Below are 224,526 nucleotides of genomic sequence, written 5' to 3' on the forward strand. Positions count from 1 at the left end.
CGCGGCAGGGAGCGCGCTGATCCCCGATCCGGCACGGGCGATCAGGTCGCGGGCGAGATCGGCATTGCCGGCCCGCGCGGCGATCACTGCCTGCAGATACAGCGCCTGCGCGCTGCCCGGTCGCACCGCCAGCGCACGGCGCGTCGCGGCGAGCGAGTCGAGCGCCCGCCCCGCGTCGCCGAGAGTCGCGGCATATTCGATCAGCGCGCCATAGTCGTTGGGGTCGCGCGCCAATGCCGCTTCGAACCAAGGCAAAGCCGCGACCAGCCCGAACTGGCTGCGCACCATCTCGCCGCGCAGCACCAGTGCGTCGAGATTGCCGCCGTCCAGCCTGACTGCCTGTTCGGAGGCCCGGATCGCGCCGAGCACGTCGCCGGCATTGAGCTTGAGCCGTCCGGCATCGGCCCACAAATCGGCATCGCGCGGCGCGATGCGAACCGCTTCGTCCACCGCGGCGAATGCCTCGGGCCCTTTGCCGAGCGCGGCGAGTGCGCGCGCGCGAATGCGCAGCGCATAGGCACGGTTCTGCGGGGCGGCCTTGGCGGCGGCGGCAAGCGCTTTCTCTTGGTCGCCTTGGAGCAGGAATGCATGCGCGCGCAGATGCATTATCTGCCCCGGCTTGTAGCCCGCCTCGATCGCACGCTGCAGCTCGGCATCGGCGCCGACGCCGTCGTCGAGCGCCAGCATCGTGCGTGCCAGCATCAGATGCGCCTGGGCGTTGCCCGGATCGGCGCGGACCGCGGCGAGTGCCTGCGCGCGTGCGGCCGTGGCATTGTCCGCGTCGAGCAGCTTGCCGCTTTGCTCGACCGCCTGTTGCGCCGCGGCCGGATCGAGCCGGGCAGGGGCCAGCGTCCACCACGCCGCGAGCACCAGCGCGAAGGCGCCGATCGCGGCGCCGATCACGATCAGGCGGCGGAGGCCGGGCTTGCGGCGGGCGGAGCGGGAGCGCTTACGGCTGGAGGTCATAGGCCTTCATCAGATCGTAGAGGGTCGGGCGGCTGATCCCGAGCAGCCTTGCGGTGCCCGAGATATTGCCTTCGGCGCGGGCGAGCGCGTGGCGGATCGCCTTGCGATCGGCCAGTTCACGCGCGGCCTTGAGGTTGATCGGGATCGGGTCGGCCTTGTCGGCAAGGTCGAGATCGGCGGCGCTGACCATCTTGCCCTCGGCCATGATCGTCGCGCGCTTCACCCGGTTCTCGAGCTCGCGGACATTGCCCGGCCAGCTCCACGCATCGATCGCGGCCAGCGCGTCGGGGGCGAAGCTCTTCGCCCCGGTCTGCATCGCCGCGGCATATTTGGTCAGGAAGTGGCGCGCGAGCAGCCCGGCGTCGCCGGGACGCTCGGCGAGGCTCGGAATCCGGATCACGATCTCGGCGAGCCGGTAATAAAGGTCCTCGCGGAAGCGCCCATCGGCGACCATCGCGTCGAGGTCCTGGTGCGTCGCGCAGACCACGCGGGTGTCGACGGCGATCGGCTTGCGGCTGCCGATCCGCTCGATCACGCGCTCCTGCAGGAAGCGCAGCAATTTGACCTGGAGCGGCAGCGGCACGTCGCCGATCTCGTCGAGGAACAGGGTGCCGCCCTGGGCGAGCTCTATCTTGCCCTCGGTGGTCTTCACCGCGCCGGTGAACGCGCCTTTCTCGTGCCCGAACAATTCGCTCTCGAGCAAGGTCTCGGGGATCGCCGCGCAGTTGATCGCGACGAACGCATGCTTCTTGCGCGGGGATGCGTCGTGCACGCCGCGCGCGAGCAGCTCCTTGCCCGTCCCGCTGGCACCGAGCAGCATCACCGAGACATCGGCACCGGCGACGCGCTCGATCGTGCGGGTGACCTTGAGCATCTCGGGCGCGCCGGTGATCATGCCCCCCAGCACCGCGCCGGCTTCGGCGCGCTCGGCGAGCCGGCGGTTCTCCGCTTCCAGCGCGTGCACGTGGAAGGCGCGCGCGACGATCAGCCCCAGCGCGTCGATGTCGATCGGCTTCTGGTAGAAATCCCACGCGCCGAGCGAGATCGCCTTGAGCATCGACTCATGCGCGCCGTGCCCCGAAGCGACGATCACCTTGGTGTCCGGACGTAGCTGGAGGATCGTCTCGAGCGTCGCGAATCCCTCGCTGGTGCCGTCGGGATCGGGCGGCAGGCCCAGGTCGAGCGTCACGACTTGCGGCTCCTCCGCGCGGATCACGGTGACCGCCTCGTCGCGATTGGCCGCGGTGTGGATCTCATAGCCCTCATAGGCCCAGCGCAGCTGGCGCTGCAGCCCGGCATCGTCCTCGACGATCAGCAGCTTCTTGAGATCGGTCATGCCGCGCGCTCCCGCGGCAGATCGGCGGCGTGCGCAGCCTTGAGGATGACGCGGAACCGCGTGCCTTCGCCTTCGCGCGACGCGACTTCTATCCGCCCGTCCATCGCCGCAGCGAGCTGGCGCGCCTCGAACGCGCCGATGCCGAACCCGCCGGGCTTGGACGAGACGAACGGCTTGAACAATTTGTCGCGCACGAAGGCGGGGGACATGCCGCAGCCCTGGTCAATCACGTCGATCGTCACGTTGACGCCGTCCGCGCCGATCGCGAGCGCGACGGGCGCGTCCGCCGGGCTGGCGTCGATCGCATTCTGGACTAGATGATTGAGCAACTGCTCCAGCCCTGCCGGATCGGCATGCGCCACGGCGCTGCGCGTGCCGCTCACGGTAACCGGGTGCTGGCGTTGCCGGGGGCTCGCGACGCGCTGAACCAACTCGAACGCCGCCACTGCATGCGGCGTTTCGCTGCGTCCGCGATGATGCTGCGAAAGCCGGGCGAGCAGTGCGTTCATTCGCTCCGCCGAATCCTGGAGCGTCGCGATCATGTCGGCGCGGAACTCCGGCTTGTCGGCGTGGCGCTCGGCGTTGCGCGCAGTGAGAGTCAATTGGCTCACCAGGTTCTTGATGTCGTGTAGGATAAAGGCGAAGCGCCGGTTGAATTCGTCGAAGCGCTGGGCGTCGGCCAGCGCCTCTTGGGCGCGGGCCTCGGCGAGGTAGCTTGCCACCTGCCGGCCGGCGACCTTGAGCAGGTCGAAATCCTCCCAGTCGAGCGCGCGGTCGAGCGGCGGGCGGGCGAGCAGGATCGCGCCGGCAAGGCTTCCCATGTGCGGCAGCGGCACGATCGCCCAGGCTTCCGCGGCGTCGAGCATCCAGCGCGGCACCGCGGTGGCATCCTCGGAGTGCGGATCCTGGCGGGCGCGATCGAGCTCGATGATGCGCCCAGTGCCGGCGAGATGCGCGGCAAGCGCGGAATCCCCGGCGATCGGCAGCTGGCTGCGATCCCAGTTCCAGCTGGCGCCAGCCTCGAGGCCCGATTCCTCGAGCACCAGCAGCAACCCCGCTGGGGATTCGGTCAGATCGGCGATTGCCTTGACGATGCGTTCGTCGAGCGGCGCGGTGCCGTCGGGCGCGCCGAGCGTGTCGGTGAAGCGCATCCATTCGGCGCGATAGTCATAGCGGTGGCGAAAGAAATGCTTGGCGAGCTTGACCTTGGCCCAGGCACGCAGCCAGCCATTGGAGACCAGCGTGAGGATCGCCGCAGTCGAGCCGAGCACGAACGCAGTCTGGAACAAGCGCGCGTTGCTGCCGCCGATCGTCGCCAGCGCGCTGGTGGCGAGCGCCAGCAAGGCGAAATAGGCGCCGATCGCGACGAGCGACAGCGACTGATAGGCGACCGCGCGCGAGACCTGAACGTTGAGCTGGCCCCTGCGCTGGAGCGCGGTGACCATCGCCAATGCGACTGCAACCGCTGCGACGCCGCGCGCCGCGATCGATTGCAGATGCGGCTGCGCGCCGAGATATTCGGTGCAGAACAAGGCGAAATCGGCGAACCATAATCCGGCCAGCGCAGCCAGAATCCAGCGCAGCCCGCCGCCGGCCGGTGGATTGAGCGCGGAATATAGCGCCTGCATCAGCACCAGGGCCGCGACCGCGACCAGCATGCGGAGCAGCAGCACTGCGCTTTCGATCGGCTCCGCCGCCTCGGGGTTGCCGACGTTCGCCGCGACGTGGAGGACCATCGCGGCGAGGCTGACCAGCGCCACCACGCCATAGACGGTGCCGAGCGCCAGCGGCGGACGGACATTGGCATCGCGCCGATGCAGCGTGACCATGAAGCCTAGCCAGCCGAGGTTGCGTAGCGTCTCGAAGAGGCGCGTCACCATCTCGCCTGCGCCGATTCCCGCCACTGCGAGTGCCCATAGCGCCGTCAGTGCCAGCGCCGCGCCGAGTGGCCGGCGGGGCAGCCCGCCTGCCGACGCGCGTATCGTCCAGACGGTCAGGCCGCCGAACAGCAGCGCCGCGAAGGCATGACTCCACAGGATCAACGTCGCGGTCATCAGCGCGCGCCTTCTGGGAACAGCACGACGCGGATCGTCTGGAGCAGGATCAGCAGGTCGAGGAACGGCGAATAGTTCTTGGCGTAGAACAAGTCATATTCGAGCTTCTGGCGGCTATCCTCGATCGAGGCGCCATACGGATAATTGATCTGCGCCCAGCCGGTGATGCCGGGTTTCACCATGTGGCGCTCGGCATAATAAGGCAGCTTCTGCTCGAGATCCTCGACGAATTGCGGCCGCTCGGGGCGCGGGCCGACGAAGCTCATCTCGCCTTTGAGCACGCTCCAGCATTGCGGCAGCTCGTCGACGCGGATCTTGCGGATAATCCGGCCGATCCGGGTAATCCGCGGATCGTCCTTCTCGGCCCACACCGCCTGACCCCCGATTTCGGCATCCTGGCGCATCGAGCGCAATTTGATGACGTCGAAGCCCACGCCATACAGGCCGACACGGCGCTGGCGATAGAATGCCGGGCCCTTGCTCTCGAACCGGATAGCAACTGCGGTGACCAGCACCAGCGGCAGCGTCAGGACCAGCAGGATCGAGCTCGCGCCGATGTCGAACAGCCGCTTGAACGCGCTCGACACCATTCGCCCCGACGAGAAGCCGTCGGAGAAGATCAGCCAGCTGGGATTGACGCTGTCGAGATCGACTCGTCCCGTCTCACGCTCAAGGAAGGTCGAGGTGTCGTTGACATGGACCCCAGTGGTCTTGATCCGCAGCAGATCCTTGAGCGGCAGCGCGTTGCGCCGCTCCTCGAGCGCGAGCACGACTTCGCTGGCGTTGAGCAATTCGACATGGTCGGCGAGATTGTAGATCGCGTCGCGCGCGATCGCTTCGGGGATGACGCGGTTGGCCTCGCTCATCGCGACATAGCCGACCACCGCGAAGCCGGCACCGGGTGCCTTGGACAATGTCTTGAGGCGCGCGGCACGCGGGCCGGCGCCGAGCACGACGATGCGCCGCTTGAACGCCTGGCTGCCGAGCGTCTTACCGAGCAGGATGCGCAGGAAGATCAGCAGCACGACCGACATGCCCATCGCGTAGAGCAGGTTCGAGCGCCAGAAACTGATCTCGGGGATCATGAAATAGAGCACGCTCAGGCCGATCACCCCCAGCGAGATCGCGACGATCAGCCGCGCCATGGCGTAGCGCAGCGACTGGAGCGCATCGGCGCCGTAGACGCCCACCGCGATCATCGCCACTTCGATGAACGCCATGTAGCTGAGCAATTGCGGCGCGCGCTCGACCATCGGCGTGGCGCCCATGCCCAACTGATGCGCGCGCAGGATCCAGCCGAGCTCGCCCGCCACCACCAGCAGGATGATGTCGAGCAGGCCGAGCAGCAGCACGGCATTGGGCACGTAATGCTTGAACAAGCGGATCATGGCATCCGCAGCACTAGAGGCTAAGTGTAAACAAATCCGACATGCAGCGATCGCCTCACGAAGATACGCCGAGTCCGCCGGTCCGACGCAACCGTTTCGCCTCCACATCGTTTCAATCCGCGGGGCAACTACCTATATTCCAAGCCTGAAACAGGGAGCCGTTCGCAATGCCGGAAGCCAAGCCGATCATTCCCGTAATACTCTCGGGAGGATCGGGAACCCGGCTGTGGCCCTTGTCGCGTCCGGAGCTGCCCAAGCAGCTGCTGCCGCTGACCGCCGAGGAGACGATGCTGCAGCTGACGGCGCGGCGGACCGGCGGCGAGCGCTTCGCCGCGCCGATCGTCGTCGCCAACGCGCTGCATGCCGATCAGGTCGAGGCACAGCTGGCCGAGGCGGGGGCCGTCCCGCAGGCACTGGTGCTCGAGCCGATCGGGCGCAACACCGCGCCGGCAATCGCACTGGCAGCGATCGCGGCGGGCGGCGGCAGCGATCCGATCCTGGTGATGCCGTCGGATCATGTGATTGCCGATGTCGAGGCGTTCCACGCCGCGATCCATGCGGCGCTGCCGCTCGTCCAGGAAGGGTGGCTGGTCACCTTCGGGATCACCCCGGATGCCCCTGAGACCGGCTATGGCTGGATCAAGGTCGGCGAGCAGCTTGGCGGGCGCGTCCACCGAGTCGAGCATTTCGTCGAGAAGCCGCCGCTCGACAAGGCGCAGGCGATGCTCGCGGCCGGCAATTATGCCTGGAACGGAGGCATCTTCCTGTTCCGCGCCGACATGTATCTGGGCGCGCTGAGCGTCTATGCCCCCGAGATGCTGGTGGCGACGCAGCAGGCGATGGAGCGCGCCCGGCGCGAGGGCATTCGGATCTGGCCCGAGGCCGAAGCCTTTGCGCGCTCGCCGTCGGACTCGATCGATTATGCGGTGATGGAGAAAGCGCCGCGGGTAGCGGTCGTCCCCGTCGCGATGGGCTGGAGCGACGTGGGCAGCTGGGACGCGCTGCATGCGATCAGCGAGGCCGACGGCGATGGCAATGTCCACCGCGGCGACGTGATCGCGATCGAAACCGCGAACTGCCTGGTGCGCAGCGAGGCCGGCAAGCGTGTCGCGCTGGTCGGGGTCCGCGACCTGATCGTGGTGGCGGTCGGCGACGACGTGATCGTGCTGCCCCGCGGACGCAGCCAGGAAGTGAAGAAGATCATCGAGGCGATGAAGCGGTGACGCGACGCGCGCGGCCTATGAACGGCGGACTCTAGGCGAGCAGCGCCTCGGCCTGATCGAGCGTGTCCTTCATTGCCGCGACCAGTGCCTGATACGGCGCGGGCGACGCCATATCGAGCCCGGCGCGCTTGAGGATGTCGACCGGGTAGTCCGACCCACCGGCCTTGAGCACCGAGAGGTAGTTGTCGCGCTCCTTGGCGCCGCCCTTGAGGATCGCCTGGGCGAAGTAGGTCGCGGCGGCGATGCAGGTGGCGTATTGGTAGACGTAGAAGCTGTTGTAGAAATGTGGAATGAACGCCCACTCGTTGCCATAGACCGGGTCGAGGCGCACGTTGGGGCCGTGATAGCGCTTGAGCAGGTCGAAATAGACCTCGGTGAACTTGCTTCCCGACAGGCCTTCGCCCGCCTCGGCCAGATCGTGCGCCTTCAGCTCGAACTCGGCGAACATCGTCTGGCGATAGAAGGTGCCGCGGAAATTCTCCATCTGCTGGCCGAGATAGAAGAGCTTCTCCTCCTTCGATTTGGCGTTCCTGAGCATATGGGCGACGAGCAGTTGCTCGTTGAGCGTCGAGGCGATCTCGGCGAGGAAGATCGGATAATCGGCTTTCTCGAAGGGCTGCGCGGCGTTGGCGAGCAGCGAATGGAGCGCATGGCCCCATTCGTGCGCATAGGTGCTCAGCCCGTCATATTTCTCGGAGAGGTTGAGCAGCAGATACGGGTGCACTTCATAGGCGCCGGGGTTCATATAGGCGCCGGGGCTCTTGCCCGGGCGCGGCCACGGATCCATCCACTTGCCCGCGGTCGCCCTGGCGATGCGCGCTTGATAATCGGGCCCGAGCGGCTTTACGGCCTCGAGCGTCAGCGTGCGCATCTGATCGAGATTGAACGGCCGCTCGAGTGACACCAGGGGCGGATAGATGTCGTAATAAGCGATGTCGGGCAGCTTGAGCATCCGCCGGCGCAGCTCGAAATAGCGATGGAGCTCGGGCAGGCCCTTGTTCGCCTCCGCCACCAGCGTGCGATAGACCGCCTCGGGAACGTTGTTCCCCGAAAGCGCTGCGGCCAGCGAAGTCGGGTATTTGCGCGCCTTGGCGTAGAAGATGTCGCTCTTGACCTTGGCGTTGTAGGTCGCGCCGAACGAATTCCGGAACTTGCCGTGCGTGGCCCAGAAGGCGTCGAACACCGCCTTGCGGTCGGCGCGGTTGGGCGCGTCGCGGTTGAGCGTATAGCCCTGGCTGTCGAGCCGGACTTGCTTGCCGTCGGAAAGCTCGATCGTCGGCCAGGGAATGTCCGACGAGCGCAACTGACCCGCGATTTCTCCCGGCGCCTGGAGCGGCGCACCGGCGCCGGCGAGGATCGACTCGCCTTCCGACGAGAGCGTGTGTTCGGCCTGGCGCACGATATTGGCGAGGTAGAAGTCGAAGCGCGTCTTGAGCGCCGGGTTGGCGGCGATGAAGCCTTCGACCTTCGGCTTGCCGACTGCGAGGATCTCCGGGGCGAACCAGGCAGTGGCTTCGCCGAACGCGGTGTAGAGATCGGTCGCCTGCGCCTGCTTCTCCTGCCAGGCGGCGACGCGCACGTCTTCGTCGCTCTTGAGGGCGACATAGGTGTAGATCCGACCGATCGTCTTGCCGAGATCCGATTGGAGGGCCAGGGCCTCGGCGAGCAATGCGGCGCTGTCGCCAAGCCGGCCCCTATATTTGGCGATGGCCGGCAGCGCCGCGAGCGCGCGCTTGCGCGCTTCGTCCCAGGCCGCATCGGTCGGATAAATCTCGGTCAGATCCCATGCCGGACCAGCGGCCGATGGCGCGGCGTTCTGCGCCCATGCGGGCAAGGCAGTGGCAAGGCTGGCGATCGCGCCGGCAGCCAGCGCATCGCGGCGGGACAATTCGGTCATTCAAGGCTTCCCCGAAGAAGCGCCGCCGGGCTCGGCGCGCAATTGAAGCCGGCAATCTGTCGCGCTTTTCCCGCCAAAGAAAGCGCTTTGTTGATCTAGGAGGCTAACACACCTTTCGTGCATCGCGATACTCGGCCCGCGAGATCACGATCCAGTCGCGCTTGGCGCGGCGCCGCATCGGCGTACCGCAAAACCGGCATTTGCTCACGTAGCGATCCTCCTCGCCTGCACGTGCAATGTGTTTCTCCGAACGCTCATGCTTTCCGCTGAAGCAGCGCAGCCGCCCCACAATCCAACTGAACACCTATGCGGTCCCTCATTTCATTTTAAGCGGTCGTTCCCCAATCCGGCTCGCAAGGTCAAGGCCATGGACCGTCTTGGTTGCAAAGTTCGTCGCAAACAGCAGAAGGGCCGGGGGTCGCCCCCCGGCCCTTCGCATGTCAGTGAAGCGAAGGACTTAGAAGTCCATGCCGCCCATGCCGCCCATGCCGCCGCCGCCCATGGGCATGGCGGGCTTGTCGTCCGGCAGCTCGCTCACCGCCGCTTCGGTGGTGATGAGCAGACCGGCGACCGAGGCTGCGTTCTGCAGCGCGGTGCGAACGACCTTGGTCGGATCGATCACGCCAGCGGTGACGAGATTCTCATAGGTGTCGGTCGAGGCGTTGAAGCCGAACGACGTGTCCGACTGGTCGAGCAGCTTGCCCGAGACGACCGCGCCGTCATGGCCGGCGTTCGCCGCGATCTGGCGAACCAGCGCAGTCAGCGACTTGCGGACGATGTCCACACCGCGGGTCTGGTCCTCGTTGACGCCCTTGAGGCCGTCGAGCGCCTTGGTCGCATACAGCAGAGCCGTGCCGCCGCCGGGGACGATGCCTTCTTCGACGGCTGCGCGGGTTGCGTGCAGCGCGTCGTCGACGCGGTCCTTGCGCTCCTTGACTTCGACTTCCGAAGCACCGCCGACCTTGATCACGGCAACGCCGCCGGCGAGCTTGGCGAGACGCTCCTGGAGCTTCTCCCGGTCGTAATCGCTGGTGGTGTTCTCGATCTGCTGGCGGATCGCATCGGTGCGGCCCTTGATCGCGTCATGCTCACCCGCACCGTCGACGATGATGGTGTTGTCCTTGTCGATCGACACGCGCTTGGCGGTGCCGAGCATGCTGAGCGTCACGGTCTCGAGCTTGATGCCGAGATCTTCCGAGATCACTTCGCCCTTGGTCAGGACAGCGATGTCCTCGAGCATCGCCTTGCGGCGATCGCCGAAGCCCGGCGCCTTGACCGCTGCGACCTTGAGGCCGCCGCGCAGCTTGTTGACGACGAGCGTGGCCAGAGCCTCGCCTTCGATGTCCTCGGCGATGATCAGCAGCGGGCGGCCCGACTGGACGACTGCCTCGAGGATCGGAAGCATCGCCTGCAGGTTCGACAGCTTCTTCTCGTGGATCAGGATGTACGGATCGGCGAGCTCGACCGTCATCTTCTCCGGATTGGTGATGAAGTACGGCGAGAGATAGCCGCGGTCGAACTGCATGCCTTCGACGACGTCGAGCTCGAAATCGAGACCCTTGGCTTCCTCGACGGTGATCACGCCTTCCTTGCCGACCTTCTCCATCGCTTCGGCGATCTTCTCGCCGACGACGGTGTCGCCATTGGCCGAGATGATGCCGACCTGGGCGATCTCGTTGGTGCCCGAAACCGGCTTCGAGCGCGCCTTGATGTCCTCGACGACCTTGATGACCGCGAGATCGATGCCGCGCTTGAGGTCCATCGGGTTCATGCCGGCGGCGACCGACTTCATGCCCTCGCGAACGATCGCCTGGGCGAGCACGGTAGCGGTGGTGGTGCCGTCACCGGCAACGTCGTTGGTCTTCGAAGCGACTTCGCGGACCATCTGCGCGCCCATGTTCTCGAACTTGTCCTTGAGTTCGATTTCCTTGGCGACGGTGACGCCGTCCTTGGTGATGCGGGGCGCACCGAACGACTTGTCGATCACGACGTTGCGGCCCTTGGGGCCCAAGGTGACCTTGACTGCGTCGGCGAGGATGTCGACGCCGCGCAGAATGCGCTCACGCGCGTCGCGGCTGAACTTTACGTCTTTGGCTGCCATGTTGGCTATTCCTTACTGGTTCGTGCTCCTGCGAAAGCAGGAGCCCAGGGTGCTGGATACGTGGCTCTAGGCTCCTGCTTTCGCAGGAGCACAGGCGGGGGTCGGTTGTTAGCCCAGGATCCCGAGGATGTCGGATTCCTTCATGATGAGGAGATCCTCACCATTGACCTTGACCTCGGTGCCCGACCATTTGCCGAACAGGATGCGGTCGCCGGCCTTGACGTCGAGCGGGGTCACCTTGCCGTCTTCGGCCTTGGTGCCGGTGCCGACGGAGACGACTTCGCCTTCCTGTGGCTTTTCCTTGGCGGTATCGGGAATGATGATCCCGCCGGCGGTCTTCTCTTCGGCTTCGACACGACGGACGAGCACGCGGTCATGCAACGGACGAAAGCTCATTGCGCTGCGATCCTCTAATGGTTTGAAACAGGGTTTAGCACTCACTTGAGGCGAGTGCTAACGCAGCCGGATATGCGCAGGCAGATGGGATTCGTCAACGGGCTTGCGGCGGAATCTTTCGTGCGCCGGTCAGAGCGAGGCGTTCAGCCGCGTGTGGCGAGCAGGGCCTGGATGGCCACGCCGACACTGGGAAAGGTCTGGTTGACGTCGCTCGACACCTTGTCGCGGAGCACCGGTCCGGAGCCGTCGAGGTTGACCGTGAACAAGTCGATGTCGGTTTCGCCGAGCACCAGCCACGTCTCGTGCCCCGGGCCCTGCCGCCACAGCCGGTTGGCCGCGACCAGGCCTTGCCAGAAGCCGGCGGGGCCGGGGTTCGCTTCGCTCTGCCAGCTGCCATAGAGGACGAGCCCGTCGAAATCGACGCCGTCGGAGCGGCGGAGCAAAGCGGCATAGTCTTCGGGCAAGGTCGCGCCGAACTCGCGCTGGAGCGCCGCGCGCAGCGCAGCGATCCGCGCTTCGTCGGCGCCCGCCTGGACCGTCTCGCCGACCGCCACTTGCGCGTCGCGCGCCGCTACAATCACTGCGTCCATGCCATCGTCTCCGGCCATCAGCGTTTCAGAGTCCATTCAGTCGATCACGGTGCGGGAGGATAGACGAAGCCGCGGGGGATCGGGAAGTCCACCTGGCGGCTCTGTCCGACGCCGAGATCGCCGACCAGCGTGCGCTGGGCGTTGGTGAGCGCGATATGGTGCGGATCGTTGCGGATCAGCACGAGATTGTCGAAGCTGTTGGTGCCGCCGTCGTCGAGCGGCAGCTTGTGATGAACCTGCCAGCCCTGCGGAACCCGGCCCGACGCGATGCGATCGATCGCCGTCTGATCCAGCCCGGCGCGGCGCAACGCGTCGACCTTGGCGGGATCGCCGGCGAGGTCGCGCAGGAAATCGCCACGCACGGTCGAGTCGAAATCGCGGCGGAGCGCTGCATATTCGACGCGGTCGCGCTTCACATAATTGACGGAGACCGAGTCGACACCGCGCAGCTCGACGCCCTGGCCGCGCACGGTGCCCTGATAAATGCCCTCGTCGGCCTGTCGCGTGCTCGCGCCGAAGAACTCGTCGAGCTGGCCCTTCATCCGGTTGATCGCATCGCGGGCGCTGCCGGGGAGCGCATCGATCGCGCCCTGCGGGATCGCGTCGACTGCGTTCTTGACCTGGCGTAAGGCGGGTTCGAGCGCGCCGCGCAGCGCCGGATTGGCGACGACCGCGCCGATCGACTCGCTGATCGTCTCGGCCCATTTGCCGACCTTGCCTGCCTTGGCCGCGTCGCCGAGATAGGGAATGATCCCGGCGGCGGAGAGCACGCCGTTGAGCGCGTGACCGCCCGCGCCGCCAAAATCGCCCGAGAAAAGCGAGCCGATCGCGCGGCCTGCCGAGATGATCGTGTTGCTGCCGTCGGAGATCGGCGTCGGTTCGATGATCCCGGTGATGTCGAGCGCGAGCTGGGTGAGATCGAGCCCGAGCGTGACCGGATCGGGGCCGGCGTCGTTCGCCGGAGCCGGCGCACTTCCGCCTTCGAGCGTGCGGGCGAGCTCGCCGCGTTCGACCGGGGTCAGGTTGCGGTCGATCTCGGCTTCGACCCAGCCGGCGGATTGTGGATTCTCTTGCCGCACGCGCGCGACGCTGGCTGCGAGGCCCTGCACATCGACGCCGCCGCCGGGCAGGCGGTTCGCGCTAAGGGCGAGCTGGGCCTGCGTCGCGAGCTGCGGCGAGGGCGGCCCGATCGGGTTGTCGGCACCGGTGGAGCGGGCGGGATCGACCATGTGGGCCTCCGTGGCTTGTGCTTCTTCATTAGCCGGAGGCGATTGGGGTGGCTGTAATCGATTCGGTTACGGCCACGTTGCCGCGGGGCTGCAACAGGCGTACATTCGCCGCCACCGGGGACATCGAAGGAGCGCGTCATGACTGTCGCTCGTATCGCCGCTGTCGAGCGCCCTGCGGAGGCGTTCGAAGTCCGCACCATCGCTGTCGCCGATCTGCGCGACTCGCTTCGCCAGGGCTGGGCGGATTTCCTCGAACATCGCGGCGACCTGCTCTTTGTCGGGATCATCTATCCGCTGGTCGGTTTCGCCGTCGCGGCGGTGGCGCTGCAGGACTCGCTGATACCGCTGTTCTTCCCGCTCGCGGCCGGCGTCGGCCTGATGGGCCCCGCAGTGGCGGGCGGCTTCTACGAGCTGGCGCGGCGACGCGAGCAGGGCCTCGAATCGGGCTGGTCGCATTTCTTCGACGTCGTCCGGCGTCCGTCGTTCGACGCGTTCTTCGCGGTGGCGGCGCTGCTGCTGGTGCTGTTCTTCGCGTGGCTGACGGTCGCTGCCGGACTCTATGTCGCATTGATCGGAGTGACGCCGCCCGAAAGCCTGGGTGCATTCGCGACGCGCCTGTTCACCACGCCCGAAGGCTGGGCGCTGATCGTGTTCGGCAATCTCGCCGGGCTGGTGTTCTCGGCGGCGGTGCTGACGGTAAGCGTCGTGGCGATGCCGATGCTGGTCGACAAGGATGTCGATGCGCGCACCGCGATCCACGTGTCGCGGATGGCGGTCGCGGCGAACAAGGGAGCGATGCTGCGCTGGGGCATCACCGTCGCGGCGCTGCTGGTGCTGGGCTCGATCCCGTTCTTTGTCGGGCTGGCAGTGGTGCTGCCGGTGCTCGGCTATGCGACCTGGCATCTGTATACGCGGCTGGTGGTGCGCTGAACCGGCCTGTATTGGAGCCATAATACACGGGCCGTTTACTCGTCTTGCGCCATCCGGTAGCAGGAGGGCGCAATCGAGGAGCGGCGCAAGGTGAAACTGGTTCGAGGCGCGTGGAAAATTCTGGTCGGGATCAAGGATTTCCTCGTCCTTGTCCTCATGCTTCTGTTCTTCGCGGGGCTGTTCACCGCGCTGTCGTACAAGCCCAACAAGGCGGCGATCCACGATGGCGCACTGGTCGTCGCGCTCGACGGGACGATCGTCGAGCAGCCCGAGGAGGCCGATCCGTTCGCCGGGTTCGGCGGCGGCGAAGTGACCAAGCAGCATCGGCTGCGCGATGTGGTGCGCGCGCTCGACACCGCACGGACGGACACGCGGGTGAAGGTCGTAGTGCTCGATCTCGATCGCTTCATGGGCGGCTATCCGGCAGCGGTCTCCGAAGTCGCCGCGGCAGTGGGCAAGGTCCGCGCGAGCGGCAAGCCGGTCCTCGCTTACGCGACCGGCTATACCGATCGGGGCTATGTGCTCGCGGCGAACGCCAGCGAAGTATGGGTCAATCCGCAGGGCGGCACGTTGTTCGCCGGGCCGGGCGGCACGCAGCTTTATTACAAGGGGCTGATGGACAAGCTCGGCGTCAATGCGCACGTCTACAAGGTCGGCAAGTTCAAGTCGGCGGTCGAGCCCTATATCCGCAGCGACATGTCGCCGGAGGCGCGTGCGGCCAATGATGCGCTCTACGGCGCGCTGTTCACCCAGTGGCGTGAGGCCGTCGCCAAGGCGCGGCCCAAGGCGCGGGTCGCGGATTATCTGGCGCAGCCCGACGCAGTGGTGGTCGGCGCGGGTGGCGATATCGCGGCGTCGAACCTCGCCTACGGACTGGTCGACAAGGTCGGCGACCGGCTCGCTTTCGGCAAGCGCGTCGCCGAGATCGCCGGCACGCCTGCGGGCAAGCCGGCGGGGAGCTTCAAGGCGATCAAGCTGGCCGACTGGATCCAGGCCAATCCGGCGCCGACCGGCGGTGACGCGATCGGCGTGATCACCGTCGCGGGCGAGATCGTCGACGGCAAGGCCGGGCCGGGCCATGCCGGCGGCGACAGCGTCAGCGCGCTGCTGCTCAAGGGGCTCGCCGAGAAGAAATTGAAGGCTCTGGTGGTCCGGGTCGATTCGCCGGGCGGATCGGCGATGGCTTCGGAGCAGATCCGCCAGGCGATCCTGCAGGCCAAGGCGCAGGGGCTGCCGGTGGTGGTGTCGATGGGCAGCCTCGCGGCGAGCGGCGGCTATTGGGTGTCGACCGCGGGCAACACGATCTTCGCCGAGCCCGACACGATCACCGGATCGATCGGCATTTTCGGGGTGCTGCCGTCGTTCGAGAACAGCCTCGCCAAGATCGGCGTGACCACCGACGGCGTGCGCACGACGCCGCTCAGTGGTCAGCCCGACGTGATGGGCGGGATCAACCCGGTGACCGACCGCATTCTCCAGTCGGCGATCGAGGCGGGCTATGGCCGCTTCGTCAATCTGGTCGCGCAGTCGCGCAAGCTGACGCCGCAGCGCGTCGACGAGATCGGCCAGGGCCGGGTGTGGATCGGCGGGGTGGCGCACCAGCTCAAGCTGATCGACCGTTTCGGCGGGATAGACGATGCCATCGCCGAGGCGGCGCGGCAGGCGAAGCTCGATCCCGGCAAGGTCAACGCCGTATATCTCGAAAAGGAGCCGAGCGCCTGGATGCAGTTCGCGGAGTCGGTGATGGGCGGCGACAAGGATGACGACGACTGGGCCGACCAGCCCGCCGGCGCCGATCTGTTCGCGCGGATCGCGAGCGAGCGGCGCGCGCTGCTCGGCCAGGCGCTGGGCGATGCGCGGCGGCTGGCGCTGGGCGGATCGGTGCAGGCGCGCTGCCTCGAATGCGTCGCGATCGGGCCGCCGGTGGTGCGCGCGGAGGACCGCAGCCTGCTCGACCTGCTGATCGCGAGGATCGGGCTGTGATCGCGATCCGCCCGGCAACGCCCGAGGACGCCCCATCGATTGCGGCGATCTATGCGCCGCACGTGCTGACCGGCACCGCGTCGTTCGAAATCGAGCCGCCCGACGCACGCGCGATGCGCACGCGGATGGCGGCGAGCGACGGGCTCTATCCGTGGATGGTCGCGACGACCGGCGATCCCGACGGCGGGGTGATCGGCTATGCCTTTGCGAGCAAGTTCCGCGATCGTCCGGCCTATCGCTATGTCTGCGAGACGTCGATCTATCTGACCGACGCGTCGAGCGGCTCTGGGGTCGGGCGGCTGCTCTACGAGGCGCTGATCGATACCTTGCGCGCGCAGGGCTTCGTCCACGCGATCGGGGCGATCACTTTGCCGAACGACCGCTCGATCAAGCTCCACGAAGCGACCGGCTTCCGCCGCGCCGGGGTGTATCGCGAAGTCGGGTTCAAGCACGGCCAGTGGATCGATGTCGGTTTCTGGCAATGCGTGCTCAACGACCCCGCCGTGCCGCCGGTGGAGCCGAAGAAGTTCAGCGACGTGGGCGTGGTGCGGGGCTAGGGCGTATCGACGAGGAGGCGCTGGGCGATCGGCCTCGCGAAAGCAGGACCCAGAGTCTCAAGCGGGCCTCCCGTAATCCTGGGCTCCCGCTTTTGCAGGGGCATTAGAGCTCCGCCCAGTCTACTGGCGCATGCCGATCCAGCCACCGCGACGCATCTGCCAGCGGATATTTCAGCCCCGTCGCGCAATTGAACAGCACGACCTTCTCCTCGGCATCGACCAGCCCCGTCGCCAGCGCATCGCGATACGCCGCCAAGGTCGCGCCTCCCTCCGGGCACAGCAGCAGCCCGTCGCGTCGCGCGCTATCGTCCGCTGCCGCGATCAAGGCCGCGTCGCTCACTGCCAGCGCCTTGCCCCCGCTCGCGCGCACTGCGTCGAGGATAAGAAAATCGCCCACCGCCTGCGGCACGCGGATCCCCGCCGCCACGGTATGCGCGCCTTCCCAGCGGGTGGCGTGCCGCTCGCCGGTCTCGAACGCGCGGACGATCGGCGCGCAGCCCTCGGCCTGCACCGCATACATCCGCGGGCGCCTCGAGCCGATCCAGCCGAGCGCTTCCATCTCGTCGAACGCCTTCCACATCCCGATCAGTCCGGTGCCGCCGCCGGTGGGGTAGAAGATCGCATCGGGCAATTCCCAGCCGAACTGCTCGGCGAGCTCGAGCCCCATCGTCTTCTTGCCTTCGATCCGATACGGCTCCTTGAGCGTCGACAAGTCGAACCAGCCGCGTGCCTCCTTGCCTGCGCCGACGATCTTGCCGCAATCGTCGATCAGCCCGTTGACGCGGTAGACCCGCGCGCCCTGCGCCGCGATCTCGCGGACGTTGATCTCGGGCGTATCGTCGGGGCAGAAGATCACCGCCTCGATCCCTGCACGTGCGGCATAGGCCGCCGCCGCCGCGCCGGCATTGCCGTTGGTCGGCATCGCGATCGTGGTGACGCCCAGCTCCTTCGCCATGGCGATCGCCATCACGAGGCCGCGCGCCTTGAACGATCCCGTAGGCAGCCGCCCCTCGTCCTTGACCCAGACATTGCCCGGTTCCTTGTCGAGCGGCACGATCGGAGTCGCACTCTCGCCGAGGCTGACGATGTTGCGGGTGTGCCGCACCGGCAGCAGCTCGCGGTATTTCCAAAGATCCGCCGGCCGGGCCGCCAGCGTCTCCCGGGCAAGCGCGCCGCGGACTCCCGCCAGATCGTAGCGCACCAGCAGCGGGCGACCGACTCGCGACAGCCCGTGCAGCCGGTCGGCTTCGTAGCGCTCTCCGGTCATCGCGCATTCGAGATGGCTGACGAAGGTCGGCCGATCGGCGGTGAGGTTTTCGTCGTGGGGCATATCGTGCAATCCTATCTCGAAGCGACGCAGCTGCTCCTGCAACCGTAGCGAATGCGCAAGCGCGTACGCGATGCGCTATCGAAGGGAACCAGATCGATGCCCGGCGCTGGCCCGGCAAGGAGGAACCGGTGATGCTGGCGAATGTTGTCCGCTAGTGAAACAAGAGCCGTCCGTAATATTGATCGGTGCGTCGGCCGGTGGGGTTGAAGCCTTGCGCACCCTCGTCGGCGCATTGCCTGCAGATCTTTCGGCGGCGTTGTTCATCGTTCTTCATATCGGCAGCCACAAAAGCGAGTTGCCCTGGCTGCTCGGCAGTTTGGACGGACTGCCGGCAAGCCACGCGATCGATGGCGAATTGTTCGAGCCTGGTCATATATACATAGCGCCGCCCGACCATCACATGGTGATCGAGCCGGGCCGGATTTCGCTTACCAAGGGGCCACGCGAGAATTGGGCGCGTCCGGCGATCGACCCGCTCTTTCGCAGCGCGGCCTCGGTTTATGGCGCTAACACGATCGGAGTCATCCTGACCGGCGCGTTGAACGACGGCACCGCGGGACTGTATGAAGTTGCGCAGGCAGGCGGCGTGACGATCGTCCAGGATCCTGTCGAGGCAGTCAATCCGAGCATGCCGCGCAGCGCGCTTGCCTATGTCGCGGTCGATCATTGCCTTCCGCTGGCCGGCATCGCCGAGATGTTGACGAGGCTCGTCCGGGCGAGGACGACGGACGCGCCCCAAGCCGTTTTCGAAATACCTCAGGAACAGCCACAGGAGGACGCGATGGCTGCCGAGTTCACCCAGAACATTCCGGTCGCCGTCACGTGCCCCGATTGCGGCGGCGCGCTTCGGCGCAAAGAGCTGGGAACACTGACGCAGTTCGCCTGCCATATCGGCCATATCTACACCGCCGAAGTGATGCTGGCAGCGCAGTTCCTCACGCTCGAGCGCTCGATCGAGACGGCGATGCGCTCGCTGGACGAGCGCGCGGAACTTTGCCGCCAGATGGCCGAAAAGGCGCGCCCGGACGACCTGGACCATGTCGAGACCTCGTGGGGAGCGGCGATGCGCCAGGCGCACGAACGCGCCGAGCCGCTGCGCGATATACTTACGCGCGAGTGGATCCACCCCGATGGGATCGGGGTGATCTCGGACACCAGTTCATGACGCGGCGCTCAATTAATCTCCTAACTGCAATATCATATCTATTTCTTGGCGGCGCGCTAATCTAACCGGATGGGGGATGATCCGACTCAGTGGCAAGACGACGAGCTACTGCCGGTCCAGGCGCCTGAAAGCCTGTCTGCAGCAGGGCCGAGCGTCGCCAACTCGGGCTCGAGCCCCGGCCTGATCGTCGGCATCGGTGCGTCAGCCGGGGGCCTGGAAGCCTATCGCTCGTTCTTCGCACACATGCCTCCGGATAGCGGCATGGCCTTCATATTGGTCCAGCATTTGTCGCCGGATCACGACAGCCTGCTGGCCGAACTGCTCGGCAAAGTCACCGGGATGCGGGTGATCCAGGCTGCCGACGGCGTCACGGTCGACCCGGACTGCGTCTTCGTCATTCCTCCCGATGCAACGATGACAATCACCGGCGGGCGGCTGAAGGTGGTCAAACCGGCGCCGCCCCGCGACCAGCGTCGGCCCATCGACACTTTCTTCGAGTCGCTTGCGATGGATCGTGGCGAGAACGCCATCGGGATCATTTTGTCGGGAACCGGGAGCGACGGATCGATCGGAGTCGTCGCGATCAAGGAGCACGGAGGCCTGACGCTGGCTCAGGCGGAATTCGATCATCAGGCGCTTCAGGGTATGCCGCGGAGCGCCAGCTTGACCGGCCATGTCGATGAAGTGCTCGCCGTCGAAGAGATGCCGGCACGGATAACAGCGTACCAGTCGCATCTTTCCAGCGTAGCCGACAAGAAGGATCGCGAGGGCGCGCGCCAGGATGCTGCCAGCCATCTCTCGACGATCATGAAAGCGTTGCGCGCGCGTACCGGCCATGACTTCGGCGAGTATAAGGAGAAGACGCTGTTGCGGCGGCTGCAGCGGCGAATGCAAGTGCTCCAGCTCGATACGCCGGACGCCTATATCGCACTGTACCGCGAACAGCCCGAAGAGCTCGATCTGCTGTTTCGGGAACTGCTGATCGGCGTCACGCAATTCTTCCGCGATCCGGCGGCATTCGAAGCCCTGAGCGCCACCGTGCTCAGCGACCTCGTCGCGGCGAAGGGGGCGGACGAAGATCTCCGCATCTGGGTTCCCGGATGCGCCACGGGCGAGGAGGTCTATACCATCGCTATCCTGGTGCGGGAGGCGATGGCCGCGCGCCGGTCCAGGCCGCGGGTTCAGATATTCGGCACCGACATCGATGACCGCGCCGTCGCCATTGCAAGGCAGGGTCGTTATCGGTCGCCAATCGCTGGTGTTTCCGGTCCGCGCCTCGAACGCTGGTTCACGGACGAGGACGATGAATGCGGCGTCGTTCCCGAAATTCGCGACATGTGCGTGTTCTCCGCCCACAGCGTGATCAAGCATCCGCCCTTTTCGCGGCTGGACCTGATCTCGTGCCGCAACTTCCTGATCTATGTCGATCCGCCGGTGCAGGACCGCATCATGCGGACCTTTCACTATGCCTTGAAACCGGGCGGACACCTGTTTCTGGGTTCTTCCGAATCGGTGGCGCGTTCGAGTGGGTTGTTCCTCGCGCGGGACAAGAAGCATCGCATCTTCGAACGGCGTGCGATCGAAGGCCTGTCGTTGCCGGACGTGTCGGGCGGGGGCAGAGGCACGGATCAGAAGCCCGCGGCGCATGCCTCCGCGGCGACTGCGGAGGACCATCTCGACAAGAGCGCCCGCCGGGTTATGGAGCGCTATTATCCGCCGCACGTGGTGATCGATCGGCGCCACCAGATCGTGCGCTTCTCGCCGGGTGCCATCGGCCAGTATCTCGAACCGTCTCCCGGCGCGCCGAGCTTCGCGCTGTTCGACATCCTCCACAAGGCGCTGCGAGGCCCGGTACGGGCCGTATTGCAGGAGGTTCAGGCTTCCAACGGGGCAGCGCGGCGGGAGCATCTCCCCGTCCGCGTCGCGGGGCTGCCGCGCCTCGTCACGTTGATCGCCGAGCCCATGGGGGATCGCGGGGCCGAAGCGGGTTTGATCGTCCTTGCGTTTCAGGACGGGGGGGCGGGCGTTTCCGAAGGAACGACAGTGCAATCAAGCGAAAGTTCGCTGGCGCTCGAACAGGAATTGCGGACGACCCGGGCGCAGCTCCAGGCGACGATCGACGAGCTCGAATTCGCCAACGAGGAAATGAAATCCTCGAACGAGGAATATCAATCGGTCAACGAGGAGCTGCAATCCTCCAACGAGGAACTCGAGACCGCGAAGGAAGAGATGCAATCGGTCAACGAGGAACTTCAGACCATCAACGTCGAAATGGCGAACAAGAACGACTTGCTCGGCCGCCTCAACAGCGATCTCAAAAACCTGCTCGAGAGCACCGAGATCGCGTCGCTGTTTCTCGACAAGGATCTGCGCGTACGCAGCTACACCGCAGGGGTGACCGACATCTTCCACTTGCGGGATGCGGATATCGGGCGGCCGATCACCGAGATCGTCAGTCTGCTCGATTATTCGGATCTGGCGCGCGACGTCCGCTCGGTTTTGCGCAAATTGGCGGTGGTCGAGCGGCAAGTGGCGCTGCTGACCGGCGAGATGACCTTCGTCTTGCGGATGCGCCCCTATCGTACGCTCGACAACGTGATCGACGGAGTGGTCCTAACCTTTGTCGACATCACCGAGCGCGACGCGGCGGATGCCGCGCGCCACCAGACCGAGGCGTATCTACGCCTGCTCGTCGATTCCACCGCCGACGGAATCTATTGCGTCGACCGCGACGGCGCCACCACGCTTTGCAACGCCTCGTTCCTGCGGATGTTCGGCTTCGAACGCGAGGAGGACGTGATCGGCCGCAAGCTCCACGACCTGATCCATCACGCGCATCCGGACGGATCGCGTTATCCGATCGGCGACTGTCCGATCGATCAGACCGCGCGGACGGGCAAGCCCGCGCACCGTGACGACGAGAACTTCTTTCGCGCCGATGGAACCGCGTTTCCCGTCGAATATTGGTCGCGGCCGATCGTGCGCGGCGGCGAGCTCGCCGGTGCCGTGTGCAGTTTCGTCGACATCACCGACCGCCGCCTCGCCGAGGAGCAACAGGGCTTGCTGCTCAAGGAGATGGACCACCGGGTCCAGAATCTGTTCGCGATCATCGGCAGCGTCGTCACGCTCAGTGCGCGATCCTCGAAAACGCCGGGCGATCTCGCCGCGACGATCCAGGGGCGCCTGGGTGCGCTTGCAAGCGCGCACCAGCTGATCCGTGCCGGCACGCCCGGGGTCGACCTCAAACAGCGAAGCTCGCTCGGGGAACTCGTCCACGCGATCCTAGCGCCGTATCTCGATCCCGGCTCGGACACGGCACGCGTTCTGGTCGAAGGGACGGAGCTCGCAGCCGGGCGCGAAGCGGTGACCAGCCTTGCGCTGGTACTTCACGAGCTCGCCACCAACGCCGCCAAATATGGCGCCTTGTCGCTGCCGGACGGTCGCGTCCGGGTGCGCTGGGTGGTCGACGGGGCAGATCTGGTGTTGACCTGGGAGGAAAGCGGGGGGCCGCCCATCCACGGTGCCCCGACGCGCAAGGGCTTCGGGAGCATGCTCGCCAACCGGAGCGTGACGGGCCAGCTGAGAGGCAAGCTGGCCTTCGACTGGAACGGGGGCGGCCTGATCGTGCGCCTCACCATTCCCGTGGAACGCCTGACGCCCTAACCGGTTACATAGTCGCGATCTCGCGCCGGAAGGGTTTCATTGCTGAAGCAACAAGCCATTTTCATCGCCGAGGACGAACCCTTTATTGCGCTGGATCTCGCTTTGGCAATCGAGGATGCCGATGGGCAGGTCATCGGGCCGGCCGCTAGCGTGGAGGAGGCTCTGGAACTGCTCGGCGCGGGACATGTCGACGGGGCGATCCTCGACGTGAACCTGGTCGATCGCGACATCACTCCCGTCGTTGTCATTCTAGCCGAGCGCGGCGTTCCGATTATCCTGCAATCGGGCGTGGGACTGCCGGCAGAACTGTCCGCGCGGTTTCCGCATCTGACGGTGCACCTCAAGCCGTGCAGTCCCAAGCAGCTGATCGACGAACTGGCCTTCATGCTACGGGGATAGTCGGGCTGCGCTCGCCGACCCCTGAGCGATTGGCAAGCGGCCGGCTATTGATTCAAATGCGAACGCGTTCGATGCGGGCCTCGACGATGGTGCTGAACCGATCGGGATCATCAAATGCGCGGGCGACGAGCATCGCGCCGTAGACCGCCGCCATGAAACTCTCCGCCTCCAATTTTGGCGACGTTTCCAGACGCATCGTCCCCTGCTGGATACCCAGTGTCAACACGCCCTCGAGCCACGCCGCGAGATCGGCGAAGTGCCCGCGAACCGCCACCGCAATCTGCTCGGGAAGGCTGGGCAGCTCGGCGGCCAGAACCGCCGCGAGGCAGAAGGGGGCGCTCTGATCCTTGATGCAGCGCTCCCAATAGCCGGTGTACATGCGCAGCTGGTCCATCGCGATCGGCGCGTTCTCGAGCGTCGCAATCTGCGCCTGGATCCGCGCACGTCCCTGCTCGACGACCGCCACGACGAGGTCGACCTTCGACGGGAAATGATGATGGATGCTCGGCTTGCGGATGCCGAAGCGCTCGGCGAGATCGGCGTAGCTGAAGCCGTTATAGCCGCCGCGCATGATAAGCTGCGCCGCACCGTCGACCAACTTTCCCGCGGTACCGCCGAGTGTTGCGACCACAAACCTACCTCCTGATAGGTCGGATATAGAGCAGGGCTGGCGAACTGCAACTCGGTCTGCCGCAGCGCTCCGCGCCGCGTTTGCACGGGTTGACGGCGTTAAATCTACCTTCTAGTAGGTAGATATCCATAGAGGAACTGCCATGCCGTCTCAGACCATCGATCATCGCCCGCCATCGACATCCAGCTGGCTCAAGCTTTATTATTTCACGCGCTTCGCGTTTTCGGCTGCCTGGGTTGCCGCCGCGTTCACGATCGCGAAGGATGCCCCGCTGCTCGCGGCCATCCTGCTCGTCGGCTATCCGGCTTGGGACGCCATCGCCAACTATGCCGATGCCAGCCGCAGCGGCGGCCTTGCCCGCAACAAGAGTCAGTTGCTCAACGTCATCGTCAGCCTGGTGACGGCGATCGCCGTCACTGCGGCTCTCGGCCACAGCATGAATACAGTCCTGCAGATCTTCGGCGTGTGGGCCGCGCTCGCCGGCCTGTTTCAGCTGGTGACCGGCGTCCGGCGCTGGAAATCCTACGGCGCGCAATGGGCGATGATTCTCAGTGGCGCACAATCGATCCTAGCGGGCGGCTTCATGCTCAAGATGGCGGCCGGCGCCGAGCCCGTCGGCATCGCCAACATCGCCCCTTATGCGGCGTTCGGCGCCTTCTACTTTCTGGTGTCGGCGATCTGGCTGACGGTGAGCGGCGCCCGTCGCAGTTCGCGCGTCACCGCCTGAGCAACGCGCCCATAGGCCCAGCCGCGCCGCAGATGCCCGCCGGCGGCGGTTGGGTCAGGTGGCGGTCAGTCGAACTCGGCCATGTCGGCGGGCTGCATCGCGATGAAGGCGTTCTGCGCGATCCCTGCTGCCGCCAGACCCGCGGCGAGCCGCGTCGCGGGGTCGTCGCGCGGCTCATCGGTCAGTTTGAAGGTACCCCAGTGGATGCCGACCGCAGCGCGCGCATCGAGGTCGCGCACGATCTGGATGGCTTCTTCCGGATCGGTATGCTGGGCCGCCATGAACCAGCGCGGATCATAGGCGCCGATCGGAAGGAGCGCGACATCGGTCGGGCCGAAGCGCGCACGCATCGCCCGGAAAATGTTGCCGGTGCCGTATCCGGTGTCACCGGCGAAATAGACCAGCCGTCCCCCGGCCCGCACCATGAAGCCCCCCCATAGAGCCATGCGCCGATCGCGGATGCCACGTGAGGACCAATGGGTGGCGGGCACGATATGGACTTCCGCCCCTGGCCCGATTGCGAACCGATCGCCCCAATCGCCTGCCTCGATCCGGGCGGCGGCAATATGGCGACGTACGATACTATCGTTTCCGAGCGGCGTAACGATCAGCGGCGCGTGCCGTTCGTGCAGTGCCTTGAGCGTGGCGATATCGAGATGGTCGTAATGATTGTGCGACAACAGGATCGCATCGATCGGCGGCAGGTCCTCGATCTTTACCCCAGGCGCGGTGACGCGCCTCGGTCCTGCGAAAGCCAGCGGGCTGGCGCGATCGGACCAGACCGGGTCGGTCAGGATATTGAGACCCGCGAGCTGGATCAGCAATGTCGCGTGGCCGACCATCGTCACGCGCAATCCCTGAACCCTGGTATCCGGAACCACCGGCATCACCCCGATGCTGCTCGGCCAGGGGTTGTCCGGAACCGAGCGCCGCCAGCGCAGCACCTGCGACAGCGAGCGGTCGGTGTCGGGCTCGCCCGGGTTGAAGAAGCGGGTGCCGTCGAAATGATCGCTGACGGGCCCGTCATGATACGGATTGCGCGGCATTCAGCGAAGACCTTCGGCGGTGCGTGCGATCGTGGCGGAACCGATGACGTGCCGACCGGGGTCGCCGTCAAGCGCTCCGTCGACCAGCAAAGCCGCGACAGTCGCCGCGGGACTGGTGCGCGCCGCGGCCGGCAGAACCGGTGCGGCGATGTCGAGCAGCCGGCCGAGGATCCGTTCGCTCGGCCGATCCTCTTCGCGCGATCCGCCGAGGAAGCCCGGACGCAGGATCGTCAGCGAGGGGAAACCAAGGCGGCCGATGCCGTCTTCGAGCTCCCCCTTGGTGCGCGTGTAGCGAAACCAAGACTGCGCATCCGCGCCCATCGAGGAAGTCAGCGCAAAGCGCGCCGCGCCGCCCTGGCGGACGCGCGTCGCGATGGCGAGGGCATAGTCATAGTCGATCGCGCGATAGGCGGCGGGGGAGGGGGTTTTGGCGCGCGTCGTTCCCAGTGCGCAAATCGCGCCATCGACTGCCCACCAGTCGGCATCGACGGGAATATCGCTGTTGTCGGCGATCGGGTTCAGCAATTTCGGATGCGGCGGAAGCGGCCGGCGCGTCGGGGCGACGACCCGCGTCACGCGCGCGTCCGCGAGCAACAGCCTCAGCGCCGCGCTGCCGACCAGACCTGTGGCACCCGCCAGGAGAAGCTTTGTCATCGCTCGCCATTTAGGGACGGGCCGGTGGACATATAAGGCAGTCCGTCAAAGCGAAGGCAACGACTCAATGGTGATTTTGGATCGGGCCGCGGCGAAGTGGCGCGGCAGCGCCGGTATCGACGAGCAACGACCAAGGCGCCGGCAGATAATCCAGCGACATGTAGAAGTAGAAGGCGCACGAGCCGTCGCGGCGGTAGCTCGCTCCCTTGACGACACCGAAGGCAGTGGTGCCGCTGAACACCGGCCCGCCGCTGTCCCCGCCCTTGCAACCGGGACCCGCGACGGTGACCCAGGTTGGCAGACACGCGCCGCCGCACAGCTCGCCCGCCGGGGCGAAGTCGAGAAGCTCGACTTCGGCACAGCTATAGCCGGTGCTTTCGCCGCGATGGCAGACGAAGTCGCCTGCGCGTGTGCTCGGCTTGCTCCGTTGCAGCTCCACCGGTCGCTCGATCGTCCGCGCGGTATCCGAATAGATCAGCGGCCGCTCGGGTGCGGTGCCGGAATGGATTTGCACGTCATGATATCCCCAGCCCCATTGGCCGATGAAGCTGAGCGGGGTCGAGCGGCGCTGCGGGTCGTAATAGGTCATATCGTCGAGGCAATGGGCGGCGGTGGTGATGCCGGTGCGCATGCCGTCGGTCACGGCGAAGCCGGTCGTGCATCGGTAGCGCTTGCCGTCGCTGGGACTGATCCCGTCGAGCCGCCCGCCGCCATGAAGATCGAGGTTCACGTCCGTGTGCTCGAGCACGCGAACCTGGACGGGCACGCCGGTCAGCTCCTCGAGCCGCGCGTCCAACGCGGCGGCGCCGCCATCGGCTGCGGCAACGGCATTGCCGACGATGACGACCAATTCGCCGGTGCGCGGGTCCAGTCCCATCGACGGCGGGCTCGGCAGCGCGGCGCGGATCGCCGCCTGATGATAGGTGATTGCCCAGATCACCCGGTCCCGAGTCGCTTTCGCGCCGGTTCGGAAGGTTACGGGAACAGTCGTGCCGGCTGCGGGGATGTGCAGCTCCGCTACTGGGAGGTCGCCGGTCAGATATACGATGTAGCGATAGTCCGGGCGGTGCTGGACCGAGATGCCTGCCAGCCGATCGCGATAGCGGCGGGCGATCGCGTCGGTGGCGGCGACGCTGTCGTTCTGGGCGCGAAGCCTGCGGAGCGCTTCGTCCGGGGGCACATGATAAAGGCGGGCATATTCGCCTGCGTCCTGTGCCAGCGCGGCTTCGCGCGTTTGCACCTGCGCCGCGGCGGGATGCGCCAGCACCAGCGCGAACAACCCCGGCAGCGATCGGAAAATTCCATTCAGATGCATTAGTCGTCCTGTAGCGCCGCGGTGATCCTGGAGCCAGAGGGCGCAACGGCGGCTGACCGCCGCCACACCCTCTGTCTCGACAGTCAGTCGCTCAGACCTGCGCCAGCCCGCCATCCACGAACATCTCGCTCCCCGTCATGAAGCTGCTGTCGCCCGAAGCGAGGAACGCCGCGGCGGCGGCGGTCTCGGCCGGGTCGCCCAGCCGCCCGATCGGCGTGGTCGCGCCCATCGCCTCGAAGGCCGCCTCGCCGACCACGTCCAGTGCGAGGTCGGTCCGGGTCGGCCCCGGCGACAGCACGTTGACGCGGATGCCGGTGCCGCGCAGGTCCTGTGCCCAGCTGCGCGCGAAGTTGCGGACTGCCGCCTTGGTTGCGCTGTAGACGCTGAACTGGGGCGTTCCCATCTCGCCCGTCGTCGAACCGGTGAGGATGATCGATCCGCCCGCCTTCATCAGCGGCAGCCCCTTCTGCACGGTGAAGAGCACGCCCTTCACGTTGACGTCGAAGATCTGCTGATAATGCTCGGGCGTGATCTCGCCGAGAGCCGCGAAAGCGCCGGTGCCGGCGTTGGCGAGCAGGATGTCGAGCTCGCCGCGCTCCGCCTTCACCGTCGCATAGAGCCGGTCGAGATCGTCGAGGTCGCTCACCGAGCCCTGCACCGCACGCGCATTGTCACCGAGCGTCGCCAGTGCGGTATCCAGTACCTCCTGCCGCCGCCCGAAGATATAGACGAAGGCGCCTTCCTCGATGAAGCGCTTCGCCGACGCCAGGCCGATGCCGCTTCCGCCGCCCGTTACCACCGCCGTTTTGCCACTAAGTCTGTTCATGCCGTGTCTCCTTTGAGGTGACGCTTAGCTGGACAGTCACAAACCTATCGACAAGTATACACCTTTTGGTAAGTGCCTAATATGGCTGATATCGAACCAACCTCCGCGCCCGCCTTCACTTGCGGGCTAGACGCCACGCTTCGCATCATCGCGGGAAAGTGGAAGCCGCTGATCGTCTATTTCCTCGCCCAGGGGCCCTGCCGCTATGGCGAGCTCCGGCGCGCCGTCCGCGGCGTGAGCGACAAGATGCTGATCCAGCAGCTTAAGGAACTGGAAGCCGAAGGGATCGTCCGGCGCACCGACCATAAGGAAGTGCCGCCACGGGTCGATTATACTCTCACGCCGCTCGGGCACAGTCTCGCCGAAGCGCTTGCCCCACTCTGCGTCTGGGGCAGCGACAACATGGCCGCGGTCGCCCGGGTGCTCGCGGAGCGCGAGACTTGGTCGCGGTGAGGATGATGGACCGGCCGGCGGGATCGGCGCGGCGTGGCTCAGGGCTTGTTCGGCGGCAGTAAAGTCCGCCAGCGTGCGTCCAGCTTCGCCTGCGCCGCCGCGGTCTTAACCCGCGAGATCAACGAAAGGCCCCGGAGGGTGACCTTGTGGCCGCTGAGGAACTTGCCGGATATCGTGTAGCCGACGTCGTATAGCGCGACGTCCTCATGCGGTTCGCCGTCCGCGAGAAAGCGCGTGATGATGACCATCGGCAGCCGCTCGTCGCCGCGGCTGTTGTCGGGGAGATGCGCGGCTTCCCGGGCTTTCTCGAGGGGGCGCTCGAACCATTTGGCTTCGATTCGCGATTCGCCGGTGGTTTCTACCGGGGCTACGCCCAGCGAGGCGGGGAGGAGGATCCTCTGGCTTTGCACGGTCTGTTCGGCAGACGCCGGCTTCAACACCAAAGTCTCGTCACCGCTATTGGTCGCGATCAGCACCAGCGTGGCGACGCGGGCGGAGGCGCGCTGCGCTTCGGCCTGCTGGTCGGCCTTGCTGTCGCTCCGCTCGCTCCAGCTGTTCCACAGGGTCAGCGCGGAGATGAATGCGGCGATCACTGCCAGCACTTCGCCCAGCGTTATCCAGCGCCGCCGGATCGCAGCGGACTCCGCCGCGCGGGCCTCGGCTTTCGCGCTGGCCGCTGCCTTGGCAATGTTATCGGACGCAGGAGGATCTTGGTTCACGCCGCCTTCCACCATCTGCAGCGCATACCGTCAAGAAGCGCGTCCGCTCCCGCGGTCAGAGCGGCGGCACGGTCTGGCCGATCCGGACGGCATCGAGCTCCAGCCATGCGGCCATCCGCTCGAGTTCGATCGTGAGGCGCTCGATCGTATCGGCGGGCGCACCGGGTTCGAGGGTGATGCGGTGCGCGAGCAGGATTCGGGCCTGGCGGTCGGCCTTGAGATCGACGCGTGCCACCAATGCCTCGTCCATCAGGAAGGGCAGGACGTAATAGCCATGCGTGCGCTTGTCCTGCGGCACATAGATTTCGATGCGGTAGCGGAATCCGAACAGGCGTTCGGCGCGGCTGCGCTCCCAGACCAGGGGATCGAACGGGGCGAGCAGCGCCGCGCCGCGCACCGGCCGGGGCGGGGCCACGGCATGGTGCATCCAGGCCTTCTGGCTCCACCCTTCGACTCGGACGGGGATCAGCGTGCCGATCTCTGCCTGGGCGGCGATCGCATGATCGGCTTCGTCGGGCTTCAGCCGATAATAATCGCGCAAGTCTGCGGCGGTCGCGATGCCGAGCGCGCGGGCGCTGCGTTCGATCAGGGCACGCTGCGCGCTCGCGGCATCGGGGGTCGGCAGATCCAGAATGGCCCGGGGCAGCACCCGTTCCGGGAGATCATAGACCCGGGCAAAGCTGCCGCGGCGCGTCGCGGTGGTGATCCTGCCCGACCAGAACAGCCATTCGAGCGCGTGCTTGGTGTGGCTCCACTCCCACCAGCCGCTTTTGCTCGACCCGTTTTCGAACGCGGCGGCGGTCATCGGGCCCTCCGCGGCAATCCGGTCGAGTATCGCCTGCGCTTCGGGCCTATGCTCGGCGGCGAAGCGCTTCAGGCTCTGATAGCCGATCTCGCCCCGTTCGGCGCGTGCCATCCGCCAGCGCAGCAGCGGGTGTAAGTCGAGCGGAAGCAACGAAGCTTCGTGCGCCCAATATTCGAACAGGCGCCGCTGGCTTTTGGGTCCCCAGGCCGCGCGCTCCAGCAGCGTGCGATCATAGCTGCCGAGCCGGGAAAAGGCGGGGAGATAATGTGCCCGGGTCACGACGTTGACGCTGTCGATCTGGAAGAGCCCGAGACGATCGAGTGCTTTGCGCAGATGTGCCGCGGTCGGCCTGGCAGGGTGGCGCACGCCGAAACCCTGCGCGACGAGCGCGATCCGTCGCGCGTCTTTGAGAGAGAGGAGTATCGACACCGCCGGCTGGCTTGGCTGCTGGCCGTCGGGACCGTCAACCCACCAATCTCGCCGGCGACTATTTCCGGCGCGTTCGACTGGTTGCCTTGGTCATCGGATCGGGCTTTGGCGGCGGCTTCCAGCCCGGCGGCGGCGTGGCGCGCTGGCGGCTGGTGCCCAGCCCCATCGCGCCCGGCTGCTGCCGGATCAGGCCGGAGGTGTCCGCTTCCGCCGCCGCATCGCGCGTCGCGCCGCCGCGGATGAGATTGATCCGGTCGCGAAGCCGGCGCGCCTCTTCGAAATCCATCGCTTCGGCGGCGGCTTCCATCTGCTCGTGCAGGTCGTCGATCGAGTCGCTCATCCGACTGAAACGCGAGTCGCAGTACGAAGCTCCGCCCGATCCTGCGTCATCAGCCTTTCGAGATAGGCGCACAGCATGTCGGCGAGCGCATCGGCATAGGCGGCAATCTCCGCTTGCGCGCGGGGGGTTTGGGAAAAGCGGCTGCCGACCTGGCTGAGCGTCGTCCGGATCAGGTCGGCGGCGAGCAATTGCACATCGGCGGCGGCATTCGGAAGTGCGTTGCGGACGAAGATCTCGAAAATGTTCGCGCCGGCGTTCCGCACTTCGGCAGCTTCCGGCGCGTCGCGGTAAAGCGGAGCCGCATCGTTCAGTGCCATGCGCACCTGTGCCTCTTCGCATTCGGAATGGAGGAAGGCGTGAGTCAGCTGCCGCAGCCGCATCAGGGGCGGGCTTCGCGCCTCTTCGAGAAGGCTCCGGAGCAGCTCGCTCGTCCGGCGCCATTCATCGCTCTGCAGGCGAAAGAGGATCGCGGCCTTGTTGGGGAAATACTGATAGAGCGAACCGACGCTGACGCCGGCGCGCTCGGCGACTCGCGCGGTGGTGAATCGCTGTGCCCCTTCCTTCGCCAAAACCTGAACAGCTGCGTCGAGCACGGCCGCGACGAGATCGTTCGAGCGCGCCTGCCGCGGCTGTTTCCGCGAGGTGACGGAGGGGCTTCGACGAGATGTCACGGGCATCACCAGCCAATGCGAATAGGAAAGGCGACGAACTAATCGTATTTTCCCCGGCGAGCAATCACCGCTCGAAACCGGAGAAAATCCATGACCACACTCACTGCGGCGCCGGTGGCGCCGCTGCTCGATCGCCTGTTCGCCGCGGCCGCGGCCTCGTCGCCGTCGGCGAGCCCGGCCCTCGCTTCCCTGTCCAGCGAGGAACGCTATCGGCTGATGCGGAGCAAGACCGATTATGCCGAACTCTATGCCAATCTGAAAGAGTTCGCGCTGCCGGTCTCTCCCAGCACGGGGAGGCTCCTCTACATGTTGGCGCGCGCGACCAGGGCCCGCTCGATCGTCGAGTTCGGCACATCGTTCGGCCTGTCCACGCTGCACCTCGCCTCTGCGCTGCGGGACAATGGCGGGGGCCGCCTGATCACGAGCGAGTTCGAGCCTTCGAAAATGGCCCGGGCAAAAGCGAATCTGGAAGCCGGCGGTCTCGCTGACCTCGTGGAATTCCGCGAGGGCGATGCGCTGAACACGCTGGCATCGGACCTCCCGGAGACGATCGACTTGCTCCTGCTCGACGGCGCCAAGTCGCTATATTCCGATGTCCTCGACCTGGTGGAGAGCCGCCTTCGGCCAGGTGCAGTGATCGTTGCCGACAATGCCGATTTTTGCCCGGAATATCTCGAGCGCGTCGGTTCGCCTGCCAACGGCTATATTTCGATGCCGTTCAGCGACGATGTCGAGCTGACGATCAAGCTCGGCTGAGCTGCATCGGCCGGACCCGCATGGGAACTCCACGTTAGGCTTCGCTACCCGACCGACAGGATCGGTCGGGTAGCAAGCGGCCCCATCTAGAAAAATGGGCGAGGCGTCTACTTGCCGACCTCACGCCAGCTCTTCTCGGTCAGCTCTACGTCGAACTTCTTCGCCGCGGCCTCGATCCGCTTCCAGGCAGCATCGCGCTCCTCGTCGGTCACATTCTTGACCTGGTTGAACCGCGCGACGGCGTTCCGCACGTGGCTGGCGTTCTCGAGCGGCTCTTTTCGCTGCTCGGGAAATGCGAAAGAATTTTTGGCCAGTTCGTTGCGATCTTCGGTGCTGAGCTCTATCATTGCCATCTCCGTATATTGATGGCCGCATAACGCGCACCGGCGGGCAGGTGGTCCATCGCAACGAGGCGCAAAGCAGACGCCTAGCATGGACTGAACCGAGCAAGTCCCCACGACAATGCTTCCCTGTCGCACCAGATCAGGTTAAGTCGCTGAGAGTGGCTGGTTGTCCGGGGGCGGGTAAACGTCTTGAGCGATGTAAGCTTCAATGACGTGATACGCACCCATTCGGGGCTGCTTTCGCGCATTGCACTCGCTTACGAAGCCGATCCGAGCCAGCGCGAGGATCTCAAGCAGGAGATCGTGCTGGCCGTGTGGCGCGCGCTGCCGTCGTTTCGCGGACAATCCTCGCTCAAGACCTATGTCGCCAGCATCGCCCAGAAGCGCGCGGTGACGCACGTCTCGCGCCGTGCGCGAAATCCTGTTACGGAAGAATTGGGCGAAGAGCTGCCCACTGCCGACCTGCAGCCCGACGAAGCGGCGATCGTCGCGGATCGGCGGTCGCGACTGGTGGCGGCGATGCGGCAGTTGAGCGTGGCCCAGCGGGAGACGGCAACGCTGATGCTGGAAGGTTTTTCGTTCATCGAGATCGGCGAGACATTGGGGATCACCGCCAATGCCGCAATGCTCCGCTGCCAGCGGGCAAAGGCGGCGCTCGTCGAGCAAATGGGGGCGGCGCATGGCCGGTGAGTTCGACGACCTCTCCGAATTGTGGCGCGGCAGCGTGCGGCATGCCGCGGACGAAGTGTCGGCGCTGTCGGAACGCGTGCTGCGCCGCGCGCGCTGGGTCGAGCGCGCGGAGTTGCTGGTCGCCGCCTGCCTGACCGTCTTCGTCGTGTTCGGAATCTGGCGCAAATTCACGCTCGGCTCGCTCGCTGTCGGCGTGATGATCCTGTTGCTGCTTTTATGGTCGGCACGGACTCGATATCGGCTGCGCCGCGTCGAATGGGGCGCCGAGCAGGGCGATCGGGAGACCTACCTCGAAGGCCAGATCCGGCGATACCGCGCGCGTGTCCGCCGCACTGTGTTCGATCTGATATTGTTCGGCCCGGCGACCTTTCTGGGAATGACGTTCGCGATGCTGCGCCAGCGCGACGGGCGTCCGCTCGGTCCGCATCTGGCGGAAACACTGCTCAGCTGGTCGACCTTGCTCGGCGTGGCGGTGATCGCCGCGACGATCGTTTTCCTGTTCGTGCGGCTGCGGCGCCAACGCGCCGTGATCCGTCAGCTCGCGGACGTGCTGGCCGGCCATCGGCATGAGAGCGCGATAGACCGGTTGATGCTCTACAACTGACGGCGCGCGCCTGGAGGTCTTCCCTCCGAAAAATTTTTTGAAAAATGTGCGACAGGTTTTCCGCCGCCGCGGGACTAATTGATTGACGGCATTGAACAGCCGTTCTCGTCGAAACCCAGACGGACACCGATCCGCCGAACGCGACATCACGCGATCGGCGAAGCGGAGAGCTGTGCGCCGGGGACGCGACTTGGGAGGTCCTGGCCGATACTGCCGGCCGCTTTCGGGGGAATATCGATGACGAAGATCAGCACCGTACCCGCTTCCGCTTTCACTCTGCGCACCCCGGTTGGATTTTGCGGGCACGTCACGCGGCAGGAGGTCGGCGGGCCGGTCTGCATCGGCGTGATCGTCGGAACCTACCTCATCGGGGGATAGCGGCCGGGCAGGCGCCGTGGCCAACCGGCCACGGCCCGTCCATCGCCGTTCGAACCCGACATTTGCGTGCAAGCCAGAATCGATCCCGCTGCATCCATGAGACGCGGCGAACGCGGAATCGTGCGTGGCGCTGGAGGACGTATGATTTCCAGACAGGAACTTCGGCAATATTTCATCCGGGCCGAGCAGGCCCGTGGCGGCGCGCTGCCGACCAGCCTGCCGGTGCATCACTGGCGCCTGCAGCCTGCACTGGCGGCGCTGCATCAGGCGCTCGACGCGCTCGCCGATCCGACCGCCGACAGCGTTCGTGCACTGGTCGAGGCCGCCTTTGCCGACACCGACTGGATCGACGGCTGGATCGCCGCGATGGCGCAAGACGCGCTTCGCGACGCCTATTTCGAACCGCCGCTCGCGCCGACCGGCAACGGCTTCCAGCGCGGCATCGCGGTGTTCGCGCACCGTCATGTCAACATCGCGCTGAACAGCCTGCCGGTGGACGCGCTCGCCGCGAAGAAGATGCAGCGCCGCGGCCCCGCGGCGATCACCTTTACCGGCACCGTATCGGTGCAGAAATTCCTGCGCGCCGGCGGCGCCCTGCTGCGGATGTGGGACGCACCGCAGGTTTCGGGCAATTTCAGCCTGGACGACGGCCTGGCATGTCGCCCGGCGGGGCATCGCGCGCTCGAAGACGCCGATATCCTGACGCTCGACGGCCGGACCCAGAGCTATGTCATCGAGCACGCAATCGCCAACATCGTCGTGCTGCAGGCCGAGATCCTGCTCGATCGCGCGCCGCTGCTCGTGGAATATGATTCGGAGGATCTCACTGCCGTCGCGGCGTGCAGCACCAGCGATGGCGCCTCGCGCAGCCAGATGCTGCTCAGCTTCCTCGCCACGCTGGGGCGCAGCGAGGACGACGCCATAGTCGAGCCCTTCACCCATGACGAGAGCTTCTTCCTGCGCTGGCACGCGACCGCCGAACTATTCCGCCTGAATGAAGGCAGCGCGCGGGCGCGGCTCCACGCGATGGCCGAGCGGGATCCGCATCCCGACCTGCGCGCGGCGGCGCGAAACGCGCTCGGCGTGCTCGTGACGGAGGCCGGCGCATGCCTCGCGTGATCGAGACCGCCACGCAGCACCGCGCCGAACTCGGCGATCTCGTCGAAGCGCTGGAAACCGGGCGGTTCGACGCGCGCGACGAGGATTGCTTCGCGTCGTTCGGCGATCGCCTCAAGGCGCTCGCCAACAACCGCGACTTCCTCGCTGACCTGATCGTCGCAGAACTCCAGCAGCGCTGCCGCGATCAGAGCGCGCAGAATGTCTATGGGCCGCAGGTAGTGATCCTGCATCAGGCACGCGACTTCTTCATCCGCGCCAATTTCTGGCCATCCGAGGGCGATCGACTGCTCCAGGAGAACGGCCCCGAGGCATTTTTCTACCATGTGCCGCACGACCATAATTTCTCGTTCCTTACCGCGGGCTACATGGGTCCCGGCTATTGGAGCGATTATTACGAGTATGACTATGACAGTTTTGCCGGCGCCATCGGCGACGAAGCCGATCTGCGCTTCGTCGAGCGATCGCGGCTCGAGCAGGGCAAGATCATGCTCTACCGCGCGCATCGTGACGTCCACGCCCAGCTGCCCGCCGATGAACTGTCGGTCTCGCTCAACATCATGGAGCGCGCGCCGCATCTGAGCTTTCGCGACCAGTATCGCTTCGATGCCGAAAGCAAAACCGTCGCGGCGCATCTGACCCGCAGCGCCGTCGAGCCGCTGCTGGCGCTGTGCGCGCAACTGGGCGGCGATGACGGCCGTGATCTCGTCGAATCCTATGCCGCGCATCATCCGAGCGACCGGATACAGTTCAGCGCGATCACTGCGCTCGCCTCGGCGCAAATCAGCCTGGAGGACCGGCTCGCGGTGTTCGAACGCGGTGCGCGCGAGCCCAACCCGTTCATCGCCCGGATGGCCGCGCGCCAATGCGCCGCGATCGAAGCCGGGCGCTCATGGATCCAGCGATCCGTTCATTGAGGAGGTGCTGCAATGCTCGTGCATATCACCCTGCCCACCAATGCTCCGTTGCAGGCCACGGTCGGCTGGGACCCCGCCGAGAGCGAGCCGTCCCAGTCCGAATGCTGCGGCCGCGTCGCGGCGGACATAGCGCGCTCGCGTGGTCTGCAGCGCCGGCTCCTCGCCGACTTCCATATGGCCGATCCGGTGTGGGACATGCTGCTCGATCTCTATCTGTCCGAGCGGAAGGGCGTGCGGGTCTCGATCTCGGACCTTGCTCTGGCCGCGGGCGTGCCGCGCAGCACCGGGGTGCGCTGGGTCGGCAATCTGATCGAGACGGGTGCGCTCAGCAGTGCGCCCGACGCCTGCGATGGCCGCCGTACCTGGGTGGAACTGAGCGCCGAATCGCGCGCAGCGCTGGAGCGCTATTTCCTCGAAGTGGCGCGCACGTTTTCGCGTCGTCCCGGCGCACCGCGGAACTGGTCTCAAGTTGAGCGCAACAACGGCCTCGAAGTATTGACCGTATAGTTTGATGATGACACATTCAAATTGTCAGCAAAAGTTGACGAATCAACAGCTAAACTAGCTTCTAGCTAAATAACTGGAGAATGAATATGAGCAATCATCAGGTGCATAATTTGCCTTCCCTGGACTTCGAAGTCGGGATGCTCGTCGAGCAACGTGGAGAGGCCGTAATTTGCAGTCTCACTGCCGGCATCGCTTCGATTATCGGCGCGATCTTCTTCGCAGACGCCGACCAACTCTGACACGCTCTATAAGGGGAAATTCCATGTTCGATACCAACAACCTGCCCGCCCTGGACCTCGAAGTCGGTGCTCCCGGCTCGGCTCGCCACACGCCGGTCGTCGCCGGCCAGGTCATCGCCGGCATCATCATCGGCGTCGTGATCGCAGTCACCAACGACGCAGTCAGCGCCGAATAATCGCTTGCGGGCGCGGCAGCTTCGCCGCGCCCGCAAACACCTGACGGGATCGGGTGAACCGTTCCGATCGCATGAGGGAAACGACATGAAGAATCTCAAGGACATCATGGCGGTGGTGACGGCTCCTGAATTCCGTCCCGGCCTGCTGGAAGATAACAAGCGCAGCGTCAGCTACTACAATGATTATCTCGGCTTCGGCGATCTCAAGCGGGTCCTGGCGGCGAACGAAGACATGACGCCGGCGGAAGTGTTCCGCCTGTGCGACGTCTTCTTCACCGAAGACCGTATCCAGTCGGTAGTTGCCGAAGAGCAGCGCTGCGCCGACCGCAATCCCTTTTACGGCTCCTCGTTCCAGCCGATCGGCGGTGAGTTTTTCGGCGGCATGGTGCTCGCCTCCACCGACCAGTTCACTGCGATGTTGTTGGCGCTCGACGGCTTCGAGATTGATCTCGCCAAGCAGCGCTACGGCGAGCGCCGCACGCTGACCTTCGGCGGGCAGGAGACCTATCTCAAATTCTTCCGCGCGCACGAATTTCCGCTGCAGTCGTGGAAGATCCCGACCTTCGGCGACGATGACGATCTCCACACGCTCGATCTTCGCTTCGAGGAAGGCGATCGCTTCGACTGCAAGGCCGGCGACTCGCTTCACTTCAAGGCCAATGAATCGTTCGAATATTCCGCCAAGGCGGGATCGCACGCGCTGGTGCTGCAGATCCAGATGTACCGCGGCGGGATGCCGATGGCGCTCGAATTCGACTTCGATACGCGCCGCATGGTCGGCGCCAGCTCACCCGCGCAGGAACCGACCCGGCTGCAGATGCTCGCCACTGCGATGCGCCTGTTCGGCCGCCAGGACAGCTGCGACCAGCTCGAGCGGCTGCTCGAGCATCCGTCGCATTATGTCCGCTGGCACACGATGCGCGAATATCTGGGGCTCAATCTCGAGCGCGCATGGCCGCATCTCGAGCGGATGCGCGACCGGGATCCGCAGGCCGCGGTGCGCCGCGCCGCGCAGCGCACGATCGAAATGCTCAGCGACGAAATGCCGGCCATCGCGGCCGAATGACACTCACCGATAGGAGACGCCACCATGCCCCTAGTCATCGATTCTCCGCAGACCGACGCGATCGAGCTCGGCGAGATCATCGAATATCTGCACGACGAGAATATCGACACCTCGGATCACGATCAGATGATTGCGGCGGCGCCGATGCTCAAGCGGCTCAGCAACAATCGCAGCTTCCTCGGCGACATGGCGCTCGACGAATTGAAGAAGCGCACCGGGATCGGCAACGGTTCGAACAATTACGGACCACAGGTCATCATGCTGTACGCGCCCACCAAGCGTCAGCAGACCTTTTTCCTGCGCGCCAATTTCTGGCCGTCGAACAACGACCACATCCTGCGCGCGAGCGGGCCCGAGCAGTTTTTCTATCACCACCCCCACGACCATTCGTTCAACTTCCTGACCGTCGGGCATTTCGGCCCCGGCTACAGCAGCAACTATTACACCTATGACTATGAGGACACTGCCGGCTATCCCGGCGAGCCTGTCGATCTCAAGTTCGTGGAAAAGAGTTCGCTCAGCGAGGGCAAGGTGATGCTCTACCGCGCCTGCTACGACATCCATGACCAGCTCCCGCCCGAGAGCATGTCGATCAGCCTCAACATCATGGAGCTGACCGTGCGCGGCAGCGTGGTCGATCAATATGGCTTCGACGTCGAGCGCAACTTCGTCGGCAATATGATCAACCGCATGTCGATGTGTTCGCTGATGCCGGTGATCGCGCAGGTCGGCGGCGAAAACGCGCAGGACTATCTGGCCGAGACCGCACGGTCGCATCTCTCGGAGCGCGTGCGCTTCGCCGCGCTCAAGGCGATGGCCGCGAAGCAGCCGGACCTCGAAACCACGATGGAAGTGTTTCAGCAGGGCACGCGAAGCGAGAGCGCGCTGGTCGCGGGCTGGGCCCAGCACAAGCTCACCCGCCTCGAGAGCCTGCGCGCGTGACCCGCGCGGCGCCCACCGAAGCGAGCCCCAGGACGGGGCCTGCATCCTATGCCGATCTGTTCTCGGTATTGCGCCATGTCCGCATCGATCGCGGAGCTTTGTGCTTCGCGGCGTTGCTGACTCTGGTGGAGGTGGGCGGCACGCTCGGCTTCCCGCTGCTCACCCGCACGATCGTCGACGGCTCGGGCCAGATGGCGGCGACCGGCGGGCTGTTCGGCCGCCCGGTGATCGTCCAGCTGGTGCTGGTCCTGCTCGCCGCCGCGGCCGCCGCCGCGGTCGCGCGCTACCTTACCAGCCGGGCGGGCCTATCGCTCGGGGCCCGGCTGCGCAGCGCGGCGATCGAGCGGCTGGTGGCGGCGCCGGTCACCTATCTGGACGGGCTCGCCAGCGGCGAAGTGACCAGCCGCGTGATCAACGACACAAAGGCGGTCGCCCAGCTCATCTCGCGCGAGAGCCTCAACGCGGCATCGGCAGTGCTGCTGCTCGCCGGTGCCGCGCTCGTGCTGTTCTCGATGGACGCCGCGCTCGCCGGTATCTTGTTCGGCGTGATCGGCGCAGCGTTCCTCGCGATGCTGCCGGTGATGCTGACGATGGCGGCAGTGGCCTATCGTACCCAGGACGAAACCGCGAAACTCAGCGGCCGCCTGACCCAGGTCTTCGCCGAGATGCGGATGGTCAAGACTTTCGGCGCCGAGGAGCGCGAACGCCGCCGCGCCGATACCGGCATTTTCGCGCTGTTCGCGCTCGGCTGCCGCTCCGCCCGGATCGAGGCGGCGCTCAGCCCGGTGATGACGCTGGCAGTGACGATCTCGCTGGTGACGATCCTCGCTTATGGCGGGATGCGCGTCGCGGCGGGGAGCCTGTCGTCGGGCACGCTCACTGCGTTCCTGCTCTACATCTTCACCGTGGTCGGGCCGCTGGCGCAGCTGACCAGCTTCTTCTCGCAGCTTTCGGTCGCGCGCGGCGCCTCGACGCGGCTCGCCGAAGTGCTGCGTCTGGCGCCCGAATGGTCGGCACCGCCAACGCCGCGCGCCGCCGCCGGCCGCACGCCCAAGGCGCTGACCTTCGACCAGATCCGCTTCAGTTATGGCGATCGCCTGGCGCTGTCGCTCGAAGGCCTGGTGTTCGCCCCCGGCAGCCGCACCGCGATCATCGGCCCCAGCGGCTCGGGCAAGTCGACGCTGCTGGCGCTGATCGAGCGCTTTTATACGCCCGATCAGGGCAGCATCCGCCACGGCGACGAGAATATCGTCGCGATCCCGCTGCGCGAGTGGCGCGCGCGGATCGGCTATGTCGCCCAGACCTCGGCAATGCTCTCGGGGAGCGTTCGCGACAATCTCCTCTACGGGATCGACCGCCCGGTTGGCGAGGAGGCGATCGCCAGCGCGCTCGCATTGTCGCGGTCGGACGGCTTCGTGGCGGCGCTGCCCGCGGGGCTCGACACGCAGATCGGCGAGCGCGGCGCGCGGCTTTCGGGTGGTGAGCGCCAGCGGCTCGCCATCGCCCGGATGTTCCTGCGCGATCCCGAGATCCTGCTCCTCGACGAAGCCACGTCGAGCCTCGACGAAGAGAATGCCCATCTCGTTCTGCAGGGGCTCGAGGCGTTGATGCGCGGGCGTACCTGCATTCTCGTCACCCACCGCATGACCGGGCTCGAGGCGATGGACCAGATCGTCGCGCTCGATGGCGGCGAATTGGTCGAGCGCGGCGCCCCCGAGGCGCTGCTGTCCGGCGCTGGTTTCTACCGCCGCCTCGTCCATCGCCAGTTCCTCCAGGAGAAGTCCGCATGACCGCGCCGCTGACACCGCAGGCTCGCGCCTCGGCCCTTACCGGGCTGGTGGCGCACAAATGCACGCTGATCGGATGGATGATCGCATGGGCGTCGTTCACCTATGTCTCTGCCGCGGTGCGGTGGCTCCAGGTCGGCGGCGAGACCGAGTTGCGCGGCGCTGCAATGGCGGTGTTCGCAGTCGCCGACAAAGTGCCGCCTTATGCCAAGATCGGGTTCGGCGGGCTGTTCCTGCTTCTGCTGTACGCGCTGCAGCGGCTGCCGCTTCCCGGCGGACGCGCATCGGCCGGGATGACGGCGGGCCTCGTCGCCGCGACGCTGCTGCTCTGGGTCGCGCCGTTCGACTATTTCGGCGGCACCGACGGCAGCGTGCTTTGGAACGCCGGATTGGTCGCGACCGTGCCGCACTTGCTGGTCGGGCTTGGCGCCGGATTGGTCTGGGCAACCGCACGCGCCCGCTGCGAGCGCAAGACGGAGGACGACCAATGACCGCGACCGTCGCCGACCGGCTGCGCGAACTCCGCCTCGATCGCGAGCCGACCAGGGCCATCCCCAAGGCGGCACCCGCCGTCTGCGTCGAACGCGGTAGCCGCCGCTCGCTGGTGCCGCTGCTCCTCACCGGGCTGGCGAGCCTCGCCGTAGGCAGCGTCGCGACGGCGGCGCTGCTGGGGGGCGCTGGCGGCAAGCCCGTGCCGATCGCCGCAGCGCCGGTCCCGCCGGCAGCGGCGGCGGCGCCCGCGGCGAGCCTGATCGCGGCCGGGTTCGTCGTGCCGCAGCGTGGCGGCACCGTCGGCTCGCAGGTTACCGGGCAGCTTCGTCAGGTGCTCGTAGCCGAGGGCGACCATGTTCAGGCCGGCCAGATCATCGCGCGGGTCGACGATTCGGATGCGCGCGCGGCGCTGGACCGGGCAATCGCGGCGCAGGCCGAAGCGCGCCAGACGATCACTGCGCTGGGCCACCAGCACCGTCAGGCGGTCGCTACGCTGGCGCGGCGCCAGGCGCTCAGCCAGCGCGGCTTCACCACCATGGCGGCGCTCGAGGAAAGCCAGGCCGAGAGCGGCATGCTCGGCGCACGCATCGCCGCTGCCCAAGCCGCACTGAGCGGCGCGACCGCGGGAGTGCGCGCGGCGCATGTCATGCTCGATCTCTATGCGATCCGCGCACCCTTTGCCGGGGTGGTGATCGAGAAGAATGCCGAAGTTGGCGAACTCGTCTCGCCGATCTCGGCGGGCGGCGGCTTCACGCGCACCGGTGTGGTGACTCTGGTCGACATGGCCAGCCTGCAGGTCGAGGCCGATGTCAACGAAGCCTATATCAGCGGCATCCGCTCGGGCCAGCGCGTGGTGCTGACGTTCGATGCGCTTCCCGGCGAGCGGTTCGAGGCGGCGGTCGCCGCGATCGTCCCCTCGGCGGACCGCAACCGCGCTACCGTGCGCGTCAATATCGCGTTCGTGCGCCGCGATCCGCGCATCCTTCCGCAAATGGCCGCCAAGGCGGCGTTCCTTTCCACAGGAGACCGGTCGTGAACTTCATGCAGCGCGTTCCCGCCGTCGACAACCTCATCGACATCGTCGATTTGTCGAAAAGCTATCGTCGCGGCAGCACCGAAGTGCCGATCTTCGACAAATTGTCGCTCTCGATCGAGCGCGGACGGTTCGTCGCGCTGATGGGGCCGTCGGGATCGGGCAAGACCACCTTGCTCAACCTGCTCGCCGGCATCGATCGCCCCAATAGCGGCATGCTCGCCGTCGATGGCGAGCGGATCGACGGCTATAGCGAGTCGGGGCTGACCCAGTGGCGCGCGAACACGCTCGGCTTCATCTTCCAATTCTACAATCTGATGCCGATGCTCACCGCAGCGCAGAATGTCGAACTGCCGCTGCTGCTCCACCGGATGAGCGCGAAGGAGCGCCGCCGCCGCGTCGATACTGCGCTCGACGTGGTCGGGCTGGCGGACCGCGCCCGGCATCGGCCGCGCGAGCTTTCGGGCGGACAGCAGCAGCGCGTCGCGATCGCCCGCGCGCTGGTCGCCGACCCCAAGCTGATCCTCGCCGACGAGCCGACCGGCGATCTCGACCGGCCCAGCGCCAACGCAGTCCTGGAAATCCTGCGGCTGCTCGCCGACGAGCTCGGCAAGACCATCGTCATGGTCACCCACGACCCCGTCGCCGCGCGCGCGGCCGACCTGACCCTCCACCTCGAAAAGGGACGCTTCGTCAACGAAGCGGTCGCGGCATGAGGGAGACCACGCTCGTCCGGCGCAACGCGCTGCGCAATCCGGTCCGCATGCTGCTGATGGTGGGATGCATTGCCGTCGCCTTCCTGATCTTCGGCGTGCTGAGCGCCGTCGCCACTGCGTTCCGGCTCGAGGACCAGCCGGGCGGGCACGAGCGGATGATGGTGGTCAACCGCAACGGCTTCCAGCAGACGCTGCCGATCGCTTATGCCCGCGACGTCGCCCGCCAGCCCAATGTCGCGGTGTCGAGCCCGGTGCGCATGGCATTGGTCTATTGGCGCCAGCCCAAGGACATCGTCTCGGCAGTGATGGTCGAGCCCGAAACCTATCTCGATCTGTCCAAGGATGTGGTGAAGGTCGCCGACGAGGACCGCGCCCGCTTCGTCGCCACGCGCGACGGCCTGCTGGTCGGCCGCGCATTGGCCGAACGCTATGGCTGGAAGCGCGGCGACCAGGTCACGCTGCAGAGCTTCACCGATCTGCGCGAGGACGGTAGCCGCGCCTGGCGCTTCACCGTGGCCGGCATCTACACCGCCGCCCAGCCCGGCGGCAGCGAACTCGCGATGGCCGGGCACTTCGCTTATTACAACGAAGCGCTGCTCACTGGGCGCGACCGCATCAACTGGGTCCTCGTCCAGGGCCGCGACTTGGCCGCCAACGATGCGATGGCGCGCACGATCGACGCCGGATACGCCAATTCGGCAGCCGCGACGCGCACCCAGAGCGAGGCGGCGCTGGGTCGCGCGTTCCTGTCGCAGATCGGCGATCTGATGCTGATCGTCCGGCTGATCGTCGGCGCGGCGTTCGTCGTCATCCTCTGCGTCGTCGGCAACACGCTGATCTTCATGGTCGGCGAGCGCACCGGCGAAATCGGCGTGCTCAAGACGCTCGGCTTCTCGCGGCTGCGTGTCGCGCGGATCTTCGCGGGCGAAGTCGCGCTGATTGCGGTGGCCGGCGCAGTCGCGGGCATGAGCGTGGCGGCGCTGATCGTCTCGGCGCTCGGCACCGCGCTGAAGGACGTGCTGCCCGGCATGACGATGGGTGCATCCACCCTCGCCATGGCCGCCGGGCTGGTGGCGCTGCTGATCCTGCTGACCGGCATCCTGCCGGTGCTCCAGGCCGGCCGGGTCAACATCGTCGAAGCATTGGGGAGGAAGTGATGACCGGCAGCGTCAAACAGATCGCCGCGGTAGCGCGCATCGCCTTGCTTGGGCTGCCGTCGCGTGCGCGCATGTCCTCGGCCACGGTGCTGAGCATCGCGCTCGCCACCTTGGTGCTGCTCGGCTTCCTGGCGATGGCGTCGGGCTTCCGCGCAACCGTCGCCGGCACGGGATCGGACCAGAGCGCGATCATCCTCGCCGAGGGATCGGCGTCCGAATTCAACAGCGCGATCGACACTGCGCGGCTCGCCCGGCTCGACAATGCGCCGGGGATCGCCGCGGGCAAGAACGGGCCGCTGCTCTCGGCCGAGAGCTTCGCAACGATCAGCGCAGTCGAGGACGGGGGCGGCGAGTCGAGCGTGACCTTGCGCGGCATGGGGCCGCAGGGGCTGGCGGTCCGCCCGCTGGCGCGCCTCGCGGGCGGCCGCATGTTCACGCCAGGCCGCAACGAACTCGTCGTCGGCAGCGCGCTCGCCGGGCGCTACCGCGACTTCAAGCTCGGCGGCAGCGTGCGACTTGCCGGCATGATGTGGCGCGTCGTCGGCGTGTTCGAAGCCGGCGGATCGGCGATGGAATCGGAGGTCTGGGCCGATCGCAAGCTGGTCGGCCAGTTCTTCGGGTCGAGCGCCGCGGTGCAATCGGTGCGCGCGCGGCTGAGCGAGGCTTCCGCGCTCGCCTTGCTCCAGCGCTATCTCGCCGCCGATACCAGCCTGAAGCTGGTGGCCCGCTCCGAGCGCGCCTATTTCGCCGCACAGGCCCGCAATATGGGCAAGCTCATCCTGTTCGTCGGCTGGCCGCTCGGCATCGCGATGGCGGTCGGCGCGCTCGCCGGCGCGCTCAACACGATGTTCACGTCGGTATCGACGCGCTCGACCGAGATTGCGACTCTGCGCATCCTCGGCTTTCGCGGGCCGTCGATCTTCGTGAGTACGATGGCCGAAGCCGTGCTGCTGGTGCTGCTCGGCTCGGGGCTGGGCGTGGCGCTGGCCGGCCTGTTCCTGCAAGGTCGCAGCGCGAGCACGATCGGCGGCAACCTCACGCAAGTGATGTTCAAGTTCGATCTCGCCGCGAACGACATTGTCCAGGCCGTGACCCTGGCACTGATCGTCGGGGTGCTCGGCGGCGCGGTGCCGGCATGGCGCGCCGCCCGACGGCCGCTGGTCACCGCCGCGGCGGAGTGACCGGGGCCAAGGGGGTTACGAAGCTGCCAGATCCAGCGCGGCGAGGACGTCCTTGAAATGAGTCAGCGCCTCCGGGCTCGGACCGGGATAATCGCCGGGGGTCGGCTGATCGCCGATAAAGCCCATGTCCGCTTTGCCTTCGGGCAGGCTGTAGAAGCCGAGCACGAAGAGGTAGCGCAGCCTGTCCATGAACGCGACCGGCTTCGCCATTTTCGCGACGGGTGCCGTGACGGTGAGTGCATCGAGCAGTGACGCGCGCTGGGCCGGGGCGATCGCATCGAACGCGGCGCCGTGCAGCGCCCGGCTCTGCGCATCGAGCCAGATCAGCCCGCTTAGTATCTGCTCCCGGTCCGTCCGCTGGGCCGGATACGGCGCGCTGATCCACTCGTCCACGAACGCCCCGACGCCGAGCTTGCCGGCCCCCGGCGACTGCGCGTCGGCGGGAAGGATCAGGTCGCCCAACAGGTCGACCGTCGCACGCTGCGCCGTGGTCAGCGTCAGCGGCCAGGGGACCTTGGGCGCCATGAGGTCCGGATCGCGGCCATAACCCTGCGCTGGCGGCGGCGGCGGCACCGCTACCGGCCAGTCCGTGATCACGAACGGCGGCGGCGTGCCCTGACCTGCCGCCATGGCGGGTGGCGTCCAGCGCGCGAACGGCAGCGCCGCCGCAGTCATCATCCACTGCAGCGTCTCGCGGCGCGACGGCGTCATGCGAAGGCTCCTGATTTGAACCGGGCGGCAAGCCGCTCGGACGCGCGCAGCGCCAGCGCGAGAATGGTGAGGGTGGGATTCTTGTGCGCGCCCGACGCGAAGATCGCGCCATCCATCAGCACCAGATTGCCGACGTCCCAGGTCTGGCCATAACTGTCGACCACCGACGATCGCGCATCGGCGCCCATCCGCGCACTGCCCAGTTCGTGGATGATCTCGCCCCCCGCGGTGATGAGCTGTTCAGGCGGCAGCTCGGGGTCGAGGATCGTGGCGTTCATTCGCTTGAACACGGCATGCGCGGTGCGCTGGCCGTGCGCGACCTGGTTCAGTTCGTGCTGCGACCAGCGGAAGGCGAAGCGCAGCACCGGGATGCCGAACCGGTCCTTCACGCCGGGATCGATCTCGCAAAAAGTGTCTTTGTTGGGGATCATCTCGCCGCGCAGCGTCATCCCGATCGTCGCGCCCGAGGCGGCGCGGACCGCTTTCTTCAGCCCCGCACCCCACACCCGCGGCAGCGCCGCGGCGGGCGGGATGCCGAACCGGCCGCCAATCTCGAAATGATAGCCGCGCGCAAAGTCCAGCTCGCCGCGCTTCTGCTCCTGGTACAGCCAAAACGGGATGTAGACGTGCTGCCCGCCGATGCCGTCCTCATTGTAGCGCGGACGATCGGCGAGTGCGGGGACGAAGGCGCGAAACGACGCGCCGGTCGAATCGGTGAGATTGCGCCCGAGCTGGCCCGAGGCATTGGCGAGGCCGGCGGGCGTGTCGCCCGAATTGAGCAGCAGCCGCGTCGTCTCGCAGGTTCCCGCCGCGAGGATCACCGCCCGCGCCTTGACCTGGTGGCGCGCGCCGGTCTTGCGATCGACATATTCCACTCCGGCGGCGCGGCCCGCGGCGGCCATCGTCACCTTCGAGACCATCGCATCGGTGACGACCGTCAGTCTGCCGGTCGCCTTCGCCATCGGCAGGAACGAGGTCGTCGTCTGGAACATCGCGCCGATCGTGCAGCCGCGGGTGCACGGCGTCGCGTTGAAGCAGGCGCTGCGCGGCGCCACTTTGTCGGGCATGTCGCGCGTGATCACCGCGGTGTGCGCCGTCCGCACCGGGATCCCCATGCTCTCGCACGTCGCCTTGAGCAGCATTTCCGGAACGCGCGGCTTGGGTGGCGGCATCAGGCAGACCGGCGGCGAATCGGGATGGTTCTCCAGCTCGATCCGCCCGCCATTCACGCCGATCATCCGCTCGACGCGGTCGTAGAAAGGCGCGACATCGTCATAGCTGATCGGCCAGTCCGCCCCGAGCCCGTCGCGCGAGAAAGGCTTGAAATCATAGGGGCCCCAGCGCGGCACGTGCCGGCCCCAATGATTGGTCCGCCCGCCCAGCATCCGCGAGCGATACCAGCGAAAATTCGTGCCCTCGCGCATCGTATAGGGCTCGCCGTCGACTTCCCAACCGCCCGCCACGGTCGCGTCGAAATAGCCGAACGGCTTGTCGGGCGTGCTTGCCCCGCGCAGCGGAGCGTCGCTTTCGGGTGCGAACATGTTGACTTCGGCCTGGGGGTCATAGTCGCGCCCCGCCTCGAGCATCAGGCAGCGCAGGCCGGCTTTGGTCAGGCTATAGGCCGCCATGCCCCCTGCGGCACCCGAGCCGACGATGATGACGTCGGCCGTAATTGCCGCCGGATCCAACGCGGCGGCCGTCATAGGGCGCTCGCGCCGAGCTTGCGGATTTTTATGTTTCGGAACGCGACCGTCTCGCCATGATCCTGCAGGCCGATCACTCCGCTCGGGAAGGTGCCGAACAGCGGCATCGTGGCGAATTTCGACGCCGCCACCCGCTTGCGCCAGGCGTCGTTGCCGAACGGCACGTCGGCGGTGAGCGTGCCGTTCAGCCATTGGCGGATGCGGCCCCGCTCGACGCGCAGCCGCGCATGGTTCCAGCTCCCGGCCGGGCGCGCCGCGCTTAGTGGCGGCACGGTGATGTCGTAGAGCGAGCCGGCGCGGTGCGACGGGATCTTGCCGTCGGGATGGCCTGCATTGTCGAGCACCTGCATCTCGATGCCGGTCTCGTAGATGTTGCGGGTCCCCGGCGCGTTGCGGGCGAGGTAGAATACGCCGCTGTTGCCGCCGCGCTCGACCTTCCAGTCGAGCGTCAGGTCGAAAGCGCCGTAATCGTCGGCGGTGACCAGGTCGCCTCCGCTCATCTCGCCGGTTTTCGAGGCCAGAACGAGCGCTCCGTCGCGCGCCACCCAATTGGGCGATGCCGCGCCGCCGCCAAAGGAGCGCCAGCCGCTCAAGTTGCGGCCGTTGAACAGCAGCTGCCAGCCTTGCGCGCGTTCGCTGGCGGTGAGCGTGTTCGGTGCCGCCGCCTTCTGACCGGCCAGCGCCGGCATTGCCACCAGCGCCACAAGGCAAATGCCCGCAATCGACAATCTACGCATCAGGTCTCTCCCATCGCTCGACCGTCTCCACGCGCGGGCGATCGCTTGCACAATGGCGGTCGCCGCTATTCACCGGGCGTGCCCCAATGAAGCGAAACTGCCCCGCCGCGTGGCGAAACTCTCATGAAGTCCGCCGCCTCGCAATAATAAACGAAGTTGTTTTCGTTTTTCCCGCCGATACCGCCCGCATATCGGCGATGCGCCATCGTGCCCGGTCGCCGCGCGGATTGGGGCTATGACGAGAACACCAATTCGGTACCGACATAGGGCCTGACGACCTTTTGCGGCATCACTCGCATCGCCTCCTGGATGAACACGTCCCCGGTACAGTGCATCGGCACCACATAGGTGGGATCGATCGCGGCGAACTCGGCGACGGTGCGCTTCGCCTCGTCCTCGGTACGCGGCCGCACGAGATGGAACCCGCCGACCACGGCATGGACCTTGTCCACGCCGGACACGATTTGCGCCCGCCGCACGGTATTGATGACGCCGCGGTGGCTGCACGACGCGATGACGACCAGGCCGAGCCCCTTCACCGCGAAGCAGGTGGCGAGCTCGTGCGCGCCATCATCGGGAAGCAGCGTGGCGGCACGCTTCGCCGGATCGAGCGCCGCCCTGTCGCACCCCTTGCCGGGGCGCATCCGGGTCGGGATGGCGGGGCGCTCGAAGCTGGAGAGCGGGATGGTCCCGGTCGTGAATGCCTGTCCCCTGATGATTTCCGGCTGCGCTGAAATGTGGACTCGGAACCCGGCGCTCGCCAGCGCGGCGCGATCGAGCGCACCCATGACCGGCGGCGGATTGCCGATCAGCGCGATCCGCTCGCAGAACGCCTCTTCGCCCCCGACATAGAGCGGTACCGCGTGCGTGCTGCCGGCGCCGAAAAACCCGGGAAAACCGCCATAATGATCGAGGTGACCGTGGCTGAGCACCGCAGCGTCGAGATCCGACAGATCGATGCCCAACATCGCGAGATTGTTGCGGATCGCCTCCGGCGAATAGCCGAAGTCGATCAGTACCTTCGCGCTTGAGCCGCCCCGTCTCGAGATGGCCAGGATGGAGAGGCCGAACTCCGCATGCAGCGCATGTCTCGACATCACCGGCGCGCCGGCATCGCCGGTGTGGCGCAGGACCTTCAAGCCGGGCAGCATCAGGTCCGGCAGGAACGGACCAAAGCTGGCATTGTCGTCGAGGACCTGCAGTGTCAGCGAGTCGACGATCGGCATGACGGGCCGGGCAACCGCCGACCCAGCACCCAGCGCGCCCAGGCCGGCCGTCGCCGCGCCGATGAAGGATCGCCGGCTGAAGGTGTGACCATGTCGGGTGAGGGACGCATTCAAGAGCCGGCTCCGGGATCGCGTTGATCATGGGAGATTGCATCGACCGCAATGAGAAAGCGAGATGCTTGTTGGCGTTGCTTTGCGCCGCGCGACGGAACTGGACTAGGCGCCCGGAAGGCGCTTGAGGATGGCCCGACCAATCACCCCGCCAAACGAGAACGCTTTTATGCAGACCGTGCTGCCGATCATCCTAGCCATCATTGCCGGGCTATGCGTGGCGACGCAAACGCCGAGCAACGCCATGCTGGCGCGCAGCACCGGATCGCTTTGGCTGGCGGCGTCCATTTCCTTTGGCGGCGGCACGGCGCTGGTCGTCGCGGCCTGGCTGCTGATCGACAGGACGCCGCTGGCCACTGCCCGGCAAGCGCCGCCATGGGCCTGGATCGGGGGCCTGTATGGCGCCTTCTTCGTCGCGGCGGTGGCCTTCGCTGCGCCCCGGCTCGGGCTCGCGCTGACTCTCACGCTGACGGTCGCGGCGCAGCTCACCGCGGCGGTCATTTTCGACCATTTCGGGTTGCTGGGCCTCGATCGCACGGCAATCACCTTGCCGCGGCTCATCGGCGTAGGCCTGATCCTGACCGGAGTTCTCCTCGTCCGCAGATGAGGCCTCGAATGCCATTCCGGTAGACGGCGAGCGTCCTGTCGGTGCCAAACCGCAAGATCGGTCGAGCATGCCAGTGCCGACAACGGCTAATTGGTGCCGCCACTGAGGAGGGACGATGAAGGCGGCGCTTCAAAACTACCATGCCAGGATGCAGCGAGTGCTGGACTATATTGACCAGCATCTCGACAGCGATCTGGATCTGGAAACGGTGAGCCGGATCGCCGCCTTCTCGAAATTCCATTTCCACCGGCAGTTCACGGCGACCTTCGAATTGTCCGTGCATCGCTATGTCCAGCTCGCCCGCATGAAGCGTGCTTCGAACCAGCTGGCATCCCGGGGCGCCGCCAGCGTCACGGAAATTGCGATGGATGCCGGCTACGATTCGCCGGATGCCTTCGCCCGCGCTTTTCGGCGAAGGTTCGGGCAATCGCCTTCGTCGTTCCGGAAATCGCCCGATTGGGCGCCTTGGCTTGCGGCCTTCGGGCCTCTGGAAATTGCGAGGAGCAAGCTCATGCAGACGACCTATACTCGAGACGACGTGACCATCCGCGAAGTGTTACCGACGCCGGTGGCGATCCTGGAGCATCGCGGCGATCGGGCGACGCTCGGCGATACCATCGAGCGGTTCATCCGCTGGCGAAAGGGCGCCGGCCTGTCCCCCGAGACGAGCCCGACGTTCAACATCTTCCGCTCCGAGCGGACTCCCGAGAACCCGGCCGAATATAGCATGGACCTGTGCGTCGGGACCGGGCGGCCAATCGATGCGCAGGACGACGTGATGAAGGCCGGCGTGATCCCCGGCGGGCGCTGCGCGGAGCTGCGGGTCAACGGCGCCTCGCATAATCTGGAACCGGCGGCGCTTTATCTGTATCGCGAGTGGCTCCCGGCCAGCGGCGAGGAAGCGCGCGACTTCCCGATCTATTGCCAGCGATACCTCACCTTCCCGCCGGGAGAAGCTGCGCATGCAGTGGTCGCGGAGATGTTTCTGCCGTTGAAATAGCGCCCCTGGATGCGAGCGGCAGAGGTCGAGAACGTCCATGTCGCTATAGCTCTGCCATCGCCTCGCGATACAGATGTGACACGCGATCCTGTTCCCGCGTGACGGTGCGATACGCCGGGGTGAAGTCCAAGTCCTTCATTTACCTATATTTCACATCTGGCCCGCGGTTTGCTTGCCAGTCGCGTGACATGGGAGGTCGTACCTCGGTGGCGCAGCGGCCCGTGCCGGCTGCAAGCCCGGCAGCGTCGCGCACTGCGCCACGCAGCGTGGCGCCCCTGCGCAACTATGGTGACACCAGCCCCAGCTACACGCCGATGCCCGCCATGCGGTGGAAGCCGATCGATGATGCGGGCTTCGCTACCTATGACGGGATGCTCGGTGTCGAAGTGTCGCAGACGAAGACCTATGGGCAGCTGCTGCCGGCGCTCCCGTCGCCGCGGTCGGTCCCGCCGCCAAAGGCGCCGCCCACCGATAAAGCGAGGTCGGCCGATTCGCCCCCCGCCGCGGGTCCGGATCCCGCCGGCAACGAAAAGAAGGCGGCGGCCGACAAGGACAAGTCGGAGGATGGCGGCAAGGAAAAGGGGGACAAGAAGGGTGGCACCGCGACTAAGGCTGGCCCGGGAGCCGATGCTGCGCCTGCGGGCAGCGGCAAAAGCGACGGCAAAGCAGGCGCGAAGGCCGGGCAGCAGCTCGCCAAGCTGGCCGGACTGGAGAAAGCGCCGGCAGTGCCGCTGCCGATGCCGAGCCCAACGATCGGTGGCCATCATCTCGCCCGCCCCGGGTTTCGTGCGCGGATGCCGGTCGGCAGCTTCGACGCGGAACGCGAGCTCGATGTGCACCCCGCGGTCGCGTCCGCCAATTCAGCGGGCGCCGCGCAGGAGCCCGTCGCCGATTACCGCAGCCTCTATACCGGGGCGGTCGATGAGAGCTTTGGCCTCTATCGCCGCCTGATGCACGAGGCGGAGCTGATCGTCGCTTCCGCCGATCGCCGCAATCGCGAGCTGGAGCTGCTGCACCAGTCGAAGCTCGACGCCTCGCTCAACCTGCTCGACACCACCTTGCTCTCCAACCGCGCGCGGCTGGCGCACGGAAGCGAGCAATTGCGGCTTACGCTCGATACGCGTGCCGATAGGCTGCGGCGGCGCATCCGCGGCGCCTGCGCCACCGGCATTGGCCGGCTCGAGCAACGGCTACGCGACTATAACAAGCGTATCCAGCCGCTCCGCGATCAGGCCGCCCCCATCATCGACGAATCGAAGACCGGCCCCAAATCGGTGTTTGATACCGCGACTGCGGCGATGACTGCGCTTGACGGCGTCATCTCCAGTCCCGGCAGCAAGATTCCCGAGGAATATGGCACGATGTCTGCGGCGGGTCGCGAGGCCAAGGTCGACTACGCCCCCGGCTATGCCACGTGCGACAAGGAGCTGGTCCAGAAGACGCAGGCCGCGATCAACGAATTTCTCGTCAAATCCTTCGCCTGCATCGAATGCGACTTCACGCTCGCCTTCCAGGGGCTGGAGGGACAGGTCGCCAACATGGACGGCCCCGGGCGCAAGGCGATCTACGCGGCGCAGGACGGCGCGCTCAAATCGGTCGGTTCGACGGTCAAGTCGCTGCGCGAGGCGATCGACGCCAATGAGGATGCGACCGAGCGCATGCTGATCCAGCAGCATGATCGCACGCGCGAAAGCCTGATCGAGGCCTCGGAGAATAATTCCGAGCGCGAAGCCGAAGCGGTGTCGGAAGGGGCGGAGCGCCAGAGCGCGACGCTCGCCGGCATGGCCGCGGGCCAGCCACGCGCCGTGCAGGCGATGCACGACCTGCTCGCCGAACAGGCGGGCAGCCCGCCCGCGGCGTTCGCGCGGAGCGTCGATCGTGCCGCGATCCGACTCAAGGCCAATCTTGCCGGCATCGCCGGGCGCCAGCCGCGCACCACGGCCGACACCGCCGCCCGGATCGGCGAGGGCCAGTTCGAGCGCGCGCGGCAGTTCGGGGCGCGGCAGCAGGCAATCGTCGCGGGCTCCAACGCCACGCTCGAAGAGATCGTCGCGCAGGCAATGCTGCATCTCGACAAGCAGGTCTTCGACAGCATCGCAAGCATGGACGATGTCCCGGGCAACGTGCTCAAGCAGGCCGATGCCGTGCTTGCGCCGCTCGGCCCGATCTTCGAAGGCGCGGTGCAGGATCTGTCGGATTCGGTCGGCGCGCTCGGCGCGCAGGTGCATCAGGTGCTCAACGGCGGTGAGGCGATGGCCAAGCACGATGCCGGCGTGGCCGCGCGCAAAAAAAACGAAAAGCCCCCACCGCCGCCGAAGGAGCCCAAGACGCCCGGCGGCGCGAAGGACAAGGCTCCCCCCGAGCCCGCGCCGGTGCCGGCCAAATGCGCCGGCGACTGCGCCACGCGCGGCGCCGACAAGGGGAAGGACAAGCCGGGGGACAAGGCAGGCCCCGCGCCGACCGCGCCGGACGGCTCCAAGCCCCCCGCTGGCCCGGCCCAGGCCGAGGCCAAGGGCCCCGAGGAGGGCGCCGACAATACACCTTACGGCTTCAAGAAGCTGTGCGAGAAGATCAAGGCGGACCCGCTATCGGCACCGCAGCTCGCCGGCTTCCTCAAGCGCGCGCAGCGCGAGGTGACCCAGAAGCTTGCCGATCGCGCTGGCAATATCCAGAAGGCGCTCGCCACGACGTTCGCACCCGAGACCGGGCTGCTGATGGAGAGTGTCCGGGGCCTGTCCAAGATCCAGGGTCAGGCGGTCTGCTACCAATATTATCTGCTCGATTCGTCGATGACGCTCGAGGAGAAAATCACCAAGAAATACAAGGATGCCGTCTGGTCGGCCGAGAAGACCGACAATGCCAATCGCGATGCGGCGATCGCCATGCTCCGCGGCGACCCCAAGGGCGGCGCGATCCAGGAGCTGATCGCGGCGTTCAACTTCTCGAACGAGAATCAGCGGATCCGCGACATCCTGCTCAATCTCACCCCCGCGCAGCTCGCCGAGCTCAAGAAGGACCCGCGGCTGCTGGAACTGGCCGCGCAGCTCGACGGGCGCGACCGCGAGATATTCGACGCGTTGCTCAACGAGAATAGCGCGCCGGCCAAGGCCGAGGGGCTGGCCGACCAGTTCGACACGATCAACAAGGAGAATCGCGGCGAGAAGCGGGGCGACGAGCTCGCCAAGAAGTTCACCGACGCGAGCAGCGATTTCCACAGCCCGCTCGAAGGCGACAAGAAACGCTGGAATGCCGACATCTTCGGCTTCGAAGCCCCGACCGCGGCAGTGCGCGAGCGCAATGCCGGCCATTGGGCCAAGATGCAGACCGAGTTTGCCGGGCTCGAACGCGTCCAGAACATCGTCGGCAAACAGGCCGATCCCCAGCAGGCGATGCTGCGCTACGCCACGCGCGAGATCACGCATCGCGACAGCACCGGGCATGGCAAGTCGCGGCGCACGAAGATCGTCACGGACACGGTCAATCCTTATCACAAGGAATGGCTGGCCATGATCCTCGAGAAGGGCGCCGAGAGCCCTGAGGCCAAGGGCGCGCGCGTGCTGGTCGAGGAGAAGCGGGCCAAGCCCGATCTGAAGGGGCTCGATTCCGCGACGCGTAGCGGGCGCGGCGATGCGCAGGTCGGCGGCGGCTATAACGAAAAGGGGCGCGAGCAGGGGCGCAAGGAAGCCGAGGAGGACCGGCTCAAGATCCTCAAGGCATCCGAGGCGGCGCGCGCGAAGATCGAGGGGGGCAAGCCCTCGGAGGACATGGAGGCGGTCAAGGCGCGGCTCGAGAAGAATTTCTCGGCCAAGCTCGTCAATGATCCGACGGGCAAGGCAGTCGCGATCGGCATGCTCAAGAGCGACGCCGGCGATCCGATCGCGGTGATGGAATATGCCGTCAAGCACGAGAATAACGAGCTCGCGCTGATGCAGCTCAAGCGGATGGACCGCCGCGAGATCCAGAAGTTCCTCGACAAATATAACCACGACCATCCGAACGGCCCCAGCCTCGAGCGCCAGCTCGGCGTGTTCGAGCATTTCGGCAAGAGCGGCACTGCGTTCGACGGCGACAAGGCCAACGACCTGACCATCGCGCTCAAGGGCGTGCCGCAAAATGATCGCGAGCGCGGCGAGGTCGCCTTGCTGTGGATGAAGCTGACCAAGGACCAGTCGGGCGCGTTGGGGCGCGGACTGGCCAATTCCGAATACAAAGCGATGATCGCCAATTTCGATCGGCTCAAGCAGCAGATGGGCGTCACCGACGCCGATATCGACGGGCGCGGCAACCTCAAGTTCAAGGACGGCGGCGGTACCGAATATCGCGGCAATTTCGACGGCGAAGGCAATTTCAAGCCGGCACTCGGGGGCAGCGTCAGCGGGTTCGAGACCGCCGTTGCGCTCGCGAAGATCAGCTCGACGGCGTATAACGAGGCGACCGACCGCATCGCCAGCTTCGTCACCACTGCGCTGATGGTGATCGCCGCGGTCGTCACCACCATCCTCACCGGCGGCGCGGCGGCCTCGATCTGGATTCCGGTGCTGGTCACGGCGGGCGCCGGGCTGATCGGCATGGCGCTGACCTATTCGATCCGCGGCGACCGCTACACCCGCGACGAGATGTTCCGCGATTTCGTGATGACGATGGTCCAGGCCGCGACCGCGGGCATCGGCGCGGCGGTCGGCGCGGGGCTGCGCGGCGGCGCCGGCGCAGTCAAGGCGCTCGCCACTTCGATGCGCGTGTCGGAGCAGACGCTCGCCAATCTCGTCAACAAGGGCGTGATGATGCGCGGCCTCACCTTGATGGAGGAAATGGCGATCGGCGCGGGATCGAGCGCAGTCTCCGGTGCAGTCGGCGCCGCAGTCGATCCCAATGCGCGCCACAGCGAGGATTATGGCAAGGGCATCTTCCACGGCTTCCTGCGCGGCGCGCTGGGCGGCGCCGCCGGCGCGGGTGTCACCCGCGGCGTCACGGCCGGCGTTGGTGGTATCGTCAAGGGAGTCGGCGCGCGTTCGGGCGTCAACGCGGTACTCAACCGCGGCGGCTCGATGGAGCTCGCGGCGCGCGTGGGCCAGATCCGCGCGCGGGCGCTGAGCACCAGCTTCCTCACCGAAGTCGGCACGCGTTCGCTCGCGTCCGGGGTCAGCGGCGCGACGACGCGCGTCGTCGACATCGCCTATAACCGCATCGCGCTTGATCAGAAGATGTCCGCCGGGCAGTTCTTCGAGGAAGTCGGCTGGGCGTTCGTCCAGAACGCAGTGCAGGGCTTCGCCGAAGGCGCCGGCGACCGCGCGATGCGGGCGATCAGCCCGCAGCGCGCGATGGAGCACGCCTTCACCGTAAAGGATCAGCCGCACGAGTTCCGCGAGGCCGCGCTCGGCGCGCTGATCGCCGAAGGGCGCGCGCGCGGGCTGATTCCGATGCCGCCCGAGCCGGGGGCGCTACCGGCCGTCGGACGTCCCAAGGTGGGCGGGACGTCCGAAGCGCCAGCGGTGCCAAAGGCAGCGCTCGAAGGGGCTACGCCGCACGCCGCCACTCCTGAAGCGCAGGTACCGCGTCCGATCACCGGCGTCGACGAGCATGGCACCATATTGCCCATGCCGCGCGCGGGCGAGGAAGGCGCGGTGCCGATGCCCCGCCACGAAGAGGAAGGCTTGACCAAATCGAGCCAAACCGAACCGGAGGCGCGCGCCAAACGCGCGCGCACCCCTGACGACGAGTCCGGCACGCGCACCATCACATCAGCCAACGACAATCCTGATCAACCGACGCATCTGCATATCTCTCTTGCCGATGTGGATGCCTCGGCGCTCCCTCGGATCGGAGTGGATTCGGTGCTGGTGCATCCGGATGCGCGGAGCCGCGAAGCTGCCAACGACAATTTCGGCCGGCTGCTCAACATCGACCCGACCCGTGAGGCGGCGGTCTATTTCAACCCGGTCACCGGCGAATATCTCGTCATTCAGGGCGATTCGGTCAGCGTTGCCTCGATCTCGGTACGCAACAAGATCGATGCCGGCCCGGGCAACACGCAAATGCCCGTGTCGCGCGACGGCGTGCCCGCACCGGGGGGCTTCTGGATCATCGAGCATCACTACCACCCGAATGCGCCTGGCGATAAGGGAACCAGCTTCCTCAGTCGCCTGCCCTCGGGGGACGATGGCGATTTCGGCGTGATCAAATACGAGGCGGATGTGCATGGCCTCGATGAACGAAGGTCGCGCATCTATTTCGTCGATGACGGCAAGCTCAGTTACACCGACTTCGGCTTCAATTCGAAGGATCCCGATGCGCGGTACTGGATCGATTTCCCGCATCCGGTGACGGGGGTGCGTACGCGCGAGCCGTTCAAGACGATCGAGGAATATCACGCTTTTGTCGGCAAGGTGATGAGCGACCCGGCGCTCGCCCGTGCCGGCGCCGCCGGTCGCGCACGCACGCCGGAAAGCGGCGGCGAGGCCGCGCCCGCGGGGCTCGATCCCGGTCGCCGCGTGGGCGCGGAATCAGCGACCATCCATGACAAGCTGACGCCGCGCAATGTCGAGGACCTCGGTGCGGTCTCGGAGCAGATGCAGCGCGTCAAAGCGTTCGAGGATCAGATCGCGGGCCGCGCGCCCAAGGGCGATGTCGACCCTGAAATGGGCCGCGCCGCGATGCTGGGCGACGCGATGGAGGCAGTGAAGCGTCTCGGACTGGTCGAGCGGCCCGACGCGATGATCCGCCTCACCGCGGTGCTCAACAATCCCGACGTGCCCGATCACGTCAAGCCGCTGATCGCGCGCGCTGTGCTGGAGGCATCGCGCGAAGCGCTGATCCGCGCGAACAAGCTCGATCCGGGCGACGAGCTGCTGATGTTCTTCCGCGGCGCGTCGAGCGAGCGGCTCGAGGATTACAAGCGCGCTGGCGTGGATCCCACCCTGGCGACCAATCGTGAGGAGGATGTCGGGCCGGGCCTGTACATGAGCCAGGATCTCGAATCCGCGAAGCGCTATGGCGGCGAGGAAAGCTCGATCCTGCCCTTCATCGTGCGCCGCAACGAGTTGGGCAATGTGCTCGACATCAGCCCGAACAGCCCGTTGCGCGCGCAATGGGAGAAGTTCGTGATGCAGAACTGGCACAAGCATCACCTCCATCCCGCTTCCGCTGCGATGTTCGGCAAGAAGGGGCCGGCCAATCCGATGGAATTCGGATCGCTGTGGTTCGAGCGCGCCAATCGCGTCGTCCTGTTCGATGCGTTTCGCGAGCATCTGATCGCGACGCATCCCGATGCGACGGTGCGGCAGGCGGCCGCCAATCCCGATATCGTGCTCAGCGATCTCGGCGGGCCGGTCACCTACGGCAACGACCGCGGCTTCATGACCGATCAGGCGGCGATGAAGACCCGGCTGGTCGGCGACCTGATGAACGATCAGCTCGGCTTTCCGCGCGCGGGCACGGCGCCCGTGGGCGGAGAGGGGGTGCCCGCTCCGCGCCGTGCGCGCACCGCCGACACGGGCGAGACACCGTCGACGAAACTCCCCGCGCCGGTCGTCGAGGTCCTGCCTGCGCCGGTGAAGCTGCCCGTGCCCGAGCATATGGACACTGCCATTGCGCGGGTGCTGGCGCGGATGGGCGAGGAGAGTCTGTGGGACGTCTCGGCCCAGATCATGATCGAAGCCGATCCGGCGAACGCCTTCGCCGCGTTGATGGCACCCGACAAGGAAACGCGGCGCGCGGCGCTCGAGCGCTTTCGCGAGGGGTTGGTGGAGAAATTGGGCCCCGAACATGCGGAGCGGCGCATGCGCCAGCTCGATCATCTCGCCGCCAAAGGCGGCCAGGCGTTCCGCGTCGAATATGAGCATTCGGAGCGGCTGAAGACCGTCACCACGCATCTCGACAAATTGCCGCCCGCGCTGCGCAGCTGGGCGCGCGAGTCCCCGGCATTGCTGGTGTTCGCGCTCAAGGATCCCGTGCGCCTGCAAGCGCTCTACGATCGATATATCGCCAAGAACACCGAAGCGTCGGCGTTGGCCAGCCTCGAATTCGAGCGCCATGTGCTCGCCAAGGAACGCAAGGGCGATGCCGCGCTCTACGACGAACTGCGCAGCCTGCGCACCAATTACCCCGGCGAGGACAAGGCGCTGGCGGAAATGGCCACGCGGCTCGATCCGCAGGGCAAGACCTACCGCGAGTCGCAAACCCCGGCACCGCTCTCCACCGAAGCACCGCCCGTGCGGCCGCTTGCGGCGGACAAGGTCGTCAAGGGACTTCGCGTCGATCACCCCGAATTCGGACGCGGCACCGTGCAGGGCGTCGAAGGCGGCACCGTCACGATCCATTTCGACAACGAGGCGCCGGACGCGACGCGGAGCCTGCCGCATGGCGATGACCTGTTGTCGCAGGCGGGTGACCCCGATCCGCGCTTCGGCGACGCGCCGCCCTTCCGCTCCGCCGACAAGATCAAGGACGAGATCGACAAGCTGATGGAGTTCCGCGCAACCGCGCTGCTGCCCGATTTCTCGCAGGATGCGGACGCGGGCACCGTCGCGCGCATCGCGCTGGGCGGCGAGGAATTCCACGGCACCAGCGCAGGACTCGATCCGCCCAATTATTCGCTGCGCAACGAGCGTCGGCAGAAAATCTACAAGGAGCTGATCGCAAAGTTCGGGCTCAAGGATACCGGGCCCACTTCGCAGGATGCGATGTTCCTCGGTCATGCCGAGGCTGAGGCGATGCTGCTCGCTTACGATCATTTCGGGCGCTTGCCCGAGGTGCTCGAAATCTATGTCGACCGCTCGACCTGCAACGATTGCCGCAACAACATGATGCGGCTGGCGAAGATGCTGGGTGTGAAGGAATTGCGCGTCTATTATCTCAACCAGACCAATCCCCCGCTCGTGAGGCGCTGATCCCATGGAATTCCGTTTCCGCATCCCGACCGGCGAAACCGAGGAACTGACCGATCCCGCGCCGATCCTCGCGCGCATTCGGGAGGACGGCAGCGCGTTCTGGAACATCGGATCGGGCGATGCCGGGATCGAGACCGGGTCGCCTTACGCCCCGCTCACCCTCGAACTCTATTTCGACGGCGAGGCGCATTTCCAGCTGCGCTACACCACGCCGGACGGTGACTCGGTGACGGCGCGGGATCCGCGCCACGGCAAGGCGAGCGCTACGATCAAGGTCGGCGGCACGCCGATGAAGCTGGCACCAGGCACGTTGCAGCCGCGCGAGGCGGCCGCCGAAATCGTCCGCCATTTTTGCGCGACCGGCGAGAAACATCCCGATTATGCTTGGGAATGACGCGCAGCGGACTGCGCGGATTCTTGCGCTTCTGCGAGCCGCCACGCCCGGGCAATGCCCAGCGGACTTGCAACCCGGTTGCGGCGATCAGCGCATCGGCACCGAATAGACCATACCCATCTTGCCGTCTTTCATCTGCCCGTCGGTCAGATCGCTGGGGCAATCGCCGGTGCGGCTGGCGACGATCTTCTGGCTGTCGCCCTCGATGCTCAGGTCGAGGACTTCATCCAGCGTATGGCCGGTCGCGACATCACCGGTCAGCGTGTCCTTGGTTGTCACCGGCTTCATGCCGGGCACGCCGTACACCGTGACGTAACTATAGCCGTCCGGCGTCTTGGTGAAGTTGCGCGCGGTGCAGTCGCCGCCATTGCCGATTTGCCGAAATGCCGTATCCTTCTTCGGGTTTCTCCCCGACGCACAATTTGTCGGTCCATAGTTCGTCGCATTGGCTGCGACATGGCTGAAGTTCCAGAGCTCGGTCCGGCGCTTCGGCGCGGAGATATTGAGGGCGGCGTCTCCACCTGCAGCGACCGCGGTTTCGGCCGGCCCCGTGGCCGCGGTGTCGTTGGCGGGCGGTGATACCGGTGACGGCGAGCAGGCGGTGGCGACGAGGAGCCCCGCAGCGGCAAGAGCGATGCGCATGAGATTGTCTCCGATCCGGAGGGTCAGCAGCCGTCGGCTTCGATCGACTTGCCCGGCGGCCCAACCGGCTATCGCTCGCTCGCCGAAGGGCAGGGCGTCGGCGGCTTCACCGTGGATCGGCTGATCGGGCGCGGGGGCATGGGCGAAGTCTATCTGGCGCATCGCACAACGGCTGTTTTCGAACAGCGCGTTGCTCAAGATGCTTCGCGCCGAAGCCAGCGACCGGGGCGACATGTTCGCCCGCGAACGCCGCTTGCTCGCGCGGCTGGAGCATCCCGGCATCGCCCGCCTGATCGACGCCGGGATTGCCGAAGACGGGCGCCCGTTCGTGGCGATGGAATGTGGATGGCGAGCCGATCGATGCATGGTGTCGCACCCGCAAGGCGGATCTGGACACGCGCCTGACTCTGTTCGCGACGTCTGCGAAGCGGTCTCCAGCGAACACCGGCGATCAAGGCGGGCCATTTTTTTAACAGATTTGCGTGGTTTTCTCAATCATTCGAAACGTTAGTGAATGAAGAAATGGTGCGCCTACAGGACTCGAACCTGTGACCCCCGCATTACGAAGGAGTGTTACGGCATGGCCGAAATACGAGGGTTTCTGCCAAAATTCGAGCGAAGTGAGACATGAGATTCACCGGCACCCACGCCGGACCCAAATCCAGCACAGATGGTGTCTGGCGAGCTTCCCAGCGGAAGATGCTTTGATAGAAAGCGACCGCCGAATGCGACCTGCGCCAGACCTCAACGGCCCGGCATCGACCGACGGCTTTGCGCGCGCCATTTCGGCCGGTCGAGGCGGGTTGGGCCACTCTTAGAAGCGGACATTCGTGAGATAAACGCAATATCGACGTTGGCGCTTAAGCACCCGCCCCCGCTAACCCTAGGGCGGACGACTATCAGCTGGGGCGAACCAATGGGCCGAACGCTGCCTGCAGTTCGTCCCACTCGCGTCTTGGGAGTCTTGAAGCTTCGAAGTCGATCGGCTCGCCAGTCAGCGCACGCCGGATCAGATCGGCGGCGGTGGCTGATAGCGAAACTGCGTCTAGCCGATATTCCAAGAATGCTTCGTGCGTAAGAGGCACCCACTGCGCCAAGATGTTGAGAATTACTTCCGCATATGCCCTGATTTCATATTGCGCATGCGGATCTGCTCTCAGTCGTAAGAAATGCATAAGATTATGCAGATCTACTTTCCAATACCATTGCGTATACGTATTCACGCCTAAGCCGATACGGGCGAGCTCGCGCGACAAACCTGACCTCGCCGGATCGGAGGCCATCCCCTTTTCGTCTTCGTTTAGCAGCCACAAATAGTGATCGTAGCTACGCTCCGCATCGTCGCGAAGCAGATCGATGATCGCTTGCGCCTGTTCAGGCGGGAGTGCTTCATCACGGCCCTGCTTATTCGTCGTCGATTGCGTAGCCAGATGTTGCGGAGCAGGGACGTAGAACTCGCGATCCAAAACGGAGTACCGTCCGGAATATTCGTTCACGTTGGCAGTACGGTGACGAATCCATTGTCTCGCGACGAAGATCGGCAGCTTCACGTGCAATTTCAGCTCGCACATCTCGAACGGGGTCGAGTGCCAGTGGCGCATGAGGTAGCGGATCAGTCCGCGGTCCTCGCTGGTGCGCCGCGTTCCCCGCCCGTATGAGACGCGCGCTGCCTGCACCACGGCACCGTCGTCACCCATATAGTCGACCACGCGAACGAACCCGTGGTCGAGCACAGGATGCTGAAGATGCAGCATCGCTTCCATGGCAGGGACTGTGGGGCGCAACGTCGTCGCGGTAGCCGCGCGCGCCTCTTCGATCTCGGTCGTATGTTCCATATGTGTTCTGTTACTCCTCGGCGGGGCCGACTGCAACTGTGTCGGGGTCGTCGAAGCCAATTTCACCGTTCGTCTCGTCCGTCTCAGTAGCCGCTTCACCGCCAGCCAACGCGCCCCCGACGGCTCTCGCCGCCTCTTCGGCCGCGTCCTTCTCGATCATGTCGAGAAAGAAGCGGATAGTGCCGTCTTCATCGATGGCTGCAAGGCCGTGGCGCAGGTCGGCATTGAGGTGAACCGTGGCCTTGCCCAACGCCGTCGCGAGCAGGATCTCTATAGCGATGTCATGTTGGGCGGGGGAGGGGTCAAGCAGGAGGTCGCGCAGATCCGTCGTGCGTTCTGCCTCGGTTGAAGGATCCGCATAGACGAGCTCCTCCGGGTGCGCGCCGCGCAGGAAGATCGAGCGCAGGATCGAGTCGGTCCATGTTTCCTTCAGATAATCGCCGTGCTTGAGTACCGTCGAAACGGGAAATCGGCGTGGACCAAGCGGAGGGCCATGTGCCGGATCTCTTGAGCGAAGTCGCTGCAGCGCGGACGAGACCGCAGCGAAGGCGTCAGCCTGACTGCTACCCTGATCGACGAAAAAGGAGGATGGACCAAGTGCAAGAGGCGTTCTGGCCGGCAGCGCCAAAAACAAGTCGTCGGACATACCGAGCGCCGCCGCACTGCCGAGCGCCTCAGTGCGGTTCGCCAACCGCGGGTGCAGCGGGCCACGACGCGCCCAGCGATTGTAAAGCGCAAGTTCCTGGCACCAAGGGCAGTCCTGGTCCCGCCAGTCGGGCAGCGGCAATTCCAGAATCGTGATGACCTCATGCGGGGGTAACCTCCCGCGGTGCCGCAATCGTCGCCTGGTGCGCTCCCAGGCCTTTGGGGAAGACGGGCACGCGACCCCTATCAGGTACCAGATACGCCCCGCGAAGCCTTCAGTCCTCAACGACCGTTGATACTGTGAGAGGCTGGCATCATTCACCCAGGCATCGACCAGTACGATAATCTCGTCGTCCTCGCCGGCGCCGCGGATCGCGGCTCTTGCTTTCAGCTCCGCTTCGCTGGCGTTGGCGGCGAAGTGCAGTGTGGGGTGCAGGAGAGTGGGAGCCTCGACCCCCTGATTGCGCAGCTGCTCATTCACTAGCGCAACCAGCTGTTCCGAGCCACTGCCGGGCGGGGCGACAAGCCGGACCGGCCTCTTCTGGATGGCTGCGAGTGCTTTGGTAATGCGGTCGCGCAGCCAGGGTAAAGCGGCGAGGTGCTCTGTGGCGACATGGACGCCGTGATGCCTAGCGCTCTGATTTCGGGTGATTGTCCTGTGAACCTGCAAGATACCATGGCCCGCCAGTGCGTCTACGACTTCGCGTGACGGCACCGTAACTGGCTGCGTTATCTCGACCGGCTCGTCCTGAAAGATCAGTGGGAAGTAGACCTGCCGGTCTATCCGGATGCGGTGGTCGGGCCGGCCTACGTCGACAGCGGGCTGAAGGAGACGGAAGCGCTGGTCGTGCACGAGTTCCCGCAGCGCCGGCATATTGGTCGGCCCGAGCGCGAAGATGGCGACATAGTGAGCGTGGAACCGGTCAAGGCCTCCCATGACGATTTCGCCGAGCGTATTTCTCAGGCTCCCGCTCTGCGTGGCGCTGATCAGGCAGAGGATGCGGTCCAGCTCGGGGTCCGTCGGCGCCTCCCGCACCAAGCGCTCAATCACCTCTCGCGCCCGGAGGTCGGATCCATGCGCCGGGTCGATATAGTCAGGCAGGAGCTCGACCCGCCTCGGCCCGCCACCGAAATATCGCTGACACAGCACCGAGATGTTGAAGGCGACAGAGGAAATCGACCAAGTGTCCACGAGAATGGCAGCACAGCGGTCGAGGTGCGGTAAAAGCCAATAGAACAAGGCATCCACTGCATCCCGGCTATACTGGATGTTACCGACCCGGATGAAGTGCCGCACCAGTCGGCCGCTTGGTGCTTCGAAGACCGTACCGGGCGCAGCGGTGATAACGGCGCGGGATTTCTCGAGCAGATGGTCTAGTTCAGCGGCTTGAATGTCCTCGATTGCTTCGTTCAGCGGCATGTCGGCAGGGAAGGTCGCGTGGGGAAAGCGCGGATTCACGTTCGCGGAGAGCAGATGTCGCCCGCGGAACGAATGTAGTAAATGCACTGGCCGGTCATCAACGCGGGCAAACGTGATGGCGACGTCTGTTCCGCCCAGCAACTCGACGAGAGCACCGGAGACCTTCGGGGGCATTTCGCCTGCGAACAGATCTGGATCCCACTGCTGCTCTACAGGGAGCCGCAGGACCAATAGGTCGGTCCCCTGACGAATGTCTGGGCCCGTATCGTAGACGTCGCCAAGAACGTCCTCGACAGTCCGCTTCGCGGGCATTTGAACGACCTCTGCGAGCATAAAATGCTCTGGGCGACCCAGGCCCGCTTGGAACCGGTGCATGGCGTCAACCGCCGCCGGCCGGGATTAGGTCCGGGTAGAGGATTTGCCAATGCGTGCCCGCGACCCGCTCGTACTTCCCCTCTCGAATTCTGAGCCGCGCATCCGTATCCCCCGCACTCCCATCCATCGTGAGCCAGAACTCGCCGGTTCTCAGCGAAACAAAAGCGTACATGGCCTTCGCCGCGCGTAACGCGTTGAGGATCCCAAGCCCGGCATTGGGATCGGCGATCTTCGAACTGATCTTGCCGTGCAGCAATTCATCTAGCAATTCGGCACGGGGGCGTTCGCGATGATTATGCCCAGCATCGGTCGCAAGAAACCCGTCCAAGATCCCGTCACCATAATCCGAAACGCTGGCCTCGACCAAATTGACGGCGCCGTGGGCCGGTTGTCGATCGATATAGTCGGCCAGTTCGTTGAACGATCCGGCCTTCGCCTTTAGGTCCTCGCGTCCGCCGTAAAGGTGCTTCGCCAGCCGCATAATCCGCACACCGCGCGCGCTGCTGGCGTGCTCCCAACCATTCATGTGCAGTTCCCAGAGGAATTCCAGTGCGGTCCGTTTGTGCCCGATTTCCTGCCCGCTCTGGCGCCGCCCCAGCGCACCGACTTGCAGCTTGTCGAGGACGCCCCTGACCAGTTTCAGAAACGCGCCTCGCCGATCACCGCCGACGTTCAGCGCAGCAGCCACTGCGGCCTCCGGATCGAACTCGACCAAGCTTCGCCATTGGCCAGAAGCCTGCCCGAGTAGCCCGCCGCGTCGCTCCGTGACGTATCGCCGGATCCGTGTCGCATCGGCAGCGGAGCTCCGATCTCCTTCCGGGGATACGACACCTCCATGCTGCAGGGTGAGGAGGGACGGTATCGAGACCTCGAAGGCTTCATCAAACTCGGCCAGGCTGCGTCGTTGTGGCCAGGCCGCCAGCCCCCAGGCCAGCAGCTGCGTTTTCTCCGCCGCCGCTAGGCCGGGCGCTATGGCTATTCCGGACCATTGCTCAAGGAAAAAGCGTCGGGACCACTCGCTCGCGACTTTTGCTTCAAAGGAAGCGATTTGGCCGCTCTCCGGATGCGCTGCGGCCGCGATCTTGCGAAGAAGCAAGCCGAGGTCGTCCTCGATCTTGGCCAAGTCGCCGGCCTTTCCGACCGACGTTTTCAAAGACATGGACGGCACCTCGCTACGATCGAGCGGTGCGTAGCCGAACCGGAGCTGCATTGGAACTCGCCGCGCATCCGTCAGATGCAGCGATCGCTTATAGCGCAGTAAAAGTCGACTATCGCCCCGCCCACGGTCCTCCTGCTAATCCGTGGCACCGATGTCCGCTTTACCCCGTCAGCCATCCAAAGCTGCCGGTCTGCATTCGGCCGGATTCGCCCCCACTCGCCTGAGACCATGAGGGCACCTCGTCAAAGCATGTTGCGCAAGATTCCGTCGGCGTCCCGCCGCCAGCGAACTCCCATGCCCTCCCTGATAATGCAGGCTACGTGGCGGCCGTTGAGTTCAAGTCGCATAGCGATATCGATAATTTGCCCTTGGGTGTCTCGCTTGCCGTCAATGCGGGCATGGACACCCTCGTGCGTTCTCCCCAAAGGATCGCGTTGCCATCACCGTTTGGGCTCAGGACAATCTGGTGCTTCCAAAGGCCGCCTTCGGATATTCGGCACCGTAGCTACGATACGGTTGCGAAAGCCATCCACCGAGCGCGCGGGCGGTATGATGAGAGAACTAGATCCAACCAGAATATATATGATGATCGTCGCTGATCAGAACGAGCGGATGCGACAAGTGCTTTCGACCGTATACGTGGTAAGTGACTCCATTTGCCCGGTTAGCGTGTTACATTGCTCGCTGGGCGCGAGTCGTCGTCCTGGGCATAATTGTAAAACGTTGTTGCGTTCCTGCGTTTCAGTGCTGCGTGTGTAGTTTTTCTACATCCTTGGTCTGGGGGACGATATGCAGGAATTTCCACGACGCTTTCATTTATCTGCGGTGTTTGCGCTCGCGCCGGTTGTGGGCGGATGTGCGATTTTCGGTGGCGAGCAGGTAGGCAGCACCTCGGCGGTCGTTCAAACTTCGATGCTACCCGCCAGCGTACCCTACTATCTCAATCTCTGCGGTCAGGACGAGGATCAGCAGCGATATCGCCTGTATTCTCCTTCGGCGCTTGGGCGTTGGGCAGAGGGCAAGGACGACAGCGGTCGGGGCGAGGAAAAGTATATCAAGGCAACTCGCGAGGCGCGGGAGCATTGCACGCATGATCGCAAGATCAACAACGGCGATCCGATTACCGTGCGCCTGCATCGCGTTGGCATCGGCGGCTTAGCCAAGTTTGCGGAGGATGGGCGTTGCAAATCCGGCTGCAAGCGCGACATCGCGATCGTCCTCGATTTCAACGGTAGTCAGACGCTCCAGAAGCCGATCGTTGCCTTCTATCAACGAAACGTGGCGCCAGATGGCAATCTTCAATTCGTCAATCAGACTATTTTCGCTCAGAATGAGTGGTTCTTCCGCTACCCGCCTAGTGTTCGCGTACGGCTTTACGATGTTCGAGATGACAAGGATCGGGCGCTCAAAGCTAACCTAGAGACTGTAGCGAAAGGTGCGAATTTCATCCGATCCTATATTGCCGGTGCGGCAATCGCTGGTCCGATTGTCGATACCGCGATCAAGGCAGCCGACCAGCTGATCGACGGCCCGCGGAATCGGCCGATTCTCGATATGTCGTTTCAGCTTTTTCCGCAGCAGCCACGGGGGACCGACGCAGTACCCGTAGCTAGTGCAACTCCGCCGATAGCGCCAGTGGTGACGGTCCCCGTTGTCGTCCAATCGCCGGCGAGCGAAGGCGCATTAACGGTGGTCGAAATTACCGAGCTGCAAAAGAAACTAAAGGTTGACACCAGCGGCGGCGGCGTCGGGCAGCTAGGCCCGAAGACTAAGGCGGCCGTTTCTGACCATATACCTGCCGCCAGCGCTTTGAAAGCTTTCGAACCCGCCTACAGCAGGGCTATCCGTCATTACCTAGTGGGGTCAGAATCTGCATCGGGCACGAATGCGAAGGACCCGGTGCCAGATCCCACCTTCGGATCGCCAATCTACGCATCACAGTTTATTGTTTTTGACGAAACAGCGCCGGGCGTTAACGATTGCGATCCCGCACGCAAAGCAAAGCTAAAGGCGCCGCGTACCCAACTCGGAAAGGAGCTGCCTGCTTACTACTTCGTCCCTGACGGCGTGCAGGGTGGGGGTGCGCGTGTCTATGCGATGCTGCCATCACCCAATCTGCCTGAGAAGCTTGAGCCGTGCCTTCTTGAGACGCCGTTTGTGATTTTTTCGATAACGAGAGAAAATGTCGCGGTTGCTGCGGATGTCGCGAAGCGCATTTCGGACCTCCAAACAAAATTCACCGCTGATAGTACCGTTAGCGAGGATGCGATTGCCTCTCTAGGTTCGGCCTATGTCGATGCCGAACTTGCGCTGGCGATCGACCGGGTGGAAAATACTTGGCGAGCAGATCAGCTATCTGCTTTACTTAAAAGGATCGAAAAACAGCGCGCCGACAACAAAAAGCTAGGAGAGGACGACACCGCCCCCAAACCACTCGCGAGCGCTTCCTACAGATATCGCGCTTATCGTCTTATTGAAGATTACACGGGTTGCCCGGCGAACGACAGCCTCCGGAACGGCTATTTCGTAGAACTCGCCGAATTACTTACTCCCCTCGCTCGCACGGCTCGTTCAGAGGGTGCGGGTATACCTTATCTACGAGCGAGCGACGGAGCCAAGCTCGTCTGCCCGGCACCTGATACCGGGTCGGCGGAGAGCGAATCGGCCGAGACATGAGATGAAACGCGTTCGAATAGCTTGGATGCTTGTCCTTGTTGGCACTATCTGGATGAGTTCCGGTCCTGCTGGATACCTGTCATCTTCGGCTCGATCGGCTCAAACGACTTGTAGAACGGAAGAGTTCGCACGATCCAACGATCAATTTCGAGTGCGGCTCCGGAGCCTCTCGGTGCCAGATTCAATCGAGCATTTGAAGCGATGGACAGCAGTCGTCCACTGCATGAGCCGAGTGGATGGCGGAGCCCGTTTGTCGGTTGGTACGCGCAAAGGGGTCATATTCGAGGTCGGCGATGAGTTCGCACGAAGAGGTCAGCCTTGTCTGGCTCTCCAAGCCGTAGGTATGGCAAGGATTAACAACGGACCGGGCCTTGCCGGTTTCTGGGGGTCAGCCAAACTGAGCCCCCCTCAGTCGCAATCAGTAAACGGCTTTCTGCTTTCCTGTCTGCGGGTCAGCCCCTCGCCGCTCGGTAGCGATCGATCCTCACTGTTTAGGGATGTTGTCGCCCGCTTGAGACACCCATCCCGGATCAAAGACGACCTCGTGACCGTGGATAACATACGACTCTCGGACGGGGCGCGACTTGCCCAGGCACTACTCGACACGCTCGACGCCATATTGATGCTCGATTTTCAAAAAATTCAAGGCGACCGCCGTGTATCCGCCACGGTCTCGGGCTTGCAAACAGTGCAAGCACGGCAAAATTGGCGAACCCTTTGGGTGGCCCTCGATGGTCCGAATCAGCGGCCAATGTCAAAATGCATGCCTGCCATAATAAGCGCCCGTTCACAGTTAGAGCGTGAAGTTATCACCGTGCGATCTCTTGCTGGATCACGTGGAACCTGCGGAAAATAAGATAATCGTAGAAAACTGATCAAACGATTGTTAACTATAAAATGACTAATATTGATTGCGATAATATTGTTCGGATATTCCGTTCTGCTGCAAGACTATATTCCCGATATAGTCAGATATAGTCAGATATGTTGCGCTGGACGGTCCCACGTGGAGCGAAATGGGTGCCTCATCGACCACCCTTGGGGGAATCGCGCTAATTCAACCGGAAAAAATACCTCAATAAGTGGCGCTTGGAATCGAGGCTAGCGCGCCTGGAATGCTGATAGCCGTATCTTTGACCTCATCTCCGTGAGCAGTTCAAATACTAGCTCATCGTGGTACTTACGCAGGCTTCCGCGACAACAAGGGCGGAGTGGTGATTGTGGATCGCAAGACGCGGGCAATCGGATATAGACCCCTCTGAAACGGGGTTCCATGACGCCGCAACAGTTCGTTTCTCAACTATGCAACCTGCGGTTTGCCGACGCCTTCAACCCTTACTTTGATCGCTGCTCAGTCCACGACCTTGAAGATGCGTCACAGCGACGTTCGGGGTCGCTTGAACACATGCTAGCGAAGGCGGTGTCGGCGGACATTGACGCAATTTGGATCGGGCGCGATCTCGGCTTTCGTGGTGGTCGCCGCACAGGCATGGCCCTTACAGATGACGTGCATTTTCAAACGCACTTATCTCGATGGGGGATCAGCCGGGCCAAGCCCACGATTGGGCAACCCGTTCCCGAACGCACCGCCACCTGCATCTGGGAAATGCTCGAAGAGATCGACGTTCCCATCTTCCTTTGGAACGTCTTTCCACTTCACCCCCATGAACCGGAGGCCTCTTTTACGAACCGGGCGCCTTCCGTTGGGAAGATCGCGAAATCCGACCTGCGCTATACCTCAACGGGCTCGCCCGGTGCGATCATCGTGGTCCGACCCCGGCTATCACGCTCCACCGGTCAATGCTCGAAAGCCCACCTGCTGCGGCGATCAGCAAGGTAACCCCTCTTGCCATCGCTCGCGGCGATAACGCTGGTGGTGCCGATGCAGATCTTGTGCGGTGCGCGTCGCGATTGCTCGGTTTCCGCCGCGTCGGCTCTGATCTCCAAGCACGGCTAACGGAGGGGCTGACAAGCTAGATCCAGATACGGTTTGAGGTCAGATGGAAACGTACACTCGGACGAGAGGGTGCGGTCGAGCTGCGACGACGCATTGGAGCATCAGCTATCGCTGACGGCGTTTTAACTGCCCATCCTTCGCTCAACGAACAGCGCAGCGATGGCGTGCTTTATCGCTCTCAGCAGGACCACGGCGGACAGCCTGCTGGAAGAGCTATGGCGTGGGTCGCACCGCTTTTTCTATCCAAAAGCCACCCAAGCAGGACCCAAACGCCCACCCAGCCGTACGAGCTTCGCCCGCAAGCTTCGGAGTTTCCTACTGAAAGGGGTGGTGCCGCTTACAGGACTCGAACCTGTGACCCCCGCATTACGAATGCGATGCTCTACCAGCTGAGCTAAAGCGGCCCGTCCAAAGCGTGTCGCTCCGGAAGAGAGCGCGCGCTTACCAGCAGGATCCCCGGCTGACAAGCGTTGCGATTTGCTTGCCCGCCACGAAGCCCGCACCCGCATCAATACGTACCCGTCGGGCTTTACGCGTCGTTTACCACACAGGGCGCACAAGCGCAGTTCAAGGACCGGGCCGTTCGCCCGTAATGGAGCACGCGCATGGACATGGCTCGCGGCATCAATGAGCCGCTCGACCCGGCCGCCAAGGTCTCGAACGACGATGCGGTCGAGCGCCCGCTCGACATCGGCGCGGATGAGCGCCGCATGCACGTGCGCGCCTATAATCACTGGGTTTCGCTGCTTCACGGGCGCGCCTACCCGCCGATCGAGGACCTCGATCCGGGCAACATCGCCGATTTCGGCCCGCACAGCGTGCTGCTCGACTTTACCCGCGGCGTCGAGGATCCGGCGATCCGCTACCTCGGCGGAATGCTGCGCGAGGAATGCGGCTTCACCCCGGCGATCCAGCGAATCGGCGAAGTGCCGAGCCGCTCCTTGCTGTCGCGGCTGACCGACCATTATCTCCAGATCATCGCGAATCGCGCGCCGATCGGCTTCGAGGCCGAGTTCGTCGGGCAGCGCGGGCACAATACGCTCTATCGCGGCATCCTCATGCCCTTCTCGTCCGATGGTCAGGCGATCGACTTCATCTACGGCGTGATCAACTGGAAGGAACTGGTCGACGCCGAGACACAGGCGCGGCTCAACGCCGAGATCGAGGAATCGCGTCGTGCCGCACCGGCTAATCCGGTCGCGGCCGCGGTGTGGGCCGACGGTCCCAGCGCCGGCTTTGAGGCGCCGGCACCGGTCGAGCCGCCGCTTCACGCGTCGAGCCTGGCGGACCAATTGCTGCTCGCGCGCGAATCGGCGGCGGCGGCCCGCGCTTCGGACACGCGCGGCCGCTCGGCGCTGTATCGCGCGCTCAGCCGATCCTATGATTTCGCCCGTGCCGCCGAGGAGTCTCCCGAGGATTATGCGGCGCTGCTGCGCGATTCGGGTCTTACCGTCCAGGCGCGCGCGCCGATGACTCCGGCCGTGAAGCTTGTCTTCGGCGCCGATTACGACAAGACCCGGCTGACCGAATTCGCCGCGGTGCTCAGCTATGCGCGGCGCCAGGACGTACCGCAGGGCGGGCTCGACGCGTTCCTCGAAGTCGTCGATGGCGGGATCAAGGGCGTGGTCAAGGCCGAGCGCGCGCATCGCCGCCCGGCGCCGAAGCGCGACATCTTCGCGCAGGCCGCGCAGGAACTGCGCAGCCGGCCGCCGCTCGGCCATGTCGATATTTCGGCAGGGCATGACGAATTCGTCGTGTTGCTCGCGCGGGCGGGCAAGCAGGGCCTCGATATCGTCGCGAGCTTTGAGGATGACGCCTCGCTGACCGAGCGCATGATTCGCAAGGCGGCCGCCTGAGCGCATAACTAGTCGCAACGGTTACTTTGTTGCGCGCCGAGCCTTGAGGTCGCGCGCCGGGCGGAGCATAGCGGCGCGCATGACAAGCATGATGACGTCGCTCACGCGGGCGTTCGAGGCGCGGCTGCTCGAAGGAGCGCTGCCGGGAGAGCTCGAAGATTTCAACGGGAGCGAGCGCGCCGAAGCCGCCGCCTTCGTCGCCGAGGCCGCGGCGGTGCGGCCGCCGGGCACGCCCCAGATCCGGCTCGAAACCTATCTCGACGAAGAGCGCCGCAGCATGCGGCTCGCGGTCGTCAACGACGACATGCCGTTTCTCGTCGATTCGATCTCGAGCGCGATCGCGGCACACGACATCGCGATCTTCCGAATCATTCACCCGGTGATCGCCGTCGAGCGCGACGGCGAGGGCAAGCTCGTCTCGATCGGTCCCGACGCTTCGGCGTCGCGGCGCGAATCGATGATCTATATCGAAATGGAACGGCGCGACGCGCGCACGCGCCGCGGGCTGGTCGCCGAGATCGAGCGGACGCTTGAGCAGGTACGCAGCGCCGTCGAGGACTGGCATGCGCTGCAGGCGGCGATCGTCGCCGATGCCGATGCTTTGGGCTCGGCGGAGGGCGCTGCGCTGATCCGCTGGTTCAACCAAGGCGCGATGACGTTGCTCGCGCACGAGAAGTGGCGCACCGACGGCAGCGTTTCGGACCAGCTCGGGCTCGCGCGCTATACGCTCGAGACGCCGATCCTCGCCGAGGCATCGCGCCAAGCCGCAGTGGAGCATTTCCGCGAGGGTGGCGAAGCGCCGTTGCTGCTCAAGTCCAACTCGATTTCGACCGTGCACCGCCGCGTGCCGCTCGACATCGTCGCGGTGCCGATCCTGACCGGGGCAGAGGTCACCGGACTGTCGATCCATGCCGGGCTGTGGACCAGCGCGGCCCTGTTCGCCGATCCGCAGGAAGTGCCGGTGCTGCGCGCGCGGCTCCAGGGGCTCGAGAAGAAATTCGGCTTCGACCCCAAGGGGCATACCGGCAAGGCGATGGCGCACGCGCTGACTGCGCTGCCACACGATCTGACCACGGCGTTCGATGCGGAGTCGCTCGAAAATCTGGTGCTCACCTCGATGTCGGTCGCCGATCGACCGCGTTCGAAGCTGGTGCTGGTGCGCAGCCTGCTCGGGCGGCATCTGTTCGCCTTCGTCTGGCTGCCGCGCGACGAAGTGTCGACCGGGCGCCGCGAGGCGATCGGCGAGATGCTGAGCGAAGCCGCCAACGCCAAGCTGATCAATTGGTCGATCGCGCTGGAGGACGGCGTCGTCGCCTTGCTCCGCTATACGCTCGATCTGCGCGGCGGCGGGGTGATGCCCGACGCCGACGAACTCGATGCTCGGCTCGAGCGGATGCTGCGCGGTTGGGTGCCCGCGGTCGAGGCGGCGCTCGCCGATCAGGTCGGCGCGGCCTCGACTCGGCTGGCGCTGCGCTTCGCCAATGCCTTTCCCGCGGTTTACCGTGCGACCAGCACACCCGAGGAAGCGGCGCGCGACATCCTGCGCATCGCGACGCTCGAAGCCGCCGGTGACCGTTCGGTGCGGATCGTCCCCGATCCCGAGACCAAGGGCCAGTATCGGATCAAGCTCTATGCCCAGGGCGGCGCGCTGGCCCTGTCGGATGCGGTCCCGGCATTCGAGAATTTCGGCTTCCGCGTCATCGAGGAAGTACCGACCGCGCTGGCCAACCAAATCTTCCTCCACGATTTCGAAGTCGCGCTGACGGGCGGCTCGCGGACGCTCGATTCCGAGCCGCAACTGGTCGAGGACGCGATTGCCGCGGTGCTCGAAGGGCGGGCCGAGAATGACTTGTTCAACCGGCTGATCGTCGAAGTGGGCATGCGCCCGACATCGGTGGTGCTGTTCCGCGCCTGGTTCCGCTATCTGCGCCAGACCGGGCTTAGCTATGGTATGGCGACGGTGGTCGACGCGTTGCGCCGCGCCCCCGCGGTCGCCGCGGCGCTGATCGAGCGGTTCGCGGCTGCGCACGATCCTGAGCGCGCCGGCAAGGACGACAATGCCGCCAAGGCGGCGACCAAGGCGATCGACGCCGGGCTCGATCAGGTCTCCGCGATCGACGATGATCGCATCCTGCGTACGCTGCGCGGGGTCGTGCTCGCGACGCTGCGGACCAACGCCTTCGCGCCTGCCGCTGCCGAAGCGCTCGCGTTCAAGATGGATTCGGCCAAGGTGCCGGGGCTGCCGGCGCCGCTGCCGTGGCGCGAGATCTGGGTCTATAGCCCGCGAGTCGAGGGCATCCATCTGCGCGCCGGCCCGATCGCGCGCGGCGGGCTGCGCTGGTCCGATCGGCGCGACGATTTCCGCACCGAGATCCTCGGTCTGATGAAGGCGCAGCGCGTCAAGAACGCAGTGATCGTGCCGACCGGCGCCAAGGGCGGCTTCTATCCCAAGCTGCTGCCATCGCCCGCGCAGAACCGCGACGCTTGGTTTGCCGAGGGTACCGAGAGCTATCGTATCTTCATCCGGGCATTGCTGTCGGTCACCGACAACATCGCCGCCGGCAAGGTCGTGCACCCTGAGGGCGTGTCGATCCTCGACGGCGAAGACCCCTATTTCGTCGTCGCCGCCGACAAGGGCACCGCGACTTTCTCCGACGTCGCCAACGCGCTCGCGATCGAACGCAATTTTTGGCTGGGCGATGCCTTCGCCTCCGGCGGGTCGCACGGCTATGACCACAAGGCGATGGGAATCACTGCCAAGGGCGCGTGGATCTCGGTGCGCCGGCATTTCCTCGAAATGGGCGTCGACGTGCAGTCCGAGCCGATCCGCGTCGCCGGTTGCGGCGACATGTCGGGGGACGTGTTCGGCAACGGCATGCTGCTGTCGAAAGCGCTGAAAGTCGTCGCCGCATTCGATCATCGCCACATCTTCCTCGATCCCGATCCCGATCCGGCGAAGAGCTGGGACGAAAGGGCGCGGATGTTCGCGCTGCCGCGGTCGAGCTGGGCCGACTATAATCCCGGATTGATTTCGCAGGGCGGCGGCGTCTTCGCGCGCACCGAGAAATCGATCCCGCTGAGCCCCGAAGTCCACGCGATGCTAGGGCTGGACGTGGCGGAAATCGATCCGACCAGCCTGATCTCGGCGATCCTCAAGGCGCGGGTCGATTTGTTGTGGTTCGGCGGCATCGGCACTTATGTGAAGGCGGCGGCGGAAAGCCATATCGACGTCGGCGATCCGGCCAATGACCGCCTGCGCGTCAATGCCGAGCAGCTCCGCGCCAGGGCGATCGGGGAGGGCGCCAATCTCGGCGTCACCCAGGCGGCACGCATCGCCTTTGCCGGAATCGGCGGACGGATCAATACCGACTTCATCGACAATTCGGCGGGCGTCGATTGCTCGGACAATGAGGTCAACATCAAGATCGCGCTCAACCGCGAAGTGATCGAGGGGCGGCTCGATTTCGAGGACCGCAACACCCTGCTCGCCGAGATGACCGACGACGTCGCGCATCTCGTGCTGGAAGACAATCGGCTGCAGACGCTCGCGCTCTCCTTCATGGAGAATGACGGCGCAGTGTCGCTGGCCAGCTATGTCCGGGTGATCGAGATCCTCGAAGCCGCCGGGCGGCTCGACCGCGCGGTCGAGGGGCTTGCCTCCAACGAGGAACTCCTGCGTCGCGCGCAGGACGGCAAAGGGCTGACTCGGCCCGAATTGGCAGTGCTGCTCGCCTCGACCAAGCTGGCGCTGCAGGAGGCGATCGAGCTGGGGCAGCTCGGCGCCGATCCCGAGCTCGAGGGCGAATTGCGCGCTGCGTTCCCGCAGGCGATGCAGGCCCGCTTCGCGACCGCGATCGAAGAGCATCGTCTGCGCAACGAGATCGTCGCGACTAAGCTCGCCAATCGGCTCGTCAACCGGCTCGGCGTGCTCCATCCGTTCGAGCTCGCCGAAGAGGAAGGTGCGGCGATGCGCGACATTGCCGCGATGTTCGTCGTCGCCGAGCGGCTGTTCTGCCTGCCGGACACCTGGGCCGCCGTGGAGTCCGCGCAGATCAGCGAAGGCGCACGGCTCGCTTTGCTCGACGAGATGGCAGTGGCGGTGCGCGGGCAGGTCGCCGACTTGCTCCGCGTCTGCCGGCCCGGTGCCAATCCTTCCGAAGTGATCGGACGCCTGCAGCCCGGCATCGACGCGCTCGACCGCGAGACCAAGGCGCTGCTGCTAGACGAAGTGAAGAGCCATAGCGGCCGAATCGCGGCCAAGCTCGAAGCTGCGGGCGCGCCCACCGAGCTCGTCCAGAAGGTTGTTCGGCTGTTCGAGATGGACGGCGCAGTGGGGCTGGCAGAACTCAGCACGCGCAAGGGGATCGACGAGACCGTGCTTACGCGTGCCTTCACGCATCTCGGCCAAGTGCTCGGGCTAGACTGGGCGCAGTCGACTGCAGCGCGGATCACCACCGGCGATCCCTGGGAGCGATTGCTCATCGCCGGCCTCGCGCGCGACTTCCAGCAGCTCCGGCTCGAATTCCTCAGTCGGTCGGAAGGCGATCCGCAGGCTGCAGTCGAGACGTGGCTCGCAGCGAATCGCGAGCGGGTCGAGCAGTTCGCGAACCTGGTGCGCAGGGCGCGGCAAGTTGCTGTGCCCAACGCGGCGATGCTCGCGCAGATCGCCGGGCAGGCGCGGGTGCTGCTAGGCAGGGTGACTTAGGGCGTATCGGCATTCAGCGCTTTATTTCCCCGCCCTGCAAGGGGGGAGAGTGCGCAGACTTAGGTTTTTGCACAGCAGAGCCTTAGTCGAAGCTGGGTGAGGGGGTGCCCCTCACCAAGCTACGCTAGCCCGGGCGCGGGCCGGGGTGCCAAGCTTCGCTATCCTTTCCCCTAGCAAGGAGAGGGGTTTCTAAGCTGCATGTCGATACAGCCTAGCGCCCGCCGCGATACGCCGGCAGGTGCAGCTTCCACACGATCGCCGCGGCCCTGAGCGCGAAACCGGCGGCGGCGGCGATCAGGCCGGCGGCGAGTGGCGTCAGGCCGGCGAGGCTGAGCCCGACATAGACCGCGGAGGCGAGCGCGGCGGCAGTGACGTACAGCTCTGGGCGCATCAGGATCGACGGCTCGCCGACCAATACGTCGCGGATGATCCCACCGAGACAGGCCGTCAGTACCCCCATCAGTGCGGCGGGGACGGGCGGAATGCCATAGCCGAGCGCCTTGGCGGCACCGAACGCGGCGTAGGCGGCGAGGCCCAGCGCATCGAGCCAGTCGAAGGTATGGTCGCTCCACCAGCGTTGGGGCGTGAGCCAGACTGCCGTCGCCACCGCCAGGATCAATGTCGCGAAGGTCGCGTCATGCACCCAGAATACCGGCGCGCCGATCAGCAGGTCGCGCACCGTGCCGCCGCCGACGCCGGTGATCAGCGCGAAGAACGCCACGGTGACAAAGGTCTGCGCGCGGCGCGTCGCGGAAAGCGCGCCGGTCGCGGCGAACACCGCGATGCCGAACAGGTCGAGCACGGGAAGGATCGGGCCGATCTGGGCGGCGACCTGGGATTGCATGACGGCCTTGTCTCCTGTCGGCGCGAACAGGTCAAACGCGGGGTAGCGGTGTGCGATGCGCTGCGGCATTAGGCGAGCATGGAACGGACTGAATCGCCGTTGATCGCCGTCGCCGTGTGCCTCGCGGCACTGGCCGGCTTTGTCGACGCACTCGCTTTCACCAGCCTTGGCGGCTTCTTCGCGTCGTTCATGAGCGGCAATTCGACTCGGCTCGCTGTCGGGCTAGGTCAGGGCATCGGTGATGTCGCGGCGACGGCGGGAGGGCTGATCCTCAGCTTCGTCGGTGGCGTGATCGTATCGAGCGTGCTCGTCCGTGCAGCGGGGCATCGCCACAAGGTTGCCGTGATGACGGTGGTGACCGGGTTGCTGACCCTCGCGGCGATCGTCGCCACGCTGATGCCGGGGCCGCTGGTGCTGGTGCTGCTTGCCGCCGCGATGGGCACCGAGAATGGGGTTTTCCACCGCGACGGCGAAGTGACGATCGGGTTGACCTACATGACCGGATCGCTGGTGCGGATCGGGCAGAAGCTCGGTGGCGCGCTGATGGGCGACCGCGATCGATGGGGCTGGGTACCATATCTGGCGCTTTGGCTAGGCTTCCTCGCCGGCGCGGTATCGGGCGCGGCGAGCCAGCTGCGGTGGGGATGGGACGCATTGTGGCTGGCGGCGCTGATCGCCGCGGCGCTGACCGTGGCAATTGCGCGGCTGACCGGTGTCAAAGCGCCCGTCCAACCGGCTGACTAACCTGTTCCCCGGCGAAGGCCCGGGCCCAGTTGCAGCGTCCTCGCCGCAGCATATCAGCGCTAGCCACCGGACGCCGAGCCTGGGCCCCGGCTTTCGCCGGGAACAGGCTGGTGGCTTACCAGCCGAACCTGTCGAGCATCGCGCGCGCTTCCGCGGCAGGCATCCTTGCGATCAGCACGCGCATCGTCGCGCCGCCGACCAGCGTTCCGGCATGCCAATATGCCCAGTCGATCACCTGATTGTCGCGCACGCTGACTTGCAGGCCCCGCGTGAAACCCGCCGAGCGCGGCGCGTTGAGCAAGCGGGCGATCGTCACGTCGCCCTTGTGCGAAATCACTTCGGCCCAGATGAATTCGGCGGGTGCGCCGGGGAGCAGGTCATATTTGATCATGTACCCGCCCTCGTCCGGGCCGGGCGCAGTAGCGTGGCCGAAAAAGACCGGGAGTCCGCCGCGCGCCTTGGCGATCGCCGCCGCCATTTCGGCATCGCCGGACGGGACCGCGATCGTCGCGTCCTGCAGCGCAGGCGCGAACGGCGCGGCGAGCCAGAGCAGCGCCGCGCCGAACTGCATCAGATGTGGATCGGCTTGCCGAGAACGCCCATCGCGGCTTCCTTGATCGCCTCACTGTGCGTGGGGTGGGCGTGGCAGGTATAAGCGATGTCTTCACTGGTCGCGCCAAACTCCATCGCCTGGGCGACCTGCGCGATCATCGTGCCGGCGGGCGCGGTGATGATCCACGCGCCGAGCACGCGATCGGTCTTGGCGTCGGCGATCACCTTCACCCAGCCGACGGTATCGTCGATCGCCTTGGCGCGGCTGTTGCCTGCCATCGGGAACTTGCCGATCTTGACCTCGCCCTTCTCGCGCGCCTGCTCCTCGGTGAGGCCGACCCCGGCGATCTCGGGATGGGTGTAGACCACCGACGGGATCACATCGTGGTTCACGATTCCGGTGAGCCCGGCGATGTTCTCGGCGACGGCGATGCCTTCGTCCTCGGCCTTGTGCGCGAGCATCGGGCCGGGGATGACGTCGCCGATCGCCCAGACGCCGGCGACTGCCGTGCGGAAGCTGTGGTCGGTCTCGATCTGGCCGCGCTGGTTGGTAGCGAGGCCGATCTTGTCGAGGCCGAGCCCGTCGGTATTGGGCTTGCGGCCGATCGAGACGAGCACGGCATCGGCTTCGATCGTCTCGGGAGTGCCGCCCGCGGCGGGCTCGACCGTCACGGTCGCCTTTTCGCCGTTGACCGCAACGCCGGTGACCTTGGTCGAGAGCCTGATCTCCATGCCCTGTTTCTTGAAGATCTTTGCGGCTTCCTTGCGGACCTCGCCATCCATGCCGGGGAGCAACTGGTCGAGGAACTCGACCACGGTGACCTTCGCGCCGAGGCGCTGCCAGACCGAGCCGAGCTCGAGCCCGATCACGCCGCCGCCGATCACGACGAGATGCTCCGGGACCTTCTCCAGTGCGATCGCGCCGGTCGAGTCCACGACGACCTTCTGATCGATCTCGACGCCGGGAAGCGGGGTGACCGACGAACCGGTGGCGATGACGATGTCCTTGGCGGTGACCGTGCGGTCGCCGACCTGGACGGTGTGCGGGTCGACGAAGGTGCCGAGGCCCTTCACCCATTCGACCTTGTTCTTCTTGAACAGGAATTCGATGCCGCCGGTCAGGCCGGTCACGGCCTTGTCCTTGTCCGCCATCATCGCCGGCAAATCGAGCTCGACGCTGCCGAGCTTGACGCCGTGCTTGGCGAGCGCGCCCGAGGCGGCCTCGTAGAATTTCTCGGAGGCGTTGAGCAAAGTCTTGGACGGGATGCAGCCGACGTTGAGGCACGTCCCTCCCAGCGTCTCGCGGCTCTCGACGCAGCCGGTGCGCAGGCCGAGCTGCGCGGCGCGGATCGCGGCGACATAGCCGCCCGGGCCGGAGCCGATCACGAGGACGTCGAAGTCGTATTCAGCCATTTTCTTCTCTTCCTCGTTCCCCGGCGCAGGCCGGGGCCCAGTATCGAGACGGATTTGGTGAGCGTCTCGCGCCTTTACAAATTTCGAGGCAACTGGGCCCCGGCTTTCGCCTGCGAACAGTGCCTATATCGAGCTCACAGGTCGATCAGCAGCCGCGTCGGATCCTCGATCGCGTTCTTGAGCGCGACGAGGAAGGTCACTGCCTCGCGGCCGTCGACCAGGCGGTGATCATACGACAGCGCCAGATACATCATCGGGCGGATGACGATCTGGCCGTCGCGGACCACCGGGCGGTCCTCGATGCGGTGGAGGCCGAGCACTGCCGATTGCGGCGGGTTGATGATCGGGGTCGACATCAGCGAGCCGAACACGCCGCCGTTGGAGATGGTGAAGGTGCCGCCCTTCATCTCTTCCATCTTGAGCGTACCTTCCTTGGCGCGCTTGCCGAAATCGCCGATCGTCTTCTCGATGCCGGCGACCGACAGGTCCTGCGCATCGCGGATCACCGGGACGACCAGACCCTGCGGCGCGGAGACCGCGACCGAGATGTCGGCATAATCGTGATAGACGATCTCTTCGCCTTCGATCGACGCATTGACCGAAGGGATGTCGCGCAGCGCCTGGACCGCGGCCTTCACGAAGAACCCCATGAAGCCGAGCCGCACGCCGTGCTTCTTCTCGAACAGATCCTTGTACTTGGTCCGCGCGGCGACGACTTCGGTCATGTCGACGTCGTTGAACGTCGTGAGGATCGCCGCGGTGTTCTGTGCTTCCTTGAGACGCTTGGCGACGGTCTGGCGCAGGCGCGTCATGCGGACACGCTCTTCCTTGCGGCCGCCGGAAGCCGGGGCTGCAGGCGCGGGGATCGGTGCTGCTGCCGGAGCGGCCGCGGGCTTGGCGGCCGCGGCGGCGACGACATCGTCCTTGGTCAGCCGGCCATCGCGACCGGTGCCCTGCACCGTCGAGGGGTCGACGCCGGTCTCGAGCACCGCGCGGCGCACCGACGGCGAGAGCGCGGCGGCGTCGGCACCGCGCTCGCGGACCTGCTCGCCCGGGCCGGTCTGCTCGCCGGTCGCGACGGCGGGAGCGGCGGGAGCAGGCGCAGGCGTGGCAGGTGCAGCAGCGGCGCCGCCACCTTCGCCTATGGTCGCGATCACTGCGCCGACCGCCACGGTGTCGCCGACCTTGACCAACTGGTCACCCATCACGCCCGCGACGGGCGAGGGGACCTCGACCGAGACCTTGTCGGTCTCGAGGCTGGCGATCGGCTCGTCGAGCTTGACCGGATCGCCCGGATTCTTGAGCCATTCGCCCAAGGTCGCCTCCGTGATGGACTCGCCCAGCACGGGCACTTTGACATCAGCCATCTTTTTTCCTTCTTGTTCCCCGACGAAGGCCGGGGCCCAGTTACGCAACGTTCATTGGAGAGCGTTGCGCGTAGTTACATCTATCGTCGCGACTGGGCCCCGGCCTTCGCCGGGGAACAATCCCTTACGACTTCCGCGTCCGCCGAATCTCTTCGCGGACATTGTGGCCGAGCGCTTCGGCGACGAGCGCCCCCTGCTCGGCGGTGTGGCGCTTCATCAGGCCGGTGGCGGGTGAAGCCGCCGCGGCACGGCCCGCATAACGCGGACGCTGCGGCCTGACACCGGCGTCGATCAGGCATTGCTCGATGAACGGCTCGACGAAGAACCAATAGCCGTTGTTCTTCGGCTCTTCCTGCGCCCAAACCACCTCTTCCAGGTTGGTCATGCGCTTGAGGCGCGCGGTGAGCGGCTCGCCTGGGAAGGGATAGAGTTGCTCGATGCGGACGATCGCAGTGTTCTGATCGTCCGCCGCGTCGCGCGCCTCGATCAGGTCGTAGGCGACCTTGCCGGTGCACAAAACGAGGCGCTTCACATCCAGATCCGCCGGGGCCGAGGGATCCGACAGGATGCGCTGGAAATGCGTATCGCCGAGGAAATCCTCCGTTTTCGACACCGCCATCTTGTGGCGGAGCAGCGATTTCGGCGTCATCTGCACCAGGGGTTTACGGAAATTGCGGTGCATCTGGCGGCGCAGCAAGTGGAAGTAATTCGCCGGGGTGGTGATGTTGACCACCTGCATATTGTCCTGTGCGCAGAGCTGGAGGAAGCGCTCGGGGCGTGCCGAGCTGTGCTCGGGGCCCTGGCCTTCATAGCCGTGCGGCAGCAGCATGACGAGGCCGTTGGCGCGCAGCCACTTGGCTTCGCCCGCCGCGATGAACTGATCGATCATGATCTGCGCGCCGTTGACGAAATCGCCGAACTGCGCCTCCCACAACACGAGCGCTTTGGGATCGGCCGAGGCATAGCCGTATTCGAAGCCAAGCACGCCATATTCGGAAAGCGGGCTGTCGAGCACTTCGAAATGGCCGTGCGGGATGGTCTGGAGCGGCACGTATTTGGCTTCGGTCTTCTGATCGACCCACACCGCGTGGCGCTGGCTGAACGTGCCGCGGCCCGAATCCTGCCCCGACAGGCGCACGCCGAAGCCCTCGGAAAGCAGCGCACCGAACGCCAGCGCTTCGCCGGTCGCCCAGTCGAAATTCGCGCCCGACTTGAACATCTCGCGCTTGGCGTCGAGCACGCGGCCCAGCGTCTTGTGGATTTCGAGATCGGCGGGGACTTCGGTCAGCGTGCGGCCGAGGCTGTCGAACAATTTCTTCTCGATGCCGGTGTCGACACTGCGCCGCGCAGTCTCGGCATCGGCAGGCGCGCCGAGGCCCGACCAGCGGCCGGCGAACCAGTCGGCCTTGTTGGGAAGGTACGACTTGCCCGCCTCGAATTCGCCTTCGAGCAAAGTGGTGAACTGGTGGGTCTTCTCGTCGACAAAGCCCTGATCGACCACATTTTCGCCGATCAAACGCTTGGCGTAGATGTCGGCCACGCCCGGATGGCCCTTGATCTTGGCGTACATCAGCGGCTGGGTAAACGAGGGCTCGTCGCCTTCATTATGGCCGAAGCGGCGATAGCACCACATGTCGATCACGACGTCGCGCTTGAACTGCTGGCGGAACTCGATCGCGACCTTGGTCGCGAAGGTCACCGCCTCGGGATCGTCGCCGTTGACGTGGAGGATCGGCGCCTGGACGCCCTTGGCGACGTCCGACGGGTATGGCGAGGAGCGCGCGAATTGCGGGCTCGTCGTGAAGCCGATCTGGTTGTTGATGATGAAGTGGATGCAGCCGCCGGTATTGTAGCCGCGGATTCCCGAGAATCCGAGGCATTCCCAGACGATGCCCTGGCCGGCAAAGGCCGCGTCGCCATGGATGAGGACCGGGAGGACCTGCTCATGCTCGGCGAGATCGCCGCGCAGCGTCTGCAGCGCGCGCGACTTGCCGAGGACGACGGGGTCGGCGGCCTCGAGGTGCGAAGGGTTGGCGACCAGCGACATATGGACGCTGATCCCGTCGAACTCGCGATCGGTCGACGTGCCGAGATGGTATTTCACGTCGCCCGAACCGGCGACGTCATCGGGGTTGGACGAGCCGCCGCCGAATTCGTGGAAGATCACCCGGAACGGCTTGGACATCACGTTGGCGAGCATGTTGAGCCGGCCGCGATGCGCCATGCCGTACACGATCTCGCGCACGCCCATCGCGCCGCCATATTTGATGATCGATTCCATCGCGGGGATCATCGATTCGCCACCATCGAGCCCGAAGCGCTTGGTGCCGACATATTTCTTGCCGAGGAATTTCTCCCATTGCTCGGCTTCGATCACCTTCGAAAGGATGGCCTTCTTGCCGTCGGGAGTGAACTGGATGGCCTTGTCCTTGCCCTCCATCCGCTCCTGGAGGAAGCGGCGCTCCTCGACATCGGCGATGTGCATATATTCGAGGCCGACATTGCCGCAATAATTGGCCTGGAGGATGTCGACGATCTCGCGGACGGTCGCCTTCTCGAGGCCGAGCACGCCGCCGAGATAGATCGGGCGATCGATATCGGCGGCAGTGAAGCCGTGATATTCGGGCGTCATGTCGGCGGGCAGATTCTGCCGGGCGAGGCCGAGCGGATCGAGATTGGCGGCGAGATGGCCGCGCACGCGGTAGGTGCGGATCAGCAGCATCGCGCGGATCGAATCGCCGGCGGCCTTGACGATATCGGCTTCGGAAGTCGCCGGAGCGGCCTTGGCGGCGGGCGCAGCGCCTTTGGCGGGCTTCGGCGCGGGCTCCATCTGGGTCGGGTCGAGCCCCGCGGTGAGCGCGTCGGTATCGGTGAGCGGCCAGCGCGGATTGGCCCAGCTCGGGCCCTGCGCGGTGTTGTCGAGGCCTTCGAACCATTGCCGCCAGCCCGGCTCGATCGCGTTCGGGTCGGTCTTGTAGCGGCGGTACAATGTCTCGACGAAGGCGGGGCTCACGCCGCCGGCGATGTCGTCGAAGTCGAGGCCCTCATAGCCCATGGTCAATTCCGTTCCGTGGTAGCGCTCACATCCTCATATAGGATGCGAGCGCAGCAATTTACCCCTTGAGCACTTCGACCAGCGTCGAGCCGAGCTCGGACGGGCTGGGCGAGACGCGGATCCCGGCGGCTTCCATCGCCGCGATCTTGCTCTCGGCGTCGCCCTTGCCGCCCGAGACGATCGCACCGGCATGGCCCATGCGGCGGCCCGGAGGCGCGGTGCGGCCTGCGATGAAGCCAGCCATCGGCTTCTTGCGGCCGCGCTTGGCCTCGTCGATCAGGAACTGCGCCGCCTGCTCCTCGGCGTCGCCGCCGATCTCGCCGATCATGATGATCGACTGAGTCGCCTCGTCGGCGAGGAACAATTCGAGCACGTCGATGAAGTTGGTGCCGTTAACCGGATCGCCGCCGATGCCGACCGCAGTGGTCTGGCCGAGCCCGGCATTGGTGGTCTGGAACACCGCCTCATAGGTCAGCGTGCCCGAGCGCGAGACGACGCCGACCGAACCCTGCGAGAAGATGCTGCCGGGCATGATGCCGATCTTGCACTGGCCGGGGGTGAGCACGCCGGGGCAGTTCGGCCCGATCAGCCGCGACTTCGAGCCCGACAGCGCGCGCTTGACCTTGACCATGTCGAGCACCGGAATGCCCTCGGTGATCGTGACGATCAGCGGGATCTCGGCGTCGATCGCCTCGAGGATCGAGTCCGCGGCGAAGGGGGGCGGCACGTAGATAACGCTCGCCGTGGCGCCGGTCATCGCCTTGGCCTCGGCGACGGTGTTGTAGACGGGGAGCCCGAGATGCTCGGTGCCGCCCTTGCCGGGGGTGACGCCGCCGACCATCTGGGTGCCGTATTCGAGCGCCGCCTTGGTGTGGAAGCTGCCGGTCTCCCCGGTCATGCCCTGGGTGATGACCTTGGTGTTCTTGTCGACGAGGATGCTCATTCCGGCTCCTGATACTTTCCTTGTTCCCCTGCGAAGGCAGGGGCCCAGATCCTAAAACAAAGACTCGAACAGATCGTCCCAGTCCGGATTCATCGTTTCAATCTCGCGCAGCTTCCACAGCCGCTTCCGCTTCTTCATCTGCATTCGCGGGCTCTGGCACCGTCGATCATATCGTGGCCCTGGTACCAGACGAGCAACTTGCAGCCATATTCCTTGGTGAAGACTCGATCAGACCGTTGCGGTGCTGGTGCGCCCTCGCAGGCAGATCGCTCGTCGCGCCGATATAGATCGTTCCGTTGCGATGGCTCGCCATGATGTAGACGTAGCCGGGCTTCTCCAACGTATCGTTTCACCTTCCCAGTCTGGACCCCTGCCTTCGCAGGGGAACGAGTCAGCCCAGCGAGCTATCGATCTCCTTGCACGCCACCAGCAATTCCTTGACCGCGTCGACCGAGACCGTGAGGTTGGTCTTGGCTTCGTCGCCCAGCTTGATCTCGACGATTTTCTCGACGCCGCCCGCGCCGATGATCACCGGCACACCGACATAGAGGTCGTCGATACCGTACTGCCCGGTCAAATGCGCCGCAGCGGGAAGGACGCGCTTCTGGTCGTAGAGATAGCTCTCCGCCATAGCGATGCCGGACGTGGCCGGTGCGTAGAAGGCCGAGCCGGTCTTGAGCAAGGCGACGATCTCGCCGCCGCCGCCGCGCGTGCGCTTGACGATTTCGTCGATGCGCTGCTGGGTCGAGAAACCCATTTCGATCAGATCGGGGACGGGGATGCCCGAGACGGTGGAATATTCGATCACCGGAACCATCGTGTCGCCGTGGCCGCCAAGCACGAAGCTAGTGACGTCCTTGACCGAGACCTTGAATTCCTCGGCGAGGAAGTGGCTGAACCGCGCCGAGTCCAGCACGCCGGCCATGCCGACGACCTTGTGGTGCGGCAGCCCCGAGAATTCGCGCAGCGCCCAGACCATCGCGTCGAGGGGGTTGGTGATACAGATCACGAAGGCGTCGGGAGCGTTGGCGGCAATGCCTTCGCCGACGGCCTTCATCACCTTCAGATTGATGCCGAGCAGGTCGTCGCGGCTCATGCCCGGCTTGCGGGCGACGCCGGCGGTGACGATGATCACGTCGGCACCGGCGATATCGGCATAGTCGTTGGTGCCGGTGATCCTGGCGTCGAAGCCTTCGACCGGGCCGCACTGCGACAGGTCGAGCGCCTTGCCCTGGGGCACGCCCTCGACCACGTCGAACAGGACGATGTCGCCGAGGCCCTTGAGTGCCGCGAGGTGCGCGAGCGTGCCGCCGATGTTACCGGCGCCGATCAGCGCGATCTTCTTGCGAGCCATGGAATCTCCTGAGCCTAGTCGAGCAACCGCGAGGCGCGGCTGTGGCGCCCCTGAAACGGGGGCGGCTTAGGCCCATAATAGGAGGGTCGCAACCCGCGAATGCCCTGCGCGCCGGATTATCTTTGCGACTAATTCGCAGGTGCAATAAGCCGGGCACATCCCCTTGCGGATCAGCGCGTCGACCCTGCGCGGCGGCGATATTCCTCCGCGAGTACGGAGAACGCCTGTTTGCGCGCTCCGGTTTCCGAGATCAGCCCTTTGCGGTTCCAGCCCTGCTGGAATACCGGATGCTGGCGGCGTGGCGACCGGAAATCCTTGAGCAGCCACGGGCTCAATCCGGCGAGGAAGGGCACCTTCGCCGCCATGGCGAGCGTCTGGCGGAAATATTCGGCCTGGAACTCCTCGCTGAACTTGTGCGGCTCCGCACCGGCGTCGTGATAGCCTGCCTGCGCGTCGGCGCCGAATTCGGAGAAGATCAGCGGCTTGTTCGTCGGCGAGCGCCACTCGAAGCCCTGCAGGTCGGCGAGCGGGTCCTGCGAATACCAGCCGTTATACGTGTTGATCGCCATCACATCGAGATCGGCGACGAGCGGGTCGTCGATGCTCATCACCTTGCCCTCGCGCTTGCTGAGCAAGGCGGCGGTGACCAACCGGCTGTCGTCGAGGGTACGAACCTCGTTGATCAACGTGCGCAGGAAGGCGTTGCGCGCGTCGCCGACCGGAGTCTCGTTGGCGACGCTCCACAAGACGATCGAGGCGCGGTTGCGGTCGCGGACGATGTTCTCGCGGAGCTGGGCCTGCGCGTCGGCGAGCGTTGCCGGGTTCTGCCAGTTGACGCGCCAATAGACCGGGACTTCGCTCCACACGAGCAGGCCGAGCTCGTCGGCCATCCGCGTCATCACTTCGCTGTGCGGGTAATGCGCGAGGCGGACGAAATTGCCGTTGAGGCCCTGCTTGATCTCGGTGAGCAAAGCGCGGGCCGCGGCTGGGGTGATCGCGCGGACCGGATCCTTGCCGAGCTCCTCCTCGTGCATCGAAATGCCGCGCAGGAAGACCGGCTTGCCGTTGAGCAGGATCTGCGTCCCGCGGGTTTCGATCGTGCGGAAGCCGACTCGGTCCTGCAGGACGTCCGCACCAGACTCGAACCGGACGTCATACAGCGTGGGCGTCTCAGGCGACCAGCGCTTGAGTCGGTTCGAGGCGGTGATGCTGGCGCTCCAGCGTCCTTCGGCATCGGTCCGCCCGCTCAGCACGGGGCCGAGCGCGGGGATGCGGACGCTGACGTCGCGGTTTGCCGCCTGGCTGCCAAAGAGGCGGATGTCGACGTGGATGTTGCCGTCGCGGCCGAGACGGATCCACGCATCGTCGATGAAGGTCTCGGGCACGGTGATCAGGGTTATCGAGCGCGTGATGCCGCCATAGGTTTCCCAATCGGTGACCGGCGGCGGGACATCGTCGTCGGTGCGGGCCGAATCGACGCCGACGGTGATCTGGTTGCTGCCGTCTCGCAGGAGTTCGGTCACGTCGAAAGCGAAGGGAGTGAAGCCGCCCTTATGGCTGCCTACCGACTTGCCATTGAGAAAGACGTCCGCGGTATAGTCGGCAGCGCCGAATCGCAGGAAGACCCGAGTGCCCGGGGCGGGCTTGCGCGCGTCGAAGGTCCGCTGATACCAGACGAGGCCCTGATAATAGCGCATTTCGGCGGCATGGCCGATCCAGCTGCCGGGCAAGTGGACGACCGGCGAGCGCTGCATGTCGAATTCGTAGAGCGCGCGCGGGTTCTTTTCCATGGCGTCGGTCTGGACCACATCGCCCCAGCGCCGGCTGCTTTCGCCCGGCACGCCGCCGTGGAAGCCGGCCTTGCCGTCGCGGAAGGGGTCCACCGACCAGTGCCAGGCGCCGTCGAGGTTTTGCGAAGGGCGCATGTCGGCGGCAGTGAGCACCGGCTGCGCGAAGGTGGGCGGGGCTAGGAACAGCGCGAGCACTAGTAAGAGCCTTGCGATCATGTTCCACTCTCTCCCCGTTCGCGCTGAGCTTGTCGAAGCGCGGTGCTGTTCGTCCGTACATGGTAGAGAAAATAACGGCCCTTCGACAAGCTCAGGGCGAACGTGGTGAAGTCAATGCTCGCCATGCCCCTCGGCCAGATATTCGTCGGATGCCATTTCGTGGAGCCGCGAGGCGGTGCGCTCGAATTCGAAGGCGCCGTCGCCGACGATGTACAGGTCGTCGGGCTCCGCGTCGGCGGCGGCGAGCAGTTTGACTCGGTTCTCGTACAGCGCGTCGACCAAAGTGACGAAGCGTGCCGCCTCGTTGCGGTTGTCCGGGCCCAGGCGCGGGATGCCGACGAGGATGATCGTGTGGAAGCGGTGCGCGATCGCGAGATAGTCGGGCGCGCCGCGCGCCTCGCCGCACAGCCGCTTGAACGAGAAGACCGCCACGCCCTTGACGCATTTGGGGACGTGGATCTGGCGACCGCCTTGCACCGGCAAGTCGCATGCCGGGACGCGGGCACGGTCCTCGACCGGATAGTCGGTGAGGCGGAAAAAGGCGGCGGAGAGCTGCGCCGTCGCCTCCGCGCCGTTGGGGACCAGCCAGGTCTCCATGCTGCCGAGGCGATCGAGCCGGTAATCGACCGGGCCGTTGAGCGCGAGCACGTCCATGCCGCTCTCGATCAACGCGATGAAGGGCAGGAACAGCTCGCGGTTGAGCCCGTCCTTGTAGAGGTCGCTCGGCGGACGGTTCGACGTGGCGACGACGCTCAGCCCGTGACGCATCATCTCGGTGAACAGCCGCGACAGAATCATCGCGTCGGCGGGGTTGTTGACCACCATCTCGTCGAAAGCGAGCAGGCGAATGTCATCCGCCAGCGCATCGGCGACCGCGACCAGCGGATCCTCGGTGTTCTTCTGGCGCTCGACATTGAGGCGCTCATGCACTTCGAGCATGAATTCGTGGAAATGGACGCGGCGCTTGCGGCGGATCGCGACGCAGTCGAACAGCAAGTCCATCAGCATCGATTTGCCGCGCCCGACGCCGCCCCACAGATATACCCCGCGCGGCGGTTCGGGCCGGCGGCCGAGCGCGCGCCAGAGAATGCTGCCCTTCCTGGGAACGGCTTCGAGCTGCTGGGCGAGTTGATCGAGGCGGTCGGCGGCGGCTTCCTGCTCGGGATCGAGGCGAAGCTCGCCCGCCGCGACGAGTTCGCGGTAACGCGTGAGGACCTTGGTCATGCCCGCCCTTTGATCCGTTCGTGCTGAGCCTGTCGAAGCACCGTTCTTCCTTGCCCGCGAAGAGAAGAGCGGCCCTTCGACAACCTCAGGGCGAACGGGGAGAGGGCGGTCATTTGACCGAGGGCTTGCGGATCGTGCCGAGGAAGCTGGCGACCATCACCTCGTCCTGCACCACCACTCCGCGCAGGAAGAGCAAGCGTCCAGTCTCACGGAGCAACTCGACATGCGCTTCGGTCGGCACCCCGATCGCGCCGCCGGTGATGAACTGAATCGACATGTCGAGCGTCGAGGCCGGCCCGCTGAGCACGCCGAAGCTGCGCCCCGCGGCGAACAATGCCATGTCGATGAACCCGGCGAGCGCGCCGCCGTGGATATGATCGCGCAGGTTCGAATGCTGGTGGGCGAAGCTCGTCCGCACCCGCGCGACCTTGCCATCGCGCTTGACCGACAACGCGCCGATGAAGCTGTTGAAGCGCCCCTGGTCGAGGATCTGCCAGCGCTTCCAGCCCGGCAGGTCGGGATCGTCGTCGTAGCGGAAATGCGTCTCGACGAAGTCGCTCAAAGCGCCCGCTCGGCCTCCAGCTTCTTGATCTCGGCGATCGCCTTGGCGGGGTTGAGGCCCTTGGGGCAAACGTTGGCGCAGTTCATGATCGTGTGGCAGCGATAGAGGCGGAACGGATCCTCGAGCTGGTCGAGCCGCTCGCCGGTCATCTCGTCGCGGCTGTCGGCAAGCCAGCGATAGGCCTGGAGCAGGATCGCCGGGCCAAGGAACTTGTCGCTGTTCCACCAATAGCTCGGGCACGAAGTCGAGCAGCAGGCGCACAGGATGCACTCGTACAGCCCGTCGAGCTTCTCGCGGTCCTCGGGACTCTGCAGCCGCTCCTTGCCCGACGGCGTGGTCGACACGGTTTGCAGCCACGGCTTGATCGAGCTGTACTGCGCATAGAAATGCGTGAAATCGGGGACGAGGTCCTTGATCACGTCCATGTGCGGCAGCGGCGTGATCCGGATCTCGCCCTTGATGTCCTCGATCGCGGTGGTGCAGGCGAGGCCGTTGCGGCCGTCCATGTTCATCGAGCACGAGCCGCAAATCCCCTCGCGGCACGAGCGGCGGAAGGTCAGGCTGCTGTCCTGCTCGGACTTGATCTTGATCAGCGCGTCGAGCACCATCGGGCCGCATTCGTCGAGATCGACTTCGAAATTGTCGTAGCGCGGATTCTCGCCGATGTCGGGATCGTAGCGATAGATTTTGAGCTTCTTGACGCGCTTTGCCGACGCGTCGGCCTTGTGCTCCTTGCCCTTGGTGATGCGGCTGTTCTTGGGCAGGCGGAAATCGGCCATTCCTGGGAGTCCTTAAAGGCACGGTGTTTGCGGGGCGGGCTATGCCTTTCGCAATCGCAGCGCAACCCCATAGGCGCCGCAAAGCTCAGCCTTTATTGGCCAGCACCGAAGCGAGCAGGCCGGGGAAGCGCGCGTCGAAATCCACGCAGCGCAACCGATTGATCCGCTCTCGGCCTTCGACCTTGGTCTCGACCAGCCCGGCGGCGCGCAGCACGTTCAGATGGTTGGAGATCGTGCTCTTCGGAGTGGCCTGGGCACAGGAGGCGCCGGCGTTGAGGCTCGGGCAATCGACCAGCCGCGCGATGATGTCCAGCCGCACCGGATCGGCGAGCGCATGCAGCGCCGCGGCGAGGCTGACGTCTTTGAGGTTGGGGTGCACGAGACGATCCATGGGTCCGATATAGGAATAGTTTGTCATTTCCATAGTTCGGAAATCTTGAACTATATCCGCGGCACCCCAAATCATTGCCCGTCCCGGCAGCCGGCGAAGCGATCGGCTGGGGATCGGAGATTAGTAGAATGTCGAAGAAGCTTCAGGGCAAGCGCGCGCTGGTAACCGGTGGATCGCGCGGAATCGGCGCGGCGATCGCCAGGCGGCTGGCGGCCGACGGCGCCGATGTCGTGATCACCTATGTCGGCAACCATGAGGCCGCTGCCGCGACCGTCAAGGCGATCGAGGGCGCAGGCGTCAAGGGGCTTGCGATACAGGCCGATGCGGGCGACGCCGCTGCGGTGGCCGCTGCAGTGAACCAGGCGGCCGACACGCTGGGCGGGATCGACATCCTCGTTCACAATGCCGGGGTCTTTGGCGGCGCGCCTGTCGATCAGGGCGGGTATGAGGACTTTCGCCGGGTGTTCGCAGTCAATGTCGATGGCGTGGCCGCAGGCACGGTGGCGGCGGTGCCGCATTTCGCCGATGGCGGCCGGGTCGTGATCGTGGGCAGCGTATCGGGCGATGTCTCGATGATACCCGGGATGGCCAGCTACGGCGCCAGCAAGGCGGCGGTGCAGGGCCTAGCACGCGGCTGGGCGCGCGATCTCGCGCCGCGCGGCATTTTGGTCAATGTGATCCAGCCCGGGCCGATCGATACTGACATGAACCCTGCCGATGGCGACATGGCCAAGATCATGCTGCCCAACATCCCCCTGGGACGCTATGGCCGCGCGGAAGAAGTCGCGGCGCTTGCATCGTTCCTGGCGAGCGACGAATCGTCGTTCATCACCGGCACCACGATCGATATCGATGGCGGCGCGACGGCGTAGGCCGCCACAGACAGTCCGTCAGATCAAATCCAGCACGAGGCCGAGGTCGCGCGCCTCCTCGGCCTCGATATACCAATTGGTGGGCGCGCGTTTCTGCACTTCCTCGAACGCGATCTTCGATCCGGCGACGAGCCCGCGAAAGCCCTCTTCCTCGATGCGGACCGATTCCTCGATCTCGTGGAGACTGGCCTTGAGCCCGGCGACCACGCTCTTGAGCGGTCCCGACAGCTCGATCGTCTTGGTCAGGATGCGCTCGTGGACCATGATCCGGGTCCCGCGGGTGAGGAAGCGCTTGTCGACCGGGAAGCTCGCCATGAAGGTGGCGCCCGCCGAATAGACCGCGACCTTGCCGAGGAAGAGCGTCTCGCGTCCGGTATAATCGCGCAGTAGGCGGAGTTCGTCTCCCATCAGCCGGGCGACCTCGGGATCGCCGCCGAGCGTCGAGATCGCGACGACCAACGGGCCATCCTTCGGCGCATCGGCCAGCTGCCGGCGGAAGCTCGCATACATGTCGTGATCCACCGGGCCGTGCAGCACGATATGCGGCTGGCTGAGCAGCGGGTAGCGGGTGGCGCGATTCTCGGATGTGTCGGTCACGCGTGCGCAAACCGCCATAGGCGCCGGCGGTTCCCTGATCAGGGTTTGAGCGCGTCGGTGGCGGGGGCGCCGACCGGCGCGGTGGCTTCCCTGGGCATGCGCGCCTCGAGCGGGCCGAGCCACGCCTCGACACCTTCGCCGACCGTCGCCTGCGGGTTCGACGAAGGCAGGCGGCTCGACATCTCCCACCCGCTGATCATGTCGCGTGCCTCGACGAGCGCGTCGCCGAGCGGCTGGGGCTTGCGAAGCGCGTGGTTGACCAGTGCATCGCCGAAGAAGGTCCAGTCATTCTCGGCACGGCAGCCGAACGAGGTGCGGTCCGACGACGCGGCGGTGAGCAAGGCGGTGGTGTCGTTCGACAGCACCGGCACGAACACCCCGGAATAGCAGGCAGACAGAATCAACAGTCGGTTGCGGATGCCGAGTTCGTCGAGGATCGCGGCAAGGCGGGTGGGGGAGAGCAGGCCATAGCCTTCGTCGCCGTCATGATAGGCGATGCCGACCTGCGCGCCGTGACTGGTGAGATAGAGCACCAGCACATCCTGCTTCTTGTCCATCAGTTCGGCGACGCGAGCGAGGCCCAGGGTGAGCGAGTCCAGGCTCCCCGCGGCGGTATCGGCGCCGCGCGTCAGCAGGAGCGCGCGGCCGGCGGCATCGTAGCGCCGGGCGAGCACCCTGGCCGCCTCGCGCGCCTCGCGGCCGAACACCGGATCGCTGTCGAGCGCGACCGAGACGACATAGGCGTCGACCTGCCCGGGTCGCTGCGGCTGGAGCGCTTCGACTGTGCGGAGCAACTTGCGACGATCGGCGAGCAGCCACTTTGCCGAACGTCCGCGCTCGAGCTGCGGGCCGGTCGCCAGCGCCTCGCCCATTTCGCGCTGGTTCGCCCCGCCGAGGATCTGGGGCCATTCCTTGGTATGCGTGCCCTGTGCGGCAGCGGGCTGAGCCCCAATCGCGAGTGCAAATGCAGTAAACAGATAGTTGAACCGAAACGGCATTTGGATCGCCTCCGCTTGATGCGGTACCCTTACATGCAAGGCGACCGAGTCAAGCGGATGGCCCTATCGCTCGGTATAGAAATTATACCGCCCTAGTGGTAACCTGCGGTGGTGTTCGAATTTGATCCGGCCAAGAGCGCAGCGAACCGCGCCAAGCATGGCATCGATTTTGATGAGGCACAGGCGCTATGGCTGGATGCGCACCTGCTGGAACTCGGGACAGTCTTGTATGGCACAGAAGAAAGACGACTTTACGTCGGAGAGATCGCCGGACGCCGCTGGACGGCGGTCGTCACCTTCCGCGGAGACGCGATCCGGATTGTCTCGGTCCGCCGTGCGCGAAGAAGCGAAGAAATGGCCTATGACGAGCGCTGAATTCGACCGCATGTTCGACAATGGCGAGGATATCGATCACCTGATCGACTGGGCGAGCGCGAAGCGGCCAGGCCTCAAGCTGCGTCGGGTCAATGTCGATTTTCCGGACTGGATGGTGCGGAGCCTGGACGAGCAGGCGCAGAAGCGCGGCGTGACTCGGCAGGCGCTGATCAAGATGTGGCTGGCGGACCGGCTCCAGGCGGCGGGGTGATGCTGCCGGTCATTCCACCTCTTCTTCGCACCTGGCGAGATAAACCTTCCAACCCATCAAAGGGGTCGTTGCCTTGTCAAATGACTCCAAGTGCCTTGACGCGGTGGTGTCATAAAGGCGCCTGAGGTCCATGTTGATAGAAAGAAGGCGCTCCATCGCATCAAGCCCTAAGGGGATATTTTGCTGACGCCGATAGTGCGAGAGCTCGGTTTTCAGCAGCAAGCGCCTCGAGAGCCCTGTAAACTACGATGTCTCTTGCGAAGTATCCGGCTAGACAACCTTCTGCCGCGGAGGCGTTTTGGTAAAGCAACATACGCTGCTCTTTTAGCCTCCTCCTCCTTAAGCCATCCTAGCATCGACTCTCCTGTCTGCTAGTAAACCCGCTTCTTCGGCTTGATATACTCGATCTCGTCGGTCAGCGTGTAGTCATGCACCGGGCGATAATCGATCGCCACGCCACCGCTTTTCCCGCCCCAGCCCTCGAAAGTCGCGACGGTGTGCTTCATCCAGTTCGCGTCGTCGCGATTGGGGAAGTCCTCGTGCATGTGCGCGCCGCGGCTTTCCTTGCGGTTGGCGGCGCAGCGGATCGTCACCACCGCCTGGCCGATCAGATTGTCGAGCTCGAGCGTCTCGACCAGATCGGTGTTCCAGATCAGCGAGCGGTCCTGGATGCCGACATGCTGGAAGCCCTGATAGACCGCGTCCATATGCGTGACGCCCTCGGCTAGCAAAGCGCTGTCGCGGAAGACCGCGCAGTGGCGCTGCATCGTCTTCTGCATGTCGCGGCGGAGCTCGGCGGTGGGTGTGCTGCCGGCGGCGTTGCGGAAGTGATCGAGCCGGGTGAGCGCGAACTCTTCAGAGCCCGCCGGCAGTGCCGCGTGCTTGGTGCCGGGCTTGATGATCTCCTTGAGGCGCAGGCCGGTGGCGCGGCCGAACACGACGAGATCGATCAGCGAGTTCGAGCCCAGGCGATTGGCGCCGTGGACCGAAACGCACGCCGCCTCGCCGATCGCGAACAGCCCGGGGACGACGGTATCCGGATTGCCGTCCTTATTATGGACGACCTCGCCGTGATAGTTGGTGGGAACGCCGCCCATATTGTAATGGACGGTGGGGGTCACCGGCAGCGGCTGGCGGGTCAGGTCGACGCCGGCGAAGATCTTGCCGGTCTCGGTGATGCCGGGCAGGCGCTCGTGCAGGATCTTGGGGTCGATATGGTTGAGGTGGAGGTAGATGTGGTCCTTGTCCTTGCCGACGCCGCGGCCCTCGCGCATCTCCATCGCCATCGAGCGGGCGACGACGTCGCGTGAGGCGAGGTCCTTCGCGCTCGGGGCGTAGCGCTCCATGAAGCGCTCGCCTTCGGAGTTGGTCAGATAGCCGCCTTCGCCGCGGGCGCCCTCGGTGATCAGTACGCCGGCGCCGTAGATGCCGGTTGGGTGGAACTGGACGAATTCCATGTCCTGCAGCGCGATGCCCGCGCGCAGCGCCATGCCGTTGCCGTCGCCGGTGCAGGTGTGCGCCGACGTCGCCGACTGGTAGACGCGGCCGCCGCCGCCGGTGGCGAGCACCACGGCGTGGCTGCGGAAGCGGTGGATGCTGCCGTCTTCCATGCACAATGCGATCACGCCGCGGCAGGCGCCGTTCTCCATGATCAGGTCGAGCGCGAAATATTCGACGTAGAAGTCGGCGTCGTACTTCAGGCTCTGCTGGTAGAGCGAATGGAGCATCGCATGGCCGGTGCGGTCGGCGGCGGCGCAGGTGCGCTGCACCGGCGGGCCTTCGCCCATATTCTGCATGTGCCCGCCGAACGGACGCTGGTAGATCGTGCCGTTCTCGTTGCGGCTGAACGGCACGCCGGCATGTTCGAGCTCGTAGACCGCGGCGGGCGCCTCGCGGACCATATACTCGATCGCATCCTGGTCACCGAGCCAGTCCGAGCCCTTGACCGTATCGAACATGTGCCACGACCAGTGATCGGGGGAATTATTGCCGAGGCTCGCGGCGATGCCGCCCTGCGCGGCCACGGTGTGGCTGCGGGTGGGAAAAACCTTGGTGATGCACGCGGTCTTGAGGCCGGCTTCGGCCGCGCCCATCGTCGCGCGCAGGCCCGAGCCGCCGGCGCCGACGACGACGGCGTCATAGGTGTGATCGATGATCTTGTACGCAGCAGGCATCAGAGCGTGGCCCCGGCAGTGAAGGCGACCTTGAGGATCGAGAAGATCGCGAGCGTCGCGGTGGCGATCGTGAAATATTTGAGCAGGAGCAGCAGCACGAAGCGGGTCTCGTCGTGCTGATAATCCTCGATCACCACGGTGAGGCCGTGATGGAAATGATAGAAGGTGCTGACGACGAGCAGGATCAGCGGAACCGCGGCCCAGGGCTGGGCCAGCCAGCCGCTGATCGTGGCGTAATCATAGTTCGGCAGCAGCGCGATCGAGAGCAGGAACCACAATACCAGGACCAGGTTCGAGCCCGCGCTGATCTTGTGGTGCCACCAGCCGTCGGCGCCTTCGTGCGCCGAGCCGAGCCCGCGGACGCGGCCGATCGGAGTGCCGTTACCCATTGGTCTTCTCCACGATCCACACCCAGAACGCTGCGGTCAGGACGACCGAGACCAGGAACGTCGCCAGCGCGGTGCGCTTGTTGCCGCCGAGCTCGAAATTCGCGCCGGCGTCGAGGAACAGATGCCGCACGCCGGAGGCCATGTGCTGGAAGAAGGACAGTGTCAGTCCGATACCGAAGACATAGCCGAGCAGATTGAGCTTGCCCGAGCTCAGCGTGAACACGTCGAGGAACGGCGCATAGGCCGCCGGGCCGGACGCCAATGCCGCGAGCCACCACACGAACAGGAGCGTGCCCACCGTCGCCATGCCCGAGCCGGTGACGCGATGGACGATCGAGACCGTCATCGACGGCCCCCATTTCCAGATCGATAGGTGCGGCGACAGCGGTCGCGCGGGGTTGCGGACGTTGGCCAAATGGCATTCCTTTCGGGTCGACGCCGCTTCCTTAGTCCCCGGTGCAACGGATGCAAGCCGGGATGCGCAGACGCGATGGGGTCCTAACCCGCTCTTAACCAGTCTCGCGCCATAGCAGAGGGAATAGCGGCCGAGCGTTCCCGCGGCTGCTCAAGGGGATCTGTTTACTGTGGCACCGACCAAGGACCTGCCGGCAGCCGGCACGATGAGCGCCCGGATCGACATTCGCGCACGGCTGCGCGTTTTCGATGTCGAGGGGTCGCTGGTGCGGTCGAGCCGCGAAGCCTGGGAAGCGCTCGAACCCGAAATCCAATCGGTGTCCGAAGCCTATTGGCAGCAATGGCTGCGATGCTTTGCCAACCAGCGCAATTGGGCGAGCGACGACACCGCCAAGATGATCGACGTCGGCGTGGTGTTCCTGAGGAATCGCTTCCTCGATCTGCAGGGCAGTGCCTGGATCGAATCGATCGAGCGTTCGGTCGCCGCGGCGTATGCCGCTGAAGTGCCGCCGATGGCGCTGCTCTCGATGATCAGCGCCAGCGATCGCGCCGCACTGCAAGTGCTCACTCGCCGCCTGGCGTCGGACGACAGCGATCTAGTCGGGCTGATCGATACGCTAATGCGGCTGTCGGCGCTCGAGGGCGACATCACCGTCGAAATCTACAATATGTATCGCGAGCACAGCTCGCAGACCGCGCGCGACCGGCTCGCCGCCGAGTTCCGCGACTCGATCGGACTGACCGTCGAGAATGCGTCGCGCGAGGGCGACCAACTCCGCATCCAGGCAGTGCACACTTCGGCCTCCGCACGCGGCATGCTCGGCAAGGCATCGGAAGTTGCTGCTGCCGCCGAGCAATCGGCAGTGGCGATGCGCGAAGCCGCGCAGACCGCAGCGGGGCTGATCCGTGCGATCGAGGATGCGCGGATGGAAGTCGAAGCAGCCGCCGATATCGCCACGCGCGCGTCGGGGCAGGCCGGTGCCGCGGTGGGCATGTCCGAGACGCTCTCGGACCATGCCAAGTCGATCGAATCGATTCTCGGGCTTATCCGCGACATTGCCGGGCAGACCAACCTGCTGGCGCTCAACGCGACGATCGAGGCGGCGCGTGCCGGCGATGCCGGCCGCGGCTTCGCGGTCGTCGCGCAGGAAGTGAAGAGCCTCGCCAACCAGACCGCGCGCGCCACCGACGACATCGCCGCCAAGATCGCGTCGATCCAGTCGGCGACGCGCAGCACCGTCGAAACCAATGCCTCGATCCGCGAAACCGTCGCCGAGGTGCAGGAAAGCGCCAATCGCATCCGCACCGCGATGGAAGTCCAGGCGCAGACGGTGACGGCGATCACCGCGGCAGTCGACGAGACCGCGCTCGCCGCCGATTCGATGTCGGCGACGATCGGCGCGATCCGCGAGGATACCGAGACGGTGGCATCCGAAATCGACCGGGTGGGCCAGGGCTTCGCCGCTCTCGACAGCCAGCTCGGCAGCCTCAAATTCAGCGCCAGCGACTTCGTGTCGAAAGTCGCGGCCTAGGAGAGAAGCACATGGTGGGACGGCGCGAACCTGGACGTTGGAGCGGGGGCAGCCGCTCGGTCGACGAGCATCGGCGAGTCTATGACTGGGACGATGCGGTGCTGCCCGCCTGCGCCGAGATTGGCGCATTGCTCGAAGGGCATCACGAGTCGATCGCGCGGGGCTTCTGGAAGCATTTCCTCGCCATGCCGGCGAGCACGCCGATGCGCGCCGCATTCGAGGATTCGCGCAATTTCGAGGAGCAGGTCCAGCTCGGCGCGCGTTATTCGCAGCTGAAATATGGCGCACCGTTCACCGAGGAATGGGTGGAGATGGCATGCGGCTATGCCGCCGACACCTATAAGGGCGGGGTTCCGCTGCCGGCAGTGCTCGCTTCCTTCGCTTATGCGCATAGCGCGACGATGGCGGTGCTGCGCGAGAACGTGGCCGATGCCGATCGGCTCGGCCGCTATTGCGACATCGTCCAGCGGCTGGCGATGGCCGAGGCCGATCTGATGGCGGGCCATCTCGGCGCGACCGATGCCGCGCATAGCAGCGAGGAGCGCCGCGACAGCTCGGCGCGCTTCCGCGCCAGCATCAGCGAATCGATCGAAGGCGCGACGGCGCTCGGCAACCGCATCCGGGTGCAGGCGCAGGGTGCGTCGAATTCGGCGCGCGGGATGCTCGGCAAGGCAAGCGAAGTCGCCGCGGCGGCCGAACAGTCCGCAGTCGCGATGCGCGAGGCCGCGCAGACCGCGGCTGGGCTGATCCGTGCGATCGAGGACGCCCGCATGGAAGTCGAGGCCGCTGCCGATATCGCCACGCGCGCTTCGGGGCAGGCCGGTGCCGCGGTGGGGATGTCCGAGACGCTCTCGGATCACGCCAAGTCGATCGAATCGATCCTCGGGCTTATCCGCGACATTGCCGGGCAGACCAATTTGCTGGCGCTCAACGCGACGATCGAAGCCGCCCGGGCAGGCGATGCCGGCCGCGGCTTCGCGGTGGTCGCGCAGGAAGTGAAGAGCCTCGCGAGCCAGACCGCGCGCGCCACCGACGACATCGCAGCCAAAATCGCATCGATCCAGTCGGCAACGCGCAGCACCGTCGAGACCAATGCCTCGATTCGTTCGACCGTCAACGAAGTACAGGAAAGCGCCAACCGCATCCGCACCGCGATGGAAGTCCAGGCGCAGACGGTGACGGCGATCACCGCGGCGGTCGACGAGACCGCGCTTGCCGCCGATTCGATGTCGGCGACAATCGGCGCGATCCGCGAGGACACCAAGACCGTGACCAGCGAGATCGACACGCTCCAGCAGGACGTCGCCGAAGTCGACGACCGTCTCAGCCAGCTGCGCGCGGCAGCCGAGACGTTTTCGAGTTCGGTCGCGGCCTGAATACTCCCCTCACGCAGGAGGGAGGGGAGCGATGATGACGACGGTCGGAACAGTCGCTACTGGCCCATCCCATGACCAACATCCTCCTCACCGGCGCGAGCCGGGGCATCGGCGCGGCGATCGCACAGTCGCTCACCGGCGAAGGGCTCAACCTCGTCGGCCAGGGCACGAACAGCGGCATTCCCGCCGACTTCGACGATCCCGCCGCGCCCCGGCAGCTGTGGCAGCAGGCGCTCGACGCGCTCGACGGGCGCATCGACGTGCTGATCAACAATGCCGGCATTTTCGAAGCCACGCCGCTCGATCTCGACCATGACGATTGGGTCGCCGGGTGGGAGCGCACGATGCGAGTCAATCTGACTGCAGCCGCCGAACTTTGCCGCCTGGCGGTGCGCCACTGGCAGGCGGAGGGGCATCCCGGCCGCATCGTCAATATCGCCAGCCGCGCCGCCTATCGCGGCGATTCGCCCGCACATTGGCATTATGCCGCGTCCAAGGCGGGGATGGTCGGCATGACCAAGTCGATCGCCCGCGGCTATGCCGGCCAGGGCATCCTCGCCTTCGCGATCTGCCCCGGCTTCACGATGACCGGCATGGCGGAGGATTATCTGGCGAGCCGCGGCGGCGAGAAACTGCTCGCCGACATCCCGCTGGGCCGAGTCGCCGCGCCCGAAGAAGTGGCGACGCTCGCGCGTTTCTGCGCGCTCGAGGCGCCGCCTTCGATGACCGGTGCGGTGCTCGACATCAACGGCGCCAGCTATGTCCGCTGAGCAGATCGACAGCTGGAAGGTGACCTTGCCGTGCACGCGCGCCGAGGCCGAGGCGATCGACGCCGGCGAATTCGCGCTCGATGCAGTGCTGATGACCACCGAAGTCGTCGAGGACGATAAGGAGCGCTGGCGGCTCGACGCCTATATGGAAAACGAGCCCGACGCGGCGATGCTCGCGGCGCTGCGCGCGCTGGCGCCGAGCGCGGGCGCGATTGCGCCGGTGATCGAGCCGCTCACCGCCGAGGATTGGGTAAAGATGAGCCAGGAGGGGCTCGAGCCGATCCGCGAGGGACAGTTCGTGGTCCATACCAGCGCGCATCCGGTCGACGCCCCCGAGGGCGGCCGCGCATTCCTGATCGACGCGGGGCGTGCGTTCGGAACCGGGCATCACGCGACGACCTCGGGCTGCCTGCGGATGCTCGACGCGATGGCGGAGCAGGCATTTTCCAGCGTGATCGATGTGGGGACCGGGACCGGGCTGCTGGCTTTTGCGGCCGCGCATCTCTGGTCCGAGGCGCGCATCGTCGCCACCGATATCGACCCGTCCGCGATCGAAGTGACCCAAGCGAACGCGGTTGCCAACGCGATCGCGGGGATCGAGCTCATCGTTGCTGATGGGGCGCTCAGCGATGCGATCACTGCGCGGGCACCTTATGACCTGGTGATCGCCAATATCCTGGCGGGACCGCTCGTGTCGATGGCGCCCGAGCTCGCCGCGATCGCCGATGTGCGCGCAACGATCGTGCTGGCCGGTCTGCTGGAGACCCAGCGCGAGCAGGTCGTGGCGGCGTTCGCGGGATGCGGCTGCACGCTGCAGGATGTCGATCGCCGCGGCGACTGGACGATCCTGCGCCTCCAGGCCGGCGCGAGTCGCTATGTGCCGAGCACTCCGCCCGATCCCAAGGGTCGCGACGGCTGGGCGCTCGACATCTGAGGCTCAGCCGGCGCCGGGATCGCGGATGCTGACTTCGCCATAAGTCATGAACACCAGCGCGTCGCCGGCAGGGCCGCGATAGGCACCTTGCGCGCCAGCGAGATAGCAAGCGAGCGCCGCGAAGGTCCAGCCGTCGGCCTCGCTGGCCTCGATCATGCGCGTGGTGAGTGCTTCGAGCCCGTGCTTCGCGCCGAAATCGCGGACGAGACCGGCATGTCCGGAGACCGGCGCAGGCACCGATGGATGGTCCCAGCCCCAGAGCCAGGTCCCGTCGGTGGTGTTGAGCGTGCCGACCACTTGCACCGGCGCAGTGATCTCCCAGCCCCTGGCATTGACGAAGGTGATCGTCCCGGCCTCGAGATCGGCCGCCCAGCTTTCGCCCGATCCCAGCCCCCACAATCCCATCGCAGCTTCGGTCTTGAGCTGCAGTTCGGCTTCGGCGCGCTCGAAAGTGGCGTCGACCGCCGCGTCGGCATCATCGACTGTGGCGGGTTCGCCGAGCTGCGCGGCGTTTTCCTTCTTGCCGAACAGCGAATCGAGGAACTTCATCAGGGGCGGCTCCTTGCATACTCCTGCGTACCTTGAGTGATCACCGCATCGCCTGGCAATATCTCGGCTACCGGAATGTCGGGAAGCGGCAGGATCTCCTCGTACAGCGGCGCGAAATCGGTCTCGATCGTCACCCTCAGCAGTTCGTCGAAGCTGGGGATGACGAAGTAGTTCTGCTGGAAATCGTCGATCCGATATTCGGTGCGCATTACGCGGGCGAGGTCGAAGCCGATGCGGTTGGGGCTGGGATCGTCTAGCGCGAAGCGGCTCTCGGCCGAGCTCGACACGATCCCAGCACCGTAGATTCGCAGGCCCTCGGCCTCCTGCACCAGCCCGAACTCGACCGTGTACCAATAGAGCCGGCCGAGCTGCTTGAGCGCGCCCAGCTCTATCGCGCGGACGCCGCCGCGGCCATAGGCTTCGAGATAATCGGCGAAGACCGGGTCGGCGAGCATCGGGACATGGCCGAACACGTCGTGGAAGACGTCGGGTTCCTGGAGGTAATCGAGCTGGTCGGGCCGGCGGATGAAATTGCCCGCGACGAAGCGGCGATTGGCCATGTGATCGAAGAACACTTCGTCGGGGACGAGGCCCGGCACCGCGACGACCTGCCAGCCGGTCAGCTTCATCAGCCGCTCGGACAATTCCTCGAAATTGGGAATGCCCGATTCGGAGAGCCGCAGCGCGTCGAGCCCCTTGAGAAACGCGCCCGACGCGCGGCCGGGCAGCAGCTTTGCCTGGCGCTCGAACAATATGTCCCAGGTCGCGTGTTCCTCGGCGGTGTACGCCTGCCAGTTCTGCGGTATCGTCCAGTCGGCCGAGGCGCCTTCGGGCGGACGGTCCAGTACATGTGTGTCTTGTGCCATGCCCACGGCATAGCATGGCGCGGGATGCGCCGAAACGGGAGCCGTGCTTGATCCGTTCACTCGCGCGAATCGTGGCTGGGCTGGCGGCGTTCCTTCGCGGCACTTTCGGCGCTGGGTCGCCTGCACGGGGGCGCTATGGCGCCGCTGATGCGTTCTTTGTCGCGCGGGGCGGGTATAGGCTGTTCCGAACCTGCAATGCCTGGACGGGCGAGGCGCTGCGCCGCGGGCGTCCGGGTCGGAATATGGACGCCGTTTCCTTCGGGAGTGATGCAATGGTTTTGAGACTGGCTACCCCCGCTTCTGCCGAAGTGCCGCCGCCGGCGCTGGCTTTGCTTTCGGAAGGGCCACGCGCCGCCTGGGGGCTCGGACGGTTGATTCGCGAGCGCAAGACGCTCGACGATGTGCCGCCGGGCGACGGCCGGCCGGTGATATTATTGCCGGGGCTGACCAATTCGGACCGCTCCACCTTCATAATGCGGCGCTATCTCAACCGCCTCGGCTATCGTGCCGAGGGCTGGCAACTGGGCCGCAACCTCGGCGTGCGCGCGATCGGGGCCGAGGGCGAGCGGCTGATGGCGCGGATTGCCGCGCTGCACACTGAGACCGGCGAGAAAGTTACGTTGATCGGCGTATCGCTCGGCGGGATCATGGCGCGGGTCGCGGCGCACCGGCATCCCGAGCATGTCCGCGAAGTGATCACGATCAGTTCGCCGTTCGCGGGCCCGCCGACCTCCACCAATGTCTGGCGCCCGTTCGAATGGTTTACCGGCGAGAAGATCGACGATCCTGCATTGAACGCACGGCTGGAAGAGGCGGCACGGCCGCTGCCGGTCCCGGCGACGGCAATCTGGAGCCGTAGTGACGGATTGGTCAACGGGCTGATCTGCCGCGAGCCCGAGGGTTCGGTCGGGCAGGCGATCGAAGTCAGCAGCAGCCATTTATGGGTGCAGATGAAGCCCGAGGTGCTGCGCGCGGTGGCGCGGGTGCTTGGGGGCGGTACGCCATAGGACGCAACTCCCCTCCCTAAGAGGAAGGGGGAATTAGCCCGGATCGCCGGCGCGGTAGCCGTCATAGGCGCCGCACGAATCCGGGCTCTTCCTGCATTCCTTCTCGCGCTTGCGGCGCTCCTTGCCCTCGCGCGCTTCCTTCTCGCGCATCTTCTTGCCGTAGTTGCGGTCGGATTCTTCCTGGCTGGTGGTGGTCCAGTCGACTGCCTGGGAGCCGGCCTTGACCGGCAGGGTGGCGACGTCCCACGCGGTCTTGGCGATGCAGCCGCCCGCGAGCAGCGGCAGCATGGCGACGATCGGAATGAGCAACTTGCGCATGAGCCTTACTTTCGATGTGCGGGCGAAGCCGAAGCAGCGCGCGCGGATACCGCTATATAGGGGTAATCGCTGAATATCCCGTCGACGCCAAGCCCGATGAAAACCGCGATTTCCTCGGCGAGCCGGCCATGGTCGGCGGGGCCGCCCGTCGAGCGGTAGGCGGGGAGGAGAAAGAAATTCTCGGCGCGGAAGGTCCAGGGGTGGACCTTGAGGCCCGCCGCATGCGCATCGGCGACGAGGCTGGTGGACGGACCCGTGGCCGGCACGATCATCGTGCGTTCGGGGCCGATGCCGGCGGCATATTCGGCGATGCGGCGCAGTCCTTCGGGCGTTACCATCGCAGCGTAGCTCGGCTCGGCACTATCGGCGGGTCCGCCGCTCGCGGCCATCAGCTGGATGAGCGGCACTTGGGTCATGCCCTTGAGCTTCTTGAGATTGGCGACTTCGAACGACTGGATGAACACCGGTGCGTCGGCGCGGTCCCAGCCGGCTTCGCGCAATTTGGCGACCAGCCGCTCCTCGAGCGGCAGGCCGATCGCCGCGAAATAGCTCGGATGCTTGGTCTCGGGATAGATGCCGATCGTGCGGCCGGTCTCGCGCGAGGCCTTCTTGGCCAGCGCGATGATCTCGTCGAAGGTCGGGATCTCTGCCTGCCCGTCATAGCGGGTGTTGCCCGGGCGCAGCTGGGGCAGGCGCTCCTTGGCGCGGAGCGTCTTCAATTCGGCGAGGGTGAAATCCTCGGTGAACCAACCGGTCACCGGCGCGCCGTCGATCGTCTTGGTGGTCTTGCGCGCGGCGAATTCGGGATGTGCGTCGATATCGGTCGTTCCCGATATCTCGTTTTCGTGCCGGGCGACGAGCACGCCGTCCTTGGTGGGCACCAGATCGGGCTCGATGAAGTCGGCCCCCTGCTCGATCGCCAACTGATAGGACAGCAAGGTGTGTTCGGGGCGTTCGCCGCTGGCGCCGCGGTGCGCGATGACGATCGGAGAGGCCATGCTTCTTTCCTGCACGCCGACACAGGCCGGCACCAGCAGCAGCGCCGCGATCGTCAGCGATCTTGCCACGAAACTTTCCACCGGCCAGGCGTTATCCCGCGGATGTGACGGAAGCGAGGCGAAGCGTGGCGGAAAACGACAGCGTATTGGCGGCCGCGCGCGCCTGGAAGGGCGCGCCGATGGCGCTTGCGACGGTGGTGTCGACCTGGGGCTCGGCGCCGCGGCCGCGCGGAAGTCATATGCTCGTCCATGTCGATGGCCGGTTCGAAGGGTCGGTGTCGGGCGGCTGCGTCGAGACCGACATTCTCGCGACTGCGGGGGAAGTGATCGCCGGGGCGTCGGCGGTGGTGAAGCGCTATGGCGTCGCCGATCCGGCGGCGTGGGAAGTGGGGTTGCCGTGCGGCGGCGAGATCGCAGTGCTGGTGCAGCCGGTCTCGACCGAGGGGTTTCCCGCGCAATTGTTCGAGGCGATCGAAGGCGCGCGAGCACAAGGCGCGGCGTTCGACGTGGTCACCGATCTGGCGACCGGGCGGAGCGCTCCCGGATCGGGAGGCGATTTCGTCAATCGCTACGATCCGCCGCGCCGGCTGCTGATCGTCGGCGCGGTGCAGATTGCGCAGCGGCTCGCCGGCCTGGCACGCGAATTGGGGATCACGACCCAGGTGATCGATCCGCGTGGGCGCTTCCTCACCGAAGAGCGGTTCCCGGGGGTGATCCTCGACGATCGCTGGCCCGACGAGGCGGTCAACGCGCTGCGGCCCGATGCCGCGACCGCGCTGGTGACGCTCAGCCACGACCCCAAGATCGACGATGCGGCATTGATCGCCGCGCTGGCGCACCCGACCGGCTATGTCGCTGCGCTGGGATCGCGCCGGAGCCATGCGGCGCGGCTGGATCGGCTGGCGGCGGCGGGAGTGGCGACGGCCGATCTCGCGCGGATCGAGGGACCTGCGGGCATCGATATCGGCGGGATCGGGCCGGCCGAGATTGCCTTGTCGATCGCCGCCGCAATGGTAAGGAGCTTCCATGCTCGCCCCTGAACGGACCGCCCTCATCCTGCTCGCGGCGGGTCGATCCCTGCGCTTCACCCACGCCGACAAGCTCGCCGAGCCGTTCCTCGACAAGCCGCTGGCCTATCATTTGGTGACCGCGCTCGAGAATATTCCGTTTCTCACCCGAATCGCCGTGGTGTCCTGTACGAGCCTCGATTTCGCGGCGCGGGGGTATCGCGTCGAAGAGAATCCGGACCCGATGCTCGGGCAGGCGCGCTCGCTGAACCACGGAGTGGCCGTCGCGCGCGAAGCCGGGGCCGAAGCGGTGCTCGTCGCGCTCGCGGACATGCCGCGGGTCACGGCGACGCACGTCTACCGGATGTTCGATGCGGCCAACGGCGCGGATACCAACGTCGCGTCGAGCGACGGCGTCCAGCCGCGCCCGCCGGCATTGTTCGGCGCAAATTTGTTCGACGACCTGCTCGCGCTAGAGGGCGACGAAGGGGCGCGCGATCTCATCCGGCGCGGGCATCATGTCGTGACGAGTCCGGCGGAACTGGTCGATGTCGATACGCGGGAGGATCTCGAGGAATTGCGCAAGCTGTACGGGCTGCCTACCGACGGCAAATGACTCACTCGTGCCTTAGCGCATCGATCGGGTTGAGGCTGGCGGCGCGGCGCGCGGGGAAATAGCCGAACACCACCCCGATCACCGCCGAGACGAGGAAGGCGATGACGTTGATCTGCGGCTCGAACATGAATTCGACTTGCATCAGCGGCGCCAGTCCGAAGACCACGAGCTGCGCCACCACCAGCCCGACCAGCCCGCCGAGGCATGACAGCACCACCGCTTCCATCAGGAATTGCATCAGCACTTCGCTGGCCACTGCGCCGATCGCGAGCCGGATGCCGATCTCGCGGGTCCGTTCGGTGACTGAGACGAGCATGATGTTCATGATGCCGATGCCGCCGACGACCAGGCTGATCGCGGCCACTGCCGTCACGATCTGGGTGAGCAGGGTGGTGATGCCGGTAAGCGTCGCGCTGATCTGGGCGGTGTCGAAGATGTTGAAATCGTCGTCCTTGCCGCCGCTGATCTGGCGCCGTTCGCGCAGCACCTGCTTGATCGATTCCTGGACCTGCGCGCTGTCATAGGCCGGGTCGACGCCGACCAGCATCAGCCTGATGTCGCGGCTGCCGGTGAACCGGCGCTGGACTTGCTTGATCGGCATGACGATCACGTCGTCCTGATCGCCGAACCCGCCCTGCCCGCGGGTCGAGAGCGTGCCGATCACGTCGCACGACACGCCGTTGACGCGCAGCCGCTCGCCCACCGCCTCGCCGCCGCGAAACAGGTTGGTGCGGATCGTGTTGCCGATGATGCAGACGGCCTTGCCCGCCTGCTCCTCCGCGCGAGTGAAGGTCCGGCCCGAGACCAACGGCCAGGGCTGGACCTGGAAGAAGGCGTTGGTGGTGCCGTTGATCGTCGTCGACCAATTGGCGCCCTGATAGATCACCGTCGCGGTCGACTGCGCCTGGGGGGCGACGGCGTTGACGCCGGCGACCTGGCGCGCGACTGCCTCGACATCCTCTTCCTTGAAGTCGGGCGGGCGCGGGCCGCCGCCGCCGCGGCCGAAGCCCTGGCCGGGGCGGACCTGCAGCACGTTGGTGCCGAGGCTGGCGACCTGCTGCTGCGCCGCCTTGGTGGTGGCCTTGCCGAGCGTGACCATCGCCACCACTGCGGCGACGCCGATGATGATGCCGAGCGTCGTCAGGAACGAGCGGAGCTTGTGGCGGAAGATCGAGCGGACCGCGAGCGAGAAGGTGGTTCCGAGCATCTAGCGCTGCATCCTTGGCGGGGTATTACCGCTCACGCCACCACCTCGCCTTGCAGGTGCTGCGCCTCGATCCGCTCGACCAGCCCGTCCTTGAAGTGGACGATCGTGCGGGCGAAGGCAGCCATGTCGGGCTCATGCGTGACCATCAGCACGGTGATCCCGCTGGTCTGGTTGAGCTCGGTCAGCAATTTCATGATCTCGACCGAGCGCTCCGAATCCAGATTGCCGGTGGGTTCGTCGGCGAGCAGCACGTCGGGGTTGGTGACGATTGCTCTGGCAATGGCGACACGCTGCTGCTGGCCGCCCGAAAGCTCGGCGGGCGTGTGGTCCCACCACTCCTTGAGCCCGACCTTGTCGAGCGCTGCCATCGCGGTCGCCCGGCGCTCCTTCTTGCCATCGCCGCGATAGAGCAAAGGCAGCTCGACATTCTCGAGCGCCGAAGTGCGCGCGAGCAGGTTGAAGCCCTGGAACACGAAGCCGAGATATTTTCGCCGCAGCAGCGCGCGCTGATCGCGATCGAGCCGCTCGACATGCAGACCCTTGAACAGGAATTGCCCGCTGCTCGGCACGTCGAGGCAGCCGAGGATGTTCATCGTCGTCGACTTGCCCGAGCCCGACGGCCCCATCACCGCGACGAAATCGCCTGCCGCGATGTCGAGATCCACGCTCTTGAGCGCCTGGAACGCTGTCGCGCCCTCGCCATAGACCTTGCTGACGCCGCGCAGCTGAATGATCGGCGGTTCATTGGGCGCCACGCTGGCCTCCCGCGCCGCCATTGGCGCCGGCACCCTGGCGCCGTTGGCCGCTGCCCTGACGGCGCTGGCTGGTGCCCCTATCCGCGGCAAGCTGGCCGGTGATCACCTTCATGCCGGGCTTGAGATCGCCGCCGGTGACTTCGGTGACGGTGCCGTTGGTGTCGCCGGTGGTGACTTGCACCGCCTGCGGCTGGCCCTCGTCGCCGAGCACGTACACGGTCTGCTGTGCGCCACGGCTCATCGTCGCCGACTTCTCCGCTGCACCGCCGCCGCCACGACGCCCGCGCGGCACGAGCGCACCGGCGATGCCGCCCTGGCTGCCGCTCGCGCCCGCTCCGCCGGCACCCGGCTTGAAGCGGAGCGCGGCATTGGGGATGAGCAAGACGTTGGGCCGTGCCTTGGTGATGATCTCTGCGGTGGCAGTCATGCCGGGGCGAAGCTGCTGGTCCGCATTGGCGACGCTGAGGGTCGCCGCATAGGATACGACCTGCGACTGCGTGGCTGTCGTGCTGGTGCTCGTCGCCGTCTGCCCCGAGAGGTTCGAGCCGAGATCGACGCGCGTGATCGTCGCCGGGAAGGTCTTGCCCGGGAAAGCGTCCACGGTAAAGCTCGCGAGCTGGCCATCCTTGACCGAGCCGACATCGGCTTCGTCGATCGCGACCTGCAATTCCATCGCCGAAAGGTCCTCGGCGATGACGAACAAGGTCGGCGTGTTGAACGAGGCGGCGACGGTCTGGCCGGCGTCGATCTGCCGGGCGAGCACGACGCCGTTCACCGGCGAGCGGATCACTGCCTTGTAGCGCCGCGTCTCGTTCGACGAGAGCCCGGCGCGCGCCGCGACGACATTGGCCTGCGCCGCGGCGAGGGCGGCGTTGGCGCGCTGGAAGGCCGCGCGCGCCTGTTCCATCTCGACCTTGGCGGGGACACGCCCCCCCGAGAGGCGGCTGACTTCCTCGAGCCGACCGAGCTGCGCGCGCGATTCGGCGACGGTCGCCTGCGCCTGCGCCACCTGCGCCTGCTGCGCGTTGAGCTGCGCGCGGCCCTGGGTGATCTCGTCGTCGAGCTGCGAAACGTCGAGCACGGCGAGCGGCTGGCCTTTCACCACGCGGTCGTTGACGTCGACACTGACGGTTTCGACCAGGCCCGAAAGCTCCGAGCCGACCTGCACCTGGTTGGTCGGCGCGAGCTTGCCGGTGGCGGAAACCGTGACGGTCAGATTGCCCCGCGCCGCCTCCTCGGTGGAATATTGTGTCGCGGTGGCGCCGCCGAAGAAGACCCGCGAGAGCAGCAGCACCGCGAGCAGGACGACCGCGCCGACGATGATCCACTTGAGCCAGCGCCTCCACCATGGGCGGGTGGGTGTGCCGAGAAACTCGTCGAGATTCTTGTTGGGATCAGTCGCCATTCGCGGAGCCGCCTGTGGTCGATGAGGCCCGCGCCGGGGCCGTGGGAGTGACATTGCTGTCCCAGCCGCCGCCAAGCGACAGATAGAGCTGGATCAACGCCGTCGATTGATCGGATTGCGCGCCGACAAGGCCATTGCTCGCCGAGAGCAATTGGCTCTCGGCCTGGTTGAGCGTGGTGAAATCGGACAGGCCCGAGCGATATTGCAGGCGCGCAAGGAGTGCCTGGTTGTCCGCCGCCTCGAGGGCGATGCGGAACTCGGCCTCGCGGCGCTGCGCCGTCTGCAGCGCGACGACTGCATTCTCGATGTCCTCGAGGCTGGTGAGCACCGTCTGCTTGTACGAGAGAAATGCGCCCTCCGCCGCGGCCTGCGCCGAGCGGACCTGGCTGCGGGTGCGGCCGGCGTCGAAGATCGTCTGAGCGATGTTGGCGAACAGCCGGCCGGTGATCACGTCGAAGATCGAGCTGAGCGTGCTGCTGCCCACGTCGATGCTGCCGCCGATGCCGAGCGAAGGGTAAAGCTGCGCCTCGGCGACGCCGATCTGCGCAGTGGCCGAAGCGAGGTTGCGTTCGGCGGCGCGGATGTCGGGCCGCTGGCGCAGCGCCTCGGCGGGGATGCCGGCGGCCACCTGCGCGGGCCCGCGCGGGATCGGCTTGACGGCTTCGAGCTCGGACTTGAGCGCGCCGGGCGCCTGGCCGGTGAGCACGCCGAGCCGCGAAACGAAACCGTTGTAATTGGCTTCGAGGCTGGGGATCGTCGCGGCGGTCTGGGCGCGCTGGGCGCGCGCCTGTTCCTGGTCGATCGTCGAGACCAGTCCGGCCTGGACGCGCCACTGGGCGATCTGGAGATTGTCTTCCTGCAGCGCCAGCGAATTGCGCGCATTGGCGAGCTGCGCCTGCGCCGCGCGGGCGAGAACGTAATTGCGCGCGGTCTCCGCTTCGATCGAGATCAGCACCGTCGCGTAATCGAAGCCCGCGGCCTCATAGCCGGCGCGGGCGGACTCAACGCCGCGGCGGACCCCGCCGAACAGATCGAGCTGATAATTGGCATCGGCGCCGAGCGAGAAGCTGTTGCGGCCGCCGGTCGAGAAGGACGTGACGCTGCCGTCGGGAAGCGTGGTGGTGGTCGTTCCGCCACGAAGCGATTCGCTGCGCGATGCGCCGCCCGAGGCACTGATGCTCGGTAACAGCGACGCGCGTTGCTGGACCAGAGATTCGCGCGCCTGACGCAGCCGGGTCACCGACTGGGCGATGTCGAGGTTCGACGTCTGCGCGCGCTGGACCAGCGAGGCGAGCTGCGGATCGTCGAATTTCTCCCACCAGCGCGTCAGATCCTCGCGGGCGCGCTGGTCGGCGGGAACCGAATAGCTGTCGGGCACACCCAATTCGGGTGCGGTGCGCGGACGATAATCGGGGCCCACCGCGCAGGCGGCGAGCGGCAGTGCGAAAACGAGCGTCAGGGCAATCGGACGTTTGACCATGCTGGGCTAGATGGTCGGAGGGCGCGATCAGTTCCACTGAAATAATGTCGCAGTTTGTCGCAGCGGCAGAAAATCAGGGCTCGGAGCGGCGCCGTAACGGATTCTGGTGCTTGCGCCGACAGGGTGGTTGGGGACAAGAGACGCGGACAAATGGGAGCGGATGAACGATGAGCGACAGCCTGTACCCGGTGCCCGAGCAATGGGCGCGGCGCGCGCGCGTCGACGCCGCCGGCTATGAGAAATTGTACGGTCGCAGCATCGCCGATCCCGGCAGCTTCTGGCTCGAGCAGGCGAAACGGCTCGACTGGATCCGCCGACCCGAACTCGCCGGCGACTGGTCTTTCGACGAAGAGGATTTCCACATCAGCTGGTTCGCCGACGGCAAATTGAACGTTGCGGCCAATTGCGTCGACCGTCATCTCGCGCGCCGCGGCGACGACATCGCCATCCTCTGGGAGCCCGACGAGCCCAGCGAGGAAGCGCGGCGTTACACCTACCGCCAGCTCCACGAAGAAGTCTGCCGCTTCGCCAATGTGCTCAAGGCCGAGGGCGTCGAGAAGGGTGACCGCGTCACCATCTACATGCCGATGATCCCCGAGGCGGCGTTCGCCTTGCTAGCCTGCGCACGGATCGGGGCGATCCACTCGGTGGTGTTTGGCGGCTTCTCGCCCGAGGCGCTGGCCGGGCGGATCACCGATTGCGACAGCAAGGTCGTGATCACTGCCGATGAAGGCCGCCGCGGCGGCAAGCGCGTGCCGCTCAAGGCCAATGTCGATGCCGCGGCGGCGCATGCCCGCGCGATGGAAAAGGTCATCGTCGTCCAGGCGACCGGCGGCGAGGTGGCGATGCAGCCGGGCCGCGACGTCTGGTATCACGAGGCGGCGGCTTTGGTCTCGGCGGAGTGCCCCGCCGAACCGATGGGTGCCGAGGATCCGCTGTTCATCCTCTACACCTCGGGGTCGACCGGCCAGCCCAAGGGCGTGCTGCACTCCAGCGCGGGCTATCTGCTGTGGGCGAGCTATACCCACGAGCTGGTATTCGATTACCGGCCGGGGCAAGTCTATTGGTGCGCCGCCGATATCGGCTGGGTCACCGGGCACAGCTATATCGTCTATGGTCCGCTCGCCAATGGCGGCACGACTTTGATGTTCGAAGGCGTGCCCAACTGGCCCGACGCCTCGCGGATCTGGCAGGTCGTGGACCGGCACCAGGTCGAGATCCTCTATACCGCGCCGACCGCGCTGCGCGCGTTGATGCGCGAGGGGGACGCGTTCGTCGCCAAGACCTCGCGCAAGTCGCTCACGCTGCTCGGCACGGTCGGCGAGCCGATCAACCCCGAGGCGTGGCGCTGGTATCACGAAGTGGTCGGCGAGGGGCGCTGCCCGATCGTCGACACCTGGTGGCAGACCGAGACCGGCGGGCAGATGATCACCCCGCTGCCCGGCGCCACCGCGCTCAAGCCGGGGTCGGCGACCTTGCCGCTGCCGGGGGTCGATCCGCAGATCGTCGATGCCGAGGGCAATGTCCTGCACGGGCCGACCGAGGGCAATCTGTGCATCGCGCGGAGCTGGCCGGGGCAGATGCGCACCGTGTGGGGCGATCACGCGCGCTTCTTCCAGACCTATTTCACTACCTATCGCGGCAAATATTTCACCGGCGACGGCTGCCGGCGCGACGAAGACGGCTATTATTGGATCACCGGCCGGGTGGATGACGTGATCAACGTTTCGGGCCACCGCATGGGCACCGCCGAAGTCGAGAGCGCCTTGGTGCTCCACCCCAAGGTCGCCGAAGCGGCAGTCGTCGGCATGCCGCACGACATCAAGGGGCAGGGCATCTACGCCTATGTGACGCTCAACGCGCATTGCGTGGGGGACGAAGCGCTGCGCACCGAATTGCGCAACTGGGTGCGCACCGAAATCGGCCCGATCGCCACCCCCGACGCGCTCCAGTTCGCGCCGGGGCTCCCCAAGACGCGCTCGGGCAAGATCATGCGGCGGATTCTCCGAAAGATCGCCGAGGGGGATGTGTCGTCGCTGGGCGACACCAGCACGCTCGCCGACCCGGCGGTGGTCGACGATCTGGTCGCGAATCGCGTGGGGTGATCGAAAACCGATTTGCCCGTTGCACCCGCCACGCCCCGGCGATACAGTTCGGTAATACACCTGCTTCCGGGGGAATAATTCGATGAAGATCAAGGCTTTGGCGCGTCTGGCGGCAGGCGTCGCGCTGGTGATGGTGACTGCGCCGGCATTCACTCAGTCGACGCAGACCACGGCGAGATACGGCACTTTCGGCGTCGACCTCACGGCGCAAAAGACCGGCGTGAAGCCCGGCGACGATTTCTGGACCTTCGCCAATGGCGGCTGGAACGAGCGCACCGAGATCGCCGCCGACCGCGCCTCCGCCGGTTATGGCACGCTGCTGACGATCGAAGCCGAGGCGAACGTCCGCGCGATCCTCGACGATATGGCCAAGAACCCCGCCGCGTACGGCAGGTCGGGCAAGCAGGTCGGCGACTTCTATGCGAGCTGGATGGATGCGGCCGGAGTCGAGGCCCACGGCACCGCGCCGCTCAAGCCCTATCTCGGCAGGATCGCCGCGGTGAAGGACCTGTCGGACCTGCAGGTGCTGTTCGCCAGCACCGGCTACGCATCGCCGGTCGAGCTGGGCGTGATCCCCGATCTCGCCGATCCGACGCGCTACACTGCGATCGCCGGCCAGGGCGACCTCGGCATGCCGCGCGATTATTATCTGCTAGACGGCGAGAAATACGTCGCGTTCCGCACCGCCTATCGCGGCTACGTCCAGAAGATCCAGGAACTGGCCGGCATTCCCGATGCCAGCGCCAAGGCTGACGCGATCGTCGCGCTCGAAGCCGCGATCGCCAAGCAGCAATGGTCGCCCGAGCAGAGCCGCGACATCGCCAAGCTCAACGATCCGCAGCCGCTTTCCGGGCTCGAGGCCAAGGCGCCCGAGTTCGACTGGGCGCTGATGCTCAAGACCGCCGGGCTCGATTCGTCGCCGACGGTGCTGATGACTCAGAACACCGCGATCAGCGCGATCGGCAAGATCTTCGTCGCGACCCCGCTCCCGATTTGGAAGGATTATCTCGCCTATCGCTTCGTCAGCGATCACGCGCAGTTCCTGCCCAAGGCGTTCGACGATGCGCGCTTCGGCTTCTATTCGACCACGCTCAACGGGGTGCAGGTCCAGCGCGATCGCTGGAAGCGCGGGGTGCAGCTCACCAACGGCGCGCTCGGCGAGGCGGTCGGCGCGATCTATGTGGCGAAATATTTCCCGCCCACGGCAAAGGCGCAGATGGGCGAGCTGATCGAGAATCTGCGCGCGGCCTATCAGGAGCGGATCACCGGCTCGACCTGGATGGACGATGCCACCCGCAAGGCGGCGCTCGCCAAGCTGGCGGCATTCGAGCCGCGGATCGGGTACCCGGACAAATATATCGATTATGCGCCGCTGACGATCCAGCGCGGCGACGTGCTCGGCAATGCGATGCGTTCGGGCGAATTCCAGCACCAGCTCCAGCTCCAGCGCTTCCCCAAGCCGGTCGATCGCGCGCTGTGGGAAATGACGCCGCAGACGGTGAATGCCTATTACAATCCGCTGGCGAACCAGATCACCTTCCCCGCCGCGATCCTTCAGCCGCCTTATTTCGATCCGAACGCCGATGCGGCGGTGAACTATGGCGCGATCGGCGCGATCATCGGCCACGAGATGGGCCATGGCTTCGACGATCAGGGCAGCATGTTCGGCCCCACCGGCAAATTCGAGAATTGGTGGAGCGACGCGGCCAAGAAGGGTTTCAAGGATCGCACCGCGGCGCTCGCGGCGCAGTATAATGCGTTCGAGCCGATCCCTGGCACCAAGATCAACGGTTCGCTGACTCTCGGCGAGAATATCGGCGATCTCGGCGGAGTCGAGGCGGCCTATGCGGCGTACCAGAAATATCAGGCCAAGCACGGCAAGGCGAAGCTCATCGGCGCGCTGACCGGCGACCAGCGCTTCTTCCTGTCCTATGCGCAGGCATGGCAGGCCAAGGTGCGCGAAGGTGCGCAGCGCCAGCAATTGCTCACCGACCCGCATTCGCCGGCGATGTTCCGAGTCAACGGCATCGTCCGCAACGTCGACGCCTGGTACAAGGCGTTCGACATCAAGCCGGGCGACGCACTCTATCTGCCGCCCGAGCAGCGCGTGCATATCTGGTAAGCGAAGGCGGGCGGTTGCAAGATATGCAATCGCCTGCCGGAGACATTGCATTTGCGACGAATGTCGCTGCGACCCAATGCGTCCTATGCTGCATTGCAGCAGAAACTTTCATAAGGGTTGTCCGATGTTTTCCTTGATCGCGCTTTATCTCTCGCACCGCCGCAATGCTGCGAAGGCTGGCTGAGCGAGCTTTCCAGTTCTACTGAAAAGGGGGAGCGGCGACGCTCCCCCTTTTCGTATCCGGGGCCGCTAGTTCCCCTGCGAAAGCAGGGACCCAGGATCACAAGCGGTGCGCTCCGGACTCTGGGCCCCTGCTTTCGCAGGGGAACTGACTTGCTTCAGTCCACACTGCCCCCCGCCGTCCGCGGAAAATGCGGCACTTCGGCGTTGGAGCGGATCCACGACAGCCGCTCGCCGATCCAGATCTCCTTCTCCGGCGGAAAGACCTCGGGATCGTCGAGCGTCGCGGCGGTCACGTCGAACAGCCCCGGCCGGCTCGCCCGGCGATAAGTTAGCGTGGATCCGCAGCGCGCGCAGAAGCCCCATTCCACTCCAGGCGACGACTCGTATATCGTCGCCTCGCCGGCAAGCATCTCCACTCTGTCCTCGGGGAAGATCGCCCAGGCGAGCGTCGGCCCGCCGGTGATGCGGCGGCAGTCGCTGCAATGGCAATGCGTGGTGGCGGCGGGTTCGCCGGTGACGCGGTAGCGCACCGCGCCGCAATGGCAGCCACCCTCGGTCGGTCCCATCCTATGTGACTCCGTGCATCCACTTCTTGAGCGGCCAGCTGAGCAATAGCAGGAGCACGCCCAGTCCGATCGCCCACTCGGCGATCAGCGTGAACATGTCGAGATAAGCGTTGAGGCTCACCTTGAGATTGGTCACCTGTCCCCCGACGGTCTCGACGCTGGCGATCTGCGCGATCATCCCGGCGAAATATTGCGCCACCGAGATCGACAGGAACCACACCCCCATCATCAGCCCGACCACCCGCGCGATCGAAAGCTTGGTGATCATGCTGAGGCCGACCGGCGAGATGCAGAGTTCGGCGAAGCTGTGGATGAAATAGAGCCCGGCGAGCCACCAGATCCCGACTTGGAAGTTCGCATCGGCGAACCGCGCGCCCCAGACGAGCAGCAGGAAGCCCAAGGCCACCCCGATCAGCGCGATGCCGAACTTGACCGGGATCGACGGCTCGACTCCGCGCCTGGCCAGCCCGGTCCACATCATGCTCATGAACGGCGCAAGCAACACTATGAACGCCGCGTTGAAGAACTGGGTCTGGCCCGCGGTGATGCCATAGGATCCAAAGATCGTCAGGTCGGTGTTGCGATCGGCGAACAGGGTCAGCGACGAGCCTGCCTGCTCGAACAGCGTCCAAAACACGACGTTGAACACGATCAGCGTCATCGCCGCGAGCATCATCTGGAATTCGGCGCGGCTGCCCGCGACGAACGACCAGATCATGATGCCGGGCACCGAGAGCAGGAAGGTGCCGAACAGGAACTTGCCCATCAGTGGCAGCGACGCGACATAGCCGACGATCCCCGATCCGGGCACCGGCTCGACCGAATTCATCAGATTGACGTAGAGGAAATAGAAGACCGGCACGATCAGCAGCGCGCCGCCATAGATGAACCATTGCTGGCGCTCGACTTCGGGCCGCGCCGGCGGCTCGCCATAGCCGGCGAGGGTGTTTCCGTTGAACTGGATCAGCGCCCACGAGATCATCATGCCGATCGCGGCAAGCCCGAAGCCGGCCCACCAGTCGAACACCACCGCCAGCCACGGGCAGATCAGCTGCGAGAACAGCGAGCCGATGTTGATGCCCATGTAGAAAATGGTGAAGCCGGCATCGCGCCTGCGGTCGCCGACTGCGTAGAGCTCGCCGACCATCGTCGAGATGTTGGGCTTGAAGAAGCCGTTGCCGGTTGAGACCATCGACAGCCCGATCAGCATCACCATCACGTAAAACGGGCTGCGATCGGCATCCGAATCGAAGCCACCCTTGGCGATCTTCCGCGCCGACGCACCGTTTTCGAGCAGGTCGACCGAGCCGTCGTCATTGCCCTTGATCTCGAGCTTGCGCGCGCCGTCGACGACATAGCGGACCTCGCGGTCGCCGGCCCTTTCGATCGAGACTTCGTAGCGCTGGCCTTCGATCACCGCGTGCGGCTTGGCAGTGGGCCCGCCGAAGCACAGGATCAGATAGCCCAGCGACATTACGATCGCGCCGAACTTCACCGCGCGCTTCGAGCCGAGGAACTGATCGGCGAGATAGCCGCCGACCAGCGGGGTCAGATAGACGAGGGCGGTGAACCCGCCATAGATGCCCGTCGCCTGGCGATCGCCGAACATGAAATGCTGGGTGAGATAGAGCGTCAGCAGCGCGCGCATGCCGTAGAAGCCGAAGCGCTCCCACATCTCGGTGCTGAACATCCGTGCGAGCTGGCGCGGGTGGCCGAACCAGGTCTTTTCCGCCGCAGGATTGACGTGGCTGATATCGGGTTCTGCCGGGCTGTCGGCGGTGGGGGTTTCTACCATGCGGGATTTCGACCTTTTATATCTGTTTCCGGGACTTGGCCCGGCGCATGGGCGGTCAAACTAGACGGAAAGGCGCAGGTGTAAAGCGTGTGGCGCTGACGCACATCCGCAGCTTACGAAAGGAAGTTGCGTGATCGCATTTCCGCCAATTGCGTCAAGCCAGGGGTACCTGAGGCGGGATCGCTAGTTCCCCTGCGAAAGCAGGGCCCCAGAGCCCAGAGCGCACCGCTTGTGATCCTCGAGCCCTGCGTCCGCAGGGGAACGGAGCGGTGGAGAGAAGGTCCGGCGGCCGTCGCGAGCGGCTTTCGATCACAAGCCGCAGTTGGCGCGCGTCGGATGGGTCCCTAGATCGCGGTCATGACCTTCAACGATCGCGCCACGCCGCTCAGCCTCCTCCAGACCCGCCGTTCGGGCAAACCCCGCGACATGGTGACCCCCGGGCCCACGCTCGCGCAATTGCACGATATGGCCGCAATCGCGGCCCGGACGCCCGATCATGGCAAGCTGGCGCCGTGGCGGTTCGTGATCGTGCCCGACGAAGCGCGTCCCGCGCTGGCGCTCGCGCTGGTCGAGATCCAGCGCGCCGAAAAGCCCGACTGCAACGCGCGCGACGACGAGGCGGCGGCGCAGTTCGTGACGCAGGCGCCGGCCTTGATCGTGGTACTGTCGGCACCTGTCGTGGGGCATAAGATCCCACTCTGGGAGCAGGAGCTTTCGGCCGGGGCGGCATGCATGAACCTGCTCCACGCAGCGCATGCGATGGGGTTCGTCGGCAGCTGGCTGACCGGCTGGGCGGCTTATTCGGACCGGGTCCGCGACTTGTTCGGTGTCGCGCCCCAGCGGATCGTCGGGTTCGTTTTCATCGGCACGCCGGGACGCGATCTGGAGGAGCGGCCGCGGCGCGAACTGTCCGAAATCGTACACCAGTGGAATCCCGGCTATGGACCCGATCGCTAATTGGTGTATTAAGGCAGCATGACAGCGCTCGAGCATGACGACTCACCGGTTTACCTCAAACTTCGCGCCACCATCGCTGCGGCCATCCTGCGCGGCGAATATCGCGCGGGCGACCAGCTTCCCTCGGTGCGCGCGCTCGCCGCCGAGCACGGCGCCAATCCGCTGACCGTCGCCAAGGCCTATCAGAGCTTCCAGGACGACGACTATGTCGAGGTCCGCCGCGGGGTTGGTATGTTCGTGCTGCCCGGCGCAGTCGAGCGGCTGCGCATCGCCGAGCGCGAGCGTTTCCTCAATGGCCATTGGCCGCGGGTGCGCGATCACATCGCTTTGCTCGGGCTCGATGTGCGCGAGTTGCTCGAGAGCCAGCCGGCTTAACTGCAGACCTCTCAACTACCAGCCAAACCGTCACCCGGCCTTGGGCCGGGGTCCACTTTCCGCACGTCAATCGCTAGAGGCTCGAGCTACTCGCCCAGCCGCGCGGCGGATCCCGGCTCAAGGCCGGGATGACGGATTCGGTTCTCAGCCCGCTTTCACGCTCGGGGTATTGACCCCCATCGACTGGAGATACTTGCGCACGTTGCGCGCCGCCTGGCGCAGGCGCTGCTCGTTCTCGACCATCGCGATGCGCACGAAGCCCTCGCCATTTTCGCCATAACCGACGCCGGGCGCGACTGCGACCTTGGCGTGGCTGAGCAATTGCTTGGAGAATTCGAGACTGCCGAGATGCGCGAGCGCCGGCGGCAGCGGCGCCCAGGCGAACATCGACGCGCGCGGGGAGGGGATGTCCCAGCCGGCGCGGCCGAAGCTCTCGACCAGCACGTCGCGGCGCTTGTGATAGAGCTGGCGGTTCTTCTCGACGATGTCCTGCGGCCCGTTGAGAGCGGCGCAGGCGGCGGCCTGAACCGGGGTGAAAGCGCCGTAATCGAGATAGGATTTCACTCGCGTCATCGCCGCGATGAGATCCTTGTTGCCGACCGCGAAGCCGATCCGCCAGCCGGCCATCGAATAGGTCTTGCTGAGCGACGTGAACTCCACCGCGACGTCCTTGGCGCCCTTGACCTGGAGGATCGAGACGGTCGGGTTGCCGTCATAATAAAGCTCGGAATAGGCGAGGTCGGAGATGATCCAGACCTTGTTCTCGCGTGCCCAGGCGACGAGTCGCTCGTAGAAAGCGAGGTCGACGGTTTCGGCGGTCGGGTTGGACGGATAATTGACGACGAGGATGCTCGGGCGCGGCACGGTGAAGTTCATCGCCCGCTCGAGGCTTTCGAAATAATGCTCGTCGGGCGTGGTCGGCACCGCGCGGATCGTCGCGCCGGCGATGATGAAGCCGAAGGTATGGATCGGGTAGGACGGATTGGGCGCGAGGATAACGTCGCCCGGGGCCGTGATCGCGGTGGCGAGGCTGGCAAGGCCCTCCTTCGATCCCATGGTGACGACGACTTCGCTCTCGGGGTCGATCTCGACGCCGAAGCGGCGGCCGTAATAATTGGCCTGTGCGCGGCGCAGGCCGGGAATGCCCTTGGACTGCGAATAGCCGTGCGCGTCGGGCTTGCGGGCGACTTCGCAAAGCTTCTCGATGACATGGTCGGGCGGCGGAAGGTCGGGATTGCCCATGCCGAGATCGATGATGTCCTCGCCCGCCGCCCGCGCCGCTGCCCGCATGCCGTTGACTTCGGCGATGACATAAGGTGGCAGCCGCTTGATGCGGTAGAACTCTTCGGACATTTCCACTTCTCTCTCGGGTTTGGCGCTGCATTGCGCCGTGAAGCGTTCCTACGCCATTCCTGCCTGTCCGGGAATGACGAGTTGGCTTGTCGGCGCTAAAGCGGCCGTACGCGCCGCTGGAGAGAATGCATGGCCGATACCCCGACACCGACGCCCAGCCTCGAGGACCTTCAGCATTGGACCTGGGTATTGGGGAAGGCGCAGCAGATGATGCTAGAGCACGGCTTCGACATGACGAAACTGCCCGCGGCGGGCCCGTTCGGCACGATGCTCGATCCGACCGCGGCGATGCGGGCGAGCGCGGGCTTCTGGGCCGACACGATGCAATTGTGGCAGCGCTTCCTCGATCCCGCCCATGCGGCGCCGTTCGAGGAGACGCCAGAACAGGCAAAAGACAAGCGGTTCAAGGCGCCGCAATGGCGCGAGGAGCCGGTGTTCGACTTTCTGCGCCAGAGCTATTTCGTCATCGCCGACAATCTGCTGAAGGGCGTCGACTCGCTCGACGGCGTGGATCCGAAGCAGAAGGAGCAGATCCGCTTCGCCACCAAGGGCTTCATCGACGCGGTGAGCCCGACCAACTTCCCGGCGACCAACCCGCAGGTGCTGGAGAAGATCGTCGAGACCAAGGGCGAGAGCCTGCTCAAGGGCCTGCAGAACATGCTGGCGGATATCGCCAAGGGACAGATGACGCAGACTGCCGAGGGCGCATTCGAGCTCGGCCGCAATTTGGCGATGACCCCGGGCAAAGTGGTCAAGCGCACCCCGCTCTATGAGCTGATCCAATATTCGCCGGTGACCAAGCAGGTCTATGCGACGCCGCTGATCATCTTCCCGCCCTGGATCAATCGCTTCTACATCCTCGACCTGACCCCCGAGAAGAGCTTCATCGGCTGGGCGGTGGCGCAGGGGCTGACGGTGTTCGTCGTCTCATGGAAATCCGCCGACGCCAGCATGAAGGATGTCGTGTGGGACGATTATGTCGAGCGCGGCCAGATCGACGCGATCGACACGGTGCGCGAATTGCTCGGGGTCGAGGGCGTGCATGCCATCGGCTATTGCGTGGCGGGGACGACGCTTGCCGCGACGCTGGCGGTGCTCGCTGCCCGCGGTGCGCCCGAGAAAGTAAAGAGCGCGACGTTCTTCACTGCGCAGGTCGATTTCTCCGAGTCTGGCGACCTGCAGATCTTCGTCGATGACGACCAGCTAGCGATGATCAAGAGCCTGAGCGGCGAGGGGTTTCTCGACGGCCGCTACATGGCGATGACCTTCAATTTGCTGCGCGGTCGCGACCTGATCTGGAACTACGTCACCAACAATTACCTGATGGGGCAGGATTATGTGCCGTTCGACTTGCTCCACTGGAACTCGGACGTCACCAACCTGCCTTCGGCCTGGCATCTGAGCTATCTCACCGACCTGTATCGCGACAACAAGCTGGCGGTGGCCAATTCGATGTCGATCGGAGGAACGCCGATCGATCTCGGAAAGGTGACGACGCCGAGCTATGTCCAGGCCGGCCGCGAGGATCATATCGCGCCTGCAGCAAGCGTCTGGAAGATCACCCATCACTTCAAGGGGCCGCTCAAATTTGTACTTGCGGGCTCCGGGCACATTGCCGGGGTGGTCAATCATCCGGGCGCGGGGAAATACCAATATTGGGTCAACGACGAGAAGGTCGAGACGCTCGCCGAGTTCATGGAAGGCGCCAAGGAAACCAAGGGGAGCTGGTGGCCCGATTGGGTGGCGTGGATCGACAGCATCGATGCCTCCAAAGTGGATGCAAAAGGCGCAATTGTGCCAGGAAAGGGCAGTCTGAAGGCGCTGGAGGATGCACCTGGGAGCTATGTGCGCACGCGCTGAACGGCTCGTTCCGTAGAGAAAACGACTTTTGTGCACTGCACAAAAATCGCGCTTGCAATCCACGCAATGGCTCCGTATATGCTGCGATGCAGCAATAGTCAGGGGACCGAGTCACATGGCCACCAAGGGACCGAAGGCACCGGCAAAGCCGGTCGCACCAAAGCCTGCGGCGCGCGCCAGCAAGCCGGCCGCGCCCAAGGCTGAGGCTGTCGCAACCAAGACCGAGAAGAAAACCGCGCCTGAAGCGATCATCGAAGCAGCAGCTCCGGTGAACGCGTCGGGACCGGCTCCGGTCGTGGAAGTCGCGCAGGAAGCAGTGAAAATCGTTCAACCCGCGGCAGAGCAGGCGCAAGCCGCCGTCGCGGAAACCGTCAACGTCGCCGAGGCCGTCAGCGAGACCGCCGCGGACACAATTGTCAAGGAAACCAGCACCATGGCTACCAATTTCGAGAACAACACCGCCGCTGCCGCCAACAAGGCTCAGGCTCTGTTCGGCGACTGGAACGACCGCACCAAGACCGCCGTCGAGAAGTCGACCAAGCTGGTCGAAGAAGCCAATGAGTTCGCCAAGGGCAACCTCGAGGCCGTCGTCGAGTCGAGCCGCATCGCTGCAAAGGGCTTCGAGACCCTCGGCCAGGATGCCGCCGAATATGGCCGCAAGACCTTCGAGAGCGCGACTGCCGCGATGAAGACCCTCGCGACCGTCAAGTCGCCGACCGAGTTCTTCAAGCTGCAGAGCGATTTCGTCCGCGGCGCGTTCGACGCGTACGTTGCCGAAGCTTCGAAGAACACCGAAGCCGTTCTCAAGCTCGCCGGCGACGCTGCCCAGCCGATCTCCGGCCGCTTCGCGGTTGCCGCCGAGAAGGTGAAGACCACCGCCTGAGCGCGCGCAAGCGCTCCCGTAAATGCGTAGATGGGCGGCTGCCGAGAGGCGGCCGCCCTTTCTTTTGGCCGGCGATCGGTGCTTTTCAGGATGAATGGCGCGGCTGCGGCCTTGCCTCGCCTCCGATGAGCCCATATTTTCAGCAAGATGTCCGAAACCAGCAAACACCTCACTCGAATGGCCGAGGACGGCGACGACGACACGGGGACGCGCGACCCGTCGGTGGGGCTGGCGACTCGTACCCGCACGCGCACCAAGAAGCCGACGCCGTACCGCGTATTGATGCTCAACGACGATTACACGCCGATGGAGTTCGTCGTTTTGTGCCTGCAGCGATTCTTCCGGATGACCATGGAAGAGGCGACGCAGGTGATGCTCCACGTCCACCAGCGCGGCGTGGGCGTGTGCGGCGTTTTCAGCTACGAAGTCGCCGAGACCAAGGTGAGCCAGGTGATCGACTTCGCCCGGCAGAACCAGCATCCGCTGCAATGCACGCTCGAGAAAGCCTGACGGGGCTTTCAGCTCAGCTGCGCGGCTGGGGTAGCCAGCTCAGATCGAGCCCCTGATAGCGGTTCACGTAGTTCGCAGCCTGCGCGAGCGCGCGTTCGTCGTTGAGCGTCACTCGCCCCGATTCGCGGGTGATCAACCCATTTTCCTCTAGCTGGCGCAGCATGCGGTTGACGTGGACTGCGGTGAGCCCCGTCGCATCGCCGATCTCCTCCTGGGTGAGGCCGAGCGCGAAGGCGCTGGCGATGCTCTTGTCGGTGTGCCGCAGGCGGTTGCGCAGTTCGAGCAGAAGCGCCGCGACGCGCGCCTTGGCGCTGGTACGGCCCAGGGCGGCCAATCGATCGGTGAGCGCGACGCGTTCGATCTGGCAATAGACCAGGATCAGCGCCGAGAGCCGCGGATGCTGGCTCATGATGCCGGACAAGGCCGCCCGGTCGAACGGCGAAACGACGCATTCGGACAGTGCGGCGAGCGATTCCGGGGCTTCCTGATATACCGCGCTCGACACCCCGAGCATGTCGCCCGGAAACAGGAACCGGAGTATCTGGCGGCTGCCGTCGTCGAGCAGCACATAGCTCATCATCAGCCCCTTGCGGAGGATGAACAGCTCGTTGCACGGCTCGTTCTCACGCTGCAGCACCGCCCCGCGGCGCACCGGCCGCTGGCGTTCCTCCAGCTTTTCGAGCGCGCTCTTCTCCCCTTGGGTAAGATCGACGAGCTCGCTCAATATGTCCGCAAAACAACTACCCGACACGAATTCGTATTCCCCCCACTCGCAATGCAAAGCAGTGCCGCGGAATCAATGCATTAAAGTCGATCAACCCGTTTCACGGCCTGTCGCGCTTGCGCCTGCGTCCGGACGAGCTAGAAGCTCGGCCATGGACCGTATTCTCATCCGCGGCGGAAACCGCCTTTCCGGAAAAATCGCCATTTCGGGCGCGAAAAACGCCGCGCTGACGCTGATGCCGTGCGCGTTGCTGACCGACGAGCCGCTCACGCTGCGCAATCTGCCACGGCTCGCCGATGTCGACAGCTTCGGACATCTACTGAACGAGTTAGGCGCCTCGACTGCGATCGAAGGGACCCGACCGAACGATTTCGGCCGCGTGATGACGGCGCGGGCAGGCCGGCTGACCTCCACGGTCGCGCCGTACGACATCGTGCGAAAGATGCGCGCGTCGATCCTGGTGCTCGGGCCGCTGCTCGGCCGCGCCGGCGAGGCGACGGTGTCGCTGCCCGGCGGTTGCGCAATCGGCAACCGCCCGATCGACCTTCATCTCAAGGCGCTGCAGGCGATGGGCGCGGAGATCGAAGTCGCCGCGGGCTATGTCAAGGCTAGCGCCCCCGGCGGGCGGATCGCGGGCGGGCGCTTCCGCTTCCCGGTGGTGTCGGTGGGAGCGACCGAGAATGCACTCATGGCAGCGGCGACTGCCAAGGGCACCACCGTGCTCGAAAATGCGGCGCGCGAGCCCGAGATCGTCGATCTGTGCAATCTGCTCGTCGCGATGGGGGCGCGGATCGATGGAATCGGTAGCGAGACGCTGACCATTGAAGGCGTCGATCGGCTGCACGGCGCGACTTATGCCGTGATGCCAGACCGGATCGAGGCGGGCAGCTATGCCTGCGCCGCGGCGATCACCGGCGGCGATCTCGAACTGGTCGGCGCCCACGCGGGCGACATGCGCGCGACGCTCGATGCGCTGATAGAAGCGGGTGTCACGGTGGAAGAAAAGCGCGATTCGGTCCGTATCGCGGCGCCGAACGGGATCAAGCCGCTGACGCTGTCGACCGCGCCGTTCCCGGGCTTCGCCACCGACATGCAAGCGCAGTTCATGGCGATGCTGTGCAAGGCGGACGGGGCGAGCGTGCTCACCGAGACGATCTTCGAGAATCGCTACATGCACGTCCCCGAACTGGCGCGGATGGGGGCGAACATCGATGTGCGCGGGCGCACTGCAGTGGTGCACGGCGTCGATCGGCTGGTCGGCGCGCCGGTGATGGCGACCGATCTGCGCGCGTCGATGAGCCTGATCTTGGCAGGGTTGGTCGCCGAGGGTGAGACCCAGGTCCAACGTGTCTACCATCTCGACCGTGGTTACGAGCGGCTTGAGGAGAAGCTCCAGGGCGTCGGCGCCGATATCGAGCGCGTCGGCGACGGCTAGGCGGCTTGCGCTTGAATTGACTCTTTTCACGGAAACGCAGTGCATCTCGCAATATTCTTTCGCGAGATGGGGCTGATTGTTGACGCGTCAAAGAGCGGCGGAGCTTGGCCCGACGCCGTGAGCGAAGCAGACGAAATCCTACATTTCAAGTGCAGGAATTGGGGTGGGTGATTTGGTCGGAAGGCCGGTTCCGCGACCTTGAGGATTTGTCGACTCCGTAACCAGCGTTCGATCTGCCATCGAGTCGAGGTTCCACGGCGGTGATATCGCCCGCTTGACCCCAAGCCTGCAGCGGTCTTCGCCGATCTGTCCATATCGAGATCGTGGTTAACGCGCGCTTCCTCGCGCCTCCGATAAAATGCGGAAGCGAGCAGCCTTTTCTCAGAGAAGGCGCAAAGATCTCGCATCGTATTGCCGGCAAATATGACAGTTCTGCGCCGGCTCACGCAGAGCTTCTCCTATAACGGATCGACGTAAATACCCGTTCAGGAGCTTAGTTAGAAATGAAACGCGCTACCCTCTTCCTTGCAGCTGCGCCCATCGCACTTGCGATGCCCGCTTATGCGGGGACGACGGCGAACGCTTCGGCGACGCCCAAGGCTGAAACCGAAGTAAAGCCAGCCGAGCCGGCTCAGGAAGTAAAGAAGCCGCAGCAGGAAGAGGTTTTCTCGACCGGTGTGGCCAAGGGCCGCGACCGTCTGGACAGCGCGACTTCGACCAGTGCGCTGCGCGCCAGCGAAATCGACAAGCTCGGCGCGCGTTCGATCGCCGAAATCCTGCGCGACATCCCCGGCATCCGCGCCGAAGCCGCCAGCGGCGAAGGCAATGGCAACATCACCATTCGCGGCCTGCCGATCGCTTCGACCGGCGCCAAGTTCCTGCAGCTACAGGAAGACGGCCTGCCCGTGCTCGAATTCGGCGACATCAGCCTGACGGGTGCCGACGCTTTCCTGCGCGCGGACCTCAACCTTGCCGCAGTCGAAGCAATCCGGGGCGGCTCCGCCTCGACCTTTGCTTCCAACTCGCCCGGCGGCATCGTCAACTTCATCTCGAAGACCGGTGACACCGAAGGGGGCTCGGTCCAGCTGTCGACCGGCCTCGACTATGACATGCGCCGCGTCGACTTCGACTATGGAGCCAAGATCAGCGATACGCTGCGCTTCCATGTGGGGGGCTTCTGGCGCGACGGCGAGGGCCCGCGCGCGACCGGCTTCACTACGGCCAAGGGCGGCCAGATCAAGCTGAACGTCACCAAGGAGTTCGACGGCGGCTATGTCCGCTTCTACGGCAAGTATCTCGACGACCGCTCGCCGATGTACGACATCACGCCACTTTCGGTGACCGGCACCAATTCCGATCCTGAATATGGCGCGCTGCCCGGCTATGACGCGCGGCATGATTCACTGTTCAACCGCAATTTCCAGCGGGTGACCGCACTTGACGGCGACAACAACGTCACGAGCTACCGCAACGGCAATCGCGCCGTGGTCAAGTCTTTCGGCATCGAGAGCAAGATCGAAGTCGCGGGCTGGGACATCACTGAGAAGTTCCGCTATGCGGACATATCGGGCCACGCCCTGAGCACGGTCTCCGCAACTTTCCTTCCGGCGGCGGCACTTGCGCCGGCATTCGGCGCACCCGGCGGTACGATCCGCTTCGCGACCGGCCCCAATGCTGGCCAGACGATCGCCAACCCCACCACGCTCAATGGCAACGGTCTCGCCGCATTGCTCCTGATTGGCGACGTCACGTTCAATAGCCTGGACAATGTCACGAACGACATTCGCGCCAGCCGGGTGTGGAACGTCGCCGGCGGCGAGTTCACCACCACGGTCGGGTTGTACAGTTCGCACCAGACGATCGACACCAACTGGGCGTGGAGCTCGGTGTTCGGCGACATCCGGGGTGGCGGCGACGGCAATCTGCTCGATGTCGTGACGCCGGGCGGGACCAAGCTGACGCAAGATGGTGTGTTCGCTTATGGCCTCCCCGGCGCCAGCACGCTGCGGCGTCGCTATGACGTCGGCTACACCACGAACGCGCCGTTCGGCTCGGTCAATTTCCGCATCGGCAAGCTCGCGATCGGCGGCAGCGTGCGATATGACATGGGCAGTGCCAAGGGTTCGCTGATCGGTGCCGACCTCGGCGATGGCCGTATCGGTCTGGCTCCCAAGGACATGAATGGCGACGGCGTGCTCTCGGTCCCCGAGAGGAACGTCGCGGTGTTGCCGCTCAGCCGCCCGGGCCTCGTCGACTATAACTATAAATATGCGAGCTATTCGGTTGGCCTGAACTACCGGCTCGCCGAGCCGCTCGCGGTGTTCGCACGTTATAGCCGCGGTGGCCGCGCCAATGCCGATCGCCTGCTGTTCAGCCCGATCGTCAATACCGAGGGCAGCCTGCTCTATCCGGAAGCGGCGGTTGACACGGTCAAGCAGGCCGAAGCGGGGGTGAAGTACCGCAATGGCGGGCTGACGATCAACGTCACCGGTTTCTGGGCCAAGGCCGAGGACACCAACATCGACTCGACCAACGGCGACATCATCGCCCGCGAATACAAGGCGATGGGTGCCGAGTTCGAAGGCGGCTACCGCCTGGGCATCTTCAGCCTGACCGCGGGTGCGACTTATACCGACGCGGAGATCGTCACCGACTTCATCAATCCGGCGGTGGTCGGCAACACGCCGCACCACCAGGCGAACTTCATCTTCCAGGCGACGCCGCAGATCACCACCGACAGCTTCAACGTCGGCGCGACCTTCATCGGCACGACGAGCAGCTACGCCACCGACAGCAATCAACTGAAGATGCCGGGCTTCGTCACGACCAATGCGTTCGTGCAGTTCCGCCCGGTCGATCGGGTGACGCTGGCGGTCAATGCCAGCAACCTGTTCGACGTGCTGGCGATCACCGGGATCGACGATCCGACCTTGCCCGCCAGCGGCGTGGCCAAGGGCCATGTGCTGACCGGCCGTACCATCTCGGCCTCGGTCCGCTTCGACTTCTGATCTGCGAACAACCCGGGCCGCCGCGTGCGGCCCGGGACTTCTTTTCGACCGCCCCAGGGGGGCTGTTTCAACAATGGCGTCACCTCTCGACGCTCGAACAACAAGGGGTTTGGTTACCGTGAAAAAGTATCTGTTGCTGTCCGTTGCGCCGCTCGCGCTCGCTGGTCCGGCCTTGGCCGAGGACAAGCCGGCAGCGCCTGCGCAGCCCCAGGCCGAAGTGCCTGCAAACGCTCCCGAGGAAGTCTTCTCGACCGGCGTCGCCAAGGGCCGCGACCGGCTCGACAGCGCCACCTCGACCAGCGCCATCAAGGAACGCGACGTACAGAAATTGGCGCCGAGGTCGCTTGCCGACGTCCTGCGCACGATCCCTGGCCTCCGCGTCGAGGGGTCGAGCGGCGACGGCAACTCGAACTACACGATCCGCGGGCTGCCGCTCGCCTCGGGCGGCTCGAAGTACATGCAGATCGAAGAAGACGGCCTCCCGGTCCTCGAGTTCGGCGACTTCTTCGGCGTCGCCTCGGACATCTTCATCCGCGCCGATTCCAACCTGTCCGCAGTCGAGGCGATCCGCGGCGGCTCGGCATCGACCTTTGCGTCGAATTCGCCCGGCGGGGTGATCAACCTGATCTCGAAGACCGGCGATACGGAGGGCGGCGCGATCCAGCTCAGCAGCGGACTCAATTATGACGAGCAGCGCCTCGACTTCGATTACGGCGGCAAGCTCTCGGATTCGCTGCGTTTCCATGTCGGCGGCTTCTATCGCGCCGGCGAAGGCGTCCGCGACATCGGCTATAACGGCGTCAAGGGCGGGCAGATCAAGTTCAACGTCACCAAGACCTTCTCCAACGGCTTCGTGCGCGTCTACGGCAAGTATCTCGACGATCGCTCGCCGCAGTACATGCCGGTGCCGGTGCGGATCTCGGGGACCCTCGACAAGCCGGTGCTGGAGAGCTTCCCCGGCTTCGACGTCCGCTCGGGCACCTTCCTGTCGCCGAATGTGAGCAGCGTGATCACGCTCGACGGCAACAACCGGCCGACGCGTTTCAGCGCCGAAGACGGCATGCACCCGATCGTGAAGTCGGTCGGACTCGAGGCCCAGTTCGAGCTGGCCGGCTGGACGATCACCGATCGCATGCGCTACTCGAGCATCTCCGGCGGCGTCGTCCGCAATCTGGTGAACACGATCAATACCACGGGCGCCCTGTCGACGACGCTAGCCGGCGCCGGCGCGACGCTGAGCTATGCCAGCGGCCCGCTGCGCGGCCAGCCGATCACCAATGGCTCCACGCTCAACGGCAACGGCCTGCTCGCCCAGATGTTGCTGATCAAATACAATATCCGCTCGCTCGACAATTTCAGCAACGACTTACGCGGCAGCCGCGTGTGGAATGTGGGCGAGGGCGATCTGACCGTCACCGGCGGCATCTACAAGGCGACGCAGGCACTCAACACCGAATGGTTCTACACCAACACGCTGCAGGACGTGGTGGACGGCGGTGATTCCGCGCTGGTCAACCTGACCAATGCGGCTGGCGTGCCGCAGACGCAGGACGGCTTCTACGCGTATAACCTCATAGCCGCCACGGGCATCTATCGCCGCACGTTCGACGTCGACTATGACGTAACCGCGCCTTACGGCTCGGTTAACTACCATGCCGGCAAGATCGCCGTCGGCGGCAGCGTCCGCTACGATGTCGGCAAGGTGCGCGGGCAGCTGATCGGGTCGGACCTCGGCGGGGGCCGCGTCGGCGTGACGTCGTACGACATCAACGGCGATGGCGTGATCTCGGCGGCGGAGACGCGCACCGGCATCCTTCCGCTCGGCAGCCCTGCTCCCGTCGGCTACGACTATCGCTATCTCAGCTATTCGACGGGCATCAACTTCCGCATCGCCGAGCAGCTCGCGGCATTCGCCCGCTACAGCCGCGGCGGCCGGGCCAATGCGGACAAGATCCTGTTCACCCCCGCGGTGAGCATGACCAGCGGTGAACTCGTGAACTCGCGCGACGGCTATGACGTGGTCAAGCAGGCCGAGGTCGGCATGAAGTTCCGTCAGTCGGGGCTTACCCTGAACCTCACCGCCTTCCTGGCGAAAACCAACGATACCAACCTGCAGAGCGGCGGCGTCCTGCTCAAGCGGACCTACCGCGCTTATGGTGCCGAGTTCGAAGGCGGTTATCGACGGGGGCCGTTCAGCCTCACGGCAGGGGCCACCTATACCCATGCCGAGATCAACAAGGACGAACTGAACAGCGCCATCGACGGGATGACGCCGCGTCACCAGCCGAAGCTGATCTACAACGTCACGCCGCAAGTCGACACGCGCTACTTCACCGTGGGTGCCAATGTCAGCGGCGTCACCTCGAGCTATGCGCAGGACGTGAACCTGCTCAAGATGCCCGGCTACACGCTCGTCGACGCCTTTTTGCAGTTCCGCCCTGCGGACAGGGTGCAGGTGATGCTCAACGCGAACAACCTGTTCGACAAGACCGCATTCTACGAGCTCTCGCAGAACGCGATACCGGCCAACGGGATCGGCTGGGGCCGGGCCGCCAACGGGCGCACTATCTCGACCTCGGTTCGGTTCGACTTCTGAGGCGCGACGGAAAACGGGGGCATTGGAGGCCGCTCCTTCGGGAGCGGTCTATAATGCAAGTGAAACGAGAAAGAGCAGAGTAGCCAACATGCTGAAGTCGATGAAAATCCCGAGGAAGCTGGGTCTGTCGTTCCTGACGGTCTGCGCGACGGCGGCGATCGTGATGCTGGTGTTCTACACCAATATCTCGTCGATCCGCAGCACGACCGATGCGAATAATCTCAGCCAGGAAATCCACGCCAAGACGCAGGCGCTGGAAACCTCGCTGCTGCGGCAGAACAGCCAGTTTCGCGGGTTCCTGGTGACGGCGGATCAATCGTACCTCAAATCGTACGACGAAGGGCGCGACGATTACGACAAGGCTTCGGCCGAGCTCGAGCAGACCCTGGTGGATCCGGCGCAGAAAGCCGCTCTGCTCAAGTCGCGCGAGGAAACGCTGGCGTGGCGCAAGGATTGGGGCGACCGGCTGATCGCCAAGGTCAAGGCGGGCCAGCAGGAGGCCGCCGAAGCCGATGTGCGCGCCGCCGGCAAGGCCGTGCTGACCAGCGCCGCGGTGCTCCCGCTCCGCGAGATCAAGGATGCGCAGAACAAGCTGATCGAGGACAATGGCGCACGCCAGGAAAGCGCGATCAAGTCGGCGCTGTTCGTGCTCGTCGTCGGCGCGCTCGCGCTGATGGGGATCGCGATTGCGCTCGCGGTGCTGCTGACCAAGCTGATCGCCCGTCCGGTCTCGGGTCTGACCCGTACGATGGCCGATCTCGCTGCCGGCAAGAACGACATCTCGGTGCCGGACACCGATCGCGGGGACGAACTGGGCGACATGGCGCGCGCGGTTCTGGTGTTCCGCGACGCCGCGGTCGCCAAGCAAGCCGCCGAAGCCGCAAATGCCCGCGCCGAGGCGGTGCAGAAAATGGTGGTCGAGACGGTCTCGTCGCAGCTCTCCGAGCTCGCCAACGGCAATTTGACCGCAGAGATCAATCGCGACTTCCCCGGCGACTATGCCGCGGTCAAGACCAACTTCAACGCGGCGGTCGGCGAACTGCGCAGCCTGATCGGCACGGTGATGCAGAGCGCGTCGACGATCCGCGACGGCTCGAACGAAATCGCCCAGGCGTCCGAGGATCTCGCACGCCGCACCGAAGCCAATGCCGCGAGCCTCGAGCAGACTTCGGCTGCGGTGACGCAGATGGACGGCCGCCTCAAGGCGACCGCCGAAGCCGCCGGCCGTACCGTGGGCCGCGCCGACGGCGCGATGGCGACGGTTTCGGGCGGACGTTCGATCGCCGACGAAGCGGTGCAGGCAATGAGCCGTGTCGCCGACGGCGCCAAGGGCATCGACAGCGTCATCGAAGGCCTCGACAAGATCGCGTTCCAGACGCGGGTTCTCGCAATGAACGCCGCGGTCGAAGCCGGCCGCGCCGGCGAAGCGGGCCGCGGTTTCGCAGTCGTCGCCGACTTGGTCTCGGCGCTGGCGATGCGCTCCGAAGAGGAGGCCGCCCGTGCCCGCGACCAGTTGACCGCCACCCAGACCGACATCGTCGCGGCGGTCGGGATGGTCCAGAAGGTCGATACCGCGCTTGCCGACATCTCGGGCGACGTGGGCGAAGTCCACAAATTGCTCGGCGAAATGGCGTCGGACAACCAGGCCCAGTCGACTGCGATCAGCGAAATCTCGATCGCGATCGGGACGATGGACCAGTCGACTCAACAGAATGCCGCGATGGTCGAAGAGACCTCGGCAGCCGCGCGCAACCTGAGCGGCGAAGTCGCCGCGCTCAGCGAGCAGGCGTCGCGGTTCAACGTCGGCTCGTCCGGGACGAACCGCCCCAGCAAGACGCAGGCCCGTTTCGAAGGACCGGTCAAGCAGCTGCCCGTCGCCGCCGTCGCCGCGCTCAAACGCGCGAACGGCCATGACGACTGGCAGTCGTTCTGAGCCAGTGTCGGGCCACCCTCCCAGTCGGAGCGGTGGCCCGAAGCTCGATTTGCGTAACATTTCGTCGGACTGCACATCCGGCGACCGGAGGAATATGACCGACAATCTTGCGACCCGGGGCGAATTTACGCGCCAGGCCGATATCGCGCGCGCGCTGGGCTCGCCGTTCGTCGCGTCGGTGCTCGAAGCGGGCGAGCGCCATATCCGCCGGGCGCCACGCACTGCGGCGCTGATCGAGAGCTGGCCGGGCGATCCCTCGGCGGCCGCACTGGCGATGCGGTTCAACGCCGCGATCCACGCCCTCGCGCGGCGCGGCAGGCCGCTGCGGCTGGAGACGCTCTACAAGCGCCAGCACGACGATTTCGACGGCGCGCTCTGTGCCGCGCTGGTCAGCGAAGACGAATTCATCGCGCACTGGATGCGCCAGCCCACCCAGACCAACGAAGTCAATCGCGCTGCGGCGATCCTCTCGGCGCTGATGGTCGCAGGCGGCAAGTTCGGGCTGCCGTTCGAATTGCTCGAACTCGGATCGAGCGCCGGACTCAACCTCAACCTCGCGCATTATGCCTATGATCTGGGCGGGGTCGCGGCGGGGACACAAGGTTCCGCGGTGCAGATCGCGCCGACCTGGCACGGCGCACCGCCGCCCGAAATCGCAGTCGAAGTGCTCGCGGCGAAGGGAGTCGACTTGCATCCGCTCGACGTGGCCGACGAAGCGACGCGCGACCGCTTGCTGTCGTTCGTGTTCGCCGACCAGCCCGCGCGCGCCGAGCGGCTGCAGAACGCGATCACGCTGGCCCAGCGTCATCCGCCGCAGATCGCGCGCGCCGACGCGGTGTCGTGGATGGCCGAGCAACTCGCCGTGCCCCAGGCCGATGGGCGTTGTCGCGTGGTGTTCCATTCGATGGTGCTGCAATATCTGAGCCCCGAAGACCGCAAGGTCGCGACCGACCTGATCGCCGCGGCCGGCGCGCGCGCCACGCCGGAGCGACCGCTCGCCTGGATCAGCTTCGAATGGACGCCGGACCGCAGCGAAGTGCAATTGTGGCTAACCTGCTGGCCGAGCGGCGAGGCGCGGCAGCTCGGCACCTGCCATCCTTATGGCACATGGATCGAGTGGCACGGCTAAACGCGGGTGGGCGAGCAAGACGGCCAGAAAGGGCAGGAACCTTGATCTGCATCAAGGGTTTGTAAGCCAGGTCTCCGAGCATGTCCGCCTCGGCGACCCGAAAGGCATCGCCTCAGTGTCTGGCTTGAATTTCATCGACCCCGAACGCGTCATCGACGCCGCCATTGCAGCGGCCCGGCGCGGCGGGGAGTCGCTTGCCGCCGCCCTCGATCGGATTCCGGCCGCGGTCTACCTCACCGACGCCGACGGAATGGTCACCCATTTCAACCGGGCGTGCATCGCGCTCGCGGGGCGCCAGCCAATGGCGTGCGAGGACCGCTGGTGCGTGACGTGGCGGCTCTACACCGAGGACGGACGATATCTGCCGCACGACCTTTGCCCGATGGCAGTGGCGATCCGCGAGGGCCGCAAGGTCCGCGGCGTGCGGGCGATTGCCGAGCGACCGGACGGATCGCGGATCGATTTCGCGCCGTATCCGACGCCGATCTTCGATGCGGAAGGCACTTTGGTCGGCGCAGTCAATCTGCTCATCGACTTGAGCGATCCGCGCTATCTCGAATTCCTTCGCAGCCAGAGCGCCCGCTGCCGCCGGCTCGCAGCGTCGGTCGGCGATGCGCGCACCAAGGAAATCCTGACCACGATGGCGGCGGACTATGAGGAACAGGTGCGCCAGGCGGCGCGACCCAACTAGGGTCTGCTTACTGTTCCTCTGCGAAAGCAGGGGCCCAGGATCAAGGCGGTGCGCTCCGGGCTCCTGGGCCCCTGCTTTCGCAGGGGAACAGACCTGTTTTTAACGCAGTTGTAATCGACTCTAGCCGCGCAGCGGATAGCGTTCGATCGCCTCGTAGATCGCGCCTTCGCGGCCGAGGGTGCTTTCGAACAGCAGGAAGTGATCGAGCGTGAAAGGCGCGCTGGCGAGCCCGGCATGGCTCTCGAGAAAGCGTTCGGCGGGCCCTGCCGCGGCGTTCAGCCGGGCTAGGGTGATGTGCGGCAGATAGGCGCGGCGCTCGGGTAAGAGCCCGCAGCGGACCAGCGCCTGATCGACTTTCTTGTGCAGCCCGGCGAGCGCGTCGTGCGGGCGGACCCCGGCCCACAGCGCATTGGGCCGGCCCCGGCTTTCGAACTGCCCGACGCCGGCGAGCGCGACGTGGATCGCCGGGAAGCGAACGTTCGACAGTGCGATTGCGACGTCTTCGGCCTGAGGGCGCTCGATTTCGCCGATGAAGCGCAAGGTGAGGTGGAGCTGCGAATCGTCCTGCCAACGGGCTCCGGTGACTCCGCCCATCGCCTGAAGCAGCTGCGCGCGGATTGCGGGGGGCGGGCGGAGTCCGACGAACAGGCGGTGCATGCGGGTGCTTAACCACGGATCGCGCGGGGCGCCCACCGGTTTCGCTTGAAAAGAACCGGCGCAGGAACGATATTCAGGACATTCCGGCACAGCGCCGGGCAAAGGAGTTCTCAATGGCGAATTGGTCGGATCCCCGGACTGGCGCGGCCTACGCAGCCACCGGCGCGCGCGCGGAAGCGCACGACGCGGGGCTCAGGGCATATATGCTGTCGGTCTACAACTACATGCTGTCGGGCGTGCTGCTGACGGGCATCATCGCATTGGTGGTCGGCAATACCAGCCTGATCCAATTGATGGTCCAGGAGACTGCGCGCGGTTATTCGCCGACATTGCTCGGCTGGATCGTCACTTTGTCGCCGCTGGCGATCGTCTTTGCGATGAGCTTCGGCCAGGCGCGGATGTCCGAGGGCACGCTCAAGACGCTGTTCTTCGTCTATGCCGCGCTGATGGGCGCGTCGCTCTCGACGATCTTCCTCGCTTATACCGCGACCTCGATTGCCCAGGTGTTCTTCGCCACCGCGGCCGGCTTCGGCGCGCTGAGCCTCTACGGCTATACGACGAAGCGCGACCTGTCGGGCCTCGGCACCTTCCTGATCATGGGTCTGGTTGGCCTGATCGTCGCGTCGATCGTCAACCTGTTCCTGCAATCGGGGACGATGAGCCTGGTGATCAGTGCGATCGGCGTGCTGATCTTCGCCGGCCTGACTGCCTATGACACGCAGAAGATCAAGAGCCTGTACGTCCACGTTGCCGGAACCGACATGATGGGCAAGGTCGTCATCATGGGGGCACTCAACCTCTATCTCGACTTCATCAACATGTTCCTGTTCCTGCTCCGGCTGTTCGGCAGCGCACGCGACTGAGCTGCGACGCAGCTTCGAGAAGCACGGCCCGGCGGCATCCCCGCCGGGCCGTTTTCTTTTGCGAGGAGTGGGATGCGGGAACGCGAATCGCGCGATGATCGTTACAGCAAGGCAACGCTCAGGAGAGTGACAATGACTGCGAACCCGATTGACCCGGCGATGGACAAGATGTCGGTGGCACCGGGACCCGACGATGCCGATACCGGTTCGGCATTTGCCAATGAGCGTCCCGCGCCGGTCGGCTCTGCCGATGCCGGCACCGATCGCTCGATCGTCGAGCGGCTCGAGCGCAACCCCGAGAGCAAGGAGGCGCGGCTCGATCGCGCGCTCGACGAATCGATGGATGCGTCGGACCCGCCCGCGTCGACTCAGCCGATCCATAATCACGGCCTGCCCGAAAGCTCGGGCTATAACGAAAAGGCCGAGGAGAAGCTCGCCGCCGGGCCCGCGGGCACTAAGGGCATCATCGGCAAGGTGATGCACAAGCTCGGGCTCGACTAAGCCGCAATGGCTGCGTCCCCGGCGTCGGGCTGGCGCGCCAATATCGTGCTCTATGCCGCGCTGGCGGCCAATCTCGGGATCGCCGTCGCCAAGTTCGTGGCGGCGGCGATCACCGGTTCGTCGTCGATGCTCACCGAGGGTGTGCACAGCCTCGTCGACAGCGGCAACCAGGGGCTGCTGCTCTACGGTCAGCACCGTGCGAAGAAGCCGCCCGATCCCGAACACCCGTTCGGCTATGGCCGCGAGCTCTATTTCTGGGCGTTCGTCGTCGCGATCCTGATCTTCGGACTGGGCGCCGGCGTTTCGATCTACGAAGGGTGGCAGCACATCGTCGCGCCCGAGCCGCTGCACGATCCGCTGATCAACTATATCGTGCTCGGGGTTGCGGCGTTGCTCGAGGGCACGAGCTGGGCGATCGCATTGCGCGAGTTCGCCGCGGCCAAAGGCACGCTCGGCTGGTGGCAGGCGGTGCGCGAGTCCAAGGATCCCTCCACTTTCATCGTATTGTTCGAGGATTCGGCGGCGCTGGCCGGTTTGCTCGTCGCGGCGATCGGCGTGTGGGCGAGCCATGCCTGGGGCGACCCGCGGATCGATGGCGCGGCGTCGATCGTCATCGGCTGCATCCTGGCATGTGTGGCGACGTTGCTCGCGCGCGAATCAAAGGGACTGCTGATCGGTGAGCGCGCCCGTCCCGAAGTGGTCGCTTGCGTACGCGCGATCCTCGATCGTCGGCCCGAGATCGTGCGCGTGAACCATGTACGGACCATCCACACCGCGCCCGAGCGGATTTTCGTCGCGGTCAGCGCCGATTTCGACGACGGCGTCACGATGGGCGCGGGGGAGACGCTGATCGAAAGCATCGAACAGGAATTGAAGGTGACGCTGCCGATGCTTTCTTCGATCTATATCCGGCCCGAAAAGGCCGAGGATGCGCCGGACGTAGCGGCCGTCGGCTAGCGCGGATCGCCACCCTCGCTGCGCAAGCGTTCGAGGCGCTCCGTCATCACGAGGTGCGCGTGACGGGCTACGGCGACGGCGCAATCACCGTGCAAACGGCATCTTGTTCGCAGCATCACTGCCGCAGCGCGCATGCAACAATGCGGCATCCGCATCGTCGATCGCGCGCAGCAGATCCTCGAATTTGCTGTCGTCCGTCACCGGAAAGCAGCGCTTGAAGCCGCTTCCCAGCCGTTCGAGGTCGCGATTGGTCAACAAGCCGACCGCGACGATATGTTCCTGCGCCAATACCCAAACTCCGGCGAACTCATGCTGTATTAACGAGAGTTAGCCGCGTTTGTGCCAGCCGCCTGTCGATTTAGCGGTGGAGAATGTCGAGGGCGGCGGCGGTCATCGCCTCGGTGGCGGTGCCGATCACCGCTTCGGCCTCGGGCGCCCAGAACGGACTGTGGAGCGAGGGCAGGGTGTCCTTGCCCGCTTGTGCAGCGTCCCATTTGGCCTTGGGTACGCCGCCAACCCAGAAGATCATGCTCTGGATCGATTTGTCGGCGAGGTAGAAGCGGCCGAAATCCTCGCCGCCCATCACCGCCGGGGTCTCGACGACGCGGTCCTTGCCGAAACGGGTGGTCCACAAGGTGTTGAGGCGGCCGGTGAGCGGCTCGGTGTTGAAGGTCGACGGGGTGCCTTCGTTGCGGACGGTGACCACCGGCATGCGGTCTTCGGGGATCCCCGCGGCGATCGCTTCGCCTTTGGCGATGCGGCCGATGCCGTCGAGCAATTTCTTGCGGACCTCGGGCGTGTAGCTGCGCACGGTGAGCAGCATCGTCACTTCCTTGCCGATGATGTTGTGCGTCGAGCCGCCATGGATGCTGCCGACGGTGACGACGGCGGCATCCTGCGGGTCGATTTCGCGGCTGACCAGGGTCTGGAGCGTCGTGACGATGCGCGCGGCGAGGACGATCGGGTCGCGCGTGGTCTGCGGATAGGCGCCGTGGCCGCCGACACCCGAGACCTTGATGTCGACCGAATCGACATTGGCGAGCGCATAGCCCGAGCGGACCCCGATCGTGCCGGCGGGGAGCGATGCGGCATCGTGGAAGGCGAGCGCGAATTGCGGCTTGGGAAAGCGCGTGAACAGCCCGTCCTCGAGCATCATCCGCGCACCCATGCCGCGTTCCTCGGCAGGCTGGGCGATCATCACGAGGGTGCCCTTCCACTGCGATTTCATCGCCGCGAGGTTGCGCAGCGTGCCGATCCACGACGCCATGTGGGTATCGTGGCCGCAGGCGTGCATCACGCCGGTTTCCTGGCCCTCGTCGCTGGTGGTGCGGACCTTGGAGGCAAAGGCCAGCCCGGTATCCTCGGTGACAGGGAGCCCGTCCATGTCGGCGCGGATCAGCAGGATCGGGCCGGGGCCGTTCTTGAGGATGGCGACGACCCCGGTGCCACCGACCTTCTCGGTGACTTCATAGCCCGCCTTGCGCGCCTCCGCGGCGAGCTTGGCCGCGGTCTGGACTTCATGGAGGCTGAGCTCGGGATTGGCGTGGAAGTCGCGGTAGAAATCCATCAGCTGGGGAAGAGATCGCTGGGTCGCCTCGCGGACGGGATCGGCGGCGAGGGCGGGAGCGGCGAGAGTCATGGCCAAGGCTGCCGTGAGGAGAGTGCGCATTTGGGGAGGGTATGCGGGGGCGGGGGTGGTTGTCGAGGGTGGGATTTGCGGCGAGGGCCCCTCCGTCATGCTGCGCATGTCACCTCCCCCGCTTCGCGAGGGAGGAATTTGGTGGTACTTATTCCTCCCTCGCTCCGCAGGAGCGGGGGAGGGGGACCGCGCCCGCAGGGCGTGGTGGAGGGGGCCTGGCGATGAGGCTGAAACGCTGGAATTCGGCGAAGCGGGCGGCGCGCGAGGAGCGCAAGAAACTCAGCCTGCCCGAGATATTGTTATGGCAGGAGCTTCGGAAGCAGCCCGGCGGGCATTATTTCCGGCGGCAGCATTCGGCGGGGCCGTACCGGCTGGACTTCTACTGCGCGAAGGCGCGGTTGTGCATCGAAGTAGATGGCGAGGCGCATGGCTTTGGGGAGCGGCCGGAGCGGGACGCCGCGCGGGATCGCTGGTTGGAGGGGCAGGGGGGTGGCGACGCTTCGGATTCCGGCTGCCGCGATATTGCGTGATTTGGAGGGCGTGGTGGCGCACATTCTTGAGGCTATCGCCTGCCGCTAGGCCCCCTCCGTCACGCTGCGCGTGCCACCTCCCCCGCTTCGCGAGGAGGAGTTGTCTAGCTGGCCGGCACCAGTTCGACCACATCGAGCACCGACTCGAACCGCGGCCGCGGGAACACCAGCCGCCAGCGCTTCGGCCCGATGCGCTCGACATAGCCGATCATGTCGCGATCGGCGTCGACGCCGTAGCGCAGCGGCGAAGTCTCGTCGCCAAGGACGAGCGTGCCGAGGAAGATCTGGCGAGTCGTGTCGTGCTGGAAGATCAAGCCGGTCGGGCGCTGCGAGCCGGTCACCTTGTGCAGGCTCCTGACTTCACCTTCATCGGCGACGCGGCAGTCGAACCACGGATAGGTGGTGAAATCGCGCATCGCCGTGCCCTTGCCGCCCAGCTTGAAGGTGCGGCAGCGATAGGCGCCCTGCGGCAATGCGGCGTCGGGGAGCGCGCGATCGGGGTCGAACAATTCGGGCTCGGCGGCGAGCGCCTTGGCGTCGGCCTTGCGCGCCAGCGGCAGCGCCGCGTCCCACGCGATGCGCCAGTCGCGCATCCGGTCGCGGTCGGCGGCGGTGGCGACGCTCTGCCAGCGAACATTGGTCGGCGGCGACGAAGAGGTCGCCTCGCGATAGACGCTGCAGCCCCCGAGCCCCGCGGCGAGGGCAATGGCGACAGGCAGCATCCATTTCATAGTTTCGACCCCATTTTTTCTCGGCTTACGCCGCAGTCCAGCCGCCATCCATCGAATAATTGGCGCCGGTGATCTGCGCGGCTTCGTCCCTGCAGAGAAAGAGCGCGAGCGCGGCAACTTGTTCCGGCTGGACGAACTGCTTGGTCGGCTGGGCATCGAGCAGGACGTCGTTGATCACTTGATCGCGGGTCAGGTTGCGCGTCTTCATCGTGTCGGGGATCTGGTTCTCGACCAGCGGGGTCCAGACATAGCCGGGCGAGATGCAATTGACCGTGATGCCATGCGTCGCGACTTCGAGTGCGGCGGTCTTGGTCAGGCCGGCGATGCCGTGCTTGGCGGCGACATAGGCCGATTTGTTGGGGCTGGCGACGAGGCTGTGTGCGCTGGCAGTGGTGATGATCCGGCCCCAGCCGCGCGCCTTCATCAGCGGGATCGCGGCGCGCATCAGATGGAAGGTCGACGACAGGTTGATCGCGATGATCGCGTCCCATTTCTCGATCGGGAATTCGTCGATCGGGGCGACATGCTGGATGCCGGCGTTCGAGATCACGATGTCGACGCTGCCGAGTTCCTCCTCGGTGCGGGCGACCATCGCGGCGATCTGGTCGGGCTTGGACATGTCGGCGGAGTCGTAGAGGGCAGTGGCGCCGGCCGTCGCTTCGAGCGCGGCGCGTTCGGTCTCGATCGCGGCGGCGACGCCGAAGCCGTTGATCACCACGCTTGCGCCTTCGGCAGCGAGCGCCTTGGCGTAAGCGAGGCCGATTCCGGAAGTCGAGCCGGTGACGATCGCGGACTTGCCCTTGAGGAACATGGCTGACTCCTAACGGTGCGTGAGGTCGAAGGCGGCGGTCTTGCCGTCGAGGATGTTCTGCGCGACGAGCTGTGCGCTCGCCATCGTCTCGGCGACCGCGGCGCGGCCGGCCTGCCAATGCTCGTGCATCGAGCGCGCGGAGAATTCGAAATCACGGCTGCCGCCCTCCCACGCATTGGCGCGGTAGATCAGGTGGACCAGGCTCAGCGGCTTCTCGTCGGCGAGTTGGCGCAGCGCGGCGACGTCGGGATCATCGGCCAGATCGGCCGGGAGCTTGGCGAGGACGCGGCGGATCGCCTCGCGTTCCTGGCGCAGCCGCAAGCGCTCGTCCGAGACTTGCCGCGTGCGGCTCGAGAAGCGGATCTCCTTTTCGCGGGCGAGCACGTCGGTGATCGTGCGCGGCAGATCGGCGGCGGCGGGGAAGAGATCGACCTGGAAGACGATGGTGCCCTCGGTCTGGCGGTCGAGGATGTGGGTGAGCGGCGTGTTCGAGACGAGGCCGCCGTCCCAATAGAAGCGGCCGTCGATCTCGATCGGGGGCAGCCCCGGCGGCAGCGCGCCGGAAGCCATGATGTGGCGTGCGTCGAGGCGCTCGTCGCTGGTGTCGAAATAGCGGAAATTGCCGCTGGCCAAGTCGACCGCGCCAACCGAGAGGCGGACCGGGCCGTTGTTGAGCAGGTCCCAGTCGACATGCGCGTCGAGCGTCTTGGCGAGCGGCGCGCTGTCGTAGAAGCTGAGCGCTCCCGGCGTGCCGGGCGTAGCGAATGCGGGGGGAATCGGACGCGGGCTGAAGAAGCCGGGGACCCCGCCCATCAGCACGGTCGCGGCCGCCCATTCATGCGCGAACTCGCGGGCAGTGTCGCTCAAGGGAATTGCGAAATCGGGAAGCGCGCCGGTGACGCCTTCCCAGAAGGCGCGGATCGCGGCGAGGCGAGTCTCGGGCGGGTTGCCGGCGAACAGCGCGGCGTTGACGGCGCCGATCGAGATGCCAGCGACCCAGTCGACTTCGATGCGCGCTTCGCCGAGCGCTTCGATCACCCCGGCCTGAAAGCTGCCGAGCGCGCCGCCGCCCTGGAGCACCAGGGCGACGCAGTCCGGCAGCGGCAGTCCGGCGACGCGGCGGCGCGGGCGGGGTTCGGCATCGGCCATGCGGGGGCTTTGGCGCAAGGCGGCGGCGAGGGCAATATCCTCCCTCGCGAAGCGGGGGAGGTGGCGCCGAAGGCGACGGAGGGGGCGCCTCCGCGAGCAACGTCCCTGCGGAGAGGCCCCCGTCAGCGTCGCTGACACCTCCCTGCTGAAGCGAAGGAGGATTGAAACGCGTGCAACGCTTGCCGCGCTCAGGCATTGTTGCGGCAAGCAAACGATGAAGGGGTTCCCATGCGGCTCGACGATCTCGATCCCACCGACAATGCGCGCGATCTGGGGTCTGGCGGAGGTGGCGGCGGTGGCTTCGGGCTGCTTGGCTTGCTGCCGATGCTGCTCGGGCGCGGCATGGGGTGCGGCGGGATCGCGCTGATCGGTATTGTCGCGTTGGTCTATTTCGCGATCTCGGGCGGCGGCGGGATGCTCGGCGGCGGGGGTGGCACGCAGGTCCAGCAGGGCCAGACGCAGGGCGCGGCCAAGGCATGCGACACGCAGGCGGAATTGTTCGCGTGCCGCGTGATGACCAGCACCGAGCAGGTGTGGGGCCAGGTCTTCGCCGAGCAGGGCAAGCGCTATCAGCCGGCGACGATCAACTTTTTCCAGAATTCGGTCCAGTCGGCGTGCGGCCAGGCTTCGGCCGCGGTCGGCCCGTTTTATTGCCCGAGCGACAAGGGCGTATTCCTCGACACCGCTTTCTTCGACGAGCTCGACAAGCGCTTCGGCGCCAAGGGCGACTTCGCCCGCGCTTATGTCGTCGGGCACGAAGTGGGGCACCATATCCAGAATCTCGAAGGTACTTCGGCGAAGGTCAGCCAGGCGGAGAGCCGCGGCTCGCGCGCCGAGGGCAATCACCTTTCGGTGCTGCTCGAGCTCCAGGCCGATTGCTATGCCGGCGTCTGGGCCAAGCGCAGCGGCCGGCTCGAGCCGGGCGATATCGAGGAAGGGATGACCGCGGCGAATGCGATCGGCGACGATACGCTGCAGCGCCAGGGTCAGGGTCAGGTGGTGCCCGACAGCTTCACCCACGGCACCTCGGCACAGCGCAAGCAATGGCTCCAGCGCGGGCTCGACAGCGGCGATCCGGCGCAGTGCGATACGTTCAACGCCGCAATCTGACGCACAATAAGACGAACGGAAGCGAGCGCTCGCCGATCAAGGCTTGACGAATCCCCCTGCGCTCGGCTCCATTCCGGGCGAGGGGGACTTAAATGGATCAGGAAACGCCGAACGCGCGCGCGTTCGAGTTCGCGGGCAACTGGCGTGAATTCGCGCCGATTGCCTTCACCAATTTGCTGCTGACGATCGTCACGCTCGGCATCTACACCTTCTGGGCGCGGACGCGCGAGCGGCGCTATTTGTGGAGCCATACGCGCTTCATCGACGACCGGCTCGAATGGACCGGCACCGGGCTCGAGCTGTTCATCGGCTATGTGGTGGCGATCCTATTGTTCTTCGTGCCGCTCGCGCTGCTCCAGTTCGCGATCCAGGCGCTGGCGATTCGTGGCCAGGACGGGGCGGCGGCGTTGCTGTTCGTCGTCCTCTACGTCGCGATCCTCTACATGGTCGGCCTCGCGATTTATCGCGCGATGCGATACCGGTTGAGCCGCACCTATTGGCACGGCATCCGCGGCGGCAGCGACGATCAGGGCTTCGGCTATGCGGTATCGCATCTGTGGAAGACCATCGTCGGGTCGATGGCGCTCGGGCTGCTCGTCCCCTGGGCGATGGTCAATCTGTGGAACGAGCGGTGGAACCGGATGAGCTTCGGATCCTACCAGTTCGAATCGGGTGCGCGCGTCACCGGGGCGGTGATCGGGCGCTATCTGCTCTATTATCTGGTGCCGATCCTGCTGTTCGTCGGCATCGCGGTGGGCGCCTATTTTTTCGGACCGGCGCTGAGCGGATCGGCCCAGCAGATGCAGGTGTCGCTGATCATCATCGGTGTGCTGCTCTATATCGGCTTCTTCGTGGTGCTCGGGCTGATCGCGGTGACTTTCTACGCCGCCTATTTCCGCGAAGTGGTGGGCAATCTCTCGCTCGGCGGGCTCGAATTCGAGTTCGGCGCGCGGACCAAGGACTGGTTGATCTTGTTCGTCGTCAACGTGCTGCTGGTGGTGGGCACGCTGGGGATCGGGACGATCTTCATCGGCTATCGCAACTGGGCGTTCTTCGTGCGCCACATGCAGGCCTATGGCATGCTCGATCTCGACGAATTCAACCAATCGACAACACGCGAACCAAAGCAGGGCGAGGGGCTGCTGGACGCGTTCGATGTCGGCGCTTTCTGAGCCTTCGGTCCGCGTCTGGCATTATGACGGCGCGAGCGGGATCCGCCGCGATCCGATGATGGTGCTCGCGGGCGACGGCTTCGTGCTGGTCGAGCCGGACCGCGAGGACGGGCCCTATGCCTTTGCCGATCTGATCGCGCAGGGGATCGTCAACGGCCATCCCCGCTTTGGCCTGGCCAAGCGGACCGGGTGGAGCATGACGCTCACCGAAGCGGCACCCGAGGAAATCGCGGCGCGGCTGCCGGGCGCGCGCCGCTATGGCGGGGTGATCGACCGGATCGGGCTGTGGCCCGCGGTGGGGGCATTCACTGCAGTCTCGGCATTGGCGGTGCTCGGGCTGATGACGATGCCGTCGGTGGTAGCGCGGATGATCCCGCGCTCGGTGGAGGCGCGGCTGGGATCGCTGATGGTCGGCGATTTCGGCGAGCGGGCATGCGAAGATCCGGCGGGCGCGGCCGCGCTGCAGGCGCTGGCGACGCGGATGCAGATGCAGGACGGCGTCGACCTGCGCGTGGTCGACGTGCCGATGGTCAATGCCGTGACCTTGCCGGGCGGGCACGTCGTTCTGTTCAGCGGGCTGCTGCGTCAAGCATCGTCGCCCGACGAAGTCGCGGGGGTGCTCGCGCACGAACTGGGGCATGTCGAGAATCGCGACGTGCTCGAATCATTGGTGCGGCAGTTGGGGCTAAGCGTGGTGCTGGGCGGGCTTGACGGCAATGTCGGCGGCTACACCAATGCCTTGCTGTCGGCGAGCTATTCGCGCGGTGCCGAGGCGCGCGCGGACGGCTTTGCGATCGATGCGCTGACGCGGGCGCAGATCTCGCCCCGGCCGACCGCTTTGTTCTTCCAGCGTCTGTCGAAGAGCGAGATCAAGGTGAAGGGCGCCGACGCGCTGCTCGGTTATCTGGCGAGCCATCCAATGTCGTCCGAGCGTGAGCGGCGCTTCGCGGCGAGCGCGGGCAAGGCGGCGACCGCGCCGGCGCTTGATGCGGCGCAGTGGCAGGCGCTCAAGGGGATTTGCGGGGCTGGCGGCGGCACGTGGAAAAGGAGCAGGCTGGGGTTTTAGGCGCGTAATCCTCTCCCGCGTAAGCGGGGGAGGTGGCATGCGCAGCATGACGGAGGGGGGCGTCTCCGCGGGCGGGGCGCTTGCGGCCGGGCCCCCTCCGTCGCCTTCGGCGCCACCTCCCCCGCTGCGCGGGGGAGGATTGATGAGCGCGCGCTCCGCCTATAAGTCCGCGACATGACCGAACCTGCCGAAGCCCCCGAACGCCCCAAGCTCGCTTATCGTCACACCCCCGGACGCGGGCCGACGATCGTGTTCCTGTGCGGATATGGTTCCGACATGAACGGCAGCAAGGCGCTGGCGCTCCAGCAATGGGCACAGCGTAATGGCCAGGCGTTCCTGCGCTTCGATTATGCCGGCTGCGGCGAGAGCGAAGGCGCTTTCGAGGACCAGACGCTTGCGCTGTGGCGCGACGATGCGCTGCGCGTGATCGACGCCGCAGTGCAGGGGCCGGTGGTTCTGGTCGGCTCGTCGATGGGCGGCTGGCTGATGCTGCTGGTCGCCAAGGCACGGCCCGGGCAAGTCGTGGGAATGGTCGGGATCGCCGCGGCGCCCGACTTCACCGACTGGGGTTTCAGTCAGGCCGACAAGCTGACCATTCTTCAGCATGGGCGGATCGAGCAGCCCAACGACTATGGCGATTCTCCGACCGTTACGACGCGCGGCTTCTGGGCGTCGGGCGAGGCCAATCGGGTGATGATCGGGCCGATTCCGTTCGACGGGCCGGTGCGGCTGCTTCAAGGCCAGCGCGACAAGGACGTGCCGTGGGAGCGCGCCGCGCGGCTGGCCGAATTGTTCCGTTCAGACGCAGTGCAGACATTGCTGGTCAAGGACGGCGACCACCGGCTCTCGCGCGATTCCGATCTCGCGCTGATCGTCCGGGCTGTCGAGGACGTGCTTGCCTTATGCTCTTCTACTTCCTGAGCCTTCAGGCGGCGACTGCCGCGGCGCCCCAAGCCGGGCAGGAGCCGCCGCGCTTCGCCGCGTGCATGGACCTCGCCACCGGCGACCCGTCGCAAGGTGTGACCGCGGCGGGACAATGGCGAACCGATGGCGGCGGGATGCTCGCGCGGCAGTGCCTCGGCGTGGCCTATGCCAATCAGAAGCGATGGCCCTCGGCGGCGGCGGCGTTCGAGGAGGCGGCACGCGAGGCCGAAACCTCGCGTGACGCGCGTGCGTCCAATTACTGGGCGCAGGCGGGCAATGCCTGGCTGGCGGCGGGCGAGCACGTAAAGGCGCGCGCGGCGCTCGATGCGGCGCTCGCGAGCGGGCATCTGGCCGGGCTGGCTTTGGGCGAGGCGCGTCTCGATCACGCGCGGGCGCTGGTTGCGGCGGGCGACGCGGACGGCGCGCGGGCGGATCTCGACCGGGCATTGCAGGATGCCGCCGCCGACCCGCTGGCGTGGCTGCTCTCCGCGACCCTGGCGCGGCGGCAGGGCGACCTGCCGCGAGCCAAGACCGACATTGCCGAGGCGCTCAAGCGCGCCGCCGACGATGCGCAGGTCCAGCTCGAGGCGGGCAATATCGCGGCGAGCGCCGGCGACGAAGCGGGCGCGCGCGCGGCGTGGGGGCAAGTGCTGACGCTGTCGCCGGGGAGCGCCACGGCGGATTCGGCACGCAAGGCGCTGGCGCAGTTCGGAGCGAGCGAGCGGTAGGATCGCTCCCCTCCCTTGCAGGTAGGGGAATGGAAGGCCTATCTCCCGGCCTGACAGCGACAGGAAGCCTCCATGCAGTATCTCCACACGATGATCCGCGTCACCGACCCTGAGGCGACGGTGCGCTTCTTCGAGCTGCTGGGCTTGCAGGAAGTGCGGCGGATGGAGAGCGAGAAGGGGCGGTTCACACTGATCTTCCTCGCCGCGCCCGAGGATTCGAACGGTCCGGGCAAGCGCGCCAATGCCGAAGTCGAGTTGACCTACAACTGGCCCGCCGAGGATGGCAGCGAACCCGAAGCCTATGGCGGCGGGCGCAATTTCGGGCACCTCGCTTATCGTGTCGACAATATCTACGAGACTTGCCAGCGGCTGCTGGACGGCGGGGTGACGATCAACCGGCCGCCGCGCGACGGGCACATGGCGTTCGTGCGGACCCCCGACGCCATCTCGATCGAATTGCTCCAGGCGGGCGAGCCGCTGGCGCCGGCCGAACCCTGGGCGTCGATGCCGAACACCGGCAGCTGGTGAACGACCCGGCGGCCCGCTTCCGCGCACTGACCGGCGCCGCGGTGCCGATCGTGCAGGCGCCGATGGCGGGGGCGGGTGGAGTGGCACTGGCGGTCGCGGCGATGCGGGGCGGGGCGGTGGGATCGCTACCCTGCGCGCTGCTCGATGCGGCGCAAGTGCGAGCGCAGGTCGCCGAAGTGCGCGCCGCGGCGGACGGGCCGCTCAACCTCAATTTCTTCTGCCACGAACTCGACGAAGCCCCGGACGATGCCGCGTGGCGGAGCGCGCTCGCGCCGTTTTATGCGCGCGAAGGGGTGGCGCCGCCAGCGGGCGCGGCAGGGCTGCGGCGGCCTTTCGACGAGGCATTGTGCGAGGCGGTCGAGGCGCTGCGGCCCGAGATCGTCAGTTTCCATTTCGGGCTGCCGGCGCCGGCCTTGCGCGCGCGGGTCAAGGCGGTGGCGAAAGTGTTCGGCAATGCGACGACGGTCGATGAGGCGCGGTTTCTCGAACGGCAGGGCTGCGACGCCGTGATCGCGCAAGGAAGCGAGGCGGGCGGGCATGTCGGCTGGTTCCTCGAAGGACATCGCCCGGTCGGCACGCTCGCGCTGGTGCGGCGCGTGGTTCGCGCGGTCGACATTCCGGTGATCGCCGCGGGCGGGATCATCGATGGCGCCGGCGTCGCTGCGGCGCTGATGCTGGGCGCGAGCGGCGCGCAATTGGGCACTGCCTATCTCGCCACGCCCGAGAGCCTGGCGTCAGCGATGCATCGAGCGCTGCTGTGCAGCGAGGCCGAGACGCTGTTCACCAATGTGCTGTCCGGGCGCGAGGCGCGCGGCTTCCGCAATCGGCTGATCGACGCGCTCGGGCCGATCTCGCCGGTCGCGCCGGCATTCCCGCATGCGGCGACCGCGCTCGCCTCGTTGCGCGCGGCGGCGGAAGCGGACGGGCGGGCGGATTATTCGCCTTTATGGGCGGGACAGGCGGCATCGCTCGCACGGGCGATGCCGGCAGAGGCGCTGACCCGATTGCTGGGCGAAGAGATGCTTGCAACGCTCGGTCGCTAGTGTATTATATTAATAATACACATGGAGGCGAGTATGGTGCGTTTGGGTGTTGCTGGGTTGGCCGCGCTGCTGCTCGGCGGGTGCGGCGGCGGCGAGCGCTCGGCGCTGTCGGTATCGCTCCGCGCCGAGTCGAGCGCGGCGACGGTGCAGTGCGTGGATACGAGCAGTGGGCTATGCCATGTCGCCTTCGCGACGGCGACTCCGCTGCGCGGGGATATCCCCAAGGGCGAGAGCCGGCGCTTCGAAGGCGTGGTGCCGGGCACGCCGATGTGCATCGAACCCGAGCCGGTCGACCTGTCCAAATGCAATCGCACTGCGATCAAGCAAGGCACGCAGAAGATTGCGCGCAGCCGCGTCACCAGCTGAGGCTGGCGCGGCCGCGTTCCGACACCTAACTTAGTGCCATGCTCGATATCGTCCGGATTCCCGCGCTCAGCGACAATTATATCTGGCTGGTCCACGACTCCGCCTCGGGCGAGACGATGGTGGTCGATCCGGCGCAGGCCGAGCCGGTGCTCGCCGCGGCAGAGGCACGCGGCTGGCGCATCTCGGCGATCTGGAACACGCATTGGCACCCCGATCACACCGGCGGCAACGCCGCGATCAAGGCGGCGACCGGCTGCACGGTGATCGCACCTGCGGGCGAGGGGGCGAAGATCCCGACTGCGGACCAATTGGTCGGGGAGGGCGATGTGGTACGGCTGGGCGAGCATGTCGCGACGGTCATGGAAGTCCCGGCGCACACCGCGGGGCATATCGCCTATCATTTCGCCGCGGACGGCGCGGTGTTCGTCGGCGATACCTTGTTCGCGATGGGCTGTGGGCGGCTGTTCGAAGGGACGCCGGCGCAGATGTTCGCCAACATGCAGCGGCTGGGCGCGTTGCCGCCCGAGACGATCGTCTATTGCGCGCACGAATATACCCAATCCAACGGCCGCTACGCGCTGGTCGCGGAGCCCGGCAACCCCGAGATCGTCGCGCGGATGGCCGAGGTCGATCGCGCACGGGCGGCGGGCGAGGCGACGGTGCCGACGACGATCGCGCTCGAACGCGCGACCAATCCGTTCCTCCGCGCCGCCAGCGTCGAAATTCTGGCGGAACGCCGCGCCGCCAAGGATGCTTTTCGCGGCTGAGCGGTTTATGCTCTCAGGCGGGGCATGAGGAGAGACCGAGATGATCCGCCGAACCCTGTCCGTGCTGCTTCCGATCGCCATGCCGGCGCTGGCCGGGTGCACCGGCAATGCCGAGCTCCAGGCGTCGCGGCAGGCCGAGGGACAGCGCGATCTTTCCGAAGCGCTGAAAGACCGCATCGCAGGCAAGCCGCAGAATTGCCTTTCCTCGCCGTCGAGCGTCAACGGGCCGCAGATCGTCGATTCGCGGACGATATTGTACCGCGACGGCAAGCGCGTGTGGCGCAACGACCTCGCGGCCGACTGCCCGTCACTCGATCGATACGACATCCTCGTCGTCGAACTGCATGGCTCGCAGATCTGCAAGAACGACCTGTTCCGTCCGGTCGACCCGGGAAGCCGGATCCCGGGGGCCTATTGCCGGTTCGGGGAATTCACGCCGTATGTGAAGGAGTAGCCGCTCCCCTCCCGGAAAGGGAGGGGGACGGTCACAACACGTAGCGGCTCAGGTCGGTGTTGCGGGCGATCGCAGCGAGCTGCTTGTCGACATAGGCGGCGTCGATCACCAGCGTGGTGCCGGCGCGGTCCTCGGCGTCGAAGCTGACTTCCTCGAGCAGTTTCTCCATCACCGTCTGGAGCCGGCGGGCGCCGATATTCTCGAGCTCGCTATTCACTTCGGCCGCGATCTTCGCGACAGCGCGGATGCCGTCGTCGGTGAAATCGATCTGCACGCCCTCGGTGCCGAGCAAGGCGGCATATTGCTGGACGAGGCTGGCCTTGGTGTCCGACAGGATCGCGACGAAATCCTCCTCGGTCAGTGCCTTCAGTTCGACGCGGATCGGCAGGCGGCCCTGGAGCTCGGGGAGCAGGTCGCTCGGCTTGGCGACGTGAAACGCGCCGCTGGCGATGAAGAGGATGTGATCGGTCTTCATCGGCCCGTATTTGGTCGCCACCGTGGTGCCTTCGATCAGCGGCAGCAAGTCGCGCTGGACGCCTTCGCGGCTGACCGATCCGCCGCGCACGTCCGACACGGCGATCTTGTCGATCTCGTCGAGGAAGACGATGCCGTTGGCCTCGGCATCGGCGAGCGCCTGGCGGCTGACCTCGTCCTGGTCGAGGCGCTTGTCGGCCTCTTCGTCGACGAGCTTGTCCCATGCCGCGCGGACGTTGAGCTTGCGCCGCTTGAGCGGCGTGCCGGCAAGCCCCTTCATCATTTCGCCGAGATTGATCATCTGCGGTGCGCCGCCGGGAATGTCGAACGGCATGGTCGGGGCCTGCTCGATTTCGATTTCGATCTCGGTATTGTCGAGCACGCCGTCGTGGAAGCGCTGCTTGAATGCCTCGCGCGTCGCGGTGCTGGCATCCTTGCCGGTCAGCGCATCGAGCAGGCGGCCCATCGCGGCTTCCTCGGCCTTGTCCTTGACCGCCGAGCGCCGGCGCTCCTTTTCGAGGCGGATCGCTTCCTCGACCAGGTCGCGGGCGATCTGCTCGACGTCGCGGCCGACATAGCCGACCTCGGTGAACTTGGTCGCCTCGACCTTGACGAACGGCGCGTCGGCGAGCTTGGCGAGCCGGCGGCTGATCTCGGTCTTGCCGCAGCCGGTGGGCCCGATCATCAGGATGTTCTTCGGGGTGACCTCGTCGCGCAGATCGGCGCTGAGCTGCTGGCGGCGCCAGCGATTGCGCAACGCGACCGCGACGGCCTTCTTGGCGTCGTGCTGGCCGATGATGTGGGCGTCGAGCGCCGCGACGATGGCTTTGGGAGTGAGGTTGTCGTTCATTGATCCATTCTCGTCATCCCGGCGGAAGCCGGGATCGCGTGCGGCGAGCGCACGTTTGATAACTGGGAGATCCCGGCTTTTGCCGGGATGACGTTTAATTCGCGCTGTCCAGCGTCTCCACGGTCAGCCGGTCATTGGTGTAGACGCAGAGTTCGCCGGCGATCTTCATTGCAGCCCGCGCGATCTTCTCGGCGTCGGTCTCGTAATCGACCAATGCCCGCGCCGCGGCGAGCGCGAAATTGCCGCCCGAGCCGATCGCCGCGACGCCGCCCTCGGGTTCGAGCACGTCGCCGTTGCCGGTGACCACCAACGTGATGTCCTTGTCGGCGACGATCAGCATCGCTTCCAAGTTGCGGAGGAATTTGTCGGTGCGCCAGTCCTTGGCGAGCTCGACCGCGGCGCGCAGCAGCTGGCCCTGGTGGCGTTCGAGCTTGGATTCGAGCCGCTCGAACAAGGTGAAGGCGTCGGCGGTCGCGCCGGCGAAGCCTGCGATGACCTTGCCGTCACCAAGCGGACGCACTTTGCGGGCATTGGGCTTCATCACGGTATTGCCCGCCGAAACCTGCCCGTCGCCCGCGATGACCACTTTGCCGGATTTGCGCACGGAGAGAATGGTCGTGCCGTGCCACGCGTTGCTGTTATCATTCATAGGGCGGCGATATGGGGAGCCATTCGGGTTGCGCAAAGGGGGGTAAGCGATGCGTTTGATCGTGCGACTGGTATGGGTGATGCTGCTGTGCGCGGGGGCTCCGGCCTGGGCGCAGGCTCCGCTCAAGGTGATGACCTTCAATATCCGCTACGCCAACCCGGCAGATGGCGTGAATGCGTGGGACAATCGCCGCGAAGTGACCGCGGCGATGCTCGAAAAGGCCGCGCCCGATCTGTTCGGCACGCAGGAGCTGCTCAAGGTGCAGGGCGATTATCTCGCCCAGAAGCTCAAGAGTTATAGGTGGTTCGGAGTCGGCCGGCGTGGCGGCGACGAAGACGAGCATATGGGGATCTTCTACCGGGCCGACCGGCTCAAGCTGATCGAATCGGGCAATTTCTGGCTGTCGGACACGCCGGAAACGGTGGGCAGCTCGGCCTGGGGCGCGGATTTGCCGCGGCTGGCGACCTGGGGCCTGTTCGAGACGATTCACGGGAAGCGGCGCTTTTACGCCTTCAACACGCATCTGCCGCACCGTGAACAGGACGAGGCCGCGCGCGAGAAGGGCGCGGCGTTGGTGCTGGCGCGGATCAAGGCGATGGCCGGCGATCTGCCGGTGGTGCTGACGGGCGACTTCAACACCATTCCCGGAAGCGGGACGTACCGGACGCTGAGCACGCGGCTGCAGGATGCCTGGACGCACGCGCCGAAGCGCGAGGGCCCAGACAAGACCTTCCACAATTTCACCGGCACGGCGGACCGGCGGATCGACTGGATCTTCACACGCGGCTTCGTGGCCAGGCGCGCCGTCACGATCACCGATCATCGCGGCGCGGTGCAGACTTCGGATCACTTTCCGGTGATGGCCGATTTGGGGTGGGCGCGGCGCTAGCGTCTGCGCGAGGCTCGCCGTCATTCTCGGAAATTCTGGTCGGGGCGACAGGATTCGAACCTGCGACCCCCACACCCCCAGTGTGATGCGCTACCAGGCTGCGCTACGCCCCGACCAAGGCGCGGCCTCTATTCCGGTCCGGCGCGGGATGCAAGGCACAGCGACAATAGTTGCACGGCTTTGTACGCCATGTTAGCGCGCGCCGCTTGAACGGGGCCGTTCCGCGCCCCGCAAATCCAGGCTCCGCAAACCCATGTTCGCCACCCCAGCATATGCACAGACCGCCGGCGCGGCATCCGGCGGAGGCACCACCGGCGCGATCGTCTCGCTGCTGCCGCTCGTCCTCATCTTCGTGGTCTTCTACTTCCTGATGATCCGTCCCCAGCAAAAGCGCATGAAGTCGCTGCAGGACGCAGTCGGCGGCGTGAAGAAGGGCGACACCGTCGTCACCGCGGGCGGGCTGATCGGCAAGGTCACCAAGGTCGACGAGACCGAAGTCGAGATCGAGCTGGGCACCAACGTCAGGGTCCGCGCGATCAAGGCGACTCTCGCCGAAGTGCGCCCGCTGGGCGGCGCCAAGCCCGCGAACGACTGAGATGCTCGATTTTCCCCGCTGGAAGGTCCTGACGATCACCATCGGCATCGCGCTGATGGTGCTCCTCGCCGTGCCGAGCCTCGTTCCCAAGAGCGTGCGCGCGACCTGGCCTTCATGGATCCCGCAGAAGGCGATCAATCTCGGCCTCGATCTCGCTGGCGGCTCCTATCTGCTGCTCGAGGGCGATACCAAGGACGTCGCCGCATCGCGCGTCGAGCAGATGCGCGAGCAGGTCCGCAGCGCGATGCGCCAGGATCCCCGCGTCGAAATCGGCGACATCTCGGTCCAGGGCGGCAAGCTCAGCTTCATGGTGCGCGACTCGTCTAAAGTCGACGCGGCGCGCGAGAAATTGCTGAGCATCACCGGCAGCGGGGTCGGCACCACCGGCCAGCGCGAATGGGATATTGCGGTCGTCGATACCAGCCGCTTCGTGCTGACCCCTACCCAGGCCGGGCTCAGCCAGGCGATCGACACCGCGATGGGCGATGCCCGCGAAGTCGTCGAGCGCCGGATCAACGCGCTCGGCACGGTCGAGCCGACCGTGGTGCGCGAGGGCGGTAACCGCATCGTCGTCCAGGTCCCCGGCCTCAACGATCCGACTGCGCTCAAGAATCTGCTCGGCAAGACCGCCAAGCTCGAATTCCGCCTCGTCGACACCACTGCCACCCAGCCGGGCGTGGCCCCGCCGGGATCGATGCTGCTGCCTTATGCCGAAGGCGGCGGGCAGATCGCGGTCCAGCGCCAAGTGATGATCACCGGCGACATGCTGGTCAACGCCTCGCAAAGCTATGACCCGCAGACCGGCGCGCCGGGCGTTACGCTCCAGCTCGACGGCGCCGGCTCGCGGCGCTTCGCCAAGGTCACCCAGGAGAATTCGGGCAAGCCCTTCGCGATCATCGTCGACAATGTCGTGATCTCGGCGCCGCGGATCAACGAGCCGATCCTCGGCGGCAGCGCCGTGATCAACGGCGGCTTCACCGTCCAGAGCGCCAACGAGCTCGCGATCGCACTGCGGTCGGGCAAGCTCAAGGTGCCGCTCAAGATCGTCCAGGAATCGACGGTGAGCCCCGAGCTCGGCGCCGATTCGATCCGCGCGGGCGTCACTGCGTCGATCATCGCGGTGGTCGCGGTCATCGCCTTCATGATCCTGACCTATGGCCGCTTCGGCTTCTACGCGACGCTCGCGGTGATCATCAACGTGCTCGTCATCCTCGCGGTGATGGGGATGCTCACCGCGACGCTTACCTTGCCCGGCATCGCCGGCTTCGTGCTCACCATCGGCACCGCGGTCGACGCCAACGTGCTGATCAACGAGCGAATCCGCGAGGAGCGACGACGCGGGCGCAGCGTGATCCAGGCGGTTGAATTGGGCTATAAGGAAGCGAGCCGGACGATCTTCGAGGCTAACGTCACCCACGCGATCGCCGGCTTCATCATGCTGATCCTCGGCTCGGGCCCGGTGCGCGGCTTCGCGGTGGTGCTGCTGATCGGCATCGCGACTTCGGTGTTCACCGCAGTGGTGTTCACCCGCATGCTCGTCACGATCTGGCTGCGCCGTAACCGGCCCAGCGAAATCCACATTTAAGGGACGCCCGAACCATGCGGCTCCTCAAGATCATCCCGGACAACACCAATATCGGGTTCGTCCGCGTCCGCCACATCGCCTTCGCGATCACGGCTTTGCTCACCATCGCCGCGCTGGCTCTGGTGTTTACCCGCGGGCTCAACATGGGCGTCGACTTTGCCGGCGGCGTGTCGATCGAAGAGAAGTTCACGTCGGCCCCGCCGCCCGACGACGAAGTGCGCGCGACGGTCAACGAGCTCGGCGTCGGCGAGGTAGTGCTCCAGCGATTGGGGGGCACCAACACCGTCACCATCCGCCTGCCGAGCCCCGACTCGACCGATCCCGCGGCGACCGACCAGATGGTCGAGAAGGTCAAGGCGGCGCTGGCGGCCAAGTTCCCCGGCGCGACCTTCTCCAATTACAACACCGTCTCGGGCAAGGTGTCGGGCGAGCTGGTCCAGAACGGCGTGCTCGCGGTGATCCTCGCGATCGTCGGCATCGCGATCTTCTCGTGGTTCCGCTACGAATGGCAGTTCGGCATCTCGACCGCAGTCGCGATCATCCACGACGTGCTGATGACCCTGGGCTTCTTCGCGCTGACCGGGTTCGTGTTCGACCTCAACATCGTCGCGGCGGTGCTCACGATCATCGGCTATTCGATCAACGACAAGATGGTGATCGACGACCGAATCCGCGAGAATATGCGCAAGTTCCGCAAGATGGAGATGGGCGATCTGATCGACTTGTCGGTCAACGAGACCCTCCCTAGAACGGTGATGACCTCGTTGACGATCATGCTCGCGCTCGCGGCGCTGCTGATCTGGGGCGGCCACGTGCTCCAGGGCTTCACCGCGGCGATGATGCTCGGCATCGTCGTCGGGACCTATTCGTCGATCTATGTCTCGTCCTCGCTGCTGATCACGCTCGGCCTCAAGCCCGGCTTCCGCGAGGACCGTAAAGCCGCGAGCAACGCAGAGCGCGTCGGCCCGCGCGAAGGATGAAGATGGAGCGCCGCAGCGCCGAGGGACCGGTGATCTCCGGTTTCTCGGGGCGCGGCTTCCGCGTCGATGAAGGCGTCTATGAGGGCCTGCTGATCAGCCCCCAGCGCGCCGATGGCTGGTCGCCGCCGCCGCTCGCCGAACTGACCGAAGCCGATCTCGCGCCGTTGCTCGCGCTTGATCCGCAGCCCGAATTCCTGCTGCTCGGTACCGGCGAAACGCTCGCCCGCCCCCCGCTTGCCCTAGTCAAGGCACTCGGCGCCCGCGGCATCGGCATCGAACCGATGGACAGCCGCGCCGCCGCGCGCACTTGGGGCGTGCTTCGCGCCGAGCTGCGCTGGGTCGCCGGCGCGCTCTATCCGCTCGGCTGAGGATTCCGATATGCAGCAATTGAATGGCCCGAGCCTCGTGCCCCCGTCCGGCGGTCCCCCCAAGCAGATCGTCGTGCTGCTCCATGGCTATGGTTCGAGCGGCGCCGATTTGATCTCGCTCGCGCCGATGTGGCGCCAGGTGCTTCCCGACGCATTGTTCGTCGCCCCCAACGCTCCCGAACCCTGCCCCGGGGCGCCCGGTGGCTATCAATGGTGGGGCCTCCACGACCTCGGCCGGCCCGCGCTCGCCGCCGGAGCGCTGCGTGCCGCGCCCGTGCTCGATGCCTATCTCGATGCCCTCCTTGCCGAGCATGGCCTCGACGAGAGCAGGATGGTGCTGGTCGGTTTCAGCCAGGGCACGATGATCGCGCTGCATGCCGGCATCCGCCGCGAACGCGCGCTCGCGGGCATCCTCGGTTATTCGGGAATGATAGCGGGTCCGTCGCTCGACGCGGCGGACGTGCGCAGCAAGCCACCCGTGCTGCTGGTGCACGGCGATGCCGACACCGTCGTGCCGCTCAGCGCGTATCGCCACGCGCATGCCGAACTGGAGCGGCTGGAGTTTCCGCTCGAAGGCCATGTGAGTCCGGGGCTAGGCCATGGCGTAGATCCGGCGGGCATCGAGCTGGGCGCGAAGTTCGTGTCTCGGGTATTGGGCTAACCGGTGCTCGTGCTTTCGCAATGTAGGATTTCGTTTGCTGGAATGGACGCGCTGCCCCGTGGCGGCCGCTCTTTGATAATAGGAATGCCGACCGGAACCCAAGGCGCGTAAGGCCGGACCTGCGTGAAGTGCGGCATGGCCAGTCTGTCGCTGGCCATGCTCGATAGTGTGAGCCCGGTGTGACCTTTGGTCCGTGAGAGGCACGCGCGATCGCCTCACCTTGATCGCGGCTCTGCTTTCGCAAAAGGAAGATGAGCTGAGGACTCGAACGAACGCTTTCGTGTCGGCATTACGTTGCAATTGCGAATCGTTCGCGTTATCCGCGGCGCTCCTGATTGTTAGAGTCCGCTCATCTCCATGCATGGTACCACAGCAGCGCCGGCCAAGGTGAAGCGCAGCCGGAAGAGCTTCTGGCTGAAGCAGCTCCATATGTGGCACTGGATGAGCTCGGCGATGAGCCTGATCGGGCTGCTGCTGTTCGCGATCACGGGCTTCACCCTCAACCACGCCGCCGATATCGAGGCTAGTCCCAAGTCGGTCGAGCGCGCGGCGCAGCTGCCGCCGACGCTGCTTGCGCAGGTCAAGCCCGACGACGCGCCCGACAGCAAGAAGCCGCTCCCCGCGGACGTTGCTAAATTCGTCGGCGACAAGCTGCAGATGCCGACCGCGGGCGATGCCGAATGGTCGGCCGACACGCTCTATCTCGCGCAGCCGCGGCCCGGCGGTGACGGCTGGATCTCGATCGACCGCGAGACTGGTGAAGTGACCAGCGAAGTCAGCTCGCGCGGCTGGATTGCCTATCTCAACGACCTTCACAAGGGCCGCAACGCCGGCACCGTGTGGAAATGGTTCATCGATTTCTTCGTGCTGGCTTGCGTGATCTTCTCGCTGACCGGTCTGGTGCTGCTGTGGCTGCATTCCAAGCACCGGAAGAGCACTTGGCCGCTCGTCGCGCTGGGGCTGATCGTGCCCGCCGCGCTCGCCATCTTCTTCATCCACTAAGGGATTCGCCATGCAGATCCGCCTGACCGGTCTTAGCTTCACTGCCCTGGGGGCCGGCGCGCTCGTCGCTGGCCCGGCGGCGGGCCAGACGCTCGACTTGACGGTCACCATCCCGAAGCTGAACGTCGCCGAATATCACCGGCCCTATGTCGCGATGTGGCTCGAGAAAGAGGGCGTGGCGCCGCGCACGATCCAGGTGTGGTACGATGTCGACAAGCGTGGCGGCGAGGGCACAAAATGGCTGCGCGACATCCGCCAATGGTGGCGCGCCGCGGGCCGCGGCATGACCTTTCCGGCTGACGGCGTCAGCGGCGCGACGCGCGCGCCGGGGCCCCAGAAGGTCCGTCTGATAGGCGGGCGCGGCGGCATGCCGGCGCTCAGCCTGGGCAATTACACCCTTGTGGTCGAGGCGGCACGGGAAGTCGGTGGACGCGAGCTCGTCCGCCTGCCGTTCGCCTGGAACGGAAATTCGGCGGCCGCCGCGGGCAAGGGCTCGACCGAGCTCGGCGCCGTGTCGCTCACGCTCAAGCGTTAACGGGGAAAGCATCATGAACATTCGCACGACACTCATCGCAGCCAGCGCGGTAGTCGCGCTCGCCGCGCCCGCGGCGCTCGCCCACCGCATGTGGATGATCGCCTCGTCCACCACCGTCTCGGGCGCCGACAATTGGGTGACCGTCGACGCCGCAGTGTCGAACGACCTGTTCTTCTTCGATCACCAGCCGATCCGCGTCGTGCCGACTGTGACCCAGCCCGACGGCACCGAAGGCACGGTCGAGAACCATTCGATCGGCAAGTTCCGCGCGACCTTCGACGTGCATCTGACTCAGCAGGGCACCTACAAGATCGGTGCGCTCAGCCAGAATGTGTTCGGCAGCTACAAGCTAAACGGCGAGAGCAAGATGATCCCGCGCGGTACTACGGTGGACAAGCTTGCCAGCGTGATCCCCGCGGGCGCGACCGACGTGCAGACCTCCGAAAGCGTCAGCCGCAACGAGATCTTCGTGACGCAGGGCGCGCCGACCAATACGGTGTTCAAGACCAGCGGCAAGGGTATCGAGCTGGTGCCGGTGACGCACCCGAACGACCTCGTGGTCGGCGAGGCCGCCACCTTCCAGTTCCTGCTCGACGGCAAGCCCGCGCCGAATCTGTTCGTCACGGTGATCCCGGGCGGCATCCGCTACCGCGACAATCTCAAGCAGCAGGACCTCAAGACCGGCGCCGATGGCAAGGTCTCGATCAACTGGCCCGATCCCGGTCTTTACTGGGTCAACGTCACGCCGAACCGTCCGCGCGAGGAAGGGCCCGGACCGGGCGCAGGTGCCCCCGGCGCCGGCGGTCCGCAGGGCGCAGGCCGTCCGTCCGGCCCGCCGCAGCGCCGGGTGAGCTACGTCACGACGGTCGAGGTGCTCGCTCCCTGACCGAAGCCAGGATCGCGATTCCGGCGGGGCTCTCGCCGGCGGCGTTTCATCGTCGCCGTGCGGGGGCCCCGCTCGTCCGTCTGGACGGCGCGACGATGGGGACGCACTGGTCGGTCCGCGCCGTCGACCCGCCCGGTGAGCTTCAGCTTCGCGCCGAGATCGAGGGCGTTCTCGCCCGCGTCGTCGGTGAGATGAGCCACTGGGAGCCCGGCTCGGACCTGAGCCGTTTCAACCGGGCCGAACCGGGCCGGTGGCAGCCGCTGTCGCGTGGGTTCGTGGACGTCCTCGCGGCCGGGCTCCGAGTTGCCAAAGCGAGCGACGCTGCGTTCGATCCGGCGATGGGGGCACTGTCCGATCTGTGGGGTTTCGGGCCGGGTGGGGCGAAGCCAATGCCTGACGCCGCCGCGGTTGCCGAGGGGCTTGGTCGATCGGGCCATCGCCATATCGAACAGGACGGCGCACGTGCCCGCCGCACCACACCCGCCGCGCTCGATTTCTCCGGCATCGCCAAGGGCTATGCCGTCGATGCCGTCGCCGAACGCCTGCGCGGGCTCGGCCTCGCCGATTTCCTCGTCGAAGTCGGAGGCGAATTGCGCGGCGAAGGTGTCAAGCCCGATGGGCAGCCCTGGTGGGTCGATGTCGAGCAGGTGCCCGGCGCCGCGGTGGCGCCGATCCGCGTGGCGCTGCACGGGCTGTCGATCGCGACCTCAGGCGACTATCGCCGATACTTCGAAGCGAATGGGCGGCGCTTCGCCCATACGCTCGATCCGCGAACGGGAATGCCGCTAGACAACAATGTGGCGTCGGTGACGGTGCTGCACGCGGTATGCATGTTGGCGGATGCCTGGGCAACGGGCCTGACGGTGCTGGGGCCGGAGGCGGGGCTTGGCGTGGCCGGGCGTGAGGGGCTAGCGATGCAGATGGTGGTGCGCGAAGGGGAGAGGACCCGTGAGGTGCTGTCGCCGGCGCTCATGGCGATGCTGACCTGATCGACGAAACCGAGTCCGTTCGCGGCTAAGCGTCCGCCCAAGTCCGCAGCAGGTTGTGATACACCCCCGTCAGCTCGATCACCGAGCGATCCGCTCCGCCGAGCTGCCCCGTCAGCCGCTGGACCGCCTGATCGAGGTCGAACAGAATGCGACGGTTGCCATCGTCGCGGATCATCGATTGGAGCCAGAAGAAGGAAGCGATGCGTACGCCGCGCGACACCGGGGTGACATGATGCAGGCTCGACGAGGGATAGAGCACCGCATCCCCCGCGGGCAGCTTGACCCGCTGGACGCCGAAATGATCCTCGACCACCAGTTCGCCGCCGTCATAGGCGGCGGGGTCCTCGAGGAAGATCGTGATCGAGAGGTCGCTACGGATGCGGAATTCGGTGCCGCGCTGGATGCGGATGGCATTGTCGACATGCGTGCCGAAGGTGTGGCCTACGCCGTAGCGGTTGAACAGGGGCGGGAAGACCTTGAGCGGCAGCGCCGCGGCGAAGAACAAAGGCGAGCGGCCGAGCGCTTCGAGGACGATTGCGCCGGCCTCACGGGCGGCGGGGCTGCTCTCGGGCAGCTGCTCATTCTGCTTGGCGAGCGCCGACTGCTGCCCCGACGTTACATTGCCGTCGACCCATTCGGCACCGTCGATGATGCCGCGCAACCGCACCAGATCGTCGGCCGAAAGCAGGTCGGGAATCGCGATCATCATGGCAGCGCGCGCTCGAGTTCGGGCCAGTGCGAGTTACGAAGCCACAACCGCGCCTTGGCGGCAAAGGCAGGGGTCGCTGTCTTGCCACACCGCGCCAGCCAGTCCCGCGCCGCTTCGATCTCGCCGCGCTCGGCGAGCATGCGGGCATGGTTGAACTGGCCGCGGAAATCGCCGCCCTCCGCGGCGCGCGCGTAGCAATCGGCGGCCTTGGCTATGTTGCGCGGGACCACCCAGCCGTCCTCGTGGAAGCTGCCGATATAATTGACCGCCTTGGCGTTGCCCGTTGCGGCCGCCTTTTCGAACCAGCTCAGCGCCGCCGCCTTGTCCTCGGCAACCCCGTCGCCGAGCGCTAACGCGGTCGCGTAATTGTACATGCCCCAATCGAGCCCGCGGGTCGCGGCGATGCGGAAGCATTCGGCGGCGCGCGGCTTGTTGACCGCAACGCCCCAGCCGAGATCGTAGCAGCGTCCGACCATGTTGAGCGCCATCAGATGCCCCTGTGCCGCCGCCTTGTTGAACCAGGTGAAGCCGGTGGGTGCGTCGCCCGCATCGAGCAGCATCTGGCCATAGACTGCCTGCGCCTCGGCCACGCCCACTTCAGCGCCTTCGCGAATTAACGCCGCCCGCTCCTCCGGCGAACCGGAAAGGCGAGCGACGATCTCCTGGGGGGAGATATGGTCGAGCGTGTCGCTCAAGGGGTCAGAACTTGAGCCCGATCGTCGCGAAGGCCGAGCGGCCCGGCGCGATCGCGGCATAATGCGAGGTATAGGCCTGAGTGAAATAGGTCTTGTCGGTGAGGTTGTTCACATTGACGCTCAGATCCACCTGGTCACTGATCTTGTAGCCCAGCCGTGCGTCGAAGCGCCAATATTCGGGGATCGTGCGCAGGATGACCTTGGTCGCCGGATTGACCGTGACGACGCCGGCCGCGGTCTGGGTCGCGCTGCGATTGTCCTGGTAGCCGCCGAACACGCGGCTTGTATAGAATGCGCCGCCGCCCACGCTGAGACGGCTCGTCGGCTTGAGGTCGGCCCACAGCGTGAAGCTGTCCTTTGCCGTCTGCGTCGCCTGGCGGCCGGTATTGACCGAGGGGACCAGCACCGGCCTGGCCGGCTGGATGGTCACGGTACCGGCCATGATCGCGGGGGCAGTGAGCGCAGTGAAGCCGCCATCGACGATTTTAGGGTCGAGATGGGTGTAGCCGCCGAACACGGTGAGCCATTTGGTCACGTTGCCGTTGAAGTTGAATTCGACGCCGCGGATACGGCGTTTGCCGATGAACTCGATGTTGTTGTTCGGACCGGTAACGCGGGCATTGTCGGTGTCGGTCTGGAAAGCGGCGAGGGTGAGCGACAGCTGTTCGTCGAACAAGGCCGCCTTGGCGCCGACTTCGTACGATTTAGTCTTTTCCACCTTCAGCGCATCGAGGATCGCGAGCGCCAGGGCGGTGTTGGTCGTGCCCAGGCCGTTGCCCTCCTGCCCTTCGCCGAGCACGCTGTTGGGTGGCGTCGCGGCGGTGGCGTAGCTGGCATACAGGCTGGTGCTGGCGGTCGGCTTGAAGACGAGCCCGGCCTGCCAGTTGAACAGCTTGTTGTCCTTTTCCAGTGTGAAGGTGCCGGTCGCACCGGCGACGAGCGGCGGGGTCACCCGGCTCGTGAAATGGTCGTAGCGCCCGCCGAGATTCAGGATCAGCGACGGCAGCAGCGTGATCGAGTCGAAGGCATAGGCCGACAGGGTATGCGCATCGTTCTGGGTCTCGGCTGTGCGGGCGCCCTTCACGATCGGCGTCGCCACGTTGGAGGTGTCGCTAGCGTAATTGACCCAGGGATCGTTGGGGTTCGGATTGAACAGGCTGGTGCAATAATAACGGGCGATGGTCGCCGCGTTGCAGCGTGGGCTGATGGTGGAGCCATTCGGCGAGACGAAGGTGCCGCGGCGCGACTTCTCCCAGCTGATTTCGGTGCCGATCGCGAAGCTGTGGGTGATCGATCCGGTCTGGAACTTGCCGTAAAGGTCGGTCTGGTTGGTCAGCGCCTCGACATAGCCATAGCGCGTGTTGCCGCGCCGCCAGACATAGCCGCCGGTCAGCACGTCGCCGCGCGTGCCCGCCGCCCCGGTGGTCGGGTTGGTCGTCGCGGTGCCGAAGACATTGCCCTGGCTGTCGTCGGGCAGCAGGAAGATATAGGCCTGATCGTTGCGGCTGTAGCGGGCGCTGTTGCGCAGCGTGATGTTGCCGAAATCATGCTCGAAACGCACCGTCGCCTGGTTAGTGGTGGCATCGCGGAAATCGCGCGACTTGAGACCGTAAAAGGTGCTGCGATCGACATGGCCGGTCACGCCCGCGATCGTGGTGATGTCGCCGAGCGCAGGCTCCGAATAGATCTCGCCGGTGCCGGGCGCGTTGGCGAGGGTGTAGAGGAACGGGATGCCGCTGTCGGGCAGTTCGTGGCTCTCGAGGTAATAATAAGCGATGGTCAACCGGGTGTCGGTGCCGAGGCCCAAGGTGAGCGAAGGCGCAAAGCCCCAACGGCGCGAGTAGATCGCATCGCGCCCGGCGACATCCTGATCGTGCCACATCGCCGCCAACCGTACGCCGATGGTGTCGCTGAGCTGCTGGTTCACGTCGAGCGTGGCGCGCTTGTAATCGGCGGTGCCGAAGCTGGCCGATCCCTTGACGAAACTCCCCGCGACCGGAAGCTTGGTGACGACATTGATCGAGCCGCCGGCGCTGCCGCGCCCGCCGAGCGTCGAGTCCGAGCCGCGGACGATCTGGACCTGCTCGATCGCGAATACCTCGCGGGTCTGCGCAGCGACGTCGCGGACGCCGTCGACGAAGCTGCTGCCCTGGCTGTCGAAGCCGCGGATGAACGGGCGGTCGCCGATGGGATTGCCGCCCTCGGCCGCGCCGAAGGTGATGCCGGGAACGGTCCGCAGCGCGTCGGCCAGGCTCGCCGATCCGGTCTGCTCGATCACTTCGGCGGGAAGGACGACAACCGATCGCGGCGTGTTGACGAGCTTGGCGGTCGCCTTAGGGCCGTCGAGTTCCTGGCGCTGACCGGTGACGGTGACCTGGTTCTGATCCTGTGCGTCATTGTCCGCATCAGGCCCGTCGGGGCCCGCATGAGCCGGCGCGCTGGCGATGAAGCCTACACAGGCGAGCGCAAGAAAGGCCGGAGATGCGGCAGGCATGGAACGCGTCACGAAAATCCCCCTGTGGTTCGTTACGCGTTCGCCTATTGCGAGCCGTTCGCAGTGTCAATGATAATGCGACTGGTTCTCAACTTTGTCGCAAGTTCGCGATCGGATCGGGTTCGACCAGCAGCCAAGTGCGCAGTGCACTGGCGAGATTGGGCGGGTCTTCGGCCTGGATGCGGGCGTGGTCGATCGCGGCGATCAAGGCATTGAGCGGCAGCGCGTAGCGGACGGCTGCAGTTTCCAGCCTTTCCCAAAAGAGCGGCTCGAGGCTGATTGACGTCTGATGCCCGGCGATCGTAACCGAACGCTTCACCGGCCCGACGAACCCGCCCGGGGGCGGATCGACCTTCATTCGGTGTCGAACAATGCCGCCAGCTGCTCGACCATCGTGCCGGCGAGCTGCTCGGCATCCATGATCGTCACGGCGCGGCTGTAATAGCGCGTCACGTCGTGGCCGATGCCGATCGCGACGAGCTCGACGGGCGAGCGCGACTCGATCCAGCCGATCACCTGGCGAAGGTGGCGCTCGAGATAGGAGCCAGAATTGACGGACAGCGTCGAATCATCGACCGGCGCGCCGTCCGAGATCACCATCAGGATCTTGCGCTCCTCGGGCCGCCCGATCATCCGCTGGTGCGCCCAGAGCAAAGCCTCGCCGTCGATATTCTCCTTGAGCAGTCCCTCGCGCATCATCAGCCCGAGTGCCTTCTTGGCGCGGCGCCAGGGCTCGTCGGCCTGCTTGTAGACGATGTGGCGGACGTCGTTGAGCCGGCCGGGCTGGGCCGGGCGCCCCTCGGCGAGCCATTTCTCGCGCGCCTGACCGCCCTTCCAGGCGCGCGTGGTAAAGCCGAGGATCTCGGTCTTGACGCCGACACGCTCGAGCGTGCGCGCCATGATGTCGGCGCTGATCGCTGCGATCGAGATCGGCCGGCCGCGCATCGATCCCGAATTGTCGATCAGCAACGTCACCACGGTGTCGCGGAATTCGGTGTCGCGCTCGATCTTGTACGACAAAGACTGCATCGGATTGACCACGACGCGCGCCAGCCGCGCGGCATCGAGCATCCCTTCGTCCTGATCGAAATCCCAGCTGCGCGATTGCTGCGCCATCAGCCGGCGCTGGAGCCGGTTGGCGAGCTTGGTCACCGCGCCCTGGAGGTGGACGAGCTGCTGGTCGAGATAGGCGCGGAGCCGATCGAGCTCTTCGGCGTCGCACAGCTCGGTTGCGGCGATCACTTCGTCGAACTGGGTGGTGTAGGGGCGATATTCGAATTGCGGCGGGAAGTCGCTCCACGGGCGATTGGGGCGGACCGGCATCATGCCTTCCTCGCCATCGTCGCCGGGCTCGCCGTCGCCATCGTCCATCGCTTCGGACTGGCTGTCTTCGCCCTCCTCGGTCTGGTCCGATTCGCGCTGTTCGCCGCGCGCCTCGACTTCACCGTCGCCTTGCTGGGCCTCGCTGTCACCCTCCTCGTCGCCGGCTTCGTCCTGATCGTCGGTGCCTTCGTCCTCGCCGCCGCCTTCATCGGCTTCGTCGGGGATCATGTCGCCTTCGACCAACTCGAGATCCTGGAGCAATTTGGTGGCGAGGCTGGCAAAGGCGCGCTGGTCGTCGATGGTCAGCGCGAGCGCATCGAGATCGGCGGCGGCGCGATCCTCGATCCAGTCGCGGATCAGCGCCATGCCCATCGCCGCTCCGGCCGGGGCCTCGCGCCCGGTCAGCCGCTCGCGGACCATAAGGCCGAGCGCGGTCGACAGCGGCACTTCCTCGCGATTGCGCGCGCGGGCGATCGGGTCCGAACGCAGCTTCACGTTCAGCGAGTGCTCGAGATTGTCGGCGATCCCGGCATAGCCGCGCGAGCCGAGCGCCTCGACGCGCGCGGCCTCGACTGCGTCGAAGACGGCGCGCGCCACCGGCTCGCTGGGCGCGATGCGCAGATGCAGGGCGGTATCGTGGTGGCGCATCCGCAGCGCGAAACCGTCGGAAAAACCGCGCGCTTCGGCGACCTGCTCGGGCGGAAGGCTGCGCGACGGCAGCGGCACCTTGATGCTGCGTCCGTCCTGCCGCGGCGCCTCGGACGTGAAGGAGAGCTCGGCCTCGGCCTCGCCTGAAAGGGCGCGCGCCGCGCCGCCCAGCACGTTGCGCAAACGCTCGAGTGGAGAATCGACAGCCATATCTGTCTTTGCGGGGAACGGGGGGCAGGATGCAAGCGGGCAACGCGCTGGCGTCGGCCGGTTAGCCAAATGCTAACCCGTCGCGCGCAAACTGCGGCAGATCGGCCTTGGGAGGCAAGAATGCGGACGAGGGGCAAGTTCGTTCTGGCGATCATCGGCGTCGCCACATTGTCTGTCGCGCTGGCCGAGCCGGCCGACGCGCGGCGGCGCATCCGCTTCGGCAGCTTCGGCGGATTCGGTGGCAGCAGCGGCTATGCCGAGAAGATCGACAAGGTCTACGACCTTCCCGACACCGGCACCTATTTCCACGACGGCAAATATTACGATCTCGGCGCCTTCTATCAGGTCCGCAACGGGATGGGGGTCTATCCCAAGGAGCCGAGCTTCGTGCTCTATAACGGCGATCGCTACGTCAAGCTGGGCGGGGCCGAACTTACGATGCTCACGGTCGAGCTTGGAATGGATCCAACCGCCACCTATCGCGCGAGCTATTCCACCAAGAGCCTCGCGGATGTGCCCAGGCCGAAGAGCGCCAACGAGATCGAGCGGCTGCCGGGCGAAACCACCGAACAGCTTCGCGCACGGGTGCGGAAAATGGCGCGAGAGCGGGGGGCTGGCGACGCCAAAGCGGCGAGGTCGAGCGGGGCGGCCCAGGTCGGCGTTGGCTGGGCCGGCGCCTTCTTCCTGCCGATGCTGCTGATCGGCGGGATATTTGTGTTCGGAATACGCAAGTTCCTGCGCAAGCGTGCGGCCGCGGCGATCGCGTCGGGCGGCGACGTGTCCGACCAAGTCAATGCAGCGTCGTTCGACCAGCGAGTCGCCGCGCGGCTACGCGAGCTGGAAGGCGGGCAGAGCGAGGTGGTGGCCGGACCGGCAATGCCGGCTCCGCGCACCTTTGGAAGAAAACTCGCTTAGGCCGACTTGTTGACCACGCTCTCGGGCAGGTCCTTGCCGAACACCCGCTGATAATATTCGGCGACCTGCGCGCGCTCGGCCTCGTCGCATTTGTTGAGGAACGACAGGCGGAAGGCGAAGCCGACATCGCCGAAGATCAACGCGTTCTGCGCCCAGGTTATCACCGTACGGGGCGACATCACCGTCGAGATGTCGCCGTTGATGAAGCCCTTGCGGGTCAGGTCGGCAACGCGGACCATATTCTCCACCGTCTCCTTGCCGCCTGGCTTGTCATATTCCCCCGACTTGGCGAGCACGATCTGTGCTTCGACCGCCGCGGGGAGATAGTTGAGCGTCACCACCACGTTCCAGCGGTCCATCTGGCCCTGGTTGATCTGCTGGGTGCCGTGATAGAGCCCGCTGGTGTCGCCCAAGCCCACCGTGTTGGCAGTCGCGAACAGGCGGAAGTAGGGGTTGGGGCGAATCACTCGATTCTGGTCGAGCAGAGTCAATTTGCCCTCGGTCTCGAGCACGCGCTGAATCACGAACATCACGTCGGGCCGGCCCGCATCATATTCGTCGAACACGAGCGCGGTCGGGGTCTGGATCGCCCAGGGCAGCAGACCCTCGCGGAATTCGGTGACCTGCTGGCCGTCCTTTAGCACGATCGCGTCGCGGCCGATCAAGTCGATGCGGCTGATATGCGCGTCGAGATTGATTCGGATGCATGGCCAGTTGAGCCGCGCGGCGACCTGTTCGATGTGCGTCGACTTGCCGGTGCCGTGATAGCCCTGGATCATCACGCGGCGATTGTGCGCGAAGCCGGCGAGCACTGCGAGCGTCGTGTCGGCGTCGAACACATAGGCGGGATCGAGGTCGGGGACGCGCTCGTCGGCCTCGCTGAACGCGGGGCATTCCATGTCAATGTCGATGCCGAACAGGTCGCGCACCTTCACCATCTTGTCGGGGGCGTCGAGAATCGTCGTCTCGCGGCTGTCGGGCTGGGTGTTGGGGATGTCGGCCATCGTCGCTTCCTGCAGGAACGCCTGGCGCGTTAGTGAGGCCTATGCCGCACCGCAACGTCAAAGCGCAGGGGGCCTCCGCCTATCAGTCGTTGGAGAAGACGGGAAGACCAAACAGGTCGACGAAGCGCTGGCCGAGCACGGAATCGCCCGTCACGCTAACCCGGCCCTCGCGCATCGACTCCGCCAGCAGGGCGCGGCCGTAGAAGGTGGCCGCCAGCTTAGTCGGTTCCCCGGCGAAGATGACCTCCGCGCCATCGGGGTCGCGTCGCTCGATCTCTAGCAAGCCGCCGACGATCTGCGCGCGAAACGGCTCGCCGCCGATTCGGAAGCCGATGTCAGGCGCGAAAGCGGTATCGACCTTGCGGTCCATCATCGTGCGCAGCGAGAGCATGAATGCGGTGTTGCTCAGCGGCATCGTCACGTCGTGCGCGGGCGATCCGGCCGCCCAGCGGCTCAGCGCGAAGATCGGCTCCTCGAGTGCACGGCCCCATTTGGTGAGCTCATAGGCCTGCGCATTAGCGGGCGAGGGGAGGGCCCGTCGCCGTAATATGCCGGCCTTTTCCAGACCCTCGAGCCGCTGGGTGAGGATGTTGGCGCTGAGCCCGTCCAGCGCGCTGCGGATCTCGCCGAAACGCCGCGGCCCGAGCAGCAGTTCGCGCACGATCAGCAACGCCCATCGCTCGCCGATCAGATCCATCGCCAGCGCCGTCCCGCACGCGTCGCGATACCAGCGGCGCATCTTGCTAAAATCACTAGTAGTTATTTTTTGTGACTCCATAGTTGTTTTTTGTAACCATATCGCGCATCAAGATCAAGAAAGCGATTCGCGACAATGCGAAAGCGGAGGTTTGCATGACGGTCGAAACGATCCCGCCCCCGGCGGATGTGCTTGCCGCGCGCTGCGAGGCGCAATGGGCGGGCGAGAGCGCCCAATATCGCGAGGCGCGCACCGCGCTGCTGGTCGAGGAGATCGAACTTCGCCGTCATATCGAGCGCGTTGCCGAACAGCGGCGGGCGCTTCCGCCAGGGCCCGCGGTCGGCCGTGACTACAGCTTCGAAGGCGCCGAGGGGCCGGTGACGCTGGCCGAGCTGTTCGGCGACAAGGATACGCTCGTCCTCTACACGTGGATGTTCGGCCCGCAGCGCGAGCGGCCTTGCCCGATGTGCACCTCTTTGCTTTCTGCGTGGGAGGGCGAAGCGCTCGACATCCAGCAGCGTGTTGCGCTCGCAGTGACGGCACGCACTTCGCTCGAGAAGCTCCGTGCGTTCGCCGAGGAGCGGGGCTGGCGACACTTGCCGCTCTATTCGGACACTAGCCAGGACTTCAGCCGCGACTTTCACGCGGTCGCTCCCGATGGCGGCGACATCCCGCAATTGCTGGTGTTCACTCGCCGCGACGGCACGATTCGCCTGTTCTGGGCCGGCGAGATGGACGACGCCACCGCCGATCCCGGACAGGATCCGCGCGGCGCGCCCGATCTGATGCCGCTTTGGACGATTCTAGACTCCACTCCGGAAGGACGCAGTGCAGACTGGTACCCGTCGCTCACGTACCCGATCAAATGAATCAGGAGAGAATGATGCCGCAGATGATCTTCGTGAACCTGCCAGTCAAAGACGTGGCGAAGTCGACCGCCTTCTACGAGGCGATCGGCTGCACCAAGGACGTTCGCTTCAGCAACGAACTGGCGAGCGCGATGCAGCTTTCGGAAGAGATCGTGTTCATGATCCTGTCGGAAGACTTTTTCAAAACCTTCACCGCGAAGCCGATCGCCGACGCGCACGCGACCACCGAGGTGCTGATCTGCATCTCGCGCGACAGCCGCGATGCAGTCGATGCGATCGTTGCGAAGGCCGTCGCCGCCGGCGGCAAGGGCGATACCCGGGAGAAGCAGGACATGGGCTTCATGTACGGCCGCAATTTCGAGGATCTCGACGGGCACATCTTCGAGCCGATGTTCATGGACATGGAAGCGGCGATGGCCGCCTTCCCTGAAGGCCCGGCGCACGAACCCGCCTGACCCCTCGAAAAGGAGAGATACCATGGCACAGAAGATCACCCCCGTTCTCTGGTTCAACATGACCGGGGAGGAAGCCGCCAATTTCTATGTATCGCTGCTTCCCAACAGCCGCGTCGACAAGGTCATGCGCGCGCCGGCGGACAATCCCAGCACCGGCGAAGGCGCCGCGATCGTCGTCGATTTCACGCTCGCCGGGCAGAAATACGCCGCGCTGAACGGCGGCCCGAATTTTACGCCGAACGAGAGCGTGTCGTTCCAAATCCTCACCGACGATCAGGCGGAAACCGATCGGCTGTGGAATGCGATCGTCGGCAAAGGCGGTGCCGAGAGCATGTGCGGCTGGTGCAAGGACAAATGGGGCTTCTCGTGGCAGATCACGCCGCGCCGCCTGATCGAGCTCGCTTTCGGCGGCGATGATGCGGACCGCCGCCGCCGTGCCTTCGAGGCGATGATGACGATGAAGAAGATCGACATTGCCGCGATTGAAGCCGCCGCCGCCGCAGGCTGAGGAGAGACATCATGTCGATCGAAATCAGCGGGTTCAACTGGGTACCCGATTTCGCCCGCGGTTATGTCCGCGACTTGCGCCCGCGCTGGGCGTGCGAGGAGATCGGGCTGGCTTATGCCATGCGGCTGATCAGCCCGATTCCGCCCAAGCCGGCCGCCTATTTCCACGAACAGCCCTGGGGCCAGGTCCCGGTGCTGCACGATAATGACGTCCAATTGTTCGAGAGCGGCGCGATCCTGCTCCATCTGGGCGAGCGCGACGAGCGCTTGCTGCCCCGCGACCCGCAAGCGCGCGCAACTGCGATCGCCTGGCTGTTCGCCGCGCTCAACAGCGTCGAGCCCTGGCTGTTCGAACTCGCCAATGTCGAGATCTTTTCGGCGAAGGAAGAATGGGCGAAGCTGCGCAAGCCTAGCTTGCTCAAGGACACCGGCAAACGGCTCGACGGACTGGCCAAGGCGCTGGGCGACCGCGAATGGCTCGGCGACGCGTTCAGCCTCGCGGACATCGCGATGGTCACGGTGCTGCGCAACGCTGATCACGCGGACCTGATGTCGAGCCGTCCGCGGCTCGCCGATTATGTCGCGCGCGGCATTGCCCGCCCCGCCTTCCGGCGCGCGCTCGCCGCGCAACTCGCCGACTTCCAGCCCGAGCCGGTTGCGGCATAACCAAGGAGAGAGACGATGTCGTACGTTGATGGATTTGTCGTTCCTGTGCCCGAGGGAAACAAGGAGGCCTATCGCGAGATGGCGGCTAAGGCGGCCCCGATCTTCCAGGAATATGGCGCGACGCGCGTGGTCGAAGCGTGGGGCAGTGATTTGCCGCGCGGCAAGACCACCGACTTCTTCATGGCCACCAACGCGGAGGAAGGCGAGAATGTCGTGTTCTCGTGGATCATCTGGCCGTCGAAGGAAGCCCGCGATTTGGGCTGGGAAAAGGTGATGGCCGACGAGCGGATGAAACCGGACATGGCCAACATGCCGTTCGACGGCAAGCGCATGTTCTGGGGCGGCTTCGAGCCGATCGTCGACGAGGGTGAAGGCTGAGCCCAAGCACAAACGGGGAGAGATATGATGACCAATCCGCACGGAACGCCGATCTGGTACGAACTGATGACCGCCGACCCGGACGTGGCTCGGCCCTTCTACGAGAAGGTGGTGGGCTGGAGCGCGGCCCCCTTCGCCAACGATAGCCTCGCCGATTCCGGGGGCTACACCGTGTTCAATGCGCCGGATGGCCAGGGCGTCGCCGGGCTGATGAAGCTCCCCGAGCCCGGGCCGCGGCCGGGCTGGTACGGCTATATCGGGGTCGATGACGTCGATGCCGCTGCGCAGAAGCTCGAGGCGGCCGGCGGCAGCGTCCACATGCCGCCGACCACGCTGGAAGGCGTCGGCCGCATGGCGATGGTCGCCGATCCGCAGGGCGTCAGTTTCTATCTGATGAAGGGCGCCAGCCCCGAGGAAAGCACCGCGTTCAAGCGGATGGCGCTCGGGCACGGCGAATGGAACGAGCTTCAGACCGCCGACGACGAGGCCGCACTCGGTTTCTATGGCGAACAGTTCGGCTGGACGAAGGACGGCGCGATGCCGATGGGTGAGATGGGCGATTACAGCTTCCTCAGCCATGACGGCGGCGTGATCGGTGCGGTGATGAAGGCGCCACCAGGCGAGACGCCGGGCTGGAATTATTTCTTCCGCGTCGGCGACATCGACGAAGCGCAGGCGCGCATCGAAGGGGCGAAGGGCAGCATCCGGCATGGCCCGATCGAAGTGCCCGGCGGTGACTTCGTGATCTATGCCACCGATCCGCAGGGCGCCCGGTTTGGCGTGGTCGGGTCGCGCGGTTGATGCTCGAGCTCTTCGCCCATCCCTTCTCGTCTTATTGCTGGAAGGTGCTGATCCCGCTCTACGAGAACGCCACCCCGTTCACCTATCGCTCGCTGGAAGAACCGGGGGCCGGCGCCGAGCTTGCGCGGCTCTGGCCGATCGGCAAGTTCCCCCTGCTGGTCGACAACGGCACGCCGATGATGGAATCGAGCGTGATCATCGAGTATCTCCAGCGTCACCATCCGGGGCCGGTGCGCTTCATCCCCGAAGGTGACGCGGCACTGGAGGTGCGGATGCTCGACCGCATCTTCGACAATCATGTCATGGGGCAGATGCAGCGCGTGGTGGCCGATGCGCTGCGCGGCCCCGAGCGCCATGATCCGGTCGAGGTTGAGGAGGCCAAGGCGGCGCTGCAGAAGAGCTATGCCTGGCTCGACGGCTGGCTGGAGGGCCGTGAATGGGCAGTAGCGAGTGGCTTCTCGCTGGCCGACTGCGCCGCCGCGCCGGCGCTGTTCTACGCCGATTGGGTCGATCCGATTCCGGAGGCGATGGTCAACCTCAAGGCCTATCGGGCTCGCCTGCTCGCGCGGTCCTCGGTCGCGCGTGCGGTTGACGAGGCTCGGCCTTACCGTCCTTATTTCCCGCTCGGCGCTCCCGACCGGGATTGAGAATCAGGCGAAGGCCGGCGAGCTCTTGAGCTGCTGATAGGCCTCGATCACTTGCTGCAGCCGGGTCTCGTAGCGGCGATCGCCGCCATTGCGATCGGGATGGTATCGCCGGACGAGTTCGGAATAGCGTTTGCGCAGCGCCGTCCGGTCCGAATCGACCTGGAGCGACAGCGTCCGCATCGCCTCGCGGTCGCGACCGGACAGTGGCCTGCCGTCCTTGCGCTCGGCCTGGTCCTTCATCCGGTCGCGGAAGCGCGCGCCGATCGCATCGAGCGGATCGGCGAAGTCGGCCCAGGGCGGGGGACGGTCAGCACCGCCGGTGGCGTTGAACGCACGAGTCTCGCGCTCCCAGCCGGCGAAGGGGCGCTGCGCGTCGTGGATCTCGTCGGGGCTCATGCCCTTGAAGAAATTATACCCCGAATTGAACTCGCGGACATGCTCGAGGCACAGCCAGCGAAACGGCGGCGGTCCGTCCCCGACGCGGCCGGTACCGTCGAGCGGCGGCGCCCGGAATTCGCCCGGTTCGGCGCATCCGGGATGCGCGCACAGCCTTCCCTCGGCCTCGACGCGGCCATGGAAGCGGGCGCTTGGACGATCTTTGCGGGGGTTGTTGGCAGGCACGCGACTCTCTCGAACAAACCGCTTATATAGGCGGCATGAACATGCCTGCCACCGGCTCGCTTGCCGATCTGATCGCAACCCGTCTCACCGCCGCGCTCGCCCCGACGCAGCTCGACGTTATCAACGACAGCCACCACCATAGCGGCCATCTCGGCGACGACGGCACCGGCGAATCGCACTGGACGGTGGCGATCGAAAGCGAGGCCTTTGTCGGGCTCTCGCGCGTTAACCGGCAGCGATTGGTCAACAACGCGCTCGCCGATCTTCTCGCCGGCCGCATCCATGCGTTGGCGATCAGGGCGCGCGCACCGGGAGAATAGCATGACGACCTACAAGCTCTGGTACTGGGCCGAAATTCAGGGGCGGGGCGAGTTCGTCAGACTGGCGATGGAGGCCGGCGACATCGCCTATGTCGATGTCGCCCGCGAGCGCGGCAGCGATGCGCTGATCGCCGACATGAAGGCGCGGACCGATCGTCCGCCCTTCGCGCCGCCCTATCTCGACACCGGGGATCAGGTGATCGCGCAGGTCGCCAACATCCTGCTCTATCTCGGCGACAGGCACGGCATTGCGCCCGCCGATCCGGCCGCGCGATACTGGCTCCATGAGGTCCAGCTGACCATCGCCGATTTCGTCGCCGAAGTGCATCAGGTCCATCACCCGGTGGGCATCGGGCTCTATTATGACGACCAGAAGGCGGAGGCGGCGCGCTTCGCAACGGAGTTCCGCGAGGCGCGGATGCCCAAGTTTCTGGGCTGGTTCGAGCGCTCGGTCGCGGGCGAATGGCTGGCGGGGGACCGCTGGAGCTATGGCGACACCTCGATCTTCCAGTTGATCGAGGGGCTGCACTACATGTTCCCCAAGCGGATGAAGGCGATCGAAGGCGGCTATCCCAAGCTGATCGCGATCCGCGACCGAGTCGCCCGGCTTCCCGGAATCCACGACTATTGCGCGAGCGACCGGCGGATCGGCTTCAATAGCCAGGGCATCTTTCGCCACTATCCGGAGCTCGACGCCGACTGATCGGAAAATCAGCCTTTCCAAACTGTGGCTGTCCGCTGTGGTCGTGCCGGGTTATGCCGGTGCCGAGCGGAGGACAGCATGCACGAAGACCTGATTACGATGACGATCGAGCCCGTCACCCACGATCTCGGCGGGTTCAAGGTCCACCGCACCTTGCCGTCGCGGCCGCGGACGATGGTCGGCCCGTTCATCTTCTTCGACCAGATGGGCCCGGCGCATCTCGAAGTCGGTAACGGTATCGACGTGCGGCCGCACCCGCACATCAACCTGGCGACGGTGACATATCTCTATGCCGGCGCGATCGACCATCGCGATTCGCTGGGTACTTTCGCGACGATCGAGCCGGGGGCGGTCAATCTGATGACCGCGGGGCACGGTATCGTCCATTCGGAGCGCTCGCCGTCGGCCGAACGCGCGGTGGGTCCCGAGCTTTCGGGCATCCAGACCTGGCTCGCGCTTCCCGAGCGGGACGAAGAGCGCGATCCCGCCTTCGAGCATGTCGCCGCTGCCGATCTTCCGGTGTTGCAGGCGGGCGGCGCAACGGCGCGGGTGATCATGGGCGAGCTCTGGGGGACGAAGGCGCCGACCACAACCTATGCCCAGACGATCTATGCCGACATCGCGCTGGAGCCCGGTGCGAGCATTCCGATTGATGCCGGTGCCGACGAGCGGGCGCTCTACGTGTCGATCGGCGAAGCGAGCCTTGACGGGATGCGGCTGGCGCCGATGACGCTTTACGTGCTGCGGCCAGGCATCGCCGCGACCTTGCGTTCGGAGCAAGGCGGGCGGGCGATGCTGTGCGGCGGCGAGGCGTTCACGACGCCGCGCCACGTCTGGTGGAACTTCGTCTCGTCGAGCCGCGATCGGATCAACCAGGCCAAGGAAGACTGGAAGGCGGGCAACTTCCCCAAGGTACCGAACGATGACAAGGAATGGATCCCGATCCCCGAGGTGCCGAAGACGGTGAGCTATCCGTGAGCGCTCCCCTCTCGCTTGCAGGAGGGGCCGGCGGAGGGCATGTCAGTTCCTGCTGAGCGGCGAGCGGGAGGGGAACGTGACTGAACTCCAGCGCATTGCGCTACCAACGGGCGTCGAACTCGACGTCGCCATCGCCGGCGATCCGGCAAATCCGCCGATCTTCCTGCTTCACGGCTTCCCCGAGTCGCACCGAACCTGGCGCCATCAAATCCCCGAGCTGGCCCATGATCATTACGTCATAGCGCCCGACCAGCGCGGCTTCGCGCGCTCGTCCAAGCCCGAAGGCGTCGAGAATTATACTCCCGACAAGCCCGTCGCCGATCTGCTCGCGCTGGCCGATCACCTCGGCATCGGGCATTTCACTCTGGTTGGGCACGATTGGGGCGGGGCGATCGCGTGGATGGCGGCGCTCCAGCACCCGCAGCGTATCAAGCGACTGATCATCCTCAACGCGCCGCACCCCAAGGTCTTCCAGAAATCCCTGTTCGACGATCCAGCCCAGCGCAAGGCGAGCCAATACATCACGCGCTTTCGCGACACCGGGATCGACAAGGGGCTGATCGGCGCCGGGCTCGAACGCTTCTTCGCCTCGACCTTCGCCCAGCACGTCGTCGGCGGGATCGCGGGCGCGGACAAGGCGGCGTACATGGGCGAATGGGGCCAGGCCGGCGCGATGACCGCGATGCTCAACTGGTATCGTGCGAGCAGCATCGTCGTGCCGGCACCCGACGAGGACGCCGAACGACCGGTATGGCTCGACGCGCCTTTCCCACCGGTGACGCAGCCGACCCTGGTGATCTGGGGCATGAAGGACTTCGCGCTGCTGCCGGTGCAGTTGAAACTCGACGGACTCGTGCCCGACCTGACCATCGCCCGCATCGAGGATGGCGGGCATTTCGTGCCTTGGGAAAAGCCCGAGGCGGTGACTTCGGTGATGCGGGAGTGGCTTGCGGCGCACGCTTGAGTTGACTCTTTTCACGGAAATGCGCGCAATCTCGCAACTTTCTTTCGTGTGAATCGATGGGGCAAAGAGCGGCCGGGTGCTGCCCGACAGGGCGAGCAAAGCAGGCGAAATCATACATTTCAAGTGCCGGGACGAACCCGCATGACATAAGGCCGCGTCTCGTAAGGCGGCTCGAGTGCTTCGACCCATGCGCCATGCGCCTGGGTGAGCGCGACCAATTGCATCGGCGTCTCGCCGGGCCAGCCGCGGACGCGGACCTCGTGGCGGTTGAGGTCGCGATTGGGCTCCATCATCACCCAGCCGAGCGGGCGTTCGGGCGTGGCACGTGCACCTGCGGCGGCCATCGCGGCGGCTATGCGCTGCTGGGTGGTGTCGGGGAGGTATTGCCAGACGACCGAGTGCATCAGCACGCGCGTGACGCCTCCCGCCTGCGGCTCGGCGAGGCAAGCCTCGATCCAGTCGGCGGCGTCGCCCTGTTCGAGGTTCACCCCTTGCGCACGGACGATCGCGATGGTCTTCTCCAGCCGCGTCTGTCGCTCGATATTCTCGACCCAGCAATAGGACTGCAGACGCTCGGCATCGCGCGCACTCGATAAATCGAGCGGTTGAATGTCGACTCCGCGCGTGGAGACGATCTCGATCGGTGCGTCCGGGGGCGGGGGGCCGCGCCACTCGGGCTCTATCTCGACCGGCGAGTCTGCCGGGCCGAATCGAATGTGGGCAAGATCGAAGCGATAGCGGCCGATCAGCAGGTTGAGGCCGGCGCTCGAGCCGATCTCGAGTATTTCGAACTTGGGGCCGTAACGTTGGGCGAGGTGAAGGATGCCGGTCATCAGCCCTGCCGAGCGGCCGGCCTCGTTGGTCTGGGGCGGGCCGTCGAGCCAGGGGAGCAATTCGGCATCGTGCGCGGCGAACGCCGCATTGAGGATTGCTCCAACTTCCGTCTCGTCGGAGACCATGCCCGTGAAGACGGGGGCGAGTTCGCGGACCCCGCGGCGATGCAGCGCGTGCAGTCCGCCGATCAGCCGCAGCACCAGCGCGTCGGCCACCGGTTCACCCGGCCAGTCGAGCACGCGGCGGCCGGTTTCGCTGTCTCGGGTCACGCATTTGCCGAGCGCGGTGGCGATGCGCGCAGTGATCGGCGCGGCCATCGCGGTGCAATAACCCGCCTGGATGCGGAAGCTGTCGCGGTTGGTCGGTTCGTCGGCCATGAGCCCCCCTTTCGGGAAGCTCTGTTGCGCCGGGGGGTGCCCCCAAGTAAAGCCCCCGCACTCATGCAAGAACCGCTCATCCTCGCCGTGCCCAAGGGCCGGATCCTCGACGAGGCGCTGCCGCTGCTCGCGGCGGTCGGCATCGTGCCCGAGCCCGCCTTTTCGGACCCGAACAGCCGCGCGTTGCGCTTCAGGACCAATAGCGCGGCGATCGACCTGATCCGGGTGCGCGCGTTCGACGTCGCGACCTTCGTCGCGCACGGCGCGGCGCAGCTCGGCATCGTCGGTTCGGACGTGCTCGCCGAGTTCGACTATTCGGAGCTTTATGCGCCGGTAGACTTGGGAATCGGGCATTGCCGGATCTCGGTTGCCGAGCCGGCAGACTTAGCCGCCAAGGACGATCCGCGCGGCTGGAGCCATGTGCGGATCGCGACGAAATACCCCCACATCACCCGCGCCCATTTCGAGGCGCGCGGGGTGCAGGCCGAATGCGTCAAGCTGAACGGCGCGATGGAGCTGGCGCCAGTGCTCGGGCTGGCGCCGCGGATCGTCGACCTGGTCTCCTCGGGCAGGACGCTCAAGGAGAATGGCCTGGTTGAAGTGGAAGTGATCGCGCAGGTGACCAGCCGGCTGGTGGTCAACCGCGCGGCGTTCAAGATGCGCGCGGGCGAAGTGGTGCCGCTGGTCGATGCGTTCCGGAGGGCGGTTGCTTGATCCGGCTCGACGCCTCCGCACCCGGCTTTGCCGCGAAGTTCACGACCCTCGTCAACGCCCGCCGCGAGGCGGACGAAGACGTCGCCCGCAACGTCACGCACATCATCAAGCGCGTGCGCGACGAAGGCGATGCCGCGGTCAGGGACCTTACCCGGCTTTTCGACAAGCACGATCTCGACCAGACAGGCTGGAAGATCGATCGCGCCGATTGCTTCGCGGCGTGGCGAGGGCTGACTAGCGAACTTCGCGACGCGCTCGAGCTCGCGGCCGAGCGGATTGCGGTATATCATGCCAAGCAGAAGCCCGAGGACAGCGACGGTATCGACGAACTCGGGATCCGCCTCGGCGCGCGCTGGCGCGCGGTGGATTCGGCGGGAATCTATGTCCCCGGCGGGCGTGCGGCCTATCCCAGCTCGGTGTTGATGAACGCGATCCCCGCCAAGGCCGCAGGGGTGCGACGGTTGGTGATGGTCACCCCGACGCCCAACGGCGAGGTCAACACGCTGGTTCTCGCGGCGGCGCATATCGCCGGCGTGGACGAGCTCTGGCGCATTGGCGGCGCGCAGGCGATCGCGGCGCTGGCCTATGGCACCGCTTCGATCGCGCCGGTCGATGTCGTCACCGGCCCGGGCAATGCCTGGGTCGCCGAAGCCAAGCGCCAGCTCTACGGCGTGGTCGGGATCGACATGGTCGCCGGGCCGAGCGAGATCGTCATCGTCGCCGACGGCAGGAACGATCCCGAATGGATCGCCGCCGACCTGCTCAGCCAGGCCGAACACGACCCGACCAGCCAGTCGATCCTGTTCACCGACGAGGCCGCTTTCGCCGACAAGGTCGCCGCGGCGGTCGACGCCCAGATCGAGACGCTGTCGACTGCGGCGACGGCGCGGGCGAGCTGGGATGCCAACGGTGCGATCATCGTCGTGCCGAGCCTGGTCGAGGCGATCCCCTTGTGCGATCGGCTCGCTCCCGAGCATCTCGAACTGGCCTGCGACGAGGCGGAAGGGCTGTTCGACATGGTCCACCATGCCGGCTCGGTATTCCTCGGCCGCAACACCCCCGAAGCGGTCGGCGATTATGTCGCCGGGCCGAACCACGTGCTGCCGACCGGACGTCGCGCGCGCTTCGCTTCGGGACTGTCGGTACTCGATTTCATGAAGCGGACCAGCTTCCTGGCCTTGGATGAAGCCGGGCTGGCTGCTATCGGACCTGCCGCAGTCGCGCTGGCCAATGCCGAGGGGCTGCCGGCGCACGCCAGATCGGTCGCGATCCGCCTCCGGAACCAAGAAGAGTAATCATGCCCAGTCCCAAGGCCCGCACCCGTTCCAAGGCTCGCGCCGCTTCGCGATTGGCTGCCGTGCAGGCGCTGTACCAGCTGGAAATGGAGGGCACCAAGCTCACCGTCTTGCTGACCGAATTCCATCAGCACCGCCTCGGTGCGACGATCGAGGATGTCGAATATGCCGATGCCGACGTCACGTTCTTCGACGACATCGTCAAGGGCGTCGACGCGCGACGCGAGGAGATTGACGGGCTAATCGCGGCGAAGCTTGCTGCCGATTGGTCGCTCGACCGGCTCGACAAGCCGATGCGGCAGATCCTTCGCGCCGGCACCTACGAGTTGCTGGCACGGCGGGACGTGCCGGTGGGCGCAGTGATCAGCGAGTATCTCGACGTGACCGACGCATTCTACGACCGGCGCGAGAAGGGATTCGCCAACGGCATCCTCGACGCGATTGCCAAGGAAGTGCGGGGTTGAGATCGATCCTCCCCGGAACGGGGAGGATCCAGTGAACGAATCCGATTTCATCGCTGCCCTGCGCACCCTGCCGCTGCATCCGGGCGCGCGGGATCTGCGCGACGATGCCGCGGTCATCGAGATCGGCGGCGAGGCGCTGGTCCTCACCCACGATGCGATCGCCGAGGGGGTGCATTTCCGCGCCGGCACCGATCCCGCCGACATTGCGTGGAAGCTCGTCGCCGTGAACCTGTCCGATCTCGCCGCCAAGGCGGCCGAGCCGATCGGGGTGCTGATCGGCGCGACCCTGGTCGAAGGCGCCGAGCGGTTCGTGGAAGGGTTGCGCGAAGTGCTCGAGGCGTACGGCGTCAAGCTGCTCGGCGGCGACACGATCGCCCATGCCGGGCCGGCGACTTTCGGTTGCACCGCGATCGGCCGCGCCACCGTGCGGCCGGTGCCGGCGAGGAGCGGGGCACGGGCGGGGGATACGCTCTACGTGACTGGCGCGGTCGGCGCGGCGATGCTCGGGTTCGAGGCCGGCGACGGCGCGGCTTATCTGCGTCCGGCGCCGCGGCTGGCGGAGGGGCTGGCTTTGGGACCGCACGTTCATGCGATGATGGACGTCTCCGATGGGCTGCTGCTCGACGCCCGGCGCATGGCCGAGGCGAGCGGATGCACCGCCGCGATCGAGCTCGAGGCGATCCCGTTTGCGCCCGGCACCACCGACCGGCTCGCAGCCGCCAGCTGGGGCGATGATTACGAACTGCTGTTCGCGGCCCCCGGGGACGCGGCATTGCCAGTACCGGCGACACGGATCGGCACGATGCTGGCAAAGACTGATCGAACTTTGCTGCTCGACGGCAAATCTCCCCCCGAGCGCCTCGGTTACGAGCACCGCTGAGGCGGGTTGCGCGCGCTTCGGGTGCCCGATACCTTCGCCGTCTCCGCAAGACCGGCACAAGACCGGCGCGGGATCCAGTTCTAGGGGAAGGACTTCGCCTGATGACGATAGTGTATCTCGCCATCGCCTGCGGTTTGCTGGCGTTGGCTTATGGCTTCTTTACGAGTCAGCAAGTGCTCAGGGCATCGCCCGGCAATGAAAAGATGCAGGACATCGCCGCCGCCATCCAGGAGGGCGCCAAGGCCTATCTGGCGCGGCAATATATGGCGATCGCCGTCGTCGGCGTGGTCGTCGCCATCGTGTTGTTCTTCACCCTCGGTGGGTTGCCGACGCTCGGCTTCGTGATCGGCGCGGTGCTTTCCGGCCTCGCCGGGTTCGTCGGCATGAACATCTCGGTGCGCGCCAATGTCCGCACTGCGGAGGCGGCGCGCCACTCGCTCCAGGCGGGGCTTACCTTGGCCTTCCGCTCGGGCGCGATCACCGGCATGCTGGTGGCCGGGCTGGGCCTCCTCTCGATCGCGGGCATCTTTGCCTATCTGGTCGAAGGCGCCGATCTCGCACCCAATTCGCGGCAGGTGATCGAGACGCTGACCGGGCTTGCCTTCGGCGCCTCGCTGATCTCGATCTTCGCGCGTCTCGGCGGCGGCATCTTCACCAAGGCGGCAGACGTCGGCGCCGATCTGGTCGGCAAGGTCGAGGCGGGCATCCCCGAGGACGATCCCCGCAACCCCGCGGTGATCGCGGACAATGTCGGCGACAATGTCGGCGATTGCGCGGGCATGGCCGCCGATCTGTTCGAGACCTATGTCGTCACGCTCGGCATCACCATGGTGACGATCGCCTTGCTGATGCGCGGGCTCGTCCCCGAGCAATTGCTTGCGCTGATGACGTTGCCGCTGATCGTCGGCGGGGTGTGCATCATCACTTCGATCGTCGGCACCTATTTCGTCCGGCTGGGCAAGAGCCAGTCGATCATGGGCGCGCTGTACAAGGGCTTCTGGGTCACCGTGATCCTGTCGATCCCGGCGATCATCGGGGTGACGCATTACACGCTAGGTGGGCTCGACACGCTGATCGGCGGCGTCGGCGATCCCTCGGCCTTCCTCGAAGGATCGACCGGTCTTGCCGACCAGGCCAATACCGGCCTCGCCACCGGCCCCAGCTTCACCGGCTGGGACCTGGTCTATTGCATGATGATCGGCCTCGCGGTGACCGGGCTGCTGGTGTGGATCACCGAATATTATACCGGCACCAATTATCGCCCGGTCCGCTCGATCGCCAAGGCATCGGAGACCGGACACGGCACCAACGTGATCCAGGGCCTGGCGATCAGCCTCGAATCGACCGCGCTGCCGACGCTGGTGATCGTCGTCGCGGTGATCGCGGCATATCAGATCGCCGGGGTGATCGGCGTGGCGTTCGCAGCGACATCGCTGCTCGCGCTGGCGGGGATGGTGGTCGCGCTCGATGCCTATGGGCCGGTTACCGACAATGCCGGCGGCATCGCCGAAATGGCGGGGCTCGATGACGAGGTGCGCCACAAGACCGACGCGCTCGACGCGGTGGGCAACACCACCAAGGCAGTGACCAAGGGCTATGCGATCGGCTCGGCGGCGCTTGCGGCGCTCGTATTGTTCGGGGCGTACACCACCGACCTGCGCGAGTTCTTCCCGGACGTGGACGTCGATTTCAGCTTGAGCAATCCGTACGTCATCGTCGGGCTGCTGCTCGGCGCATTGCTGCCTTACCTGTTCGGCGCATTCGGCATGACCGCGGTGGGCCGCGCGGCCGGCGCGGTGGTGCAGGATGTGCGCGACCAGTTCCGCGACAATCCGGGGATCATGGAAGGCACCAGCCGTCCCAATTACGGCCGCACCGTCGATATCGTCACCAAGGCGGCGATCCGGGAAATGATCATTCCGTCGCTGCTGCCGGTGCTCAGCCCGATCGCAGTGTATTTCCTGATCACTGCAGTGGCGGGGCAGCATGAGGGTTTCGCCGCGCTCGGCGCGATGCTGCTCGGTGTGATCGTGTCGGGGCTGTTCGTCGCGATCTCGATGACCTCGGGCGGCGGCGCCTGGGACAATGCCAAGAAATATATCGAGGACGGCCATCACGGCGGCAAGGGATCCGAGGCGCACAAGGCCGCAGTGACGGGCGACACCGTCGGCGATCCGTACAAGGACACTGCGGGACCTGCGGTCAATCCGATGATCAAAATCACCAACATCGTCGCGCTGCTGCTGCTCGCCGCCCTGGCGGGGCATGGCGTCGGGTGACAGGCGCCTGACTTTCGAACTCACCAACCCCGCCCGGAGCGATCCGGGCGGGTTTTGTTTGCCCAGCGCTGCTCTGCTAGAGGCGCGGCGTGACTCAGCCTGACTCTTCCGTTCGCGTTGCCGCATTGTACCAGTTCACTCGCTTCGACGATTGCGAGGCGATCAGGGCGCCGCTGGCCGAGCTCTGCGCGGCCGAGGGCGTGAAGGGCACCTTGCTGCTGGCGCGCGAGGGGATCAACGGGACGATCGCGGGAAGCGATGCCGCGATCGCCACAGTCCTCGCGCATATCCGCGGCCTGCCGGGCTGCGCGGACTTCGACGTCAAGCATTCGCGCGCGGCGACGATGCCGTTCCATCGCATGAAGGTGCGGATCAAGCGCGAGATCGTGACGATGGGCGAGCCCGATCTGGACCCGACCGATGCCGGCGAATATGTCGCGCCGCAGCACTGGAACGCACTGATCGACGCGCCCGACACGATCGTGATCGACACGCGCAACGATTATGAAGTCGCGATCGGCAGCTTTGCGGGGGCGATCGACCCGCAGACGCAGAGCTTCAGCGAATTTCCCGAATGGGTGCGCGCGCATCGCCACGAATGGCAAGGCGGGGCTAGGCCGAAGATCGCGATGTTCTGCACCGGCGGCATCCGCTGCGAGAAATCGACGGCTTTGCTCAAGGCCGAGGGCTTCGACCAAGTCTATCATCTGAAGGGCGGGATCCTCGCGTATCTCGAGCAGATCCCGGCGGAGGCGAGCCGCTGGCAAGGCGAGTGCTTCGTGTTCGACGAGCGCGTCTCGGTCGGGCACGGGCTTGAGCTGGGGTCTTACGGTCTGTGTCGTGCCTGCCGACGGCCGGTCAGCGAAGCGGACCAGCGTTCGCCGCTGTTCGTCGAAGGCGTCGCGTGTCCCGCCTGCCATGCCGAGAGGACCGACGCGCAGCGCGAACGCTATGCCGAGCGGCATCGCCAGACGGAACTGGCCGCGGCGCGGGGCGAAGCGCATGTCGGCGCGACGTTCGCGGAGCACGAGGCTGACTGAGCCGGTCCTCTACAGCTTCCGCCGCTGCCCCTATGCGATGCGGGCGCGGATGGCGCTCGCGGTCAGCGAAACCCGGTGCGAGATCCGCGAGGTCCAGCTGCGCGACAAGCCCGCGGAGATGCTTGCCGCATCTCCCAAGGGGACGGTGCCGGTGTTGGTATTGCCCGATGGACGCGTGATCGACGAGAGCCTCGACATCATGCGCTGGGCGCTCGGCGGCAACGACCCCGAAGGCTGGCTGGCGGGCGACGATTCCGCGCTGATCGCCGCCAATGACGGTCCTTTCAAGCAGCATCTCGATCACTACAAATATCCCGATCGCCACGCGTCGGATCCGGCCGAGCATCGCGCGCTGGGGCTGGGGATGTTGCGGACGTTGGAAGCGCGGCTGGCGGCGGGCGCGTATCTCCGTGGCGAGCGGCGCTCGCTCACCGATGCGGCGATCATGCCGTTCGTCCGCCAGTTCGCCGCGGTCGGTCGCGACTGGTTCGACGCGCAGCCATTGCCGGGGGTGCAGCGCTGGCTGGGGGAGCAGATCGCGTCGCCCCTGTTTGCCGTGGTGATGGTTCAGCGCCCGCAATGGAGTCCACCCCCGCCCCCTCCCTGAAAGGGAGGGGGCGGGGGTGGGTGCGAGCGCAGCGAGCCTAACGAGATCCATGGAATGAAGAAAAGGTCGGGCATCAAGCCCGGCCTTTTCTTACCCACCCCCTGCTCCTCCCTGGAAGGGAGGGGAATTCAATTCACAGCGACAGCGCGATCAGCAGCATCATGATTTCGTTCGACCCGCCATAGATCCGCTGCACCCGCGCATTGCGCCACATCCGCGCGATCGGATAATCGTTGATATAACCATAGCCAGCCACCTTGCGATCCGCTCGGGCGGGGCTTCGCGCGAAGAAGCGGGCGGCGCCGTCGGCCAGGGCAATCAATTCTGGGTCGTCGCGCCAGTTGCTCACCGCGGCGCCATCCGGATCGCGCCGTCGAGGCGGACGTCCTCGCCGTTGAAATAGGGATTGCGCAGCATTTCGAGCGCGAGGCTGGCATAATCCTCGGGAACGCCGAGCCGTTTGGGGAAGGGCACCGAAGCGGCGAGCGCCTCCTTCACTTGCGGCGGCGCGGCGTTCATCAAGGGCGTGTCGAAGATGCCGGGCAGGATCGTGTTGACTCGAATGCCTTCCGACGAGAGGTCGCGCGCGATCGGCAGGGTCATGCCGACGATGCCGCCCTTCGACGCCGAATAGGCTGCCTGGCCGATCTGGCCGTCCTCCGCCGCGACGCTGGCGGTGTTGACGATCGCGCCGCGCTCGCCGCCCTCGCCGGGTTCGAGCGTGAGCATGCCGGCGGCGCTCTTGACGATGCAGCGGAAGGTACCGACGAGGTTGACCTGGATCACCCAGTCGAACGCCGCGGCGGGAAATTGGCGGATCTCGCCGGTCGCCTTGTCGCGGCCGACGGTCTTGAAGGCGTTGCCGACGCCGGCGCAATTGACGAGGATGCGCTCCTGGCCGTGCGCTTCGCGGGCTCGGGCGAAGGCGGCATCGACTTCGTCGTCCGAGCGAACGTCGACCTTGCAGAAGATGCCGCCGATCTCGGCGGCGAGCGCCTCGCCTTTCTCGGCGTTCATGTCGAACAGGGCGACCTTGGCGCCCGCAACGGCGAGCGCACGGGCGGTGGCGGCGCCGAGGCCCGATGCCCCGCCGGTGACCACTGCCGCGGTGTTTTCGAAGTGCATGTCCGTCTCCTAACCGATCGTTCGCGCGGTCCTGAGCGCCGCGATTTTGGGTTCGTCAAATCCGAGGCCCGCCAGCACCCGGTCGGTCCATTCGCCGGGCTGCGCTGGCTGCGGCGTGGGCGCGGGGGTGGCGGCGAATCGCGGAGCGGGCGCGGGTGCGCCGTCGGCAAAGGTTCCGCGTGCGGCGTTGTGCGGATGTGTCGCCGCTTCGTCGAAGGTGAGGACCGGCGACACGCATGCGTCGGGGGCGAAATGCGCGATCCAGGCGTCGCGCGTGCGGGTGGCGAAGATCGCGGCGAAACGGTCGGCGCGGGCGGGCCATGCGGCGGCGTCCATTTGGTCGGCGCCGTCCTCGCCGAGGCCCGCGACGAGCGCCGCGTAGAATTGCGGCTCGATCGCGCCGACCGCGACGTATTTGCCGTCGGCGCAGGCATAGGCGCGGTAGAAGGGCGCGGCGCCGCTCAACAGGTTGGCGCCCGGCCCGTCGCGCCACAGACCCGCGGCCTTGAAGCCCCAGCTCATGCTGGCGAGCAAGGCGGCGCCGTCGGTCATCGCCGCGTCGACGACCTGGCCGGGTGCACCCATCTTTACGGCGAGCAATGCGCTCACCATCCCGAAAGCGAGCAGCATCCCGCCGCCGCCGAAATCGCCCAGATAATTGACCGGGGCGACCGGGGAATGCCCCGGCGTGCCGATGCCGTCGAGCAGCCCGGCGACGGCGATATAGTTGATGTCGTGGCCGGGGGCCTGCGCAAGCGAGCCGTCCTGGCCCCAGCCGGTCATGCGGCCGTAGACCAGCGCCGGATTGTCGGCGAGCAGCACCTCCGGCCCGAGCCCGAGGCGCTCCAGCACACCGGGGCGGAAGCCTTCGATGATCCCGTCGGCGTCGCGGCACAGCGCCCGGGCGATGGCGACGCCTTCGGGGGACTTGAGCTCGACGCCGATCGCTTTACGATTGCGGGCCAGCGCGTGCGGGCCGAAACTGGCGCCCGGCCGCTCGATGCGGATCACTTCGGCGCCGTGATCGGCAAGCATCATCGCGGCGAACGGTGCGGGGCCGATCCCGCCGAACTCGACGATGCGGATGCCGGAAAGCGCGCCGGGCATCGCCTCACAGCGCCTCGACGATCGTCACATTGGCGATCCCCCCGCCTTCGCACATCGTCTGCAGGCCGTAGCGCAGCCCACGCTTGCGCAGTGCGTGGATCAGCGTCGTCATCAGCTTGGTCCCTGAGGCACCGAGCGGATGGCCGAGCGCGATCGCGCCGCCATTGACGTTGAGCCTGGCCGGATCGGCACCGGTATGTGCGAGCCACGCCAGCGGGACCGGCGCGAAGGCTTCGTTGACTTCGTACAGGTCGATGTCGTCGATCGACATGCCCGCGCGCTGCAATGCCCGGTCGGTGGCGAACAGCGGTTCCTCGAGCATGATCACCGGGTCGCCGGCAGTGACGGTAAGATTGTGGATGCGCGCGAGCGGGGTGAGGTCGTGCGCCTTGAGCGCGGCTTCGCTGACCACCATCACCGCCGAGGCGCCGTCGCAGATCTGGCTGGCATTGCCCGCGGTGATCACACCGCCCTCGATCAGCGTCTTCAGCCCGCCCAGGCCTTCGATGCTCGCATCGAAGCGGATGCCTTCGTCCTGCGTGTGGATGCCGCCTTCGATTTCGAGCGGGAGTATCTCCTCGGCAAAGTCGTCGCGCCCGGCCGCGGCGGCAGCACGACGATGGCTTTCGAGCGAATATGCGTCAAGCGCTGCGCGGTCATAGCCGTATTTCTGCGCGATCATCTCGGCGCCGGTGAACTGGCTGAACCCGCGCACCCCGAAGCGCGCGAGCTGCTTGTCGCTATACGGCTTCATGCCGGCGACCGAAGTGCCCATGGGCACTCGGCTCATATGCTCGACCCCCGCGGCGATCACTATATCCTGCGTGCCCGACAGCACTGCCTGCGCGGCGAACTGGATCGCCTGTTGCGAGCTGCCGCACTGGCGGTCGATCGTCACCGCGGGGATGCTGGCCGGGAGGCCCGAGGCGAGCGCCGCATTGCGCCCGACATGGAGCGCCTGTTCGCCCGCCTGGCCGACGCAACCCATGATCACGTCCTCGATCGCGCGCGGATCGATTCCGCTGCGGGCTACCACTTCGGCGAGCACTGCGCCGGCCATGTCCACGGGGTGCCAGCCGATCAGCCGGCCGCCCCGCTTGCCGCCGGCGGTGCGCACCGCCGCGACGATATAAGCTTCCGCCATCTCGCTCTCCCGTGCAGCCTTCGCAGCCCGTCAACTTACATCAGTGTAAGTGGCGCGCGGCGGCGGAGGCAAGGGATCAGTCGCCGCGATCGCCCTGGTTACGCGGTTTCTTGTGCTCGCTATGGTGGCGCACGTCCTGGGCGAGGCTGCGGCCGGCATCGACCACTTCGCTGAATTGCCCCTTCTCGTCGCGGCGGACATAGCGCTTGTCGCCCTTGTGGGGCTCGATCAGTTCACGCTCGCTCATGGCTCTCTCCGTTGCTGGCGTGGGTAAGAATCCACGAGATTCGCGCATTGTTCCGCGCTGGACTTTTCGCTACGGGATACCCAACTTGGTTTAGTGGACGCAGCGGCCTGCCGTCCGCCTTCCCTTTTCGCGCATAGCAGAGTAAAGGCACCGCCACTTTTACTGGCGCTCACCCGAGAGGCATATTTTTGGCCAAAGAAGAACTCCTTGAAATGCGCGGCCAGGTCGTTGAGCTTTTGCCCAACGCCATGTTCCGCGTCCGGCTCGAGAACGATCATGAGATTCTCGGCCATACCGCCGGCAAGATGCGCAAGAACCGCATCCGCGTGCTGGTCGGCGACGAAGTCCTCGTCGAGCTTACGCCCTACGACCTGACCAAGGGCCGTATCACCTACCGCTTCAAGTGAGCGGCGGGCCTGTGCGGCTCGTCCTCGCTTCGACTTCGCCGCGCCGGCTCGATCTGCTTAGGCGGATCGGCGCCAAACCGGCGCGGGTCGCCGCGCCCGATATCGACGAGGATGTCCGCGCCGGCGAACTGCCGCGCGACTATGTGCTGCGCGTCGCGATCGACAAGGCGCAGGCGGTGGCGCGTGCCGCGGACGAGATCGTTCTTGCCGGCGACACTACGATCGCGGTTGGCCGCCGCATCCTCGCCAAGCCCGCGGACGAAGCCGATCTGCGTCGCATGCTGGGGCTGCTCTCCGGGCGGCGGCACCATTGCCTGTCGGCGGTGTGCCTGGTCGGGCTGGACGGCAAGCCGCGGACGCGCATCTCCGACACCGTGGTTGCCTTCAAGCGGTTGAGCCATGCCGAGATCGACTGGTACGTCGCGAGCGGCGAGGGGATGGGCAAGGCCGGCGGCTATGCGATCCAGGGCAAGGCCGAGGCATTCGTGCGCTTCCTGTCGGGAAGCCATTCGGGCGTGGTCGGGCTGCCGGTGTTCGAGACCCGCGCGCTGCTTGAAGGCGCGGGATATGCGCTTGGCTGAGTGGCTGTACGAGGCGGGGATCGGCGAGAACCGCGCCGCTCTGGTTTCACGTGGCGTCATCTGGAAGGCGCGGCTCGAGCTGGAAGGCACGGCGCCTCGCCACAATGCCGTGCTGAACGCACGCCTGGTCGACAAGAGTACCGGCAAGGTGGCGTTCGAGGGTGGTGAGGCTTTGTGCGATCCGCTGCCGCAGGGGATCTCGCAGGGCGCTACGCTGCGCGTGAAGATCGTTCGCGAGGCGATTCCCGAGGCCGGCCGACCCAAGCTGCCCAAGGCGGTGCCCGCTGGTGCCGATGCGCTGGCCGGGGACGGACCGGACCTGCTGGCCCGGATCACGGCCAGCGGTGTACCGGTGCGGGTGCTGCGCGCGCATGAGGCCGATGCGCTTGAAGATGCGGGCTGGTCCGAAGTGCTGGAAGAGGCGGTGACCGGCGAGATTGCGTTTCCCGGCGGCGCATTGCGGTTGTCGCCGACGCCGGCAATGGTCTTGTTCGACGTCGACGGCGGCGGACCGCTCGAGCCGCTCGCAGTCGCCGCGGCGCATGCCGTGGCGCGCGCGATCGAGCGGCATGACATCACCGGCTCGATCGGCATCGACTTCCCGACTCTCGCCAACAAGGCGGCGCGCCAGGCCGTGGCCGAAGCGATCGACGCCGCGCTGCCGCAGCCGTTCGAGCGGACCGTGGTCAACGGCTTCGGCTTCCTCCAGATCGTGCGGCGGCGGACGCGGCCCTCGCTTCCGGAATTGCTGCGCGCCGATCCGGTAGGCGCCGCGGCGCGCGCCGAGCTACGCCGCATCGAGCGCCTTCCCCCGCCGCCGCCGGCTACCCATATGGTCAGCAGGCGAATCGCCAACCGGCTGGCGCAGCGGCCCGAATGGACCGCCGAACTGGCCCGGCGCATCGGCGGCGCGACGGCGTTCGTCGCCCCCAAGGAGTAGACATTGGCAAAACGTGACGGCTGCCCGATCTGCGGCACACCGACCGAACTCGAATTCAAGCCCTTCTGCAGCCGCGGCTGCAAGGATCGTGACTTGCTGCAATGGCTCGGCGAGGGCTATCGCGTGCCGGGCGAACCCGTCGATCTGACACGCGAAAGCGGGCTGGACAGCGCGCGGGACGCCGACTAAGAGGCCCGCTCCCCGGCCATGCCGGGGCATGCCCGGGTAGCTCAGTTGGTAGAGCATGCGACTGAAAATCGCAGTGTCGGCGGTTCGACCCCGTCCCCGGGCACCATTTCCCCCACCGGCATATTCTTCATCGCGTTGGACAACCCCGGTTCGCGTGTTCAGGTATGCAGTGCTCCCGCGAAAGCGGCTAGCGAACTATGCTGTCACTCCGTGAGATGGGAGCAGCGAGGCCCCTTGCCACCCGCGCCACCCCGCGCTAGCTGGCCCGCATGCATCAAGAGTCGGGCGACGCCCGACACCAACCTGCTCCCGGGCAAGGTGGTGCTTGCGCACTTTGCGCAAGGATGTGGCCGTCGTGGCAACCCCCGGGGTTCTCCATCCAGCCACGCGTCGCAAGCCTCCTGGTGCCTCGAGCAACAAGGAAAGAGTGAACGCGTGACCAAGCAACCCCAGCAATTCGCCAGCGACAATTATGCCGGAATCTGCCCCGAGGCCTGGGCAGCGATGGAAGCGGCCAATAACGGCTATGCGCCGGCTTATGGCGAGGACGACTGGACCCAGCGCGCTTCCGACGCTTTCCGCAAGCTGTTCGACAGCGAATGCGAAGTGTTCTTCGCGTTCAACGGCACCGCGGCGAATTCGCTCGCGCTCGCCGCGCTGTGCCAGAGCTTTCACAGCGTGATCTGTTCGTCCTCGGCGCATGTCGAGACCGACGAATGCGGCGCTCCTGAATTCTTCTCGAACGGCTCCAAGCTGCTCGTCGCGACCACCTCGGACGGCAAGCTCACCCCGCGCGCGATCCGCGAGGTCGCCACCAGCCGTTCGGACATCCACTTCCCCAAGCCGCGCGTCGTGACGATCACCCAGCCGACCGAGACCGGGCAAGTCTATTCGATCGACGAGATCCGCGCGATCTCCGCCACGTGTCGCGCGCTCGGCCTAAAGCTGCACATGGACGGCGCGCGGTTCGCGCAGGCGTGCGCGTATCTCGGCTGCGATCCGGCCGACATCACCTGGCGCGCCGGAGTCGACGTGCTCTGCTTCGGCGGCACCAAGAACGGGATGGCAGTCGGCGAAGCGATCCTGTTCTTCGATCGCGCGTTGGCACAGGATTTCGATTATCGCTGCAAGCAGGCGGGGCAGCTCGCTTCGAAGATGCGCTTCCTCGCGGCGCCCTGGGTCGGCATGCTGGAAAGCGGCGCCTGGCTACGCAATGCCGCGCACGCCAATGGCTGTGCGGCGCGGCTGGCAGCGGCGATCCGTGACCTTCCGGAAGTCGAGCCGATGTTTCCGGTCGAGGCCAATGCGGTGTTCCTGCGCGCGCCCGCGGCATTGCTCGACGGTTTGCGGGCGCGGGGCTGGAGTTTCTACACCTTCATCGGCGGCGGCGCGCGTTTCATGTTCGCCTGGGATGCCGACCCTGCACGGGTCGACGCGCTGGTTGCCGACATCCGTGCAGCCGGCCTGGCCGTGGCGGACACTGCGGTCGCGGCTTAGCCGCGCGCGGGGTCGATCGTTGCACCGCGTCCCCGCACGAGCGCGCTCAAGACGATCCCGCTCAAAATCAGCGTCATACCAGCAAGCTGATGGCCGTGAAGTTGCTCGCCGAGCGTGAACGCCGCGAGCAGCGCGCCGAATAGCGGCATCAGCGTGATCGCCTGGCCGGCCTTCGCCGGGCCGACCGTGGCGACCGCGGCGTTGAACAAGGTGTAGGCGACGACCGAAGGCAGCAGCGCGACGTAGATCACCGCGCCGATCACTTGCGCGGTGAAGTGCATCGTTGCGATCTCGCGCCATTCGGTGGCAGCGAGCGGGAGCATCGTGACAACTCCGATCGCGAAGGTGACCGCGAGGAAACTCTGGCCGTGGAGTTTCGGACGCAGTCGGAGCAGCGAGGTGTAGAAGGCCCAGGTCACGACGCCGCCCAGGATCAACGCATCGCCGCGGTTGAAGGTGACTTGCGAGAGCGCCGTGAGTTGGCCCTGAAAGACGATGATCACGACGCCGAACGTCGACAGCATCACGCCAAGGATGGCGCCGATCCCCGCGCGGGCGCGGAACATCACGAAGTCGACGATGAGCACCAGCGCCGGAATCGCCGCCTGAAGCAACATGCCGTTGCTCGCGGTGGTGTAGCGCAGCCCTGAGTAGAGGAAGGCATTGAACGCCGCGACGCCGAGCAGGCCGAGCAGCACGATCACCGGCCAGCTTCGCGCGATTGCAGCGCGATCCGCGGCGAAATGGCGTGCGGCGAGGGGCGCGACCACCATCAATGCCCCGGTCCAGCGTAGCAACGCGAGGAAGAAGGGCGGAATTGCATCGTGCACTGCGCGCGCGACGATCGAATTGCCCGCCCAGAGCAGCATCACGAGCGCGAGCATGGCATAAGCGGCGGTCTGGGGACGCGGGCAAGTCACGCCGGTGCTCTAGGGGGCGTAGTCCGGGATGGCGAGCGGCGAACTCTCTCCACCGTTAGCCATCGCGACAGGGGCTCGCCGGCTGCGCTCGGCGCCAGCAGCCTTTTACAGCGCGCGGAAGCGGAAATCCCGGAAGCGCGCCTCGCCTTCGCCGGCCGAATAGAGCCCCGGCCGCAGCATCAGGAAACCGCCACGGACATTGTGGTGATAGCCTGAGACTTCCATCCCCCGGTCGAACCGTTTCCACGTCTCGCCGCCGTCGCCGGAGGTGTGAAAGGAGATGATGTGGCGGTTGTTGGTCACCCGCATTCGCATCCGCCGGCCGTAGGGATTGGCGGGCCGGCCGCGCTCGATGCCATATTGGTGCGTGACGAAGCGCTTCTCGTCGAAGCCGAGCCCGCAATACAGCTTCTCGTCATAGAATAGCAGTAGGCCCGCGGTGCCGCCTGGCGCGATCTCCACGTCGCATTCGAACTGATAGGCCTGGTCGCCGGCGATCAGCAGGAGCGGGGAGGAACTGCTCGGCGCAATGCCGCTGGCCTTGAGCACCAGCGCTTCGTCTTCCACGCGCTGGCGACGCGCCTCGTCGGGTACCGGCTTGAAGAAATTCCATTTGCTGCCGAGCAGTAGCGGCTTGCCGAAATTGTCCGAGAGTGGCTGGCCGTGGGGGAGGGCGCTGCCGCCCTTCGGCTTGCGGATCGGCTGCGACAAGTCGCCGCCCTTCATCCGGAACCAGCCGTCCCTGGTCCATTCGATCGGATCGAGCAGCGCCTGGCGGCCGAGCGTCCAATAGCCGTTCTCGAAGCCGTGATAGACCGACCACCAGCCGCCGTCGGGGCCCTCGACCAAGGAGGCGTGGCCGCGCGACCACCATTTCTCGGCCACGCTGGTGGTACGCACCAGCGGATTGGCCGGGCATTGTTCCCACGGCCCATGGATCGAGCGCGACCGCGCGGCGATGACCATGTGCCCCGTCGGCGGTCCGGCAGTGCCGCCAACCGCGGTGATCATGTAGAACCACTCGCCGTGCCGGTGGATCTTGGGTCCTTCGGGAGAGAAGCCCTCGACGTCCCAGTCGTCGGGGTAGCGCCACGGATCATAGACATGTTCGACTTCGCCGACGGTGGAGAGTCCGTCGGCCGACAGGCGGATGCGGTCCCCGCCCGACAGGAACAGCCAGCGCGAGCCGTCTTCGCCGACTGCGTGACACGGATCGATATGGTTCGGCAGTCTGAGGTCTACGGGCTCACTCCACGGCCCATCGATATGATCTGCCCAGATCACGAAGATCGCGTTCGGTTTCGCCTTGACCGGGATGTAGAGGAAATAGCGGCCGTCATGCTTTTCGAGGCTGACCGCCCAGACCGAGCCGATATTCTTCGTCAGCGCCGCCTTGCGCGGCTCCCAGTTCACCAGGTCGCGCGAATGCCAGATAGTGAGCCCCGGATAGGAATCGAAGCTCGAGAAGGTCATGTAATAATCGCTGCCGTCCTTGAGGATGGAAGGGTCGGGATGATCGCCCGCGATCAGCGGATTGAGGAACGTGCCGTTGCCGAGATCGGCGATGCGCTGATTGTCGAAGCCGCGCTTCCAGTCCGGCAATGTCGCGGCCGCGGCCTCGCCGGGGCGGACAAAAGCCGCGGCGCTTCCCGCCAGCGCCACCGCGAACGCTTCCCGCCTGCTGATCGCCATTCTGTCCTCTTTCAGTTTAGTGCGAAGGGCTGATTGCGCGCGACGCCCCCGATCAGAAGCGGAAGCGAACGCGGGCGCGAAAGATCCGCCCGAGCTGGCATATTGGGTGACGGCGTTCTGCCCCTCATAGGCATAACGGTCGCTGGTCTGGTTGGTGAGGTTGAGCCCTTCGAGGGTGAGCCGACACCCAGTTGGTGAAGTTGAAGCTCATCGACGCATCGTGAGGGGTCGGATTGGGATGATACCCGGGCTGCACGAGCCTGCCGCGATCGGTTAGGAGGTGCCGTAGCCCTTGCGCTGCGCAACCCAGACGCGCGCCCGGAAGAGCTCGCCCTCATGATAAAGCGTCGCATTGACCGCGTCGGGCGAGACGCCGAGGAACGGGCCCTTGGCGGTGGTCCGCGGCCCGTGCGCAGAATGGGTGCGATGGTGTTCATCTTGATCATTGCCCCCTCCCGTTTGCCGGGCGCCGCAATCCCCTGCGGCCCTCCCGTCGGCATTGATCCCTGAGGACGAGCGCGTGGCTTCGCCGCGCGACCACTGTTGTTCGCCTCCCTTTCGCCGCCTTTGCGGCCATCTGTCCAGATAGACACCGGTATCATCTGTTCCGTTTGAACGCACGGGGGCGATCGTCGCGAATCAAAAAAGATCGGTCAGGGCCTGGGCGGGGGGCGCAGCGTTGACCGCCATTTGCGGCGGAGCGCGCGGGGATCCGTGGGGATGCGGTCAGCGAGAAATATCACTGCGTTGATGCGGTCGAGCCGGAAGGTGCGGAAATCCTCGCGAAGTTCGCACCAGCCGATGAGTACGCGGACCGAATCCATGTAGCCGATCACCAACGGCCATAGAGTACGATCGGTCTCGCGGCCTGAGGGATCGGTGTAGCGGATGGCGATCTTGCGTGCGGCGCGGATCGCGTTGCGCAGCGCGCCGGCGTCGACGCGGTCGGCGGCTGACTCCCACGCAGGCGGCGTGCGCGCCGAAGGATCCTCGAGGGACCCGCGCATGTCCTCGGGCAGCACAGCGGCAAGCTTGGCGAGCACGTCGCGCGCGGCGCGGACGAGCGCGGGATCGGCATGGCCTGCCACCCATTGCACGCCCAGCGCCACGGCGTCGATTTCGTCGGCAGTGAACATCAGCGGGGGAAGGTCGAAACCGGTATCTAGGACATAGCCGATCCCTGCCTCCCCGCGGATCGGGACGCGCTGGCCGATCAGCGCGGCGATGTCGCGATAGACCGACCGCTTCGACGTCTCGAGTTCCTCGGCGATGGTATCGGCCGTCACCGGGCGCGACGACCGGCGCAGGATCTGGACGATCTGGAAGAGGCGGTCGGCCTTGCGCATCGAAAGCCTTTTACTGCCATGCTGCTGACACCATGCTGGCAGCAGCATGGCAGTAAGTCGAGCCTCGCAATCGAGGGAGACAGACGATGCAGAAGACTTATCACGGCAGCTGCCATTGCGGCGCGGTGCGTTTCGAGGCCGAGATCGACCTCGCTGCGGGGACGGGCAAATGCAATTGCTCGATCTGCACCAAAAGGCGCAATTGGGGGGCGCTGCTCAAGCCCGAGGCGTTTCGGCTGCTCAGCGGCGAAGACGCGCTCAGCGACTATTCGTTCGGCACCGGGCAGGGCAGCCATCGCTTCTGCAGCAATTGCGGCTGCGCGCCGTTCAGCCGGGGCGACGTGCCCGAGATCGGCGGGGCGTTCGTCTCGGTGCAATTGGGATCGCTCGACGATGCCACCGACGAAGAACTTGCCGCTGCGCCGGTGCATTACAGCAACGGCCGGGACAATGATTGGCGAAACCCGCCCGCAGTGACCAGCTACCTCTAGCTGGCGGCGGCGAGCAGCCGGGGGATCTCGCCGAGCAGTTCGCGGCCGAGAAAGCCGAGCGGGCCGATGCGTTCGGCGAGGCGGCGGCCTGCTTCGCCGTGGAGCCATACGCCCCAGGCGGCGGCGATCCGCGGCGGCGCACCGCGCGCCAGCAGTCCGCCGATGATCCCGGCGAGCACGTCGCCCGAGCCCCCGGTGGCGAGCCCCGGCCCGCCGCCGGGATAGCGCAGCAGCGCTTCGCCGGGGCAGGCGACCCAGGTCTCCGGGCCTTTCAGCAGCACGGGGGTATTGAAGCGCCGCGCCGCTTCCTGCGCAAGCCCGGCCGGATCGTCTTCGATCCGCGCGGGGTCGCAGCCCATCAACCGGATCATCTCTCCGGGATGCGGGGTGAGCACGATTCGCCCGTCATGCCCCCGGACCGCCTCGGTCAATTCCGTGGCGCCGGCGATCATCGCCGCGTCGAGCACGATCGCGCGCGACGCGCAGGGGTGGGCGAGGACCGCCTTGAGGACCGACTCCGCCGGCGCCTCCGCGCCGGTGCCCGGGCCGAGGACCAGTGCGTCGCAGCGCTCGAGATAGTCTGCGAGCACGGTGCCGGCATCGTCGCCGAGCTCGCCGGCGGGGTTGGCGGGAAGCGGATAGACCGCGGCTTCGGGGACGAGCACGCCGAGCTGTATCGCGACGCGCGCGACCGTGGCGAGCTGGAGTTTGCCCGCGCCGGCACGCAGCGCCGCCTCGCCAGTGAGCTGCAGCGCGCCCGGCACGGTCTCCGAACCGCCGGCGACGAGCACGCGCCCGCGGCTGTTCTTGTCGGTGTCGGCGCCCGGCGCGGGGACCGGGTGCGCAGCGAGCCAGCTGGTGTCGAGCGGCATCATCCGCGCGGCCCGACCAGCGCGTCGGGGGCGGATGTGGTTTCCGCGGCGGGATCTTCGTCGCTCGGCGCGGTGACATTGTAGCGGACGAGGGCCAGCCCGCCGTCCTTGCCGGCCTTCGGATCATGGGCATATTCGGTGATCGAGCAATTGGCGACGTCGCCCTCCTGGTCGATCGCCAGGATCTCGGCCTCGGACAAATTCTCGATGATGTAGCGCAGGCACAAGACCACTACCTGGTGCGCGACGATCATCACGTCACGCCCGGCATAATGGAGCGACACGGTGTCCATCAGCGAGCGCAGCCGGAAGATCACGTCGCACCAGCTCTCGCCGCCCGGCGGTCGGTGGTAGAATTTGCCGAGCAGCCGGCGGAACTCGGCCTGTTCGGGCTGGACCGCGCGGATGCCCGCGGTGGTCAGCCCGTCAAGGATACCGAACTCTTTCTCGCGCAGCCGCTCATCGGCGCAGATGCTCTCGTCCGGCTCGGCGCCGCCGGCGTCGCGGAACTGCCGCGCGGTCTCGCGGGCGCGGGCATAAGGCGAGCACAGGATCACGTCGGGTCGGCCATTGCCCTCGCCGCGCGCAAACCAGTGGCCGAGCGCCTGGGCCTGGGCATAGCCGAGCTCGGACAGCGGCACGTCGACGTCGCGGATATCGATCGCGATGCGATGCTCGCCCGATTCATGGGCGAGGTCGCGCGCGACGTTGCCCGCGCTCTGGCCGTGGCGGACGAGCCACAAGCGGGCGGGCCAGCGATTGGTCGTCATGCGGGGGGTCTCGTCAAGAACATGGCGAGGTAATGCGAAAGCGGCGGGGGTGTTCCCGATCTCCCTGGATCTAGGCCCCGGCAGCCGTCAGCCGGTCGAGCTGCTCGCGGGTCAACTCCACCTCCCAGGCCCCGACCAGTTCATCGAGCTGCGCGATGCTCGTCGCGCTGGCGATCGGCGCAGTGACGCCGTCCTGCGCGGCGAGCCAGGCCAGGGCGATCTGCGCGAGGCTGGCGCCGGTCTCGGCAGCGACTTCGTCCATCGCCGCGAGCACCGCGCCGCCCTTGCCGTCGAGCAGCGCCGCCATCCGGCCGCCGCGGACGCTTTTGCCGAAATCGGCTTCGCTGCGATATTTGCCGGTGAGGAACCCCGAAGCGAGCCCGTAATAAGGGATAACGCCGATATTGTGCGTCACGCACAGATCCTGGAGCTCGCCTTCGAACTTGTGGCGGCTGACCAGATTATATTCGGGCTGGAGCACGCGGTAATGCGGCAGCCCCTCGCGCGTCGCCACGTCGAGCGCGGACTTGAGCCGCATCGCATGGAAGTTGGAGGCGCCGAGCGCGCGAACCTTGCCCGCCTTGATCAGCCTGTCGAAAGCGGCGAGCACTTCCGCCTGCGGCACATCCTCGTCGTCCTGATGTGCGAAATACAAGTCGATCGTATCCACGCCGAGCCGCGCCAGCGAAGCCTCAGCCGCAGCGGCGATGCGTGCCGGAGCGAGCTTGCTGCCGCCTTCACCGTCGAGCATGCCGACCTTGGTGGCGATCAGCACCTTGTCGCGCTTGCCCGAACTGCGCAGCCATTCGCCGATGATGCTCTCGGATTCGCCGCCCCGATGCGCGGGTACCCATGCCGAATAGACGTCGGCGGTGTCGATCATCGCGCCGCCCGCATCGACGAAGCGGTCGAGGATCCGGAAGCTGGCCGCCTTGTCGGCGGTCCAGCCGAAGACATTGCCGCCGAGCACGAGCGGCGGTGTCATCAGCCCGCTGGCGCCGAGTTCGCGTGTGGTCATTGCTGGATCCCGTTGTCGGCGAAGGTCGCATTGATGTCGGTCGCCGCTGCCGCCGCGTTGAGCTGGCGGGCCTCGTCGGCGCTGGTTCCGCTATCGTCGCCGGACCCGCCGCAGCCGGCCAGCGCGAAGAACAGCAGCAGCGGCAGACCGCGCCTCACTCCTCGATCTCGTTGCCGGCGTCGGCGGCATTGCCCTCATATGAGTTTTCGGCTTGGGTGAAGGCGGATTCGGTGGCGGCATCGGCGGCGTTCACGTCGCTCACCGCTTCGCCCATCGTGTTGCTGTCGCCGCTGATCGTCTCATTGGCTTCGGCCGCCTCGTTCTTCGCGCCGCTGCAGGCACTGACTGCGAGCAAGGCGACGGGGAGGAGGAGCAGGGTCTTGCGCATGAATTCATCCTCTTGTTCGATGGGCAAGGGCTAGCCAGCGGCAGCCCGGCGCGCAACTGCGTTGACCTGATATAAAGATATCTTTATATCTATAATCGACATGGTCCAGGCTCTCGCCATCTTCCGCGCTCTCGCCGACTCCACGCGGCTGCGCATCGTCGCGTTGCTGCGCGCGATGGAGCTGTCGGTGGGCGAGCTCGCCCAGGTGCTCGGGCAGAGCCAGCCACGCGTCAGCCGGCACGTGAAGATCCTGTGCGACGCCGGGCTGGTCGAGCGGCGGAAGGAAGGCAGCTGGGTGTTCGTCGCATTGGGCGCGCAAGCCAAGGTTCAGCCGATTCTCGCCGCGCTCGACAGCTGGGACGAGGCCGATCACTGGACCGTCGCCGACGAGGCGCGGTTGGCGGCGGTGCGCGCCGATCGAGCCAGCGCCGCGGCCGAATGGTTCGAGGCGAATGCCGGCGAATGGGACGCGATCCGTTCGCTCCATGTCGCCGAGAGCGAAGTCGAGGCGGCGATGGCCCGGGCGCTGGGCGATACCAGGCTGGGGTGCCTGATCGACATCGGCACCGGCACCGGCCGGATGCTCGAATTGTTCGCGCCGCTTGCCGAGCAGGCGCTGGGGATCGATCGTTCGTCCGAGATGCTGCGGCTGGCCCGCGCCAAGCTTTCCGAGCGCGGGCTTACCAATGCCGAATTGCGGCAGGCGGATCTATATGCGCTGCCACTCGGCGATGGCGGGGCCGACGCGGCTATATTGCATCATGTGCTCCATTTCGCGCAGCAGCCGGGCGCGGCGATCGGCGAGGCGGCGCGGGTGTTGAGCGACGGCGGGCGGCTGCTCATCGTCGATTTCGCGCCGCACGATCGCGAGGATCTGCGGGCACGCGATGCGCATAGCCGATTGGGCTTTTCGGACGAGCAGATCCTCGGCTGGTTCGCCAATGGCGGGCTCGCGCCGGTTTTGGTCGAGACGCTCGAAGGCGGGGAGTTGACGGTGAAATTGTGGCTGGGTCGCAAGACCGGCGAGAAATTGAAGGAAGTGAAGGCGGCATGAGCATCGTGGACCCGCTGGCGGCGCCGCTGTTCGCGGACGTGGCCGGCGATATCGAAGTGAGCTTCGAATTCTTCCCGCCCAAGACCGAGAAGATGGAAGAGACTTTGTGGGAGTCGATCCAGACATTGTCGCCCTTGGCGCCGCGCTTCGTCAGCGTCACCTATGGCGCGGGCGGAACGACGCGCGAGCGGACGCACAACACAGTGGCGCGGATCGCGCGCGAGACCGGGATCCCGGCCGCGGCGCACCTGACCTGCGTCGAGGCGACGCGCGAGGAGATCGATCAGGTTGCCGAGGAATATTGGGCGGCGGGCGTGCGCCACATCGTCGCGCTGCGCGGCGACCCGCCGCGGGCGGGCGAGAGATTCCAGTCGCATCCGGGTGGGTATGAGAATGCCGCGGCGCTGGTGGCGGGGCTGAGCAAGCTCCATCCGTTCGAAATCTCGGTCGCCGCTTACCCCGAATGTCATCCGGATTCGGCCAACCCGACGGCTGATCTCGATAATCTCAAGGCCAAGATCGATGCCGGCGCGACACGCGCGATCACGCAGTTCTTCTTCGAGCCTGAGACCTTCTTCCGCTTCCGCGACGATGCCGCCAAAGCCGGGATCGCTGCCGAGATCGTGCCGGGGATCATGCCGGTGATGAACTTTGCCAGCGTCCAGCGGATGTCGGCGATGTGCGGCACCGCGGTGCCGGCGTGGATGGGCAAATTGTTCGAAGGCCTCGACGAGCATCCCGCGGCGCGGCAACTGGTGGCGGCGACGCTGACCGCGGAGCTGTGCCGGAAACTCTATGCCGGCGATGTCCGGCAATTCCACTTCTACACGCTCAACCGCGCCGAATTGAGCTACGCGATCTGCCACTTGCTCGGGCTGCGGCCGAAGGTCGGCGCGGAACTGGTGGCGGCATAGCCGTCATCCGGGCGAAGCCGGGATCTGGTGCCGCGAGTGCACGCCAAGATTAGGGAGGTCCCGGCTTTCGCCGGGATGACGAAAGATATGACACCACGCGAAACCCTGCTGGCCGAAGCCGCCAAGCGCATCCTGATCACCGACGGTGCATTCGGCACCGAGATCCAGAACTGGAAGCTCGACGAAGCGGCCTATGCCGGCAATCTCGGGCTCGGCCACGACCAGAAGGGCAATAACGACATCCTCGCGCTGACCAAGCCCGAGGTGCCGGAGACGATCACGCGCGAATATCTGGATGCAGGATCGGACATCGTCTCGACCAACACCTTCTCCGCCAATCTGATCAGCCAGGCCGATTATGGCGCTGAGCATCTGGTGCGCGAGATCAACCTCGCATCGGCGCAGATCGCGCGGCGCTGCGCCGACGAATATGCAGCGAAGGACGGCCGCCCGCGCTTCGTGGCAGGGGCGATCGGGCCGACCAACAAGACGTTGTCGCTGTCGCCCGACGTCAACGATCCCGGCTATCGGGAGATCGACTTCGACTATCTCAAGCAGGTCTACCGCGAGCAGATCGACGCATTGGTCGAAGGCGGGGTCGACTTCATCCTGATCGAGACGGTGTTCGACACGCTCAACGCCAAAGCGGGGATCAAGGCGGCGATCGAAGCAGGCGAGGCGCTCGGCCGCGACTTGCCGATCATGATGTCGATGACGCTGACCGATCTTTCGGGGCGTAACCTCTCCGGGCACACCGTCGAGGCGTTCTGGCACGCGGTGCGCCACGCCAGGCCGCTGACGATCGGGCTCAATTGCTCGTTCGGCGCGGAGCAGTTGCGCCCGCACGTCAAGACGTTGAGCGCGCTCTGCGACACGCTGATCATGGTCTACCCGAACGCCGGATTGCCCAACGAGCTGGGCGCTTATGACGAGGAGCCCGCGACGACTGCGGGGCTGGTCAAGGAATGGGCCGATGCCGGGCAGGTCAATGTGCTTGGAGGGTGCTGCGGATCGACCCCGGAGCATATCGCGGCGATCGTCGAGGCGGTGAAGGATCTGACGCCAAGGGCGGTTCCAGTGCCGGAAGTGCGGACGCGCCTCGCCGGGCTCGAACCGTTCACGATGGCGGCCTGAGTTGTTCCCCGGCGAAGACCGGGGCCCAGTTACGACCCAGCCCGAGGCTGGCCCCGGCCTTCGCCGGGGAACAAGGAAAACATGAAGTGACCACCGCCTCCTCCACCAGCTTCGTCAATATCGGCGAGCGCACCAACGTCACCGGCTCGGCCCGCTTCAAGAAATTGGTGATGGCGGGGGACTATGCCGCCGCGGTGGAGGTCGCGCTGCAGCAGGTCGAGGCCGGCGCGCAGGTGCTCGACGTCAACATGGACGAAGGCCTGCTCGACGCGCACGAGGCGATGACCACCTTCCTCAAGCTCATCCAGGCCGAGCCGGACATCGCCCGAATACCCGTGATGGTCGACAGCTCGAAATGGGACGTGATCGAGGCGGGGCTGAAATGCGTCTCGGGCAAGCCGATCGTCAATTCGATCAGCATGAAGGAAGGCGTCGACCAGTTCCTCGAGCATGCCCGCAAGTGCATGGCCTATGGCGCCGCGGTGGTGGTGATGGCCTTCGACGAGACCGGCCAGGCCGACACCAAGGAGCGCAAGGTCGAGATCTGCTCGCGCGCTTATGACCTGCTAGTCGGCATCGGCTTCCCGCCCGAGGACATCATCTTCGATCCCAACGTGTTCGCGGTTGCGACGGGGATCGAGGAGCATAACAATTACGGCGTCGATTTCATCGAGGCGTGCAAGGAGATCAAGGCGCGCTGCCCGCATGTCCATATCTCGGGCGGGCTATCGAATTTGAGCTTCTCGTTCCGCGGCAACGAGGCAGTGCGCAAGGCGATGCACTCGGTATTCCTCTATCACGCGATCCCCGCGGGGATGGACATGGCGATCGTCAATGCGGGCCAGCTCGACGTCTATGACCAGATCGAGCCCGTGCTGCGGACCGCGTGCGAGGACGTCATCCTCAACCGCGATCCCGACGCGGGCGAGCGGCTGGTGGCGCTTGCCGAAAAGTTTCGCGGCACCGACGCGGTCGCCGAAAAGCAGGCGGCGGAGTGGCGCGGCTGGCCGGTCGCCAAACGGCTCGAGCACGCGCTGGTCAAGGGCATCGACGCGTTCGTCGTCGAGGATACAGAGGAATGCCGGCTCGCCTTCGCCCGCCCGATCGAAGTGATCGAAGGCCCGCTGATGGACGGGATGAACGTCGTCGGCGACCTGTTCGGATCGGGCAAGATGTTCCTGCCGCAGGTGGTCAAGTCGGCGCGCGTGATGAAGAAGGCGGTGGCGCATCTGCTGCCCTATATCGAAGCCGCCAAGGAGCCTGGCGCCAAGGGCAAGGGCAAGATCATCATGGCGACGGTCAAGGGCGACGTCCACGATATCGGCAAGAACATCGTCGGCGTCGTCCTGCAATGCAACGGCTTCGACGTGGTCGATCTCGGCGTGATGGTGCCGTGGTCGAAGATCATCGAGGCGGCGAACGAGAATGACGCCGACATGATCGGGCTTTCGGGGCTGATCACGCCCTCGCTCGACGAGATGGTTACCGTCGCCGAGGAGATGCAGCGGCTCCAGATGACGATGCCGCTGCTGATCGGCGGCGCGACGACATCGCGCGTCCACACCGCGCTGCGGATCGAGCCTGCGTATAAGGGGCCGGTGGTCCATGTGCTCGACGCCAGCCGCGCGGTAGGCGTCGCAACGACGCTCGTCTCCGAGACGATCCGCGACGATTATGTCGCCAAGATCGCCGCCGAATATGAAGCAGTCCGCGTTGCCCGTGCCGGCCGCGGCCAGAGCGAATTGGTGCCGATCGACAAGGCTCGCGACAATGGCTTCGACGCCGACATGAGCCTCAAGCCGGGCAAACCGCGGATGCCGGGAGTGCACGAGTTCCTCGACTGGGACCTCGCGGACCTGCGCAAATATATCGACTGGACGCCGTTCTTCCGCGCCTGGGAGCTGGCCGGCAATTATCCTGCGATCCTCGAGGACAAGGTGGTCGGCGAGAGCGCGACGTCGCTGTTCGCCGATGCGCAGGCGATGCTCGACAAGATCATCGCCGAGAAGTGGCTGACTGCGCGCGGCGTCGCCGGTTTGTGGCCGTGCCGGCGGCGGGGGGACGACATCATCGTCCATGTCGAGGACGAAGTGCATTACACCCTGCCGATGCTGCGCCAGCAGATCGCCAAGCGCGAGGGCCGCGCCAATATGTGCCTCGCAGACTTCATCGATCATGACGGCGACTGGATCGGCGGGTTCGCGGTCGGCCTCCACGGCATCGAGCCGCATCTCGCGCGCTTCAAGAACGCGATCGACGATTATTCGGACATCCTGTTGAAGGCGCTGTCGGATCGATTGGCCGAGGCGTTCGCCGAGCGGCTGCACTTGTTCGTTCGGACTTCGCTGTGGGGCTATGCCGAGGGCGAGCAATTGACCAACGAGGCGCTGATCAAGGAGCAGTATCGCGGCATCCGCCCGGCACCGGGCTATCCGGCCTGCCCCGAGCACAGCCTCAAGCCGATCTTGTTCAAGATGCTCGATGCCCATCGGCGGACGGGGATCAGCCTGACCGAGAGCTTCGCAATGCTGCCGACCTCGGCGGTGTCGGGCTTTTATTTCGGGCACCCCCAGGCCGAATATTTCGGCGTAGCGCGCATAGGGCAGGACCAGCTCGCGGAATATGCGACGCGGCGGGGCATTTCGCTCGAACTGGCGACGCGCTATTTGCGTCCTAACCTGGACTGATCGTTCTCCTGCTTTCGTTGGAGCACGGCAGAGGCGTAGCGGTCGGTTGGAGTGTGATATGTTCTTCTGATGCTGTTCCCCGGCGAAGGCCGGGGCCCAGCATCGATTAGCCGGCGAGCGGCGACGAACCTCTCGAACATCATCGCAACTGGCCCCCGGCCTTCGCCGGGGAACAGGTCGTTTCGAACGCGCCGGATGACGCGCTATGCGCCGCTTGGACTGACGCGCGGTCCGGGCCAGCGGTCACACGGGTCCGGAGCCTCGACGGTCATGCTCGCCCCTTCGGTCGCGCGTACCGGGAGGCCGGCGAGACCCACATCGTGCAGGCAGCGGACGTTGATCCCGAAATGGTCGGGCGCCGCCCGCTTGCGGTGGAAGACGTAGATGCCGCAACGGCCGCAGAAATAGTGTTGCGCCCGGTGGGTGTTCCACTGGTAGAGCGTGAGCAGATCCTCGCCCGTGGTCACTTCGAGCGCAGTCTCCGGCACCTTCGCCATCAGCGCGCCGCGCATCGCGCAGAGCGAGCAATCGCACGTGGTGAGTTCGTCGATCCGCCAGTCGAGCTGAAAGCGGACCTCGCCGCAATGGCATGAACCCTGGATCATCGCGCCCTCCCCGGCAGGCAGGCGAATAGCGACCCGACGGGCCGGCGCCAAGCTGGTCGACTCGGCGCCGGCCGAGCGCGTTCAACTCGGCGTGTACTCGCCCTTCGTCCAGTTCGAGCCGGGATCGAAGCACCATTCGGTGGTGGTGTCGTCCAGGGTGGCATAGACGCGGATATGCTCGCCGGCAGAGTCGTTCCAGCACGTCGCCGAGACCGCGCTGCCCGGCATGCTGAAGCCCGTGGTCCAGCCCTGGCCGTCGGCGCAGCGCTCGGTGATGGTATAGCCGTCGGTCGAATAGACGCGGATGTGAAGCTGGCTCGAACTGTCGAACCAATTCACTGCCGCAGTGCCAATCGGATAGTTTGGATTATCAGCCATGAACTTTCCCCCGTCTTGCGAGTCGCGGCCGCGACTCGCCTGGGCAGCGTCTCATAGTTTCGCTTTCGGAACAAAACCGGCGCCGGTGATCGGGACAAGTCGCTGTTCTAGTTCGGATTACTCGCCGGCTCGGCATATACGGTGTCGGTCGGGCCGTAACCGGTGATGTAGACATGTGCGCCCTCCGGCCCGGTGCGCGCAAAATGCGGCACGCCGGCAGGCTCGGTATAGAAGCTCCCTGGGGGCAGCGGCTTGCGCAGACTGTCATCGGCCTTCGGTCCATAGCCGAAATGCCACATGCCCGAGACGACCGTCGCGGTGCGCTCGTCCTTGTGGCTATGCGCGGCGATGCGCGTGTTGGGCGGTACCTTGATCTCGATGGCGAACAGCCCCGGCTTGGTCGGGTCGCCGCTGAGCACACGTGTCTCGACCCCGGCGAGCCCCGAGGTCCCCGCGACTGCGCCGATCTGGGGCAAGGCGGCGACTTCGGCCGGAGTGAGACGGATCTCGCGCGGCGCGGGCGCGACGGCGAGGAGCGCGGCGAGCGCAAGCGCGGTGCGGATCACTTCGCACCGAGGAAATCAGTGACGAGCTTGACGGTGGCGTCGGGATTCTCCTCCATGATCCAGTGGCCGGAGGCGGGCACGATGCCCTGGGTGACGTTGGTTGCGGCGGCGCGCATGACCGTCGCCATCGTCCCGGCGAAGCTCTTCTCACCGCCCAGAGCGAGGACGGGCATCCCGAGCTTTCCCTGCGCGGCGAGGAATCCGCGATTGTCGATCGCGTCCTGGTCGAACGCGGCGAACTGCGCGAAGCCCGCATGCATGTGACCGGGGCGGGCGTAGATCGCGGCATAATGGGCGCGCGAGGCTTCGTCGAAATGCGCGGGATCGGCGGAAAATTCGTTCCAGAAGCGGTCGAGATAGATGCGCTCCCGGCCCGCGACGAGCCGTTCCATGTCGGGCCCGCCGAACCGGAAATGCCAGAGCAGAGGGTTTTTGAGGATTTCCTCCCACGGTCCGATGCCGGGGACGGGCGCGTCGATCAGGACGAGCCGAGTCACACGCTTCTGGTTCTGCACCGCGAACGCATAGGCGACCATGTTGCCGATATCGTGCGCGACCACGTCCGCCTGGGTCACCTTGAGCGCGTCGAGCAATGCGACCATGTCGGCGGCCTGGGTCTTCTTGTCATACCCGCCTGGCGCGACTGCCGAGAGCCCCATGCCGCGCAGGTCCGGGACAATGACCTGGTGATCGCGCATCAGCGCAGCCGCCAGCGGCGCCCACATGTCGCCGGTCTCGCCGTAACCGTGGAGGAGCAGAACCGCCGGGCCCTTGCCGCCGATGCGGACGTGAAGAACGGTGCCGTTGGCGGTGATTTCGCGCGTTTCGAACGAGGCGGGGTAGGCGGGCACTTCCGCGCGGACTGGGGGTGCGAACGCGAGGAACAGGGCGGACACGGCGACGAGGAAGCGCATAGGGGAACCCTCCGTCAGGGACCCCGAATCGGTCGCCTGTTCATATCGTCGAATGTATGCAGATGGCGGCGATTGTCATGCTGCAAATGCGAAAGACTTGGGTCCGGGCGCCGCAAGTGCTAGAGGCGCGCGCATCATGCTCAACCTGACCGACATCACGGTGCGCCTCGGCGGGCGCACGATCCTCGACAACGCCACCGCCAAGCTGCCCCCGCGCGGGCGGATCGGTCTGATCGGGCGCAACGGCGCCGGCAAGACGACTCTGGTCAAGGTCGTCGCGTCGCAGCTCGAGCCCGATACGGGCAGCGTCGACATGCCGCGCGGCGCCAAGCTCGGCTATATCGCGCAGGAGGCGCCGCACGGCGACGCGACTCCGTTCGAGACGGTGCTCGCCGCCGACCTCGAGCGCGCCGCCCTGCTCCACGAGAGCGAGACCAGCCACGATCCCGATCGGCTCGGCGAAGTGCACGAGCGGCTGATGGCGATCGACGCCTATACCGCGCCGAGCCGCGCGGCGCAGATCCTGGTCGGGCTCGGCTTCGACGAGGAAATGCAGCATTCACCGCTCGACAGCTTCTCCGGCGGGTGGAAGATGCGCGTGGCGCTGGCGAGTTTGTTGTTCTCGCAGCCCGACATGCTGCTGCTCGACGAGCCTTCGAACCATCTCGATCTCGAAGCGGTTTTGTGGCTCGAGGATTTCCTCAAGAGCTATCCGGCGACGATCCTGCTGGTCAGCCATGAGCGTGACTTCCTCAACAATGTCGTCGATCACATCCTCCATCTCGATCGCGGCAAGCTGACGCTCTATCCCGGCGGCTATGATGCGTTCGAGCGCCAGCGCGCCGAGCGGCAGGCGCAAATCGCCTCGGCCCGCGCCAAGCAGCAGGCGCAGCGCGAGCATCTGCAGGAATATATCGCCAAGAACTCGGCCCGCGCCTCCACCGCGAAGCAGGCGCAGAGCCGGCAAAAGGCACTGGCCAAGATGCAGCCGATCGCCGAATTGCTCGACGATCCGACGCTGAGCTTCGATTTCCCCAATCCCGACGAATTGCGCCCGCCGCTGATCACGCTCGATCTGGCGACGGTGGGCTATGGCGAGACGCCGATCCTCAAGCGGCTCAATCTACGCATCGACCCCGACGATCGGATCGCGCTGCTCGGGCGCAACGGCAACGGCAAGACCACGTTGGCGCGGCTGCTCGCGGCGCAGCTGACGCCGATGGAAGGCGCGATGAACGCCAGCGGCAAGATGCGGGTGGGCTATTTCACGCAGTATCAGGTCGAGGAGCTCGAACGCAGCGAGACGCCGCTCCAGCACATGACCGTGCTGATGAAGGGTGCGTCCCAGGGCGCGGTGCGCGGCCAGCTCGGGCGGTTCGGCTTTTCGGGGCAGAAGGCGACCACCGAGGTCGGCAAGCTCTCGGGCGGCGAGCGGGCGCGGCTGGCGCTGGCGCTGATCACCCGCGACGCGCCGCACATGCTGATCCTCGACGAGCCGACCAACCATCTGGACGTGGACGCGCGCGAAGCGCTGATCCAGGCGCTCAACGAATATACCGGCACGGTGGTGTTGGTCAGCCACGATCGCCACATGCTCGAGATGACCGCCGACCGGCTGGTGCTGGTCGACCAGGGCACTGCGAAGGAATTCGACGGCTCGCTAGACGATTACATCGCCTTCGTGCTGTCGAAGGACGGCGCGGGCCCCAAGCTTTCCAAGGCGGACAAGAAGGAAGCCCGCCGCCTCGCCGCGGAGGCGCGCGAAAAGGGCACCGAACTGCGCAAGGCAGCCAAGACCGCCGAGGCCGAGCTGGCGAAGCTGACCGAGCAGCGCACCGCCGTCGAGCGCGCGATGTTCGATCCTTCGACGGCGGACGCTTCGCTGATCAAGCTGAGCATGACCGAGCTGATGAAGCGCCGCGCCGAATTGAGCGACAAGATCGAGGCCGCCGAGGCGGCGTGGATGCAGGCGAGCGAAGCGCTTGAGGGCATCGCCGCATGAGATCGCTTGGGCAGGGATCAACGCTGCTTCAGCTGAGGGCTGCATTGGTCCATCTGGCCGCGACATCGCCTGGCGGCTGCGGGTGGAGCGCGCGCTAGCAAGCATCGCTTCTCAGAGAATGGTGACTTCGGTTACCGTGCACGACTGCATTGACGTGAGAGTTTTCTCCCGTCACCTTTCCTGGAATAGGCTAGGGGGACAGGATGCGGCTTAAGCTCGTGCGGCACGCCGCTATTACTTGCTGTGTCTCGGCGCTCCTGGGAGCCTGCGGCGGGGGCGGCGGGACATCGACCCCGGCACCCGCCGCGCCGACACCCACGCCGGCACCTGTTCCCACGCCAACGCCAAGCCCTACGCCGCTCGCACGCGCAGTAAGTACGGGCGCCAACCCCTGCTTCATGTATATGTATTCGTCGCGGGAGCGTATCGGCGACGCCAATACCTCGGGCTATTACTGCTCTCGGGATGGACGTTTCGGTCGAGGTGTCGTGGGCTTGCGAAGCTACGGTTTCGGTACGTTTTATCCGCTATGGTTTGACCATTATAATCTAGCCGCCGGGGTCGATTCCGCCGGTTCTACCTACTTTGCCTATGTTGCTCCGCTGGGGTCACTCATCTATTCGCCCGCAACATCCTTGATAGAGTTTGCGGACAGCCAAGTCGCAGTGAAGCGGGCGCTCGGACTCGACACCGGTATTTTTAAACTGATGACGGATCCCGATCTCACGAAATTTGATCCGGTGGTGGCGCTTCTCGATGCCGACGACGCGACTCACCGCGAAGGGGCGCGTGTGGCCGCGGCGAACCTGCGCGCGGGAGCCGTTGCGATTGGCGTCGACACGGTCCGACAAGGGCGCTTCGATCCCTATTTCCTTTTCGTGCAGCAAGGCAACGTAAAGTTCGTTGGGGAGTTCGTTGCGACCCGACAGGCTTTTCTCTTCGACAATTCGGTCATGAGCGATCTGCTTACCAGCGCCGTGCCAGCGGGAAAATACCGCGCCGACGTCTTAAGCGCCGCAGCCCACCTTATCGGTGCTTATGCTGCGGCCATCGGGGTCCAGATCGACACCACCACTAGCGCAACGCAGTTCAACCTCGGTTTGATCGGCTATCTTCGAACACGCCTGGGCGAATTGCTCGAGGCTAATACTGCTGAGGCGGCCGCCAGGGCGCTCGCGGTCACCGCCCCGCAGATCATTGACCAAACCGCAATATTCCGCGAGGCGCTGCCGCTCCCAACAACCGGGTTCTTTTTCCCCGGTCCGGATTTCTTCGTTGCATCGGCCGGCGCGCCTCTGATCATTACGGCAGATGGCCTGGATGTATCGACACTCGTATCAAATGATATTTACGCGAACGGCCCGACGGGCAGCATCGGTTTCTTTCCCGCGTCTTCTTCGGTACTTTCGGTTAGCGTCCCGTCGATCAACAGTGCTGAATTGACTGCTGTCTTGGCGTCCGGAAAGGTTACCGTGACTGCGCTGAACGGCTTCAAGGGCTACACTTATTTCGACTATGCGGTGCGTCATCCGAGTGGCGAGGAGGGCGCAGCCCGGGTCTATGTGAATTTCCAATAGGCCACGTACCTTCCTTCTCGGTGGCGACAGCACCTTTTTGCTCCGACCTGTGTGCCTAACCGCCTGCACGCGGGGCGGTTGCTGCCCGACGGTTCTGATCTCCGCTATCTAGCGAACCCGCTCCAATCGTCGCCCCAGCGGCGAACATGACTGGCCCGCCAAGCCTAGCGCAATTGGCTGTCCTTACTGCCGCGCCGGTTGATCCCGGCGCTGCGCACGCTTGCGTCGCGGCCCGCCTGACAGGGGACGCAAGTGCGCGTGCCGGGGAGCGCGCGGCGGCGCGCTTCTGGAATGTCGCCGCCGCACAATGCGCAATGCTCCGCGCTCTCGCCCGAGGGCATGCGTGCGCGCGCGGCCGATACTGCGTCGGCGACCGTGTCGTCGATCTGATCCTGCACGGCGCCGTCCTGCGCCCATCCGTTTGCCATCGTTCCTGTCTCGGCTAAAGCTTTCTAATCTATGTAAAATAGTCACAACGCGATCGGGTTCCAAGGCCACCCTTGCCGCGGCGCGCAGCCGCGCTACACCGTCTGCCAAACAGGAGGAGCGACAATGGCCAGTGCGGCGCCCGAACCGAGTGCCAGGGAGATGCGGCTGGTGATCAGCGCATCCTCGCTGGGCACCGTGTTCGAATGGTACGACTTCTTCATCTACGGCACGCTAGCCGCGTCGGGAATCATCGGACGGACCTTCTTCCCCGCGGGCAACGAAGTGCTCCAGACCTTGCTCGCCTGGGCAGGTTTCGCCGTCGGCTTCGGTTTCCGTCCGCTCGGCGCCGTGTTGTTCGGCTATCTCGGCGACAAGCTCGGCCGCAAATATACTTTCCTGGTCACGATCACGCTGATGGGCGTGGCGACCGCCGGCGTCGGTCTGGTGCCGAGCTATGCCGCGATCGGCATGGCCGCGCCGGTGCTGATCATCCTCCTGCGCATCGCCCAGGGGTTGGCACTCGGTGGCGAATATGGCGGTGCGGCGATCTATGTTGCCGAGCATTCGCCCGCCGGCCGTTCGGGCTTCCACACCAGCTTCATCCAAGCGAGCGTCGTCGGGGGATTCATCCTCAGCCTCGCCGTGGTACTGATCTCGAAGTTCGCCCTCGCCGACGTCTGGGCCAGCTGGGGCTGGCGCGTGCCGTTCCTGTTCTCGATTCTGCTGCTCGCCATCTCGCTGTGGATGCGGCTCAAGCTTTCCGAGAGCCCGGTGTTCAAGGCGATGAAGGAGGCCGGCGAGACCGCGGCCAACCCGTTCATCGAGAGCTTCACTTACCCCGGCAACGGCAAAAGGCTGTTCGTCGCATTGTTCGGCATCTCCGCCGGATTGACGGTGATCTGGTACACGTCGATGTTCTCGGTGCTGTCGTTCCTGTCGGGCCCGATGCGGCTCGATCCTACCGCGGCGCAGCTGATCACCGGCGGATCGGCGATCATCGGCATGGGCTTCTTCCTGTTCTTTGGCCACCTCTCCGATCGTGTCGGGCGCAAGGTGCCGATCGTCGTCGGCTATGCGCTCACCCTGGTGCTGCTCTTTCCGCTGTTCTGGGTGATCGGCAGCGCGGCCAATCCCGAACTGGCGAAAGCCGCGCGACGGGCGCCCGTAATCGTCTCCGGCCCGCACTGCGGCTATGATCCGTTCGCGGCGAAACAGGCCGATGAGTGCGGCCAGCTGCTCGATCACTTCTCGAAGAAGGGCGTCGCTTACAAGACGACGCGTGCCCCCGCGGTCACCGTGTCGATCGGCGGCGTGCCGACCGCCGATACCAGCCCCGCCGGACTCGACGCGGCGCTGGCCGCCGCCGGATATGATCTCAAGCCCTCGGTGCCGCCGATCGGCAATATCGCGATCATCATGCTGGCGATACTCGCGCTGATGGCGCTCTCCGGCGCGACCTACGGCCCGGTCGCGGCGTTGCTCTCGGAGATGTTCCCGTCGCGGATCCGCTACAGCTCGATGTCGATCCCCTATCATATCGGCACCGGCTATTTCGGTGGGTTCCTGCCGCTGATCAGCCAATATATCGTCGCGCGCACCGGCAATCCCTATGCCGGGCTGTGGTACACCTTCGCGGTAGTGGCGATGGCGCTGGCGGTGACTGCCTGGGGCCTCAAGGAGACAGTGGCGCGCGTGCCCGCCAGACGCTAACCGCGCTGGCATGACGCATTCCCCCCTGAGGCTGAAGCTCGACGGCGACGCGCTGGTCGCCAATTGGCGGTTGCTGCGCGAGATGAGCAATGGCGCGGCGTGCGGCGCTGCGGTCAAGGCCGATGGTTATGGGCTGGGCGCGCGCGATGTCGTGCAGCGGCTGGCCGGCGCGGGCTGCCGCGACTTCTTCGTCGCGGTGTGGAGCGAGGCGCGGGCGCTGGCCGATCTCGGGGTGGCAGTGTCGGTGCTCCACGGCATCCGTGACGCCGATATGGCCGAGCGGCCGGCCAATGCGCGGCCGGTGCTCAACACCGCCGATCAAGTGCGCCGCTGGCGCGCGGGCACCGGCGGCGCATGCGACGTGATGGTCGATACCGGCATGAACCGGCTCGGAATTTCGGTCGAGGACGTGGCGGCAGGGCTGCTCGACGGGCTCGAAATCGAAACGCTGATGAGCCATCTTGCCTGCGCCGACGAAGACGTGCCGCTGAACGCGCAGCAGCGCACCGCGTTCGCGGCACTGCGCGGGCGGACTGGGGCGCGGCGGATGAGCCTCGCCAATTCGGCCGGAATCGCCTTGGGTCCGGACTATGCCTTCGACCTCACGCGACCGGGGATCGCGCTTTATGGCGGGCGGCAGCGCGCCGAGCATGGCACGATCCGCCAGGTGGCGACTCCGCAAGCGCAGGTGATCCAGCGCCGGCAGGTGCGCGCGGGCGAGATCGTCGGCTATAATGCCACCTTCACTGCGCCCGCAGACATGGAAGTAGCGGTGCTCAATCTCGGTTACGCCGACGGCTATCTGCGCTGCTTCTCGGGGAAGGGCAGAGCGCGGGCCGGCGATGCCGTGCTGCCGGTGATCGGCCGCATTTCGATGGACCTCACGGCGATCCGCGTGGATGCGGCACCGGCGCTGGCCGAGGGGGACTGGGTGGCGATCGACTATGCGCTGCCCGAAACCGCGGCGCTGAGCGGGTTGTCGCAATATGAGCTGATCACGGGGCTGGGAAAGAGGTTCGACCGCTCGTGGGCCTAGGCGCCGCGGATCGTCCATGGATCGATCGGTGCGGCGCGGATCCAGCGAGTGGCGAGCCACTTGGCGCCGGCGGTGACGGGGGCTCCGGCGTGGAGCGAGCGCGTATCGGGCGCACCGTCGCTCACTAGGGTGTCGAAGACGATGGCATCGCCGCCCCGCGGCTGGATCGTCAGCCCCAGTAGCGGAAATTGCGTTTCGCCGCCGCCGAAACCCTGGTTGAGATAGATCAGTACCGTCCTGATCCGCTGGTTTTGCGCGCCGGCGATCGTGTCGAGATGGCGCCGATATTCCTGTCCCGGACTGTACCGCAGAATCGTGAGCGGCTCGCCCTGCTCGACTCGCGTGCCGCTGGCCGCGGCGATTCGCAGGTTCAGCGCGCGGATCACCAGATCCTCCCGGGTCGGGCCGATCGCGCCGCCGTCCGAAGTGCGGATCGGATGCGGGACCAATCGACTTGTCCGCGGGTCGATCACTTGCGCAGGTTCGAGCAGTTCCGCGCCGACCGATGCCACATGCGCGCATTCGCGTGGAGTAAGGAACGCAGGATAATGGACGATGCGCGGTGCCGCACTGAGCACCTCGCCCTTGGGAAGCAGAAGCGGTACCCCGTCCGCGGCGAGTGCCATCTCGTCGAGCAATGCCCGCTGCGCTGCTGCGACGGGATCGCCCATCGCCCGGTCCAGCAGCGCGACCGCCGACGACCAGTCCGGCGCGTCCGTGTTGCCATTGCCGTTGGCGCTCAGCGCGATTTCCATGAGTGCGCCATCGACATGGCCGATCTCGACCGCCCGGCGTAGTGCCGTGCGAGCGGCGACAAGATCGCGCGGAAGCGGCGCGCCGGCGAGGCGCCAGACCGCGAGCTGCATCCAGGCCTGGGCGTTGCCCGCGCTGCCTGCGGCCTCGAGCAGCGCAACCGCCGAAACCGCCTGGCCGCGGGACGCCAGCGAACGGGCCTGCTCGATTGAAGTATCAGCCATATGCCCTCGTCTAGCGCGGATGCGGGACAAAGAAAAAGGGCCGGGGAATTAACCCCGGCCCTTCCCTAGTTCAGCGTGTCGCTATCAGAACTTCGCGGTGACGCCCGCGTAGAAGAAGCGGCCACGGTTGTCGTAGATGCCCGAACCCGACCCGATGCCGGTGAGGCCGTAAGGCGGCTTGGCATCGCCGACGTTGGTGACACCGCCGTAGAAGTTGAACGCGTCGTTCACTTCCAGGTCGAAGCGGATGTCGTGGTATGTAACCGAGGGATACTGAGCGATTTCAGCATAATCGGGGTTCTGGGCCGGTTGGCCGTTCACTCCGTTATAGTCTTCCCAGGTGTTGATATACATCCGGCTGAGATAGCGGAAGCTGTGGCCGAGCGTGAGCGGGCCGAGCTTCAGATCGGTGCTGATGTTGAAATTGTCTTCCGGATCGCCGAGTTCGCCGACAAGCACGTTCTTGAAGGTCGGACGCGACGGATCGGTGAAGTTGTCGCGCTGGATGGTGTGCGTCCAGACGCCCTTCAAGCTCAGACGGCCCCAGCCGAAGTCGCGGTTGTAGCCGATCTGCGTATCGATGCCGCGCGCCTTGTACTGCGCATAGTTCTGCGGCGAGTCGATGAACGAACCTTCGATGATCTGGAAGGGCTGCTCGCCGTTCGGCCCACCGTTGGCACCCGCACGCTCGAACAGGCCACAGAACTGGTTGTTGAGGTCCGGCGCGTCGTAGCACGCGTTCAGGGCATTCTGGACCGAAGGCGAGGTGATCACGTCATCCACGGTGATGGAGTAGTAATCGACCGAGATCGCCAGGCCAGGCACGAAGCTCGGCTGGAACACGCCGCCGATGGTGAGCGACTTCGATGTCTCCGCCTTGAGGTTCGTGTTGCCGCCGCTGAGGATCTCCAGCGATGCCGTGTAGGCAAAATCGTAACCAGTCGGACGGCCAGCTGCGTTGCAGTTGGCTTCACGCGTCGCCGAACCGGTGTTGATATTGCGCGTCGAGCAGGGATCGTTCGGAGCGGGGGTGAAGTTCTGACCCGGCACCGTATAGAGATCGCCCAGATACGGTGCGCGCACCGACTTCGAGTAGGACCCGCGGAACATCAGGTCGCGGACGGGGCGCCAGGTGGCACCGCCGCTGAACGCGTACACGGTGCCGGCACCGCCCTTATAGTCGGCGATACGACCCGAACCGTTGAGCGTCAGCTCCTGGATGAGCGTGACGTCCTTGATCAGCGGCAGCGAGATTTCGCCGAACACTTCCTTCACTTCGAAGGCTGGCGACGTGAAGCTCGGGATGGCGTTGTAGAACGCATAGCCGGCCTGGGTCAGGTCATCGAGGTCGTAGGAAAGCGTCTCCTTGCGATATTCGGCGCCGATCGACACGCCGATGGCACCGCCCGGAAGCGTGATCGGAAGGTTGCCCGACACGAAGCCGCTGGCGACGAACTGGCTGGACTTGCCGGTGGCCATGGTCGGGGTGACAAGGTAGTTGAGCGCGGCCTGGCTGACCGAGCCCTGACCGAACGGGTTGAGCGGGACGCAAGCAGCGATATCGGAAGCGAGCTGCGCGTCGTTGCCCGCGATGTCGTCACCGGCATAGCGCCCGTCGACCTGCGAGCGGCAGACGACCTGGCCGGCCGCGTTGCGGGTGGTGTCGAGCGCCAGCAGATAACGCTGGGTGTTGACGTTCCCGGTGATGACGTTCGATTCTTTGTGTTCGCTGTAGTTTGCCGAGACTTCGTAGTTCCAGTCGGAACCGAGTTCACCGCGAATACCGACGACGGCGCGGTAAAGCTCGCGCTTCATCTCTTCGTCGCGCGTGCCGAGATCCACCCAGTTGCGACGCAGCGAGAAGCGGTAGGTACCCGCCGCAATCTGAGCCAGCGCGGCCGCCTGGTTAGCGGCGGTCTGTTGCCCAGCCAATGCAGTCGCCGCAGCTCGCTCAGCGTCGGTCATGCCCGTCCTGAACACCGGTGCGACGGTGAAGCTCGCGCCCGTGTTCGGGTTGACGCCCGAGTTGACCGCCGCCGTCAGCTGCGAGGCGAGCGTCGAACGCGCAGTTGCCGACAGGAACGGATTGTCGAGGCGGATGCCTTCGCGGTTGACCGCGGTGGCGCGCAGCGCCCCGGGATTGGTCTGCGCGAAGGGGGAGTTGTAGCTGCCGTTCGAATAGGAGCGATCATAAGTGCCCGCGAAGTCGCCGATTGGGCCGATGCCATCACCCAAGGTCTGTCCCTGCGAGAAGAACGGGCCGCTCTGCGTACCGAAAGCTTCGGTGCGCACATATTTGGCTTCGAAGAACGGCACGAATGCCGGCGAGATCTCGAAGTGCCCGAGCGCGTTGAAGACGTAGCGCTTGAGATCCGGCGAGAGGACCATCAGCTTGCCTTCGCGGCTGCTGGTGCCGTTGCCACCGATATAGTTGCCGTTCGGGCCGAGGCCGACGCGAAGGCCGGTCTGCGGAGTCAGCGCGCCGTCCGGCAGGAACTGGAAGCCGCAGGTGAAGGACGAGCCGACCGCGTCGTTCCCGCAGGGCGCGCCCGGCGTATTGGCGTAGCGGATTCCGACCTGACCGCCGAGGCCGATCGTCGCGCTGCGGATGTCGCGATAGTAGAGACGGTCCGGAACCGTGTCGAATGGCGAACCGGTGTCGGTGTCGACGACGACGAACGCGTTGTTCTGACGCAGGTTAGGGCGGCCCGAGGCGTAATAGTCGCTCTGATGCGCGAATTCGGCGTTGAACGCGATGTTGCCGCGGCCCTCGGCGAAGTTCTTGCCCGCGACGAGCGAGACATACTGGTTGCCTGCGTCGCCATAGGTGCTGACGCCGGCCTGTCCGCGCAGCTGGACGCCATCGTAGCTGTCCTTCAGGATGAAGTTCACGACGCCCGCGATCGCGTCCGAACCGTAGATCGACGAATTGCCGCCGGTGACGATGTCGATGCGCTCGATCAGGTCGGTCGGCAGCGTGTTGATGTCGATCGCGTTGCCGTTGTTGATGATGTCGGCAGAGGTCTGGCGGCGGCCGTTGATCAGTGCCAGCGTACGCGAAGTGCCGAGGCCGCGCAGATCGAGGAAGTTGACGCCACGGGTGCCGAGGCCCGAGGTCGAGTTCTGCGAGCCCAGCGACGAGCGCAGCTGCGGCAGATCGTTGAGAACGTCGCCGACCGAGATGCGGCCGGTCTCGAAGATCTCTTCGCCGGTGACGGTGGTCACCGGAACCGGCGAATCATCGTTCGGGCGGCGAATGCGCGAACCGGTCACGACGACCGTCGGACCTTCCTCTTCTGCCTGAGTCGTATCGGTCTGTGCGGCCTCGACGGGCTCGCTCGACTGCGCCTGCGCGACGAGAGGAAACAGGAACGCGGCG

The 224,526-nt window shown here is 65.8% G+C and carries 210 protein-coding genes, 4 tRNA genes, 3 pseudogenes and 1 riboswitch (2 of these 218 only partly in view); of the genes and pseudogenes, 118 read left to right on the top strand and 99 right to left on the bottom strand.

The features are described 5' to 3' along the window. The 4 genes in view from E5A73_RS05845 to E5A73_RS05860 are tightly spaced (each overlapping or abutting the next) and all read right to left on the bottom strand, a layout consistent with a single transcriptional unit that may run on beyond the window. Nucleotides 1-966: the 5' end (the start) of a tetratricopeptide repeat protein gene (locus E5A73_RS05845; RefSeq protein ID WP_135962857.1), read on the bottom strand. The gene continues 1,119 nt to the left of window position 1, outside the view; 966 of the gene's 2,085 nt are visible here — the first part of the coding sequence; its start codon is at nucleotides 964-966; its stop codon lies beyond the left edge, outside the window. Then, nucleotides 950-2,302: a PEP-CTERM-box response regulator transcription factor gene (gene prsR / locus E5A73_RS05850; RefSeq protein WP_135962858.1), complete on the bottom strand. Its 1,353-nt coding sequence runs from the start codon at nucleotides 2,300-2,302 to the stop codon at nucleotides 950-952. Before prsR ends, E5A73_RS05845 begins: the two co-directional genes overlap by 17 nt. Beyond that, nucleotides 2,299-4,356 (bottom strand): XrtA/PEP-CTERM system histidine kinase PrsK, encoded by a 2,058-nt coding sequence (prsK, locus tag E5A73_RS05855; RefSeq protein WP_135962859.1) that lies wholly within the window; start codon nucleotides 4,354-4,356, stop codon nucleotides 2,299-2,301. The genes prsR and prsK overlap by 4 nt, the downstream gene beginning before the upstream one ends. After that, nucleotides 4,356-5,744: a TIGR03013 family XrtA/PEP-CTERM system glycosyltransferase gene (locus E5A73_RS05860; protein WP_135962860.1), complete on the bottom strand. Its 1,389-nt coding sequence runs from the start codon at nucleotides 5,742-5,744 to the stop codon at nucleotides 4,356-4,358. The genes prsK and E5A73_RS05860 overlap by 1 nt, the downstream gene beginning before the upstream one ends. A 167-nt stretch (nucleotides 5,745-5,911) precedes the next feature. Between E5A73_RS05860 and E5A73_RS05865 the strand changes: the two genes are divergently transcribed. Further along, nucleotides 5,912-6,967 carry a mannose-1-phosphate guanylyltransferase/mannose-6-phosphate isomerase gene (locus E5A73_RS05865; RefSeq protein ID WP_135962861.1) on the top strand — a complete coding sequence of 352 codons (1,056 nt, stop codon included), beginning with the start codon at nucleotides 5,912-5,914 and terminating at the stop codon, nucleotides 6,965-6,967. 31 nt (nucleotides 6,968-6,998) lie between these two features. Here the strand turns inward: E5A73_RS05865 and pepF are convergent, their stop codons facing one another. From pepF to E5A73_RS05890, 5 genes are all read right to left on the bottom strand, one after another. After that, a complete protein-coding gene (gene pepF, locus E5A73_RS05870) occupies nucleotides 6,999-8,864 on the bottom strand; it encodes an oligoendopeptidase F (protein ID WP_135962862.1) in 1,866 nt (621 codons plus the stop codon). A gap of 457 nt (nucleotides 8,865-9,321) precedes the next feature. Continuing rightward, nucleotides 9,322-10,965, bottom strand: coding sequence for a chaperonin GroEL (gene groL / locus E5A73_RS05875; protein ID WP_135962863.1), 1,644 nt, complete (start codon nucleotides 10,963-10,965; stop codon nucleotides 9,322-9,324). Between the two features lie 108 nt (nucleotides 10,966-11,073). After that, nucleotides 11,074-11,361: a co-chaperone GroES gene (gene groES, locus E5A73_RS05880; RefSeq protein WP_100283424.1), complete on the bottom strand. Its 288-nt coding sequence runs from the start codon at nucleotides 11,359-11,361 to the stop codon at nucleotides 11,074-11,076. 143 nt (nucleotides 11,362-11,504) lie between these two features. After that, entirely contained in the window at nucleotides 11,505-11,987 is a 483-nt protein-coding gene (locus tag E5A73_RS05885; protein WP_206366393.1) for a YrhA family protein, read from the bottom strand. Between the two features lie 8 nt (nucleotides 11,988-11,995). Next, entirely contained in the window at nucleotides 11,996-13,180 is a 1,185-nt protein-coding gene (locus tag E5A73_RS05890) for an HNH endonuclease (protein ID WP_135962865.1), read from the bottom strand. 138 nt (nucleotides 13,181-13,318) lie between these two features. Here E5A73_RS05890 and E5A73_RS05895 point away from each other — a divergent pair, with 138 nt between their 5' ends. The 3 genes from E5A73_RS05895 to E5A73_RS05905 all read left to right on the top strand — a co-directional run bounded on the left by E5A73_RS05895 (nucleotide 13,319) and on the right by E5A73_RS05905 (nucleotide 16,650). After that, on the top strand, nucleotides 13,319-14,110 hold the full coding sequence (locus E5A73_RS05895; protein ID WP_135962866.1) for a DUF2189 domain-containing protein: 792 nt from the start codon (nucleotides 13,319-13,321) through the stop codon (nucleotides 14,108-14,110). Nucleotides 14,111-14,200: 90 nt separating this feature from the next. Further along, nucleotides 14,201-16,093 (top strand): signal peptide peptidase SppA, encoded by a 1,893-nt coding sequence (gene sppA / locus E5A73_RS05900; RefSeq protein ID WP_135962867.1) that lies wholly within the window; start codon nucleotides 14,201-14,203, stop codon nucleotides 16,091-16,093. Then, nucleotides 16,090-16,650, top strand: a complete 561-nt coding sequence (locus E5A73_RS05905) for a GNAT family N-acetyltransferase (RefSeq protein ID WP_135962868.1) — start codon at nucleotides 16,090-16,092, stop codon at nucleotides 16,648-16,650. The genes sppA and E5A73_RS05905 overlap by 4 nt, the downstream gene beginning before the upstream one ends. 103 nt (nucleotides 16,651-16,753) lie before the next feature. Here E5A73_RS05905 and E5A73_RS05910 read toward each other — a convergent pair whose 3' ends face one another. Next, on the bottom strand, nucleotides 16,754-17,980 hold the full coding sequence (locus tag E5A73_RS05910; RefSeq protein ID WP_135962869.1) for a threonine synthase: 1,227 nt from the start codon (nucleotides 17,978-17,980) through the stop codon (nucleotides 16,754-16,756). Between the two features lie 70 nt (nucleotides 17,981-18,050). Here E5A73_RS05910 and E5A73_RS05915 point away from each other — a divergent pair, with 70 nt between their 5' ends. The 3 genes from E5A73_RS05915 (at nucleotide 18,051) to E5A73_RS05925 (ending at nucleotide 23,207) form a co-directional block, all read left to right on the top strand. Continuing rightward, nucleotides 18,051-19,145, top strand: coding sequence for a chemotaxis protein CheB (locus tag E5A73_RS05915; RefSeq protein WP_135962870.1), 1,095 nt, complete (start codon nucleotides 18,051-18,053; stop codon nucleotides 19,143-19,145). Between the two features lie 69 nt (nucleotides 19,146-19,214). Beyond that, the gene (locus E5A73_RS05920; RefSeq protein ID WP_135962871.1) at nucleotides 19,215-22,808 is read left to right on the top strand and encodes a chemotaxis protein CheB; all 3,594 of its coding nucleotides are present in this window, start codon (nucleotides 19,215-19,217) and stop codon (nucleotides 22,806-22,808) included. Between the two features lie 39 nt (nucleotides 22,809-22,847). Beyond that, on the top strand, nucleotides 22,848-23,207 hold the full coding sequence (locus E5A73_RS05925; protein WP_135962872.1) for a response regulator: 360 nt from the start codon (nucleotides 22,848-22,850) through the stop codon (nucleotides 23,205-23,207). Nucleotides 23,208-23,259: 52 nt separating this feature from the next. Here E5A73_RS05925 and E5A73_RS05930 read toward each other — a convergent pair whose 3' ends face one another. Then, the gene (locus E5A73_RS05930) at nucleotides 23,260-23,838 is read right to left on the bottom strand and encodes a TetR/AcrR family transcriptional regulator (RefSeq protein WP_240700051.1); all 579 of its coding nucleotides are present in this window, start codon (nucleotides 23,836-23,838) and stop codon (nucleotides 23,260-23,262) included. 142 nt (nucleotides 23,839-23,980) lie between these two features. On the opposite strand from E5A73_RS05930, the gene E5A73_RS05935 reads away from it, so the two are divergent. After that, nucleotides 23,981-24,565, top strand: coding sequence for a DUF308 domain-containing protein (locus E5A73_RS05935; RefSeq protein ID WP_135962873.1), 585 nt, complete (start codon nucleotides 23,981-23,983; stop codon nucleotides 24,563-24,565). A gap of 65 nt (nucleotides 24,566-24,630) precedes the next feature. Here E5A73_RS05935 and E5A73_RS05940 read toward each other — a convergent pair whose 3' ends face one another. The 4 genes from E5A73_RS05940 to E5A73_RS05955 form a co-directional block, all read right to left on the bottom strand. Continuing rightward, on the bottom strand, nucleotides 24,631-25,611 hold the full coding sequence (locus E5A73_RS05940) for an MBL fold metallo-hydrolase (protein ID WP_135962874.1): 981 nt from the start codon (nucleotides 25,609-25,611) through the stop codon (nucleotides 24,631-24,633). After that, complete coding sequence (locus tag E5A73_RS05945; protein ID WP_135962875.1) at nucleotides 25,612-26,265, bottom strand: Rossmann-fold NAD(P)-binding domain-containing protein; 654 nt, start codon at nucleotides 26,263-26,265, stop codon at nucleotides 25,612-25,614. 64 nt (nucleotides 26,266-26,329) lie between these two features. Next, a complete protein-coding gene (locus E5A73_RS05950; RefSeq protein WP_240700052.1) occupies nucleotides 26,330-27,580 on the bottom strand; it encodes a S1 family peptidase in 1,251 nt (416 codons plus the stop codon). A 91-nt stretch (nucleotides 27,581-27,671) separates the two neighbouring features. Beyond that, a complete protein-coding gene (locus E5A73_RS05955; protein WP_135962876.1) occupies nucleotides 27,672-28,406 on the bottom strand; it encodes an SDR family NAD(P)-dependent oxidoreductase in 735 nt (244 codons plus the stop codon). Nucleotides 28,407-28,487: 81 nt separating this feature from the next. Between E5A73_RS05955 and E5A73_RS05960 the strand changes: the two genes are divergently transcribed. Beyond that, nucleotides 28,488-28,859: a winged helix-turn-helix transcriptional regulator gene (locus tag E5A73_RS05960; protein ID WP_135962877.1), complete on the top strand. Its 372-nt coding sequence runs from the start codon at nucleotides 28,488-28,490 to the stop codon at nucleotides 28,857-28,859. A gap of 38 nt (nucleotides 28,860-28,897) precedes the next feature. Here E5A73_RS05960 and E5A73_RS05965 read toward each other — a convergent pair whose 3' ends face one another. The 4 genes from E5A73_RS05965 to E5A73_RS05980 are packed head-to-tail and all read right to left on the bottom strand — an operon-like array spanning nucleotide 28,898 to nucleotide 31,823. Beyond that, nucleotides 28,898-29,578: a hypothetical protein gene (locus E5A73_RS05965; RefSeq protein ID WP_240700053.1), complete on the bottom strand. Its 681-nt coding sequence runs from the start codon at nucleotides 29,576-29,578 to the stop codon at nucleotides 28,898-28,900. A gap of 55 nt (nucleotides 29,579-29,633) precedes the next feature. Continuing rightward, nucleotides 29,634-30,812, bottom strand: a complete 1,179-nt coding sequence (locus E5A73_RS05970; protein WP_135962878.1) for a winged helix-turn-helix domain-containing protein — start codon at nucleotides 30,810-30,812, stop codon at nucleotides 29,634-29,636. Between the two features lie 58 nt (nucleotides 30,813-30,870). Next, complete coding sequence (locus tag E5A73_RS05975; RefSeq protein ID WP_135962879.1) at nucleotides 30,871-31,152, bottom strand: UvrB/UvrC motif-containing protein; 282 nt, start codon at nucleotides 31,150-31,152, stop codon at nucleotides 30,871-30,873. Further along, entirely contained in the window at nucleotides 31,149-31,823 is a 675-nt protein-coding gene (locus E5A73_RS05980; protein WP_135962880.1) for a TetR/AcrR family transcriptional regulator, read from the bottom strand. The genes E5A73_RS05975 and E5A73_RS05980 overlap by 4 nt, the downstream gene beginning before the upstream one ends. 90 nt (nucleotides 31,824-31,913) lie before the next feature. Here E5A73_RS05980 and E5A73_RS05985 point away from each other — a divergent pair, with 90 nt between their 5' ends. Beyond that, nucleotides 31,914-32,579, top strand: coding sequence for an O-methyltransferase (locus tag E5A73_RS05985; protein ID WP_135962881.1), 666 nt, complete (start codon nucleotides 31,914-31,916; stop codon nucleotides 32,577-32,579). A gap of 107 nt (nucleotides 32,580-32,686) precedes the next feature. Here the strand turns inward: E5A73_RS05985 and E5A73_RS05990 are convergent, their stop codons facing one another. Next, on the bottom strand, nucleotides 32,687-32,926 hold the full coding sequence (locus E5A73_RS05990) for a DUF6582 domain-containing protein (protein ID WP_135962882.1): 240 nt from the start codon (nucleotides 32,924-32,926) through the stop codon (nucleotides 32,687-32,689). A 186-nt stretch (nucleotides 32,927-33,112) separates the two neighbouring features. On the opposite strand from E5A73_RS05990, the gene E5A73_RS05995 reads away from it, so the two are divergent. From E5A73_RS05995 to E5A73_RS06050, 16 genes are all read left to right on the top strand, one after another. After that, a complete protein-coding gene (locus E5A73_RS05995) occupies nucleotides 33,113-33,613 on the top strand; it encodes an RNA polymerase sigma factor (protein ID WP_168355829.1) in 501 nt (166 codons plus the stop codon). Continuing rightward, nucleotides 33,603-34,217: a hypothetical protein gene (locus E5A73_RS06000; RefSeq protein ID WP_135962884.1), complete on the top strand. Its 615-nt coding sequence runs from the start codon at nucleotides 33,603-33,605 to the stop codon at nucleotides 34,215-34,217. Before E5A73_RS05995 ends, E5A73_RS06000 begins: the two co-directional genes overlap by 11 nt. A gap of 237 nt (nucleotides 34,218-34,454) precedes the next feature. Then, nucleotides 34,455-34,595, top strand: a complete 141-nt coding sequence (locus E5A73_RS21220; protein WP_168355830.1) for a hypothetical protein — start codon at nucleotides 34,455-34,457, stop codon at nucleotides 34,593-34,595. A gap of 141 nt (nucleotides 34,596-34,736) precedes the next feature. Beyond that, nucleotides 34,737-35,714, top strand: a complete 978-nt coding sequence (locus E5A73_RS06005) for a hypothetical protein (RefSeq protein ID WP_135962885.1) — start codon at nucleotides 34,737-34,739, stop codon at nucleotides 35,712-35,714. Continuing rightward, entirely contained in the window at nucleotides 35,702-36,628 is a 927-nt protein-coding gene (locus tag E5A73_RS06010; RefSeq protein WP_135962886.1) for a transposase, read from the top strand. Before E5A73_RS06005 ends, E5A73_RS06010 begins: the two co-directional genes overlap by 13 nt. Nucleotides 36,629-36,640: 12 nt before the next feature. Then, the gene (locus E5A73_RS06015) at nucleotides 36,641-37,135 is read left to right on the top strand and encodes a helix-turn-helix domain-containing protein (RefSeq protein ID WP_135962887.1); all 495 of its coding nucleotides are present in this window, start codon (nucleotides 36,641-36,643) and stop codon (nucleotides 37,133-37,135) included. An 86-nt stretch (nucleotides 37,136-37,221) separates the two neighbouring features. Further along, nucleotides 37,222-37,374: a hypothetical protein gene (locus E5A73_RS21225; RefSeq protein ID WP_168355831.1), complete on the top strand. Its 153-nt coding sequence runs from the start codon at nucleotides 37,222-37,224 to the stop codon at nucleotides 37,372-37,374. Nucleotides 37,375-37,397: 23 nt separating this feature from the next. After that, nucleotides 37,398-37,550, top strand: coding sequence for a hypothetical protein (locus E5A73_RS21230; protein WP_168355832.1), 153 nt, complete (start codon nucleotides 37,398-37,400; stop codon nucleotides 37,548-37,550). A gap of 85 nt (nucleotides 37,551-37,635) precedes the next feature. Next, the gene (locus E5A73_RS06020; protein WP_135962888.1) at nucleotides 37,636-38,616 is read left to right on the top strand and encodes a HEAT repeat domain-containing protein; all 981 of its coding nucleotides are present in this window, start codon (nucleotides 37,636-37,638) and stop codon (nucleotides 38,614-38,616) included. A 24-nt stretch (nucleotides 38,617-38,640) separates the two neighbouring features. After that, a complete protein-coding gene (locus E5A73_RS06025; protein ID WP_135962889.1) occupies nucleotides 38,641-39,558 on the top strand; it encodes a transposase in 918 nt (305 codons plus the stop codon). Next, on the top strand, nucleotides 39,555-41,348 hold the full coding sequence (locus tag E5A73_RS06030) for an ABC transporter ATP-binding protein (protein ID WP_135962890.1): 1,794 nt from the start codon (nucleotides 39,555-39,557) through the stop codon (nucleotides 41,346-41,348). The genes E5A73_RS06025 and E5A73_RS06030 overlap by 4 nt, the downstream gene beginning before the upstream one ends. Further along, nucleotides 41,345-41,836: a hypothetical protein gene (locus tag E5A73_RS21235; RefSeq protein ID WP_168355833.1), complete on the top strand. Its 492-nt coding sequence runs from the start codon at nucleotides 41,345-41,347 to the stop codon at nucleotides 41,834-41,836. Before E5A73_RS06030 ends, E5A73_RS21235 begins: the two co-directional genes overlap by 4 nt. Next, a complete protein-coding gene (locus tag E5A73_RS21240) occupies nucleotides 41,833-42,873 on the top strand; it encodes an efflux RND transporter periplasmic adaptor subunit (RefSeq protein WP_168355834.1) in 1,041 nt (346 codons plus the stop codon). The genes E5A73_RS21235 and E5A73_RS21240 overlap by 4 nt, the downstream gene beginning before the upstream one ends. Nucleotides 42,874-42,878: 5 nt before the next feature. Next, nucleotides 42,879-43,586: an ABC transporter ATP-binding protein gene (locus E5A73_RS06040; protein ID WP_135963148.1), complete on the top strand. Its 708-nt coding sequence runs from the start codon at nucleotides 42,879-42,881 to the stop codon at nucleotides 43,584-43,586. Then, on the top strand, nucleotides 43,583-44,743 hold the full coding sequence (locus tag E5A73_RS06045) for an ABC transporter permease (RefSeq protein ID WP_135962892.1): 1,161 nt from the start codon (nucleotides 43,583-43,585) through the stop codon (nucleotides 44,741-44,743). Before E5A73_RS06040 ends, E5A73_RS06045 begins: the two co-directional genes overlap by 4 nt. Then, nucleotides 44,743-45,924 (top strand): ABC transporter permease, encoded by a 1,182-nt coding sequence (locus E5A73_RS06050; protein WP_135962893.1) that lies wholly within the window; start codon nucleotides 44,743-44,745, stop codon nucleotides 45,922-45,924. Before E5A73_RS06045 ends, E5A73_RS06050 begins: the two co-directional genes overlap by 1 nt. A gap of 15 nt (nucleotides 45,925-45,939) precedes the next feature. Here the strand turns inward: E5A73_RS06050 and E5A73_RS06055 are convergent, their stop codons facing one another. The 4 genes from E5A73_RS06055 to E5A73_RS06070 all read right to left on the bottom strand — a co-directional run bounded on the left by E5A73_RS06055 (nucleotide 45,940) and on the right by E5A73_RS06070 (nucleotide 50,301). After that, nucleotides 45,940-46,635 (bottom strand): gluconate 2-dehydrogenase subunit 3 family protein, encoded by a 696-nt coding sequence (locus E5A73_RS06055; protein ID WP_135962894.1) that lies wholly within the window; start codon nucleotides 46,633-46,635, stop codon nucleotides 45,940-45,942. Beyond that, nucleotides 46,632-48,338, bottom strand: coding sequence for a GMC family oxidoreductase (locus E5A73_RS06060; protein ID WP_135962895.1), 1,707 nt, complete (start codon nucleotides 48,336-48,338; stop codon nucleotides 46,632-46,634). The genes E5A73_RS06055 and E5A73_RS06060 overlap by 4 nt, the downstream gene beginning before the upstream one ends. Then, nucleotides 48,335-49,075: a 3-keto-disaccharide hydrolase gene (locus tag E5A73_RS06065; protein WP_135962896.1), complete on the bottom strand. Its 741-nt coding sequence runs from the start codon at nucleotides 49,073-49,075 to the stop codon at nucleotides 48,335-48,337. The genes E5A73_RS06060 and E5A73_RS06065 overlap by 4 nt, the downstream gene beginning before the upstream one ends. A 233-nt stretch (nucleotides 49,076-49,308) precedes the next feature. After that, nucleotides 49,309-50,301, bottom strand: a complete 993-nt coding sequence (locus tag E5A73_RS06070; protein ID WP_135963149.1) for an MBL fold metallo-hydrolase — start codon at nucleotides 50,299-50,301, stop codon at nucleotides 49,309-49,311. A 280-nt stretch (nucleotides 50,302-50,581) separates the two neighbouring features. On the opposite strand from E5A73_RS06070, the gene E5A73_RS06075 reads away from it, so the two are divergent. The 4 genes from E5A73_RS06075 to E5A73_RS06090 all read left to right on the top strand — a co-directional run bounded on the left by E5A73_RS06075 (nucleotide 50,582) and on the right by E5A73_RS06090 (nucleotide 61,298). Then, a complete protein-coding gene (locus E5A73_RS06075; protein ID WP_135962897.1) occupies nucleotides 50,582-51,019 on the top strand; it encodes a DMT family transporter in 438 nt (145 codons plus the stop codon). A 115-nt stretch (nucleotides 51,020-51,134) separates the two neighbouring features. Continuing rightward, nucleotides 51,135-52,019, top strand: a complete 885-nt coding sequence (locus E5A73_RS06080; protein WP_135962898.1) for an AraC family transcriptional regulator — start codon at nucleotides 51,135-51,137, stop codon at nucleotides 52,017-52,019. A gap of 188 nt (nucleotides 52,020-52,207) precedes the next feature. Beyond that, nucleotides 52,208-60,904 (top strand): hypothetical protein, encoded by an 8,697-nt coding sequence (locus E5A73_RS06085; protein WP_135962899.1) that lies wholly within the window; start codon nucleotides 52,208-52,210, stop codon nucleotides 60,902-60,904. Nucleotides 60,905-60,908: 4 nt separating this feature from the next. Further along, on the top strand, nucleotides 60,909-61,298 hold the full coding sequence (locus E5A73_RS06090) for a hypothetical protein (RefSeq protein WP_135962900.1): 390 nt from the start codon (nucleotides 60,909-60,911) through the stop codon (nucleotides 61,296-61,298). Between the two features lie 87 nt (nucleotides 61,299-61,385). On the opposite strand, the gene E5A73_RS06095 is transcribed toward E5A73_RS06090, so the two are convergent. Then, entirely contained in the window at nucleotides 61,386-62,138 is a 753-nt protein-coding gene (locus E5A73_RS06095; RefSeq protein ID WP_135962901.1) for a hypothetical protein, read from the bottom strand. On the opposite strand from E5A73_RS06095, the gene E5A73_RS06100 reads away from it, so the two are divergent. Next, a complete protein-coding gene (locus E5A73_RS06100; RefSeq protein ID WP_135962902.1) occupies nucleotides 62,131-62,451 on the top strand; it encodes a hypothetical protein in 321 nt (106 codons plus the stop codon). The two genes, E5A73_RS06095 and E5A73_RS06100, sit on opposite strands and share 8 nt — an antisense overlap. Before the next feature lie 12 nt (nucleotides 62,452-62,463). On the opposite strand, the gene E5A73_RS21245 is transcribed toward E5A73_RS06100, so the two are convergent. The 4 genes from E5A73_RS21245 to E5A73_RS06115 all read right to left on the bottom strand — a co-directional run bounded on the left by E5A73_RS21245 (nucleotide 62,464) and on the right by E5A73_RS06115 (nucleotide 67,425). Beyond that, nucleotides 62,464-62,584: transfer RNA gene (locus E5A73_RS21245), tRNA-OTHER, on the bottom strand. A 255-nt stretch (nucleotides 62,585-62,839) separates the two neighbouring features. After that, nucleotides 62,840-63,775: an FAD-dependent thymidylate synthase gene (thyX, locus tag E5A73_RS06105; protein WP_135962903.1), complete on the bottom strand. Its 936-nt coding sequence runs from the start codon at nucleotides 63,773-63,775 to the stop codon at nucleotides 62,840-62,842. A 10-nt stretch (nucleotides 63,776-63,785) separates the two neighbouring features. After that, nucleotides 63,786-66,173 (bottom strand): hypothetical protein, encoded by a 2,388-nt coding sequence (locus E5A73_RS06110; RefSeq protein WP_135962904.1) that lies wholly within the window; start codon nucleotides 66,171-66,173, stop codon nucleotides 63,786-63,788. A gap of 46 nt (nucleotides 66,174-66,219) precedes the next feature. Then, the gene (locus E5A73_RS06115) at nucleotides 66,220-67,425 is read right to left on the bottom strand and encodes a hypothetical protein (protein ID WP_135962905.1); all 1,206 of its coding nucleotides are present in this window, start codon (nucleotides 67,423-67,425) and stop codon (nucleotides 66,220-66,222) included. 738 nt (nucleotides 67,426-68,163) lie between these two features. On the opposite strand from E5A73_RS06115, the gene E5A73_RS06120 reads away from it, so the two are divergent. Together E5A73_RS06120 and E5A73_RS06125 are read left to right on the top strand one after the other, a co-directional pair. After that, entirely contained in the window at nucleotides 68,164-70,050 is a 1,887-nt protein-coding gene (locus E5A73_RS06120; RefSeq protein ID WP_135962906.1) for a hypothetical protein, read from the top strand. Nucleotides 70,051-71,323: 1,273 nt separating this feature from the next. After that, nucleotides 71,324-71,890 (top strand): uracil-DNA glycosylase, encoded by a 567-nt coding sequence (locus E5A73_RS06125; protein WP_135962907.1) that lies wholly within the window; start codon nucleotides 71,324-71,326, stop codon nucleotides 71,888-71,890. 445 nt (nucleotides 71,891-72,335) lie between these two features. On the opposite strand, the gene E5A73_RS06130 is transcribed toward E5A73_RS06125, so the two are convergent. Continuing rightward, nucleotides 72,336-72,411: transfer RNA gene (locus E5A73_RS06130), tRNA-Thr, on the bottom strand. 201 nt (nucleotides 72,412-72,612) lie between these two features. Here E5A73_RS06130 and E5A73_RS06135 point away from each other — a divergent pair. Next, complete coding sequence (locus tag E5A73_RS06135) at nucleotides 72,613-73,863, top strand: PAS domain-containing protein (RefSeq protein WP_135962908.1); 1,251 nt, start codon at nucleotides 72,613-72,615, stop codon at nucleotides 73,861-73,863. 79 nt (nucleotides 73,864-73,942) lie between these two features. Next, complete coding sequence (locus E5A73_RS06140; protein WP_135962909.1) at nucleotides 73,943-78,568, top strand: NAD-glutamate dehydrogenase; 4,626 nt, start codon at nucleotides 73,943-73,945, stop codon at nucleotides 78,566-78,568. Nucleotides 78,569-78,779: 211 nt separating this feature from the next. Here the strand turns inward: E5A73_RS06140 and E5A73_RS06145 are convergent, their stop codons facing one another. Continuing rightward, nucleotides 78,780-79,412: a trimeric intracellular cation channel family protein gene (locus E5A73_RS06145; RefSeq protein ID WP_135962910.1), complete on the bottom strand. Its 633-nt coding sequence runs from the start codon at nucleotides 79,410-79,412 to the stop codon at nucleotides 78,780-78,782. Between the two features lie 78 nt (nucleotides 79,413-79,490). Between E5A73_RS06145 and E5A73_RS06150 the strand changes: the two genes are divergently transcribed. Next, nucleotides 79,491-80,156 carry a YoaK family protein gene (locus E5A73_RS06150; protein ID WP_135962911.1) on the top strand — a complete coding sequence of 222 codons (666 nt, stop codon included), beginning with the start codon at nucleotides 79,491-79,493 and terminating at the stop codon, nucleotides 80,154-80,156. 115 nt (nucleotides 80,157-80,271) lie between these two features. Here the strand turns inward: E5A73_RS06150 and E5A73_RS06155 are convergent, their stop codons facing one another. The 12 genes and pseudogenes from E5A73_RS06155 to E5A73_RS06210 form a co-directional block, all read right to left on the bottom strand. Beyond that, on the bottom strand, nucleotides 80,272-80,727 hold the full coding sequence (locus E5A73_RS06155) for a DUF2314 domain-containing protein (RefSeq protein WP_135962912.1): 456 nt from the start codon (nucleotides 80,725-80,727) through the stop codon (nucleotides 80,272-80,274). Continuing rightward, a complete protein-coding gene (lpdA, locus tag E5A73_RS06160) occupies nucleotides 80,727-82,121 on the bottom strand; it encodes a dihydrolipoyl dehydrogenase (protein WP_135962913.1) in 1,395 nt (464 codons plus the stop codon). The genes E5A73_RS06155 and lpdA overlap by 1 nt, the downstream gene beginning before the upstream one ends. A 134-nt stretch (nucleotides 82,122-82,255) precedes the next feature. Beyond that, nucleotides 82,256-83,488, bottom strand: coding sequence for a 2-oxoglutarate dehydrogenase complex dihydrolipoyllysine-residue succinyltransferase (gene odhB, locus E5A73_RS06165; protein ID WP_135962914.1), 1,233 nt, complete (start codon nucleotides 83,486-83,488; stop codon nucleotides 82,256-82,258). A 124-nt stretch (nucleotides 83,489-83,612) separates the two neighbouring features. Continuing rightward, nucleotides 83,613-86,543, bottom strand: coding sequence for a 2-oxoglutarate dehydrogenase E1 component (locus E5A73_RS06170; RefSeq protein ID WP_168355835.1), 2,931 nt, complete (start codon nucleotides 86,541-86,543; stop codon nucleotides 83,613-83,615). 58 nt (nucleotides 86,544-86,601) lie between these two features. Continuing rightward, nucleotides 86,602-87,486 carry a succinate--CoA ligase subunit alpha gene (sucD, locus tag E5A73_RS06175; RefSeq protein WP_135962916.1) on the bottom strand — a complete coding sequence of 295 codons (885 nt, stop codon included), beginning with the start codon at nucleotides 87,484-87,486 and terminating at the stop codon, nucleotides 86,602-86,604. Between the two features lie 51 nt (nucleotides 87,487-87,537). Beyond that, nucleotides 87,538-87,826: pseudogene (locus tag E5A73_RS06180) on the bottom strand (GIY-YIG nuclease family protein). Nucleotides 87,827-87,877: 51 nt separating this feature from the next. Further along, the gene (gene mdh, locus E5A73_RS06185) at nucleotides 87,878-88,840 is read right to left on the bottom strand and encodes a malate dehydrogenase (protein ID WP_135962917.1); all 963 of its coding nucleotides are present in this window, start codon (nucleotides 88,838-88,840) and stop codon (nucleotides 87,878-87,880) included. A gap of 170 nt (nucleotides 88,841-89,010) precedes the next feature. Beyond that, a complete protein-coding gene (locus tag E5A73_RS06190; protein WP_135962918.1) occupies nucleotides 89,011-90,846 on the bottom strand; it encodes a glycoside hydrolase family 2 protein in 1,836 nt (611 codons plus the stop codon). Nucleotides 90,847-90,957: 111 nt separating this feature from the next. Continuing rightward, complete coding sequence (zapE, locus tag E5A73_RS06195) at nucleotides 90,958-92,070, bottom strand: cell division protein ZapE (RefSeq protein ID WP_135962919.1); 1,113 nt, start codon at nucleotides 92,068-92,070, stop codon at nucleotides 90,958-90,960. Nucleotides 92,071-92,179: 109 nt separating this feature from the next. Continuing rightward, nucleotides 92,180-92,632, bottom strand: coding sequence for a PaaI family thioesterase (locus tag E5A73_RS06200; RefSeq protein ID WP_135962920.1), 453 nt, complete (start codon nucleotides 92,630-92,632; stop codon nucleotides 92,180-92,182). Beyond that, nucleotides 92,629-93,411 (bottom strand): succinate dehydrogenase iron-sulfur subunit, encoded by a 783-nt coding sequence (locus E5A73_RS06205; protein ID WP_135962921.1) that lies wholly within the window; start codon nucleotides 93,409-93,411, stop codon nucleotides 92,629-92,631. The genes E5A73_RS06200 and E5A73_RS06205 overlap by 4 nt, the downstream gene beginning before the upstream one ends. An 85-nt stretch (nucleotides 93,412-93,496) precedes the next feature. After that, entirely contained in the window at nucleotides 93,497-93,829 is a 333-nt protein-coding gene (locus E5A73_RS06210; protein ID WP_240700054.1) for an ArsR/SmtB family transcription factor, read from the bottom strand. Nucleotides 93,830-93,930: 101 nt separating this feature from the next. On the opposite strand from E5A73_RS06210, the gene E5A73_RS06215 reads away from it, so the two are divergent. Then, nucleotides 93,931-94,674 carry an SDR family NAD(P)-dependent oxidoreductase gene (locus tag E5A73_RS06215; RefSeq protein WP_135962923.1) on the top strand — a complete coding sequence of 248 codons (744 nt, stop codon included), beginning with the start codon at nucleotides 93,931-93,933 and terminating at the stop codon, nucleotides 94,672-94,674. Between the two features lie 18 nt (nucleotides 94,675-94,692). On the opposite strand, the gene E5A73_RS06220 is transcribed toward E5A73_RS06215, so the two are convergent. Together E5A73_RS06220 and E5A73_RS06225 are read right to left on the bottom strand one after the other, a co-directional pair. Continuing rightward, nucleotides 94,693-95,271, bottom strand: coding sequence for a ClpP family protease (locus E5A73_RS06220; protein ID WP_240700055.1), 579 nt, complete (start codon nucleotides 95,269-95,271; stop codon nucleotides 94,693-94,695). Nucleotides 95,272-95,309: 38 nt separating this feature from the next. Continuing rightward, nucleotides 95,310-96,269, bottom strand: coding sequence for a C13 family peptidase (locus E5A73_RS06225; RefSeq protein ID WP_135962925.1), 960 nt, complete (start codon nucleotides 96,267-96,269; stop codon nucleotides 95,310-95,312). A 111-nt stretch (nucleotides 96,270-96,380) separates the two neighbouring features. On the opposite strand from E5A73_RS06225, the gene E5A73_RS06230 reads away from it, so the two are divergent. Beyond that, nucleotides 96,381-96,644 carry a BrnT family toxin gene (locus tag E5A73_RS06230; protein ID WP_206366395.1) on the top strand — a complete coding sequence of 88 codons (264 nt, stop codon included), beginning with the start codon at nucleotides 96,381-96,383 and terminating at the stop codon, nucleotides 96,642-96,644. Continuing rightward, nucleotides 96,631-96,855 carry a type II toxin-antitoxin system BrnA family antitoxin gene (gene brnA / locus E5A73_RS06235; protein ID WP_135962927.1) on the top strand — a complete coding sequence of 75 codons (225 nt, stop codon included), beginning with the start codon at nucleotides 96,631-96,633 and terminating at the stop codon, nucleotides 96,853-96,855. The genes E5A73_RS06230 and brnA overlap by 14 nt, the downstream gene beginning before the upstream one ends. A 9-nt stretch (nucleotides 96,856-96,864) precedes the next feature. Here the strand turns inward: brnA and E5A73_RS21250 are convergent, their stop codons facing one another. From E5A73_RS21250 to sdhC, 4 genes are all read right to left on the bottom strand, one after another. After that, nucleotides 96,865-97,077, bottom strand: coding sequence for a hypothetical protein (locus tag E5A73_RS21250; protein WP_168355836.1), 213 nt, complete (start codon nucleotides 97,075-97,077; stop codon nucleotides 96,865-96,867). Nucleotides 97,078-97,226: 149 nt separating this feature from the next. Further along, on the bottom strand, nucleotides 97,227-99,029 hold the full coding sequence (gene sdhA / locus E5A73_RS06240; RefSeq protein ID WP_135962928.1) for a succinate dehydrogenase flavoprotein subunit: 1,803 nt from the start codon (nucleotides 99,027-99,029) through the stop codon (nucleotides 97,227-97,229). Further along, the gene (sdhD, locus tag E5A73_RS06245; RefSeq protein WP_135962929.1) at nucleotides 99,029-99,418 is read right to left on the bottom strand and encodes a succinate dehydrogenase, hydrophobic membrane anchor protein; all 390 of its coding nucleotides are present in this window, start codon (nucleotides 99,416-99,418) and stop codon (nucleotides 99,029-99,031) included. Before sdhD ends, sdhA begins: the two co-directional genes overlap by 1 nt. Next, entirely contained in the window at nucleotides 99,411-99,833 is a 423-nt protein-coding gene (gene sdhC, locus E5A73_RS06250) for a succinate dehydrogenase, cytochrome b556 subunit (protein WP_135962930.1), read from the bottom strand. The genes sdhD and sdhC overlap by 8 nt, the downstream gene beginning before the upstream one ends. A gap of 205 nt (nucleotides 99,834-100,038) precedes the next feature. Here sdhC and E5A73_RS06255 point away from each other — a divergent pair, with 205 nt between their 5' ends. The 4 genes from E5A73_RS06255 (at nucleotide 100,039) to E5A73_RS06270 (ending at nucleotide 104,444) form a co-directional block, all read left to right on the top strand. After that, nucleotides 100,039-101,364: a methyl-accepting chemotaxis protein gene (locus tag E5A73_RS06255; protein ID WP_206366414.1), complete on the top strand. Its 1,326-nt coding sequence runs from the start codon at nucleotides 100,039-100,041 to the stop codon at nucleotides 101,362-101,364. Nucleotides 101,365-101,375: 11 nt separating this feature from the next. Then, a complete protein-coding gene (locus E5A73_RS06260) occupies nucleotides 101,376-102,740 on the top strand; it encodes a methyl-accepting chemotaxis protein (protein ID WP_135962931.1) in 1,365 nt (454 codons plus the stop codon). Between the two features lie 71 nt (nucleotides 102,741-102,811). After that, complete coding sequence (locus tag E5A73_RS06265) at nucleotides 102,812-103,510, top strand: SDR family NAD(P)-dependent oxidoreductase (protein ID WP_135962932.1); 699 nt, start codon at nucleotides 102,812-102,814, stop codon at nucleotides 103,508-103,510. Beyond that, complete coding sequence (locus tag E5A73_RS06270; RefSeq protein ID WP_135962933.1) at nucleotides 103,500-104,444, top strand: 50S ribosomal protein L11 methyltransferase; 945 nt, start codon at nucleotides 103,500-103,502, stop codon at nucleotides 104,442-104,444. The genes E5A73_RS06265 and E5A73_RS06270 overlap by 11 nt, the downstream gene beginning before the upstream one ends. 3 nt (nucleotides 104,445-104,447) lie before the next feature. On the opposite strand, the gene E5A73_RS06275 is transcribed toward E5A73_RS06270, so the two are convergent. Together E5A73_RS06275 and phhA are read right to left on the bottom strand one after the other, a co-directional pair. After that, nucleotides 104,448-104,993: a DUF6882 domain-containing protein gene (locus E5A73_RS06275; protein WP_206366396.1), complete on the bottom strand. Its 546-nt coding sequence runs from the start codon at nucleotides 104,991-104,993 to the stop codon at nucleotides 104,448-104,450. Then, nucleotides 104,993-105,859 (bottom strand): phenylalanine 4-monooxygenase, encoded by an 867-nt coding sequence (gene phhA, locus E5A73_RS06280; protein ID WP_135962934.1) that lies wholly within the window; start codon nucleotides 105,857-105,859, stop codon nucleotides 104,993-104,995. Before phhA ends, E5A73_RS06275 begins: the two co-directional genes overlap by 1 nt. Nucleotides 105,860-105,873: 14 nt before the next feature. Between phhA and E5A73_RS21720 the strand changes: the two are divergent. Continuing rightward, nucleotides 105,874-106,071: pseudogene (locus E5A73_RS21720) on the top strand (DUF2459 domain-containing protein); the annotation flags it as partial. Between the two features lie 60 nt (nucleotides 106,072-106,131). Then, complete coding sequence (locus E5A73_RS06285) at nucleotides 106,132-106,866, top strand: esterase/lipase family protein (protein WP_206366397.1); 735 nt, start codon at nucleotides 106,132-106,134, stop codon at nucleotides 106,864-106,866. A gap of 33 nt (nucleotides 106,867-106,899) precedes the next feature. Here the strand turns inward: E5A73_RS06285 and E5A73_RS06290 are convergent, their stop codons facing one another. Together E5A73_RS06290 and E5A73_RS06295 are read right to left on the bottom strand one after the other, a co-directional pair. After that, entirely contained in the window at nucleotides 106,900-107,184 is a 285-nt protein-coding gene (locus tag E5A73_RS06290) for a hypothetical protein (protein ID WP_135962936.1), read from the bottom strand. A 5-nt stretch (nucleotides 107,185-107,189) separates the two neighbouring features. Then, entirely contained in the window at nucleotides 107,190-108,182 is a 993-nt protein-coding gene (locus E5A73_RS06295; protein WP_135963152.1) for a glycerophosphodiester phosphodiesterase, read from the bottom strand. A 125-nt stretch (nucleotides 108,183-108,307) separates the two neighbouring features. Between E5A73_RS06295 and E5A73_RS06300 the strand changes: the two genes are divergently transcribed. Together E5A73_RS06300 and E5A73_RS06305 are read left to right on the top strand one after the other, a co-directional pair. Further along, nucleotides 108,308-109,222, top strand: a complete 915-nt coding sequence (locus tag E5A73_RS06300) for an XdhC family protein (protein ID WP_135962937.1) — start codon at nucleotides 108,308-108,310, stop codon at nucleotides 109,220-109,222. After that, on the top strand, nucleotides 109,209-109,805 hold the full coding sequence (locus E5A73_RS06305) for a nucleotidyltransferase family protein (protein ID WP_135962938.1): 597 nt from the start codon (nucleotides 109,209-109,211) through the stop codon (nucleotides 109,803-109,805). Before E5A73_RS06300 ends, E5A73_RS06305 begins: the two co-directional genes overlap by 14 nt. Nucleotide 109,806: 1 nt before the next feature. Here the strand turns inward: E5A73_RS06305 and E5A73_RS06310 are convergent, their stop codons facing one another. Genes E5A73_RS06310 through E5A73_RS06325 form a run of 4 tightly spaced genes read right to left on the bottom strand, consistent with a single transcriptional unit; the run spans nucleotide 109,807 to nucleotide 114,652 of the window. Then, nucleotides 109,807-111,012 (bottom strand): ABC transporter permease, encoded by a 1,206-nt coding sequence (locus E5A73_RS06310; protein WP_135962939.1) that lies wholly within the window; start codon nucleotides 111,010-111,012, stop codon nucleotides 109,807-109,809. 32 nt (nucleotides 111,013-111,044) lie between these two features. Further along, nucleotides 111,045-111,788: an ABC transporter ATP-binding protein gene (locus E5A73_RS06315; RefSeq protein ID WP_135962940.1), complete on the bottom strand. Its 744-nt coding sequence runs from the start codon at nucleotides 111,786-111,788 to the stop codon at nucleotides 111,045-111,047. Next, the gene (locus tag E5A73_RS06320; protein WP_135962941.1) at nucleotides 111,754-113,172 is read right to left on the bottom strand and encodes an efflux RND transporter periplasmic adaptor subunit; all 1,419 of its coding nucleotides are present in this window, start codon (nucleotides 113,170-113,172) and stop codon (nucleotides 111,754-111,756) included. Before E5A73_RS06320 ends, E5A73_RS06315 begins: the two co-directional genes overlap by 35 nt. After that, entirely contained in the window at nucleotides 113,162-114,652 is a 1,491-nt protein-coding gene (locus E5A73_RS06325) for an efflux transporter outer membrane subunit (RefSeq protein WP_135962942.1), read from the bottom strand. Before E5A73_RS06325 ends, E5A73_RS06320 begins: the two co-directional genes overlap by 11 nt. Nucleotides 114,653-114,819: 167 nt before the next feature. Here E5A73_RS06325 and acs point away from each other — a divergent pair, with 167 nt between their 5' ends. Together acs and E5A73_RS06335 are read left to right on the top strand one after the other, a co-directional pair. After that, entirely contained in the window at nucleotides 114,820-116,757 is a 1,938-nt protein-coding gene (gene acs, locus E5A73_RS06330) for an acetate--CoA ligase (RefSeq protein ID WP_135962943.1), read from the top strand. Nucleotides 116,758-116,839: 82 nt separating this feature from the next. Next, complete coding sequence (locus tag E5A73_RS06335) at nucleotides 116,840-118,879, top strand: M13 family metallopeptidase (protein ID WP_206366398.1); 2,040 nt, start codon at nucleotides 116,840-116,842, stop codon at nucleotides 118,877-118,879. Nucleotides 118,880-119,217: 338 nt separating this feature from the next. Here the strand turns inward: E5A73_RS06335 and E5A73_RS06340 are convergent, their stop codons facing one another. Next, nucleotides 119,218-119,628 (bottom strand): GFA family protein, encoded by a 411-nt coding sequence (locus E5A73_RS06340; protein ID WP_135962944.1) that lies wholly within the window; start codon nucleotides 119,626-119,628, stop codon nucleotides 119,218-119,220. Nucleotide 119,629: 1 nt separating this feature from the next. After that, the gene (locus E5A73_RS06345; RefSeq protein ID WP_135962945.1) at nucleotides 119,630-121,423 is read right to left on the bottom strand and encodes a peptide MFS transporter; all 1,794 of its coding nucleotides are present in this window, start codon (nucleotides 121,421-121,423) and stop codon (nucleotides 119,630-119,632) included. Between the two features lie 357 nt (nucleotides 121,424-121,780). On the opposite strand from E5A73_RS06345, the gene E5A73_RS06350 reads away from it, so the two are divergent. Both E5A73_RS06350 and E5A73_RS06355 read left to right on the top strand, forming a co-directional pair. Continuing rightward, nucleotides 121,781-122,380 (top strand): nitroreductase family protein, encoded by a 600-nt coding sequence (locus tag E5A73_RS06350; protein WP_135962946.1) that lies wholly within the window; start codon nucleotides 121,781-121,783, stop codon nucleotides 122,378-122,380. Between the two features lie 18 nt (nucleotides 122,381-122,398). Further along, nucleotides 122,399-122,755 carry a GntR family transcriptional regulator gene (locus E5A73_RS06355; protein WP_135962947.1) on the top strand — a complete coding sequence of 119 codons (357 nt, stop codon included), beginning with the start codon at nucleotides 122,399-122,401 and terminating at the stop codon, nucleotides 122,753-122,755. 144 nt (nucleotides 122,756-122,899) lie between these two features. Here E5A73_RS06355 and E5A73_RS06360 read toward each other — a convergent pair whose 3' ends face one another. Then, entirely contained in the window at nucleotides 122,900-124,108 is a 1,209-nt protein-coding gene (locus tag E5A73_RS06360) for an LL-diaminopimelate aminotransferase (RefSeq protein WP_135962948.1), read from the bottom strand. Between the two features lie 129 nt (nucleotides 124,109-124,237). Here E5A73_RS06360 and E5A73_RS06365 point away from each other — a divergent pair, with 129 nt between their 5' ends. The 3 genes from E5A73_RS06365 (at nucleotide 124,238) to clpS (ending at nucleotide 127,361) form a co-directional block, all read left to right on the top strand. After that, nucleotides 124,238-125,968, top strand: a complete 1,731-nt coding sequence (locus tag E5A73_RS06365) for a PHA/PHB synthase family protein (RefSeq protein WP_135962949.1) — start codon at nucleotides 124,238-124,240, stop codon at nucleotides 125,966-125,968. A 115-nt stretch (nucleotides 125,969-126,083) separates the two neighbouring features. Continuing rightward, entirely contained in the window at nucleotides 126,084-126,851 is a 768-nt protein-coding gene (locus tag E5A73_RS06370; protein WP_135962950.1) for a phasin family protein, read from the top strand. Nucleotides 126,852-127,028: 177 nt separating this feature from the next. Beyond that, on the top strand, nucleotides 127,029-127,361 hold the full coding sequence (clpS, locus tag E5A73_RS06375; RefSeq protein WP_135962951.1) for an ATP-dependent Clp protease adapter ClpS: 333 nt from the start codon (nucleotides 127,029-127,031) through the stop codon (nucleotides 127,359-127,361). A 13-nt stretch (nucleotides 127,362-127,374) separates the two neighbouring features. Here clpS and E5A73_RS06380 read toward each other — a convergent pair whose 3' ends face one another. Beyond that, nucleotides 127,375-128,085 carry a Crp/Fnr family transcriptional regulator gene (locus E5A73_RS06380; RefSeq protein WP_135962952.1) on the bottom strand — a complete coding sequence of 237 codons (711 nt, stop codon included), beginning with the start codon at nucleotides 128,083-128,085 and terminating at the stop codon, nucleotides 127,375-127,377. Nucleotides 128,086-128,236: 151 nt separating this feature from the next. Here E5A73_RS06380 and murA point away from each other — a divergent pair, with 151 nt between their 5' ends. The 6 genes from murA to E5A73_RS06410 all read left to right on the top strand — a co-directional run bounded on the left by murA (nucleotide 128,237) and on the right by E5A73_RS06410 (nucleotide 138,877). After that, entirely contained in the window at nucleotides 128,237-129,520 is a 1,284-nt protein-coding gene (gene murA / locus E5A73_RS06385; protein WP_135962953.1) for a UDP-N-acetylglucosamine 1-carboxyvinyltransferase, read from the top strand. Between the two features lie 503 nt (nucleotides 129,521-130,023). Continuing rightward, entirely contained in the window at nucleotides 130,024-132,528 is a 2,505-nt protein-coding gene (locus E5A73_RS06390) for a TonB-dependent receptor domain-containing protein (protein ID WP_206366399.1), read from the top strand. A 73-nt stretch (nucleotides 132,529-132,601) separates the two neighbouring features. Then, complete coding sequence (locus E5A73_RS06395; RefSeq protein WP_135962954.1) at nucleotides 132,602-135,124, top strand: TonB-dependent receptor domain-containing protein; 2,523 nt, start codon at nucleotides 132,602-132,604, stop codon at nucleotides 135,122-135,124. 88 nt (nucleotides 135,125-135,212) lie between these two features. Continuing rightward, entirely contained in the window at nucleotides 135,213-137,057 is a 1,845-nt protein-coding gene (locus tag E5A73_RS06400; protein WP_135962955.1) for a methyl-accepting chemotaxis protein, read from the top strand. A 94-nt stretch (nucleotides 137,058-137,151) separates the two neighbouring features. Beyond that, nucleotides 137,152-138,186, top strand: a complete 1,035-nt coding sequence (locus E5A73_RS06405; protein WP_135962956.1) for a DUF2332 domain-containing protein — start codon at nucleotides 137,152-137,154, stop codon at nucleotides 138,184-138,186. A 115-nt stretch (nucleotides 138,187-138,301) separates the two neighbouring features. Continuing rightward, nucleotides 138,302-138,877, top strand: a complete 576-nt coding sequence (locus E5A73_RS06410; RefSeq protein ID WP_135962957.1) for a PAS domain-containing protein — start codon at nucleotides 138,302-138,304, stop codon at nucleotides 138,875-138,877. A gap of 120 nt (nucleotides 138,878-138,997) precedes the next feature. Here the strand turns inward: E5A73_RS06410 and thpR are convergent, their stop codons facing one another. Then, the gene (thpR, locus tag E5A73_RS06415; protein WP_135962958.1) at nucleotides 138,998-139,534 is read right to left on the bottom strand and encodes an RNA 2',3'-cyclic phosphodiesterase; all 537 of its coding nucleotides are present in this window, start codon (nucleotides 139,532-139,534) and stop codon (nucleotides 138,998-139,000) included. A gap of 113 nt (nucleotides 139,535-139,647) precedes the next feature. Here thpR and E5A73_RS06420 point away from each other — a divergent pair, with 113 nt between their 5' ends. From E5A73_RS06420 to E5A73_RS06430, 3 genes are all read left to right on the top strand, one after another. Further along, the gene (locus E5A73_RS06420) at nucleotides 139,648-140,397 is read left to right on the top strand and encodes a Bax inhibitor-1/YccA family protein (RefSeq protein WP_135962959.1); all 750 of its coding nucleotides are present in this window, start codon (nucleotides 139,648-139,650) and stop codon (nucleotides 140,395-140,397) included. 132 nt (nucleotides 140,398-140,529) lie between these two features. After that, entirely contained in the window at nucleotides 140,530-140,898 is a 369-nt protein-coding gene (locus tag E5A73_RS06425; protein WP_135962960.1) for a hypothetical protein, read from the top strand. 6 nt (nucleotides 140,899-140,904) lie between these two features. Then, complete coding sequence (locus E5A73_RS06430) at nucleotides 140,905-141,855, top strand: cation diffusion facilitator family transporter (RefSeq protein WP_135962961.1); 951 nt, start codon at nucleotides 140,905-140,907, stop codon at nucleotides 141,853-141,855. 84 nt (nucleotides 141,856-141,939) lie between these two features. Here E5A73_RS06430 and E5A73_RS06435 read toward each other — a convergent pair whose 3' ends face one another. Then, a complete protein-coding gene (locus E5A73_RS06435) occupies nucleotides 141,940-142,143 on the bottom strand; it encodes a hypothetical protein (RefSeq protein ID WP_135962962.1) in 204 nt (67 codons plus the stop codon). A gap of 70 nt (nucleotides 142,144-142,213) precedes the next feature. Then, nucleotides 142,214-143,524 carry an amidohydrolase gene (locus tag E5A73_RS06440; RefSeq protein ID WP_135962963.1) on the bottom strand — a complete coding sequence of 437 codons (1,311 nt, stop codon included), beginning with the start codon at nucleotides 143,522-143,524 and terminating at the stop codon, nucleotides 142,214-142,216. A 191-nt stretch (nucleotides 143,525-143,715) separates the two neighbouring features. Here E5A73_RS06440 and E5A73_RS06445 point away from each other — a divergent pair, with 191 nt between their 5' ends. Next, nucleotides 143,716-144,024, top strand: a complete 309-nt coding sequence (locus E5A73_RS06445) for an endonuclease domain-containing protein (RefSeq protein ID WP_240700057.1) — start codon at nucleotides 143,716-143,718, stop codon at nucleotides 144,022-144,024. A gap of 104 nt (nucleotides 144,025-144,128) precedes the next feature. Here E5A73_RS06445 and E5A73_RS06450 read toward each other — a convergent pair whose 3' ends face one another. The 3 genes from E5A73_RS06450 to E5A73_RS06460 are packed head-to-tail and all read right to left on the bottom strand — an operon-like array spanning nucleotide 144,129 to nucleotide 146,715. Further along, nucleotides 144,129-144,755: a DUF4893 domain-containing protein gene (locus tag E5A73_RS06450; RefSeq protein WP_240700058.1), complete on the bottom strand. Its 627-nt coding sequence runs from the start codon at nucleotides 144,753-144,755 to the stop codon at nucleotides 144,129-144,131. A gap of 25 nt (nucleotides 144,756-144,780) precedes the next feature. Next, a complete protein-coding gene (locus E5A73_RS06455; RefSeq protein ID WP_135962964.1) occupies nucleotides 144,781-145,566 on the bottom strand; it encodes a 3-hydroxybutyrate dehydrogenase in 786 nt (261 codons plus the stop codon). Between the two features lie 9 nt (nucleotides 145,567-145,575). Further along, a complete protein-coding gene (locus E5A73_RS06460) occupies nucleotides 145,576-146,715 on the bottom strand; it encodes a patatin-like phospholipase family protein (protein WP_135962965.1) in 1,140 nt (379 codons plus the stop codon). Nucleotides 146,716-146,943: 228 nt separating this feature from the next. Here E5A73_RS06460 and ypfJ point away from each other — a divergent pair, with 228 nt between their 5' ends. From ypfJ to E5A73_RS06510, 10 genes are all read left to right on the top strand, one after another. Beyond that, nucleotides 146,944-147,825, top strand: coding sequence for a KPN_02809 family neutral zinc metallopeptidase (gene ypfJ, locus E5A73_RS06465; protein ID WP_135962966.1), 882 nt, complete (start codon nucleotides 146,944-146,946; stop codon nucleotides 147,823-147,825). 92 nt (nucleotides 147,826-147,917) lie between these two features. Beyond that, nucleotides 147,918-148,997, top strand: a complete 1,080-nt coding sequence (locus E5A73_RS06470; protein WP_135962967.1) for a YjgN family protein — start codon at nucleotides 147,918-147,920, stop codon at nucleotides 148,995-148,997. After that, nucleotides 148,981-150,063, top strand: coding sequence for a M48 family metallopeptidase (locus E5A73_RS06475; protein ID WP_135962968.1), 1,083 nt, complete (start codon nucleotides 148,981-148,983; stop codon nucleotides 150,061-150,063). The genes E5A73_RS06470 and E5A73_RS06475 overlap by 17 nt, the downstream gene beginning before the upstream one ends. 174 nt (nucleotides 150,064-150,237) lie before the next feature. Next, nucleotides 150,238-150,984, top strand: coding sequence for an alpha/beta hydrolase (locus tag E5A73_RS06480; RefSeq protein ID WP_135962969.1), 747 nt, complete (start codon nucleotides 150,238-150,240; stop codon nucleotides 150,982-150,984). Continuing rightward, on the top strand, nucleotides 150,966-151,715 hold the full coding sequence (locus tag E5A73_RS06485; RefSeq protein WP_135962970.1) for a tetratricopeptide repeat protein: 750 nt from the start codon (nucleotides 150,966-150,968) through the stop codon (nucleotides 151,713-151,715). Before E5A73_RS06480 ends, E5A73_RS06485 begins: the two co-directional genes overlap by 19 nt. A 72-nt stretch (nucleotides 151,716-151,787) precedes the next feature. Continuing rightward, the gene (locus tag E5A73_RS06490) at nucleotides 151,788-152,243 is read left to right on the top strand and encodes a VOC family protein (protein WP_135962971.1); all 456 of its coding nucleotides are present in this window, start codon (nucleotides 151,788-151,790) and stop codon (nucleotides 152,241-152,243) included. Beyond that, on the top strand, nucleotides 152,240-153,286 hold the full coding sequence (locus tag E5A73_RS06495; RefSeq protein ID WP_240700059.1) for an NAD(P)H-dependent flavin oxidoreductase: 1,047 nt from the start codon (nucleotides 152,240-152,242) through the stop codon (nucleotides 153,284-153,286). Before E5A73_RS06490 ends, E5A73_RS06495 begins: the two co-directional genes overlap by 4 nt. 33 nt (nucleotides 153,287-153,319) lie before the next feature. Beyond that, nucleotides 153,320-153,652: a hypothetical protein gene (locus tag E5A73_RS06500; protein WP_135962972.1), complete on the top strand. Its 333-nt coding sequence runs from the start codon at nucleotides 153,320-153,322 to the stop codon at nucleotides 153,650-153,652. Nucleotides 153,653-153,690: 38 nt separating this feature from the next. Continuing rightward, complete coding sequence (gene gloB / locus E5A73_RS06505; RefSeq protein WP_135962973.1) at nucleotides 153,691-154,419, top strand: hydroxyacylglutathione hydrolase; 729 nt, start codon at nucleotides 153,691-153,693, stop codon at nucleotides 154,417-154,419. A 40-nt stretch (nucleotides 154,420-154,459) separates the two neighbouring features. After that, nucleotides 154,460-154,873 (top strand): hypothetical protein, encoded by a 414-nt coding sequence (locus E5A73_RS06510; protein WP_240700060.1) that lies wholly within the window; start codon nucleotides 154,460-154,462, stop codon nucleotides 154,871-154,873. A gap of 31 nt (nucleotides 154,874-154,904) precedes the next feature. On the opposite strand, the gene hslU is transcribed toward E5A73_RS06510, so the two are convergent. Next, on the bottom strand, nucleotides 154,905-156,197 hold the full coding sequence (gene hslU / locus E5A73_RS06515) for an ATP-dependent protease ATPase subunit HslU (RefSeq protein ID WP_135962974.1): 1,293 nt from the start codon (nucleotides 156,195-156,197) through the stop codon (nucleotides 154,905-154,907). 94 nt (nucleotides 156,198-156,291) lie between these two features. Next, nucleotides 156,292-156,846, bottom strand: coding sequence for an ATP-dependent protease subunit HslV (gene hslV / locus E5A73_RS06520; RefSeq protein ID WP_135962975.1), 555 nt, complete (start codon nucleotides 156,844-156,846; stop codon nucleotides 156,292-156,294). Nucleotides 156,847-156,895: 49 nt separating this feature from the next. Between hslV and E5A73_RS06525 the strand changes: the two genes are divergently transcribed. Next, nucleotides 156,896-157,735 carry an endonuclease/exonuclease/phosphatase family protein gene (locus E5A73_RS06525; RefSeq protein ID WP_206366400.1) on the top strand — a complete coding sequence of 280 codons (840 nt, stop codon included), beginning with the start codon at nucleotides 156,896-156,898 and terminating at the stop codon, nucleotides 157,733-157,735. 36 nt (nucleotides 157,736-157,771) lie between these two features. Here the strand turns inward: E5A73_RS06525 and E5A73_RS06530 are convergent. Beyond that, a tRNA-Pro gene (locus E5A73_RS06530) sits at nucleotides 157,772-157,848 on the bottom strand. Nucleotides 157,849-157,988: 140 nt separating this feature from the next. Here E5A73_RS06530 and yajC point away from each other — a divergent pair. The 9 genes from yajC to E5A73_RS06575 all read left to right on the top strand — a co-directional run bounded on the left by yajC (nucleotide 157,989) and on the right by E5A73_RS06575 (nucleotide 165,336). Then, nucleotides 157,989-158,330: a preprotein translocase subunit YajC gene (gene yajC, locus E5A73_RS06535; RefSeq protein ID WP_135962976.1), complete on the top strand. Its 342-nt coding sequence runs from the start codon at nucleotides 157,989-157,991 to the stop codon at nucleotides 158,328-158,330. A 1-nt stretch (nucleotide 158,331) separates the two neighbouring features. Further along, nucleotides 158,332-159,915: a protein translocase subunit SecD gene (gene secD, locus E5A73_RS06540; RefSeq protein ID WP_135962977.1), complete on the top strand. Its 1,584-nt coding sequence runs from the start codon at nucleotides 158,332-158,334 to the stop codon at nucleotides 159,913-159,915. Nucleotides 159,916-159,929: 14 nt separating this feature from the next. Then, nucleotides 159,930-160,895, top strand: coding sequence for a protein translocase subunit SecF (secF, locus tag E5A73_RS06545; RefSeq protein ID WP_135962978.1), 966 nt, complete (start codon nucleotides 159,930-159,932; stop codon nucleotides 160,893-160,895). Continuing rightward, nucleotides 160,892-161,263: an Mth938-like domain-containing protein gene (locus tag E5A73_RS06550; protein WP_135962979.1), complete on the top strand. Its 372-nt coding sequence runs from the start codon at nucleotides 160,892-160,894 to the stop codon at nucleotides 161,261-161,263. The genes secF and E5A73_RS06550 overlap by 4 nt, the downstream gene beginning before the upstream one ends. Nucleotides 161,264-161,273: 10 nt before the next feature. Next, entirely contained in the window at nucleotides 161,274-161,924 is a 651-nt protein-coding gene (locus E5A73_RS06555; protein WP_135962980.1) for an alpha/beta hydrolase, read from the top strand. 357 nt (nucleotides 161,925-162,281) lie between these two features. Beyond that, nucleotides 162,282-162,926 (top strand): PepSY-associated TM helix domain-containing protein, encoded by a 645-nt coding sequence (locus tag E5A73_RS06560; protein WP_135962981.1) that lies wholly within the window; start codon nucleotides 162,282-162,284, stop codon nucleotides 162,924-162,926. 10 nt (nucleotides 162,927-162,936) lie between these two features. Then, nucleotides 162,937-163,461, top strand: a complete 525-nt coding sequence (locus E5A73_RS06565) for a DUF2271 domain-containing protein (protein WP_135962982.1) — start codon at nucleotides 162,937-162,939, stop codon at nucleotides 163,459-163,461. A gap of 13 nt (nucleotides 163,462-163,474) precedes the next feature. Continuing rightward, nucleotides 163,475-164,347 carry a DUF4198 domain-containing protein gene (locus E5A73_RS06570; protein WP_206366401.1) on the top strand — a complete coding sequence of 291 codons (873 nt, stop codon included), beginning with the start codon at nucleotides 163,475-163,477 and terminating at the stop codon, nucleotides 164,345-164,347. A 95-nt stretch (nucleotides 164,348-164,442) separates the two neighbouring features. After that, nucleotides 164,443-165,336, top strand: a complete 894-nt coding sequence (locus E5A73_RS06575; protein ID WP_135962983.1) for an FAD:protein FMN transferase — start codon at nucleotides 164,443-164,445, stop codon at nucleotides 165,334-165,336. A gap of 25 nt (nucleotides 165,337-165,361) precedes the next feature. Here E5A73_RS06575 and E5A73_RS06580 read toward each other — a convergent pair whose 3' ends face one another. The 5 genes from E5A73_RS06580 to cobT form a co-directional block, all read right to left on the bottom strand. Then, complete coding sequence (locus E5A73_RS06580; protein WP_135962984.1) at nucleotides 165,362-166,045, bottom strand: Fe2+-dependent dioxygenase; 684 nt, start codon at nucleotides 166,043-166,045, stop codon at nucleotides 165,362-165,364. Further along, nucleotides 166,042-166,740: a tetratricopeptide repeat protein gene (locus E5A73_RS06585; RefSeq protein ID WP_240700061.1), complete on the bottom strand. Its 699-nt coding sequence runs from the start codon at nucleotides 166,738-166,740 to the stop codon at nucleotides 166,042-166,044. The genes E5A73_RS06580 and E5A73_RS06585 overlap by 4 nt, the downstream gene beginning before the upstream one ends. A 4-nt stretch (nucleotides 166,741-166,744) precedes the next feature. Continuing rightward, nucleotides 166,745-169,234, bottom strand: a complete 2,490-nt coding sequence (locus E5A73_RS06590; RefSeq protein ID WP_135962986.1) for a TonB-dependent receptor — start codon at nucleotides 169,232-169,234, stop codon at nucleotides 166,745-166,747. A gap of 88 nt (nucleotides 169,235-169,322) precedes the next feature. Further along, nucleotides 169,323-169,592 (bottom strand): ribbon-helix-helix domain-containing protein, encoded by a 270-nt coding sequence (locus E5A73_RS06595; protein WP_135962987.1) that lies wholly within the window; start codon nucleotides 169,590-169,592, stop codon nucleotides 169,323-169,325. Then, the gene (cobT, locus tag E5A73_RS06600) at nucleotides 169,589-171,415 is read right to left on the bottom strand and encodes a cobaltochelatase subunit CobT (RefSeq protein ID WP_135962988.1); all 1,827 of its coding nucleotides are present in this window, start codon (nucleotides 171,413-171,415) and stop codon (nucleotides 169,589-169,591) included. The genes E5A73_RS06595 and cobT overlap by 4 nt, the downstream gene beginning before the upstream one ends. A 120-nt stretch (nucleotides 171,416-171,535) precedes the next feature. Between cobT and E5A73_RS06605 the strand changes: the two genes are divergently transcribed. Continuing rightward, nucleotides 171,536-172,330, top strand: coding sequence for a hypothetical protein (locus E5A73_RS06605; protein ID WP_135962989.1), 795 nt, complete (start codon nucleotides 171,536-171,538; stop codon nucleotides 172,328-172,330). Here the strand turns inward: E5A73_RS06605 and cobS are convergent. Beyond that, entirely contained in the window at nucleotides 172,327-173,334 is a 1,008-nt protein-coding gene (gene cobS, locus E5A73_RS06610; protein WP_135962990.1) for a cobaltochelatase subunit CobS, read from the bottom strand. The two genes, E5A73_RS06605 and cobS, sit on opposite strands and share 4 nt — an antisense overlap. Before the next feature lie 82 nt (nucleotides 173,335-173,416). Then, on the bottom strand, nucleotides 173,417-174,112 hold the full coding sequence (locus E5A73_RS06615) for a winged helix-turn-helix transcriptional regulator (RefSeq protein WP_135962991.1): 696 nt from the start codon (nucleotides 174,110-174,112) through the stop codon (nucleotides 173,417-173,419). A 74-nt stretch (nucleotides 174,113-174,186) separates the two neighbouring features. On the opposite strand from E5A73_RS06615, the gene E5A73_RS06620 reads away from it, so the two are divergent. From E5A73_RS06620 to E5A73_RS06650, 7 genes are read left to right on the top strand one after another with little or no spacing between them, the layout of a single operon-like run. Continuing rightward, on the top strand, nucleotides 174,187-174,900 hold the full coding sequence (locus E5A73_RS06620) for a DUF899 family protein (protein WP_135962992.1): 714 nt from the start codon (nucleotides 174,187-174,189) through the stop codon (nucleotides 174,898-174,900). A gap of 14 nt (nucleotides 174,901-174,914) precedes the next feature. After that, nucleotides 174,915-175,355 (top strand): VOC family protein, encoded by a 441-nt coding sequence (locus tag E5A73_RS06625; protein WP_135962993.1) that lies wholly within the window; start codon nucleotides 174,915-174,917, stop codon nucleotides 175,353-175,355. 22 nt (nucleotides 175,356-175,377) lie between these two features. Next, nucleotides 175,378-175,863 (top strand): VOC family protein, encoded by a 486-nt coding sequence (locus tag E5A73_RS06630; protein ID WP_135962994.1) that lies wholly within the window; start codon nucleotides 175,378-175,380, stop codon nucleotides 175,861-175,863. Between the two features lie 11 nt (nucleotides 175,864-175,874). Beyond that, entirely contained in the window at nucleotides 175,875-176,528 is a 654-nt protein-coding gene (locus E5A73_RS06635) for a glutathione S-transferase family protein (protein WP_135962995.1), read from the top strand. Nucleotides 176,529-176,543: 15 nt separating this feature from the next. After that, a complete protein-coding gene (locus E5A73_RS06640; RefSeq protein WP_135962996.1) occupies nucleotides 176,544-176,906 on the top strand; it encodes a DUF1428 domain-containing protein in 363 nt (120 codons plus the stop codon). A gap of 27 nt (nucleotides 176,907-176,933) precedes the next feature. Continuing rightward, nucleotides 176,934-177,707: a VOC family protein gene (locus E5A73_RS06645; RefSeq protein WP_135962997.1), complete on the top strand. Its 774-nt coding sequence runs from the start codon at nucleotides 176,934-176,936 to the stop codon at nucleotides 177,705-177,707. Then, nucleotides 177,707-178,354 (top strand): glutathione S-transferase family protein, encoded by a 648-nt coding sequence (locus E5A73_RS06650; protein ID WP_135962998.1) that lies wholly within the window; start codon nucleotides 177,707-177,709, stop codon nucleotides 178,352-178,354. The genes E5A73_RS06645 and E5A73_RS06650 overlap by 1 nt, the downstream gene beginning before the upstream one ends. Before the next feature lie 3 nt (nucleotides 178,355-178,357). Here E5A73_RS06650 and E5A73_RS06655 read toward each other — a convergent pair whose 3' ends face one another. Further along, nucleotides 178,358-178,975: a J domain-containing protein gene (locus E5A73_RS06655; protein WP_135962999.1), complete on the bottom strand. Its 618-nt coding sequence runs from the start codon at nucleotides 178,973-178,975 to the stop codon at nucleotides 178,358-178,360. A gap of 35 nt (nucleotides 178,976-179,010) precedes the next feature. Between E5A73_RS06655 and E5A73_RS06660 the strand changes: the two genes are divergently transcribed. The 4 genes from E5A73_RS06660 to E5A73_RS06675 all read left to right on the top strand — a co-directional run bounded on the left by E5A73_RS06660 (nucleotide 179,011) and on the right by E5A73_RS06675 (nucleotide 181,940). Further along, entirely contained in the window at nucleotides 179,011-179,295 is a 285-nt protein-coding gene (locus E5A73_RS06660) for a BolA family protein (protein ID WP_206366402.1), read from the top strand. Nucleotide 179,296: 1 nt separating this feature from the next. Next, a complete protein-coding gene (locus E5A73_RS06665; RefSeq protein WP_135963001.1) occupies nucleotides 179,297-179,998 on the top strand; it encodes a glutathione S-transferase in 702 nt (233 codons plus the stop codon). 78 nt (nucleotides 179,999-180,076) lie between these two features. Continuing rightward, a complete protein-coding gene (locus E5A73_RS06670; protein WP_135963002.1) occupies nucleotides 180,077-180,976 on the top strand; it encodes a pirin family protein in 900 nt (299 codons plus the stop codon). A gap of 76 nt (nucleotides 180,977-181,052) precedes the next feature. Next, nucleotides 181,053-181,940 (top strand): alpha/beta fold hydrolase, encoded by an 888-nt coding sequence (locus E5A73_RS06675; RefSeq protein WP_135963003.1) that lies wholly within the window; start codon nucleotides 181,053-181,055, stop codon nucleotides 181,938-181,940. A 119-nt stretch (nucleotides 181,941-182,059) separates the two neighbouring features. Here E5A73_RS06675 and E5A73_RS06680 read toward each other — a convergent pair whose 3' ends face one another. Then, the gene (locus E5A73_RS06680; RefSeq protein WP_135963004.1) at nucleotides 182,060-183,151 is read right to left on the bottom strand and encodes a DUF2332 domain-containing protein; all 1,092 of its coding nucleotides are present in this window, start codon (nucleotides 183,149-183,151) and stop codon (nucleotides 182,060-182,062) included. A gap of 63 nt (nucleotides 183,152-183,214) precedes the next feature. Here E5A73_RS06680 and hisG point away from each other — a divergent pair, with 63 nt between their 5' ends. The 7 genes from hisG (at nucleotide 183,215) to E5A73_RS06715 (ending at nucleotide 190,430) form a co-directional block, all read left to right on the top strand. After that, nucleotides 183,215-183,865 carry an ATP phosphoribosyltransferase gene (gene hisG / locus E5A73_RS06685; protein ID WP_135963005.1) on the top strand — a complete coding sequence of 217 codons (651 nt, stop codon included), beginning with the start codon at nucleotides 183,215-183,217 and terminating at the stop codon, nucleotides 183,863-183,865. Beyond that, nucleotides 183,862-185,160 carry a histidinol dehydrogenase gene (hisD, locus tag E5A73_RS06690; protein WP_135963006.1) on the top strand — a complete coding sequence of 433 codons (1,299 nt, stop codon included), beginning with the start codon at nucleotides 183,862-183,864 and terminating at the stop codon, nucleotides 185,158-185,160. The genes hisG and hisD overlap by 4 nt, the downstream gene beginning before the upstream one ends. Before the next feature lie 2 nt (nucleotides 185,161-185,162). Beyond that, entirely contained in the window at nucleotides 185,163-185,624 is a 462-nt protein-coding gene (gene nusB, locus E5A73_RS06695) for a transcription antitermination factor NusB (protein ID WP_135963007.1), read from the top strand. 31 nt (nucleotides 185,625-185,655) lie between these two features. After that, nucleotides 185,656-186,504, top strand: a complete 849-nt coding sequence (gene thiL / locus E5A73_RS06700; protein WP_135963008.1) for a thiamine-phosphate kinase — start codon at nucleotides 185,656-185,658, stop codon at nucleotides 186,502-186,504. A 101-nt stretch (nucleotides 186,505-186,605) separates the two neighbouring features. Further along, complete coding sequence (locus E5A73_RS06705; protein ID WP_135963009.1) at nucleotides 186,606-188,783, top strand: sodium-translocating pyrophosphatase; 2,178 nt, start codon at nucleotides 186,606-186,608, stop codon at nucleotides 188,781-188,783. Nucleotides 188,784-188,872: 89 nt separating this feature from the next. Continuing rightward, on the top strand, nucleotides 188,873-189,823 hold the full coding sequence (trhO, locus tag E5A73_RS06710) for an oxygen-dependent tRNA uridine(34) hydroxylase TrhO (RefSeq protein WP_135963010.1): 951 nt from the start codon (nucleotides 188,873-188,875) through the stop codon (nucleotides 189,821-189,823). Beyond that, on the top strand, nucleotides 189,786-190,430 hold the full coding sequence (locus E5A73_RS06715; protein WP_135963011.1) for a glutathione S-transferase: 645 nt from the start codon (nucleotides 189,786-189,788) through the stop codon (nucleotides 190,428-190,430). Before trhO ends, E5A73_RS06715 begins: the two co-directional genes overlap by 38 nt. A gap of 133 nt (nucleotides 190,431-190,563) precedes the next feature. Here E5A73_RS06715 and E5A73_RS06720 read toward each other — a convergent pair. The 5 genes and pseudogenes from E5A73_RS06720 to E5A73_RS21260 all read right to left on the bottom strand — a co-directional run. Further along, nucleotides 190,564-190,680, bottom strand: a pseudogene (locus E5A73_RS06720) (acyl-CoA dehydrogenase family protein); the annotation flags it as partial. 95 nt (nucleotides 190,681-190,775) lie between these two features. Next, nucleotides 190,776-191,555, bottom strand: coding sequence for an SDR family NAD(P)-dependent oxidoreductase (locus E5A73_RS06725; RefSeq protein ID WP_135963012.1), 780 nt, complete (start codon nucleotides 191,553-191,555; stop codon nucleotides 190,776-190,778). Between the two features lie 9 nt (nucleotides 191,556-191,564). Continuing rightward, a complete protein-coding gene (locus E5A73_RS06730; protein WP_135963013.1) occupies nucleotides 191,565-192,662 on the bottom strand; it encodes a CaiB/BaiF CoA transferase family protein in 1,098 nt (365 codons plus the stop codon). A gap of 4 nt (nucleotides 192,663-192,666) precedes the next feature. Next, nucleotides 192,667-193,806 carry an acetyl-CoA C-acetyltransferase gene (locus E5A73_RS06735; RefSeq protein WP_135963014.1) on the bottom strand — a complete coding sequence of 380 codons (1,140 nt, stop codon included), beginning with the start codon at nucleotides 193,804-193,806 and terminating at the stop codon, nucleotides 192,667-192,669. A gap of 76 nt (nucleotides 193,807-193,882) precedes the next feature. Continuing rightward, a complete protein-coding gene (locus tag E5A73_RS21260) occupies nucleotides 193,883-194,053 on the bottom strand; it encodes a hypothetical protein (RefSeq protein WP_168355840.1) in 171 nt (56 codons plus the stop codon). A gap of 188 nt (nucleotides 194,054-194,241) precedes the next feature. On the opposite strand from E5A73_RS21260, the gene infA reads away from it, so the two are divergent. The 6 genes from infA (at nucleotide 194,242) to E5A73_RS06765 (ending at nucleotide 197,667) form a co-directional block, all read left to right on the top strand. Next, a complete protein-coding gene (infA, locus tag E5A73_RS06740) occupies nucleotides 194,242-194,460 on the top strand; it encodes a translation initiation factor IF-1 (protein WP_003049127.1) in 219 nt (72 codons plus the stop codon). Nucleotides 194,461-194,471: 11 nt separating this feature from the next. Continuing rightward, nucleotides 194,472-195,041, top strand: a complete 570-nt coding sequence (locus E5A73_RS06745; protein ID WP_135963015.1) for a Maf family protein — start codon at nucleotides 194,472-194,474, stop codon at nucleotides 195,039-195,041. Continuing rightward, nucleotides 195,034-195,981, top strand: a complete 948-nt coding sequence (locus tag E5A73_RS06750; protein WP_135963160.1) for a ribonuclease E/G — start codon at nucleotides 195,034-195,036, stop codon at nucleotides 195,979-195,981. The genes E5A73_RS06745 and E5A73_RS06750 overlap by 8 nt, the downstream gene beginning before the upstream one ends. Nucleotides 195,982-195,984: 3 nt before the next feature. Beyond that, nucleotides 195,985-196,170: a DNA gyrase inhibitor YacG gene (locus tag E5A73_RS06755; RefSeq protein ID WP_135963016.1), complete on the top strand. Its 186-nt coding sequence runs from the start codon at nucleotides 195,985-195,987 to the stop codon at nucleotides 196,168-196,170. A 30-nt stretch (nucleotides 196,171-196,200) separates the two neighbouring features. Further along, nucleotides 196,201-196,276: transfer RNA gene (locus E5A73_RS06760), tRNA-Phe, on the top strand. Between the two features lie 160 nt (nucleotides 196,277-196,436). Continuing rightward, nucleotides 196,437-196,546, top strand: a riboswitch (SAM-I-IV-variant riboswitch). 59 nt (nucleotides 196,547-196,605) lie between these two features. Further along, nucleotides 196,606-197,667, top strand: a complete 1,062-nt coding sequence (locus E5A73_RS06765; RefSeq protein ID WP_168355841.1) for a threonine aldolase family protein — start codon at nucleotides 196,606-196,608, stop codon at nucleotides 197,665-197,667. Here E5A73_RS06765 and E5A73_RS06770 read toward each other — a convergent pair. The 3 genes from E5A73_RS06770 to E5A73_RS06780 all read right to left on the bottom strand — a co-directional run bounded on the left by E5A73_RS06770 (nucleotide 197,664) and on the right by E5A73_RS06780 (nucleotide 201,673). Then, nucleotides 197,664-198,587, bottom strand: a complete 924-nt coding sequence (locus E5A73_RS06770) for a DMT family transporter (protein WP_240700062.1) — start codon at nucleotides 198,585-198,587, stop codon at nucleotides 197,664-197,666. The two genes, E5A73_RS06765 and E5A73_RS06770, sit on opposite strands and share 4 nt — an antisense overlap. A 105-nt stretch (nucleotides 198,588-198,692) precedes the next feature. Further along, nucleotides 198,693-200,279 (bottom strand): family 43 glycosylhydrolase, encoded by a 1,587-nt coding sequence (locus tag E5A73_RS06775; protein WP_135963018.1) that lies wholly within the window; start codon nucleotides 200,277-200,279, stop codon nucleotides 198,693-198,695. A gap of 653 nt (nucleotides 200,280-200,932) precedes the next feature. Next, nucleotides 200,933-201,673 (bottom strand): helix-turn-helix transcriptional regulator, encoded by a 741-nt coding sequence (locus tag E5A73_RS06780; protein WP_240700063.1) that lies wholly within the window; start codon nucleotides 201,671-201,673, stop codon nucleotides 200,933-200,935. Nucleotides 201,674-201,711: 38 nt separating this feature from the next. Between E5A73_RS06780 and E5A73_RS06785 the strand changes: the two genes are divergently transcribed. Then, complete coding sequence (locus tag E5A73_RS06785; protein WP_135963020.1) at nucleotides 201,712-202,116, top strand: GFA family protein; 405 nt, start codon at nucleotides 201,712-201,714, stop codon at nucleotides 202,114-202,116. Here E5A73_RS06785 and E5A73_RS06790 read toward each other — a convergent pair. The 5 genes from E5A73_RS06790 to E5A73_RS06805 form a co-directional block, all read right to left on the bottom strand. Further along, nucleotides 202,113-202,988, bottom strand: coding sequence for an NAD(P)H-hydrate dehydratase (locus E5A73_RS06790; RefSeq protein ID WP_240700064.1), 876 nt, complete (start codon nucleotides 202,986-202,988; stop codon nucleotides 202,113-202,115). The genes E5A73_RS06785 and E5A73_RS06790 overlap by 4 nt on opposite strands. Then, a complete protein-coding gene (locus tag E5A73_RS06795; RefSeq protein ID WP_135963022.1) occupies nucleotides 202,988-203,758 on the bottom strand; it encodes a histidine phosphatase family protein in 771 nt (256 codons plus the stop codon). Before E5A73_RS06795 ends, E5A73_RS06790 begins: the two co-directional genes overlap by 1 nt. Before the next feature lie 70 nt (nucleotides 203,759-203,828). Then, the gene (locus E5A73_RS06800) at nucleotides 203,829-204,776 is read right to left on the bottom strand and encodes an aldo/keto reductase (RefSeq protein ID WP_135963023.1); all 948 of its coding nucleotides are present in this window, start codon (nucleotides 204,774-204,776) and stop codon (nucleotides 203,829-203,831) included. Beyond that, complete coding sequence (locus tag E5A73_RS21265; RefSeq protein WP_168355842.1) at nucleotides 204,773-204,934, bottom strand: hypothetical protein; 162 nt, start codon at nucleotides 204,932-204,934, stop codon at nucleotides 204,773-204,775. The genes E5A73_RS06800 and E5A73_RS21265 overlap by 4 nt, the downstream gene beginning before the upstream one ends. Next, nucleotides 204,931-205,164: a hypothetical protein gene (locus tag E5A73_RS06805; protein ID WP_135963024.1), complete on the bottom strand. Its 234-nt coding sequence runs from the start codon at nucleotides 205,162-205,164 to the stop codon at nucleotides 204,931-204,933. The genes E5A73_RS21265 and E5A73_RS06805 overlap by 4 nt, the downstream gene beginning before the upstream one ends. A 100-nt stretch (nucleotides 205,165-205,264) precedes the next feature. On the opposite strand from E5A73_RS06805, the gene E5A73_RS06810 reads away from it, so the two are divergent. The 4 genes from E5A73_RS06810 to metH all read left to right on the top strand — a co-directional run bounded on the left by E5A73_RS06810 (nucleotide 205,265) and on the right by metH (nucleotide 210,953). Further along, nucleotides 205,265-206,218: an ArsR/SmtB family transcription factor gene (locus tag E5A73_RS06810; RefSeq protein ID WP_135963025.1), complete on the top strand. Its 954-nt coding sequence runs from the start codon at nucleotides 205,265-205,267 to the stop codon at nucleotides 206,216-206,218. Then, on the top strand, nucleotides 206,215-207,132 hold the full coding sequence (metF, locus tag E5A73_RS06815; protein ID WP_206366403.1) for a methylenetetrahydrofolate reductase [NAD(P)H]: 918 nt from the start codon (nucleotides 206,215-206,217) through the stop codon (nucleotides 207,130-207,132). The genes E5A73_RS06810 and metF overlap by 4 nt, the downstream gene beginning before the upstream one ends. A gap of 87 nt (nucleotides 207,133-207,219) precedes the next feature. Next, nucleotides 207,220-208,266: a homocysteine S-methyltransferase family protein gene (locus E5A73_RS06820; protein ID WP_135963026.1), complete on the top strand. Its 1,047-nt coding sequence runs from the start codon at nucleotides 207,220-207,222 to the stop codon at nucleotides 208,264-208,266. An 86-nt stretch (nucleotides 208,267-208,352) separates the two neighbouring features. Then, the gene (gene metH / locus E5A73_RS06825; RefSeq protein ID WP_135963027.1) at nucleotides 208,353-210,953 is read left to right on the top strand and encodes a methionine synthase; all 2,601 of its coding nucleotides are present in this window, start codon (nucleotides 208,353-208,355) and stop codon (nucleotides 210,951-210,953) included. Between the two features lie 203 nt (nucleotides 210,954-211,156). On the opposite strand, the gene E5A73_RS06830 is transcribed toward metH, so the two are convergent. From E5A73_RS06830 to E5A73_RS06845, 4 genes are all read right to left on the bottom strand, one after another. Next, nucleotides 211,157-211,558 carry a GFA family protein gene (locus E5A73_RS06830; protein ID WP_135963028.1) on the bottom strand — a complete coding sequence of 134 codons (402 nt, stop codon included), beginning with the start codon at nucleotides 211,556-211,558 and terminating at the stop codon, nucleotides 211,157-211,159. An 81-nt stretch (nucleotides 211,559-211,639) separates the two neighbouring features. Continuing rightward, a complete protein-coding gene (locus E5A73_RS06835) occupies nucleotides 211,640-211,936 on the bottom strand; it encodes a fucose-binding lectin (RefSeq protein WP_135963029.1) in 297 nt (98 codons plus the stop codon). Between the two features lie 107 nt (nucleotides 211,937-212,043). Continuing rightward, nucleotides 212,044-212,502, bottom strand: coding sequence for a cupin domain-containing protein (locus E5A73_RS06840; protein WP_135963030.1), 459 nt, complete (start codon nucleotides 212,500-212,502; stop codon nucleotides 212,044-212,046). Continuing rightward, nucleotides 212,499-213,416, bottom strand: coding sequence for an alpha/beta fold hydrolase (locus E5A73_RS06845; RefSeq protein WP_135963031.1), 918 nt, complete (start codon nucleotides 213,414-213,416; stop codon nucleotides 212,499-212,501). Before E5A73_RS06845 ends, E5A73_RS06840 begins: the two co-directional genes overlap by 4 nt. A 136-nt stretch (nucleotides 213,417-213,552) precedes the next feature. Between E5A73_RS06845 and E5A73_RS06850 the strand changes: the two genes are divergently transcribed. Further along, complete coding sequence (locus E5A73_RS06850; RefSeq protein WP_135963032.1) at nucleotides 213,553-215,418, top strand: ABC-F family ATP-binding cassette domain-containing protein; 1,866 nt, start codon at nucleotides 213,553-213,555, stop codon at nucleotides 215,416-215,418. 398 nt (nucleotides 215,419-215,816) lie between these two features. Continuing rightward, nucleotides 215,817-216,995, top strand: coding sequence for a hypothetical protein (locus tag E5A73_RS06855; protein WP_168355843.1), 1,179 nt, complete (start codon nucleotides 215,817-215,819; stop codon nucleotides 216,993-216,995). A gap of 164 nt (nucleotides 216,996-217,159) precedes the next feature. Here E5A73_RS06855 and E5A73_RS06860 read toward each other — a convergent pair whose 3' ends face one another. Continuing rightward, entirely contained in the window at nucleotides 217,160-217,423 is a 264-nt protein-coding gene (locus tag E5A73_RS06860; protein WP_135963034.1) for a DksA/TraR family C4-type zinc finger protein, read from the bottom strand. 124 nt (nucleotides 217,424-217,547) lie between these two features. Between E5A73_RS06860 and E5A73_RS06865 the strand changes: the two genes are divergently transcribed. Further along, nucleotides 217,548-219,134 (top strand): MFS transporter, encoded by a 1,587-nt coding sequence (locus E5A73_RS06865; RefSeq protein ID WP_240700065.1) that lies wholly within the window; start codon nucleotides 217,548-217,550, stop codon nucleotides 219,132-219,134. A 10-nt stretch (nucleotides 219,135-219,144) separates the two neighbouring features. Then, entirely contained in the window at nucleotides 219,145-220,170 is a 1,026-nt protein-coding gene (locus E5A73_RS06870; RefSeq protein ID WP_135963035.1) for an alanine racemase, read from the top strand. Here E5A73_RS06870 and E5A73_RS06875 read toward each other — a convergent pair. Beyond that, nucleotides 220,167-221,147 carry a 2OG-Fe(II) oxygenase gene (locus E5A73_RS06875; protein WP_135963036.1) on the bottom strand — a complete coding sequence of 327 codons (981 nt, stop codon included), beginning with the start codon at nucleotides 221,145-221,147 and terminating at the stop codon, nucleotides 220,167-220,169. The two genes, E5A73_RS06870 and E5A73_RS06875, sit on opposite strands and share 4 nt — an antisense overlap. A gap of 84 nt (nucleotides 221,148-221,231) precedes the next feature. Then, nucleotides 221,232-224,526, bottom strand: the 3' portion of a protein-coding gene (locus E5A73_RS06880) for a TonB-dependent receptor domain-containing protein (RefSeq protein ID WP_135963037.1). It continues 41 nt past the right edge of the window; only the last 3,295 of its 3,336 coding nucleotides appear in the window; its start codon lies off the right edge, out of view; it ends in the stop codon at nucleotides 221,232-221,234.

It is taken from the genome of Sphingomonas gei (genome assembly GCF_004792685.1).
GTDB classification, from domain to species: Bacteria; Pseudomonadota; Alphaproteobacteria; order Sphingomonadales; family Sphingomonadaceae; genus Sphingomonas; species Sphingomonas gei.

Excerpts from the sequence above, each read along its gene's own strand:
- prsR (WP_135962858.1), bottom strand. The coding sequence starts at position 2,302 with ATGACCGATCTCAAGAAGCTGCTGATCGTCGAGGACGATGCCGGGCTG.
- prsK (WP_135962859.1), bottom strand. The coding sequence starts at position 4,356 with ATGACCGCGACGTTGATCCTGTGGAGTCATGCCTTCGCGGCGCTGCTG.
- E5A73_RS05860 (WP_135962860.1), bottom strand. The coding sequence starts at position 5,744 with ATGATCCGCTTGTTCAAGCATTACGTGCCCAATGCCGTGCTGCTGCTC.
- E5A73_RS05865 (WP_135962861.1), top strand. The coding sequence starts at position 5,912 with ATGCCGGAAGCCAAGCCGATCATTCCCGTAATACTCTCGGGAGGATCG.
- pepF (WP_135962862.1), bottom strand. The coding sequence starts at position 8,864 with ATGACCGAATTGTCCCGCCGCGATGCGCTGGCTGCCGGCGCGATCGCC.
- groL (WP_135962863.1), bottom strand. The coding sequence starts at position 10,965 with ATGGCAGCCAAAGACGTAAAGTTCAGCCGCGACGCGCGTGAGCGCATT.
- groES (WP_100283424.1), bottom strand. The coding sequence starts at position 11,361 with ATGAGCTTTCGTCCGTTGCATGACCGCGTGCTCGTCCGTCGTGTCGAA.
- E5A73_RS05885 (WP_206366393.1), bottom strand. The coding sequence starts at position 11,987 with ATGGACTCTGAAACGCTGATGGCCGGAGACGATGGCATGGACGCAGTG.
- E5A73_RS05890 (WP_135962865.1), bottom strand. The coding sequence starts at position 13,180 with ATGGTCGATCCCGCCCGCTCCACCGGTGCCGACAACCCGATCGGGCCG.
- E5A73_RS05895 (WP_135962866.1), top strand. The coding sequence starts at position 13,319 with ATGACTGTCGCTCGTATCGCCGCTGTCGAGCGCCCTGCGGAGGCGTTC.
- E5A73_RS05910 (WP_135962869.1), bottom strand. The coding sequence starts at position 17,980 with ATGCCCCACGACGAAAACCTCACCGCCGATCGGCCGACCTTCGTCAGC.
- E5A73_RS05915 (WP_135962870.1), top strand. The coding sequence starts at position 18,051 with ATGCGCTATCGAAGGGAACCAGATCGATGCCCGGCGCTGGCCCGGCAA.
- E5A73_RS05920 (WP_135962871.1), top strand. The coding sequence starts at position 19,215 with ATGGGGGATGATCCGACTCAGTGGCAAGACGACGAGCTACTGCCGGTC.
- E5A73_RS05935 (WP_135962873.1), top strand. The coding sequence starts at position 23,981 with ATGCCGTCTCAGACCATCGATCATCGCCCGCCATCGACATCCAGCTGG.
- E5A73_RS05940 (WP_135962874.1), bottom strand. The coding sequence starts at position 25,611 with ATGCCGCGCAATCCGTATCATGACGGGCCCGTCAGCGATCATTTCGAC.
- E5A73_RS05945 (WP_135962875.1), bottom strand. The coding sequence starts at position 26,265 with ATGACAAAGCTTCTCCTGGCGGGTGCCACAGGTCTGGTCGGCAGCGCG.
- E5A73_RS05950 (WP_240700052.1), bottom strand. The coding sequence starts at position 27,580 with ATGCATCTGAATGGAATTTTCCGATCGCTGCCGGGGTTGTTCGCGCTG.
- E5A73_RS05955 (WP_135962876.1), bottom strand. The coding sequence starts at position 28,406 with ATGAACAGACTTAGTGGCAAAACGGCGGTGGTAACGGGCGGCGGAAGC.
- E5A73_RS05960 (WP_135962877.1), top strand. The coding sequence starts at position 28,488 with ATGGCTGATATCGAACCAACCTCCGCGCCCGCCTTCACTTGCGGGCTA.
- E5A73_RS05975 (WP_135962879.1), bottom strand. The coding sequence starts at position 31,152 with ATGAGCGACTCGATCGACGACCTGCACGAGCAGATGGAAGCCGCCGCC.
- E5A73_RS05985 (WP_135962881.1), top strand. The coding sequence starts at position 31,914 with ATGACCACACTCACTGCGGCGCCGGTGGCGCCGCTGCTCGATCGCCTG.
- E5A73_RS05990 (WP_135962882.1), bottom strand. The coding sequence starts at position 32,926 with ATGATAGAGCTCAGCACCGAAGATCGCAACGAACTGGCCAAAAATTCT.
- E5A73_RS06000 (WP_135962884.1), top strand. The coding sequence starts at position 33,603 with ATGGCCGGTGAGTTCGACGACCTCTCCGAATTGTGGCGCGGCAGCGTG.
- E5A73_RS21220 (WP_168355830.1), top strand. The coding sequence starts at position 34,455 with ATGACGAAGATCAGCACCGTACCCGCTTCCGCTTTCACTCTGCGCACC.
- E5A73_RS06005 (WP_135962885.1), top strand. The coding sequence starts at position 34,737 with ATGATTTCCAGACAGGAACTTCGGCAATATTTCATCCGGGCCGAGCAG.
- E5A73_RS06010 (WP_135962886.1), top strand. The coding sequence starts at position 35,702 with ATGCCTCGCGTGATCGAGACCGCCACGCAGCACCGCGCCGAACTCGGC.
- E5A73_RS06015 (WP_135962887.1), top strand. The coding sequence starts at position 36,641 with ATGCTCGTGCATATCACCCTGCCCACCAATGCTCCGTTGCAGGCCACG.
- E5A73_RS21225 (WP_168355831.1), top strand. The coding sequence starts at position 37,222 with ATGAGCAATCATCAGGTGCATAATTTGCCTTCCCTGGACTTCGAAGTC.
- E5A73_RS21230 (WP_168355832.1), top strand. The coding sequence starts at position 37,398 with ATGTTCGATACCAACAACCTGCCCGCCCTGGACCTCGAAGTCGGTGCT.
- E5A73_RS06020 (WP_135962888.1), top strand. The coding sequence starts at position 37,636 with ATGAAGAATCTCAAGGACATCATGGCGGTGGTGACGGCTCCTGAATTC.
- E5A73_RS06025 (WP_135962889.1), top strand. The coding sequence starts at position 38,641 with ATGCCCCTAGTCATCGATTCTCCGCAGACCGACGCGATCGAGCTCGGC.
- E5A73_RS21235 (WP_168355833.1), top strand. The coding sequence starts at position 41,345 with ATGACCGCGCCGCTGACACCGCAGGCTCGCGCCTCGGCCCTTACCGGG.
- E5A73_RS21240 (WP_168355834.1), top strand. The coding sequence starts at position 41,833 with ATGACCGCGACCGTCGCCGACCGGCTGCGCGAACTCCGCCTCGATCGC.
- E5A73_RS06040 (WP_135963148.1), top strand. The coding sequence starts at position 42,879 with ATGCAGCGCGTTCCCGCCGTCGACAACCTCATCGACATCGTCGATTTG.
- E5A73_RS06045 (WP_135962892.1), top strand. The coding sequence starts at position 43,583 with ATGAGGGAGACCACGCTCGTCCGGCGCAACGCGCTGCGCAATCCGGTC.
- E5A73_RS06050 (WP_135962893.1), top strand. The coding sequence starts at position 44,743 with ATGACCGGCAGCGTCAAACAGATCGCCGCGGTAGCGCGCATCGCCTTG.
- E5A73_RS06055 (WP_135962894.1), bottom strand. The coding sequence starts at position 46,635 with ATGACGCCGTCGCGCCGCGAGACGCTGCAGTGGATGATGACTGCGGCG.
- E5A73_RS06060 (WP_135962895.1), bottom strand. The coding sequence starts at position 48,338 with ATGACGGCCGCCGCGTTGGATCCGGCGGCAATTACGGCCGACGTCATC.
- E5A73_RS06065 (WP_135962896.1), bottom strand. The coding sequence starts at position 49,075 with ATGCGTAGATTGTCGATTGCGGGCATTTGCCTTGTGGCGCTGGTGGCA.
- E5A73_RS06070 (WP_135963149.1), bottom strand. The coding sequence starts at position 50,301 with ATGCCGATCGTCGACTCGCTGACACTGCAGGTCCTCGACGACAATGCC.
- E5A73_RS06075 (WP_135962897.1), top strand. The coding sequence starts at position 50,582 with ATGCAGACCGTGCTGCCGATCATCCTAGCCATCATTGCCGGGCTATGC.
- E5A73_RS06080 (WP_135962898.1), top strand. The coding sequence starts at position 51,135 with ATGAAGGCGGCGCTTCAAAACTACCATGCCAGGATGCAGCGAGTGCTG.
- E5A73_RS06085 (WP_135962899.1), top strand. The coding sequence starts at position 52,208 with ATGGGAGGTCGTACCTCGGTGGCGCAGCGGCCCGTGCCGGCTGCAAGC.
- E5A73_RS06090 (WP_135962900.1), top strand. The coding sequence starts at position 60,909 with ATGGAATTCCGTTTCCGCATCCCGACCGGCGAAACCGAGGAACTGACC.
- thyX (WP_135962903.1), bottom strand. The coding sequence starts at position 63,775 with ATGGAACATACGACCGAGATCGAAGAGGCGCGCGCGGCTACCGCGACG.
- E5A73_RS06110 (WP_135962904.1), bottom strand. The coding sequence starts at position 66,173 with ATGCTCGCAGAGGTCGTTCAAATGCCCGCGAAGCGGACTGTCGAGGAC.
- E5A73_RS06115 (WP_135962905.1), bottom strand. The coding sequence starts at position 67,425 with ATGCAGCTCCGGTTCGGCTACGCACCGCTCGATCGTAGCGAGGTGCCG.
- E5A73_RS06120 (WP_135962906.1), top strand. The coding sequence starts at position 68,164 with ATGCAGGAATTTCCACGACGCTTTCATTTATCTGCGGTGTTTGCGCTC.
- E5A73_RS06125 (WP_135962907.1), top strand. The coding sequence starts at position 71,324 with ATGACGCCGCAACAGTTCGTTTCTCAACTATGCAACCTGCGGTTTGCC.
- E5A73_RS06135 (WP_135962908.1), top strand. The coding sequence starts at position 72,613 with ATGGACATGGCTCGCGGCATCAATGAGCCGCTCGACCCGGCCGCCAAG.
- E5A73_RS06140 (WP_135962909.1), top strand. The coding sequence starts at position 73,943 with ATGACAAGCATGATGACGTCGCTCACGCGGGCGTTCGAGGCGCGGCTG.
- E5A73_RS06145 (WP_135962910.1), bottom strand. The coding sequence starts at position 79,412 with ATGCAATCCCAGGTCGCCGCCCAGATCGGCCCGATCCTTCCCGTGCTC.
- E5A73_RS06150 (WP_135962911.1), top strand. The coding sequence starts at position 79,491 with ATGGAACGGACTGAATCGCCGTTGATCGCCGTCGCCGTGTGCCTCGCG.
- E5A73_RS06155 (WP_135962912.1), bottom strand. The coding sequence starts at position 80,727 with ATGCAGTTCGGCGCGGCGCTGCTCTGGCTCGCCGCGCCGTTCGCGCCT.
- lpdA (WP_135962913.1), bottom strand. The coding sequence starts at position 82,121 with ATGGCTGAATACGACTTCGACGTCCTCGTGATCGGCTCCGGCCCGGGC.
- odhB (WP_135962914.1), bottom strand. The coding sequence starts at position 83,488 with ATGGCTGATGTCAAAGTGCCCGTGCTGGGCGAGTCCATCACGGAGGCG.
- E5A73_RS06170 (WP_168355835.1), bottom strand. The coding sequence starts at position 86,543 with ATGGGCTATGAGGGCCTCGACTTCGACGACATCGCCGGCGGCGTGAGC.
- sucD (WP_135962916.1), bottom strand. The coding sequence starts at position 87,486 with ATGAGCATCCTCGTCGACAAGAACACCAAGGTCATCACCCAGGGCATG.
- mdh (WP_135962917.1), bottom strand. The coding sequence starts at position 88,840 with ATGGCTCGCAAGAAGATCGCGCTGATCGGCGCCGGTAACATCGGCGGC.
- E5A73_RS06190 (WP_135962918.1), bottom strand. The coding sequence starts at position 90,846 with ATGATCGCAAGGCTCTTACTAGTGCTCGCGCTGTTCCTAGCCCCGCCC.
- zapE (WP_135962919.1), bottom strand. The coding sequence starts at position 92,070 with ATGACCAAGGTCCTCACGCGTTACCGCGAACTCGTCGCGGCGGGCGAG.
- E5A73_RS06205 (WP_135962921.1), bottom strand. The coding sequence starts at position 93,411 with ATGGCCGATTTCCGCCTGCCCAAGAACAGCCGCATCACCAAGGGCAAG.
- E5A73_RS06210 (WP_240700054.1), bottom strand. The coding sequence starts at position 93,829 with ATGACAAACTATTCCTATATCGGACCCATGGATCGTCTCGTGCACCCC.
- E5A73_RS06215 (WP_135962923.1), top strand. The coding sequence starts at position 93,931 with ATGTCGAAGAAGCTTCAGGGCAAGCGCGCGCTGGTAACCGGTGGATCG.
- E5A73_RS06225 (WP_135962925.1), bottom strand. The coding sequence starts at position 96,269 with ATGCCGTTTCGGTTCAACTATCTGTTTACTGCATTTGCACTCGCGATT.
- brnA (WP_135962927.1), top strand. The coding sequence starts at position 96,631 with ATGACGAGCGCTGAATTCGACCGCATGTTCGACAATGGCGAGGATATC.
- sdhA (WP_135962928.1), bottom strand. The coding sequence starts at position 99,029 with ATGCCTGCTGCGTACAAGATCATCGATCACACCTATGACGCCGTCGTC.
- sdhD (WP_135962929.1), bottom strand. The coding sequence starts at position 99,418 with ATGGGTAACGGCACTCCGATCGGCCGCGTCCGCGGGCTCGGCTCGGCG.
- E5A73_RS06255 (WP_206366414.1), top strand. The coding sequence starts at position 100,039 with ATGAGCGCCCGGATCGACATTCGCGCACGGCTGCGCGTTTTCGATGTC.
- E5A73_RS06260 (WP_135962931.1), top strand. The coding sequence starts at position 101,376 with ATGGTGGGACGGCGCGAACCTGGACGTTGGAGCGGGGGCAGCCGCTCG.
- E5A73_RS06265 (WP_135962932.1), top strand. The coding sequence starts at position 102,812 with ATGACCAACATCCTCCTCACCGGCGCGAGCCGGGGCATCGGCGCGGCG.
- E5A73_RS06270 (WP_135962933.1), top strand. The coding sequence starts at position 103,500 with ATGTCCGCTGAGCAGATCGACAGCTGGAAGGTGACCTTGCCGTGCACG.
- E5A73_RS06275 (WP_206366396.1), bottom strand. The coding sequence starts at position 104,993 with ATGAAGTTCCTCGATTCGCTGTTCGGCAAGAAGGAAAACGCCGCGCAG.
- phhA (WP_135962934.1), bottom strand. The coding sequence starts at position 105,859 with ATGGCACAAGACACACATGTACTGGACCGTCCGCCCGAAGGCGCCTCG.
- E5A73_RS06285 (WP_206366397.1), top strand. The coding sequence starts at position 106,132 with ATGGTTTTGAGACTGGCTACCCCCGCTTCTGCCGAAGTGCCGCCGCCG.
- E5A73_RS06290 (WP_135962936.1), bottom strand. The coding sequence starts at position 107,184 with ATGCGCAAGTTGCTCATTCCGATCGTCGCCATGCTGCCGCTGCTCGCG.
- E5A73_RS06295 (WP_135963152.1), bottom strand. The coding sequence starts at position 108,182 with ATGGCCTCTCCGATCGTCATCGCGCACCGCGGCGCCAGCGGCGAACGC.
- E5A73_RS06305 (WP_135962938.1), top strand. The coding sequence starts at position 109,209 with ATGCTCGCCCCTGAACGGACCGCCCTCATCCTGCTCGCGGCGGGTCGA.
- E5A73_RS06310 (WP_135962939.1), bottom strand. The coding sequence starts at position 111,012 with ATGCTCGGAACCACCTTCTCGCTCGCGGTCCGCTCGATCTTCCGCCAC.
- E5A73_RS06315 (WP_135962940.1), bottom strand. The coding sequence starts at position 111,788 with ATGGCGGCGCGGGAGGCCAGCGTGGCGCCCAATGAACCGCCGATCATT.
- E5A73_RS06320 (WP_135962941.1), bottom strand. The coding sequence starts at position 113,172 with ATGGCGACTGATCCCAACAAGAATCTCGACGAGTTTCTCGGCACACCC.
- E5A73_RS06325 (WP_135962942.1), bottom strand. The coding sequence starts at position 114,652 with ATGGTCAAACGTCCGATTGCCCTGACGCTCGTTTTCGCACTGCCGCTC.
- acs (WP_135962943.1), top strand. The coding sequence starts at position 114,820 with ATGAGCGACAGCCTGTACCCGGTGCCCGAGCAATGGGCGCGGCGCGCG.
- E5A73_RS06335 (WP_206366398.1), top strand. The coding sequence starts at position 116,840 with ATGAAGATCAAGGCTTTGGCGCGTCTGGCGGCAGGCGTCGCGCTGGTG.
- E5A73_RS06340 (WP_135962944.1), bottom strand. The coding sequence starts at position 119,628 with ATGGGACCGACCGAGGGTGGCTGCCATTGCGGCGCGGTGCGCTACCGC.
- E5A73_RS06345 (WP_135962945.1), bottom strand. The coding sequence starts at position 121,423 with ATGGTAGAAACCCCCACCGCCGACAGCCCGGCAGAACCCGATATCAGC.
- E5A73_RS06350 (WP_135962946.1), top strand. The coding sequence starts at position 121,781 with ATGACCTTCAACGATCGCGCCACGCCGCTCAGCCTCCTCCAGACCCGC.
- E5A73_RS06355 (WP_135962947.1), top strand. The coding sequence starts at position 122,399 with ATGACAGCGCTCGAGCATGACGACTCACCGGTTTACCTCAAACTTCGC.
- E5A73_RS06360 (WP_135962948.1), bottom strand. The coding sequence starts at position 124,108 with ATGTCCGAAGAGTTCTACCGCATCAAGCGGCTGCCACCTTATGTCATC.
- E5A73_RS06365 (WP_135962949.1), top strand. The coding sequence starts at position 124,238 with ATGGCCGATACCCCGACACCGACGCCCAGCCTCGAGGACCTTCAGCAT.
- E5A73_RS06370 (WP_135962950.1), top strand. The coding sequence starts at position 126,084 with ATGGCCACCAAGGGACCGAAGGCACCGGCAAAGCCGGTCGCACCAAAG.
- clpS (WP_135962951.1), top strand. The coding sequence starts at position 127,029 with ATGGCCGAGGACGGCGACGACGACACGGGGACGCGCGACCCGTCGGTG.
- murA (WP_135962953.1), top strand. The coding sequence starts at position 128,237 with ATGGACCGTATTCTCATCCGCGGCGGAAACCGCCTTTCCGGAAAAATC.
- E5A73_RS06390 (WP_206366399.1), top strand. The coding sequence starts at position 130,024 with ATGAAACGCGCTACCCTCTTCCTTGCAGCTGCGCCCATCGCACTTGCG.
- E5A73_RS06395 (WP_135962954.1), top strand. The coding sequence starts at position 132,602 with ATGGCGTCACCTCTCGACGCTCGAACAACAAGGGGTTTGGTTACCGTG.
- E5A73_RS06400 (WP_135962955.1), top strand. The coding sequence starts at position 135,213 with ATGCTGAAGTCGATGAAAATCCCGAGGAAGCTGGGTCTGTCGTTCCTG.
- E5A73_RS06405 (WP_135962956.1), top strand. The coding sequence starts at position 137,152 with ATGACCGACAATCTTGCGACCCGGGGCGAATTTACGCGCCAGGCCGAT.
- thpR (WP_135962958.1), bottom strand. The coding sequence starts at position 139,534 with ATGCACCGCCTGTTCGTCGGACTCCGCCCGCCCCCCGCAATCCGCGCG.
- E5A73_RS06420 (WP_135962959.1), top strand. The coding sequence starts at position 139,648 with ATGGCGAATTGGTCGGATCCCCGGACTGGCGCGGCCTACGCAGCCACC.
- E5A73_RS06425 (WP_135962960.1), top strand. The coding sequence starts at position 140,530 with ATGACTGCGAACCCGATTGACCCGGCGATGGACAAGATGTCGGTGGCA.
- E5A73_RS06430 (WP_135962961.1), top strand. The coding sequence starts at position 140,905 with ATGGCTGCGTCCCCGGCGTCGGGCTGGCGCGCCAATATCGTGCTCTAT.
- E5A73_RS06440 (WP_135962963.1), bottom strand. The coding sequence starts at position 143,524 with ATGCGCACTCTCCTCACGGCAGCCTTGGCCATGACTCTCGCCGCTCCC.
- E5A73_RS06445 (WP_240700057.1), top strand. The coding sequence starts at position 143,716 with ATGAGGCTGAAACGCTGGAATTCGGCGAAGCGGGCGGCGCGCGAGGAG.
- E5A73_RS06450 (WP_240700058.1), bottom strand. The coding sequence starts at position 144,755 with ATGAAATGGATGCTGCCTGTCGCCATTGCCCTCGCCGCGGGGCTCGGG.
- E5A73_RS06455 (WP_135962964.1), bottom strand. The coding sequence starts at position 145,566 with ATGTTCCTCAAGGGCAAGTCCGCGATCGTCACCGGCTCGACTTCCGGA.
- E5A73_RS06460 (WP_135962965.1), bottom strand. The coding sequence starts at position 146,715 with ATGGCCGATGCCGAACCCCGCCCGCGCCGCCGCGTCGCCGGACTGCCG.
- ypfJ (WP_135962966.1), top strand. The coding sequence starts at position 146,944 with ATGCGGCTCGACGATCTCGATCCCACCGACAATGCGCGCGATCTGGGG.
- E5A73_RS06470 (WP_135962967.1), top strand. The coding sequence starts at position 147,918 with ATGGATCAGGAAACGCCGAACGCGCGCGCGTTCGAGTTCGCGGGCAAC.
- E5A73_RS06475 (WP_135962968.1), top strand. The coding sequence starts at position 148,981 with ATGTCGGCGCTTTCTGAGCCTTCGGTCCGCGTCTGGCATTATGACGGC.
- E5A73_RS06480 (WP_135962969.1), top strand. The coding sequence starts at position 150,238 with ATGACCGAACCTGCCGAAGCCCCCGAACGCCCCAAGCTCGCTTATCGT.
- E5A73_RS06485 (WP_135962970.1), top strand. The coding sequence starts at position 150,966 with ATGCTCTTCTACTTCCTGAGCCTTCAGGCGGCGACTGCCGCGGCGCCC.
- E5A73_RS06490 (WP_135962971.1), top strand. The coding sequence starts at position 151,788 with ATGCAGTATCTCCACACGATGATCCGCGTCACCGACCCTGAGGCGACG.
- E5A73_RS06500 (WP_135962972.1), top strand. The coding sequence starts at position 153,320 with ATGGTGCGTTTGGGTGTTGCTGGGTTGGCCGCGCTGCTGCTCGGCGGG.
- gloB (WP_135962973.1), top strand. The coding sequence starts at position 153,691 with ATGCTCGATATCGTCCGGATTCCCGCGCTCAGCGACAATTATATCTGG.
- E5A73_RS06510 (WP_240700060.1), top strand. The coding sequence starts at position 154,460 with ATGATCCGCCGAACCCTGTCCGTGCTGCTTCCGATCGCCATGCCGGCG.
- hslU (WP_135962974.1), bottom strand. The coding sequence starts at position 156,197 with ATGAACGACAACCTCACTCCCAAAGCCATCGTCGCGGCGCTCGACGCC.
- hslV (WP_135962975.1), bottom strand. The coding sequence starts at position 156,846 with ATGAATGATAACAGCAACGCGTGGCACGGCACGACCATTCTCTCCGTG.
- E5A73_RS06525 (WP_206366400.1), top strand. The coding sequence starts at position 156,896 with ATGCGTTTGATCGTGCGACTGGTATGGGTGATGCTGCTGTGCGCGGGG.
- yajC (WP_135962976.1), top strand. The coding sequence starts at position 157,989 with ATGTTCGCCACCCCAGCATATGCACAGACCGCCGGCGCGGCATCCGGC.
- secD (WP_135962977.1), top strand. The coding sequence starts at position 158,332 with ATGCTCGATTTTCCCCGCTGGAAGGTCCTGACGATCACCATCGGCATC.
- secF (WP_135962978.1), top strand. The coding sequence starts at position 159,930 with ATGCGGCTCCTCAAGATCATCCCGGACAACACCAATATCGGGTTCGTC.
- E5A73_RS06550 (WP_135962979.1), top strand. The coding sequence starts at position 160,892 with ATGAAGATGGAGCGCCGCAGCGCCGAGGGACCGGTGATCTCCGGTTTC.
- E5A73_RS06555 (WP_135962980.1), top strand. The coding sequence starts at position 161,274 with ATGCAGCAATTGAATGGCCCGAGCCTCGTGCCCCCGTCCGGCGGTCCC.
- E5A73_RS06560 (WP_135962981.1), top strand. The coding sequence starts at position 162,282 with ATGCATGGTACCACAGCAGCGCCGGCCAAGGTGAAGCGCAGCCGGAAG.
- E5A73_RS06565 (WP_135962982.1), top strand. The coding sequence starts at position 162,937 with ATGCAGATCCGCCTGACCGGTCTTAGCTTCACTGCCCTGGGGGCCGGC.
- E5A73_RS06570 (WP_206366401.1), top strand. The coding sequence starts at position 163,475 with ATGAACATTCGCACGACACTCATCGCAGCCAGCGCGGTAGTCGCGCTC.
- E5A73_RS06575 (WP_135962983.1), top strand. The coding sequence starts at position 164,443 with ATGGGGACGCACTGGTCGGTCCGCGCCGTCGACCCGCCCGGTGAGCTT.
- E5A73_RS06580 (WP_135962984.1), bottom strand. The coding sequence starts at position 166,045 with ATGATGATCGCGATTCCCGACCTGCTTTCGGCCGACGATCTGGTGCGG.
- E5A73_RS06590 (WP_135962986.1), bottom strand. The coding sequence starts at position 169,234 with ATGCCTGCCGCATCTCCGGCCTTTCTTGCGCTCGCCTGTGTAGGCTTC.
- E5A73_RS06595 (WP_135962987.1), bottom strand. The coding sequence starts at position 169,592 with ATGAAGGTCGATCCGCCCCCGGGCGGGTTCGTCGGGCCGGTGAAGCGT.
- cobT (WP_135962988.1), bottom strand. The coding sequence starts at position 171,415 with ATGGCTGTCGATTCTCCACTCGAGCGTTTGCGCAACGTGCTGGGCGGC.
- E5A73_RS06605 (WP_135962989.1), top strand. The coding sequence starts at position 171,536 with ATGCGGACGAGGGGCAAGTTCGTTCTGGCGATCATCGGCGTCGCCACA.
- cobS (WP_135962990.1), bottom strand. The coding sequence starts at position 173,334 with ATGGCCGACATCCCCAACACCCAGCCCGACAGCCGCGAGACGACGATT.
- E5A73_RS06615 (WP_135962991.1), bottom strand. The coding sequence starts at position 174,112 with ATGGAGTCACAAAAAATAACTACTAGTGATTTTAGCAAGATGCGCCGC.
- E5A73_RS06620 (WP_135962992.1), top strand. The coding sequence starts at position 174,187 with ATGACGGTCGAAACGATCCCGCCCCCGGCGGATGTGCTTGCCGCGCGC.
- E5A73_RS06625 (WP_135962993.1), top strand. The coding sequence starts at position 174,915 with ATGCCGCAGATGATCTTCGTGAACCTGCCAGTCAAAGACGTGGCGAAG.
- E5A73_RS06630 (WP_135962994.1), top strand. The coding sequence starts at position 175,378 with ATGGCACAGAAGATCACCCCCGTTCTCTGGTTCAACATGACCGGGGAG.
- E5A73_RS06635 (WP_135962995.1), top strand. The coding sequence starts at position 175,875 with ATGTCGATCGAAATCAGCGGGTTCAACTGGGTACCCGATTTCGCCCGC.
- E5A73_RS06640 (WP_135962996.1), top strand. The coding sequence starts at position 176,544 with ATGTCGTACGTTGATGGATTTGTCGTTCCTGTGCCCGAGGGAAACAAG.
- E5A73_RS06645 (WP_135962997.1), top strand. The coding sequence starts at position 176,934 with ATGACCAATCCGCACGGAACGCCGATCTGGTACGAACTGATGACCGCC.
- E5A73_RS06650 (WP_135962998.1), top strand. The coding sequence starts at position 177,707 with ATGCTCGAGCTCTTCGCCCATCCCTTCTCGTCTTATTGCTGGAAGGTG.
- E5A73_RS06660 (WP_206366402.1), top strand. The coding sequence starts at position 179,011 with ATGAACATGCCTGCCACCGGCTCGCTTGCCGATCTGATCGCAACCCGT.
- E5A73_RS06665 (WP_135963001.1), top strand. The coding sequence starts at position 179,297 with ATGACGACCTACAAGCTCTGGTACTGGGCCGAAATTCAGGGGCGGGGC.
- E5A73_RS06670 (WP_135963002.1), top strand. The coding sequence starts at position 180,077 with ATGCACGAAGACCTGATTACGATGACGATCGAGCCCGTCACCCACGAT.
- E5A73_RS06680 (WP_135963004.1), bottom strand. The coding sequence starts at position 183,151 with ATGGCCGACGAACCGACCAACCGCGACAGCTTCCGCATCCAGGCGGGT.
- hisG (WP_135963005.1), top strand. The coding sequence starts at position 183,215 with ATGCAAGAACCGCTCATCCTCGCCGTGCCCAAGGGCCGGATCCTCGAC.
- nusB (WP_135963007.1), top strand. The coding sequence starts at position 185,163 with ATGCCCAGTCCCAAGGCCCGCACCCGTTCCAAGGCTCGCGCCGCTTCG.
- E5A73_RS06705 (WP_135963009.1), top strand. The coding sequence starts at position 186,606 with ATGACGATAGTGTATCTCGCCATCGCCTGCGGTTTGCTGGCGTTGGCT.
- E5A73_RS06715 (WP_135963011.1), top strand. The coding sequence starts at position 189,786 with ATGTCGGCGCGACGTTCGCGGAGCACGAGGCTGACTGAGCCGGTCCTC.
- E5A73_RS06725 (WP_135963012.1), bottom strand. The coding sequence starts at position 191,555 with ATGCACTTCGAAAACACCGCGGCAGTGGTCACCGGCGGGGCATCGGGC.
- E5A73_RS06730 (WP_135963013.1), bottom strand. The coding sequence starts at position 192,662 with ATGCCCGGCGCGCTTTCCGGCATCCGCATCGTCGAGTTCGGCGGGATC.
- E5A73_RS06735 (WP_135963014.1), bottom strand. The coding sequence starts at position 193,806 with ATGGCGGAAGCTTATATCGTCGCGGCGGTGCGCACCGCCGGCGGCAAG.
- E5A73_RS21260 (WP_168355840.1), bottom strand. The coding sequence starts at position 194,053 with ATGAGCGAGCGTGAACTGATCGAGCCCCACAAGGGCGACAAGCGCTAT.
- E5A73_RS06775 (WP_135963018.1), bottom strand. The coding sequence starts at position 200,279 with ATGGCGATCAGCAGGCGGGAAGCGTTCGCGGTGGCGCTGGCGGGAAGC.
- E5A73_RS06780 (WP_240700063.1), bottom strand. The coding sequence starts at position 201,673 with ATGCTGCTGCCAGCATGGTGTCAGCAGCATGGCAGTAAAAGGCTTTCG.
- E5A73_RS06785 (WP_135963020.1), top strand. The coding sequence starts at position 201,712 with ATGCAGAAGACTTATCACGGCAGCTGCCATTGCGGCGCGGTGCGTTTC.
- E5A73_RS06790 (WP_240700064.1), bottom strand. The coding sequence starts at position 202,988 with ATGCCGCTCGACACCAGCTGGCTCGCTGCGCACCCGGTCCCCGCGCCG.
- E5A73_RS06795 (WP_135963022.1), bottom strand. The coding sequence starts at position 203,758 with ATGACGACCAATCGCTGGCCCGCCCGCTTGTGGCTCGTCCGCCACGGC.
- E5A73_RS06800 (WP_135963023.1), bottom strand. The coding sequence starts at position 204,776 with ATGACCACACGCGAACTCGGCGCCAGCGGGCTGATGACACCGCCGCTC.
- E5A73_RS06805 (WP_135963024.1), bottom strand. The coding sequence starts at position 205,164 with ATGCGCAAGACCCTGCTCCTCCTCCCCGTCGCCTTGCTCGCAGTCAGT.
- E5A73_RS06810 (WP_135963025.1), top strand. The coding sequence starts at position 205,265 with ATGGTCCAGGCTCTCGCCATCTTCCGCGCTCTCGCCGACTCCACGCGG.
- metF (WP_206366403.1), top strand. The coding sequence starts at position 206,215 with ATGAGCATCGTGGACCCGCTGGCGGCGCCGCTGTTCGCGGACGTGGCC.
- E5A73_RS06820 (WP_135963026.1), top strand. The coding sequence starts at position 207,220 with ATGACACCACGCGAAACCCTGCTGGCCGAAGCCGCCAAGCGCATCCTG.
- E5A73_RS06830 (WP_135963028.1), bottom strand. The coding sequence starts at position 211,558 with ATGATCCAGGGTTCATGCCATTGCGGCGAGGTCCGCTTTCAGCTCGAC.
- E5A73_RS06835 (WP_135963029.1), bottom strand. The coding sequence starts at position 211,936 with ATGGCTGATAATCCAAACTATCCGATTGGCACTGCGGCAGTGAATTGG.
- E5A73_RS06845 (WP_135963031.1), bottom strand. The coding sequence starts at position 213,416 with ATGCGCTTCCTCGTCGCCGTGTCCGCCCTGTTCCTCGCGTTCGCACCC.
- E5A73_RS06850 (WP_135963032.1), top strand. The coding sequence starts at position 213,553 with ATGCTCAACCTGACCGACATCACGGTGCGCCTCGGCGGGCGCACGATC.
- E5A73_RS06855 (WP_168355843.1), top strand. The coding sequence starts at position 215,817 with ATGTATATGTATTCGTCGCGGGAGCGTATCGGCGACGCCAATACCTCG.
- E5A73_RS06860 (WP_135963034.1), bottom strand. The coding sequence starts at position 217,423 with ATGGCAAACGGATGGGCGCAGGACGGCGCCGTGCAGGATCAGATCGAC.
- E5A73_RS06865 (WP_240700065.1), top strand. The coding sequence starts at position 217,548 with ATGGCCAGTGCGGCGCCCGAACCGAGTGCCAGGGAGATGCGGCTGGTG.
- E5A73_RS06870 (WP_135963035.1), top strand. The coding sequence starts at position 219,145 with ATGACGCATTCCCCCCTGAGGCTGAAGCTCGACGGCGACGCGCTGGTC.
- E5A73_RS06875 (WP_135963036.1), bottom strand. The coding sequence starts at position 221,147 with ATGGCTGATACTTCAATCGAGCAGGCCCGTTCGCTGGCGTCCCGCGGC.